This is a genomic window from Mycobacterium sp. 050272 (assembly GCF_039023525.1).
In the GTDB taxonomy this organism is placed as follows: domain Bacteria; phylum Actinomycetota; class Actinomycetes; order Mycobacteriales; family Mycobacteriaceae; genus Mycobacterium.
Genome location: NZ_JBCHKV010000012.1, coordinates 1 through 178969 on the forward strand (window position 1 = coordinate 1; position 178969 = coordinate 178969).

The following is a 178969-nucleotide window of genomic DNA, read 5'->3' on the forward strand; positions in this document are numbered from 1 at the left end:
ACGCGCCGTGGGCTTCCCCGGCAACTGTTCCTTCGGCATACCTGCATCCTCGTTTCCAAGGTCAGGAGCCTCCGGGATTTCCAGGGCGTTTCAATCTTTCTGCTGCGGGCCCGCTCGTTTGTCGATCGCACTCAATCGGTGACACTGGCCGTGGGCGCAGTCGTTGCGGTCGCGGTTGTGATCGGTCGATACGCAAGCGCACCCAACCCGGCATCGCCTGCTGTGACGCTGGTATGCGTTGCTGCAGCACTGATTTTGGGAGGACTGGGACTGTTTGGGGTGCTGGTAGTACCTAAAGCGCGCATCAGCGCACCGGTAAACCGCGCGGTCGAGGTCAGCGAGTACATTCTTCTGATTTTCGTTGCGCCATGGGCGATTTGGTTGCTGAACCTGCTGTGGGTGGTGCGAAACGCGGTGCACGGGTCATGATCAAAGCCGTGAGCACGCTGGGCGCTATCGGGCTCGCCGCTGCACTGGTGGCCGTATCTGGCGGCGTGGCTGGCGCGATTGATCCCCCGGTAGTGCCCCCTGGGCTGCCCCCGCCCGATCCTGTTCCGGGGCCGGATCAGCCGATGCGCCAGATTGCGGCGTGCACAACCACCGGCGTGCTGCCCGGCAGCGATTTGCGCGAGTTGCCGGCAGCGCTTCAGCTGATGAATATGCCAGAGGCCTGGAAAGAATCCACCGGCGTTGGCGTGGTTGTCGGGGTAATCGATACCGGTGTGGCTGCACAACCTCGGTTGCCGCACTTGGTATCTGGTGGGGACTATGTGATGGGTCCGTTCGGGGATGGTTTGGCGGATTGTGACGGGCACGGCACAGTGGTGGCCTCACTGATTGGGGCGGCGCCCTCCGGGCCCGCCCTGGTCCCCAAGCCGGCTTGGGCGGTGCCTGCGGCCCCGCCTGCCGGGGCTCCTCCGCCGCGCCCGATTCCACCGCCAGCTCCGCCTCCGACGGTCACGGTGACCCAAACGGTGGCCCCGCCACCACCGCCACCGCCTCCGCCTGACCAGCCGTCCTGGGCGGGTATGCCGCCGCCTCCGGCCACTTTCGGAGCTGGGCGCGGGCCGGTGCCGCTAGAACCCCCACCGGGCGGTGGTCCAGACAGCCTGATTGGTATCGCCCCGGATGCGGTGCTGCTGTCAATACGCCAGACCGCACAAACCTTCGGCCTGGTTGATCCCGGCGTGTCCGACAATCCTGAGGATGTTCGCCGCGCCGGTGACATCAATTCGTTGGCACGCGCGATCGTGCACGCGGCCAATCTGGGCGTTAAAGTGATCAATATCAGTGTGGTGTCGTGCATTTCGACGACCAAGCCGCAGGACCAAAGCGCTTTGGCCGACGCGGTGCGTTATGCCGCGGTCGACCGCGACGTGGTCATCGTGACCGCGGCGGGCAATGTTCATGCCCAAGGTTGCAATGGGCAAAACCCGGACGCACTGCCAAGTGATCCCACTCGAGGATGGGCGGCAGTGAAGACTATCGCCACGCCGGCATGGTTTAGCGACTATGTGTTGGCGGTGTCTGCTACCGATTCGACCGGTGTTCCCGCCAGTGGCGACGCCGCCTCGTTGCACGGCCCGTGGGTGGGACTGGCCGCACCGGGAGCCGACATCGTGGGGCTGTCGACGAGCGGGCAGGTGATCAACGGTTCGGTCGATGAGGACAAGTTGCACCCGATTGCTGGTAGCTCGTTTAGCTCGGCGTTCGTTGGGGGAGTGGCGGCTTTGGTGCGCGCCAAGTTTCCCAATCTGACCGCGCATCAAGTGATCCACCGGTTAGAGGCCACTGCGCACCCTCCGGCCGGTGGACGTGACAACGTGGTCGGTTATGGGACAGTGGATCCGGTTGCGGCGCTGACCTGGGATGTGCCGCCGGGAGACACGTTTGCCCCCGGGATTCAGCGCGGCCATTTGAAGGTGCCGGCCCCGCCCCCGCCACGCGATGCACGTCCGCGCTGGGTCGCAATGGCCATCACCGGTGTGGCCGTCGTCAGTGTAATGGGACTGGCTGTGGGCCTGACGGTCTCGCGCCGCAGGGAGCAGATATGAGGCAGCGGTTTGTTTCGGCCCGTGTCGCGTCTCGCACCGTGGTTACTGGCGAAGTGGTCGCTGGTGTGGTTGCGCTGGCGCTGAGCACCACGCTGGATTCGTGGCCGGTCGCGGTGGCCGCCGGGGCCGCACTGGCATTGCTGATCTGTGTCGTGACCTTCCGTGGGCGCACGGTGTGGCAGTGGGTGTGGCGGGTCATGTCCTGGACGCGTCGTCGGGTGCGTAAGCTGCGGCTGCTTCAACCGGTTGACGTCACCCTCGACGAATACACGGTCGGCGAGCACAAGGTGGGGGTGGTCATCGACGGGCACACCGTGTGCACGATGATCTCGGTGCTGGGCAAGGCCTACATCCCCACGCTACTGCATGCCGATCACACCAAAACGCTTAATACGGTGCCGATCAGCGTGATTGCACACGAGATGCAGCGGTGCGGATTGAGCGTTGACGTCGACATCGTCTGCGAGGGCAGCCGCACCGCCAGAGACAACTATGCCGAGCTGTATGAGGCGGCGCTGCGGGGTCTGCCGGCGGCCGGGCAGCGCAGCGTTACGTTGGTAGTCCGCTTCGATACGCACAGTGAGCGGATACTGCCTGCACTGTTGTGGCGGCGTGACACGATCGGGGCGGCGGTCGCTGCTTCCCAGCGCATCACCAGAGCGCTGTGCCAAGCGAATTGTCGTGCACGGCTTTTGACCGCAGAACAGATGAACGACGCGGTTGCGACCAGCCTGGGCGGGCCCGAGAACGCGACAGCGTCTTACCAGGACCGCTGGACAAATCTGCAGCGCGGCGGGAAAGCCTATGTCACGGCGTATTTCTTCAGCGCTGAAGATGTGCGCTCTGCCGAACTCGACGACGTGTGGGCCTACCAGAGCGACCACACAACGTTAGTGATCGCGTTGCGCAGCGACCCTACCGGTGTGCGGGCTTCGGCCCTGGTTCGGCTGACCACCGTGCAGCCGCTTGCCAGCTCGCCGCGGCTGGTGCTGAATTCGATGGCCGGCCGGCAGTGGCAAGCGTTGGCGTTGACTCTGCCTGGGCGTCGGCGACTGAGCTTGCCATCCACACCGGTAACTGCCGAACTCAACACGGCAGTCGTCGCGGGCGCATCGGGTGTGCTGCTGGGTGAATTGCGTGACGCTATGCTGCTGATGCCGATGTCAGATCCCGCGGCCCCCACCCGAATCGTTGTGCAGGCCGATGATGACCAGACGATCAAACGGCTGATTCGGCGGGCCGCCGCAGCAGGCGAACAGGTCGCCGTGTACGACCCCACGGGGCGTTGGACAATGGCGTCGGCGTCCCCGCGGATCTGGACGACGCGCGACATGGCAGCCCAGCCGCCTCGACCTCCAACGATGTTGGTACACAACGGCCGCGGGAACAACTATCCGCCGGCGCGCACATCGATCACCGTCGGCGATGTGCCCGCCAGTGCTGCCCCCGATATCCGTATCGAACAGCGTGGCGAGCGAATCACCGTGAAAACACAGCGCTTTCGTACCACGCTGAGGCCTGTGACATTCCGCAGCGAGGATGCCTATCTGCGGTAGTCGATCACCGCAATGTGGCTGGTCTTGGTAGACGGATATCGGGGCGGCGGTGCACGATTGCGGGTATGGCTTTCCAGAGCGCTGGTGACGTTATTACCGACACCGAGCTGCGAATCCATCGTCGTGCAATGCGTTTCTTTTGGGTGGTGTTGATAGGTGCAAGCGCGGCCTCGATCGCAGGCAACGCGTTGCACGCGATCATGCAGGCCGACCACATCGCGCCTGCACTGGCGGCCGCGGTAGCAACGGCCCCACCTCTGGTGTTGCTTGCTTCCACGGAGGGCCTGTCACTGCTGATCAAGGTGCACCGGCGCTCGACGCCGACCTTCTGGTTGGTGCTCATCATGACACTGCTACTGGGTGCGGGTGCATTTCGCCTGTCGTTTGATGCGTTATGCAGCTTGGCTGTTCGGTGCGGTATCCGTCCGAGCCTGGCATGGTTGTGGCCACTGATTATTGATGTCACCACCGCCCAGGCCACCGTCGCGCTGGTGGTCCTGGCCCGTCTCCTCCACAGCCGCTCGCAAGCGGCGGCCTGCGACGAGGACGAGCAGGTGGCGCTGCCACATAGTGAGGCCTCAGCGGGCGAGCGTGATAGCGCCCCGCGGCCGATCGAGGCGGCGCAATCGCTGTCATCGGTTCCCAGATCGGATTCTGCTGCGCCCACGCGCGAGCGTCATGACCGCGCCGTGCGCACGGTCATGGCGTCCAAAAGAACCAAGCAGCCCCCAGAGGTCATTGATGATGTGCTGCGCCGTTACGCTGACGGACAACGACCCGGCGAAATCTCCGAGGAACTCAAGCTGCACCACACGACGGTGAACCGGATTCTAGCGACAGGGCTGCACTCAACAGCGGTCTAATCCAGCGGGTTGCGGCTCTGGTGACGGCGAATGTTGCTGCTTTGGTAGACGTTTGATTCCGCTCACGCCGATGATGGCGTGGTGGCCAACGAACCGTATAGCCCGTACTGCGGACTCACCTACAATCGCGACAACGTTGCCGTGCGCGCGGCAACACCACCGCACATCCTGGTGAGCGCGCCGACACGTACGGGCAAGACGCGCAGGATTTTGGCCCCGGCGGCGCTCGTGCATCCGGGGCCCGAAGTCTTGGTGTCGTCGAAACCCGACCTGGCAGAGCTTGTTTTGACGCGGCGTAACCTGGGGATCACCGGCGTGATCGATCTGCGCCCTGAGCGCACCGAGGTCTGGCCCGCGGGGGTTAGGCGTATGGTCACCGACCCCACCCGCACGATCACGAGCGCCCATGAAGCATTGACGGTGGCGGAGACCATGCTGGCGACCTCGGGCGTGGGCTTTAGTGGAGCTGGTGGTAACGCCGTTGCCGCGGGCGGACTTTGGGAATCTCAGGCTGCGCCGCCGTTGGCATGTCTGCTCTACGCGGCCAGCCCGTTGGGCAACAGCTTGGGAATGCCCTGGGTACTTGATGCCGTGCAAGATTTCGGTATCGACGACGGCTCGGACGAGAGCGAGGGCGACCAACCTATCCCCGAGCTGGGTCGTCCGTCGTGGCTGACCGCCTACGGGCTTTGCGAGCAACCGAAACTTGCGGCGCCGCTGTACGCCGTGATCGCCGGAATGGACTCGCGGCTGCGTGACAGCATCAAGATCACCGTCTCCAAGGCCGTAACACCTTGGCTGCGGTTGGGTTTGAGCGCCGACGAGGGAGCACCCTACTTGAGTGCGGTCGATCGCATCAGCGTGGAGTCATTTGACGTCCGCATGCTTGATGAGCCCGACGCCACACTTTTTGTGATCGCCCCCAACACCGGCTCGGTCGCCGGCGCCGCGGTAGCTCTGATCGACTCGATCGTCCGGCATTTCCGCCGCAAAACAGCGAACCACGAGCTGACTCATCGGCTGCTGCTCGAACTCGACGAGGTATGTAACTCCTGCCCGTTGCCGGATCTGCTGACCTACGTCGGGGAGTCAGCGGGACTGGGTGTCAACATCTTGGCAACCGTGCAGGCATCGTCACACTTCGACGTCGTGTTCGGACCCAAATATGCTGACGCCCTGCGAGATATGTTCCCAGGCACGCTGATCATGTACGGAGCTCACGAGCGCCATCTACTCGAGCAGGCCTCACATTGGCTGGGAGAGACAACCCGGCGCACCGAAGCCTACGAGCCCACAGGTGGGAGCCGTGGCCAATCCTCGCAATTTGGCCAGGCGATCGGTTGGCAGGAACTGCTTCCCCAAAACCGCGAAGAAGCACAGCTTTTGCAACGCGGTACTGCCGGCGAGCGAGTCCATATCCCGGACTGGACAGAATTCGTGGCCCTATTCGACGAAGCGGTACAGCGCCGAATCAAGAAGGCACAGTCGCCGTTTTCGGGGCGCTGAAGGGGCCGGCACTGGTTCAACGGTTCGGTGTGGGCCGGACGGGTGCCCTATGTGGCGTTGATTGACGAGATTGCAGGTGCCGCAGTATTATTCGCCGCCACTGAAGGTAAATCCCAGTTGTCCCCGTCCGGTTTCGTCGTGGTCGGTGTTGGTGCGCGGATCGCCGCTTCAGGGTTCACCCGGGCCGGCGAGCTTCTTCTTGCAGATCGCCCAGAGAGGCTGTCGCGTCAATAAGCCATTGCCCAGGCATTCGTTCCTCGCATCTGCTCGTGCCGCGCCGGGGTGGCGTTCCCCGGATTACCGCTATCCAACACCGCTCGGGGTGGTTGAGCGGGGATTTCGTGGCGGAGAGCCGTGGCGCGGTGGGCTGGCGTCGTAGCGAGACGGACTGCTGTTAGTTGTCGGGCGGCGCTGCGCGTTTTCCTGGCTCGGTCACGTCGATAGTAGCTACGGCAGCAGCCGTCGTTCCGTCATCGAAAGTGTTTGTGCGCTGGCCGGGTCGAGTTGTTGGTTGGTGGGGCCAAGCAGTGCGGTGATCGCGCTGATGAGACACCAGATGGCGATTGCCGTGGCGATCGCGGCCCCGCCAAGGATGGGCGCCCAGTGGATGGGTGGTGGGGTTCTGCGACGCGCGTGGAGGGATGGTGGGATGCGCCGGACGGGGCCGGGTTCAGGTGGCGGGTCTAAGACGGTGGTCATGGGCAGTATCGGCCCGAGAATGAGGTTGTCGTCGACTTCGACGGCTTCGGGTGTCAGTGGCCACCAGTCGCTGGATCCTTCCACGGCTAGCCAGCCTTCGAGGACTCCGTAGACAGCTGCGGTGAGCAGGGTTGCAGGTAGTTGTGCAAGCAGCCACGGGATGATCAGCTCGCCCCAGAGCCCTGGGGATTGGTCATAGAAGGGCAGTGGCAGTTCTGCTAGCGCGCCGCCCCACAGCAGTGCTGGTATTGGGTAGGCGCGAAGCCGTTCGGGGATGAGTGTGATGATGAGTTGGTAGGCGATTTTGCCTGCGGGCCAGCCGATTGGTGCGATGGCCGCACCAGTTAGTACGAGTGCGGCTTCAATTGATCCGCTGGCCGAGGTGGCGGAGCGCATCGGCAGCGGCAGGGCGACGACGTCGTCGTGTGGGTCGGGTCGGGCGCCGACGTGACTTCGTGCGCGGGCGCGAATCTTTTTGGCGAGCAGTTCGGCGCGGCGCTTTTGGAAAACGAATATGCCCGCGTGTGCAGCGATCCAGGCCCGGCGTTGGTCGTCGAAGATGTCAGCGGGCATGCTCGGCTGGTTCTCGGCTTGCCAGGAGCTCGGTGAGCAGCTGGCGGGCGTCGGCCAAGATCGAGTGGCATTGCTCGACAAGGCTTTCGACGGCGTGCAAGACGGTGCGTACGTGGGTGTCTTGGGGTGGTGGTGTGGCTGGGACCCCGCCGTCAAGGATCGCCTTTGATGAGCCGGGCGCCCACCCTAGGGCTTCGTCGAGACGCATCAGCGTGGCCAGCGACATGGTGCGCGAGCCGTTACTGGATTTGTGCAGTGTCGAGCGGTTGGGTCCGCCGCGGCGGGCCAGTTCGACACGGGACATGTGCAGGACCGCCAGCCGTTCGGAGACGAAGTGGTCGAGCCGCGCTGGGCCATCATTGGGTGCGTTCACGCCTATAAAGCTACCTAAAAACGACCATTACCGTCTAACAATGTGGACAAAATCGCCTATTGCCGCTTACGGTTGCGTGCATAGGCGCTCATCCGATCCAGCGGCGCCGAGAAGACGAAAGGACACCGCGATGAAGGGGCTTGTGGCGACGGTCGCAGTGCTGATGACCGTCATCGCTGCGATCATGTTGGCGATCGTCGAACTGCTCATCAAACTCGCGCCACTGCTGGTAGAGGTGGGATGCGTATGGGTCGCGGTCAAGCTGATCCGCGCACACCGCGCTCGCCGGGCCGCCGACGAGCAGCGTCTCATCCAGGCGTGGAGCAGGCCCGCTCTGCAAGCCGCACCACAGGTGGCGCCATCGCCCGTGCTGCCGCCGGTGATTGCTCATCGCGAACGCATGTATGTGGTGCGCGGTGAGGACACCGGCTTGGTCTCTAACCGTGATGACGGCTATGTCAATGTGTCGGCGACGGCGCTGCCGCGCGTGCACCGCTTGCCGGCCACCTATCATCACCGGCGCAAATTCACCCCGCGCCGGGCTACAGGGCACCGTTCGGGCCGGCGGCGGCCGTGAGCTCGGTTTCTGATCAGCAATGGCTGCGTCGGATCGGGGTGGATCTGGACGCCGATGCAGAACACGACCACGACGCCCTCGAGGACCGCGACAGCGCCTCGGCCGACGAGTCAGCCGATGAAGATCCCGATGACGAGGGCCCGGTCAACGATAACGCCGCCGCGCCCGCCAGCGACGATCACAGTGTCGACCATTCTGCTGTGGCCTTCGTCGACGGTGACAACCACACCGAATCGGCGGAGAACGAAAGCCTCTGTGCGCGAGCTGATTTAGAGCACAAGATGCAACAGCGGACACGTAGATACACACCGTGGGTGCTGGGCGCGTTCGCTGCCGTCGTGGTGTTGGCAACGGTGATCACCACGGTAGGCGTCACACTCTCGGGTCCAGACACGCCGTCGCCGAGTCCGCGCCAGCACGCCGTCAAATCGAGCGTCGCACCGCCGATGGCACCCGCACCAACGCCGCCGGCTGCTGATAGCGGTGATCACCCGCTGCCGTTTACCGCCTCAGCCGACTGCCCGGCGGGCGCCTCAACATCGGCGAAATCCATCGCCGATCCCGACAAGCCAACGCCGTGGATCTGTGTGCGTCACACCGATGGACAACCGCTCTATATCACGCTCGGGCCTGCTGGAATCGAACGCGCGTACGTGATCACGGCGGTCAGTATCGTGCCTGGGGATACCGCTGCGGCCCAAGGGGCCGGCGGTGATCCGTGGCTACAGCATCGCGTCGTCACGTTGCTGCAATGGCAGTTCAATGACACTGCACATACGGTCGTCGACCAGGACACGGGCAACGTTCACGGCGAAGCAGTCAAACCGATTCCGGGGATCAGCGCGTCGAAAATCACTGTGATTATTCGTCAAACGAGCCGCCCGATGGCCGCCCCACCGCCCAGCGCATCGGCTCCAGATGGCGGACCGTTTAGCGGGATCCTGGGCGGGCCCTCCCCGGCCACCGACCCGCAACCGACCAACGGCCCTGACCCGAGCGGCTTTGGGTCAGGACACGACACCGATCCCAGCGACGGAACGTTCGCGGTGTCGAGCATCAAAGTCATTGGGCACAAAGCGACATAAGGGACGACGTGGTGCGAATCAGCAACGTATGGAAGAAGCGCCTCACGGTGCTAGGTCACGGCGCCGGCCGGGTGGCTCTGGTGATTCTTGTGGCCAGCTCCTCCATCAACGGTATCGCCTTGCTGTGGCGGTTCATCTTTCCCCCCGAACCGCCGCCGGTGGCGGCGCTAGCCCGCGATGTGATCAACGAGACCGATCCCGTGAAGGCTTTCGCCGTGAACTGCGTGAAAGGCTTACTCACCGGAACTGCTTCGGGCGCTGCGAATTTGACGCGCTGCTTTCCCGGTGGACAAAAGTACGAATTGCCCACAACGTCGTCGATGACGGTGTCGAACCCAGTGGCGTGGGCCTCTAAGCGCAAGACCTTTTCGACCGACATCGTGCTCTACAGCGTGAAAGTGCAAATCGACGAGCAGCCCTACCCGTCAGCGCCGCCGACGACGGCCTTCTACCAGCTACCGGTGGCGGTATACAAGGACAAAGGCATTCAGGCTCTCGACCGGATCAGCAGGGTTGATACGCCCCCTCCGGGCGCCTATGTGCCCCTGGGGTACTCAGCGCCCATCGCGACGAACAGCCCACTGTTTACGATGCTGTCTGGATTCGCGACATCGTTTTTAACCGCCTCGGGTGGCCTGGAGCGGTTTATCACCACGGACTCGGGCATCACGCCCGTCGGATCCTACTCGTCGGCCACGGTAACCGCTGCGCAGGCCGACAACAATCCGCCAGACGCGCCCACCGATGACAGCGAAATAGCCACGCATATCGATGTTTCGGCCCGCAGGACCGATTACACCCTGGTATCGCTGTCGTATTCCCTGACGCTGCGTTCAGTGGGGGGCACCTGGTTCGTCGCCCAGATCGACGCAATCCCAGCGTTGGCCGACGCGACACCGACACCGGTTCCCACGATGGCGTTAGCACCGCACTAACCATCACTTCCGTTGAGAGAAAGAGGGATTAACCATGATTGGTCAGTCATCGTTACAGGCATTGGCTACCCACAGCACGAATGTGGCTGCCGGAGCCGGCGTGATCAACATGAGTCACGAAGTGCTCTACATCATCGTCGCAGTCGGCGGCACATACTTCCTGGGCAGCGGCATCGTGCGCGGCATGAGAGACCATTGGAAACGCGGCACAGGCGCGGGATTGTCGGCGATCGCTGGCGGCGTGGCTCTTGCGGTTGTCGTAGCCCACATCGTGGGTCTCTATCAGCGCGGCAATCAGGAATTTGAGCACCTACCCGGCAGCGTCGGGCACTCCAATACCCGCGGATGGTGACCACAGCCCCGGTTGCCCCACCACGGCCCGTCGAAAAGGCCGAAACGTGGTCGGGCATCCGTGACATCGACATCCAGATGGGGGAGGCCGCTCCCGGCCAGGAATGGCCCGGAGGCCCCTACCGGGGGATCGAATGGGTGGCCATCGCCGCAATAGCAGGACCCACCCTGTGGTGGGTAGACAGCCAGCCCTCCGGAACCACTCTTCCTGTCCTCGCCGCCGGACTGGTGCTGTGTGTGGTGACCGTTGGGCTGATGCGATCACTCTTGCCCAAAGGTCGGCCGTCGCTATCGGCACGGGCCGTGTTTTTCCGCAACACTATTCGCCCGCCTCACCTGATCACGTCGCAGCCTCGGCGCTCGTACAAGCAGCTCCGCGTCGATTCCAGTTTTGACCCGCCCGAACGTGTTGAGGGAAATCTGGTCTTCACCGCTGGCGGCGTCCATGCCGAGTTCTTGATCGATGGCTTGTCGGTCAATATGCGCTCTCTGGACGTCCACCGGCGAGCCGCCAGACTGACCCGCAACTTGGGGCGCTACTTTCCCTCAGGCTCGCAAGTGCGCGGGCTGCTGGTCGCTGAGGACCAAAACGCCATTATGCGGGCCATGGTGGGTGCGCACACTACAAACTCGGCCTGGATTGGCCAGTGCAAGCATTGGGTGCCGATTATCGCCAAAGCCAACAAATGGGTCCCCACGGGATACCGCGGGCCCGTGCGCCCACGGTTTTGGCTCACCGTGCCTGTTGATGCCGGCACCGCGGGACGCACACCGCTCGGACAGGGCAGACGCGCATGGGATTGGGCCAGCGGACGCGACAAAGACTCGAGCGCATCGATCCATCACTACGCCGGTGTCGCCCGCGCGATCTGCGCCGCCTTACCTGATGAATTCCACGTTCGCGCGGCCAGCCCCGCGCAAATCCATTGGTACCGACGCCATCGCGCCATGCTCGGTGTCATCCACGAGCCGATGCCACCCAGCAACACCGGACCGTCCTCACTCAGTGGCGGCGATTTCCCGAGCACCGCTTTCGACGAGGGTAACAATGCCCGGCGGCCATGGTGGCGGCCCAGTTTCAAGGCTTTGGTTCGTGTCTATGATCCCGACGACCCCGCCTGCACATCGAGCTATCAGACGTTTTTGACCGTCGAGCACTTCCCCGAGACCGGGTTGGCATTTCCGCGGGCGTCGTATTTGAATGCGCTGCTCAATGTGAACACCCAGGCCAGTATCGAGTGGACCCAGCACATCTACATTCGGACGCCTGAAGATGCGCAAGCCCGCAATTTCCGCTACACCAAAAACATTAAGGACCAGATGCGTCAGCGCGGACATCGCGGCGCTGAAAATGACGAACTGCCAAGGAAACTGGCACGGACGCGGGCCTACACATCTCATCTGAACGGCAATCCCGCCGAGCGCGAGCTCGACCACACGGTGGTGATTGCGGTCGGGGCTGACTCACCGCAGGTCCTCGACGATGCTGTCAAACAGGTCCGTCAGGAGCTCGACACAGTCGGTATCGCTGTCAAACGCCACCGCGGCGCCCAGGCGTTGCTGTGGAAGGCATTCAATACCGGAAGTGAAAATGCGTGCCCGCTCGATGAATTTCGCAATCCCACCAGCGCACATAAGTGGTCGTTGTTTTTGCCGCTGGTTTCTGGGCGGGTGGGCAATGTCAGGGGCAGTGCGTTGGCCATCGACCAAACCACGATGCGACCGGCGGTCATTCTGCACGACCCTGAGGGAACTGCGCGCCGAAACAAGAACACCGGGCTGGCCGTCATCGGGGATCCCGGCGGCGGAAAGTCCAACCGCACCAAACTCTCTGCGTATGAACTGATCCTGCGCGGCGGCCGGGCTGTCATATTCGAACCCGACACGATCGCTGAATGGAAACGGGCCCTCACACCAATCGAGGGTGTGCGATTTATCGACCCGACCACGCCGCAGTACCTGTATGACCCGCTGGTGATCTTCCCGGCTCACCTGGCAGGGCGTATCGCGGCCGCCCATATCCTTCCCTGGATTGGGCTGTCCTACGACAGCATCCTCGCCAAGCGCTACCGACGCTTGCTGCGGCCGGAAAACAGGGCCAGCAAGGGGATTACGAGCCACCGCGCGCTGCTGGACTATCTGCGCTCACAGCCAGGCGCCGACAACGACGAGCTGCTGTTACGCCTCGAAACCGCCCAAGAGGATTTCCCCGGGCTTTTCGACGACCACTTGCCACCGTACCGGCCCGAAGACTCCCCGGCGACGGTCTACCTCACAGGCAATCTGGGCTTGCCCGGCACCGAGGATCTCACCAAAGCCGATCTCTACGCACAGCTCTCGGGAACCCAGCGCGCCGGCATGGCAATCTATGGCCTGCTCATTGAACTCGAGCAGCGATACATGTTCGATCGCCTGGACGTATTCGACGTCATGATCTTCGAGGAGTGCGCCGAACTTCTAGCGTTCCCCACCACGGCGCGCATTGCGCACAAGTTCACTCGCCGTGGCCGCAAGCACGCAAGTGGGATCTGGCTCATCACACAGGATTTCAGGGATCTTGCCCGTATGGGGGACGAATTTATTACGCAAAAATGGATCTTTCGCGTCCAAGACCCTGAACTCGCCTACGCAACGCTCAAGTGGGCCCGCATCGATCCAGAAATGTATCCCGAGCTTGTCAGCGCGTTAAGCGAGGACACCAGTCCTGGCTCCACCGCCGATGAGGACGTGTTCTCTGATCGCGGGGAGTGGGCCGGCTCGGTCACCGAGGCCGGGGCGGTCGATCGGGCCCGACTCGGGGAAGGCTTTTTGGTCGACGAGCTAGGACGTCCGGCGCGCGTTCAATTCTTCGGCGCACCGACCGAAGAACAGGCACATGCATTCGACAGCACCGCGGCGGGCATCGCATGACCGCCAGCGATTCCCTCGCAGTCTGGCTGCTTGAGCACCCGCGGTTGCGCCGGGTGATCGGCGCGATGACAGGTGTCTATGTGCTGTGTCTGTGGGCGGTAGTGGCAGCACCCAAAGCCTCGGCGGCCGTGGGTGCTGCCGCGCTAGGCTGGACGGGCCTACATGACATGGATAACGTGCCGATCGCTGACTACTTCCTCTCGATGGTCGACACCACTGAAGCCACGTTGAACAACGGCCAGCATGTCAGCGCGATCGACCCCGGATCGTGGGGAGCCTGGATCGCCAACGCCACCCAAACCGCGATCTCACATAGCACCGCAGCCTGGTGGTTGACCAACGAAGCCGCCCTTGTGGTGTTCGCTATCGGGATGGCCTTGTGGCTGTTGCGATTTGCAATGTCAAGCTCGTGGCTGCTTGCTCTTGTCCAAATCGGACGTCCCGTTTTCGCTGCAGTCAACACGCTCATCAACGAGATGTGGCTAGGGCCGTTGGCCATCGCGCTATGTGTCGTGTTAGCGGGGTATCACCACCAGCAAGGTCGGCCGGCCCAGGCCCGCAACCTGCTGGGCACCGCAGCGGTGCTATCCGCCTTGGTGTGGACCGTCTTTCGTGACCCCATCGACGACCTCGTCAGCGACCACGGCCTTTTGGGGATGGGTCGAGCCACCGGCTTTCAGATAGCCCAGGACGCCCGACAGAGTTCGTATGCTCCTGGCCAGTCGCTGGATACCCAGCTCGACGCCCTGCTGGCACAGCTGGTGTCATCGACGGCGCGCCCCGCTCTACAACTACAAAACTTCGGCATGGTCGTCGACGACGTGGGCACCTGCCGCCAAGCCTGGACGCAGGCCATGCTGGCCGCACACAGCCAAGGACCTGGACCGGCGCACGCGATGGCCGGGTGCGGCGCACCCCAAGCTTTGGCCCACGCCCAACAATTGGGCGCCAACGACTTCGTGCTAGGGCTGGCGTTCTTATTCGCGGCGTTCTGGATCGGCCTTTTCATCTGGTACGTCGGCGTGAGTACATTGCTGGTCGGCACCAAAGCCACCTACTACTGCATCGTTGTGGTGCCCGCGGCGATGGTCGGCATGACCGGTTGGACGCGCGGCAAGAAATATGCGATGCGCTGCGTCTCGCAGGTGTTGTTGCATGGCGTTGAGATGATGATCTTCACCGTATTTTTGGCGCTCAGCGCGGTCGGAATGGGGTGGGTGCTCACCACTCCAGAACTGGGGCATGGCGGCGCCACCGTGCTACCGCGACTGTTTCTCGTGAGCTTGGGTTCGGTCGTCGGCATCTTCTTGTTCCATTACATCGACAAGCATTTCTACACAGACAGTTTGGGCACGATCGCCCACCACATCAGTGGGGCGTCGCGCTCCACAAACGGTGCGGTGCGCGATGAGTACAACGATTACGCCGAGACCGGACGCAAAGCGCGCGGCCTGTTTCGCCGGGCAATGCGTCGCGGCGGCGATGACGGGGAAACCGGCGACGACGATGGTTCCGATGACAACGCCAACACGTCGACTCCGGGTTTTGATGCGCTCAAGCCTCGGCCCAGCCGGGTGCGCGGCGACGAGGAGACCACGACGACCCGCGCGGGGGCCACGACGCGGGTGGCAGCAGCAAAGGCAGGGGCCGGTGAGGCGGCGGCGACCGTGGGTGAACATGCCGCGGCCGCGGCAGCAGAGGGAGCTGGCGCCACGGCGGCAGAAGGCGCTGCCGCAGCTGCCGCGCCAGAGTTGGTGATTCCCGCCGTCGTCGCGGAAAAGACCGTCCAGCACCTCCGCCGCCGCCACCAGCGCAACGGCTCAGACCCCACGTCCCAGCAAGGCGGGCCGAGCACCAACAACAGCCAACACCCTGCGTCCAATGCCGCCAGCAACGGCCAGTCAGGGGGAGAGGGTCAAGGCGACTCGTCGCCGATGGCACCCTCAGATGGGTTGCCGGCGCTACCGAGCCATCCGCGCCGCCCCACCCAGGGCCGAGGGCGACACCAAGCGCCCCCGCCAGCAACCCCTGATGACGACCACGACCTGCGGGTAGATACATCATCTGAGCAGCAGCGACCGATCGAGCCGTCAGATGCGGCCGTAGAATTTCGGTCACCACCTCGACCACGAGCAAGGGATGATCGCCAGTGAGTGCCCGTGACTACTTCGACATGGGAATTAACCGCTTGGGCTCCGGTGGGGCCGCGGCCGATCACGCGGCAGCGCGAGAGGCGTTCACCCAGGCCACCGACATGGATCCCGGCATGTGTGATGCATGGATGGGGCTGGCCGTCGCCGGCGATGCCGGCCTTAACACCTTGCGCGGCGCATATGAGGCGCTCGCGACGTTGCACCGCGAAACCCGTCGGATTGGCCTGGCAGATTCAGCGTTAGCGCCAACGGTGTCTACACCATTCCTCATTGATCTCTATCCACACACTCCGACCGGGATCACCATCGCCTACGCGGCGACACTCATTGGCCAAGGCGACTACGACGCGGCGGAGAAAATTCTCGACGAAGTTGACCTTACGGTTGAGCCCGGCCAAGCACCGATACACCGATTCGTCAGGGCCACAATGTTTTTCCTGACTCGCCGCTGGCCCGACTTATTGACCTGGACGTCGCAGGCCTCATCGAGTAGCGGTGGAATCGTGGAGTCCGCCACACGGCTACTCAAAGGTATCGCCCAAGCAGGGCTGGGACAGTTCGATGCCGCGCTGGCCACCTTGACTTCCGTCGCAACACAAGTCGAACAAGCCAAGCTCGACCAGAGCGGCATCGATACCTCGCACCTCCTAGCCGAGGCGGCCCTCTATCGCGGTTTGTGCCACCGCGCCTTGGGGGACGAAGCCGCCGCCCGCAAAGAATTCAGCGCCGCCAGCGTAGACGGTCAACTGCGCCCAGACGCCGCTGCCGCGCTCGATGACCCGGGCTACGGCCTCACCGTCACCACCGCGGACGTGATCGCAGCCCGGTCCAACCGGTGGGACCCGGACTCTGGACCCAGCGTGGCCGACCTGCGCAAGGCCCAACAACGCAAAGAAGCTGTACGTGTGCTCGAGCGCGCCGAACGCGAACTCGACGAATTCATCGGCCTTCGCCGCGTCAAAGAGCACGTCAAGGAACTCAAGTTCGTCAAGGTGTACGACCAGAAGATGGCCGAGCGCGGCGTCCAGATCGGTGAACGCGACACCCTCCACATGACACTGGTCGGCCCACCGGGAACCGCGAAAACCTCTATCGCACGGCTCATTTGCGAAATGTATTTCGGACTGGGCATCCTCGAATCACCAGAATTCATCGAAGCCTCCCGCAAGGATCTTGTCCACGAGCACATTGGTGGCACCGAAATGAAGACATCGGCTGTCCTGGAATCTGCAAGAGGCTGTGCACTGTTCATCGACGAAGCCCCCGAACTCTACGTAGCCGACAACGAGCGTGATTTCGGCCGCATCGCTCTCGACGTCATCATGAAGTTCGCCGAGGACCATCGCCACGACACCATGATCGCCATGGCCGGCTACGCCCGGCCAATGAATCAGCTTAAGAGCGCTAACCCGGGTATGCGGTCACGATTCCCGTTCCAGCTCGAATTCACCTCCTGCGATGCAGAGGACCTCGTGAAGATTGCTGAGCTATTCGCAGCGCGATTCCACGTCGCCATCGAGCCTGCCGCTCTTTCCCGGTTCAGCAGCAACGCTGAATGGCTATGCAAGACGCCAAGTACACGCCCCGGCGATCCCCACATGCTCATCGATATCGCCGCCAATGGCCGGTTCGCCCGAACCGTCATTGAACAAGCCCTGCGTAAAGCCAAAGCCCGCATCGCAGCAGATCCGACGGTGGACTTGCTCCAGGCAGACCTGAGCAGCATCAGCACGATTATGCTGGCAGACATGGACGCTGCCCTCACCGACGTCTTGACCGCCCTTGAACTCGTCACGCCTTGAATCTGCTGGCCGTCGCTATCATGCCCGAACCGGATTAAGGAGTCGGCGGGGTGAGTAGGCGCCGGCGCTGAGTAACGTTGTAGCTGTGTCGAATCGTGCTGAGCGCCGCAGACAACTACGGGCCCAAGGCAACGCCTATAGAGCGCCACGGGGCACCGTCTACGATGAATTTGTTGGGGAGTTGCGTCCACCAAATGGTCGGGCCTTCACCGAACTTCACGTTCGCTACGGCGTAGCGAACGGTCAGTATGTGGATTGGACGCTGACGCTGTGGGCGCGCCTGGGCGGACTCGAGGAGTTCCGAGATTCTCCATCTGGCCCTCTTGAGCGTCGACGAGTCGAGGTTGTCGAGGTCAGCGCGTCGGGGATCCTCCGCCATGTCCACAACCCCGACGAGCCGCACGCGCCGCCGCAATCTTCCGTCGTTGTTCCGTTGCAGGCCGGTGACCACGCACGGGTGGATCACGAGTACATGGTCCAGATCAATGCACTTACGCGGGCGTGGTCACGAAAACACGGCGCAGCGGCGCAGGCTCGACACAATGCCGCGTTGTGGGGTTTCGCTGAGGAGAATCGGCGACCCGCCATCCGCACCGGAAACCTGTCGTGGGTGCGAAACACGTTGGTCTGCCTCGAAGATGATCGAGCCGATGCCGTTCTGTCCGAGCGCGCAGGTTACTACTTTCCGAACGTGAAGACGGCGCAGGCAGTGCTACGCTCGACCGGGCGCATGCAGTTCATCACCGCGAACCCGGGCGGGCGCGTGACTCCAAAGCAAGCAGATGCAGCGCGCAGTGATGCGTCGGGCGACGGTGTGACCGCAGCGTCGGGCGACGTCACGATGGGAATGCTGGTCGACTCGATCTACGCCGGCGACTGGACAGGTGGAATCGACGAATTTGTCGGCGAATGAAGGATTGCCGCGAGTCAGGGTTCGGGCTGAGACGGCAAGTCCCACCCAAGCTTTCTCAATAGGTGATCGAGATTCACCTGGTGGAACGCGAATTGCTCGTGATCTAGGCACTTTTCACGCAGTAGCTGCGCGTCGACGCCGACATGGAGCAGCAGAAGCGCCCGAATAAGCCAGCTGGTGATCCGGGAAAGCGCTATCCAACCGAGAACGCGCTTGTCGAACGGATCCTTCGTGTCGTTCATCTTCGGCTGTGGCAGCTGATGTGCGAACTCGATCCGTGAGTCTCTCAAACGAGCGGGAAGCTTCGCGACTGATTCGCCGATCTCAGGAACAGCGGCGAGGACCTCCTCGACGATGTCGCTCGCACGTTCGCGGTAGCTCCTCTCGCCGAGATGCCCAAGCGCATCATTTACGCGCCGGCGAACCAACTCGTGATCGAGTTGTCCATCGGCCTTTGCTTGGACCACGGCAGCTTCAACGGCGACGTCGCGGATGCGTTGCAGCGCGTCTTGTTGCTCCTGATTTTTCTGCTCGTCCGTCTCGTTGGAGAGCCACAGCTGCTTAAAGGGCAGCCGACGGTGAAATCCCTCGATCAGTGACGTCAGCAACTGCACCTGCAGCTGAATGGGGGTGTCCATTTTTCGTGCGATCGCCCACGCCAGGCCGTCGAACCGGTCGTTTACCTCTATCCATGTGGCGAAACGCTCGAGGGTGAGCTCGGCGGGAGGCAGCAGCGTCCGCAGGCGCCCGTGGTGGTGTTCCGCGCAGAACGCCGGCCCGTGCACCGTCAGCCAGGCGTCGTCGGGACCAATACGTACCTGGGTCTGGCGAGTGACAAGATTCTCATCCGGGAAAAGCGCCAATTGTGCAAGTGCGAGACATCCCGACACAACGCGATTTTCCAGCTGCCGCAGGGTAACTGGCGACGATGACTGATACACCAGCCAGTTGCCTTCGCGGGAGGCTTCGACGCTGAGGATGGATTGATCATCTTCAACGACAGCTGAATCTCCGTCCGTGAGATGACCTATCCACAAGGGGTTGTCGAGCAGGAATCGAACAGTGGTGTACCCCTGATCGGATGCCACGAGTGCCGTTCCGATGATGGTCGCCGCGGCGACGTAGCGCGGGGCGAGGCCCGGACCGCCGAAATTGGGCGCCTCGAGCAAGCTGACGAGCTCGCCGGTAGCAAGCCGACCGGCGACCGTGACTGCCCGAAATCTCGCTGCCGAACCCGCAGCGTGGGCCTTCATTACGCTGGCCATATTGCCCGGCGTTGGAGCAGGCGCTGGCGGTTGGCCCCCAGAAATTAAACCCACGGGCAGGCCACGATCGAGGGTCACCTCGGCGCGTTCACCGACAGTTGCGGTGAAATCACCGCGGACTGAAACGTCGGGATACTCCGGCAACCAGAACTGGCCCGCACCCGTGAAGGTCGTCATGCAGGTAAAGCCTTCCATCCGACAACCTGTCGGGATCGCCCGACGACATCGAGCAAGAGCGTATTGAGTAGCGCCGGCCCGAACACCATTTTGCACCAGGCAGCAGCCGCCGTGCGGTTCGCGACGAGCCGATGATGGCCGTCGCGGCGAATGTCGGTGATTTGCCGCTAGAAACGCTTAGTCGTCGGTGAGGCTGATTTCTGGGGTTTGTTCGGTTCGGCGGCCGCGTTCGCGGAGCCAGGTGGCCTCGAGGTGGCGTTGGTATGCGGCGTGGATGGTGGCGTGGAGTTGGTCGGCGCGGGCGAGGCTGTCACGTAGTTGGTCATCGAGGACGGCTGGGTGCAGGCGCCGTATTTGCGTGAGCGCGGGGTCGAGGTCGGGCGTTGAGGAGTGCTTGATTGCTGCGTCATCTTGGATGCGTGGTGTGAGGGTGGTGGTCCAGGGCAGTTCGGTGCCCAGCAGCCGTAGGAGTCGCTGGGAAGGTTGTGGGGGCCATGTGTCGCCGGTGGTGTCGAGCAGAATTAGCCCAGATTTGTTGGCGGCGGCCAGTTCTGCGAAGTCGGCGATGATTGCAGGGTCAGCGTTGGCGGCCTCGTCGATGATGATGAGACTTCCAGGGACCAGTTGCGACTGGTTGCTTGTGAGGGTGGCGTGAGCTTCGGCGACGGTGGCAGCGGTGTCGGCGAGCTCGTCGGCGACGGCGCTCTCGGCTTGTGCGCGGGTTGGGCTGCACCACAGGATGTTTCGGTCGGAAGCTGCCGCCGCGCTGTGCAGTGTATGCAAGGCGGCGCGGCGCTCGGGGGAGGGTTGTGCATCCACGACGGTGACGGCGAAGGGCAGCCTGGCGGTGCTGGTGATGGCTGTGGCTGTCGAGGGGGAGAGGCCGGCGACTGCAGTGTTGGGAAGGCTGAGGGGGCGGGGGGATTGGAAGCGGCTGGCGGCTTCGAGTACGCGCAGCTCGGTGGCCAAGTGGTCGAGTTGGGCAGTGATGTGTTCGGCTGAACGGGTTTCGGCGGCCGCGAACGCGGCGGCGGCGGCCAGCTCTGCGCGGTCGAGGTCGCGGCGTAGCTGGCTGCAATGCCGGCGGGCGGCGAGGACTGCCTGATCGTCTTCGGCGCTGGTGGCGGCGCTGACGTTGTCGACATCTGCGCCGCTGATGATGTTTTCTGCGCCGCCTGCGGCCTGGGCTCGGGCGGCGAGTACTTGTGTCAGAGCGTCTTGGTAGCGCTCTGCTGGTGAGGTGTCGGGTACTGCAAGTTGGCGCATTTGGACATCGTGCTTGGCCCAGGAGATGTCGAGTGGGTCGGCGCTGGGCTGAGCTTGAATTTCGCGCAGTCGGTCGCGCGCCCACTCGACATGGCTGAGTGCGGTCTCGTATTCGGCTTCGGCGTCGGCCCATTCAGCGGTGACGTCGTGGACGGCGATCAGGTAGGGGCGGTCGGCGTCGGCGCGTTCGCGTAGTTCGCGGATGTGCGGGATAGCTTGGCGCATTGCGGGTCCGTCGCCGATCAGTACTTGCTTGCGCAGGGTGTTGTACTCGGTGAGCGCCTGCTGGTATTGGGTGCGCAAGGTAGTTAGGTCGAGGAGAGCGGCGGGCAGTGGTGGGGGTGCCACGCGGTGGCGGGGGAGGTCCTCGAAGTCCAGGCCGGCAAGTTCGACCGAGGTGTCGATGGCCTCCTCGTGGGGGTCGGGTTCGACCAGTTCGGGATGCCAGGAGTCGGTGGAGAATTCGGTGGCGGGCATGTCGATCCTGGGTGCGTCGGGGTCTGGGGGAAGTTGTTCTTCTTCCTCGGGATGCAGCGGGGGTTGTTCGGGGAGCGGGTGATCGCCGTGATCGTGATGGCCGCCGATCAGGTCGACGGTGTATGCGATGGCGCGGGCGTATTGGTAGGCGGGGATGGTGTGGTCGGGGTCGACGTCGGCGAGGTGTTCGGCGGCGACGTGCAGCAGGTCGGCGGGGGTCCAGCGGGTGGGGTCGGCGGCATTGACGGCCGAGACCAGGCCGGGCCAGCCTGGATCGGCGACGATCGATTCAGCGGCTGCTGATCCAAAGACTTTGTGTAAGTCAGTGATCCAGGCTGGGCACAGGCCGGTATGAGGGGTATCCAGGGTGGCCGCGGGGGTGAGTTCGGCGGCAAGACGCCACCACAGCGCGGCGGCGGGCAGTTCGTCGGGTAGCGGACGTGCGGTGGCGGCGGTGCGAACGAGGGTGGGTAGGTCGGGTCGGCTGGCGGCGGCTTGGGCGAGGTGCGCGGCCAGTTGGGGCCAGTACCCGTCGGCGCGAATGCGGGGATCGATGGAGTCGATCAGCTGCTCAAAGCGGCGGGTGTGCGGGCTTTGGGTACGCACCACCGCTTGGGCACGGTTTTCGAGCAGTTTTTGGATGGTGCGGGCGCGCACGGCGCATTGGGGTGGGCCCAGCAGGCTGGTGTCTTCGGGGGCAACGTTGTGGGCGGCGCGAAAGACCGCGATTTCGGCGGCGAGTTGGGGATTGGCGGCCAGGACGGGTTTAGCCCAGGCCGGTGCGGTGGCTGGTGTCCAGTGGTGGGTGACGGTGTCGCGGATCTGGTCTGCCAGCTCGGCGACCAGTTCAGTGCGGCGGCCCAGGCAGTTCTGAAATTGCGGATCGTTGGCCAGCAATGCGGGGGTGGCGGGCAGCCAGCGCAACGGCCCGATACCTGTGGAGTGTCCGCCGGTGGGGTCGATGCGCCAGTCGAGCACCGCGGCGGGATCGTGGGCGCTGAACAGCTCGCCTACCTCGGCGGCTTCGGTCAGTGTGGTGATCGGGTCGCGCCCGTCGGCCGCAATAAGTGCCAAGTGGTTGCATAGCACTGGCCACGCTTCGGCGCGGGTCAACCCTGGGTAGAGCTGATCGGCGGTGATGTGCAGGTGGGCCAGCAGTGCCGGGGAAGCCAGATGTTGGGCGGCTTCGCTCAAGGCGTCGTAGTACATCGCCGCGGCGGGGCCCACCCCCACGAAGGGGTCGCGGGCTTGGCGTGCAGCGCTGGTGGCCGAGACTTGTGCACCGTCGCGTGCCAGTGTCTTGGTGAGGACATCGACGGCGGTTTCGGGGTGAGTTGCTTTGGGGGACAGCACCCGGTGTGGGTCGGATTCTGCGGTGGACAGATAGATGTGGTTTTCGATGCGGCCGCGCGTTAACGCCACATAGAGCAGTTGGCGGGTGAGGTGGCCGGCGCCGACGATGTGGCAGGCGTGTCCGGCGGTGAGTCCTTGTGCGGAGTCAATGGTGGCCGCATAGCCGAGGGTGACGTGTTTTTTGACGTAGTGGGCGGGTAGGCGCACCGTTTTTCCGCTACCGAGGTGACGCGCTTTAATGCTGCCGTCGCGGCGGGTTTCCAGGATTTGGAAGCGGTAGCCGTTGCGCACGTAGTCGGTGGGACTCAAGCGCAGCCAGCGTGCATTGCGGCGGGTGCGGATGAGGTCGCCGGGGGAGGCGGCGAGCCGATCAGAAAGGACGATTTCGTGGCCGCGCAGGGTTTCCGGGTCGGCCGCGGCGAGGCGATCCAGGCGGGCCCGGGCGTTGAGGGTATCGACGATGTCGTTGGTGGGGGCTAACAGGATGGCATCACGGCCGGCGTCGAGGTCGGCGACCCAGGCGGTGTAGGCCATGTCGGCTGCGGTCTGATCAGCACCGACGTGCACACGGTGGTGGTCGATGTAAAACCCGAGTCCCGAGGGGTCTCCTGCGCGGATCGCGAGGGTGGCTGCGCTTTCAGCGGTGGAGCCAAACCGAACCAGCTGCGATAGCGTCAGGGCGTCGGTTTCGTGGGCAATGTCGCGCAGCACGCCACCAGCTGAGATCGATGCGAGTTGGCAGTCATCGCCCGCGAGGCGGATGCTGGCACCGCGCGCTAAGGCGTGGGTGATTACTGCATCGAGTTCGAGCGTTCCGGCTTTGCCGGCCTCGTCGACGATGATCAGCGTGTCGGGACCGACCTTGGTGAACCACTGCGGCGGAGCGGCCCCGGTGGGGGGACGGTCCGGGGTTGCCGACCAGACGTATTTGGCGATGGTGTCGGTAGGGGCCGACAGGTCCTCGCCGAGTTCGATGGCTGCCGCGGCGGTGGGAGCTAATCCGATGATGGTCCCTCCCGAGGAGCGCCAGGCACGCGAGAGCGCGGCCATCGCGGTGGTCTTGCCGGTGCCGGCAGGGGCCAGCGCTAACGCGACTCGGCGCCCACTGCTGGCCATTTCGCGGACCAGGGCGACCTGGCCCTCATTGAGTTCTTTCCCGCGTGCGGCCGAGTCAGCCAGCGCGAGCTCGACATCGACATCCTCTACAGTGCGCCCGCCACGCTGCAGGGCAGCAGCAACAACGCGCCGTTCAGCGGCCAGCAGCTCGTGAGAGGTGTAAGTGGCGCTGCCGTGGCGCGTGTAGACGCTGGTTCCGTCTCGACGGCGCAATTGCGCGGGTTCTCCTATTTCGCCGTCGTCGAGGTCGATGTGGGCAACCGACAGCGGTTCGGCCAAGGCAGTGTGGGTGATCTTGTCGGCCAATTTGGCGTTGGTGGCATGCCCGCTGCTGCGAACGAGCCGCTGAGCCTCGGCTAACACGTGGTGGCGTTGCCAGGTCGCCCGCGACTGGGCCACCGTCGCGATGACGTTCGCCGCCCGCGCCTCGATCCAGTCGTCATCAACGGCATCGAGTTGTTGGGCTGGCGTGGACAAGACCGCGCCCAGCATCGCGGTCAGTTCCCGCGCACCGCCGAGGACCTGAATTGCTTGGCCGCGCCACGTCTGACGCTGCTCGGCTAATGATCGGGGTTCGTGTTTGGCTTCGCGGGTTTCCAAGGTCGCTTGTTGGGCCAACGCAATGGTTTCCACGTGCGTCGGTTCCCGACCGTGGGTGGCTTGGAACTGCTTGGCCAGATCGGCGGTGCGGGCTTCGATCGCCAGCCGCCGCGACGACCACGCTGCCATCAATTCGACTGACATTCCGACGATTTCACGCACCGGCCGCTTGCCGCGGCCCTCGCCAACAACATCGGCGAATCGCAGCGTCAGCCGCTGCCCAAGATGGGCCTCCAGGCGCGTGTTGTACAGCTCGGAGGCGGCCACGGTGAACCGGTGCACGGGTTGGCCGTCCAGCGCCAGCCAGCGCAGCACACCGTCTGCACCAACGGTGGCGACCTTGTTGGAGATTGCGACATGGGTGTGCAGATCGGGGTCACCGGCGCGTGAATCACGGTGGGTGAACGCGGCCCCGATCAGTCCGGTGGTGTCGACCTGGGCGACGCCATCAGTACCTGAACGGGTGAACGCGGCGTGCGTTTCTAGCCACGCCAGCGCGTCGGCCACCGCCGCGTCGTGGCATTCCTCCACGACTTTCGCGACGTCGAGCGGGGCGATCGCCCACAGCGCCGACACGGACTTCACCGGTGAAAACGTCAGGTCGTAGCCGGCGACCGCGGTGGTGCGGGCGCGGGTTTCCCGCGCGATAAAACCACTGAGTTCACGATCGTCGGCGGGCGCGCGGCCGTACTGCTCGGCGAACATTCTGCGCGCGACGACGGTGCGGATCGCGGCGCGTGTGGGCGCGTCGATGGGCGCGTTCCAGTGCATTCCGGCTTCTTCGTTGTGGTCGCGGTAGGCCACTGCCAGGGCGCGCGTAAAGGTGGTTTCGCCGTCGCGGATATAGAACTTGCGGCCGAGTTTGGAGGCGTTGATCGCCGCGACACCGCGCACTCCACGTGCGGTCGCATGGGCTGTGATCGCATCTGCGTTGGGGTGCAATCCTTCGCCGAACAACGCTTTCATTTGGGCTTCGGTGACCTGGGAACCCTCGGGGACCGCCCACACCTGGGCGACATCGTTAGCCGGTACTCCCCGGGGCACGGACGATTTCAGCGAAGCCAGCCCTGATCCCACCCAGCGGCCCGGGGATTCACCTTTCGACGAGTAGTAATCGATCAGTGGTGCGCGCCCGCGAGCAGTGGAATCGACAGCAGCGACTTGCCGGATCAGGTACTGATACCCGTCGCCGGCAGTGAGCTTGTGTGTCGTCATGGTCACTGCAGTGCTGTCCCTTTCGAGGCGCACGTTAGAGACCTGCTCGGCGATCTGTCCTACACAGATAGGGCGGTTCTTAGGAAACCCTTACCCTGTATGCAAGAGGTGTGTGGTGCGTGGGGTGGTTGAGAAGTGCTGGTGCTGGTGGGCAGTGGTGAGCGGTGGGCACAGCGCGCGCTGGGTTGTGTTGGCGGGCGAGGGAACTGGGCACAGGCGGTGGCGACAGATGGGGACGCGGTGATGCTGCGGATTGTGGTAGAGGAAGGCGTCGGACGCGTCGTATGGTTCGGCGATGGTGAACGTCAACTCGAAAGCTGAGTCGCTCAAGCGTGTTCGCGAGGCGCAGAACAAAGCCAATGAGGCGCGTCTTGAGTGTGAACGCCAAAATGTCGATGATGCGGCGTCGTTTCTGGTCGAGCTCGGGCGCCTGGCGGCGGTCGATGAGTGGGAGCACAACCGGATCCTTGAGGTTCGCGCCGAGGGGGAGCGTCGCCGTCATGAACATCGCCTGGCCGGCGCCGCTGCGTTGGCGTGTATGCAGGGCCGCGGTGTGACGCTTGCGGCGATCGCTGAACTGGCGGGGTGGCGGCCCTCTACGGTGCGCGCCGGCGTTGAAGTGGGCGCGCCGCCGGATGCGGGACTCTCGCTGCGTTCCAGTCGCCACCGGCGCTTGTGCCGCTCACCACTGTGCACTAGCCTGGTTTTGACAGATATGTCGATAATCTCCGGAGATGCGAACGGGAATTGGCGCCGCAACGGTGCGACGATCCAACGGGGATTCGCAGCGCGTCTTCCTGACCACTGCCAGAACAAAGGATTGCCGATCATCCATGACGGCTGAGGACGTCGGCGCCGGCTCGACGGGGCTTCGCAAGTCGGACCGGACCAGAGAGCGGATCGTCGATGCGGCTCGCTATGCCTTTTCCAGCAAGGGTTTTTCGGGCGTAACGATCCGGGACATCACCGAGCGGGCCGAGGTGACGCGCGCCAACTTTTATTACTACTTCCGCGACAAGTCCGAGCTGTTCTACGAGCTCGGTAACACGACATACCTTGAAGTGCTGGCGGTTGTTGAGGCCTTCAGCGACCTCGGCAGCCCTCCAACGATGCCCGAGATCAGGCAGTGGGTGTCGCGGTACTTCGACTACCTCGACCGCAACGGCGCGTTCGTTCTGCGCAGCACGGAGGATGCACCCCTAGATCGGCGGTTCCGCGCGGCAACCACACGGTCGTATCGCAGAACGACCGAAGTGCTGGGGCAGCGAATCATCAAACTCACACCGACGCCGCTGCGGTCAGACCCGCACTCGCTGGGACTGGTGGTGATGGCGATGATCGAGCGGTCCTGGCTGCTGGCGCAACACGAGGAGATGGCCTCGACGTCGCGTGTGGAGATCATCGCCGCACTCTGCGAAGTCCTCCACCAGTTGCTCGCGGTCGGGTGAGCTCCTTATCGAGCGAATCACCCTGTGGCGCGTCGCGCCTATTCGTCGTCAGTCACTTCGACAGCATCGGACGTGGGCAGGGCCTGGCAGGCCGGGATCCGTCCGCCCGGCCAGGCCGTCAGGCGCGAGAACATCGTTGTATATTTCGATCTCGCCACTGTGCTTGAGCACCCCACAGGCGCCGCAGTGACCACGGTGACAGCAGAACAGAGCGTCGATGCCCTCGTTGAGCAGGATGTCGAGCAGCATGGTGGTGTGCGGCCGGGAGGCGGTACAGGTCTGCCCGTCGAGGCGCACGCGGGCCCGGTCGGCGGTACGTCCTTCTCCAGGGCCCCTCGCGCGGTCAGGGTGGGATCGGTGAGCCTTACCCGCTGCTATCCGGAGACCGCCACCGGTTCCGCCGGATAAAAGCCGCGAGCCCAGCTCCGCAACTTATAGAAGCCGTCGGCCTCTGATGTCGTGAGCGCCGGTTTTTCCATGTACTTCTGATACTCCCAGATGTTGATATCGTCGGGCAAAGCGGCTTTCGCCTGTATGAGCCGCTCGGCGTAGTTGTCCGACCCCGAGATCCAGTAACTGGCGAAGATGTCACAGGTGCCATCGCCAACCGGCGTCGCATTGATGGCGATCACGCGGACGCCGTCGGCGGTGCATTCGCCATTGATGGCGTATCCGATTCCGGACCAATAGATTTCGATGGTGTTGCGGTTATCGCCCACGCGGTCCACCCCGTCTGCCCAGCGCCGCCCGAAACCCACCTTCGCGTGCCAGACGTGCTCATCGATCGTCTCGCTGAGCACCACTGGACTGATCGGCGTGCCGTGGACGAAGCGGAAGTGGTGCGGATCAACAGCGTTCTCGGCGATGATCTGAGGGTGCACCTTCACCCGTGAGAACAATTCCCGCTCGTCATCCCCGAGTGGGCGATAGTCGTGCATGACGATATCTGCGTTGAGCAGGTGTTTCCAGTCTGGTAGCTGCCACAGCGGTTCGCGTCCCCGGACGTCGTGCCAGATGAAGATGCAGTCGTTGAGCTCGGTGACCCGCCACGGGCGAACCCTGCGTGCCCGGTTGGGGCGAGGCTCGTACGGAATCCGTACATTCCGTCCTTCACCGTTCCACACCCAGCCATGGAAGGGGCACTGGATGCCGTCCTCGACAACGCATCCGCCTCGGGCCAGATTGGCGCCGAGATGCTGACAGTGGGCGTCGAGCACGCTGAGCTGACCGTCCACGCCGCGGAAGATCACCATGTCGTTGCCGAAGTATCGCAGCGGCTTGACCGCGCCTGCCGGCACATCGGCGCTCCAGGCGACTTGAAACCAACCAGTGGGCTGCATGCTGGGCGCCTGGCTCATGTCGTGATCGTGCCATTTCTTTGACAGATATGTCAAAAAATTTCACTTATCCAGTCGTGCTCGCGCCGCGCCGTCCAAGCTTTGCGCAGCCGTCACCGCGTGAACCTTCACAGGACCCCGGCGGTCCTAGGGCGCCTGGATCGAAGCCATGAGCCCGCACAACAACACGTATCCGCGGATCACGATCGGCCTTGGCGGACCGGGTTGATTGGGAGGCGTGCCCCACGGCAGATCGGATCCATCCGGCTGGCCACCGTTGTCGCAATTGAGGTGGATCGAGCGCACCTGTGGCCCGGCGATGAGCCGCTCCCGTGCCGCCGTTGATGCCGCTAAACCGTGGTTGCGGCAACGGCGGGACTTGGCGTCACATATTCACCGGCGCCCGCCGGATCATCGGATGGCCTTGCCACCGTTGCAGTTCGGCGTCCGCCGCTAGCCAGTGGCACGAAACCGCGCATCCTTGGTGATTTCCTCCGGCGCGCGGGCGAACGCCATCGCATAGCAGGGGCACGTCGGGTCGACGTGAACCCGTCGCCGCGCGACCGGCGTTGTCAATTCATGATGTCGCGAACTTTGGTTTTCTCGTAGCCCTTGAGCAGCGCTCCGGCCGCGTTCTGCATATGCCTGCGCCAATGAGCTTCCGCTCGGTCGCCGTTGCGTGTCTCGACGAGCTCGGCGAGGCGGTGATAGGACCGGAGCAGTTTGTCGTACTGGTCTTGGGGCACCGCGTTCTCGGCGGCGAGGACTGCCGCGGTGGTGTGCCGCTCAGAGATCTCGTGCAGCATCCCCGCGATCATCGCCAGGGTCGCGTTGCCCGACAGCTCGACAATCCTGCGGTGGAAGTTCGCCGATGCACTGGCCAGTTCTCCGGAGTCCCAAGCATCCGGAATCGCATCGACTAGACGCTTCACTTCCTTGTGCGCCTTGACGGTGCCAACCTCGGCGAGCAGTTTGGCGGCGGCCGGCTCGATCGCGATGCGAGCGGTCATCACGTCGGCAAGCGTCGCCCCGGAAAGTTCCAGTATCAATCCGGCCGGACGGGCGACGATCTCGGGACCCGGGACACACACCCGCGCCCCGGTGCGTGAGCCGCGTCGAACCTCAACCAGCCGTTCGGATTCCAGCACCCGCACCGCTTCGCGCAGGGTCGGTCGACTCACCTGGAATTGCGCCGTTAGCTCGGACTCGTGCGGGAGGAAGTCTCCGTCCTTGAGTCGTCCGTCTACGATCATCTTGCGCAGGGTGCCCGCTACGAGCTCGAAAGTCTTCGGCGACCGAGCCGCACCCGGCTCCGGCGCGAGTGACTGCCGTTGAGTCACCGGGACCTCCTCTGGGACAACCTATACTACTCAGTAAACCATGTGGCACCGTGTCGGCGCGGTGAACCGGCCCCATGGACGTGGTTCTGCAGTGCGATGCGACAACCGGGTCCGTGGCAGAGCACGCCGTGCGGACGGCAAGAACCATCGCGGCGGTATCGCATCCATCACAGCGCCCCGATTCTGCCCTTCGTGCAGCCGCACAAGAACCGAATCGCAGGTGCGCAACCGGGTGTGGAGACGGATCGCTGCCCGCCTTTCGGCCCGCAGGACTGCCCTGATGACTTTGATGAGATCCGTCCATCCGCGGCGCGGGCGGGTCGCGTCCACATCGAGCCGGTCGCCATTCCTGCCTGCGGTGCTGACCTCAGACCCCAAGCTACCGGTGCAGTATCGACACATGACATATCGCCTGACACCGTCTCGTCGGGTTCGTCGAGGACCAAATCATCGGTGCTGACGACATAGGAGCGGACGGTGGCGGTTCGATTAGGGCGCCCACACTTGTCAACGTGCCCAGGGCCAGCCAGCTGGCCCCCTAGGGGCTCAACGTGGAAGCCTGACGATGACCGGAATTTCGGCCTCCATCGAGGCCCGCCCCTGGGTGTCGGGGCTCAGCTCGAAGGCACGTTCGCTGGACGCTGTCCAATGATCACTGTCGCGGCGAAAGCGGTTGACCAGCCCGCCGACCGCATCGACGAGGATGGCAAGTCCTCGCTGCAGACATCTGTCATTCGAGAAGGTCGACCACCGTCGACAATTCGGCACCGGTCAACACGAATTCCTCGGCCTTGCGCAAATGTCGACTCCACAGCTCGCCGGCCTTCTCGGCCTCACCTGCTTTGATCAGTTCGACAATCATCCGGTGGGTCTTTGCCGATCGCCGTACCGCTTGCTCGGCCCGCGGGCCGGCCGTGGGCTGCAGTGACCGGTTGGCCTTTTCGATGATGTGATGCAGCATGGCGCTGACGATCTGCAGCGTCTTGTTGCCGGAGAGCCGTGCGATCACGGCATGAAAGTCAGTCAGCTGATCGGCGGCATGGGGCCCTTTGATGAGTTGAGCGTCCCGTTCGACCATTTCCTCCAGTTCGGCGATGACCGCTGGGTCGCGGTCTTTCGCCAGCTGGACGACCATCGGGGTTTCCAGGGCGACGCGGGCGTCGAAGACGTCTTTGACTGTGACGCCCTCGTACTCCAGGATCAGTCCGGCGTATCGGGCCAATGTCTCGCGACGTGGACGCGTCACGCGGGCCCCGCCGCGCACCCCGCGCTGCACCTCGATCAGCGACTCGGACTCCAGCACACGAAAGGCCTCGCGCAGGGTGGGGCGCGACACCCCGAACCGCTCCATCAGCTCCGATTCCGGGGGCAGCATCGTCCCCTCGGCGATCTCACCGCGGATGAACATCTTGCGCAGCACGGTGGCTACCCGATCGGCCATCTTCGGCTCGCGAAGGCTGGTGACCTCCATCATGTCCTTCCGTCGGGCTGCGCCATCAATCCACAAACTGATTTACAGGTTAGCCGACTGGCAGCCGAAGTCGCCGATCATAAGCGGATTCAGTGAGCAACGTTTTCGCTGATCGCCGCCGCCCCCAGTGGGATCCGCCGTGAGCTCACGCGCTCGTCAGACAAGCCGCCGACTGATGCCCCGTCCCTCCGACTAACCCCCATCAAGTAGCTAACTATATATCTGATTCGCTAAGGTGTGTGTCCAGGATCCCCGCAGGCTATGTGCCGCGCAAGCGGGCGCACGACAAGGGACGAAAGTTGTGAGTATTTCGCTGCTGCTGGAGATGGCGTCGGAGGCCCACCCTGAGCGCGCCGCGCTGGTGTCAGGCGAGCGGCGCTGGACCACCCGGGAACTCAGTAATCTCGCCGACGGCGGGTCCGGCGTCATCGCCACTTCGGGCGCCGAGCATGTCGTCTACATCGGCGTCGGCGGGGCATTGCTGCCAGCGTTGATCTTCGCATCGGCGCGGGCGGAGCGCGGATTCAGTCCGGTCAACTACCGGCTGTCGGCCGAGGCGATCCGGGAACTGATCGCACGTTTGCCCGACCCCTTGGTCGTCGTGGACACCGGCTACCGCGACATGATCGGCACCGCAGCCGAGCGGGTGATCACGTCCGAGGAGTTTCTTGCCTCTGCCGCTACGGCGGCGCCAGCTAACGGCTTCGCCGATCCCGACGCGATCGCGATCGTGCTCTTCACATCAGGCACCACGTCGAAGCCGAAAGCGGTCGAGCTGTCGCATGCAAATCTGACGAGCTACATCACCGGCACGGTCGAGTTCGACTCGGCAAGCCCCGACGACGCGGCCCTGATCTGCGTGCCCCCGTATCACATCGCAGGGGTCAACGCGGCGATCTCGAACCTGTACGCCGGTCGGCGGATGGTGTACCTGCCCAGCTTCGACCCTCGGCAATGGGTCCAGCTGGTCGCCGACGAGCAGGTAACTACCGCCATGGTGGTCCCGACCATGCTCGAGGGCATCGTGACAGTGCTCGAGCAGGAGCCGACCGATCTGCCGAGTCTGCGCAACCTTGCCTATGGTGGGTCGAAAGTAGGCCTGCCGCTGGTGCGCAGGGCCCTGGACTTGCTGCCCGGAGTCGGGTTCGTCAACGCCTACGGTTTGACCGAAACTAGCTCGACCATCGCTATGCTGACGCCCGATGATCACCGCACGGCTCACAACAACCCCGACGCGGCCATCGCCAAACGACTGGCGTCGGTAGGCCGACCCGTACCGGGCATCGAGGTGCAGGTCCGTGCCGCCGACGGCACCGTCGTCGGCCCGGGAGAGACTGGCGAGCTCTACGTGCGGGGCGACCAAGTGTCGGGTAAGTACACCGGAATCGGCTCGGTGCTCGACGACCAGGGCTGGTTTCCTACCAGGGATGTGGCGACCCTCGACGAGGAGGGCTACTTATTCATCAGCGGGCGCTCCGATGACACCATCATCCGCGGCGGCGAGAACATCGCACCCGCCGAACTCGAAGACGTGCTCATCGAACATCCCGATGTGCGCGAAGTCGCCGTCGTCGGTGTGGAGGATCCCCGGTGGGGCCAGGCGATCGTGGCCGTGGTGGTGCCCGTCGCCGACATTGACCCAGACCCCGAAGAACTGCGCACGCACGTTCGCAAGCACTTGCGGGGTTCGCGAACGCCGGACCACGTGGTTTTCCGCGAGGAGCTGCCGACCAATCCGACCGGCAAGATCCTGCGCCGCGAAATCGTGGAAAGCCTGCGAAATGTCAATGCTCAGAAGTGAGGACGCGCCATGATGAAGAACGGCACCCGCCTGCAAAGCCAGGTCTGCGACACCCAGGTCATCGTCATCAAGTCCGCCGACAGTCTCGACGATCTGCGCTGCGGGGGCGCGCCGATGGTGGCGCTGGGCGCCGACCGCGCCGGTGAACTCAACCCGGCGTTCGCCGATGGCAACCTGATGGGCAAGCGCTACGTCGATGACCACGCCGCCGAAGTCTTGGTCACCAAAGCCGGCGCCGGCACACTGAGCATCGGCGATACCCCGCTGAGCCTCAAAGAAGCCAAGCCGCTGCCGGCTAGCGACTGAACGCTTCCCGCACAACCGTATTCGGCGACCGCCTACCACTCGCCACCCTCAATGCCGGTGTAGACCCGGGGCCGCCATCGCCGCGCCGGTGAGGACCCGCCGACCCCGCGCCTCCTATAGCGTTATATAAATAGCGATATCGAGCCCAGTGCGAGGAGCGGACCATGAAAGTGATCACGTCGGTCGAAGACGCTGTCGACGCCATTGGCCAGGAGCTCGGCGTGGGCAACTGGAAAGAGATCGATCAGCAGCGCATCGACGCCTTCGCCGACGTCACCGAGGATCACCAATGGATCCACGTCGACACCGACCGCGCCAAGGCTGAAAGTCCTTACGGCGCCACGATCGCCCATGGCTTCTTGACGCTGTCGCTCATTCCGAAACTGAGCAAGGACACCTACCGGGTTGACAACGCCAAGATGGGGGTCAACTACGGACTCAACAAGGTGCGCTTCCTTGCCCCGGTGACTGCGGGCAGCCGGATCCGCGTGCGTTCCGAGCTTGCCGCTGCCGACATGGTCAACGACAACACCGTCAACCTCACCGTTTGTCACACCCTCGAGATCGAGGGGTCCGACCGACCCGCCGCCGTGGTCGAGCTGATCGCTCGGTACATCTTCTGAATCCGGTTGCGAATCGCGGCGCTCCGGTGGATTACCCCCGCGCGGCCAGCCGGACCGGAACGTGCTCCTTTAGCATAATCCGCTATACAGTTGACGATATCGATTTGCCGGGGTGCAGCGCGCGGTGTCGTGGGATGTGCCGGAGAGGACCTATGAGCCAGGAGACGGCCGACGGCGTCGGCGACCGTATCGTCCGTCGGGTGCCGGCCAACAACCAGTCGGGGCCACCCGGCCCGGTGGCGGCATGAATGACGGACCCTTCGACGGCAAAGCCGTCATCACCGGGGCAGGCAAGTCTCAAGTGGGGCGGCGGCTGGGACGCACTGGCCTGGAGCTCACGCTGGAAGCGGTGCTGAGGGCGATCGCTGACGCGGGCCTGGAGCCCGACGACATTGACGGCATCGCCAGCTATCCCGGCCCGGGGGTGCCTGATCCCGGGTTCTCCGGCGCCACCATCACCGAGGTCCGCAATGCGCTGGGGCTCAGCTGCCGCTGGTACATCTCGGCGATGGAGACCGCCGGCCAGATCGGCCCGGCGATCGAGGCGTGCATGGCGGTCACGCTGGGTCTGGCCAATCACGTGGTGGTGTACCGGTCGGTATGGGAATCCACCGCCGCCCACCAGGCCGGGGGCGGCCGCGCCTCGGTCCTCTTCAGCGGCGGCAAGCTGCCGCCGCACCTGGAGTGGGTCGCCCCCTTCGGCGCGCTCTCGGCGGCCAATTGGCTGGCGATGCCCGCCCAGCGGTACATGCATGACTTCGGGTTGACCCGTGAGCAACTGGGCTGGATTGCGATCAACGCGCGCCGCAACGCCGCACGCAATCCCGATGCGGTCTACCGGGACCCGATGACGATGGAGGACTACCTGGGCGCCCGGATGATCTCCGAACCGCTGTGCCTGTACGACTGCGATGTTCCCTGCGATGGGGCGACTGCGGTCATCGTCTCGCGCCGCGACGCCGCCCGCGGTCTTCCGCGCCATCCCCTGACAGTGGAATCCGTGGGACCGGGCATGTTCGAGCGCGCCACGTGGGATCAACGCCGTGATGTGACCACGATGGCCGCCCACGATTCAGCCGCGACACTGTGGAAAAACACCTCGATGACCCCCGGCGACGTCGACATGGCGCAGCTCTACGACGGATTTAGCTTCTTGACGGTGATGTGGCTGGAGGCCATGGGATTCTGCGAGCACGGCCGCGTCGGCGAATTCGTGGACGGCGGTGAACGGATCGCCCTGGACGGCGATCTGCCGCTCAACACCAGTGGCGGCCAGCTCTCGGGTGGACGTCTGCATGGTATGGGCTTTCTGCATGAGGCCTGCGTCCAGTTGTGGGGTGAGGGAGGGCGGCGCCGGGCGTCTAAAACCCCAGAGGTGGTGGCCGTTGGGGTCGGCGGCGGACCGGTGGCCGGGTCAATGTTGTTGAGCAGCCGCTGATCTCACGATCGCGGGCCGTTCTACGAAAGGAACCGCCAATGCCGACCATCGGATTCATCGGTGCCGGACAACTGGGCGAACCAATGGTCAAACGCCTGCTCGCCGCCGGGCACCCGGTGAACGTCTACGCCCGTCGCTCTGACGTGCGTTCGCGGTTGGCCGACCGGGGCGCGGTAGTAGCCGAGTCGGTGGCCGGCCTAGCCGCCGACAGCGACATTCTGATCTCCTGCCTGTTCTCCGACGCCCAGCTGCGCGAGACCGGCTTGGGCCCAGAGGGGTTCATCGCCAACGCCAAACCCGGCGCGGTGTTCGTATCGCACACCACCGGAAGCGCCGCCACCCTGACCGAGCTGGCGAATAGCGCCGCGAGCGCACAAGCGATCCTCGATGCGCCGGTCAGCGGAACCGCCGACCACATCGCCGCGGGCACACTGACCGTGCTCGTCGGCGGGTGCGGCGACGACGTCGAGCGGGTGCGACCGATCCTGGCCGCCTACGCCAACCCGATTATCGCCACCGGCGAACTGGGGAGCGCGCTTCGAATCAAGCTGATCAACAACATGTTGTTCGCGGCCAACGCGCAGCTGCTGGCCGCGGCCGCACAGATCGGTGAACAACTCGGTATCGCGCCGTACGCATTCCTCGACGCGCTGCTGGCGTGCAGCGGATCCAGCAGCGCGGCAACCTACGCAAAAGGCATCGGCGGACTGGGCAGCTTCGCAGAGGCGGCCGCACCGTTCCTGGCCAAAGACGTGGCCGTCGCCGTCACCGCCGCCGAACAGGCCGGAGCGGATCTCGGACTCCTGCAGGCAGTGGTCACCGAGGGGCCACTGGACCTGACAACCAACCGCTAGGGCGAGCGGGCCGCCCGCGACCGGTAACTCGCGCCGATCCTCCGGGGACGATCGCCGCTTCTTGCCAAAAAGACCCATTATGATGACACTGCTAGTAGATAACACACCAAGTTAACTATGTAAGGTCTCTCCGTGAACCAGTCCACCGAGTGGCGACCCCGGCTCCAGGTGTTGCTTGCCGACTACGTCCGCCGGCAGGCCGAGCTCAGGTCCGAGGCCAAGGCCGGCGGGGTCAAGATCGACCGGGTCGAAGCCGCGCGAGCCTGGCATGCTGAGCTCGTGGACCATGGGCTGGCCGCACCGGGATGGCCCAAATCGGCTGGCGGGCTTGAGCTTTCCGTCGAAGAACAGCTCGACTACTACCGGATGACCACGGCGGCCGGCGCGCCGCCACACCCGTGTCAGCTGTCGTTCATCCTCGCGCCGACACTGATCTCCCACGGCTCGCAGGAGCAGAAGGAGCGGTTCCTGCGGCCGTTGCTGCGGGCCGACGAATTCTGGTGTCAGGGATTCTCCGAACCGGGCGCCGGCAGCGATTTGGCTTCACTGTCCACCCGTGCGGTCCGCGACGGCGCCATCTATCGGGTTACCGGCCAGAAGGTGTGGACGTCGATGGCCGACCGCGCCGACTGGATGTTCGCGCTGGTGCGCACCGGGCCGGCCGGCCGCAGCACCGACGGCATCACTTACCTGCTGATCGCAATGGACAGCCCGGGAATTACCGTGCGCCCGCTGCGCGACATCAGCGGCGGTGCGCACTTCGCCGAGGTGTTCTTCGACGACGTGGAGGTTCCCGTCAACAATCGTGTCGGCGTCGAAGGACAGGGCTGGTCGATCATGCGGACCTCGCTGGGCCATGAACGTGCCACGGCATTCCTCGCCGATGAGTTCAGGTACCGCCGCACGGTCGACCAGGTGGTCGGACTGCTGGTGACCCGCGGGCTCGACTCCGATCCGCTGGTGCGCCAGCACATCGCCCGACTGGAGACCGACGTGCGCGCCATCGCGGCCAACAGCGCCCGGGCGCTGTCGGCCGTCCTGCGCGGTGAGGATCCCGGTGGGGTCGCTTCGGTCAACCGGCTGGTCAAGTCGGAGTTCGAGCAACGCATGCATGCCCTGGCCCTGCGCGCCGGCGGTCCGCACGCCGCGCTGGGCAGCCGTGCCGCCGACGCCGTAGACGGCGGCCGCTGGACCTACGGTTACCTGATGAGCCGCGCCACCACCATCGGGGCGGGCACCGCCGAGATCCAGCGCAACACCATCGCCGAGGCGGTGCTGGGCCTGCCGTCCCACCGTGGCGAGGGCACCCGGGCCCCAGCCGTCATTCCGGGCGCCCCGCTGGCCGTGGCCGATCCCAGCGAAGTCGAGTTACGCGCTGTGCTGGCCAAGGCCCTGCGCGCGCGTGTCGACGTGACCGCGCTGCTGGACTCCGGGCGCCGCTTCGACATCGCTGACCCCGCGGTGTGGTCGGCGCTGGTCGACTTCGGGCTGCCCGGGTTGGCGGTCGAGGAATCGGCGGGCGGCGCCGGCGCCGCGCCCCGGCTGCTGTACGCGGCCATCGAGGAGGCCGCCGCGGCGCTGGTGCCCGCACCGCTCGTTCCCACCGTCATCGCCCTCGACGTCGCCGTGCAGACTGGCGCCACTGCGATAGCCCGGCGGATCACTGCCGGGGCTCCGGCCGCGTTCGCGGTGCCCCTCCACGATGACGGCTGGGTCACCAGCGGTATCGAACTGCCGGTGTGGGACGGCTCGCGGCTCACCGGGGTCGTGCCCGTCGTGGCCGGAGCCCCGGTGGCGAAGATTCTGCTGGTGGTGGCCCGATCGGAGGGCGGCGAGGGTGAACTGCTCGTCGCCGTGGATCCCGGCATCGCGGGCGTGCACGTCGCAGCGCAGCAGCCGCTGGACCTGACCGCAACCATCGGTTCGGTGACCCTCACTGGCGCGACCGGACAGCCGCTGTGTACCGGCGGCACTCTTCGGCACGGTCTGCGTGCCGCCCGGCGGCGGGCTCTGCTGGCCGTGGCCGCCGACTCGGTCGGCGTCGCGGCCCGCGCACTGAGCATGGCGGTTGCCTGGGCCGGTGAACGTCAGCAATTCGGCCGGTCGATCGGCAGCTTCCAGGCGATCTCGCACCGCTGCGCCGACATGCTCGTCGTCCTGGAAGGTGCGCGAAGCCAGGTGCAGGCCGCCGCCGACGCCGATCTGGACGGCGACGAGTCGGACTGCCTGGTCGACCTGGCCGCCGCAGCAGCCCTGGACGGCGCGGTAAGTGCCGCCGAAGCGACCATTCAGATCCACGGCGGGATCGGCTTCACCTGGGAGCACCCCGCCCATCTGCTGCTGCGCCGCGCCCAGGCCAACGCCGTGGCGGTAGGCCGGGCCGACGCGCTGCGCGACCGTGCCGCACGCGAGTTGCTGGCCCCATTGCAGGAACGCCGCCTCGAACGGGCATTGGCACGATGACGATTCGCTGACGGAGGGCAGTAGATCGATGGAATATGGGACGGGTCCGGAACTGGAGGCCTTCCGCGCGGAGGTACGGCAGTTCATCGCCACGCATGCACCGGCGATCCCGCCGCGCGCTGGCGTCCGCAGTGCCGAGGACGCCCACGAGAATGAACTCCTCAATCAGTGGGCGGCCCGGCTCTATCAGGCCGGCTACGCCGGCGCGGACTGGCCGGCCGAATACGGTGGCCGCGACGGCTGGACGACTGAACACGGGGTGGTGGTCGGCGAGGAGCTGGCGCGGGCGCAGGCGCCCGGCCTACCCAGCGGTAACGTGCTGGCCGCCCAGGCGCTGATCGCCTACGGCACAGAAGAGCAGCGCAGCCGGCACCTGCCGGCGATCCGCGCGGGCCAGCAGAAGTGGTGCCAGCTGTTCTCCGAGCCCGGCGCCGGCAGCGACCTGGCCGCGCTGCGCACCAAGGCGGTGCTCGACGGGGACATCTACCGCGTCAACGGCCAGAAGGTGTGGACGACCGACGGGCACTGGGCGCAGTTCGGTTACCTGCTGGCCCGCACCGACGCCGACGCCCCCAAGCACAAAGGCATCAGCGCATTCATCTGCGACATGTCCACACCCGGTCTCATAGTGCGTCCGCTACGCGAGATCACCGGGACTTCGGACTTCAACGAAGTGTTCTTCGACGACGTGGAGATCCCCGTGGCGAACATGATCGGCAAGCCCGGCCAGGGATGGGCGATCGCCAATTCCACACTGGCCCATGAACGCAGCAACGTCGGCGCCATCGTGGTCAAGTTGCGACTGGCGGTGGAAGCGCTGACCGATCTGGCCCGCCGGGTCACCATCGACGGCCGCCGCGCCCTCGACAGCGACCGGGTCCGTGACCAGATCGGGATGTTCACCGCTGAGGTGGACGCCCTTTCGGCGCTGACCTACGCCAACATCACCCGATGGACCCGCGGCACCGAGCGCATGCACGACGCCGCGATGGCCAAGCTGATGTTCAGTGAACTGAACCTGGCCATCGCAACCTTCGCCGTCGACCTGGCGGGGGAGGACGGTGTCCTGGTGGGCGGTGACCCCGACGTGCTCGACAGCGGGCGCTGGCAAGACGAGTGGCTTTATGCCCGTGCCTTCACCATCGCCGGTGGCAGCAGTGAGATCATGCGCAATCTCATCGCCGAGCGCGGGCTCGGCCTGCCACGGTAACCAGTTGCTCGCCGGGCGAGGGCCCCTCCGCCACGGGGCCTAGACGGCGACCAGCGCAGCGCGATGCTCGGCCACGGTGCCGTCCATCGCCTCGTCGACCTTGATCCGCCGCAGCAACAGGTGCAGATCGTGCTCCCAGGTGAAGCCGATACCGCCGTGCACCTGCAGCGCGGTCCCGGCAACCTCGGCCGCCGCGGCTTTGGCGTAGGCCGCGGCCGAGGACGCGGCGCGCGATCGCTGCGCCGCGGGTGCGGTGGTGTCGAGCGCCAGCGCGCCCGCCCACAGCGTCGACCGGCCAGCCTCCACAGCGAGCGCCATATTCGCGCAATGGTGTTTGACCGCCTGGAATGAACCGATCGGCACGCCGAACTGCTGGCGCTGACCGGCGTAGACAACGGTCATCTCCAACAGTCGTGAGGCCGCCCCGAGCGCATCCATACCGCGGTGAACCGCCAGTGCGTCCCGGACGAATCCGGCCGTGCCAGACGGTAGCGCTAGCCGCCCGGTTTCGCCCGGGTCGAAGGCCACACGCGCCCACGACCGGCTCAGATCCAGCGTCGACATCGGATCCAGCCGCGGGTTGGTCATGACGGACAGGTAGTCACCCTCGTCCGCCTCGCCGACGACCACGACTCCCGTCAGATCGGCCGCCATGGGGACCGGACTGCTCGGGCCGGTCACTGTCGCCGGCGCGCGGGTTAGGCCGAACAGCGCCTCGCCCTCGGCTGCCGCCTGCGCCTGCGGAGCACCGGACACCCCGAGTAGCCAGGCCGCGATCGCCAGATCGGCGATCGGCAGCGAGCTCGCCGCGTAGCCGTGGGCCTCGGCCAGGACCGCCACATCCACGTGACAGCCGTTCACCTCGGGCGTCAACAGCGCCAACAACCCGGCCCCGGCGGCGTGGGATATCGCTTTCGGGTCGATGGTGACCGGGGAGCTATCGAGCAGCGCGCGCGCCCGTGGGATCGGATCATTGCGTGTGAGCCAAGACCGTTCGGCTTCGGCGAGCTGCTGTTGCTCACTGGAGAGCCCAAAGTCCATGTCGGTCCTTCCCAGTAGGTTGACCTAGTAAACCATGTCGTTTATCTTCGGGGAACCGGACGTCGCACCGAACCGAGCAAGGACACAGACGATGACGAGCCTCCCCGAAGCGCTGGCACGGCTGTGGACTGCCGACGATGCCGCCGCGATGGTGCAGTGCGACGGGCGCTGGGCGTCCTGGGGACACGTCAGGTCACTGACCGAACGCATCGACCGCGAGCTCTCCGCGGCCGGCTGCGGTCCCGGCGGCCGGGTCGCGGTCGTGTTCGGCAACCGCGTCGAGTCGGTCGCGGCGCTGCTGGCGATACTGCGCGCCTCCCGCACACTGGTCACCCTCAGCCCGCTGCAGCCCCCCGGACGGCTCAGCGCCGATTTGGCCGCGACCGGCGCCGGTTATGTTCTGGCCCCCGAAAACCTCTGGTCCAACACTGAATTCAGCAAAGTGGTCACCGATCTGGGTGTGGCAGGGTGGTCTGTGGAGGGCGACGCGGTAACACCGCGCGCGCAGGCCAGCCGCCAGCCGGTGCCCGGCGATCCCGACGTCGCGATCGAGATGCTGACCAGCGGCACCACCGGGCCACCCAAGCGCGTCCCGCTCACTCGCTCCCAACTCGAGGCGTCCCTGGCTGCGGCGCTACAGCACAACGAGCGTCCCGAAGTCCGCGCCAAGGCACCACTGACGGGCGCTGTCGCCCTGGTGACCCTGCCCATCGTCCACATCGGCGGCCTGTGGGGGCTGCTGCAATCGCTGGTCTCGGCGCGCCGATTCGCGTTGCTGGAACGCTTCACCGTCGCGGGCTGGCACGCCGCGGTCAAAGAACACCGGCCCGCGCTGGTCGGATTGCCGCCACCGGCGATCCGAGCGGTCCTGGACGCGGACATACCCCGCGAGGATCTGGCCAGCGTCCGCGCGATCAATGCCGGCACCAGCCCCGTCGATCCGGCGCTGGTGGACGCTTTCTGGCAGCGATACGGCATCCCGATCCTGATCGTATACGGCGCCACCGAGTTCTCCGGCGCCGTCGCGGGATGGACGCTGAAGGATTTCCACGCCCGCTGGACCGACAAGAAGGGCAGTGTCGGGCGGGCGTTCCCCGGGGTACGTCTGCAGGTGATCGACGACGACGGCGCGGTGCTGGCGTCCGGGCGAACCGGCCGATTGCAGGTCGCCTCGCCACAGGTCAGCGGATCCGGTGATGGCTGGGTCACCACCAGCGATCTGGCGCACCTCGATGACGAAGGGTTCTTGTACATCGACGGCCGTGCCGACGACGTGGTCTTGCGGGGCGGGTTCAAGATCGCGCCGGCGACGGTGGTGCAGGCGCTGCGACGTCACGAGGCTGTGCACGACGCCGCGGTGGCCGGGCTGCCCGACCCTCGGCTGGGTCAAATCCCGCTCGCCGCCGTGGAACTGCGCGCCGGCGCCTCGGTGACCCCCGAGGAGTTGCGGGCGCACTGCCGGTCGATCCTGACGCCGTATGAAGTGCCTGCCCAGATCTTCGTCGTCGGCGAGTTGCCGCGCGGCGCCGCATTGAAGGTCGATCGGCGCAGGCTCACCGAGATGCTCGACGACCTGCGATCGTCGAGGCCGACCGCGGCCACCTGAACCCGGTCGTTAACGGTCCTGTTGAATCCAGCCCTACGGAGAAAACCTATGCCACACACAGTCATCATCCGGCGCGACAACGGTATTCGCGGCTCGGTCGGCTATGGGTGCCCACGACCGAGTCGGTGCGACGATCATGGAGATGTCGTGACGAGCACCGCAAGGGACGGGCTGACGGTGTTCGCCGAGAAGCGGCAATCGATCTGGAAGGCACCCTGACAAATGGGAAGAGTACGCGACAAAGTCGTTCTGATCACCGGCGCCGCGCGCGGCCAGGGACGCAGCCACGCAGTCAAACTCGCCGAAGAGGGTGCCGACATCATTCTTTTCGACATCTGCCACGACATCGACACCAACAAATATCCGTTGGCCACACCACACGACCTCACCGAGGCGGGCCTGGAAGTCGAGAAGACCGGCCGGCGGGCCGTCACCGCCGAGGTCGACGTCCGCGACCGCTCGGCACTGACCCGGGAACTGGCCAACGCCGTCGCCGAACTCGGCGGCACCCTCGACGTCGTCGTGGCCAACGCCGGAATCTGCCCGCTCGGCGCCGATGTTCCCATCAGTGGCTTCGCCGACGCGTTCGACGTCGACTTCGTCGGTGTGGTCAACACAATGCACGTGGCGCTGCCCTACCTGAAGTCCGGTGCGTCGATCATCACCACCGGCTCGATCGCCGGCCTCGTCGCCGCCAGCCAGCCCGCCGGCGGTGGCCCGCTCGGACCGGGCGGGGCCGGTTACAGCTTCGCCAAACAGCTCGTGGATTCCTACACGCGGCAGCTCGCCGCCCAGCTGGCGCCAATGTCGATTCGGGCCAACGTCATTCACCCGACCAACTGCAACACCGGAATGCTCAACAGCGACCCGATGTACAAGCAGTTCCGGCCCGATCTCGAGAACCCCACCCGCGACGACGCACTGCTGGCATTTCCGGCCATGCAAGCCATGCCCGTGCCCTACGTCGAGCCCGAGGACATCTCCCAGGTCGTGTGCTTCCTGGCCTCCGATGAATCGCGCTACATCACCGGCAGCCAGTTCAAGGTCGACGCCGGAGCAATGCTGAAGTTCTGAAAAGGAGAAACGATGACAACCGCAGAAGCAGCCGCCGTCGAGGGCCGCATCACCGACGAAGACATTGCACGGGCCAAGGCCCAGATCGGCATCCCGGTCAACCAGCGCGACGAAGCCTGGAACCGGCTGCCCAGTGCCGATGCCATCAGCCATTTCGCGTTCGGCTGCGGCGATGACAACCCACTGTTCACCGACCCCGGCTACGGGGCCACCACACGCTGGCACGCACAGATAGCCCCGCCGACGTTCCCGATCAGCACGGGCCTAGACCAGACACCCAGGTTCACCGATCCCGAACGCAAGAAACTGTTCCGCGGCCTGTTCCGCGGCACCGGCAAGTACTACGCCGGCGTGAAATGGACTTGGTATCAGCCGATTTACGCCGGCAGGCCGGTGCTGGCGGAGAATTACACACTCGATGTGCAGGTCAAGGAGAGCGAGTTCTCGGGTGGGCGTTCGGTCAAAGAGACCTTTCGGTACCTCTATGTCGATATCGACGGCAACCCGCTGGCCACCCGCGACGAGTCCTACATCAACGCCGAACGCCAGGGCTCGAAGAAGTCCGGCAAGTACTCGCACATCACCCGGCAGCACTGGACTGAGGAGGAATTCACCAAGGTTGAACAAGCCTATGATACCGAGGTGCGCCGCGGGGCCGAGCCGCAATGGTGGGAGGACGTGGCCGTCGGTGACGAGCTGCCGTCGGTGATGAAGGGACCGCTCACGGTGGTGGACATCATCAGCATGCACATGGGTTGGGGCTGGGGAGGTTACGGCGTCGGCCCCCTCAAGTACGCCCACCAGCTGCGCCAGCGGATGCCGGCGTTCTATCAGCCCGACGAGTACGGTGTGCCCGACGTCGTGCAGCGGCTGCACTGGGATGCCGCCCGAGCAGAGGCCCTCGGACTGCCCGCACCCTACGACTACGGGCAGATGCGGGCAGCCTGGGTGAGCCACTTGCTGACCAACTGGATCGGTGATGACGGCTGGCTGGCCGAAATGGACCTGCAGCTGCGCGGCTTCAACTACATGGGTGACACCCACCGGATGACGGGCACGGTCACCGCCAAGGGCGACGAGCCGGGTACCGCGGTGTCACTGGAGGTGAAGGGAATCAGTCAGCGCGACGAAGCCACCACCAAAGGGACGGCGAAGGTTCTGTTGCCGTCCAAACAGACCGGTGCGGTGGTATTGCCGGTGCCCGACGAGGATCTGCGTCGCCGCGGCGCGCAGGTGGTGTCGCGGATGGCGGGCAAGGTCGGTGAGGAGATGCGCCGACTGCACGGGGAGTGACGGCCGCGATGAGACCACCTTCGGCCGAACAGCAGCGATGAACGGCGTTACTACGCACACCGACGCCTCGGTCCTGCACATCGTGCTTGACCGGCCGGACAAGCGCAACGCGGTGAACACGTCGATGCTGCGGGAGCTGACCGGGGCGATCGCGACGGCGAGCACTGATGCGGTGCGCGTCGTCGCGCTCACCGGTGCCGGCCAGGCGTTCTGCGCCGGCGGCGACCTGAGCGGGGTCGACACCGAGGGCGCGGCGATCGCGGCCAACGAGTTGGTCCAGGCAATCACCCAGCTACCGAAACCGGTGGTGGCCGGGGTGCGCGGCGCCGCAGCAGGTTTCGGATGTTCTCTGGCACTGTCCTGCGACTTGGTGATAGCGGCGCGCTCGGCCTTCTTCCAACTCGCCTTCACCAAGGTCGGGCTGATGCCCGACGGCGGGGCGTCCGCGTTACTGCCCGCCGCGATCGGGCGGGCGCGCGCCGCCCGGATGGCCCTGCTGGCCGAAAAGATCCCGGCCACCGACGCGTTCGACTGGGGCATGATCAGTCACGTTGTCGACGACGAGGCATTCGACGACGAAGTGGAGTCGGTGCTGCAGGCCCTGGCGGCCGGACCGACAACGTCATACGGATGGACCAAACGTGCACTGACGAGCGCGACACTGCCCGACCTGACAGGCGCCCAGGTACTGGAAGCCCAAGGGCAGCAGGCATTGACGCAGACCGATGATTTTCAACGCGCCGTGCGGGCGTTTCGTCGCGGCCCGAGAGACCGGGCAAAGTAAACCTGATACGCCGGCGTAGCTGCCGTCAGGCGGCGTCGGCCCGACCAAGGACTACCGATGACAGATCTGGGCGCGCTGGACACCATCGAGTTCGACGTGGCCGACCACGTCGCCACCGTCACCCTCAACCGACCCGGTCAACTCAACAGCTTCAACGAACAGATGGCCACCGAGATGGCGGCGGTGTGGGCCACCGTGCGCGATGACGACGACATCCGCGTTGCCGTGCTGCGCGCCAACGGCGATCGCGCGTTCTGCACCGGCATCGACGTGTCCAAGGGCCCGTGGTGGTATCACAAGCCGATCTTCAACCAAGAGGACCCGGGCACGCTGCTCGGGCCCAAGGCATACAAGGTGTGGAAGCCGGTAATCGGCGCCCTGCACGGTATGGTTGCCGGCGGCGCAATGTATTTCGTCAACGAATGTGACTTCGCCATCTGCGCGCAGTCGACCGAGTTCTTCGATCCGCACGCCAACGCCGGTGTCGTCTCCGCGCTGGAACCCATGGGCATGCTCGCGCTCGGCCTACCCTACGGCGACGTGATGCGGTGGGCGCTGCTCGGCAGTGAGGAGCGGATCACCGCCCAGACCGCGCTGCGGATCGGTCTGGTGACCGAGATCGTTCCCGACGACCAACTGCTAAGCCGCGCTGCCGAATTGGCCGCCGAGATCGCCACGCGGCGACCCCAGACCATCCAGGGCACAGTACGGGCCATGTGGGAGGCACGGGACCTGCCGCCCAGCCTCGCGCAGCGCCACGGTCTGTACTACACCCACATCGGCAACGCCGGCGAGGGCCAGACCGACTCCCGGGCCAACAAGAAAACGTCGCGACGGCGATGAGGGAGGGTGCTCGGATCGGCGTGAGCCGGGCCCGGCTGACCGCGACGGTGATCGCATCATCGGACCGCGTCGGCGAAGGAGAAGGTGCGAACTCGATTGAGCCGCAGCCAGACCAGCGTGTCGGCGTGCACGCCGGCTGTCGCGCTCGACACAGCACCCTGCGCGATGACACCCCGGATCGCGGCGTAGCTCGTAAAACTGTCTGCGACCAGGCAAGCGGGGAAATCCCTGCCGATGCAAACGGTCCCGGCCACGTACGCGTGCAGTTCGCCCTCTCGCGCGGACCCATCGACCACCGCGGCCGGCAGCGCCACCAACGCCCCACTGTCGTCGTCGAAGCAGATCGCCCCGGTCGGCCGGCCCTCGAGGAACGCGTCGAGCTCGCGGGGCGACATAGGCGTCGGTCCGCGTCGAATCTCACGGCGTTGCACCGTCGCCGCCGAATTCGCGCGCCGCCGCAAGGTTACTGGCAACAACCTTTTCGACGGCGACTCGAATGATGCAGCGCTTCCCGCTGATCAGCCGGTCCCGGACCGTCGCCACGACCGCGTCGGGAACTCGCGCATCAGAAGACGCCGAGGTCATCAGGGCGTCGACTTCGTCGCGCGCCGGTAGATAGATCGCGGCACGCCCACGAACGGATACCCACGAGGCGGTGTGCTCCGGCCCCGACTGCACGAGGCAGGCGACTTCGGGCCGGGCGCGCATGTTCCTCACTTTGGCGCTTTTCGTATACGTGGCAAAAAGCAGCTCACCGCCCCGATACGCGACCGTGCGCATCGCATACCCGGTGGGTTCACCGGCGGCGTCTCGGCAAAACAGAAACGCGCGATGGTGGCTGCACAGGAAGTCGGTGACATCCGGTGATGCAGCCATGGGCGACAAGTCGGTCCCGGGGTTGGGCTGGGCGGTGTTGTCCGCGATCACGGGAACTCCCAATCCGATGTTGTCCAAAATAGCTATATGGTTGACTATATCCAACGCGTCCCGGTCGCGGCCGGGAACGTCGGGGCGCCGGCCGATGTAGATACCCAACCCCGGCGCGGCCATGGCGGCGGTGAGGAAACGATGACGTTGAAGTTCAACCTGCTGTTCCCCATGCGGGCGGTCAAGCGCTGGGACCGCTGGTCGGAAGGCGCAAGTATCGGTGAGATCGCCAAACTGGTCGAAGACGCGGGATTCCACGGGTTTTCCATGAGCGAGCATCCATACCCGGACAACGACTGGCTCGCCCACGGGGGCCACCACGCCTTCGACCCGTTCGTCTCCCTGAGCTTCGCCGCGGCGGCCACCCGAACACTGCGCGTCATCACCTTTGTGATGGTCGCTGGCTACCGCAATCCGTATCTGGCCGCCAAGGCCGCGGCCAGCCTGGACGTGCTCTCCGGCGGTCGATTCACCCTCGGCACGGCTGCGGGATACCTCAAGAGCGAATTCGACGCGCTCGGAGCGGAATTCCCCCGTCGTGGCCAGCTGATGGACGAGGCGATCGAGGCCTGGAAACGCACCTGGGCCGGCCAAGAGCACCTGGGAGGGGAGTTCGGCGTGGCCAATCATGTCGCTCTCCCGTTACCCCGCACACCGGGCGGACCCCCGGTCTGGATCGGAGGTAACGGCGGGGCTGCGCGCCGGCGTGTGGTCGAGGTCGCCGACGGCTGGATTCCGATGGCTGCCTCAGGGGAGTTCGCTGAGATCACCCGCGCCCGCGCGCTCGAACAGATCGATGTGCTGGCCGACTGGATCGCCGAGGTGAACGCACGGCGCGCCGAACGCGGCCGCGGGGCCGCCGATGTGGCGTTCATGCCGTTTGAGGCCGCTCTGCTCGCGCAGGGATGCGACGCGTTCTGCTCGGCAGTGCAGCCCAAACTGTCGGCCTACGCCGCCGCCGGGGTCACATGGATCACCCTCGAGCCGGCCAGCAGGACCCTGACCGACTTCCGCGCCGACATCCAGACACTGTCCTGCCTCCTCGGCGACTGACTCCGCCTACCACGAGGCCATGGCCGGCGGCCCCGAGGGTATGGACGAGATCTGGTCGCCAGTTCCCGCAGCCGCGGCCGACCGATCGGATGAACCCCACTGGGGCGGTTGACGACTGGTGCTCGCAGGCCATCCGGGTATCGGTGGGTCGTTGTGGGCACGGTGGCGGTGTCGGGGTCGCCACAGCCTAGGGGTCGATGTGATCTGGATCTCGACACCAGCGCACCATTGCTGATACTGTAACGGCTCATAGTCGCATCAATGCGACTAATATCAATGACTATCGCAGAGAGGGGATTGTCGTGACAACGGTCCAGCGACACGCCGAGCAATGTCCGACGCTGAACTTCGATTACACCGAGACCAAGCCGGCCGGGACATGGCTGGACACCTATGACGAGTTGCGGTCACGATTTCCGTGGTTCCGCAACGAGTTCGGGCCCGGATTCTGGACCATGGTCAACTACCAGGGAATCCTGCAGGTCATGCAGGACCCGGAGACCTTCTCCAACAGCGTCGTCGTTGCCTACGAACCGAATCCGCCGTACAAGTGGATCCCGGAAATGCTCGACGGCGATGAACACAAGCAATGGCGCCACCAACTCGCGCCGTTGTTCGCGCCGGGAGCAGTCGAACGCCTCGACGGCAAGATCCGCCAGCGCGCCGTCGAATTGATCGACGGGATCGCCGAGCGCGGCAGCTGCGACTTCATGGCCGAATTCGCCCAACGGTTCCCGACCACGATCTTCCTGGAAATGATGGGGTTGCCCGTCGACGAGCTCGACCAGTTCATGGCGTGGGAACACGACATCCTGCACGCCGGTGGCAGCGACGAAGAACGTCAGCAGAAGCAACTCGAAGCGATGATGGCGGTGATGGGTCGATTTTTTACTCTCATCGCCGAGCGCCGCGAGCAGCCGCGCGACGACATCGTCAGCAAGGCCCTGGACTACCAGATCGACGGCCAGCCGGTCACCGACGCCGACCTGCTGTCGTTCTGCCTGCTGATGTTCATGGCCGGGCTCGACACCGTATCGGTGACGCTAGGCTGGACGTTCTGGCACCTGGCCGGCCACGACAACGACCGCGCCAGGATCGTCGCGGATCCCGCCATGATCCCGACTGCGGTCGAAGAGTTCCTGCGTGCCTACGCCATCGTGATCCCGGCCCGCAAGGTCATGAAAGACGTTGAGATACAGGGATGTCCGATGAAAGCCGGTGACATGGTGTGCATCCCGCTGAATGCCGCCACCCGCGACGACGCTGCGTTCCCGAACGCCTCGATCGTCGACATCACCCGAAAGCCGAACAACCACATCGGATTCGGCGCCGGACCGCACCGCTGCCTGGGCTCGCATCTGGCCCGCCGCGAACTCAAGATCGCCCTGGAGGAGTGGCACAAACGGATCCCCGACTACCGGCTCGCCGCCGGGGCCGACCTGACCGAAACGGGCGGCCAGTTAGGGATCGAAACGCTGCCGCTGGTCTGGGGGCGCTGATGCAGCGCCCGCTCGACGGCGTCCGCGTCCTGGAAGTCGCTCAGTTCACTTTCGTCCCCTCCGCGGGTGCCGTCCTGGCCGACTGGGGTGCTGACGTCATCAAAGTCGAAAACCCCGTCACCGGCGACGCTCAGCGCGGACTGGTCAAGGTCCTCGGTCGCGCGGTGACCGCTCCCGGATCGTCGTTCGCACCCATCATGGAGGCGCCCAACCGCGGTAAGCGCAGCGTCGGCCTGGGACTGACCACCGCCGAGGCGCGGCCCATCCTCGAGGAGCTGATCCGCCGAAGCGATGTGTTCCTGACCAACTATCTGCCCGATGTCCGGGCCAAGCTGCGCATCGACGTCGAGGACGTCCGCAAGATCAATCCCGACATCATCTATGTCGTGGGCAGCGGATACGGCATGGATGGGCCCGATCGCAACACCGGTGCCTACGACGCCACGGCGTACTGGGCCCGCGGCGGCAGTGCCAACGGCGTGACACCCGCCGATGCTGACAGGGTCGCCTTCATGCCGTCGGGCGCCTACGGCGACAACATCGGCGGACTGTCCATTGCCGGCGGGGTTGCTGCCGCGCTGTACGGAAGGCGGGTCACCGGACAGCCATCGGTGCTCGATGTGTCGCTGCTGGCCGTCGGTGCCTGGGCGACTCAGTTCAGCGTGAACCTGGCCTTGCTCAGCGGTGGGCATCTGCCCAAGCTCGACACCAGAACCCAGGCCCCCGGAAACCCGTTGACGGGCAACTACCGCACCGGTGACGGGCGGTTCATTCAGCTGTCGATGCTGCAGCCGACGCGATACTGGCCCGAATTCTGCGACCTGATGGGCTGCGGCGAATACGCTACCGACCCGCGGTTCAGCTCGCTGGAATCACTGGCCGAAAACGCAGAGGCGGCCTGCGATATCGTCGCCCACGCGATCGGGTCGCGAACCTTCGACGAGTGTGTGCGGCGGCTCAAGCAGGGGACCGGTGCCTGGGCCGCCGTGCAGGATGGCTGGGATGTCGGCAACGACGAGGCGCTGATCGCCAATGGGCGCATCGTCGACATCGTCGACTCCGACGGGCAGCCGCAGAAACTGGTGGCCAATCCGGTCAAGTTCGACGGCGCGGCGCTGTCGTTGACCCGCGCACCGCAGTTCGCGGAGCACACTGATGACGTGCTCCGCGAACTCGGATTCGACGATGACGCGCTCATCGAGTTGAAGGTCGCCGGCGCGATCACATGACGGCTGTTGCCCAGGCCGATCGCAGTGACGACGGTTCCGTTCGGGCGCGGCTCACCCGCGCCGGCGACGTCGAAGTCGATGAGCACGGCGTCGACGGGCTGCGCATGGAAGCCGTCGCACAGCGGGCCGGGGTGTCCAGGGCCACCGCCTTTCGGCAGCTGGGCAGCGTCTCCGAGCTGCTGATCCAAGTGGCAATGCTGCGCGCCGAGCGTCACATCCAGGCCGTGGATCACCTGGTGCGCACCAAGAACGGAGCGTTCGCCAAGATCGAGGCGGCGTTGATCTACACCGCCCGCGAGCTGCCCACCGATCCGGCCATCGTCGCCCTGATCGCCCGCCACTCGGCATCGGTGCACCACCCACGCGTGCACGAGTCGGCAGTGCGGGTGATGGGCCCCGTGCTCGAGGCGGGCCAGCGGCGCGGCGAGATCCGCACCGATGTCGGGCTCGACGACCTGGTCGATTTCCTCGTCGAGCAGACTTACCTGGCCGCCGAGGAGGTCGACCGCTCCGAAGCCTCGGTGCGTAAACGCTTCCGGCAGTTCATCATTCCAGCGCTGGAGGCCAGGGGCGGGGTAGGCGGTGAATTCCTGTCCCATGCCCGCGAGGTCGAACAAACGGTATCAGCGGCAACCGAGGCGCTGGAGAATCTCAGTGAATGGCTACGCCGGCGTGGGCTCGGGTGAGCGGTGCCGGCCCCGGGGTTCCAGATCACCCAAAAGCGCGCGCTGTAGCACCAACAGCATCAGGTTCGCGGTGTCGTAGTCGCTGACGTTGCGCCGTCGCGTCATCGACAGCTCCGTCATCCGCCCCAGCACCGACAAGAACACGGCGGCAGCCACCGAACGGTCAATGCCGGGCGGCAGCTGCAGGCCCTCTAGCAGCGCGGTGACCGCAAGATGGAACCCGCCCATGCCGCGGACCACCGCGTCACCGGCGAGCTGCTGGGCCAAGGTCCCGTCGTACCAGGCGCGGATGACGCCGCTGTAGCTGCGGTGGAAATGGACGTAGCGGCCCAGCCAGGAATGCAGCGCGTCGACGTCGATGCCGGTGCGGGCCAGCTCGTAGAGCTCCGCCGACAGGTGCCCGCCTTGCAGAACCGCCCAGCCGGTGAGCTCCTCGAGGATCTTGACCTTGGTGCTGAAATGCCGATACAACGTCGCGCGGCTGATCGAGGCCGCCGCGGCGATATCCTCCATCGACACCGAGTAGTACCCGCGCTCGTTGAACAGCACCGAACTCGCCGAGAGCACGTCCTGACGGATCGGCGACACGTTGAACGGATCAGGTTCGTCGGGCGTCGTGGGCGCCGGTGCCGCAGGCTCATCGCGGACGGCAGCGGGGCCTGTCGGCGCAGCGCTTACTTCGGCAATGGCATTGGCGGGTGTCTCGGGGAAGAGCAGCAGCTGCATCGCGACGGTCAGCGAGTCCGTGGTGCGGGCGGCCGAGGACAGGCCGAACATCCCGCGAAACCTGTACAGGTTGACCATGTGCGCGATGCGCAGCAGAGCGGCGGCGGCATCGGCAGGCTCGATGCCGCCGATACCCGCGTCGCGCAGCTTGCCGGTGATCAGGTCGGCATATTGGCCCGACACCGCGGTCGCCTCGGTCTGGGGCAGGCCTTCGATCGCGCCGATGCCCGGAAACTCCAAGAACACCATCGCGTACTTGTCGTACAGCTGTGCCCACTCGGTCAGCCACTGGTGCAGGCTGCGCATACCGGCGGCATCGGGGCTCAGCCGGCCAAGGCAGGCGGCGTGCTCGAGCACCGCGGGTTCGCACTGGCGGGCCAGTTCCCGGAAGATGTCGTCCTTGCTTTCGAAGTACTGATAGATCGTGGCGCGCGACCCGCCGACGGCTTTGGCAATCGCATCGATCGAGGTGCCGTGATAGCCGTGTTCGACGAACAGCTGTCCCGCGCGGGCCACGATCTGTTCGCGGGTGTGGATGCCCCGGCGGCCGACCGCGGGGTTGGTCGGCGCGTATCCCGGGCGGCGCACCCTCTGCGGACTTTCCATCGCAGCCCCATCATCGCCGAAAGGAGGCGACGATGGGCCATTCAGCCACTGGCCGGCGGCGGCGCGGTGCGCTTGGCTTTGCCGGGGTAACCGAAAAACGACTCGAAGTTGGCATCGTTGATCGGGTCGGCCGCATTGCGCTTGGCCGCCACGCGCAAAGCAGCCAGCCGCGCCGTCGCCGTGGCCAACTCATCGCGGTCACCGAGGTGCTGCAGTTCAGCGACCCGGGCGGCGGTCGCGGAGATCTCTACCCGCAGCCGTTCGCCGGCCTCCCCGAACGTGAGCAGGTCGTGGTCGTCTTCGTCGATCTTTTCGCGGGCGCCACCGTCGGGCGACGACCTCTCCTGCATCCCGGACATGTTCTGCCTCTCAGCTCTTTGCGGGTGTGGTCTGCATCATATACGGTGTGAGATGAAACGTCAGAAAATAAGACGATGCGTCAGAACTCGGAGGCACCGATGCCGCTACAGGACAGTCACCAGATCGTGTCGGTCGACGACCACCTCGTCGAACATCCCCGTGTGTGGCAGGACCGGCTGCCGCGGAAATACCGCGAGGCTGGCCCGCGGATCATCGAGCAAAACGGCCAGCACCTGTGGTCCTACGACGGTCAGGTCTTCCCGACCATCGGGCTCAATGCCGTGGCCGGCAAGCCGCGGGAGGAGTGGGGCATCGATCCGGTTCGCTACGAGGACATGATCCCGGGCTGTTACGACCCCGTCGCGCGGATCGCCGACATGGATCTTGACGGCGTGCAGGCCGCGCTGTGCTTCCCGTCGTTCCCCGGCTTCGGCGGGGGCACATTCATCCGCGCCGAGGACAAGGAGTTGGCGTTGCTCTGCGTTCAGGCCTGGAACGACTTCTATATCGACGAATGGTGTGCGACGGCGCCCGAGCGCTACATCCCGCTGGCGATCCTGCCTGTATGGGATGCCGCTGCCTCGGTCGCCGAGGCGCAGCGGGTGGCCGCGAAGGGCGCACGCACGGTGTCCTTCCCCGACAGTCCGGTGCCGCTGGGCCTGCCGTCGTTTCACTCCGACCACTGGGACGACCTGTGGCGTGTGTGCTCCGATGCCAAGATGCCGGTCTCGCTGCACTTCGGTTCCGGCGCGTATGTGCCCGGCTTCTCGTTCTCCGCGATGAAGCCCGAACCGGGTCTAGCGGCGGCACTGCCCGACGCGCCGTTCGCGGTGGCGATCACCCTGTTCGCCACCAACCTGATGTGGACGACCGTCGACCTGCTGTTCTCCGGCAAGCTGCAGCAGTTCCCGGACTTGCAGTTCTCGCTGGCCGAAGGCGGCATCGGCTGGGTGCCCTACATCCTGGAGCGCACGGACTACGTGTGGGAGCGCCATCGCTACTACCAGCCGATCGACTTCGACGCCCGCCCATCGGACCTGTTCCGCAAGCACTTCTGGGGTTGTTTCATCGACGACGAGCACGGGTTGAAGAACCGGCACGCGATCGGCGTGGACCGCATCACCCTGGAGATCGACTTCCCGCATTCGGACTCCACCTGGCCGAACTCGCGCAAGCGGGCCGCCGAGGTGCTCGCCGAGGTTCCCGACGACGAATGTGCACTGATCGTCGAGGAGAATGCCCGCCGGATGCTCAACTTCCCCCGGGTGCCGGTCCGGGAGGCGGTCCTGTCGGCCTAGCCGGTGCTCGGCCGATGTCGGGCCGGCAGTGGCCGGGAACGTCGATGCACGCCGCGGCGCTTCCCCACCGGCGATGCTGCTGATAACGTCAACTAAGTTATCTATCTCGACCGTGATGGACCGAAGGCGGGAGGTCGTGTGGCCTTAGCCGAAACTCCAACGCCGCCAGCGCTCGTCGCCCCGGCGGGCACGTGGTTCTTCAACTGGGTGATGCCCATCGTCGGCGGTCTGATCATTGTCCTGGCAGTGGTTGACTCCGTCCGCCGGCGCCGGCTCACCTGGGGATTTCTGTTCCTGATCAACAGCATGCTGGTGTACTGGATGGAGACGATCGGCGACTGGGGTCAGGAACTGGTGTACAGCCCCACGTTCCGAACGCACCACCTGCTGGACTGGCTTCCGCTGAAAACCCCCCACGATCCGCTGTTCATGCCGTTCGCCTACGCGGTGTATTGGACCGTGCACGCGTTGGTGGTGCTGTGGCTGGGCCAGTTGCTGGCCAAAACGTTCGGCTGGAGCATGCTCAAAGCGATTCTCGTGCTTGCGATCCCGGTCAACTACGCGTGGGACTTCTTCGTGGAAGGCATCGCCGCGAAGATGGGATGGTGGACTTACGACCCCGGGATGGGGCCGGTGCTCCGATTCGCCAACGGAGGGCAGATCACGCTGCTGTGGACCATCGGCCTGATGTGCTTCTGGCCCAATCTGATCGCCTACTGGGCCGGCAAGCCACCAGTGCGCGGGCTCAATCACTTCGAGCGCTTCCTTCGCCTCGAGCGATTCACCCGGCTCCAACCCACACCGGCGCAGACCGGCACGTGCCCCGCGGCGCTGAGCTCCGCCCACGCCGCTACGGCGACGTTGGCGCCGGCTGCTCAGCGCCGCAGTAAGCAGCAGGAATACGACGACCTACTGGACTACGAGGTCACCATCCCGCGCTGGAAGTTCGAACTTGCCCGTTTCGCGTCCTGGTTCGTCGTGTTCCAGGTCAGCTTCTTCGTCATGCTCGTCGCACCGCTGGTGCTGATGCGGATCATCACCGGCAACGACAGCATCTATGTTCCCTGACCACCGTCCGATGCTGCGAAACGAGGAACCATGACCTTCCTGCCCCCGTCGTCGCGACGTGAATTGCGCACGGAGACGATCTGTCTCGTCGGCGGCTGCCTGCTCGGCATCGTCCTGCTGGGAATCGTCGTCTACTTCACCACGGTGTGACACCGCACCTTCACCACCCCGATCAACCGGAGGGCCACAGATCATGTCCGACCACAGAATCACCACGCGGAGTCACCGTGACTGACCCCGCGACCGTCGGCTCGCCGTATCGGCGGCCCCAATTGCGTTTGGCCCCAACTCCGACGGCCGAATCAACCCCGTTTTGGACCGGCGGGCGCGACGGCGAGTTGCGGATCTTCCGCTGCCACGGCTGCGGACACTTCTACCACCCGCCCGGACCGGTCTGTTGGCGCTGCCGAAGCTTCGACGTCGCCCCGGAGAAGGTCTCCGGCCGCGCCACGGTGGCCGCCTACACCATCAACCGTCAGCCCTGGATTCCCGGCTTCGAACCGCCCTACGTCGTCGCGATAGTCGAGCTGGCCGACGAGCCCGATGTCCGCTTGATCACTAACGTCGTGGACATCGCGGTCGAGGACGTCCACGTCGGCCTTGAGGTCGGGGTGTTCTTCGAAGACTGGCCGACGGGAACCGGCGATGACGAGAGCCGGGTGTGGATTCCGTTGTTCCGACCGGTGCGTCCAGCCGAGGTCGGTCACCGCGGCAACGACCACTGAGTTGAGCGCATGCAGATTCGTGACTGGATCGAATCGAACAAGACGGCATTAGTTCTGCACCCGTCCGGTATCCGGCTCAGCTTCGCGGAACTCGAGGCGCGAGCCAACCGGCTGGCTCATTACTTCCGCCAGGCGGGCCTGCGCGAGGGCGACACCATTGCGGTGCTCATGGAGAACAACGAGCACGTGCACGCGGTGATGTGGGCGGCGCGGCGCGCCGGTCTGTACTACGCACTGATCAACACCCATCTGACCGCGGCCGAAGCCGCCTACATCGTCACCGACAGCGGCGCAACCGCGGTCATCGGCTCGCGAGCGCTCCGGCAGGTGTGTGGCGAACTGGCCCAACACCTCCGCAACGGTCTGCCGGAGCTGAGGATCCTGGCCGACGACCAACTCGAGGGCTGGCTGCGCTATCCCGACTGTGTCGCCGACCAGCCCGACACTCCGATCGCCGATGAGCGGGAAGGCGACCTGCTGCAGTACTCCTCGGGAACCACCGGACGCCCCAAAGGAATCCGGCGCGAGCTGCCGCACCTGCCTCCGGTCGAGGCCCCCAACATCTTGACCCCATTGCTGAACGCGGTCGGCATCGATGACCAGTCGGTGTATTTGAGCCCGGCACCGCTGTATCACACCGCCCCGTCATTCTGGTCTATGTCGGTGCAGGCGCTGGGCGGCACCACTGTGGTGATGGAGAAATTCGACGCCGAACAGGCGTTGGACGCCATCCAGCGTCATCAGATCACGCACGGCCAGTTCGTTCCCACGATGTTCGTCCGGATGCTCAGACTCCCTGATTCCGTGCGCAATTCGTATGACGTCTCGAGCCTGCAGCGCGTGGTCCACGCCGCTGCGCCGTGCCCGGTCGCTATCAAGCATCAGATGATTCAATGGTGGGGGCCCATCGTCGATGAGTACTACGCCTCCTCGGAGGCTGTCGGCGCCTCGTTCATCCGGGCGCAAGACTGGTTGGCCCACCCCGGGGCGGTGGGCAAACCGCTGGTCGGCGCCCCCCACATCCTCGACGAGAACGGCAATGAACTTCCGCCCGGCCATACCGGTGAGATCTACTACGAGGGCGGGCATCCGTTCACCTATCTCAATGACGAGGCGAAGACCGTCGCAGCGCGCGACGCCCACGGATGGGTGACCGTCGGTGATGTCGGCTACGTCGATGATGACGGCTACCTCTACCTGACCGACCGGCGCCACCACATGATCATCTCGGGCGGTGTGAACATCTATCCGCAGGAAGCCGAGGACATGCTGATCACCCACCCGCGGGTGCTCGACGCCGCGGTGTTCGGCATCCCCGATGAGTCGATGGGTCAGTCGGTGAAAGCCGCCGTGCAAACCGTCGATGCCACCGACGCCACCGACGAGTTCGCACAAGAACTCCTGGCATGGCTTCGAGAACGCCTGGCGCACTTCAAGTGTCCGCGGTCGATCTCGTTTGAGGCGCAGTTGCCTCGTTCGGATACCGGAAAGCTTTACAAGCACGAGCTGGTCAAGAAGTACTCCTAATGGTCACCGACGCCACGCCGTCGACTGGGTTCGACTACGCACCGTTACGGGACAAGTGGTACCGCCAGGGCTGGTACTCGACGCGCACCTGCATCGACGCCTTGCGCGATGGCGCAGCCCGGCATGGCGAGAGCCCGGTGGTTTTTGTCACCGGGCAAACCGAGACCAGGTCCAGTGTCGCCGATATCCACGGCCAGGCACTGGCTGTGGCGGCGGGGCTGCAGCGGCTGGGCGTAGCGTGCGGCGACGCGGTGGCGGTCCAGCTGACCAATCGCCTGGAGTGCGCAATCGCCTACGAGGCGGTATTGCTCTGCGGGGCCGTGCTGGTCCCGATCATCCACATCTACGGTCCACACGAAGTCGGCTTCATCCTGGACGAAAGCGCCGCCAAGGTCCTGATCATGGCGGCGACGCTCCGGTCGACGTCGAATCTGGACCGACTCGAGGACTACGCACGCATCGCCACCCTGCAGCACACCGTGCTCGTCGGCGCCGAATCCGGCCAGGGCTATCTGGGCTGGTCGACACTGCCTGCGCGGTCGGCCGACTATGCCGAGCCGTCACCGTCGGCCGACGACGTCTGTCTGCTCCTCTACACCTCGGGAACAACGTCAGCACCCAAAGGGGTTCGGCACACCCATAACTCGCTGCTGGCCGAGCAGGCCACCGTGGCCGACCTCATCGCCGGCAAGCCCGGCGATGTTCAGTTGGTGTCATTCCCGCCGGGCCACATCGCCGGTGTCGGCTCACTGCTACGGCCGCTGATGTCGGGCTCCCACGTGGTCTTCGTCGACAGCTGGGAGCCGGCTCGGGCCGCCGACATCGTGGCCCGCTACCGGGTGACCTCGACCGCGGGAACGCCCTTTCACCTGGAGGGCCTACTGGATCTCGGCGACACCGCGGAGAAATTGGCCAGCCTGCGCGAGTTCCTGGTCGGCGCCGCGACGGTCACCGACGAGCAGGGACGACGCGCCGCCGCCGCCGGCATCACCACCTACCGCTGTTATGGGCTCACAGAGCATCCCACGGTCACCGGTGGGCATCCCGAGGATCCCGACACGGCACGGCTGGGCACCGACGGCACACCGATGCGCGGCTCCTCGGTGCGGATCCTGGGTCCCGACGGAACACTGGTGCCGTGTGGCCAGGACGGCGAAGTCGTGGTGCAGGGCCCCGACCAATTCATCGGCTACCACGATCCGGTGCTCAACGCGGCTGCATTCACCCCCGACGGCTGGTTTCGGACCGGCGATCTCGGTCACCTCGACGCCGAAGGTCGCCTGACAATCACCGATCGGATCAAGGACGTGATCATCCGGGCGGGGGAGACGATTTCGTCCGGCCAGGTCGAGGACGTCCTCAACGCCCACCCGTCAGTGCGGGAAGGCGCGGTGGTGGCGGCCCCCGACCCTCGTTACGGCGACGTGGTCGCTGCCGTCGTGGTGCTCGAACCCGGAGCACGCCTGGATCTCGACGAAGTGCGGCGCCACTTCGCCGCCTCGGGTCTGGCCAAGCAGAAGAGCCCCGAACGACTCGTGATCGTGGAATCACTGCCCTGCACCTCACTGGGCAAGGTCCGCAAGGCTGACCTGCGTGCGATTCACTTCGGCCGATGAGTCGCCGGGTGGCCTAGCCCTCGGGCAGCTGCTGTTCGATCGGAATGAATTCGGGCATGGTCAGGCTGCGCCGCAACCAGTTCGCGCCATCCAAGACCAGCGTGTGCCCTGTGAGGTATGCGGCGTATGGCGAGCACAAATACGTTGCCGCCCAACCGAGTTCATGCGGTTGGCCGACGCGCCCGCCGGGGATCCGGGCCGCATCCTGCTCAGGGGTCGAGCGCGCCCGCAGCACCTTCGGCAGGTCATCGTGGGGGAATTTGCCCGGCGCCAGGCAGTTCACCCGGATACCGTGTGGCGCCCATTCGACGGCCAGCGACTGGGTCAGGTTGGTGACTCCGGCCTTGGCCGCAGCCGAATGGGCGGTACCCGGCCCGCCGGTCCACGCGTAGGTGGCACCGATGTTGAGCACCGCGCCCGCAGCACCCCGAGCGATCGCCCGAGTGGCGAATTCCCTGCTGCACAAGAAACTTCCGGTCAACACGATATCGACGACGCTGCGCCATGCGCCCGGACTCATCCTGGCCGCGGGCACGGGAAAGTTGCCCGCGGCGTTGTTGATCACCACATCGACGGGTGCCAGATCGCGCTCGACCGTGTCGAACATCGCCGCGACCGCGTCGGCGTCGCGCACGTCCAGCGCAACACCGAGCGCTGTGCCGCCGACCTGCTCGACGGCCCGGCACCCCACCTGACGATGGTCCGGTTTGCGGCTGGCCACCACGACAGCCGCACCCAGGCGGGCGAATTCGACGGCCATCGCACGGCCCAGTCCGGTGCCGCCGCCGGTGACGACAACGACCTGACCGGCGTAGGTGTTCGGCGGCAGCATCGCGGTGCCCAGCGGGGGAGGAGCCGGCAGTGCCATGTCAGTGGCCCTCCTGTCGCGCACCCGTCGCGCGTTGCTTGATCCGTCGATAGTCCGACGAGCCGAACAGCGCCGTCTGCGCCAGCAACTCCTGGCCGATGCCGGTGCGGATGGCACCTGCCGTGGACTGATTCACCAACATCTTGCCCATCGACATCGCCAACGCCGGTCGGGTGGCCAGCAGCCGGCACAACTGCATGGCGCGGGCCCTCAGCACGTCGACGGGCACCAGTTCCTCGGCCAGGCCCCAGGCATAGGCGGTGGCTGCGTCGATCCGTGCACCGCTGAGGACGAGGTACTTGGCGCGGGCGGGACCGACCAGCGCCGGCAGAATCTGGGTGCCGCCGGTATCGGGTACCAGTCCGAGCTCCACTTCGGGCAACCCGAAGACCGCGTTGTCGGCGATGATGCGGATGTCGGCGGCCAGCGCCATTTCGAAACCGCCGCCAAGCGCAGCGCCTTGGACCGCGGCCACAATAGGTTTGGTGGCGTCGAGCATGTCCAGGCGCAGCCGTTGATGAGCCCGCACGAAGGTGAAATCGTCCTCGCCGCCCGCGCGGTGGCCCAGTTCGGCGGTGTCACGGCCCGAGCAGAACGACGGGCCCTCGCCGCGCAGCAGCAGGCAGCCCACCGCGGGGTCGTCGAGATAGCGGCGCACGGTGGTACTCAGCGCGTCGAACAGCGCGTCGGTGACGGCATTGTGGCGGTGCGGACGGTTCAGCGACACCACGCCGACACCGTCGACGATCTCGGCTGCCAGTTCGGTGCTGCTCATAAGCCCTCGGTAGATGTCTTCTGCACCTCGGTGCCCCGAGCGATCAATGTCGGTCCGCCGTGGCTGATGCCTACGAATCGGCAGCCGATGTCGGGCCCACCCGCGCGGGCATACTCCTCGTACCAGATCAGTTGGCGCACCAATGGTTGAACCCGCCCGCCATACTCGCACGGCCAGGCGATACCGCCGAAGCCGTCGCCGAACTGCGTGCGCTGCCACGCCATATCCCACGCTCGCGCGTCCCGGAAGTCCTGGGGGCGTTTGGTGTTGAGGACATCGCCATGCAGCCACTGACGCACCTCGCGCCGAAACGGCCGGTCGTCATCGGTGAATGACACATCCATCGCTTCTCCTTGGCTCCGGCGCAGCATGAGTTTATATAGATAAACTCGCTCAATTATAGATTGCGCACCGGCTCGGGGCTGGCCAGTCCAAGGCCCACGATCAGCACCGACGCGGTGCGACGGCCGGCAGGTTTGCGTAAAAATATCTAACTATCTACCGTATTTGTGTCCGCGACCCCACGGGCTCTACGCGAAGCGAGGCTTTATGACCGACATCGTCTCGATAAGCCGCTATGCGCTGCCCGGGGCAGCGGGCAGTCGCCAGGTGAACGGGCCCGATGAGGATGCGCTGACCATGGCCGTCGCAGCTGGGCGCGCGGCCGATCCGGTCGACGTTTGATCAGGTGAGTGACGAGTTGCGGCCCCGCGGGCCGGTACGGCAGATCTCCTCGCCCTGCTTCACGTTGACCGGGATGACTTTCACCGACGCCCCCAAGCGTGGTGCCTGCGCGCGAGCGGCCCTGGCACCGGCGTGGATCACCGACGGCCACGTCCACCCTGCGCTGTTGCAGGTGGTCCTGGACTCCGGCCTGGGGATGCTGGCCATGACTGCCTTGGCTCCGCAGGAGGTGAGCATCAGCGGCGCCTTGCAGACCTGGTTCGCCGCCGGGGTCCTCAGCAGGGGGACCGAGCTGCTCTCCTACGGCCACGTATTGAGCCACCAAGGGGAGGTGCTGGTGGCCTACGGCGACGTTGTCGACGACCGGGGCACGGTGCTGGCCCACGGGATCGCGCGGTATCACACGCTGGTCCGTGAGCCTTCGGATTTCGCCGCGCTAGTCGACGGCAGTGTCTACGGCACTGCGATCGAAGAGGTCCTGTCGCTGGTCGTCGAGGAAGAGTCTGCGGATCGGGTCGTCACCAGCTGGGCTGCGGACCCGCGCGTGGCCAACCGCCACGGCCATGTCCACGGCGGCTTCGTCTCGGCGCTGTCGGAGCTCACCTCACGCCAGGCCGCTTCCCGGGGCCGCACCGTGGCAGCCCTGGAGCACGCACACTGCTACCTCCGGCCGGTGCCGGCACGTGCCGGATGCGTGGTGCGTTGCGAAGCGTCGATCGACCGTGTCGGACGCCGGATCGTCTCCACGACGTGCCGCCTGCTCGATGAGACCGGTGCGCGGTTGGGGTCCTCGACCTCCTCCTACGCGGTCATCACCCGAAGGGAGCCACGCAGTGGTGGAAACCCTGCTCACCCTGCTTCGAGCGAGGTCCCAGACGTCTCTGGCGGTGGTCACCCCCCACGTGCGCTGGAGTACAGGCGAACTACTCGAGCGCGCCGCGGGAGCCGCGGACTGGCTTGCCGCACAGCGCACCGAAGGCGCGCTCCACATCCCGCTGCTCGTCCCCTCGGGCCCCGACGTCCTCGCCCTCACCGTGGCGGGCGCCGCACTGGGACTGCCCGTGGCGCCGTTGAACCCTCGCTCCGGGCCCGCCGACCTGCTACCCCTGCTGGATCCGGGGCTGACACCGCTGGTCGTGGTTGGCGAGGGACCGTTGGCCGACCTGGTGCGCAGTGCTGGGTGCCAGCCGGTGCTACTTCCGTCGTTTCCGCGGTTAACCACGCCGTTGCCCGTGCCGGCAGACACCGACGTCGTCCTCGTGTTGCACACGTCTGGGACAACCGGTGTCCCCAAGCGGGTGCCCGGACGTCACCGCGAGCTCGTCGCTCGCATCAGACTGCTCGCGGGGATCTTGGGCCTGACCCCGGCCTCGATCGTCACAGCGGGATCACCCCTGCACCACATTGCCGGCCTGGGCCAGCTCCTGGTGGGGCTCGGCGCCGGTTCCGCGGTCGCCCCGCTACCCGGCGGGGCAGCCGTGCACTGGGCTGAGCTGGCCGCATTGGGCGCGACGCACACCATCCTCGTGCCCACGATGCTTCACGACCTGCTGGAACGGGGTGCGCTCGCAGATGCACCGCTGGAGGTCATCCAGTACGGCGCCGCCCCAATGGCTCCCGCGCTCGTACGGCGCGTCATCGATACGCTGCCCGAGGTTCGGCTGATCCAGCTCTACGGCCAGACCGAGGGCAGTCCGCTGACCTGGCTCGACGATGGGGCACACCGGGCGGGTACTGGCTTGGACACGGTCGGCGTTGCGCTTCCGGGGGTCGAGCTGCGGCTGGACGGTGAAGAGGTGGTCGCCCGCGCCGCCCACCTCTTCGGAGCGGTGGACGGTGCATGGTTGCACACAGGAGACCTTGGCACCTTCGACGAAGAGGGGCGGCTGCGCCTGATCGGACGCGCTGGAGACCGCATCGTCCGCGGCGGGGAGAACGTCGACCCCACCGAGGTCGAGGCCCTCATCTCCGGTCACCCGAGCATCCACGAGGTCGCCATCGTCGGCATTCCTGACGAGCGGCTCGGTCAACGGGTCAGGGCCTACATCGTCGGCGACGAGGTTGACTTCGAGGAGGTTCGGGTCTGGACCCGGGCGAGAACCATGGGCTTCAAAGTCCCTGACGAGTGGGTGCGAATCCCCGAGCTCCCTCGATCATCGGCGGGCAAGGTGCTGCGACGCGCCCTGCCGATGTGAGGTCGTCGTGTGATCCCTTGTTGTGCAACGACATGCGTGCGTGGCGCCAACCTACCCTTAGCTATGAGGATGGGATCATTGCTGTAGATGAACTAGCGCCACTTCCTTGGGTGACTATCATTGACCCGCACGACCGGGCGAGGAGGAGTGCGTGACGGAGGGCAACCCGTTTGCACGTGCCGGCGCCGAGCAGCGGGTTCGTCCGCTCAAGATGTCGGATCAGGTTGCGGCTCAGGTCCGGCGGATGATTGTCAGCGGGGAACTCGTCGACGGTGACTGGCTGCCGCCCGAAGCCGAACTGATACGACGATTCGGGGTATCGCGACCGACACTGCGGGAAGCGCTGCGGTTGTTGGAAGGCGACGCGTTGGTCACCATCCGCCGCGGCCCACCCGGCGGTGCGCGCGTGACGGTGCCTGGTCCCGACGCCGCCGCCAGATTGTTCGCCATGGTGCTGATGCTGTCCGGCACGACCATCGGTGACGTCTGGGACGCCCGACTGGTCATCGAGCCGCCCGCGGTGCGCCGACTGGCGCAAACTGCCTCGCGGGCCCAACTGACCGCGCTCGACGACGAACTCGGCCGGGTTTGCGCCGCCGCCGAAGACCCCCGCGGATTCCACAGTGCCGGGGTGAGTTTCCACCTCAAACTCGTTGAGCTGTCCGGCAACCACACCCTGGCCGCGGTTATCGGCATGCTCTCGGAGATCATCGAGCGCGAACTGGCCACGACTGTCGCTGAAATCGGGTCTGACAGCCCAGAACTCGCGCGGGCGAACCGGCGCGCGCTGCGCAGCTACGAAAAGATCGCGGCCCTCATCCACGCCGGAGACGGCGAAGCCGCCGAACAAGCCTGGCGGGACCACATGACCAGCGCCCGTCGCTATCTCACGAAGGTTCAGCACCGGGACCGCGTCATCGACCTGCTCTCCTAGCGTACCGGCGAAAAACAATCACATTGGCGCTCAATGCAACTCGCTGGCTCGGCATCACGACCAACATAACGCCAACGGCTGCTCGGCCAGTTTCCAAGTGCTTGCTCAGCGACCGATAACGAGTCCAGCCGGTTCCCTCGGTCGCACCGGGTTTGACGATCCGGCACCCCAGCGAGTCCCCACACCGGATGTACCCTACGATAATCAGATAACCATATATCGGATTATAGGTGATCGACAGGGCGTTGCCGAGCCGGCCCGTCGCGGCTGCGGACCGGCGAGAAAGTGGGTGTGAGGATGAGGCGTTTGGTGTTCGAGGCCGAGCACGAACAGCTGCGGGAGACCGCGCGACAGTTCATCGAGCGTGAGGTTGCACCGCATGCCGAGAAGTGGGAACGCGAGCGCATCGTCGACCGTTCGGCCTACCTCGCGGCGGCTAAGTACGGCCTGATCGGATTCAATATGCCCGAGGAGTATGGGGGTGGTGGTTCGGATGACTTCCGGTTCAACGCCGTCATCAATGAGGAGTTCGCGAAGTGGGGCAACGTTGTTCCCGCGCTGAGCCTGCAGAACGATGTCGTGGGCCCCTACTTCAGCACATTGGCTAACGACGAGCAGAAGAAGCGGTGGCTGCCGGGGATCATCAGTGGGGAGACCATCGTGGCGATCGCGATGACCGAGCCCGGCGCGGGTAGCGACTTGGCCGGCATCCGCACCTCCGCGGTCCGCGACGGCGACGACTGCATCCTCAACGGCTCCAAGACCTTCATCTCCTCCGGCATCAACTGCGATCTCGTCGTGGTCGTCACGCGCACCGATCCCGCGGCGGGACACAAGGGATTCACACTGCTCGTGGTGGAGCGCGACATGGCGGGCTTCACTCGAGGGCGCAAGCTGGACAAGATGGGATTGCCCTCACAAGACACAGCCGAATTGCACTTCGAGAACGTCCGGGTCCCGTCGACCAATGTGCTCGGCGCCGAAGGTCGAGGGTTCTACCACCTGATGCACAACCTGCCCTCCGAGCGACTGTCGATCGCGATCTCCGCGGTTGCGGGTGCGCGCGAGACCTGGCGGCAGACCCTTCAGTACGCCAAGGACCGCAGGGCATTTGGACAGCCGATCGGCAGCTTCCAACACAACCGCTTCGTGATGGCCGAGCTCGACACCGAGCTGGAGATCGCCGAGCAGTACATCGACCGGTGTCTGCTGGCGGTGCGGGACAAGGAGTTGACGGCGGTGGAAGCCGCCAAGGCCAAGTGGTGGTGCACCGAGCTCGCCAAGAAAGTCGTCGACGCCTGCGTGCAGCTGCACGGCGGCTACGGCTACATGAACGAGTACCGGGTGGCGCGCGACTACGTGGACACCCGCATCATGACCATCTTCGGCGGCACCACCGAGATCATGAAAGACCTGATCGGCCGCGACCTCGGCCTGTGAACTCGATCGGCAGCTAGCGCCCCACGACAAGGAGGTCAGGTGGGTAACGATTCTTACGGCGACATCAGGACCGTGACGCCCGAAGAGCACTGGAAGCACTTCGAGAAGTCCTGGCGAGCCCTGAAAAGCTATACCTACCTTGGCAAAACGACACCGCACCTGGATGCCGGCGTGGAGAAGGAAGCGATGCCGCTGCGCCACGATATGCGCAACTCATCGGGCGGCATCACGGCGAGCCCGTTGACGATCCTGGCGCCCGAACCCTGGTGGCGCGACGACGAATGCGTGCCCGCGCCGGTGACGATGACCTACGACATCCTCGATCCCGCCTACGACGTCACGCGCCTAGAGGTGATTCGCGACGTGATCAGCGTGGGTCGCACCATGGGCTTCAGCCGTGCCCGGGTCGTCGACGCCGCCGACCACAGCCGGGTCATCGCGATCTCGACGGGCAGTGGGGTGAGCCTGGGTGATGTCCCGCCCGGCTTCTACCCGGTGGAAAACCCAATCGATGACCTGGCCGACACCCCGGATCTGCCGCCGCTGCGCGAGGTGTTCGGCATCAGGAAGCGCACGGACGGCACGCTGGAAATCCCGAAGGTGACGCCTGAGATCGCCTCGCCGCACTCGGCGCTGCACCAGGGACCCATCAACATCGCCTTGGAAGCGGCGATGACCGACCAACTCCAACGGATCCTGGGCGCTACGGACCTGCAGGTAGAGCACTACACGGTGATGTTTGTCCGGGCCGGTTACACCGGCCCGTTTGTGGCCAGTGCCGTCGTAGTCAACCCGCACGGGCCGCGGTTCGGTGTCGAGGCCACCATGATTGACGAAGCTGCCGACGGCCGCATCATCGCCACCGCGTCAGCGGCGTTCCGCCGGGTCACGTTGACATGAGCCTCCCTGCGGGACAACCTGCGTGCCTTGTCATTGGGTTAGCGTCGGTGGGTCTGTGCGCACATGCGGGCGTGTGCGATCCGGTGGCGTGGCCATGTTTGCCAGATTCAACACAGACGAAGTGCGAGAGGGACTTCAGACCGATCACCAACGCTGAACGTGCCGTCACCGCACGAGCTGCGCCGATGGCCCGCCGCTGTTAGGGCCTGCGTCGCCGAGGTGCTATATAGGAATATATTTAGCTACTGGTTGACCCCCGCACCGCCGGGTCACTTGGGGAGATGGTCATGGAACACACGATCGGGATCGGCCAGCTGCGCGGTGCTACGTGCGCCTACTTTCGGCAGGTGGCAGCCGGCGACAGCTTGCATGTGAAGCGCCGCGGTCGGATCGTGGCCAGAATCGACGCGATGCCAAAAAGAGCGCCGGCCAGGGGCGCCGGACAGCCGGTCGTATCGCCACCGCATCCGGTCGTAGTGGATCTCAGTCACTTTCGATCCCATGCAGGACGGTACTTTGATCGCGTTGCCGCGGGCGAGTCCATCGTGATCGCCCATCAAGGCTGCCAACTGGCCCACATTTCGGGATGATCGGCGGCCCCCTCTCGGCGAGTACGCTGTCGCACGCCGGGCTGTGCACGGGCATCTCTCACGCGTCCTGAGCCAGGATGGGCGGGCGCCGATGAGGAACGGTGCCGGCTTAAGACTTGTCGGGGATGGCATGTGCGGCAGGCGCAATGACTTGGGTCCGGCCCGTTCTCCCGGCGTCCCGCCCTTGACCATTAGGCATGTATGAACACATAATATGATTAGTGTTCAATAGAGTATATTGATACGATAACTGCGGCGGTTGTGTTGTGGTCGTTAGGTGGATTTTTGCGGCGAACGCTCGCCGAGCATCCCTGTAGGTCAACGTAAATCAACATCTGTGAGGTTGTGACATGGAAACATCTGCCGCGACAGCGGAACGAGTGCACCAGGCGCTTGTCGAGTGGGAGCTCGTGAAGCTCAACACCGCATTCGCCTACTTCATGGACCACGGTGACTTCGAATCGATGATCCAGTTGTTCACCACTGATGCGCATTTCGACAGGGCAGGCAACATCCATCGCGGCCGTGATGAAATCCGGGAGGCTATGCGTCAGCGCCCCAAGGTGACCGCGCGACATCAGCTGACGAATTTTCACTTCCTCAACGTTTCCGACGAATACGCAGAGGGCGTCATCTGCGCGATGGTGTACCACGGGCCGCCTCAGGAGGACGGCAAGCCGGCGGATTACGCCGTCGATGAGTGTCGACTCATGGAGTTTCAGGACAAATACACACGCACACCAGAGGGATGGCGTATCGCATCGCGGATCGGAAGGGCAATACTGGTTCCGCGCAAGATCAGGCCGTGACGCGCTTAGCTGCCGAACTGCACGCGGCATGAAGCCTCTTTGCCGAGGAGCATCTGCAGCACCTCGCTGAGGTGCCGTGTCACGGCATCGGGCAGGTGATCCATGATGGTCCGGTTCTCGAAACCTATCATCCGAATTCCCTTGAGCAGAATAAGGTTCAGCGGTATACACGGGATCTCGACCGCGGCGAAGCCGCACACGACGTCGCGCCCGTCCCAGCCGCATCGCATGCAGGCCGGGTTCGGGATACCGGCCGCCGACCGGGGTCGACGACAACGCCGAGGCGCCTCCGGTGAGTGCGTTGAGCCGGCCCTTGAGGTCGTCTCCTCCATAGTCGGACACTATGACGGCCCCATAATCGGCTGCCACCCGGCACTTCTCGGCATGCCTGCGCGAATGTACAGAAAATAGTAATTATGTATAATCAGTTCGATCCGTACCACCCAGCGGCCCGGATGGCGCGGCCCGAAGCGAAAGGAGGCGGTCCGTCCTGAGACATCGACTCCTGATCGTCGGGTTGGCCGAGCGCACCGACATCGCCTTGTCGCGTTGTGGCTCTCAGCTGCGACGTTGGATCCAGATCTGAAATCTTCCCGAATACCGGCATTGCCAAAGCGGCAGAGAGGCGAACAAGTGCAGCGCACCCTGTTCAACGATGACCATGAGGCGTTTCGAGCGACCGTCCGCGCGTTCTACGCCGAGCAGGTGGTTCCGGAGTACACCGAGTGGGAGCAGGCCGGGGCGCCGCCGCGACATTTCTGGACCGCTGCAGGCAAGCTCGGCCTCCTAGGTATCCAGGTTCCCGAAGAATTCGGTGGGGGCGGTCAGGACAGCTATCTGTTCAATGTCATCCTGACCGAGGAATCCCAGCACGCCGGCGTCGCGCTCGGCGGGCTGCGAATGCATACCGACATTGCGATGCCGTACTTCCTCAACGTCGCCAATGCCGAGCAGCAAAGCCGGTGGCTGCCGCGGCTGGTATCCGGCGACGCGGTCAGCGCGCTGGCGATGTCGGAGCCGGGCGCAGGTTCCGACATGAAGGCGATCACCACCCGCGCGGTGCGTAACGGCAATCATTACATCGTCTACGGCTCAAAGACGTTCATCTCCAACGGCGCCAACGCTGACCTCATCGTCACCGCCGTCAAGACCGATCCCGAAGCCGGCCGGGAAGGCCTGAGCCTGCTGGTGATCGAAGGCGACAGCCCTCGGCTCATCCGCGGCCGCAAGCTCGAGAAGCTGGGCTTGAAGTCACAGGACCTGGCGGAGCTGATCTTCGACGATGTAGTGGTGCCCGCCGAGAACCTTTTAGGGGAGGAGGGCAAAGGGTTCGCCTACCTGACGGAAAACCTTGCCCAGGAGCGCCTCTCGATTGCGGTGAACAGTCAGGCCGCCGCGGCCAAGGCGTTACGAGACACTATCGAATACACCAAGGGGCGCAAGGCGTTTGGTACGACAGTATCGTCATTCCAGAACACCAAATTCGAACTCGCAGCCTGCGCCACCGAAATCGAGGCCGGTCAGTCACTGCTCGACCGGGCCCTGCTGGCTCATGAGGACGGAAAGCTGTCAGCGGCAGATGCGGCCATGGTCAAGCTGTACTGCACCGAACTACAAGGCCGAGTGATCGACCGCTGTCTGCAGTTGCACGGTGGCTACGGCTACATGATGGAATACCCGATCGCGCGAGCTTATGCCGATGCCCGCGTGTCGCGAATCTACGCCGGCTCCAGCGAGGTCATGAAGGTGATCATCGCCCGGTCGCTTGGGCTCTGACCCGTGGGATGCAGGTATGCCGGGCCGAGATGGGCAGCACCTCGCATTTCCGTTGCCCGTATCATGGCTGCTCCTACCGCAACGACGCCAAAATCGCCGGATTGCGGGGATGCCATGCCGAAATTGACGCCGAATGCCCGGATCGGCAGGGGATACCTGTTGCAGGAGAGTGTCTCGGAAGGGTCGTGCTGATGGCCGGCGGGACTGTCGTCATTGTCGGAAGCTCGGTTGCCGGGGTGCGTACTGCCCGGGCATTGAGAACACAACAATTCGACGGTCGCATCGTGTTGATCGGCAAGGAGACCGAACTCCCATACGATAAGCCGCCGCTCTCCAAGCAGTTCCTCGCCGGCGCATGGGATGAGGACAGGGTGCGACTGTTGACAGCGGACGACGCCGAGGCCGCCGGCATCGAGCTACGCCTCGGCAGTGCCGCGGAACGCCTCGATGTCGCTGATCGGAAAGTCGTCCTTGCCAACGGCACACGAATGCCCTACGACATTCTTGTCGTGGCCACCGGCGCTGACGCGAGGCCGTCCCCGTGGCCGGTCGAATCCGGCGTGCACGTTGTCCGCACACTCGACGACAGCCGGGGACTGGCCCGCGACCTCACCTCGTCATCGGGTCCCGTGGTGGTGGTCGGCGGCGGATTCGTCGGCGCAGAAGTGGCGGCAACCGCCCACGCGGCGGGCCGAGACGTCACGATCATCGACCCTCTGCACGCGCCGATCGGCCGGGTTCTGGGCGAGGAACTTGGAGCCATGTTCACCGATCTGCACCATCGCCACGGCGTACGGACCCGGTTCGGCGAAGGTGTCGAGGCGGTCGAGGGCACGGCCGGGAAGCTGCGCGTGACATTGACCAACGGCGAGGTGCTACCGGCAAGCACCGTCGTCGTGGGTATCGGCGCCCGCCCCAACGACACCTGGCTGTCATCGTCGGGACTGCTCATCGACGATGGGATCGTGTGCGACGAGTATTGCCGTGCAGTCGATCACAGCGATATCTTCGCGGTGGGTGATGTCGCCCGTTGGCATCATCCGCGGCATCGTGAAGATGTCCGGGTTGAGCACTGGACCAACGCCTCCGAGCAGGCGGTTTGTGTAGCCCACAACATCCTGCACCCCGATGAGCTGCATCCTTATGCACCGACGGAGTACGTCTGGAGCGACCAGTACGACTGGAAGATCCAGATCGCCGGCCGACCGGGCCGAGCCGAACTCCTACAGCTCATCGGCAACTTGCGCGGTGAAAAACCGCGTGCTGCAGCAATTTACAGCGACGAGAGCGGGCTGCTCCGAGGCGCCGTGACCGTCAACTGGCCGAAAGCCATCTTGATATGCCGCAAACTGATCGGTGCTGAGACCAGCGCCGCGTCGGCTCTGCACGAGCTCGAACAGTTGCCGCGGGCCGCTGCCACGGCCACCGCCCCGTGAGCATCCAGGGCCGCATGAATCGCTGTTAGGAGGCCGAAGGGGTCGACCCGTGACGGGGCATCTGAGGTAACGACCACCTTCAGGGCGAGCCAGCCGGCAAGCCCGCCGCGTCGCAGCGTTGGGTCACGTTGAAGGTTCTGCGCGGGCGCCGCTCTATGCGCCGTCCGTACCCTCGCCGGTGGCGTTCTTGCGCCTGAGAATGATTGCGCTGTCAGGGCATGCGGCCGCGCCACGGCGGGCTTGATCCTCGAGTTCGGCCGGCACGCTCGCGGGTGCGACGGCGAAGCCCTCGTCGTCGATCGAGTACACGTCAGCCGCCTCAGCGGCGCAAAGCGTATAGCCGCAGCACTTGGACCGGTCGACGGTGATCATCAAGGTTTGCTCGTTTTCTGCCATGGTTACGGCCCCTCCACGATGGGCTCCGACCGCTGAGGCCGAGAGCATTGGTTAAGACAAAATGTGAAGATTATGTCTTCTATGACCAACTTGTTCCAAGTATGCCACGTGCTGCGGGATACTGGCACTACAGTCATCGGTCCGTAGCACTTGCTACTTGACTCCGCGGTGATTCGGGACACATAATACGGTTAGTGTTCAACCCAACATATCTATTCAACAATGTCCGCGGCTGCGTTGGTGGTCGCCGGGGTGGACCTTGTCAACCTGGAGGTACTGCATGACAACCGTTGCGGCGGATACGACCACCGTGCTCGAAGCCGTCCGGGCGCTTACCCCGGAAATCGCCGAGCGGGCCGACGAGATCGAGAAGGCCAAGGTGGTGCCCGCCGACCTGCTCAAGCGGCTCGCCGATGCCGGTGCCTTCCGCATGTTCGTCCCGCGTCAATACGGCGGGGAGGAGATGAGCCTGCCCGAGGCCATGGCCGTGATCGAGGAGGTGTCGCGGGCGGACGCCTCCACGGGATGGACCGCGATGATCGGCGCCGACTTCGCACCGGTATTCGCCCGCCTCTCCAAAGAGGTGCTCGACAACGAGATCTATCCCGACGGGCCAAACACTATGGCACGCGGGGCTTTTGCCCCGAAGGGCGTCGCCGTCGCGACCGAGGGCGGTTATATCGTCAACGGCCAATGGCCACTGGCCAGCGGCAGCTACGAGCACCAGTGGGTGATGGGAAACTGCATCGTCCTGGACAACGGCCAGCCTCGGATGACCGACATGGGCGTCCCCGAGATGAAACTCGCCATGGTGCCGACCGCGCAGGCCCAGTTCCTGGATACCTGGGACTCGGTGGGGCTACGGGCGACCAACAGCAACGACTTCGTTCTCAAGGACGTGTTCGTGCCCGAGCACCACACCGGTGAGTTCTTCGGCGCTTCCGGTGTGGACACGCCGATGTTCCGGCTACCGACCCGCTTGGCGCTCGGGCCGACCCACGTCGCGGTGGTGCTCGGCATCGCCCAGGGTGCGCTGGATGACGTGCGCAAGCTCGCCAAGACCAAACGGCCGGCATTCAACCCCGGCATGCGACTGGCCGAGGACACCGTCTTCCAGTTCCGACTGGGTCTGCTCGACGTCCGTCTGGCGGCCGTGCGTGCGCTCGCCGAGAAGGAAACCCAGTTGATGTGGGACGCCGCGGTCGCGGGTGAACCGATCACGACGATGGCCGCGGTGCGCCAGCGCGCGATGGTTGCGCGGGCCCACACCGAGTGCGTGGAAATCGTCAACGAGGCCTTCGGCCTGGCCGGCAGCAATGCCATGTACAGCAGCTCCTCACTGCAGCGACGCTTCCGCGATATCCGCACCGCGGCACAGCACGTCGCGGCGAGCCCGGAGATCTACCAGATCGTCGGCGCTCTGCTCGTCGAGGAACCCGTCCCTCCGTCGGCCCTGATCTGAGTCAGGCTTTCAAGAGCACATGACTTCTACCGAGACGATGACGACCGAGTGGGAGCTGGTTCGCCTCAACAACGATTTCGCCTACTACATGGACAACGGTGATTTCGAATCGATGATCGGGTTGTTCACCCCCGACGCAGTCTTCGACCGCGCCGGCAACGTCCACCACGGCCACGACGAGCTACGCCAGGGAATGCGAGAACGGCCAAAGGCGACCACGCGGCACCTACTCACCAATTTCCACTTCACGAACGTACGTCCGGACTCGGCCCAGGCCGTCGTCTGCTCGATGGTCTACCACGGACCGCCGTCGGAACATGGTGAGCCGGTCGTCTACGCCACCGACAACGGGCGCGTCATAGAGTTCCACGACAAGTACACCAAAACGCCCGAGGGCTGGCGAATTTCGGAACGAATCGCACGGGCGATCTTCACCCCGAAGGTGTGGCCGTAACAGCCCTGATCACAGAAAGCGAGAATCATGGCCGACAAACACAACGGCGTGCAGGCCACGGTGGACAAGTTCTTCACCGCGCTGGCAACCGGGGACCATACGACCTGCGAAGCACTGTTCACCGACGACGCGGTGGTCTGGCACAACTACACCCAGCAGGAACAACCGAAAAGCGAAGCCCTTGCTGCACTTGCGGGGCTGGCGGCCATGCGGGCCGAATTCCACATCGTCGGGCGAGACTTCACGGATGACACCTGCGTTCAGCGACACGTCGTGCGGGTGACGCTACCGAACGGCGAAGTGGCGGCCATTCCGGCGATTCAGCGCATTTCCCTGTCGGGCGGTCGGATCCGGCGAATCGACGAATACATGGATTCGGCCCAGATGGCCGCGGCGATGCAGGCACTGCAAGCCGGCGTGTGACCGGCCCGAACAACTCGGCCAGGAATAGGAAGGAACCTGTAATGCCCGGAATCACAGACAAGTTCACCGGCGAACCTGTGCTGAAGGTCCAACGGCTCGGTCACGGCACCTTAGAGGTAGTCGACATCGCCAGGTCACGCCGCTTCTACGAAGAGGTCCTCGGGCTCGAGGTGATCCAACCGAGCGCCCGCTCGATGATGATCCGGCTCAACACCAACCACGCCTATGCGGTGGTGGAGACCGGCAAGGAGAGCTCCATGACGATGCTGGCCCACAATGGCCTCGACGTGGGCAGCGAGGAAGAGGTGTACGCGGCCCACAAGAGGCTGCTCGAGCTCAAGGACGAGTGGGGCCTCAAGACCATCACCGAGCCACGACACATGCACGGGGACACGTCGTTCTACTTCACCGACCCCGACGGCAACTGGTGGGAGATCGTGGCGGTCCGCGAAGGCGGTTATGCAGTGGACTTCTCCGACCCGGAGCGGGATCTCACCGGCCTGCACGAGTTCGACGGTGAGAGCGGCAATGTGAACTTCAGCCACACCCACGACCCCAACTTCCGGGCGCGCGTCCGTGAGGTTATCGACGCCAAGAGCAAGGCCTAACCGGTGAGCCGTCTGCAGGGAAAGGTTGCCGTCGTTACGGGCGCCGGTAAGGGCATCGGGCGGGGAATCGCCCGCAGGTTCGCCCGCGAGGGCGCCAAGGTGGTCATCGCCGAGTTCGATGCCGACGCGGGTAAGCGGGTCGCCGAGGACCTAGGCGCGCTCGGTGGCGAGGGCTTGTTCGTGCAGACCGATGTGTCCCGTAAGGGAGACATCGAAGATGCTGTCGCGGCCGCCCAAGACTCCTTCGGCGGTTTGGACATCCTTGTCAACAACGCGATTTCGCTGACCCCGGACGTTCCGCTGGAGCACAAGACCGACGAGATGTTCGAGCAGATGCTCGGAGTCGCCCTGTGGAGCGTGTGGTGGGGGATGCAGACAGCGTTCCCCGTCATGAAAGCTCACGGTGGTGGACGCATCATCAACTTCTATTCGATCGATGCCGATAACGGAAACTGGGTCCATGGCGACTACAACACCGCCAAGGGCGGTGTGCAGGCTCTGACCCGGACCGCCGGTTTCCAGTGGGCCAGGCACAACATCCTGGTCAACGCGATCGCACCGATCGCCGCATCGGCTGCCTTCGAAGAGATGGTGTCAGCCAATCCTGCACTGCTCGAGGCGGTTCCGCTGATGATCCCCTGCGGACGGATGGGTGATCCGGAGGAGGACATCGCCCCGGTGGCGGCGTTCCTGGCTAGCGACGAGGCGCGCTTCATCACCGGCGCGACCATCCCGGTCGACGGGGGCCTCCACGTACCCCGGCTGAACACCCGGCCGCCAGACCCCTCGGTCTTCGACTCACTGCCCGGCAGCCCCGGGTCCGAAAACAAGTAAGGAGAGCGTCGTGACTGTCGACGAGGTGAAACACGCTCGAACCGGACTGGTCCTCGCGGACGGGACCCCGCTGTCAGAGCTGATCGACCAGGACTATCGCGAGGTGTCGCTGCGCGTGCTCAACGATCCCGAGCTCTACCAGCTCGAGTTGAAACACGTGTTCGCCAGGGCCTGGACGGTCGTAGCCCACGAGGATGAAATCCCCAACGCCGACGACTACGTGGTGCGTTACGTCGGGGAGGACCAGGTCATCGTCAGCCGGGCGGCCGACGGGAGCATCACGGCGGTGCTCAATGTCTGCAGCCATCGTGCCGCACGCGTGTGCCGGTTCGAAGCCGGCAATGCCAAGCAGTTTCAGTGCCCTTACCACGGCTGGGTATTCAAATCGGACGGCGCCTTCCTGGCGTCTCCCATCGCTCGGGAGACCATGCACGGCGAATTGCGCAGCAAAGGCGAGTTGGGCTTGCGCCGCGGGCGGGTGGACACCTACACGGGCATGATCTTCGTGACGTTCGACGACAGCGCGCCGTCGCTGCGCGAATACCTCGGCCCGATGACTTGGTACTGGGATCTCATGTTCGACCGAACCCGGCGCGGCATGACAGTATTGGGTCATCCGCAGCGCTTCATCATCCCCGCCAACTGGAAGTGCGCTGCCGAGCAGTTTGCCGGAGACATTTTCCACACCCTGTCGCTGCACCGTTCGATGCAGGAATTGGCGCTGCTGGGAGCGGCGGCGGAAGAGCCGGCGATGGCCGGTGTGAGCGCCGGCTTCAACGGCCACTTCGTACGATGCTTCGACCTGACCGAAGAGCACTACCTCACCGCAATGAAGGGCAAGAATCTCGCCGCGATGTCACCGATGGAGCGGCTACGGCTGGCGCCACCGCCGGGAATGTCGCCCGACATGGTCGAGGACTTGCCCCAGCGCTTTGACGAGGGGCAACTCCAAGTGCTTACGCAGTTCACCCCGCAGGTGGGTCAGCTGTTTCCCAACGTCGCAGTTTTCGCGATGCCGTTCCAGTTCCCGGACGGAACCGTTTCGGCGTTCTTCAGTTGGCGGGTGTGGGTTCCCAAGGGACCGGACCACTTCGAGTTGTTCCATTGGACTCTGGTCGAACGTGACGCACCAAAAGAGCTCGCCGAATCCATGAATCTGATGACCGCTGCGACGTTCGGGATAAGCGGCTTCGTCGAGGCCGACGACACCGACACCTGGCCGATGCAGAGCCATGCCGCACGCGGTGCTCTGGGCCGCCAGTCGAAACTTCGCTATCAGGCGATCACCGGTGAGAACAAGCCCGGCGATTGGCCGGGGCCCGGGCAAGTCTACGCCGGATTCCCGAAGGACGACACGCAGTGGAACTTCTGGCTGCGCTACAGCGAGTTCATGGAAGGGAGACCGTGGTGACTGCAGAGGCCGCACCGGACATCGACACCCAGTCCCAATCTGGTGTCAGCTACCCGACACCGCGCGGGGCACGAATCCCGATGACCGATCCGCTCCATTTCGAGATCGTAGCGTTTCTCGAAGACGAGTCCGCACTGCTGGACTCCGATGACCTGACCGGTTGGGCCGGTCTGCTCGCGCCCGACATCGTCTATCGGGCGCCGGTGCGCACCACACGTGATCACCGGAACATGGGCGTCTTCGAATCAGACATGTATCTGTTCAACGAGAACATCATGACGCTGATGCTCAAGATAATGCGGATGACGCAGACCGACAGCGCCTGGGCTGAGAATCCGCTGTCACGCACCCAACGGATCGTGCACAAGGTGCGGGCCTACCAGACGGGCTTGGCAGGCGAGTACGAAGTGCACAGCTCCATCGTCTTGCTGCGATCTCGCTACGACGACCCGAAGCTCGAGATACTTCCGGCCAGGCGGGTCGACATCCTGCGCGGAGGTGATGAATGGAAAATCGCTTCGCGCACCATCTATTTCGAGCAGGCCACGCTCGGCGTGCAAAACCTCGCCATCTATCTGTGAGGCAGGGTTACGAATTGCCTTCTGCGACGGAGATTCCGGGTTATGTGGCAGGTACATGGGCGATCGATCCGGTCCGGTCGACGCTGAGGTTCACGGTCAAGCACCTGGGCGTGCAGACAGTGCGCGGCACCCTGCGGGTCGAGGGACAGATCGTTGTCGCCGATGACCCGACGGCTTCGGCCGTGATCGCAACGATCGACCTTGGCTCGGTCAATACGAAGAGCAAGGGCCGTGACAAGGCGATTCGCGCAGCTTCGCTGCTAAACATAGCGAACCATCCGACCGCGGAATACCATTCGACGGGAGTCACCCCTGATACCGGCGGCAATCCACAAGGCTTCCTGCTGGACGGAGAACTGACCTTCATGGGCATTACCCGCCGCGTACCACTGCGGATTCAGGCCGAGCGGTTCATCCACGACGGGGGCGCTGCGAGGCCGATCTTCATCGGACGAGGGCAGTTCACCCGCAGCGACTTTGGGTTGGTCTACCGCGCCCGCCCGCGGTTCCTCGATCGCGGGATCGGGCAGACAGTGCACGCGGACATACGGCTGGAGGGGTCACCCTGAAAATCGCGAGAATCCGCTTCCAGGACAATGATTCGTGGGCGCTGGTCGATATCGGGGCCGGCACGGTACAGCCGGTCCGCGGTGAGATAGCTGATTGGGGCCCCGCCGCATCCGAGGGCCAAGCGGCCTTCGAGTTCGCGGGTCCACCGGTGGCGCTTGAGGACGTGCGCCTCTTGCCGCCCATCACCCCAACGTCCACGATCGTCGGGGTCGGAATGAACTACTGGACTCACCTGGAGAAGCTCGGTGTCACCGAGCGCCCACCCAGCACCGTGGGTTTCCTCAAACCGCAAGCGGCCATCATCGGGCACGACGACGAATTGGCAAATCCCGCGATCACCAACCAGCTGGACTTCGAGGTCGAGCTGGTCGCTGTGATGGCCAGGCCGGCGAGCAAGGCCGACGGGCACCTCACCGACGCCGTGCTGGGCTACACCGTCGGCAACGACGTCAGTGCCAGGGACGCCGCGTCGCCTATGGGCGGACTGGACCTGTTCACGATGAAGGCGCTCACCGGAGCGACCCCAGTGGGGCCGTGGATCACCACCAAGGATGAGTTCGGCGGACCGGGCCAGATCGATGTGGGCATCTCTTTACGCGTCAACGGTGAAGAGCGCCAACATGATCGCACCGCGAAGATGATCTGGAACCTCGATGAGTGTCTCGACTACGTCGTCGCGAGGGTCGCCCTCAACGCGGGTGACATTGTGTTCACGGGCACCACGGACGGTGTCGGGATGGAGGACGGCCGATTCCTCCGAGAAGGCGATGTCGTCGAGGCGGAAATTGAAGGCATCGGTGTGCTGCGCAATGTCGTCGGCGCCAAGCAGTCGTAACCGTCAGCTGGCGGCCTTGCGACCCGCCCTGGTCCGGGCCTTCTTCGGTTCCAGCCCGGCCGAACTCCCGAGCGCGACCAGCAGGTCGCGCAGCTCACGATAGTCCTTGGCAGGCATGAAGTAATGCGAAAAAGCCATTCGCACAATGAGGTCCACGATTTCGTCCGGTGTCGCCAAGCCGAGCCGGACTGCCGGGCTTTCGGCGAGAGCGGGCTCCAAAGCGTCATGGAGGACGGCGGACAGCTGCGGTGAAACTTGCTTGATATATGCGATCACGAAACCGGGCTCGAGCTGGCCGAGTTGAACCGTCGCCGGATTGTCCTGCCAATAACGCAACATGATGTCCACGACCAAGCGCAGACGATCGGCGGGATCGGGCTGTTCGGCAATCGCCCCCTGCAAGATCCCGCGCAACCTCATGACGAAGTGATCCCCGAGCGCCTCGAGGAGGTCTTCCTTGTTCTTGAAGTACCGGTAGAGCGTGCCACCCGATACCCCCGCCTCGGCCGCGATGTCGCTCATTGCCAGCTTCTTCGGTCCCTGACGCGCAAGCGCGCGCAAAGCTCCATTGAAGATCTTCGCCTCGGTCGTCGCCCTGGTAGCCAAGGTATCGCCTCCCTTTCTGGCACTCAGTCGCCCTGCTGGACAGGCGTGCTCGGTAACAACGATGGTAATACAACTCAGCATTATGAAACATATTGTAGGATATGTGTATTATCGATACTATTCGTTCATCAGATTCAGCGCTCCCCACACCGCCACAAGTTTGGTGAGGAGCTGGATCTGTTCGGCGCTGCGGCGCAGGGGCTTGAACAGCGATCAAGGAGGATCACCGAATCATGGGTGCTGTACTGGCTGTAGGTGCCACACATTTCCCGCCGCTCGCGCTGCCCGACGAGCGGATGGCCGATGTATTTCGGTGGGCGTTGCGGGATCCTGAGCTGCCGGACGAGAAGCGCGACCCGGCCGCGCTCTCGAGTCTGCTTGTGCGCGAACTGGGCGACGACAACGGCCTGGCCGCGGCGGCAGCCCACCGCGAGGAGCTGCGTCAGAACTTTCAACGCGTGCGTGACGCTCTCGACGACTTCGCGCCCGACGTCGTGCTGATCTGGGGTGACGATCAGTATGAGTTGTTCCATGAGGACTGCGTGCCGCCGTTCGCGGTATGTGCTTTCGACGACCTGGAAACGCGGTTATGGCAACGGCCGTTCTACAAGGGCCGGCCGAATGCGTGGGGCGAGCCAGAAGACACGCCGTATCCGATCAAGGGCGCGCCTCGGGCCGGCAAGAAACTCACCACCGAACTGCTAAGCCGCGGCTTCGATATCGCCTACAGCTACCAGCCCCTGCCCGACCGTCCGATGCCGGCCGCGTTCGCAAACACGTTGCGCTACCTCGACTGGGCCGGTGACGGCTTCCCCTATGCGTCGTTGTTCTTCTCCATCAACTGCTACGGCCGTCGATTGGTCAAACACAAGGGCGGTTTGGCCTATCTGAGCAGCATGCCCAAGGACATCTCCGAACTGGATCCACCGGCACCTGCGCCGGCTCGCTGCTTCGACCTCGGCGCCGCGGTGGCCGAGATCTGTCTGCAAAGCAAGTCACGGGTGGCCCTGGTCGCCTCGTCGAGCTGGTCGCACGCGTTCCTCAACGAGGCGAGCCGTTTCCTGCTTCCGGACACGGCCCGGGACCGGGAGTTGTTCGCGCAACTTAACGGTGACAAACCGGCCGCCTGGCGCGATGTAACCCTTCAGGAGGTCGAGCGGGCCGGGCAACACGAGATGCTGAACTGGTTCTGCCTTGCCGGTGCCGTCGACCGCCTCGGCGTTCGTCCCGAGTGGATGGAGATGATCGAAACCGACCTGTTCACCTCGAACAAGGTCTTCGGCGTCTACCAGGTGGCAGGGGACAGCTGAGATGGGCGCATTCACCGGCAAGTGTGTCATCGTCACCGGCGCCGCGGGCGGTATCGGGACGGCGTTGAGTGAGCGATTCGCCACGGCGGGCGCATCGCTGGTGCTGGCCGACACCAACGACGAGGGCCTGGCCAAATTGGCCGCCAAGCTCGAAGGCGATCACGCCGCGCCGGTGATCACCAGCGTCGGTGACCTGAGCACCCGGGAAGCGGCCGAACAGATGGTACGGCAAGCGGTCTCGGTCTTCGGTGGCCTCGACGTGTTGGTCAACAACGCCGGCGGCGGCGTCATCCGCCCGACGCTCAGCCACACCGAGGAAACCCTGCAAGCCACCATCAATCGCAACTTGTGGACGGCGCTGCGATCGACGCTGGCCGCGCTGCCGGTGATGCTCGAGACCGGCAAGGGCCGGGTGATCTTCATCGGCGCCGATTCGGTGCGCAACGGCCTCGAGGACCATGCGATGTACAACGCGGCCAAGGGTGGCGTGCATGCGGTGGCCGGCAGCCTTTCCCGTGAATTCGGTAAGCAGGGTGTCACTTTCAACGTGGTGGCGCCTCCGGCTGTCCGCTCGCCCGAATTCGAGCGGTTCCTGCGGGAGCAGCCCGAACTGACCCAGCGCTTCGTTTCCCAGATCCCGATGGGCCGGCCTGCGGAGCTCAGTGAGGTTGCCGCTCTCGTCGAGTTTCTCGCCGGCGATGAGGCGGGATTCATCAACGGCCAGGTGGTCGGTGTGAATGGGGGGTCGACGCTCGCATGACTGGCAACGGATACAAGGATCTGGTCGTCGAAACCCCGGGTGTGGATTTCCGGGTACATCGGTCGGTCTTCACCGACGAGGAACATCTGAAACGCGAACAGAAGACCATCTTCGCCAATAAGTGGCTGTACGTGGGTCACGCCACCGAGGTGGCTCGCCCGGGTGACTTCGTCGCGCGGACGGTGGTCGGAGAACGGCTGATCATGTGCCGGGACAACAGCGGTGAGCTTCGGGTCTTCTTCAACACCTGCCGTCACCGTGGTGCGCTGGTCTGTCGCGAGCCCAAGGGAAATGCCGAAAGATTCCGCTGCTTGTATCACGCATGGACGTATAAGAACTCGGGAGAGTTGATCGGTGTCGCCGAGCGCGCATCGTTCCCACCCAGTTTCGATCCCGCGAACTTCAGCCTGGATTCGCCCAGGTTCGAGGTGTACCGGGACTTCGTCTTTGCCACGTTCAACCGTGACGCCCAGCCGCTGCGCGACTACCTCGCTCCGGTGCTGCCATACCTGGATGCCGTCATCGACCAATCACTGACCGGACAGATGGAAGTGGTTGAGGGAACACATATCTACCGGATGGGCGGCAACTGGAAGCTCATCGTCGAAAACAGTCTCGACGGCTACCACGGCATGGCCGTGCACAAGACGTATTTCGCCTACCTCAACAGCCGGGGTTACGATCTCGGCGGAGGCTTGGACGGAGTGGGTCTGAGCCTTGGCAACGGACACGTAATGATGCGCTACAAGGCGCCTTTCGGCCGGTCGGTCGCCAAACCTGTTGCGGTGATGAGCGAAGAGGCCAAGCAGCGGGTCCGCACCATCGCCGCGGAGCTGGTGGACAAGTTCGGCGACGAGACCGCCGAACTCGTGGGGCAGACCTCCAAGAACATTCTGATCTATCCCAACCTTTTGATCATCGACGCCGCATCGCTGCAGTTGCGGGTGCTCGATCCGGTCGCCGTCGACCACACCGATGTCACGGCGTGGTGCTTGGCCCCCGTCGGCGAGGACCCAGAACTGCGCAAACACCGCATCCAAGGGTATCTCGAATTCCTGGGGCCAGGCGGTTTCGCGACTCCGGACGACAACGAAGTCATCGAAGCCTGCCAGGAAGCCTACGGACGCGTGCGCGGCACGGAGTGGAACATCGTCTCCAAAGGAATGGGGAAGGACGTTCCGAGTCTGACCGACGAGGAGCAGATGCGCGGATTCTGGCGCCAGTGGCAGACGGACGTTGCGGCGACGGACGAGGTCGCCATGGCCGGAGCCGAGCAGTCATGACCAAGATGCTGTCTTCCCATCCGGCGACCGTTGACCGCGACACCGCATACGAAGTCGAATCGTTTCTCTATCACGAGGCCGAGTTACTGGATACATGGAAGCTACCGGAATGGTTGCAGCTGCTGACCGAGGACTGCACGTACCTTGTTCCGTCCACGGACGCAATCGATTCCACCACTCCCGACAAGACCGTCTTCATCATCGCCGACTCCTACCCACAGATCGTGGGAAGGGTGGAGCGCCTGGAAAGTGAGATGGCGTTCGTCGAGCGACCACGCTCACGGACCCGCCGGTTGATTACCAACGTGCGCGTCCACGATAACGGCGCGAACGGTTTCGAGGTGTTGTCCAACTTCGCCGTCTACCGGTACCGGCGCAGCGCGTCACACCTGTTCACCGGTGAGTACCGCCACGTGCTGGTACGCGGCGCAGACGGCGGCTTCCGCATCCGGGAGCGTCGGGCCACGCTGGACTGCGAGGAACTCCGGCCGCAGGGAAAGGTCAGTTTCATTCTGTGAACACCGAAATCGATCGGCCAATCGGCCGCGGAGGTGAATCCTGGTGCGTGTAGCCAATGTTGGTGGCAGATTAACGTTGGTGGTCGAGGGCGGTGGCATCGATGTCGAGAAGGCCAGCAACGGTCTGTTTTCGGCCGATCCGGCGGCCGTCTACGACCGGTGGCCGGAATTCCGGCGCTGGGCGGCGTCGGGGGTTGACTTTCCCGCCGACCCGATCGACGAGCAGAGCCTGGGAGCGCCGTCACCAAGGCCGCGCCAGGTGTTCTCGATCGGCGCGAACTATCCCGACCACGCAGAGGAAGCCGACTTCACCCTGCCCGAGGTGATGGAGGTGTTCTCGAAGTTCCCCTCCTCGATCGCCGGGCCGAACACCGACGTCCCGCTGCCCAAGAACACGGTGGACTGGGAAGCCGAACTGGTGGTTGTCATGGGTACGCTGGCACACCGCGTGGCCAAACGCGAGGTGTGGGATCACGTCGCCGGAGTGATGGGCGGCCAAGACTATTCCGAGCGAGAGCGGCAGATGGCCGCCAGCCAATGGGGTTTGGCCAAGTCCTACCCCGCCTTCGGCCCGACCGGGCCGTGGTTAGTGACGCCGGATGAATTTCCCAACCCCGACGACATCGGCATCACCTGTTGGGTCAATGGTGAGCAAGTGCAGCACGCCCGCACGTCACGGATGATCTATTCGGTGCCTGACATCGTGGCCGAATTATCCACGTATTGCACGCTTTATCCCGGCGACCTGATCTTCACCGGGACCATGTCCGGCGTCGGCTTCATCCGCAAGCCGCCTCGCTATGTCGCGGTCGGAGACATTGTTGAGACCGAAGTCGAGGGTGTAGGACGACTGCGAAACACGATGGTCGTACCGGGATTTACCCGATGAAGAACAAGGTCATCCACCGCTGGCACGACGAGGAGCAGGCGCGCAGGTACCGCCAAGCCGGCATCTGGGGCGACCAAACACTGCCTGAGATGTTCGACGAGCATGTGGCCCGCGACCCGGATCGACTAGCGCTGATCGACGACCATGTGCGCTGGACCTACGGAGAGCTCGCGGATCTGACCCGGCGGGCGGCCAATCTGCTGCTGCACCTCGGCGTCAAACCGGGTGACCGGGTTGCTGTGCAGCTGCCGACCTGCGGCCTAATACCGCTGGTCCACCTGGCGGCCAACCGCATCGGCGCTTACATCGTTGCCATGCCCATCCGATGGCGCCGCGCGGAGGTCGGCGCACTGCTCGACACGATCGGTGCGCAGGTGCTGATCGGCGTGGAATCCGATGGTGATATCGACGTCCGGGCGCTGCACGACGACTTGCGGTCGACGCTGCCGGATCTACGCGAGGTGCTCTACGCCCGGACGGGAGCCGCCGACGGGTTCGAAGCGCTGATCCGTGCCACCGAACCGCTGGACGCGGCCACCGCGCACCGACTGCGTGCCGATCCGGATGAGCCGGCGCACGTGATGTGCTCGTCGGGTACCACCGGTGTGCCGAAGGCGTCGCTGTGGAGCGGCAACGACATGATCACGCTGCTGGTGCACCAGACCGCCCCGGCGTTGAGCCTTACCCGCGAGGACGTGGCGGCCGCGATCGCACCGGCCGGGCAGGGATCCACCGGTTACATCTTCGCGATCCTGATGCCGCTGCTGATCGGTGCGACGAGCGCGATGCTCGAGCACTGGCGCCCGCAGCCGGCGCTGGAACTGATCGCACGCGAGCGGTGCACCTTCGCAACCGCGATACCGACCCAGATGGTGATGATGCTCGACCTCGATCTGGAGTCGGCCGACCTCTCGGCATTCACGCGGTTCAACAATGCCGGTGCACCCTTGCCGCCCCGCGTCGCCGAGGAGGTCGAACGGCGGATGGGCTGCAAAGTCCAGAACGTCTACGGAACCACCGATGGCGGTGTGCCGACCATGACAACCCTCGACGATCCCGAGTGGGCGCGATGGACCACCGTCGGCCGAGTCTGCGAGGGCGAGGAAGTCCAGTTGCGGCGACCCGACGGCTCCGTAGTGCCTCGGGGCCAGACCGGTGAGGTGTTCTGGCGCGGCGCCAACAACACGTATGGATATTTGAACCAGCCGGATTACGACTTGGCCAACTGGGATCCCGAGGGCTGGTACCGCTCCGGAGATCTCGGCGAGTTCGACGATGCCGGATACCTCAGAATCGTCGGACGAGCCAAGGACATGATCCTGCGCGGGGGAATGAACATCTTTCCGCTTGAGGTGGAAACGGTTCTGATCAAGCACCATGCCGTGGCGGCGGTAGCGATTGTCCCCGTGCCCGACGCGCGACTGGGCGAACGCGCCTGCGCTGTCGTGGTCGCCAGCGGCCAACCGCCCACGCTGTCGGATCTCATTGAGTTTCTCGACCACCACGGTCTTGCGAAATTCAAGTTCCCCGAACGCCTGCTGATCGTCGACGAACTTCCCATCAATCCCGGCGGGAAGGTCGACAAGATCCGCCTGCAGGCGCTGGCCGCCGACCTTGTACTGCCCTCCCACTGATACACGACCGAAAGCGAATGCCAATGGCCGACTACGACGACATCACCTACTCGGTGGAAAACGCCACCGCCGTCATCACCATCAATCGACCCGAGCGTTACAACGCCTTTCGTGGTCAGACGGTCGAGGAACTGATCAAAGCCTTTCGTTCGGCCTGGGCCGATAACTCCGTGCGCGCAGTCATCCTGACCGGCGCCGGTGATAAGGCATTCTGCGCGGGTGGTGACGTCAAACAGCGCGCGGAGACCGGTGATTACGGCCCTACCGAGAGCGGGCTGTTCGAAATCGGCTATCTGCACAAGCTGATTCGCGACATCCCGAAACCGGTGATCGCCGCCGTGAACGGGGCCGCAATCGGAGGCGGTCATGTGCTGCATGTCTTGTGTGATCTCAGCATCGCCTCCGGCAACGCCACGTTCGGTCAAGCGGGGCCACGGGTCGGGTCTTTCGACGCGGGTTTCGGCTCAGCCTTCCTGGCACGCGTGGTCGGCGAGAAGCGGGCTCGCGAGATCTGGTTCTTGTGCCGGCAGTACGACGCCGAAACGGCCGAGCGTTGGGGTCTGGTCAACGCGGTGGTCCCAGCCGATCGGCTACTCGAGGAAGCCAAGTCCTGGGCGGCCGAGATCGCCGCGCTGAGCCCCACGGCCATCCGCTTCCTTAAGCAGTCGTTCAACGCCGACACCGATCATCAGGCGGGGCTGAGCAACCTCGGGTTGTCCGCGGTCGACCTCTTCTACGAGTCGCCCGAAGGGCAGGAAGGTGCCCGGGCGTTCGCCGAGAAACGCAAGCCGGACTTCGCGGCGTACGCCACGAATGCGCCGGTCGGCGTCGAGGCATGAGGTTGAAGTGGGCGACGCGGTGGCAGGTGTGGCAGCAGAGACCGCGCTGCGCGCGGAGTGCTCGGTGTCCCGTTTCACCGCCGCACAGTCCGCGGGAATACGGGAGGAGTTGACATAAGCGTCGGTTCTTGTCCATTGCCATCTTGAACTGGATAAATACGGGTCATCACGATCTATCTAGGGGCTAGCAACATCCTTACTTGACAAGGGCGTCAAGTTAGGGGTTAGGATTCCCAACGACCGTTCCGGCGGGCGCTCATGCCGATTGCCGATGGCGCCATAAGTGGGGAGCACATGCACAATCCATTCGAGCCTGAGTTGCTGATCGAGGAGCGCGACGCCATTCGCGTGGTCACTCTCAACCGCCCGGAAGCGTTGAACGCGACCAACGAACCCCTGCACATCGCGCTGCAGTCCGTGTGGCGCCACCTCGCCGCCGACGCGGACGCGCGCGCGGTGGTGTTGACCGGCGCGGGTCGGGCGTTCAGCGCCGGCGGCGACTTCCAGCACTTCGTCGAACTCTGGGACGACCGGCCCCGGCGCCGTCGTGAGATCGAGGGCGCCAAGCGGCTGTTGACCGAAATGGTCGACTTCCCGCTGCCCGTCGTGGCCGCGGTCAACGGTCCCGCCGTGGGCCTGGGCTGCAACCTGGCCGTGCTCAGCGATGTGGTGCTGATCGCCGAGAGCGCCTACATGGCCGACCCGCACGTGAGCGTCGGTCTGACCGCCGCCGACGGCGGCGCACCGACCTGGCCGCTGCTGATGAGCATGTTACGGGCCAAGGAGTACCTGCTCACCAGTGAGTCCATCCCGGCCGAACAGGCCGTGGCGCTGGGGCTGGCCAACCGGGTGGTGCCCGACGCGGACCTGCTCGATCAGGCGCTGGCCGTGGCGCAACGCATCGCCAAACTGCCTCCGCAAGCGGTGCAAAGCACCAAGCGGGCGCTGAACATGCACATCAAGCGCGCGGTTGCCGGGGTGCTGGAGTACGCGCTGTCTGAGGAGTACGACTCGTTCGAGACCCCCGAGCACCAGGCGTTGGTCAACCGCTTCCTGGAACGGTCCGCGGCCAGGGCGGCGGAAGCGAAGTCGTCATAGTGACCTCGAGCAGCGTTGCAATGCGGACGGAGCTGACCACCGACGTCTCCGCCTATCGGCGCGCCGTACGTGAGTACGTCGGGCAGGACCCGAGTCTGCAGCGGTGGCGCAATTCCTGCTACCCCTCGACCGAGACGCACATGGCCGAGCATGCGGCGCTGATGGCGCGGCTGTTCGAGGGTGGATGGAATCGGTACGGCTGGCCCGTCGATGCGGGCGGCTGCGGCGGCGACGAGCGGCATCGCGCCGTGCTGTATGACGAACTGAGCGCGGCGGGTGTGGATGTACCCGAGCAGCAGATGCTGCTGGAGACCCTGGGGCCGGCGGTACTCCGGTTCGCGCCGGCGCTGGGCGCGCAGTTCCTGCCCGCCTATCTCGCCGGTGAGGAATGGTGGGCCCAGTCGTTCTCTGAGCCCGACGCCGGTAGCGATCTGGCCGGGCTGCGGTGCCGGGCCCGCCGGCAGGGTGATCATTATGTGCTGTCCGGCCAGAAGATCTGGACCAGCCATGGGGCTACCGCCCGGCGTCTGATCTGCCTGGTGCGTACCGGGTCGTTGGAGAGCCGGCACCGCGGGCTGACGATGGTGATGGTCGATACCGACACTCCCGGCGTCGAAATCCGTCCGATCGCGATGGCCAGTGGACAGAACGAACTGTCCGAGGTGTTCTTCGATGACGCCGAGGTGCCCGCATCTCGCCTGCTGGGCGATGAGGGACAAGGCTGGCAGGTCGCGATGTTTCTGCTGCAGTTCGAACGGGCGATGTATGCCTGGTTGAGTGCCACTGTCGCTGGTCGCAAGCTGCGAGAGTTGCGTGACGCTGTCGACGGACTGCCCGATGGCGGCGTGCGCCGGCTCGGTGAGTGCTACACCGACATCGCCACGCTCAAAGCGCGCAGCGCCAACACGGTGCGCCGGCTCGCCGCCGGGGAGAGTGTCGGTCCGGAGGCCAGCGTGGACAAGATTCTGCTGGCGACGGTTGAGACCGGCCTGCACGACGCCGCCCGCGACCTTTTGCCCGGCGAATTCCTCTTCGGCGAGGGTCCTCTGGCGGCGCGATGGCGGGACGACTGGTGGTATAGCCGGGCCTCGACGATCATGGGCGGGTCCGCCGAAGTGCAACGCGGCATCATCGCCGACCGAGTGTTGAACCTGCCCAAGGAACGAACCACGTGAGCGCCGTACAGACATCGGGATTCGACGCCGCGATCCGCGAGGAGATTGCCGCGTCGCTGCGTGAGCTCTTCGAAAAGCGGACCGGGGCCCAGGACATCGCGCCGCTGCTCGCCGAGCTGGGCTGGGCCGAGGTTCTGGCCGAGGATCCCGCCACCGCCGTCACGCTGCTTTTCACCGAACACGGTCGGGCACTGGCATCCTCGCGCGCGTTGGACGACGTCATGCTGGCAGAGCTGTCCGAGGTATTGCCGACCGGCCGGCGTCGGGCGGTCATTTATCCGCATCCACCGGAGGGATCGGTGGCGCTGCGCTGCGACGAGCCGATCGTCGGGCTGATCCTCGGGTCGCTCACCGACATCGACGAGGCCGTGATCGCTGCGACGCTGCCCGGTGGAGCAGTGGGACTCATTGCGCTGACGGCCGCCGACTTGTGCGTGTCGGCCGAGTCCCTGGGGGGCTTCGACTTCGACAGCGGCTGGCGTATCGTGACCGCCGTCGTGCCGAAGGACGTTGAGGCCATCTGCGCGGCAGCGCAGTGGGATCGCGCCGTGGCGGCAGGACGGCGCGCCTTGGCGGCTGAGATCCTCGGGGTTTGTGACACCGCACTTAACCTGGTGACCTCGCACGCCGCGGCCCGGGTCCAGTTCGGACGTCCGATCGGCTCCTTTCAGGCTGTCCGCCACCGGCTTTCGGAGGCCTACGTAGCCATCGCCGGTGCCCGAGCGGTGCTCGACAACGCCTACGCGGTCGCGCGAAGCGACGCAGAGGTGTGGGCGGCGCTGATCGCCAAGATCCGCGCCGGGCACGCGCAAGCGGTGCTGATGCGCCACGCGGTGCAGGTGTTCGGTGCGATCGGCCTGACCAGGGAAAGCGACATTCACCGATACGTCGAGCGCGCCGCCGCGTTGGACGCACTTCTCGGTGGTCACCAAGCGCTCACCGAAGTCGTCGGTAGCGCATTTTTGGATGGCGATGAGGTGGACGCCGCATTTGAGATGCTGTGACCGGCGCCGGTACGCGCCGCCGCTACTGACCGGTGAATACCGCCTTTTCGCGGGCCAGGTTGGCGGCGATGCCGATCTTGCTGTCGTTGGTGGCCCACAGCTTCTGCTGTTGATCGAGCTCACGCTCCAGCACCACGCGAACACGGTTCGCTAGTGGGGCCCGCAGCGTTTCCCGGATCGACTGCACGGCAAGGGGAGCGGCCGCCGCGATCTCGGCTGCCCAGTTCAGCGCTTCGGTCCGCAGTTGCGCGTCTGGCACCAGCCGGTCGACCAGTCCGATCTCAAAGGCATGCTGACCATCGATGCGTCGACTGGTGTAGAGCAGGTCCATCGCATGTTGGGTGCCTACGATGGCGGGCAACGTCTCGGAGAGCCCGAAACCCTGGTGGAAGCCCAACATCGAGAAGTTGGCGTGGAACCGGCTCGATGGGGTGGCCACCCTGAAGTCGGCTGCGCAGGCTAACCCCAAGCCTCCGCCGACGGCGGAGCCCTGCACCGCCGCGATGATTGGCACCTTCGCGTCGAACAACCGAATCGCCTCGCGGTAGAGCAGCCCCGAAGAACGGGACCGATCGTCCTCCATCTCGCCGTCGGCGAAGTTCGCCCCGGCGCAGAAATGCTTGCCTTCTGAGCACAGGACGATCGCCCGTGTGCCATGGGCGTGCAGTTCGCCTGTCGCATCTACGATCTCGCAGATGAGCTGACGGTCGAAATAGTTGGCCGGAGGCCGGTTGATCTCGATCACCGCGACATGGTCGTCGGAACTCACAGTGATGTTGCGGGTCATGTCAAACTCCGATCGTGGAACCGGCGGATGTCACGGCAGAGGTCAATCCGCCCCTTTGGGTTATGGCCGCGCCAAGGCGCAGGTTCAGCGTCGTCTCGTCGCCGAAGTCGCCACGCCAGGTGTGCAGACGCCGTGAAAACAGTTGTAGGGAGTACTCCTGCGTCATCCCGATCGCGCCGTGCGCCTGGTGGGCGGCCCTTGTCACCAGGCCGGCATGGCGGTTGGCCAGCGACTTCGTCGCGACGATCTCAAACGACCCCGGCCCCCGAAGGGCGGCGGCCCCGGCCCGGTCGACAGACAGTGCTGTCAGCGCCGACGCCTGGGCAAGTTCCACGACGTGCGCCTGGACGGCTTGGAAGATACCGATCGGTTTGCCGAACTGGACCCGCTGTCCGACGTAGGTTTTGGTCAGTTCGAACACCGCAGTGATCGCACCGGCCATCTGTGCTGCGCGCAGCAGTGCTCCGCGCAGCAGGACATCGTCGACACCCGTCTCGGCGGGGTAGCAGTTGACCGCGACGTCGAGGGCCCGGATCGTGTCGCGCGGCATGCCGGCCAGGTCGGCTCCCGCGGTGACATCGAGGTGCTCGGGGTTGATCGAGACCACCTGTACCCGGGCCGATTCATCGGGCACCACCGCCACGATGCGGGTGGCGCCACGCACCCAGGGAACATGGGCTGCTGTTCCGGTCAGTCGCCCGCCGGCAAGGGCGAGTTCACCCGGATCGGGTACGACGGCAAGCGGTCCGGCAGGTAACTCGGCCCCCGCCCGCGCCAACAGGTAGGCAGCGAGGCTGGTTTCGGCCAGCGGCAGGGGCACCGCATAGCGACCGGCGCCCTCCATCACCGCGAGCAGGTCTAGCAGTGATCCACCAGAGCCGCCGCTGTCCTCGTCGATGCCGACGAGGGGCAAACCGAGTTCGTCGACGGAGCGCCAAAGCTGTGGTGAGGGACCGTCACGTTCGACGCCGGCGATGACCTCGGGGGTGAAGGTCTTGGAGAAATAATCCCGGACCAGCCCAACGAGGTCGGAATCGCGATGGACGGTTTGGCTCATGGTTTGACCAACGCTTTCGCAATAATGTTGCGCAGGATCTCGGTGGTGCCGCCTCGGATGGTGAACGCCGGCCCGGTGAGGACAGCCCTGGCGAGCAGCGACTCATACGGGTCGGAGGACGTCAGTTCGGGTGTGCGCCCGAAATGCCGCAGCACGATCTCGATGCATTCCTGCTCGAATCGGGTGGCCATCTCCTTGGCCAGGGCAGCCTCCACGGTGGGGGACTCGCCTCGGTCAACCGCCCGGGCGATCGACAGCGACAATCCGTGAAATCCCCAGCAGCGTGCGGTAACCGAACCCAATTCGGCCTGTGCCCACCCGGGCACCGCGCCGGACAGGTTTTCTGCCCAGTGCTGCAGCACCGGCATCACCGACATCCACCGGTCGACGCCGCCGCGTTCCAGCACGAGCTCGGCGGTGTTCTGGCCCCAGCCGGCGCCCACCTCGCCCAGTCGCATTGAATCGGGGACGAACACGTCCTCGAAGGACACCTCACAGAAGTGGCGGGTGCCATCGATGAACGGGATCGGCGAGGCGGTCAGGCCCTTGGCGTTGCGATCGACGATGAGCTGCGTCAGGCCGCGGTAGCGGTCCTCGGATGTGCGGAACAACCCCAATAGATGGGTGGCCTCGGCGGCGCCCGAGGTCCAGATCTTCGTCCCGTTGAGCATCCACCCACCGCCGACCTGGACGGCCTTGGTGCGCACCGAAGCGAGATCCGATCCCGCGTCGGGTTCGCTCATCCCGATCGCGAAGGAGAATTCACCACTGGCGATGCGCGGCAGGAAATAGCGCTTCTGCTCCTCTGTGCCGTTGGCGGCGATGTTGGGTCCCGATTGGCGGTCGGCGACCCAGTGCCAGCCGACGGGTGCTCCCACAGCGAGTAACTCCTCGACCACGATGAGCCGTTCGACGGCGGTGCGCCCACCGCCGCCGTACTCGCGGGGCAGCGCCATGCCCAGCCATCCCCGCGAACCCAGGTCAGCCGAGAATGCCGGGTCGCTGGCGGCGGCGAAGCCGAGGCCGATGTCGTAGCTGCCGGCGGGAAGTCGCTGCGCCAGAAAGGCGCGGACTTCGTCGCGAAGCCGTAGTTCGTCGACGCTGAGGTCGGTTGCTTCCAGCCTCATTGCCCGCTCACCGGACCATCACCAGGCCGCCATCGATGGCGAGCACCTGACCGGTCATGTAATCGGTCTCGTCGGAGGCGAGGAATACGTAGGTGCCGGCGATCTCTTCGGGATCGGCCCACCGCTTCAACGGAATCCGTTGCAGGTAATTGTCATTGAGTTTCTCGTTGCTCCGCAGATTCTCGGTCATCGGAGTCGCCGCCGCGGGAGCCACCGCGTTGACGACGATGTTGTAGGCGGCGAGCTCGCGGGCGGCTGACCGCGTCATGCCCAGGAGTGCGGCTTTGGCCGAGGCGTAGTTGATCTGCCCGATTGTCCCGTTGATGCCCGCCGAGGAGGTCGTGAAGATGATGTGGCCCTTCTTGGCTTCCTGCATGCCCGGGACGACGGCCTGCAGCCAGTAGAACGACCCGTTGAGGTGGATGTCGAGCACCGTGGACCACTGCTCGTCGGTCATTTTCCACAACATCGCCGGGCGCGTCAGCCCTGCGTTGCTGACCAGCACTGTGATCGTTCCCAGCTCGGCGGCGATGCGCGCCGCGGCGTCGTTGACGGCGCGGCGCTGCGACACATCACAGGGTACGGCGATCGCCGTACCGCCGCTGGCGGTGATCTCGTCGGCTACACCCTGCGCCGTCGACTCGTTGATGTCAACGACGGCCACCCGGGCGCCCTCGGCGGCGTAACGGATCGCGATCGCGCGGCCCAACCCTTGACCCGCACCGGTTACCACGGCGACTCGGTCAGCGAGCCGCACCGGGTTTGACATGTATTCCTCCTTGATGGCTTCGGTGTCGGTGGTGCAGGAGCACTCAGAAGTACAGGCGGGTGATCGACTCTGCGACGCAGACCGGTTTGTCACCACCCTGACGTTCCACGGTGGCCTGCCACACGACCTGAACACCGTCGGGCACGTTCTCGACAGCGGCGATGCCGAGCCGAACCCGGACCAGGGAATCAACGGGCAGCGGGGCCGGGAATCGGACTTTATTGAGTCCGTAGTTCACGCCCATCCGTTTGTTGGTCACCTCGAAGATGTTGTTCATCAACGGGGGAAGCAATGCCAAAGTCAGGTAACCGTGGGCGATCGTTGTGCCGAACGGCCCTTCGGCGGCCTTCGCCGGATCGACGTGGATCCACTGGTGGTCGTCGGTGGCGTCGGCGAACAGGTTGATCCGGTCTTGATCGACGGCCAACCAGTCACTGACGCCGAGCTCTTGGCCCACCAGGGACCGCAGTTCGTCGGGGCCTTCTATTGTGCGCACGGCACACCTTTCGTCGAATTGCGTTGATCGGTCATAGCTGTCGCCCTTGCAGGTCGGTCCAGCGCCCGCGGGCACTCATCCGATGAGTCCTTGCACCACGTCGTAGTCTGCGGCGAGCACCAGGTCGGTCAGGCGCGCGAGTTCCTGGTCGGGGTTGCCCAACAGGTGTTGCGACGCGGTGGCCCGCTTCACGTAGAGCCCTATCTCATGTTCCCAGGTCAGGGCGAGGCCGCCGTGTATCTGCATGGCGGTACGCACCGCCTGCCAGTACGCCTCGAGCGCGGTGATCTCGGCAACGGCTGCCGGCACCGACGACCGCGGCTGGTCGAGCCCCTCGAAGGCCGCTTCCACGGCCGCGGTGGCGGCCTGCACCGCCACGTATAGATCGGCGCACCGGTGCTTGATGGCCTGGAACGCGCCGATCGGACGGCCGAACTGGATCCGAGTCTTGGCGTAGTCGACCGATATGTCGAGCAGGTGATGGGCGCCGCCGACGGCGTCGGCCGCCACGGCCAAGCGTGTGAGGTCCTGCAGCCGGGTCAGCAGTGTCCCCGCCGGCGCGCTATTGCCCATCGGCCCCAGCGGAACGGCGAGCGCCTGTCGCCAGCTCACGGCCGCCACCGGCCGGGTCACATCGAGGGAGCCGAGATTGGTGACCTCAACCCCGGAGTCGGCGCGGTCGACGACGAAGATCCCGACACCGGTGTCGGTGTGGGCGGCAACGATGAACCAGTCGGCCACGTCGGCCTCGAGCACTGTCGGCTCGTCCCCGGTCAGCCGCCACACATCGCCCTCCCGGGTGACCCGCGGCGATGCGTCATCAAGCGGCCCTACCCTGAGTGCCACCCGCACCGCACCCTCGGCGATGCCGGCCAGCAACTCGGCGAACTGTGTCTCGGCCTGGGCCCATCGGATCGCAGCGGGCGCGAGCACGGCACTGCTTAGATACGGCACCGGCAACAGGCAGCGCCCCGCCTCGATCAGAAACGCGGCCAACCCCGACGCCCCGGCATCGGCGCCGCCGTACTGTTCGGGAACTGCGAATCCGAAGATGCCCAGCTCCGCGAGGCTCTTGACCAGGTCAGGGTCGGCACGTCGCCCGCACTCGGCAAGACTGCGGGTCTGCGGCAGCGGAGCCAGTCGCTGCAGGCCATCGCGAACCCAGAGCCGGAACTCGATCCGGTCGTCGTCGGTAAGCACGGCCACCGGTTCCTCCTCGTGCGACGTCGGCCCGCGATAGGGCGAATATAGTCTAATGTATAGATGATTATTGGACGGGATGCTTTGGGGTATCGATGACTCAGGAACGGCCGGGCGAAACCGCTGGCTTCCGTAATGAGGTCCGCGCCTTTCTCCACGACAACCTGCCAGCGGATTGGGCCGGGGTCGGCGCCCTCCCGGCACCGCAGCGGCGCGAGTTCGTCAGCCGCTGGCGGCGGCTCATCGGGCAAGCCAGACTGATCGGCGTCACCTGGCCGGTCGAATACGGCGGGCGCGGCCTGACCAAAATCGACCACCTCGTGGTTGTCGAGGAGTTCTCCCGGGCAGGGGTCCCTGTCGGGACGCCGGGGGATACCGTGTCGGTCAAGCTCATCGGAAACACGCTGGCCGCGTGGGGAACTCACGATCAGAAGTCCCGCTTCCTGCCACGAATCATCAGCGGCGAGGATGTGTGGTGCCAAGGGTACTCCGAGCCCGAGGCGGGTTCGGATCTCGCCAGCCTGCGCACCCGCGCCACGCTGGACGGGGACGAATGGCACATCGATGGCCAGAAGATCTGGACGTCAAACGCGAGCAATGCAAACTGGATGTTCCTGCTGGCGCGCACCCAGCCGGATGCGCCGAAGACCAAAGGCATCTCCATGTTGCTCATGCCGATGGAGCAGCCGGGTGTCGATGTTCGACCGATCACCATGCTCAACGGCGCCAAGGAGTTCTGCGAGGTCTTCTTCAACGACGCGCGCACCGCGGCGGATCTGGTTGTGGGCGAAGTCAACGACGGTTGGCGGGTGGCCAATTCCCTCCTGAGCCACGAGCGGGGCGAGGAAGCGGCGGTCAACCCGATCCTGTTCGCCCACGAGCTGGGGCGGGTATTTGAGATGGCCAAGCAGCGCGGCGCCGACCAACAGCCCGGTACCCGGGAGCGCCTCGGGCGCGCCTATCTCGGGGTTGCGGTGATGAAGGCGATGGGGGACAAGATCCTTGCCTCCTACATGCGCGACGGAACCCTGGGCCCTGAGGCGTCGGTGTCGAAACTGTATTGGAGCGAATACCACCAGGGCACGACGCGGTTGGCGGTCGACATACTCGGCCGTGATGCGCTGTATTGGGAGGGCGACATTCCTATGCGCTTTTACCGAGCCGACGACGCCGGTGCGCCTAACGATTCCAGCTCGTGGCTATCTGTTCACCTGTGCAATGCGATGGCGGGCACCATCTATGCCGGTACTTCAGAGATCCAGCGCAACATCATCGCGGAGCGGATTCTCGGGCTGCCACGTGAGACACGTGCGACGTAGCACCACCCCCCTAGGGGCGCAACGCCTCGGCCAACACGATGGGGTTGTGGAATTCGGTCCACGACCGGATCATGCCGTCATTGAATTCGAACACGGCGATGTAGGAGTTCCGGTACGGCTTCCCGGTTTTCCGGGCAGCGAAATCGCCGTGATATTTGGCGATCACGGTCTTGCCGTCTGTTGCCGAAAGGAGTTCGTCGATGTACAGCGGATGGGGGTCGAACAGACTAGCCACCCCGGCGAAAAGCTGCCGAACCTTGTCTTTACCACCGGCATGTGACCAAAACCCGGTGCGTTCATCCTGGAATGGCAGCCGTACTTCGATGTCGTCGGAGAATAAGGCGATGGCTTGGTCGAAGTCACCCGCCGAGAAGTGGCTCAACAGCCGCGTCACCGTGTCGGTGTGCTGCGAATCGCCTGTGACGTCAACCATTTCGAGCTCCCTCCAGAGCCCCCGGATCCGTACCGCGGCTCATACGACGCGCGGGTCGGGGACTGTCGCGAGGAAGCCCAGCGACCCGTCGAGCAGCCAGCACGCTACTAGCAACTCGACGAAAATGCCAGGTACATCGGGTCGGATGTGCCGAACTCCACCCGATGTGCTCGCACGCGATATCTCACGACAGTAGGAACTGTGGACCAACAATACGGCGGTAGCGCACTGAGCGGGCGTGATCACCACACAGCTCAGAAGATTCCCGCGGGCACCAGTCCCGCCCGGCCTGCAACCCCACGGGTGAGACCGCGTCGTCTCGTAGCTGAGGCGGGGATGACGATGGGCGACATCGTCGCCGACAACGCCGAGCGGTTCCCCGATGTTGCCGCCTACCGGCTCGGCTCGCGTGCGGTCACCCACCGCGAGTTACGCCAACGAAGTCTTCAACTGATATCGGCGATGGTGGACCTCGGTGTTCGACGCCAGGACCGGATTGCCGTGCTTGGACGCAACAGTATTGAATTCGGCGAGTTGCTGGCCGCGACTCAGCTCAGCGGTATCACGCTGGCAACGGTCAGCTTTCGGTTTTCCAAGTCAGAAGTACTCGATGCCCTGCGCCGGGTGACGCCGTCGATCGTGTTCTGCGATGAGGAATTCGCCCCGCTCGTCAACGACTGCGCTGCCCAATTGAGCGGACTTCGCCAGGTCGTTTCCATCGGTGGGCAGCCCGCGTCGGGAATGGTGGGGTACGAGGATTTCATCGCCCAAGGTGTCGCATCGGATCCGCCGTTGGTGGCGCGGCCCGATGACATCGCGTGCCTGCTTTTCACCAGTGGGACCACCGGACCGTCGAAGTGTTGCATGCTCGGGCAGAAGGAGCTGTGCCGAATCGCCTTCGCGGCCAACGCTGAGATGCGCACCGGCTGCGACGACCGCGCGCTCATCAACATGCCGATGTTTCACTTCGGCGCGATCGCGATCATCGGTGCGCTGCACGCCCGCGGGGGATCGGTGGTGCTGCAACGGCAGTTCGATCCGCGTGAAGCGATCGGGTTGGCCAAGACCGAACGCATCACCCTGCTGCACCTGGCCCCGGTCATGTTGCAGACGTTGTTGGACGAACGTGGCGCCCAGGCCGGACTCGAAAACGTGCGCACGGTGCTCTATTCGGCCGCGCCGATGCCTGCGCCAACGCTGCGTCAAGCGATGCAGAGCATGCCAGACGCCGGATTTCTCAACCTCTACGGCCAAACCGAATGCATCGTGTCGAGTCTGCCGCGTGAATTACATTCGCCGGACACGCCGGCAGGCGTACGCCGGTTGGGATCGGTCGGGTTTCCGTTTCCGGGTATCTCGGTGCGCATCCTCGGTGAGGACGGATCCGACGTGACGCAGGGTGAGCCCGGGGAAATCGTCGTGCGGGCCGATACGGTGTTTCGTGGTTACTGGAATGATCAACCGGCCACCCTCGCGACGCTGCGGGACGGGTGGTGCCACACCGGTGATATCGGACGGTTCGACGAGCACGGACTGCTGTACTTGGTTGACCGGAAAAAGGATGTCATCATCACCGGCGGTGAGAATGTCTACTCGCCCGAGGTCGAGGACGTATTGTCTGGCCTCGACGAGGTGGTGAGCTGCGCGGTGGTCGGAACGCCGGATCCGCGCTGGGGAGAAGCGGTCACCGCTGTCGTCGTGCTCCGGCCTGGTGCTGGGCTCAGCCTCGTCCGGGCCCAGGAATTCGTCCGCGAGAACCTGGCGTCCTACAAGGTGCCGCGCCGGCTCGTCATCGTCGACGAACTGCCCGTGCTACCTAGCGGCAAGATTGACAAGAAGCGCATCCGCACCGAGGTCAGCAACGGTTAGCCGATCGGCGGGCGCGGTCAGGCCGAGCGGGCCGGACCGCGTGTCGGCCTCAGCGCACGGCGAAACCGGCATCGAGTGGCCAGGCTGTACCCGTAATGAACTTGGCCTCATCGGAGACCAGGAATGCCACCGCATTTGCGATGTCCTCGGGCGCAAGCACCGGAATGGGCAGCACGTTCTGCATGGCGGCCAGACCGGGATCGCCAGACTCGAACATCTTCTGCATCGTTTCGTTCATCACCATCCCGGTGGCCACGCCCGTGGGGTGAATGGTGTTGACGCGGATGGAATGCTTGCCCAGGTCGTTTGCCCACACCTGCATCATGCCGACAAGGCCACGTTTTGCGGCGGTATAGGCAAGCGCGCCGGTCACGTCCGTTCCGGTGCCCTTCAGGCCGGCACTGGAACTGGTGATGACGATGGAACCCCCACGGCCACCGTCGATTAGCGCCGGAATCGCGGCGTGCACCGTGTTCCACGCGCCGATCAGGTCGACATCGATGACGTCCCGGAACACCTGGCGGTCGTCTCCCCCCGACGTGAGGCGGATGATGCCGGCATTGGCGATCACGATGTCAAGGCGACCGAATTCCGCGAGTCCGGCGGCGACAACGGCATTGACGGCATCATGATCGCGCACGTCGCCCTGATGAGCGACGATCCTGCGGCCGGTGTTCTCGACGAGTTTGACTGTCTCCTGCAGATCCGACGGCCGAGCGTTCGGGTAGTCGATCGTGTCGATGTCGGCACAGATGTCCAGCGCGATGATGTCGCAACCGTCGCCGGCCAGCCGTACGGCATGTGCGCGACCCTGACCCCGCGCGGCTCCGGTGATGAACGCGACCCGATCGTCCAGTCGACCCATATTTCTGCTCTCACTTTCTCCGCACCCAACACTGGATTCACCCGGCACCGCTGGGTGAACCAGCACACCGGCTGCGGTGTTACCGCAGCACTGCGAAATGTCGGTCCGGATCCCATCAGGACTGTCGCGCTCAAAGTATGACAGTCGCATGTCATACGTCAATAGAACAGCAGCGGCCTAACCCACTATAGAAGATCATGTGTCACATGCAATGGCAGTTAACTGCCAGAAAAATGGGCAATGACGGACGAGGTACACGTCGAGGCCGAGGGATTTGTTCGTCGTGCTGCACCGCTCGGCATCGGTTACCGGTCCTGGCGACCGTAGCTACCCGACGTTCGCGGCGGCGAAGCGAACCGCGGCAGCGTCGTAGTCAGATCGCCGCCGGCGGCCGACCAGAAAACTCGGTGGCGACAGGAAGGCGTTGTCGGGCAACGCGGTGCGGGACTTCAGCATCTCGCGGGCCTGGGCGGTGTCGCCGCAGACCGCGATCGCCCAGAGCATGTCGTCGGTGACGTGGTCGGCGATCGTGTCCGGACGGCCGCTGCGGAACGCCGCGCGGATCGCGGCGACCTGGTCGTGCCATCCGTGCAATTCGACCAGCGAGTCGTAGGTGCGGACGGTGAGATAAAACGCGATCTGCAGCCGGGCTTCGCGGGTGGCCCGCTGCGGGTCGGTGTCGTCGATCGCGGTTATCAGCCAGCCCCATCGCTGCAGGGCGGCGGCGTCCCGCCCCGACGACGCCGCACCGCGGGCAAGCTCAGGGTCGACGACTTCGTCCCACCAGCGGTCGGTGAAGATGCCGTGACCGAGCACGCCGTCGGCGGTGCGGCCCGCGGTGCGCAGCATGATCTTGTTGAAAGCCCCGATCAGGATTGGCACGTCGAGCCGGCCGAGGACCGGCGCGCGGATGTCGGCCTCGATGTTGTAGTACTGGCCGCAGTAGTGGATCGTTTCGCCGTTCTCGGCCTCCAGGAATGCCCGGATCGCCTCGACGAGTTCGGCCATCCGAGGTGCTGGGTGGTCGGCCTGTACACCGAACCAATCCCGGTTCATCCGCGATGTTCCCGAGCCGAGGCCCAAGAACACCCTTCCGGGGGCGATTTTGGACAGGTGGCGGATGGCTGAGGCGTGCACGAACGGTGAGCGGGCGAACGCGTAGGCGATACCGGGACCGACCACCGCCTCAGTTGTCGCCAGGGCCATTTCGGCCGAAGTGACGTAGGCGTTGAGGTCGCTGAATTCGCCCGCGCAGAATGCGCCGGCTCCGGCGGTCTCCGCCTCAGCGGCACGCTGCGGGCCCGGCCACGGCAATCCCCACTTCATCTTCTCGGTTCTCAATCCATCGGTGCTGACTAACCTAGTAAGCTACGTAAGCATAGTACCGGTGATCGCCAGGACCACAACGGGCGTCCATCGCCCCCATCCCGCGGCGACGGCTGCGGACCGACCCGCTGCGCACCGGCTTCTTGAGTCTCACAACCGGGTAGCCGCTTACTCGCAGTGTCGTCAACTTCCCGTCGCGCCCGACGTCTCGACCGATACCCGAGTCTCGGGCCACTCGAAATCAGCACTGGCGCAGGGGCACAATTCCGTATGATGCAGTGATCGCGCGTACATCACCAGACGAGGTGCGCCAAGGCCAAACGTCGTGAGGTGGCCGGGATTTGATCATCAAGGGCAAGGTATTTGTCGTGACCGGGGCCGGGAGCGGCATTGGTCGCGATGTGGTCTTCGCGTTGGCAGACAAGGGCGCACGAGTCGCCGCCGTCGACAACAACGCAACTGCGCTGCAGGAGACGGCCGCGCTGGGCCGCAACCACTCTGACCGGATCTCCACCCACATCCTAGATGTCACCGATCGGATGGCGGTGTCGTCGCTGCCCGATTCCGTGGCCCAGGAGCACGGCGTCGTCGATGGTCTCGTCAACGTCGCCGGCGTCATCCATCGCTTTGCGCGCGTCAACGACCTGGAGTTCACCGAGATCGAACGGATCATGGACATCAACTTCTACGGCATTCTGAACATAACGAAGGCATTCTTGCCTGTGTTGTTAAAGCGTCCCGAGGCTCACATCACGGCGGTGTCGAGCATGGGTTCATTCGTGCCGGTACCGGGGCAAACGATCTACGGCGCCTCGAAGGCCGCAGTGAAGCTACTGATGGAAGGACTCAACTCCGAACTGCGCGACACCAACGTTGGCGTCAGCGTGGTCTTCCCGGGAGCCATCGCCACCAGCATCGCGGTCAACTCGGGTGCGATGACGGCGGCGGAGAACGCGGCGACGGCGGCAACGATGAGGATGACCCCATCGCCGGTCGCGGCGGCCAAGATCGTCCGCGGCATCGAAAAGTGTTCCTACCACGTATTCATCGGTGCCGATTCGGTCCTACTGGACAAACTCTCCCGGCTCATGCCCGCCCGATCAGCGAAGGTCGTCTACTCGCAGATGCGCGATCTGCTCGCGGGCCAGCCTGACCACGACTGAAAAGCCTGAAGCGTCACAGCGACACCGCGCGGCCGCCGAGGGATGTCGCGGGCCGGCTAGTGGCGGGCCCACTCCGCGACGAGGTCGTTGACCGTCGTAAGCCGTGCCAGCAGGCCGATAGTGTTCTCCAGTACCTGTTCAGCGTAGCCGGTCGGGGTTCCGCCGACAGCATCACGCGGGACGACGAGGTTGAATCCGGCCTGGCTGGCATGCGCCGCGGTGATGGGTAACGCCAAATTGAGCGATACACCGGTCAGGACGATCGTACCGACACCGAGATCCCGCAGCAGGGGTAGCAGTTCGGTGCCCAGGGTGGGAAACAGACCGTGGTGGCGGGGCAGCACGAAATCGCTTGCTGCCAGCAATTCGGGAATGACGTGTGACTCTGGGCTATCGGGCGTCCACCCAGAGGTGGCCGGTCCCAACGCCCGCCATATCCGCGCGGTCCCGGTGGGGGAGCTTCCCGGCAACGGGCCTACGTAGGTGGCGTGAACGACGTGCACGCCTGCGCCGCGGGCGGCGTCGAGCAGTCGGCCCAGAGCCTGAACGAGTCCGCCGATGTCGGCCGCCAAAGCCGGCAAGACCGACTGTGGTCCGAGAACGCCTTGCTGGCATTCGATGCACACTACTGCGACAGTCGCGGGATCGTCAGGCGTGAGCGGCGATGGTGACATTGAGATCCTCAGGTGTATTTGGAGTTGCTAGGGCTGGGGTCGAAGTTAGTCGACTGCGCCGCAATCGAGTACGCGCTCTCTAACCATGGGAGTTCGGCATCAGATACGGGGGCTGCGCTAGCGGCGGACGTCCATGCCGGCGTGGACCTTCAGCACGCTGCCAGTGAACCAGCGCCCCGCGTCCGAGATCAAGGACAGGATCGCGTTGCTGACGTCGCGCGGTTCGATCATCGGCAGGTCTGGTAGGGCTGTCTGCACCTCATTGGCAAGGTAAGGGTTGTCTTCGATCATCTTGAACAGTGCGGGGTTTTCGGTGATCATCGGTGTTGCGCAGTCGGTTGGTGCCACCGCGTTGACGCGGATGCCTTCGGGTGCAAGGAGTTTGGCGTACGCGTGCACCAGTCCTGTGATCGCCAGCTTGGACATCAGGTAGGCGTCTGAGCCGCCACTGCCGTCCGTGGACTCTAGCAGAGCCGCTGTCGAGCTGGTTGCCACGAGATTGCCGCCAAGGCCGCGTGCCCGGAGATGGGGGATCGCCACCTGGAAGGTGTTCCAGACACCGATCAGCATGATGTCGATTCCGAGCCGCAGCGATTCGGCAGCGTCACGCTCGTCTGGGTTGGTCAGGATCACACCGGCGTTGGCGATCACGGTGTCGATGTGGCCGAAACGGGCCACCCCGGCGTCGAAGGCATGCTGTAGCGCGTCCTTATCGCGCACGTCCGCTGTCCCGACTAGCATAGTCTGGCCGGTCTTTTCGACCAGGTGTGCTGTCTCGTCGAGCTCGTCGGCAGTTCCCAGCTTGTAGGGCACCGTGTCGAGGTCATGGCAGATGTCCACCCCGACGATGTTCGCGCCTTGTTCGGCGCACATGACCGCGTGCGAGCGGCCCTGGCCCCGTGCGGCACCCGTGATGAAAACGACCCGGCCATCGAGTAGGGCCATGACCTGCTCCTCTTGTCGCCTGCTGGTGATCGAGGTACGCGGCTTGAGGGTGCGGTTCCGTGATCAGCCGGCTCAGATCTACCTGGGGGATGTTACCCCCGGCGGGTTGAATCATACAACTATTTTGTTATTTCCTTGGGGGTGACCTTGCCACTGCAGTGAAAGGAGATCGACATGCCGGACAACAGTGATACCGCTACTCCGCGTCCGCCGCACGGGGATTGGCTCGGGACTCCGTATCTCTCGTTCAAACGGGATGGGCCCTTTGCTGTATGCACCCTGGACCGGCCGCAAGCCCGCAACGCCATGACTCCGGCGATGTACTTCGGGATCCGGTATGCCGTCAGCAGAGTCAACGCTGATCCCGGGCTGGCTGGTCTGATCATCACCGGGACCGGTGATGTGTTCGCGCCTGGGGGTGACTTGGGTCAGGGGGGCGTGGATGATTGGATGGACTTCGCGGCGAACCTGGGCATGGATGTGACGCCGTTTGACAGTCTTCGCACGTCGTCGAAACCGGTTGTGGCAGCGGTCAACGGCCTGTGTCAGGGGGGCGGTCTGCAGATCGCGATGTGCAGCGACGTGGCCGTGGTCAGCGAGCGCGCGACGTTCCGGGTACCCGAGCTGTTCCGCGGTATCGCCGACACTTACTACAGCCAGATGTTGGCGCGCATCATCGGGCCCGTCCGGACTCGGGACCTGATGTTGACTGGGCGGACACTGACCGCCCAGGAGGCGCTTGACTGGGGAATCGTCAGTCGTGTGGTTGCCCACGACGACGTGCTGCACGTCGCACATGACCTACTGGCCCAGTGCTGTCGGACTGCACCGGGCGCGCGCAGCGTGATCAAGGCGAGCTTGGACGACTACCTGGGACTATTCGACCGCATCGGAATGCAGACCAGCCTGGCGGGTGAGGAAGCGCGGGAAGGGTTCCGTGCGTTCAAGGAGAAGCGGTCACCCAGTTGGGTGCATCCCGGCCTGCGCGTCGCCGGCCGTCTGTAGGCCGACATCGGGCCGGCGCATCTGGCTGCGTGTGCCGCTGGTCTACTTCGGTGTGAAACGCTGAGCGCCGTCGAGGCGCAGCACCTCGCCGTTGACGTAGCCGTTGGTGAGCAGGAACACCGCCGCGTCGGCATATTCGCTGGGAGCGCCGAGTCGCCTGGGGAAGGGCACATTGGAAGCGAACTTGGCGATCGCCTCCTCGCCGACCGACTCCATGATCGGCGTCTTCATCGTTCCCGGGGCGATGGTGTTGACCCGGATGCCCACCGATCCCAGGTCACGGGCCGCGGCCAGTGTTAGCCCGATGACACCGGCCTTGGCCGCGGCGTAGGCGGTTTGCCCGATCTGGCCTTCGTAGCCGGCGATCGACGCCGTCAGCACCAGCGCGCCGCGCTCTGAATCCTCGCGCGGTGCGGCCGTCGCGACCGAGGCGGCGACCAGTCGAGCGACGTTGTAGGTGCCGTTGAGGTATAGGTCGATCGTCTTGGTGAAGCCGCCGAAATCCGCTGGGCTGCCATCCCTTTGGACGATTCGTTGCGCGACTCCAAAACCACCGTGTGCCACGACCCCGTAACGCAGCTGACCGAGTTGATTGGCCTGCTCGATAGCGGCCAGGATGCTGTCCTCGCTGGTGACGTCGGTGCGGACGAAAACGGCGCGGTCGCCCAGCTCATCAGCCAGCGCCTTACCCTTGTCGTCGGCGAGATCGGCGATCACCACGCCCAGGCCGTCGTTGTGTAGACGCCGCACGGTCGCCTCGCCCAAACCTCCCGCGCCGCCACTGACTATGGCCGACGCGCCGTCGAATTGCTGTAGGTTCAACAGTCCTCCTTGATAACAGAACTTTTCATTGGGTTAGGTTGCCGTGCCGGCAGCTCCGCGTGGAGGCCACAGTCGCACAAGGCCTTTAGAGAGCCGGTCGCGGTGTGGACGGCAGGTAGAAGTTGGGGGTCAGGTCTTCCTCGCGTGCGGCGAGACGGTACTGGGCCAGATCCTCGATACCCTCCTCGCGCAACACCTCTTCGTCGGTGTAGAAGTGACCGCTGCAGTTCGCGGCGGGGCGGGTTACCAGTGCGTGCATCGCGTCGGCCATGATGCGTGGACTGCGCGCCTGCGCCCGCACGACGTCCTCGCCCATCGCCGCCATCATCCCGGTGCTGGCGACGGTGGTGGCTGGCCACAACGAATTGACGGCAATGGGAATCGACGCGAATTCCGCGGCCCAGCCCAGGGTCAGCAGGCTCTCGGCGTACTTGGCGACGGTGTGGCCGAGATGCGCGCCGACCCATGCTGGCGCCAGGTCCAGCGGCGGGGACACGTTGACGATGTGCGCGTTGTCCGAGGCTCGTAGATGCGGAAAAGCCGCCTGCACCACCGCGAACGGACCCTCAACGTTTACCGCGAGCAGCCGCTCGAACATCTTTAGCGGTAGCGCGGGGGTGCGACGCAGATCGAGCGCACCCGCATTGTTCACCACGATGTCGATGGCGCCGAAGGTCTCGGCGGCCTGTGCGACAACACCGGCGACGGCCTCGGTGTCGCGCACGTCGCACATCAGGGGCAGCGCCTTACCGCCCGCCTCCTGCACCGCCTCGGCGGTTTCGGCGAGGGTACCCGCGATCTTGGGATTCGGGGTGTCCGTCTTGGCCAGCAAGACCACACTGGCCCCATCGGCAGCCGCGCGGACTGCGATGTCGCGGCCGATACCCCGGCTCGCCCCGGTGATGACGACAACACGATCCTTCAAGGTGCGCAAGCCGCCGTCGGCCACGATGCGTCTCCTTCTAGCCCCGGTTGAACCTCGTCCCGAAATGCTATAACTATATAGCGTATTAATGGGCGCCAGATGCGGCCGCCCCGCCGGATTGAAGCGAGGCACTATGACCCATGTCGTCTCGATCGGCACCTATCTGCCGCCATGGCAGGTCGGTGACCGCCGCGTCAAAGGGCCCGACGAGGATGCGCTGACCATGGCGGTGGCGGCCGGCCGGGCCGCCGATCCCGACGCATCGGCGCACCGGGTGATCATGGTGTCGCGCAACTTCCCGCTGCTGGAGGGCGGCAACGGTGCGGTGCTGCTGGCCGGCCTCTCGTTGCCGGCCGACACCCCGGTGGCTGAGGTCCTCGGCGGGGCGCCGGCGCTGCTGGACCAACTCGTCAGCGCCCCGGACGACACACTGGTGATCGCCGCCGACGACAACGAGGCCGCGGCGGGGGCGTCGGCGGTGCTGACCGGCCCGGCCGGCACCACGCTGGCCGCCGCGGCGCGTCAGGCCCGCAGCCTGCCCATGCTGGTGCGCGCCGATGACGGTTCCCGCCACGCATATCTTGATCCCCGGCTGCAGCGCGAGGTCGGGGTGCGGGCCACGGTCGCACGCCTGGGTCTGACCGGGTCCCCCCTCGTGGCCGCGGTCGCCGGGGCAAAGGCCGGACAGCTCGGCGGAGGCTTCGACACGTCCGCCGTACTCGACGATGCAACGGTGTCGGCCGCCGCGGTCATCCGGTTGTTGGCCGACGCGATCGACAACCGCACCGCCGGCCTGGTGTTCGCCGTCGAGCAATCCACGGTCAGCGTCGGCGAGCTGACGCTCGCCGACACCCCACCGCGGATCGTTCGCGACGAGGTGCCCGCCCGTGACCTGCCCAAGACGCGGGTCGCCGAGGGTGTGGGCATCCCGATCTCGCTACCGGCCTATGCGCGTGCGTTCGAGCCGAAAATTCGTTGGGAAGCAGCGGTTTTCGAGGAGCGTCCGGGCATCGACGCGGCCCCTCAGTTCCCGCCAAGGGTCCGGGTCGACGATTCCGGCGTACTGTCTGACCACTACCGGCTCGAGCCGCTGCCGCGTACCGGCACCGTCTACACTCACACCACGATCCGGATTCCGGTCCCCGACCTGCCCAGCCCGTACTCGCTGGCGGTGGTCCAGCTGGACGAAACCCCGGTGCGCGTCCTGCTCAAGGTCACCGGCGTGCCGGCGGGGGAGGCCACCATCGGGCAAGCGGGCGCGGTGGTATTGCGCAGGATCGCGACCCGTGCAGGCATCCCCGACTACGGGTACGCCTTCTGGCCGGGGCGCACCGAACGGCATACGGCACAAGGAGCCCGGGCATGAGGAACGTCGCAATTGTCGGTGCCGGGATGACCCCGTTCGCCGAACATTTCGGCCTGGGGATCAAAGACCTCGTGCCGATGGCCTATGCCGAAGCGGTGGCCCACGTCGACAAGGGCATCACAAAGTCCGAGATCGAGGCCGCCTGGTTCGGGGAGCTGTCCACCACCGATGGATTCCCGTCCGGAATCCTCGCCGACACCCTCGACCTCACCGACATCCCCGTCACGCGTGTCGAAAATGCGTGTGCGACAGGTAATGACGCGATCCGAAACGGGACCCTGGCCATCGCCTCCGGCCTCTACGACGTCGTGCTGGTGCTTGGCGCTGACAAGGTGCGCGAGACGGCGACGAACGCGACGTTCTGGGAGTGGGCGGCGATGACCCGCGACAACGCGTGGGACTATCCACTGGGCCTTGTCGCACCGGCCAACTTCGCCTTGCACGTCACCCGTTATCTGCATGAGTCACCGGCGACCCGGGAACACATGGCCATGGTGGCGGTCAAGAACCACTTCCACGCGCTGAACAACCCCAAAGCCCAGCTGCGCTACGAAATCACCGTCGAGCAGGCACTGGCCGCGCCCATCGTGGCCGAGCCGTTCGGACTTTATGACTGCACCCCCCAGTCCGACGGCGCCGCCGCGGTGATCCTGGCCGCCGAGGATGTCGTCGACCGCTATACCGACAGGCCGGTGTGGGTGCGTGGTGTCGGCCTCGGTATGGACCGGGTCATGCACCAGCACAAAAACGACATGACCACCTTTCCCCCGACGGTGCGGGCCGCGAAGGCGGCACTCAAGATGGCCGGTCTCACGCCCCGCGACATCGATGTCGCCGAGGTGCACGACTGCTTCACCGGTGTCGAACTGATCAGCTACGAAGATCTCGGCTTCGCCGAGCGCTTCGAGGCGTACAAGATCGTCGAAGGACGTGAGAACTACGTTGGCGGCGCGATCCCGATCAACCCCAGCGGGGGACTGAAGGCCAAGGGCCACCCGCCGGGCGCTACCGGGGTCGCCCAGTGCTACGAGCTGTTCAACCAGTTGCGTGGGGAGGCCGAGAATCAGGTCGATGGCGCGCGAATCGGGTTGGCGCACAACATCGGCGGTCCGACAGCCGTCTCCGCGGTGACGATCCTTTCCCGCGACCGGGCCTGAGCCGCCAGAGGCGATACCTGCCTGGCCGCTCAGCGGTAGGCGGTCAGGCGCGCGGTGATCGCCACCTTGTCATCGTCGCCGATCGCCCGGGCATCGCTGACCGCGGAGGTGCGGCCGATGCGCAGTGGCGTTCCGACGTACCGAGAATTGTGGCCGGCGATGAACGGGCGCAAGAAGTTCACCCGTAACGACGCGGTTCGCAGCGGATCACCCGGTTGGTCGGCGTTGATTGCCGCCGATGCGGTCAGCTCCAGCCCGGCCGCGGCGACACCACCGTGCATGATGCCGATCTCGTTGTTCAGATCCGGGTCGACACGCTGCCGCAGTACCGAGGTGCCGTCGCCGCAGCTGTCAACATCGACCCCCATCAGATCCGACAACTGTCGCGTCGACCCCCGGTATGAGTCCGCGGGACGTTGGACCCGCCGACCTTCTGCCGGGATGAAGTACGAACGAACCGCGCCGGCGCCGATGACGGTTCCGCCTAAGCTCAGCGTGCACAGTGAAAGGGTCGTGCCGCCGACGGGGCCCAGCGGGCGTGCACGGGCGAGCACCGGTTTCTCGACGTCGGCCCACTCGGCTGGGCTGAGCTCCAGTGTCAGTTCCGTTGTCACCGTCCACTGATCGCTACGACGACGGTAATGGTTGGACATGCCGCCGGCGGCGTCGACGAGAATGGCCAGCAGACCCACCGCCGGCGCGCCGGTAAAGGGGTTGCGCAGGCCCGCTATCGGCATCGACATCGCGATAGCCGCATCGGCGAGATTGGCCTCGAGGAATTCGACTCCAAACCGCACCCGGATGCTGTCCGGTGTCTCGATGTCGCGCTGAACCTCCTCCTCGGTTATGCGGTTCATTCGAGAAGGTCGACGACGGTTGACAACTTGGATCCGGCGAACAGAAACTCCTCTGCCTTCATCAGATGGCGTTGCCAGAGCTCACCCGCCTTGTCCGCGTCGCCGGATTTGATCAGTTCCAGGACCATGCGATGCGTCGTGGCCGAACGGCGCAGCGCCTGCTCAGCGGCTGCGCCCTCGGTCGGCTGCAACGAGCGGTTGGCCTTTTCGATGATGTGATGCAGCATGGCGCTGACGATCTGCTGCGTCTTGTTACCCGACAAGCGCGCGATAGCGGCGTGGAAGTCGGTCATCTTGTCGATCGACTCGATACCGGGCTGCAGTCGGGATTCGTGTTCGACGATCCGCTCGAGCTCGGCGATGGCGTCGGGGTCGGCCCCATTGGCCAACGCCACCACCATGGGTGTTTCCAGGTTGGCCCGGGCATCGTAGACGTCTTTCAACGTCACGCCCTCGTACTCCAAGATCAGCCCGGCGTAACGGGCCAGCGTCTCGCGCCGTGGACGCATCACCCGTGCGCCGCCACGCACGCCACGCTGCACCTCGATCAAGGACTCGGACTCCAGCACCCGAAACGCCTCGCGCAGCGTCGGGCGCGACACCCCGAACCGCTCCATCAGCTCCGATTCCGGGGGCAACATCGAGCCCTCGCTGATCTCACCGCGGATGAACATTCTGCGCAGCACGGTGGCCACGCGATCGGCCATCTTCGGTTCCCGAAGATTGGTGACCTCCATAATCGCCTCCGCCTCGCTGAATCAACTAACTGTCAGTGCAGATCAACCGACTCGCCGCAGCCCGAGCGGGTGTCGGCTAGTGCGGAACCTGACCAGCGTCAGTAGCCCATCGACCGGCCCATCAGATCCTTCATGATCTCGGTGGTTCCGCCGTAGAGGCGCTGCACCCGGGAATCGCGCCACAGCCGGGCCACCTCGTATTCGTTGATGTAGCCGTAGCCCCCGTGCAATTGCAGGCAACGGTCGATGATCTCCCACTGCACCTCGGTGGTCCACCACTTCAGGCCTGCGGCGTCCTCGGCCGTCAGTTGGCCCTCGTTCAGCGCCAGGACACACTGGTCGAGGTAGGTTTGCGCGGCGTCCAGCTTGGTCTGCATCTCGGCCAAAAAGTGGCGGTTCACCTGGAACTTGCCGACGGGCTGACCGAACGCGGTGCGCTCGAGTGCGTAGTTCTTCGTCAGCTCCAACGCGCGCCGGGCCATCGGCAGGCCGTAGCAGGCGATGCCCAGCCGCTCGCTCGGGAGGTGCGAAAGGAGGTGGTAGAAGCCGCGGTTGAGCTCGCCGACGAGGTTCTCCTTGGGGACCCGGACGTTGTCGAAGAACAGCTCGGCGGTGTCGGCGGACCATTGGCCGATCTTGTCGAGCTTGCGACCGCGGGTGAAGCCCTCCATGCCGTCCTCGATCATCAGCAGACTGATGCCTTTGCGGCCCGCCGACGGCTCGGTCTTGACGGCGGTCAGCACGAGCTTGGACAGCAGCCCGTTGCTGATGAACGTCTTCTGGCCGTTGACCACCCAGTGGTCACCGGCATCTGTTGCGGTGGTCTTGATGCCCGCCAGGTCGGAACCGGCGGCCGGCTCCGACATTGCGATCGAGCCGATGTACTCACCGGAGATGAACTTGGGCAGCCAGCGCTCTTTCTGCTCCTCGGTCGTGAGGTCGTCGAGATATGGCACCAAGATGTCGTTTTGCACGCCCAGACCGATGCCCACCGAACCGGTGGCCATCATCTCCTCGGAGAGAATCTGGTTGAAACGGTAATCGGTGAGTCCCATGCCGCCGAAGCGCTCCGGCAGCGCCCAGCCGATCAAGCCATGCTCACCGGCGGCGCGCCATGCCTCGCGGCTGACCTTGCCTTCGCGTTCCCACTTCTCGCTGTAGGGGGCGCATTCACGTTCGAAGAACGCGCGTGCGGTGGCGCGAAATTCGTTGTGGACGTCGTCGAAAATATTGCGGCGCATGTGGTTTTCCTTCCTCAGCTGCAGGCGACGAGCGCAGGCAAGGGGCGGGTCGGGGGATGCATCGCGAACAGTCGCTCGTCGAGCAGGGCTTCCAGCTGAAGCTGGGATTCGCACAGCGCGTCAACCTGGAACCCTCGCGCGGTATAACGGGTCGGATCGTGCTCGGCGGTCAGGGCGATCGCGCCGCACACCTGCAGCGCCGCCTCGCTGACCACGCGGTGCGCCCGCCCGGCCGCAGCCTTGGCGGCCTGCGCTGACAACCGCGCACCGAAGCGCCACCAGGTGCTCAGCGGGACGTCCGACCTGTAGTCACAGTGACGGCTGGCGGCATCGGCAGGGGTGGTCAACCGGGACCCCCTTCGTGACGTCGCGGACAACCCGTCGGCTAATCCGCTAAACAATTATCTATAAATGAGTACAATAAACCACGCCAACAGTCCAGCGAGAGGAAGCTCTGATGACGGCTTCGCCGGTCGCCGCAACCACCGTCCAGTTCAACCCCGAATCGCGCCTGTACATCGATGGTCATCTGCGCGAATCCTCGACGGGTAAGACCGTCGACAACCTCAATCCCGCGACCGAAGAGCTGCTCGGCGTGGCAACCGACGCCAGCGCCCAGGACATGGACGAGGCGATCGCAGCGGCCCGTCGGGCCTTCGACACCACGACCTGGTCCACCGACCGCGCGTTCCGACAGCACTGCCTGCTGCAGCTGCACGAGGCGCTGCAGCAGGAGAAGGAGGAGATGCGCGCCGAGCTGGTGGCCGAGGCCGGCGCTCCGCTGGGCATGACCTATATCGCGCAGTTGGACTGGCCGTTGGCCGAGGCGATCCGCTGGCCCGCGCAGTACATCTCCGACTTCCCCTGGGAGCGCCAGCTCGAGGAGGCCGCCCTGATGGGCGTGCCCTACAACCGCGTCGTGGTCAAGGAGCCGATGGGTGTGGTCGGCGCCATCACGCCGTGGAACTTCCCCGTCGAGATCATCAGCAACAAGGTCGGCCAGATCCTGGCCACCGGCAACACGATGGTGCTCAAACCGGCGATGGAAACACCCTGGAGCGCGCTGCGCTGGGGCCGCATCATCGCCGAAAAGACCGACATCCCGGCCGGTGTGGTGAACATCGTGCCCGCGTCGGACAACGACATCGCCCAGCGCCTGCTGACCGATCCACGGGTCGACATGATCTCCTTCACCGGCTCGACCGCGGTCGGTGAGCTGATCGGTCGGCTGACCGCGGCGACCATGAAGCGCAACCTGATGGAACTCGGTGGCAAGTCGGCCTACCTGCTGCTCGACGACGCCAATCTGGCCGAGACCGTCCCAGGGTGTGTCGGCGCGCTGATGCACTCGGGCCAGGGCTGCGCGCTGACCACCCGGATGTTGGTGCCCAGAGCGCACTACGACCAGGCCGTCGAACTGGCCACCGCCGCCTTTGCCGGGGTCACCGTCGGCGACCCCAGTGACCCAGCCAACTTCGCCGGCCCGCTGGTGTCGGCCAAACAACGCGAGCGGGTGATGGAGTACATCCGGGTCGCCAAGGAACAGGGCGCCCGGGTGACCGTGGGCGGCGGCAAGCCCGAGGGGCTGGACCGCGGCTACTTCGTGGCGCCGACAGTTCTCGCCGACGTCGCACCCGAGCACCGGGTCTTTCAGGAGGAGATCTTCGGTCCCGTCATCACGATCACCCCGTACGACGGGGGTGACGACGGCGCCGTGGAGATGGCGAACAACTCCATGTACGGGTTGGCGGGCACCGTGCTCGGTTCCGCCGAGCGGGCGATGGCCGTCGCGCGGCGCATCCGCACCGGATCGGTGAACGTCAACGGCGCCATCTTCTACGGCCCCGACGCACCGTTCGGCGGCTACAAGATGAGCGGCATCGGCCGGCAGAACGGTTTCGAGGGCTTCGAGCAGCACCTGCAGACCAAAGTCATCGCCTACTGATCCCGTCACTAAACAAAGGAACACATGACCGACATCCTCAACGGAATCCGTGTCGTCGAGTTGGCCGCGTGGACATTCGTGCCCGCGGCCGGTGCCGTGCTCGCCGACTGGGGCGCCGACGTCATCAAGGTCGAGCACCCCGAGACCGGCGATCCGCAGCGCGGCCTGGTCAGTTCCGGCATCGTCACCGGCGCCGGGGGAGTGAACCACTTCGTCGAGCAGCCCAACCGGGGCAAACGCAGCATCGGGCTGGACACCTCCACTCCCGAGGGGCTGGAGCTGTTGATGAAGCTGCTCGAGACCGCCGACGTCTTCGTCACCAACCTGCTGCCGGATTCGCGGCAGCGGATGGGCATCGACGTCGCGCAGGTCCGGGCCCGCAACCCCAGGATCATCTATGCCCGCGGCCACGGCTACGGCACGAAGGGAGACCTGGCCTCCCAGGGCGGTTTTGATCTGGCCGCCTACTGGGCACGAGGCGGGATCGGCGAGGCGTACGCCGCCGGCGACGGCTCCTACCCACCGATTCAGCGGCCGGCGTTCGGCGACTCCTACGGAGGTCTGGCCATCGCCGGTGGTATCGCGGCGGCCCTGGTCAAACGTGAGCGCACCGGCGAACCCTCGGTGGTGGACGTCTCCTTGCTCAATGCGGCGATCTGGCAACTGGGGCCCGACATCGTCGGCGCCGGGGTGACCGGGCAGGACATCCCGAAGTTCAATCTCGACGAAATGCCCAACCCGGTGGCCAGCATCTACAAGACCCGCGACGCCCGGTTCATCGCCTTCGTGCTGCTGCAGGCGGATCGGTTCTGGGCTGATTTCTGCACCCGCCTGGGCCGGTCGGACCTGATCGACGATGAGCGCTTCGCCAACGCGATGGTGCGCTTCGGCAACCGCACCGAATGCATCGCCGAACTTCGTGCGACGTTCGAGTCCCAGGACCTCGCCCACTGGGAGAAGGCGTTCGCCGGGTTCGACGGGGTGTGGGACATCATGCGCACCGCCCACGAGGTGCACAGTGATCCACAGGCGATCGTCAACGGGTATCTACCGCGGGTCACCGACGCCAACGACAACGAATTCGCCTTGGCGGCCAGCCCGGTTCAGTTCGACGGCGCGCCGCTGGACCTGACCTGCGCGCCGGGGCACGGTGAACACACCGACGCGTTGTTGGCCGAACTGGGGTTCAGTGAGGACGAGATCATCGATTTGAAGATCAACTCGGTGGTGCTGTAGGCATGCCGGTATCTGACGACCTGGCGCGGCGGTTCCTGCACGTCAACCTCAACAGCGCGTCGCTAGACGCCACCGAGGCGCTCTACGCCCAACAGCTGGGCTTGTCCGCGCGGATGCGGACCGACCCCGAAGCGCCCACCGACGGCAGAATCCTCGGACTCGACGGCGAAAGTTACTGCGCCACTTCGTTTCTGTATGACGCCCGCGGCGGCCGCCGCGGCTGCGCCCTGGAGGTCATCGAGTGGCACTCGCCGGCCCTGAAACGCGACCTGAGCACCGACCCGCTCCGCCCGGGCATCCGGTCGGCGCTGATGACGGTCAGCGACCTGGCCGGCACGGTGAGGATGCTGCGTGAGCACAGTGTCGTGGTCAGCGACCCGCTCGACGGCCTGATCTCCGGTAGCAAGTCGGTGCTGGTGCTCGACCCCGACGGTGTGGTGATCGAGCTGGCCGAGGCTCCCGGTGACGCCCCCGCGTCGGCGGGGGCGCTGTTAGGTGGGGTACGCATCGCGGCCATCGACGCGAGCAAGACCGCGGAGTTCTTGACCTCCCTCGGCTTCGCCGTGGTGCAGGCGCCGACGGGCACGACCATCACCGGCGACCAGCTTTCACCCGGCGGGTCATCGCAACCCGTCGAGTGCGTCGTCGCCCAGCTCGCCCTGCCCGAGGACGGCCACCAATTCAGCCTCACGGTGGTCGAGCACCCCGGCAGCGCCGATCTGCCTCCGGTGCCCTGGGGCGGCAACCACCAAGGCCTCTACCGGTGCGCGCTGCGGGTGGAGAACGTCGAAAAAGCACTGGCAGCGCTGCCTGATTCCATCGAGCCGCAAGGTAACCCGGTGTGGTGTCCGCTGCCGGGCACCAAGATCGAGGGCCTCTACATTGCGTTTCTGCGCTCACCCGACGGGGTGGTCTTCGAGTTCGTCGAGCGCCCGCTGAAGTACTTCCAGCGCTAATTCGCCGGTTCAGGCTCCCAACAGCTCGCCGATGAGCTTGCGCCGCCGCGCCCAATTGGTGCCGCGCAGATCGGCGTGGCCCGACTCGGTGACGATCACGTCGACATCGTAGGCCGGTGTCGATACCGGGCGGCTGAGCCGCTCCACAAGCGGCGAGCGGCCGCCGAAGGCCGACGGCACCGCGATGATCGACAATCCATGACGACTCATCGCGGCTGCGGCACAGTAGTCCGGATGCCCACCGATGCCGCCCACCACGTTGTCGCCGATGCCTTCGACATTCACCTGACCGACCGGATCGATTTCGATGGCCGTGTTGACCGCGATCAGCGGTGCGCCGTCGCGCAGCCGGGTGAAGTCGTGCGTATAGGAGATGCCATGCAGGATCGGTCGACCATCAGCCCAGTCGAACAGCCGGTCACCGCCGAGCAAGTAGGTGGCCGACGGCGTCCCGGCCAGCAGACCACGGTCGTCGAGGTCGACCACGGCGTCGGTGAGCAGGCCGGTATCGATCCGCAACGGCGACGACGCCCGCCGAAGCAGGGCGGTGCCCAGCTGGCCCGGACCGTACTGCAGCCGGGCGCCCTCGGGGACGAAGCGCAGCACGGCGTCGGCAAGCTGGTCGTGCACCGGGTCGGGCTCCTTGTGCGGGAACCGGATTGGGCCGTCGTCGCTGCGGGCGACGACCGTCACCGCCGCCCGGCTCAGCGGCGGACCGGCGTCGGCCTTCGGCGCGTTGCTGTCGAGGATCGCCAGTACCGGAACCCCCGAATCCACCAGTTCGCGCTGCCAGCACACCTCGGTGCCGAAGTGCAGCGCACCGCCGCGCTCGACGAGCCTGGTGACGAGCACATCGGGTCGCAACGCAGCGGCCAGCAGCGCGGGAACAGCCGCCAGCCGGGTTGGCACGAACCGCGCGTTGGGGGCGTTCAGCACCCGGCGCATGCCCCAGCCCGGCATCAGTGCAACGATCTCACCGAACGCCTCGGGCTCTAGACCCTCGAGCGGTGTCGGCAGCCACGCCAGCACCAGCCCAAGATCGCCGACGTCGCGGGCCACCTTTGACAGCACGGTGCCGATCGCGTCACCGGACTCCAGCGTGCGAACCTGGCCGACGCCGTCCCCGAGCACCACCCGGCTTCCGGCCCGCAGTACCGACCGCAGCGCCGATTCGAGACCTTTCGGGCCGACTGTGCTCAGCACCGGGCTTTCGGGAGGAGGTGGGGTCATTTCCCGTCCAGATAGGCGTCGTACTCACCACAGACGGATTCCATGGCGTTGAGACGCCGGGCCACCAACATGATCTCGGCGTCGTTGGCGGGATCGTCGGACTGCAGCTGATCCAGCCGGCGCCGGGTGCGCTCGATCTCGGCAACCAATCGCCCTCTGGCCTCATCCTTGGTGAGCAGGTCCTGGTCGGCCCAGTCGTCGACGGGCAGCTGCTTGATGCGCTCGAAATCTGCCACGCTGATCACCCTTTCGGGGCTACCCAGTGGTCGGCACGCGGGCCCACCCGGCGGCCGGTCCCCGTTGTGCTGGTGCCGTCGACGGTCAGGCCGCCTTGGGGAAGTTGTAGAAGCCCCGGGCGTTGAGTTCTACGATCTTGTGGGCTTCATCGTCGGGCACGTTCTCCAATGCCTGGGCGGCGCGTTCGCGGCTCTGCGGCCAGAACGAGTCCGAGTGCGGGTAGTCACACTCCCAGGTGATCTGTTCGATGCCGATCTTGTCGCGGACCTCCATACCGAAGTCATCCTCGATGAAGCAGCCATGGAAGTGCTTCTTCCACAAGTAGCTTGGCGGATGGTCTTGATTGACGTTGTTGTAGAAGCGATGCTTGCGCCATACGCTGTCGGCGCGCTCCAAGATGTAGGGAATCCAGCCGACGCCGCCCTCGCTCAAGCCGATCTTCAGCTTGGGGTGCCGGTAGAGGGTGTGGCTGAACAACCAGTCGGTCAGCGCGGTCATCGACATGGTGCCCATCAAGGTGACGAACACCGCGAACGGGGCGTCCGGCGCGATCGGCGGCGGGAAGCCGCCGGAACCGAAGTGCTGGGCCAGCACCATGCCGGTCTCCTCCATCGCCGACAGCAGCGGATCCCAGTGATCGGAATGCACCGAGGGCAGACCCAGCTTGTCCGGCAGGTCGGGGAACGTCACGCACTTGGCGCCCTTGCCGGCGACGCGGTGGACCTCCTTCACGCTCGCCTCGATGTCCCAGAACGGCAGCATCGCGACGGGGACGAATCGGTCGGGCGCAGTGGCGGCCCACTCATCGAGGTGGAAGTCGTTCCACGCCTTGGAGCACAACACCGCCAGTTCTTTGTCGTCGCCCTCGGCGAAGACCGCGCCGGCGAACCGGGGGAACGACGGGAAACACGTCATCGCCTGTACGCCATCGATGTCCATGTCGGCCACGCGGGCCTTGGGGTCGTAGCAGCCGGGGATCATGTCGTCGTAGCGGACCGGCTCGATGCCGTATTCCTCGGGCTTCTTGCCCGCGACCGCGTTGAGCCCGATGTAGGGGTAGATACGCCCCTCGTACTCCCAGACCTGACACATCTGTCCGTTGTCGGGGCGTTCCCACTCGATGATCTTCGGTCCGGCCTCCAGGTACTTGGTGGGGAGTCGGTCGCTCCAGACCTTCGGGTGTTCGATCAGGTGATCGTCGACGGAGATCAACTCCATCCAGGGCTGCAACGGCATCAATGTCTCCTTGTGCGGGTGAACGTCACACGGCCGTGAAACGTCAAAACATTTAGTTATTTAGTTGTGATGGTAGTCACCACCCCGCCTGCCAGCAAGCAACCGGGCCACCGCGGCGAGCAGCCGGTTCGGTCATGGGCCGTGGTGCGCAATTTGTCGTGCCAGTTCGGCTTTGGCCACCTTGCCCAGGCCGGTCAGCGGGAAATCGTCGACGATGGCCAGTCGCTCGGGCCATTTCTGTTTCATCAGGCCGCGCTCGTCGAGGAAGGCGCACAATTCGTCGAGCGTTGGATCCCGGTGCCGCGGTGATCGGCGCACCACGGCGCAGACCAGCTCGCCGCGTAGCTCGTCGGGCACCCCGACCACGGCGACCTCGTCGACCATGGGGTGGTGCAGCAGTTCGCTCTCGATCTCGGCGGGCGCGATGTTCTCGCCTTTGCGAATGATGAGTTCTTTGGTGCGGCCGGTAACGACGATGTGGTCATCGGGCCGCAGCAGCCCGCGGTCACCGGAGCGGAACCACCCGTCGTCGGTGAGCGCCTCGGCCCATTGCTGCTCGTCGCGGTAGCCCAGGGTCATATTGGCCCCGCGCAGTTCGATCTCACCCTCGGTGTTCGGCGGTAGCACGGTCCGGGTGCCGTCGGGTTCATAGCGCACGATGCGGATCTGGGAGCCGGGGATCGCGGAGCCGCTGGTCTGGATCTGCTGCTCGGTGGTGTCGTCGGCGCGGCTGACGCAGATCATCGCCGCCTCGGTCATGCCGTAGGCATGGACGACGGGAATACCGAGGTGTTCGCGGACCCGCCGGTGCAACTCGGGTGGGCACGGGGCGCCGCCGCCGATCAGCATGCGCAGGCTGGGCATGAGGGGTTCCGTGGCGCCGCTGCCGATCTGCGCCGATACCAGCATCTGATAGACGACACTGCCCCCGCCGGCCACGGTGATGTTGTGCTCGGCGAGCAGCCCGGGCAGCTGCTCTGGTGTGAATTTGGGGACCATCAGCAACGGGTATCCCGCCAGCAGGGCACACGACAGGTACACCATCCCGCCGATGTGGGCGATCGGAAAGCAGATGGTGCCGGTCTCCGCCGGGTGGCTGCCTAGGCCGAGGTACTCGGTGAAACCCTTTGCGGCCGAAAGCAATGTCGCGTCGCTGTGCACCACACCCTTGGGGCTGCCGGTGGTGCCGGAGGTGAAGTAGATCCACTGCGGCTCGGCCGCGTCGCGGTCGGCTGGGGCAAGCTCTGGGTGCGCGGTATGTGGCAGACCGGCCAGCACGGCGACGAACTCGTCGGGGACGGTGATGACGTGCACGCCGGCTGGGGCGTTGGCGGCGGTGGAGGCGTCGACGATGAGGACGTCGGCATCGCCGACCTCGACCGCCTGTGCTACCTCGCGCCCGCGGTAGATGTGAATGATGGGCGCCTGGGTGGCCGCGGAGCGAGCCAGCGCCAGCATCAGCAGCGCGGCCGGGACGGTCGAGGGCAGCTGCCAGGCCACCGTCATACGCGGCCGCACGCCCTGATCGTGCAGCCACCTGGTCGCGGCCAGCGACAGCAGTGCGACCTCGCCGGCGGTGAGCACGTCGCCGTCGACATCGCGCAGCAGGGGCTGGCCGGGTCGGGCCGCCGCCATCTCATCGAGCAGGCCGGCGATCGTGCGGGCGCTCACCCACACCTCATGGGTTCACCGGCTGCACTGGGACTTCCTGACGAAATCGGTTACTGCGCTGGCCAATTCGTCGGGTTGGTCCAGCATGACATAGGTCGAGCTGTCGTCGATGGTGCGCAGTTCGCCCTTCGGGAAGGCCTCGGCCAGCCGCTGTGCATGTGTCACCGGGAACATCTTGTCCTCGGTGCCCCACGCGATCAGCGCCGGCTTGTTCCACTCGGTGATGGCGCTGGCCGTGGCGAGTGTGTAGCGCGGATTGAGGTCGGCGCTGAACCGGACCGCTTCTCGGCGGACCGCCGATGAGGTCATGAAGCCGCCGAAGATGGCGGGCTGGCGGTCGGTGGGGATGCCGTGCCGAGTGACCGCCGAGGCGAAAAACGATCGGCCCGGGCCGGTGGCCAGCGCCCGCATCACCACCGCGCCGGCGCGGGCACTCGACCCGCATAACTTCACGATCGGCGCGAAGGACTTCGGCGGAAAGTGTTCATAGCTGTCGCAATTGGTGAACACCAGTCGAGACACCCGGCCGAAGTCCAGTGCCGGGTTGCCCAGCGCTGCCAGCACGATGCCCCCGCCGGTGTCATTGGTGATCAATGTGACGTCGCGCAAGTCGAGCATCTCTAGCAGGCCGACGATCCGTCGTCCCGCGGCCGCCACGCCTAGGTCCGCGGCGCCGGCGGGCGTCGACTGCGCGCCGAACGGCCAGGTCGGCGCGATGCACCGGAAGTCAGCGGACAGCCGACCGATGACGTCGTCCCACAACGAGCCGGTCACGTAGGCGCCGTGGACGAAGACCAGCGTCGGACCGGAGCCGCTTTCGGTGTAGTGGATCTTGACGTCGCCGACGGTGACCGAACGATCTTTCGGCATCCGGGCCCGCGCCTATTTGCTCAGGATGGCGACTGCGGCGGTGCCGGGTGCCCCGTACAGCTGGGCCAGGGCCACCTGCGGGTCATTGGGCACCTGGCGTTCGCCGGCGGTCCCGCGTAATTGGTGCACGAGCTCGTACACCTGCCGCAGGCCCGACGCGCCGACCGGCTCACCGTTGGCGATCAGCCCGCCATCAGTGTTGATCGGGATGCGGCCGCCGATCTCGGTGGCGCCGTCGGCCAGCAGCGCCTCTTGTTCGCCGTCCTTGCAGAGCATGGTCTCGGCCATGTGGATGATCTCCGAGCCGGAATCGGTGTCCTGCAGTTGCGCGACGTCGATGTCCTCAGGACCGATGCCGGCCTGCTCGTAGGCGGCCTTGGCCGCCTCGGCGGTGGTTCCGGGCACTATCGGCAGTTCGATCGAGGTGCGTAGCAGCTCGTAGGCGCCCTCTCGGCGACTGCGCAGCGCTGAAGCTCGGAGATAGATCGGGGTGTCGGTGTGCTGCTTGGCCTTGTCGGCGCGGCAGACCACCACGGCAGCCGCGCCCTCATTCGGGTTGCAGTACATGTACTGGCGCAGCGGGGCGTTCACGACCGGCGAGCCCAGGATGGCATCGACGCTCATCGCCTTGCGGCGCCACGCGTGCGGCGCGAGTGCACCGTTGGCGAAGTTCTTGGCCGCAACGCGGGCCAGCGTCTGCTCGCTGATCTCGTGGTCGTGCATGTAGCGCATGATCTTCGTGCCGAAGTAATGCGTCGTCAAGAACATGCCTTGGTCGCCGTACCACTGCGGCAGGCCGGACACTGAGGGGTCGGCACCGAACGCGCCGCGAGGGTGTTTGTCCAGCCCCACACCGACGGCTATCTCGGCCTCACCGGTTAACACATCGCGCGCGGCTAGCGTCAGCAACGAGTTGCCCGTGGCGCATCCGCTCAGGGTGGCGCGCGCGGGCAACCCGGTCATGCCGACGATTCCGGTGACAGCCTCGGGGTTGGCCACCTCCAGGCTGCCGGCGTAGAGGCTGTCGACGTCGGTCCAGTTGATCCCCGCGTCCTTGACCGCTCGGTTGATCGCGACCGCACCCAGCTCTAACGCGGACCGGTCTGCGTACCGACCGAAGGGGTGGATTCCGACGCCGATGATGGCGATGTCAGGCCTGCTCATAAGGCTCCTTCGGGGCGTGGCGGAACGAACTCGGCACTTCGACAGGCGGCCGCCGTCTCTTATTATGTCGCTAACTCGATAACTATATATCGGATTAGAGACCATAGCTGCGGTCCGTGGCGACCAACGATCAGCAGCGGAATGGCCCGAGCCGCTGCTCGGGCCATTCTCCGCTCGCCTGTTATGCGCCGGCGGTTTCCAGTACCGGCGGGTTCACGGCGTCGGGGTCGGGGTTGCGGATGGGCAAGCCCATGAATCGACGGGCGTTATCACCCATGAAGTCGTAGGTGCGTCGCTTGTCCATGCCCTCGGCGTACTTCCAATAGCCCTTCGGGGTCGCGAGGCCCTCGGGATGCGGCCAGTCCGAACCGAACAGCACCCTGTCCCAACCGACGGTTTCGACCACATCGGATACCCGGCCCTCCCAGAACGGGCTGACCCAGATGTTCCGGCGAAAGACGTCGTGCGGATGCTCGGGGAAGTTCTGCGGCATCTTGCTGTATGTCGACTGCAGATCGTCGAACAGCGGGTGGATCCAGGCGCTGCCGTTCTCCACGCTGGCGATGCGTAGCTTGGGGAACCGGGTCAGGGTGCCGTGACAGATCAGGCTGGTCAGCATGTCGGCGATCTCCCGGTGGCCGAGAGCCGTCCACTTGAACGCCGACATTTCGAACGCACTGCTGGTCTGCGGCGGCTCCCACTTGTCGATGTACTCCTGCAGCGGAGGTTGGCTGGCATGCAGCACGATGGGCAGTCCGGCTGCCTGGACGTCGCTCCAGAATGGGTCGAACTCGGGCAGCGCCGGCGATCGCCAGCCCTTGTAACCGTTGACCGGTGCCGGCTTGATCAGCGCGACCTTGGCGCCGTTTTCCAGGATGTACTCGAGTTCGCGGCGCGCTTTGTCGACAATGCCCAAGGTGAGCACCGGCGTCGAGTAGATCCGGTCGGCGTAGTCATAGCTCCAGTGCTCCAGCATCCACTGGTTGAGCGCGTGGATGATCGCTGCGGTCAGATCGGGATCCTCGGCGGCCGAATGCTCGACCAGGTTGGCCAGGGTGGGGTAGTTCAGACATGCCTCCACTCCCTGACGGTCCATCTCGGCGATGCGGTCCTGGGGGTTGCGCGAACCGGCCGGCGCCTCGATACCGCGGCCAGACATCTCGCGCATCGAAAGTCCCTCGGGATTTTGTCCGGAGTAGAACTTCTCGTGCGCCCCGGGGGCGGCGACCCGCTCGAACGTCGGATTCGGCATGTAGTCGGTGATCTTGTTCATGATCGCGATGCGGGTGTGCCTGCCGATCTGGACGAACTGCACCTTCGACCGGTACTGCTCAGGCAGGTATTTGGTCAGTGCGTCGGGGGTTTCGTACATGTGTTGGTCGGCATCGAAGATCGGTGCCTCGGTGAACTGCGTCATCGCTTGCTTCTTCCTCCTCCTCGGCGTGCTGTCGAGCTTGACCTAACTTGACAATAGTGTCAAGTAGCGACGCTGTAAATACCGCAGCAGGCACTTTGCAGTGCAGCGATTGCCAGTTGACATTCCTGTCGTATACGGTCTTGGCCATGACAGTGACTTCGGGTTCCCGGCCCGCCGAGGAGTTGGACGCCACCCGCGGCGTGCGCACGAGGACCGCGATACTCAACGCCAGCCGCCAACTCTTCCTCGAGCGCGGCTATGCCGGCACACCAATCAACGCAATCACCGAATCTTGCGGCATCTCGCGTGCCGGGTTCTACACCTACTTCAAGGACAAGCGTGAGGTTTTCAACGTTCTCGGTGAGACCGCGTATCACGATGTGCTCGCGGTACTTTCCGTTCTGGAGGATTTCGGTGGAACCTTGGCGCGCGACGATCTTCGCAACTGGGTCGGCGACTACTTCGCCTACCTCGATCGCCACGGCGCGTTCGTGCTGGCCTCGGCCCACTCCGCCCCGGATGATGAGGCGTTTCGCCGTTCCCGCAACCGCATGCTGACGCGTGCCGCATGGAAGCTGGGACAAGCCATCGGCGGCGCCGGAGCACACTCGCCAGAGGTGATCGGTGTGGCCGTGATGGGTCTGCTCGACCGTTCGTGGTATGCGGTACAGACCCAGTCCGTCCCCGTGGACCGCGACGAGATGGTCGCCGTGGTCGCCGAAATGATCCATGCCATGGCCCGCCCCTGACTGCAGGCCCGCTTTGATCGGGTCGCGCCGGGTCCAACGATGTCAGGCCGGGCGGAACGCATAGGTCAGAAACGATTGCCCGTCAGCGGTTTCCAGGGTCGTCGTGGTCGACACCATCGGCTGGCCGATGCGTAGAATATCGGAGGATGCACCCACGATCAGGGCCTCTACCAAAAGACCCTCCGGCAGTTCGACGAAGCCCACCACATATGGCCGGAACTTCTCGGGGCTGCGATGGCCTTTGTAGGGCAGCGGCGGTGCGAACTCCTGAGTGGTGTAGGTGTACAGGGTTCCCTCGGTGGACAGTTCGATCGGCTCGATATCGTCTGTGCCATCGAATAATTCCGGACGCTCGGCGGGGAACTTCACCACATCCGTAGAGCGCCGGCGCGAACCGAACAGCACCGAACGGTCGCCGTCGACCCGGAACAGTCCCTCGGTGATCAACGCGCTCATCTCAAACCACCTCGATAACCATTGCAGCACCCATCCCGCCGCCGGCACACATCGACAGCACGCCGATGCCGCCGCCGCGGCGGCGAAGTTCATAGATCGCCGAGGTCACCATCCGCGCACCGGTGGCCGCGATCGGGTGGCCGAGGCTGATGCCCGAGCCGTAGACGTTGACGATCTCCTCGTCGAGTTTCAGTTCCCGCGCGCAGGCGACCGCCTGCGCGGCGAAGGCCTCGTTGATCTCGAAGAGTGCGACGTCATCGATCGTGCGGCCGGCCAGCTCAAGTGCCTTGGGAATCGCGGTGATCGGCCCACTGCCCGTGCGGTTGGGTGCCACACCGACCGCGGCCCACGAGAGCACATTGGCCAGCGGAGCGACCTGCGAGCCGGGGGCTGCCAGAGCGACCACCGCGGCCGCGTCGTTGATGCCCGAGGAATTTCCCGCGGTGACGGTGAAACCGTCGATCTCCGGGTGCAGTACCTTCAGGCCCGCCAGCACCTCGAGCGTGGTGCCCCGCCGGGGATGCTCGTCCTCGGCGAACGCGACCGTCGAGCCGTCGGCTTGGGGCACTTCGATGGGCACGATCTCGTCGAGGAACGAACCTGCGTCGATGGCTTTGATCGCGCGCTGGTGTGAGCGCAGCGCCCACTCGTCCTGGTCTTGCCGGGTGATGCCGTACTGCACCGCACAGTTGTGCGCCACGGTGATCGACATGTCGATTGCGGGCGCATCGTCGGCGGGCGGGTGCGAGAGCGGCATCCACGGATCCTGGTAGTCCTCGGCGGACTTGCCGGTGGTGAAGGGCTTGCGCTTACGCAGAAGCGGCGTGGTGGAGCAGGATTCCATCCCGCCAGCCAACACCGCACGGCTCATCCCCGAGGCGATCTGACCCGCGCCCACGGCGATGGCAGTCAGGCTGGACGCGCACTGCCGATTGACGGCCATACCGGGAATCTCTGTGAGCCCCAGGTCGACGGCGATATACCGGGCGCTGTCCCCGCCGCCCTGCATGCTCTCGGCGATCACCAGGTCCTCGAAGTCCGAGGCGGCCAGCCCGGATCGGTCGATGGCCGCAGCGACAATCGGCTTCGCAAGATCTTTGGCGTCCACATTGACCAATGTGCCCTTGCGCGCAGTGCCGATCGCCGTGCGGGCGGCGGCGACGATCACTGCGCGGGACGGTGCTGTTCCCATGTCTCTCCCTTGGTCGTCGGACGGCGAACGCCGACGGTGACCCGGCCGGCCGAGCCAGTCTATACCGTTAAATAGATATCGGTATAACGGGTCAGTCGGGAGCCCGACCGCGGTACGTGTCGGTCTAGTCGCGTTGCCAGGAGCGGCATCGTTCGATGAGGATCCGCGCCAATACTTCTGGATGGCTGATCATCAGTTCGTGGCACGCCGCGACGGGGATCTCTTGGTGCACGCCACCGAGTGCGTTGATGCTGTCGCGCTGTGATTGCACCGACAGGGCCCGGTCGCGCGTTGTCAGGATCCACGTCCGCCTCACGTCCCCGGGCAGGCTGCTACGGTCGACCGGCTCGGCCGGAATTCGGGCTGATTCCGGGTAGAGCCGCGAAAGAGTGAACGTCCGCTGCTCGCGGGTCATGCCGTTGCAGAACGCATATCTGGCAGCGACCTTCGGAACCTTGGTCGGCTTGCCGGTGCTGGCGGCCCGACGCGCGAAGAAGGCCAGCGGACCGCCGAGGGTGTCCACGATCGCTCTCCCCTGTGGTGGTACGAACGCGGTCGCCAGGATCATCTCCCGAACCCGCGTCGAACCCAGCTTGGTGACGACGGCGGGCACCGTCACGCCGGCCATCGAGTGGCCGACGATGACGATGTCGCCCAGGCCCGCGTCCTCGATGTCGGCGACGACCGAGTCCGCCCACTCGCCGACGGTGGCCGTCACCAGATCACCCGGCTTCGTCCCGTGGCCGGGAAGGTCCACCGCGAGGATTCGCAGCCGCGGTTCGAGCCGGTACAGCTGCGCGACCGTCAGCTCCCAACAGTCTCCGGCGTGTTCGCCGCCGTGGACGAGGACGAGATCAGGCAGTGTCATGCGTGCGGTCCTTGGTTGATCGCGGCCATCGGCCCGTTATTCTGGCATTGGTGTCACTTCGGCGGCAATATCACCGGCGGCTGAGCGGCTGTGATGGCGAGGTGTCCGGTCGGCCCCGGACGGGCAGCCGCACTGTGGTTCAAGGGTTCTGACGGTCACGTCTACTGCAGGAGGTCGCGTTGGATCTGCGGGTGGGTGGTAAAGGCTTCGTCGTCGTCGGCGGCACCGCCGGCATGGGCCTTGCGGGAGCGCGCGCGCTGGCGGCCGAGGGTGCCGCGGTCGTCGTAGTGGGACGCGACGAGGACAAGGCCAACAGCGCGGCCGCAACGTTGGCCGGCGATGGCGCCGCCGCGGCGTATGGGTTGGCCGGTGATGTGAGCCGGCCCGGTGCGGCGGTGTCGATGGTCGAGCAGGCGGTGGGGCTGATGGGCCGCCTGGACGGTATTGCTGTCACGATGGGCACCGCGGGGATGATGCCGATCGACTCCGACGACGACGCCTGGGAGAACGCGTTTCGTGACGTTTTATTGGCGACCACCCGGTGTGTCCAGGCGGCGCTGCCTCACCTGATGGCCAGCAGGGGAGCGATCGTGACCACCGCCGCCTATTCGGCGCGGGCTCCGCATGAGCCGCGGCTGCCCTACGCCAGCCTCAAAGCCGCGGTCGCGGCCTTCACCCGTGGCATCGCCCGCACCCATGGAAAGTCCGGCGTGCGCGCCAACTGCGTCGCCCCCGGTGCGGTGGAAACCGACGCGTTGCACGCTCTGCGCGGAGTGATCGCCGAGAGCAAGGGCTATCCCTACGAAGAGGCACTGGAGCGGGCGCTCGTCGAGGACTTCGGTTTTGACGCCGCGCTGCAGCGCCCGGGACAGCCCGAGGAGATCGGCGCGCTGATCGCATTCCTGCTTTCCGATGCGTGTGGGTTCGTGACCGGCCAGACCATCTACGCCGACGGCGGTGCCCCATGAGGCGGACGATCCCAGCACCCGCACCTTATCTCAGGAGCGCGCGAGCCACGACCTCACGCTGAACCTCGGTCGCGCCTTCACCGAGCCTTTTCACCCGCAGATCGCGAAACCAGCGCTCCAGCGGCAGTTCGTCGGAAAGGCCCAGAGCGCCGTGAATCTGCATGCAGCGGTCCAGCACCTGGTAGGCCGCTTCGGTGGCGCACAACTTTGCCACCGACGCGTCCACCGCGACGTTTCGGCCCAGGTCGGCGTTCCACGCCGCCTGGTAGGCCAGCAGCCGGGCGGCGCGCAGTTGCATCTCGCTGTCGGCCAGCATCCACCGAATGCCCTGCTGATCGGCGAGCTTGCCGCCGAAAACCTCGCGGTCTTTGGCCCACCGGCACGCCATGTCCAGCGCGGTCTGGGCGATACCGATCGGACCGGCGGCATAGATGACGCGGCCGTGCACCAGGAAATCGGTGGCCAGTGAAAGCCCTTGTCCCTCTTTGCCGATCATCTGGTCGGCTGGGAGCCGGACGTCGTCGAAACGCAGTTCGTAGGGAGCGAAGGAGGCCATCACCGCAATGCGGCTGAAGGTGACACCGGGGGTGTCCCTCTCGACGATGAACGCCGAGATGCCGTTACGACCCGTCCCGGTTCGGGCGTAGACCACGCCCCAGTCGGCACCGGGCGCGTGCGATATCCACATCTTCGACCCGTTGAGCACGTAATCCGATCCGGCGCGAACGGCTTTGAGCCGAATGGCCCGTGCGGGGTCCGATCCCCCCGACGCTTCGGTGATCGCGGTGTAGGCCTTGCTCATCTTGCCCTCGACGATCGGACGCGCATACTTCTCGAACTGCTCGGGCGACGCCCTGAACATGACCTTCGGTGGGTTGCCGCCGAACGCACCGAGCGCCGGAAAGAATGCTCCCATCCTGCATTTCGCCGCTTCCTCTCCCACCACTACTTGGCCCAGCACGCTGAGACCGGCGCCGCCGAATTCCTCAGGTGTCTGCAGCGCCCACAGCCCCATCTGACGCGCCTTGGCCTGCAGTTCAACGAGCTGTTCGCGCGGCAGGCCGTTGGCGTCGTGTCCGAGGGTGTCCTCGAGTGGAGTTACGTGGGTGCGCATGAACCGCCGGACCGTGTCACGCAGCATGACCAGTTCGTGGGGCAACTCCCAAGCCCCGCTCACGCCGGCCGGCACCGTGGGCACGTCAGATCCGCCTGGCGACGGGGGCAAATCCGGGCGTCATGCATATGCCTCCTTGCTGGAAAGCCCGGTGTCGGATATCAGCCGAGCGTGAATGGGTCACGGGTAGCGCCGGACAACTCCACCCACACCGCCTTGGTCTCAGTGAAGTCCTTCACTGCGTCGATGCCGTTCTCCCGGCCGATGCCGCTGTGGCCCACACCGCCGAACGGAACATGCGGGCTTACAACGCGATACGCGTTGACCCATACAGTCCCCGCCCGCAGTTTGGCCGCTACCCGGTGTGCCCGGTGGATGTCTTTGGTCCACACCGAGCCGGCCAGGCCGAACTCGGTGGCGTTCGCGGCGGCGACAGCCTCATCCTCGTCGCGGAAGGTCATCACCGTCAGCACGGGCCCGAAGATCTCCTCGGTTACCGCCCGCATCGACGGGTTGACGCCGGTGAGCACGGTCGGCTTGACGAACAATCCGCCGAGGTCGTCTGCCGGTTCACCGCCGTACCTGATCGTCGCGCCCTCCTCCCGGGCGTCGGCAAAGTGCGACAACACCTTTCGGTATTGCGGTTCATTGGACACGGGCCCCATTTCGGTCGCCGGATCCTTCGGGTCACCAAGCTTGATGGTGGCCGCACGGGCGACGATCTTGTCCACCAACGCATCGGCGACGTCGTTGTGTACCAACAGCCGTGATCCGGCCAGACACGTCTGGCCGGTGGCCGCGAAGATGCCGGCGATCACACCGTTGGCCGCCGCGTCGAGGTCGGCGTCGGGAAACACCACCTGAGCTGACTTCCCGCCGAGTTCCAGGCTGAACCGGGTCATGTTCGCGATCGCGGCCTTGCCCACCTGGATTCCGGTGGAAGTCGAGCCGGTGAAAGCGATCTTGTCGACCCCCGGATGCGATGCCAGCGCGACGCCGGTCCGCGGCCCCCAGCCGGTGACGACGTTGATCACGCCGGGCGGGAAACCCGTCTCGGCGAACAGCTTCGCGAACGCCAGCGTCGACGTCGGGGTGTGGTCGCTGGGTTTGACCACGAACGTGCAGCCCGCGGCGAGTCCGGCGGCCAGCTTCCAGGTCAAGAGCAGCAGCGGCGAATTCCAGGGCGTGATCGCCCCGACCACCCCGACCGGCTCGTGGCGGGTGTAGACGAAGTAGTTCGGCTTGTCGGTGGGCACCACCTCACCCTGCAGCTTGTCAGCCATCCCGGCGTAGTAGAAGTAATAGTCGGGCAGCGAGCGCATCTGACCGACCATCTCTCGCAGCAGCTTTCCGCCGTCGCGCACTTCCAGCTCCGCCAGGGTCTCGGCTTCGCGTGCGATGACCTCGCCGAGCCGGTAGATGAGTCTGCCGCGAGCAGTGGGGGTCAGCTGCCCCCACGTCCCCTCCAGAGCGGCCCGCGCCGCTGCCACCGCGAGGTCGACGTCGACGGCCGCACCGTCGGGCACCCGGGCCCAGGGCTTGCCGGTGAACGGATCCACACTGTCATAGGTCGCACCCGAGGCGGCCGCCACCTGCTCACCACCGATGAGCAGCTCGAATACGGTCAACCGATCGATCGCCGCGTTAGTCATGGTTCCTCCAGGTCAGCGAGATCACGTCACCGGAAGCGTGGCGTGCGCTTGTTGGTCCGTGAGTCGGTCCGCTCGTCGCCCCTGGGGTTGCCAATCTGGGTGTAGGACAGGCCGTGCCGCTGGCGCAGGCTCGGCGACAGGTCCCGCGCCTCCCACATGGCGCGCACGGTGCCCTGGATGGCCAGGGGTCGCCGGGCCGCGATCTCGCGGGCCAATTCGGCGGCGCGAGCACGCAATTGGTCGTCGGGCACGATTTCGGTGACCAAACCGATGCGCTGCGCGGTCTGCGCGGTCAGCCGTTCCTCGCTGCCCAGCAGCGCCCAGCGCATCACCTCGCCGTAGGGCACGCCGAGGGAAAGCATTCCCATCGGCTCCAGCGCCGACACCGCACCCGAGTTGACATGCGGATCAAAGAACGTCGCGCTCTCGGAGCAGATCGCGAAGTCGCATTCATTGACGAAGTACATTGCGCCCCCGGCCACCATGCCGTGCAGCGCCGCGATTACCGGCTTCCACACCAGGTTTGCCTTGGGCCCCAGGTGGGCGCCGGGATCTTCCTGATTGAAGATCGGCAGGTGATACCACCACGCGCCCTTGGACACGTCGATACCGGTACAGAACGCCCGCTCGCCATTTGCGCGCACCACCGCGACAAAGATGTCATCGTCTTGGCGGACCCGCCGCCAGGCCGCGGTGAGCTCGATGGCCATCTGCTCGTTGAAGCTGTTCAACTGGTCGGGACGGTTCAGCGTCACCGTCGCCACGTGATCGGTGACCTCGAACTCGATGGTGGACGGGTCCTCCAGATCGGTCACGGCCGCTCCTTACTCGGTCCCGATGTCATGGACGTTTTCCCATCCCCACCGCTGGCTTCGATAACCTGGTTAGCTATCTCTCGCTTCAGGATCTTGCCCGCCGGTCCGAGCGGAAATTCGTCGCGAAATTCGAAGCGGCGCGGTTGCTTGTAGCCGGCCAGTTCGGCCCGGCACAGCACCGTCAGTTCCGCGGTCAGGCCTTCCTGGTCGACGGCGGTGCCCTTCCTTTTTCTGGGGATCACCACTGCAACGGGTGACTCACCCCACTCGGGATCGGGCACACCGACCACCGCGACCAGTTCAACGCCGTCGTGGCGGGCGATCACCCGCTCGATCTCGGCAGGGTAGACGTTGAATCCCCCGGAGATGATCATGTCCGTTTTCCGGCCGGTGATGTGCAGGTAGTTCTCGGTGTCGAGGTAACCGAGGTCCCCGGTCCGCAAGCCGTCGGGCCGGAATGCCTCGGCGGTCTGTTCGGGGCGGTTCCAGTACCCGATTGCATTCGCCGGACTCTCGATCACGATCTCGCCGATCTCCCCGGCCGGCAGGGCGACGCCATCGCCGTCGACGATCCGAATCGAGCACATCGGGGTTTCCTGCCCGCAGGAGGTGGCTGTCGATGTCTTGCCGGCGACGATGTCGCGGTGGTCTTGCGGGGTCAGGATGGTGGCCTGGCCTCCGCACTCGGTCAGTCCGTAGCGTTGCTGCAGGTCACAGCCCAGCAGATCCATCGCCTTTTGTGCGAGTCCGGGCGGTACCGGGGCCGAGCCATAGGAGATCCGGCGCAGGCTCGACATGTCACGGGACGGACCGTTCTCGAGGATTGCCAACGTCCGTTGCAGCATGGTCGGGATGAACGTCGTGAACGTGATTGCGCTGCCTTCGATCTCGTCGATCACGGCCTGCGGATCGAACCGCTGGTGAATCACCATCGTCTGGCCGAGATAAAGCCACGACACGGTGCGCACCATGCCGCCGGCGGTGAAGAACGGTGTGGTCGCCAGCATTACGTCGGATCGGTTCGCCTCCGTCACCAGATTCGTGTCGGCGGCCTGATAGAGCAATCCCCGGTGGGTGTTCATCACGCCCTTGGCGCGGCCGGTGGTGCCGCTGGTGTACAGGATGACCGCGACATCATCGGGGGAGAAATCCGGCCGCGGCGGGTTTGGATCGGCTGCCGCCAGGGCGGTCTCGTAATCCGGCCCGATGGTCAGGACGATCAGGTCGTTGAGCTCGAGAGCGAACTTGTCATGCTGGTCGGCGTGCACGATCGCGGCCCGCGCACCCGAATCGTCCAGAATGTGGGCCACTTCGTCGGCTGCCAACCGGATGTTCACCGGCACCGCGATCAGTCCGGCCTTGGCCAGCCCGAACGAAATCTCGGGCCACTCGATGCAGTTGCGCGCAATCACCGGCACCCGGTCGCCCGGCGACAGGCCGCGGTGCAGGAGCGCGCTGGCCAACCGCCGCGCCCGGTCGTCGACCTGGGACCAGGTGTGCACCCGCTCGCCGTCCACCAGCGCCCGTTTCTCCGGGTAGCGGCGGGCATTGTTGGTCGAGATATCCCCTACCAGCACGTGGCTCTCATATCAGGAATGCCAATGTGTCGATCGGGCCTCCGGCATCGATCAGATTGACGATCTTGCGCAGCAGCCACAGCTCGCCCGGTTTGCCGGTGCGACGGACAGTGTGGCTGACCCGGCCGGCCCAGAAACGTTGCCGGTAACGGTATTCGAACAACGCGAAATTGGACTCGACGGTCACGGTAGCCGAGGTGGTGTCGGTTACCTCGCTGTTGGAAAGTACCCGGCGCATCACCGAGGGCGGGATCTGCGAATGGCGGTTGCCGGTATTAAGCTGGGCGACACGGCTTGTGATGCGCCTGCGGTTGTCGTTAATGTAGGCCAGTGTGGTGCGGGGGTCGTCAGCGGGGTGCATCGGCACCCGGTAGAGGACATCCTCGTCATCGGCCCACAAGGCCTCCCACTCCGAGTAGCGGCCCTCGTCGGCCAGCCGCGCCTCCAGGTGCAGGAAGGACAGGATCTCGGGGTCCGGCAGCGGGCGCATCGCCGCCGAGATGATTGCAGACCGCTCAGCAATGTCTGTCTCGATAGTCATGGTGGTCAGGCCTTTCCACCGACGACAGCCGCCCACTGGGCATAGAAACCACGCTGGGGTGTCTCGGCGCTCTTGTCGGTGTTTACGATGCCGGTGTCATCGGTGACGTCGCTGTCGGCACCGCGGGACAGAACCAGCCACTCGGGCTCTTCGGCGGCCAGGCCGGCCTGGTTGCGCATGCCGATCTCACCGTCGTCGGCGATCAGGAAGCCCGCAGGCCCCATCGCCCCCTCGGCACGACGCAGCGTGCGCTCGTTGAGCTTGTCCTGGCCCGGGATGAGGACCGCAGTGGTGTAGGCCACCGTGCGGTCGGTGGCCTGCGGTTCGACGAACATCACGTTCATCTCGGCGAGAAACAGGTTGGGCCAGATCAGCGTATGCGGCGGCCCGACCACCAATGCGTCGTGCGCCTGCTCGGGACCATAGGCGCCCTCGAGCGCGCCGACATACTCGGCGAGCTTGGCTCGCGGAATACGGCCGTACCAGACGAATTCCTCATCGAGCTTGCGGTATTCGTCGCTGTAATCGATCTCGGAGTGCCCCTCGCCGATATCGCGGACCAGCACATCGACCTTGGTAGGCACGTGCGAAACCTTGGCGGGGCGAATCGCGTCGTACACCGAGGCGTGGGTGAACAGCGCGTGATAGCCGTCGACATTGTTTTCCACCACCATCTTCCAATTGGCGTGATGCAGATGCTTCATCCAGTTGGCGCGCAGGTCGATAGCGCGGGTGGGCGACAGGTTGAGCAGTCGGTCAATCGCGTGGGTCGCCTTGCCCAGATGTTCGCCCAGCGTGACACCCTCGGGCGACAGCGATGCGAAGATGAACCCGCCGTAGCTGTCGACCCGCGGCGCTTCGGCCAGGCCCAATTCGGAGCGCACCTGGTTGAACGCTTCACCGTAAGCCTCGCGCATCGGAACACCGGACAGCGCACCGGTATTGGCGAAGGTCCAGCCGTGATACGGGCAGCGGAACGAGGTGGCGTTGCCCTTCTCGGCATTGCACAACTTGTTGGCGCGATGCGTGCAGCGGTTCAGCAGCACCCGCACCACATCGTCCTTCCCGCGTGCCACCACGACTGGCTCCCGGCCGATCATCCTGGTCAGGTAGTCGCCGAGTTCGCTGACTTCGCTCTCGTGGGCGACGTACACCCAGCCCCTCTTGAAGATGGTGTCCATCTCGCGGGCGAAGATCTGCGGCGACGTGTAGACCGAGCCGTGCACACGGTCACGCCGCACGACCGTCGAGACGTCGAAATCATCTGCGGTGGTGCGTGGTTCGAGGGTGGTCATGCAAGTTCCCCCAGTTCGGTGGTGTCTGCGGAGTTTGTCACGGCGGGTATATGGACCATGCCGAGCCGCCGGAAGGCCACCCGTACCGCGGAACCGATCGCGGGGGCATCCGGTTCCGGGTGCAGCGTGGTCATGATCAGCCGGTGGCCGCTGGCGAGTTCGACGTCGACTACCGGGTAAGGAGCGTCGGCCAGGACCAGGCCCGGCTCGCGTCGGTGCATGACGGTCGAGGAGTGCACGACGCCCTCGGGCGCCACCACCCGCCAGTCTGGCTGCTGGCCGCCGCACCCGTCGCATACGAACTGTTCGAGCTCGAGCGTCAGCTCGCACGACGCGCAGAACGGCAGCGCCAATTCGCCGCGGGCCGCCGCGTCGTAGAGCGGACGCAGCGGATCGTGCTCGACCTCGGACGCCAGCTCGGCGCTCAGCAGCCAGTCGGACACAACGTTCATGGTGCTCACGCCGCCCGCTCCAGTACCAATGCGGCATGGTGGTCCATCCGGCCGCCGATCCCACCGACCAGGGCGGTGGTGGCGCCGGGGACCTGGCGGGCTCCGCCGTCCCCTCGCAGCTGAATCACGGCCTCGGCCAGCGGCGTCATGCCCTGCAGGTAAAAGCCGGACAGCTGACCGCCGCCGGTGTTGGTCGGCAGCACACCGTCGGGGCCGAGCTGGCCGGCCCGGACGAACTCCCCCGCGGGGGCGTTGCCGGTCAACCTGTACTCGTCGAGCAGGATCAGCGTCACGATGGTGAACGGGTCGTACAGCTGCGCGACGTCGAGGTCACCGCGGCGCATTCCGGCTTGGCCCAGCGCGTCGTCGACGGCGCGGCGGCCGCCCCCGAACCACGACTCCGCGCCGGCGCGGCGACGCCGCACCGGATGCTCGCGTCCGGTGCCGCGCACCCGCACCCGCGACGTGCCGATCGCGGGTTCGCCGGTCAGCACGATCGCCACCGCCCCGTTCACCGGGCGTGCACAGTCCAGCCGTCGGAGCGGCTCGGAAATCATTGGGCTGCTGCGATATCCGTCTTCGTCCAGTGGTTCGCGGTTCACCGCGTCAGGGTTGCCTTCAGCCCACCGCCGCGCCGTTGTCGCAACGGCGCACAGGTCCTCGGCACCGTTGCCGGTGACGTGCAGCCAGCGCTGGGCCAGCAAGGCATAGGTCGGGACCGAGCCGAGCAGGCCCGACGCCCGCTCCAGGCCGCGAGCGCCGGCGTTGCCGCCGCTGTGCGCGTACGCGGACCCTGACCCCTTGCCGGCCACCAGCGGTGCGTCGGCGAACACGCACATCACTGTCGACGCTTCGCCGGCGGTGATGGCATGCCGCGCCCGCTGGATCATCGCGACGGTCGTCGCGCCCTTGATCTCGACGTGCTCGAGGAGCCGCAGGTCGCCGAATCCGCCCTGTGCGGCGAACCCGACACCGAGCCGATCCGGGCGCACCCCCTGCGACGAGCCGACCAACAGACCGTCGACGTCACGGTGCCCGATGCCAGCGTCGGCGAGGGCGGCCCGGGCGGCTCGGGCGGCGAGTTGCACCGGGGTGGCGTCCCCGGACGGGCTGGGCCGCAGCGACATCCGGGTCTTTCCCAACCCGACGATGTCCACGTTGGTCATGGTGTCCGGTGCTTTCGTTCGCCCCGGTAGTTTCCGACGCGCAGCCAATCCTCGCGATCCTCGGGCGTGGCAAGGGTGAAGCTGGACAGTTCCAGCGGGTCCAAGAACACCTCGTCACCGCTTTCCAGATCCTCGACCAGCAGGCGGCGGCCGTTGCCTGACCTGTCCAGCCACAGCCGGACCGCGGCGAACTCATTGATCAGGATCGCCAACTCGCGACGCTTCGGTGTGTGATTGTCGGGTTCCATCGGCGCTCGGGACTCTTCTCTGGTGCTCAAGTTCAGGCGGAGAGACTCACCAAGTATTACCGCATACTACTGTCAGAATCAATCGACTTTGTGTCGGGAGGCATTGCGTCAACCGCGCCTGAACATGCACACTGGCTGCGTAAAGGCATAACCGACAATTAGCGACATCAATGTCAGAAACGCTGCGAAGGGGCCGTATGACCGAGACCGTCACCTCCGGTGCCGTGATCGATACCGAGGACTACCGGAGCATCTGGATGTACCTCAAGGAGCTGGACTTCCGGCAGGGGTTCATCGACGTTGCCGTGTACGGGTCGCCGGTGCGGACCCGCTACGCCGAGGCAGGCAGGCCGGACAAGCCGCACGCGATCCTGCTGCACGGCACTGGCGGGCACTGGGAGACCTTCGCGCCGAATCTGGCCGCGCTGAGCGAGTTTTTCCACTGTGTGGCGATCGATATGGTCGGCAACGGTTTTTCCGACAAACCTGATTACGACTACGAAATCGCGGTCTACGTCGAGCATGTGCTCGGCGTGATGGACCACTTCGGGATGGAGCGGGCGAACTTCGTCGCGATGTCGTTGGGAGCCTGGGTGGCCTCGACGATCGCGGTGCACCATCCCGACCGGGTGTCGAAGGTGATCCTGATGTCGCCGGCGGGCAAGGAGGCGGCCGCATCGAACATGGCGCGTATCCGCGCCGAACGAACCAAAGCCGTCAACGAACCCACTTGGGATTCGCTGCACGCGGTGTTCGCCCACCTCATCGCCGACGAGGCCAACCGTCTGCCGGACCTGATCGGGCTGCGCCGAGCGATCTACCAGCGGGACGACACTCGAGAGAGCATCGACCACCTGCTGATCCTGCAGGACGCCGCGGTTCGCGATCGCAACCTGATACCCGAGGACGAGTGGAAGTCGATCACCGCACCGGTCATGGTGGTCGCCTCGGGTCGCGACCACGGGGTGTACCAGGAGACGGCCACCTCGATTGCCCGCTTGATCCCGCATGCCGAGGTCTTTGAGATGCCTGATGTCCGGCACTGGCCGCATTTCGAAGACCCGAAAGAGTTCAATTCGGCGGCCGTTTCGTTCCTCACCAGGTGAGACCGTGCCGATGAGACGGCCGGAACCCGGCGAGATCGACGACATCGCGCGACGGCTGTATGCGGCCGAGCATGACCGCACGCCGATCCGGCAGTTGTCGCTGGACTATCCGCAGATGACCGTCGAGGATGCCTATGCGGTACAACGCGCACTGGTCGGACTCAAGGTCGCCGATGGTCGCGTGATCAAGGGCCGCAAGATCGGCCTGACCTCCAAGGTGATGCAGCGGGCCGCCTCGATCGACGAGCCGGACTACGGCGCGATATTCGATGACATGTTCATCGAGGACGGTGGGCATGTGCCGCCCGGCCGTTTCATTCGTCCCCGGATCGAGGTGGAGCTGGCCTTCATACTCGGCGAAACACTGCGCGGACCCGGCGTCACACTGTTCGACGTGCTGCGCGCCACCGAATTCGCGACCCCCGCTTTGGAGATTCTCGACGCCCGCGTCCAGATGTCCGACCCCGAGACCGGCCACCTGCGTACGATCGTGGACACGATCGCCGACAACGCGGCGAACGCCGGGCTGGTGCTCGGTGGCCGGGTGTTCCGCCCACTGGACGTCGACCTGCGCTGGGTGGCAGCGCTGCTGCTGCGCAACGGCACCATCGAGGAGTCCGGCGTCGCGGCAGCCGTTCTCAACCATCCGGGCAACGGCGTCGCGTGGCTTGCCAATCGGCTTGCTCCGCACGGTGTTTCGTTGCAGCGCGGTGAGGTGATTCTGTCCGGTTCGTTCACCAAACCGGTGTTCGCCGAGCCGGGGGACAGTTTCGTCGCCGACTATGGCCCCCTCGGCACCGTCTCGGTGCTGTTCGACCCCCGGAGCCGCCCGGCCGGCGGCATCGAGCAGAGTGACCCGACGTCATGACCACACGCTGGGTGCAACGGATCGCCGGTGCGGGTCCACGGTTCGGCATGTGGCTGGCCTCGGGCAGCGGGTACATCGCCGAGATCTGCGCCGGATCCGGTATCGACTGGGTGCTGGTCGACCAGGAGCACGCACCCAACGACATCCATAGCACGTTGGCACAGCTGCAGGTACTGGCCGGCTATCCCGACGTCGACGTGGTGGTGCGCCCGCCGGTGGCCGACCCGGTCCTCATCAAGCAACTCCTCGACATCGGCGCGCACAATCTCATCGTCCCGATGATCGGCAGCCCCGCGGAAGCGTCCGCCGTCGTCGCCGCAACCCGCTACCCGCCCGCCGGTATCCGCGGGGTCGGCAGCGCGTTGGCAAGAGCTTCCCGCTGGAACCACATTTCTGACTATCTTGTCACCGCAGATCACCGTGTGTCGGTGACGGTGCAGGTGGAGTCGACGGCGGCGCTGGCAGTGGTGGGCGACATCGCGGACGTCGACGGAATCGATGCGGTCTTCATCGGGCCTGCCGATCTGGCCGCCTCCATGGGCAAACTCGGCCAGCCCGAGCATCCAGAGGTAGTGTGCGCCATTGAGAATGCGTTGGCGACGATCGTCGAGCGCGGCAAGAGCGCGGGCGTGAACGCGTTCAACGAGACCCTCGCCCGGCGCTATCTGGCCGCCGGAGCGAGCTTCGTTCTGGTCGGCGCGGATGTGACCCTGCTGGCCCGCGGCGCCGAACAATTGGTCGCCAGGTACCGCCAGCCGCCGCCATGAGCTTTAGTTCTGACTATAGTGTCACCTATACTCGGCAGCTATGGACCTGAATTTCACGGCCGATCAACTGGAGTTCCGTGACCATGTCCGCACGTGGCTCGACGAGAACAAGCCGACCGAACCCAGGCCGCGCGACCACACCGGCATCCGCCAATACGACCTGGCCTGGCAGCGCACCCAGTGGGAGGGCGGCTGGGCCGGGATCGCGTGGCCAGAAGGATACGGCGGTAAGGGACTGACCCTGCTGCAACAGCTGATCTGGTACGAGGAGTACGCCGCGCGCGGCTTCCCGGGCATCGACGCGTGTTTCGTCGGCCTGTCCCATGCCGGACCAACATTGATCACGCGTGCCACCGACGAGCAGAAGTTCTTCCACCTCCCGAAAATTCTCAAAGGAGAAGTGATTTGGTGCCAGGGCTTCTCCGAACCCGACGCCGGTTCTGATCTCGCCGCCTTGCGTACCAAGGCCGTGATCGACGGCGACGATCTCGTTGTCACCGGCCAGAAAGTGTGGACCAGCTTCGCCACCGTCGCCGATTACCAGGAACTGCTGGTGCGCACCGACAACACCGGCGGTAAGCATCACGGAATCACCTGGGTCATCTGCGACATGTCGGCACCGGGAATCGACGTCAGGCCGATCGAGACCATCGAAGGCGGCGCGGAATTCTGTGAAGTCTTCTACGACAACGTGCGAATTCCGCTGTCCAACGTCGTCGGCGAGATCGACAACGGCTGGTCTGTCGCGATGTCGACGTTGTCCTTCGAGCGCGGCACCGCATTCACCGCGAACCAGGTGCGGCTAGCCAAGATCATCGAAGACCTCATCGACTACGCCCGCGACCATGTCGGCCCGGACGGCCGACGGCCGGCCATCGCCGACGACGAGATCGCGCGGCGACTGGCCCGCGCCCGGGCAGCGGTGGCGTCATTGCGGGCGCTGACCTATCAGAACATCTGCCTGGCCATGCAGTCGGAGACACCGGGCCCGAAAGGTTCGATGGTCAAGCTGCTCTATGCCGAGCTCGCCAAACAGATCGGCAAGCTGGCCATGGACATCCTCGGTCCGGGCGCTATTCGGCATTCGTCACGATGGGACGCCGACGGCTGGGTGGGCTATTACTACTACTCGTTCTCGCAGGCGATCGGCGGTGGCACCTCGGAGATCCAGCGCAACATCCTGGGTGAGCGTGTGCTCGGTCTGCCGAGGTAGGGGAGGCAATCATGGATCTGCTGCCCAGTGCCGCACAGCTCGAAATCGTCTCGACTGCAGCGGAATTCATCGCCGAACGGATGTCGGTCGAGCAGCTGCGCGCCGACCGCGCCAAGCCCGTCGCGGTGCGGCCCGAGGTATGGCGCGAGGGCGCCGAGATGGGACTGCTCACGCTCGGGTTGCCGGAGCAATTCGGCGGGTCCGGTCAGCCGTTCGACGACGAGGTGCTGCTGCACATTGAACTGGGCAGGCGGCTGGCACCCGGCCCGTTCCTGGCCGGGACGTTGGCCGCGCGGGTCGGTGCCGCCTGCGGTGACGCGGAGCTGGCCGGTCAGATCGGCTCGGGCGCAGCGACCGTCGCGCTTGCGGTATTACGAGGTGACGGCGAGGCGCGCAGCGTCAAGGGCACCTTCGACCTGCTCGACTGGTTCGGGGCACGTTATGCACTGGTGCTCTCGCGGCAGGGCGCCGCAGTCGTCGACATCGCGGTTTTCGGCGAGCCGACCATCATCGAGTCCGCCGACCCCGGTGTCCGGTTGGCGTCAGCGTCGGTGACCGGGGCGGGGCCGCTGCATTGGCTGCCCGCCGAGAAGGAGTGGATCTGGGGACGCGCGGTTGTGCTCACGTCGGCTTTCCTGACCGGACTGGCGCTGGCCGCCGCCGCCGACTCAACCCAACACGCCAAGACCCGCGAGCAGTTTGGCAAGCCGATCGGCGCCAACCAGGCGATCAAGCACAGTTGCGTCGACATGGTGGTCGCTGCCGAGGCCGCACAGGCCCAAACCTTCTTCGCTGCAATCGCTTTGGATAGCGCGCGCGACGACGCGCTGTGGCAGGTTCTGTCCGGATTCACAGTGGCCGGCACGGCGGCCGTCGACAACGCCGCGGCGGGCATCCAGGTCTTCGGCGGTATGGGCTACACCTTCGAAAGCAACATGCACCTCTACCTCAAACGTTCCCACCTACTCCGGCACCTGTTCGCCGAGCCCAACGACGTTCTCGCGGAGCTGATCACACAGGACAGGCTGCAGTGACGGTTGCCATCGCCGGCGTGGCGCTGTCCGACGTGGGCCGCGTCGACGACAAGGGGCCCTACGAGCTGATCGCACAGGCGAGCCGTCGAGCTCTGGCCGACGCCGGCCTTTCGCCCGGCGATGTCGACGGCCTTGCGTCTACCGGCCAGGGCACGCTGCCCCCAGTCGACGTCGGTGAATACCTGGGGCTGCGTCCGCGGTGGGTGGACTCGACGGCGGTCGGCGGCGCGGCGTGGGAGGTGATGGCCTCGCACGCCGCCGACGCCATCACCGCGGGCCACGCAGACGTCGTGCTGTTGACGTATGGATCCACCGCTCGTGCCGACCTCAGGAAGGGATTGCGCGGCGCGAGCATCAACTGGGGTGCGCGCGGACCGCTGCAGTGGGAAGCGCCGTACGGACATACGTTGATCTCCAAGTACGCCATGGCGGCCCGCCGCCACATGTCTCAGTACGGCACCACGATCGAGCAGCTCGCCGAGGTGGCGGTGTCGGCGAGGTGCAACGCCGCGGACAACCCCGAGGCGTATTACCGCGACCCGATAACGATCGACGAGGTGCTGTCGGGGCCGATGATCGCCGACCCGTTCACCAAGCTGCACTGCTGCATCCGCAGCGATGGCGGCGCCGCGGTGGTGATGGTCAACGCCGACCGGGTCAAGGATCTGCGGTCGCAGCCGGTGTGGGTGCTCGGCGCTGCCGAGACGACCTCGCATATGTTGACCTCGCAGTGGGACGACATGACCGTCGGACCCGCGGCGGTCAGTGGCCCGCTCGCATTCGCCCGGGCCGGAGTGTCGCCGGCCGAGGTCGACGTGGCAGAACTCTACGACGCGTTCACCTACATGCTGCTGCTCACCCTCGAAGACCTCGGCTTCTGCCCGAAGGGGCAGGGCGGCGCGTTTGTGGAGACCGGAGCGCTGCGCATCGGTGGGCAACTGCCCACCAACACCGACGGTGGCGGCCTGTCGGCATGTCATCCTGGCCAGCGCGGCCTGTTCCTGCTTGTCGAGGCGGTTCGCCAGTTGCGCGGTGAATGCGGACCGCGCCAGGTGGCGGACGCGAAAATTGCCTGTGTCAGCGGCACCGGAGGCTGGTTCTGCTCCAGCGGCACAATGATTCTCGGTAACGAGAAGCCATGACGGTGCTGGCCGGTGACTTCGCGAGCACCCGCGAGTTGTTGGAGGCCGCAGCCGTCACGTACGGCGACCGTGAGGCGTATGTGGAACCCGGCTCACGAATCTCGTTCGCGGAATGGGCGTCGCGCTCCCGCCGGGTCGCGGCCGGGTTGGTCGCCCGTGGGGTCGGCAAGGGCGATGTGGTGGCGCTGCGATTGCCGTCGGGGATCGACTACGCGACGTGCTATGTGGCCGCGGCCATCATCGGCGCCATCACCACCGGGATCAACCCCCGGCTGGGCCCCAGGGAGGTCGGGGCGATCCTCGAGCTGGCCGACCCGGCGCTGGTGATTTCCGAACCCGCCGAGCTGCGCCGCATTTCAGGCGAGAGCGGCGACCGATTTCCGGCTGTCCCCGATGTTGAGATCAACCGTCACGACCCCGTCGCGTTGATCTTCTCCAGCGGAACCACCGGTTTGCCCAAGGGAGCGGTGTTCGATGGAAACAATCTGCTGGCCGGTGCGGCCTCGGCGGGGGTGATGAGCGCACCTTATGACCGCCGCCTGACCTCTACGCCGTTCGCCCACGCCGGTTACATGTTCAAGCTCTGGGATCAACTGCTCTGGGGTACAACGCTTGTGATTCCGCCGACGCCATGGTCCGCCGCCGGGATGGCCACCGCGCTGCGCGAGGAGCGGATCACCGTCGCGGGTGCGGTGCCCACCCAGTGGGCCAAGCTGCTGGAGGTGTCCCCGGCCGTATTCCCACATCTGCGGGTGGGCGTGGCCGCGACCGCACCCGCGTCGCCGGAGCTGGTACGCGCGGTGGCCGACCGCATCGGGGTGCCACTGGTGGTCCGTTACGCCATGACCGAATGCCCGACGATCTGCGGCACCGAGCCCGAAGATCCGCCCGAGATCCAGTTCCGCACCGTGGGCAGGCCGGCGCCGGGCATGGCGGTGCGCATCGTCGACGACGGCGTCGTCGAGGTCCGGGGACCGTGCGTGATGCGCGGCTATTGGCGCGACCCTGAGCTGACCGCGTCGGTGCTACGCGACGGCTGGCTGCGCACCGGCGACATGGGGGTGCTGAACGACGATGGCACGCTGTCGATCGTCGGACGCTCCGGCGACATGTACATCCGCGGCGGGTTCAACGTGCATCCCGTCGAAGTCGAGCAGGTGATCGCGACCCACCCGGGGGTCGCCCGCACCGCCGTCGTCGGCCGGCCGGCACCGGTCATCGGCGAGATCGGCGTCGCGTTCGTCGTGCCTGAAAACCCCGCCGCCGCACCGTCACTGGCGGAGCTGCGCGCCCACGTGCGCACCCAGCTGGCCGACTACAAGGCGCCCGACCACCTGGTCCTGGTCGACGACATCCCGCTGACCCCGATGCTCAAACCGGACCGGGTTGCGTTGCGCAGGTTGGCTGCCGCTGCCTCACTGTAGCTACTCCGCAACGAGATATCGTGATACGGCTCAGGCTCTTTCGGCCGGCGCGAGGGACGCGATGAGGAAGGTCCGTAAGATGCCCTCGTCGCCGCCGTCTTCGGGCCGGGCCGGTTCGGCGACCAGGCTGAATGCAATGCGGGTGACCCAGTGGGCCATTGTTTCCGGGGACACGTCGTCGCGGACCTGACCGGTGGCGGCTGCGGCCGCAATGCGTTGACCGAGGTTTTCGGCGAGGTCCCGGCGCCACAGCTCGGAGGCTTCGGCGGCCCGGAACGTGCGTCCGGCTTCCTGCTCACCGATCAGCAGCCGCATGGTCGGTGATCGGCGCCCGGCCTCCATACCGATAAGCATCGCCTGCACCAGCTGCTCGAGGAACGGCTCGTCGGTGTGCCAGCATGGCTCGCCGGCGTCGAGGACCTCGGTCACCGCACGCACGAAACATGCTGCCAGCACCGCGTCTTTGTTGGGGAAATACGAGTACACCGTGGTGCGGTGCACGCCGGCGCGGTGCGCGATGTCGCTCATCCGCGTGCGGCTGGGCCCGCGGTCGGCGTAGCAGGCCTCGGCGGCGTCGAGCAGCCGATCCCGGGCCTGCTGCTCATCGATAGGTGTATCGGCGCCCCAGGCCGTGGCGCGGCCCGGAGTTGCCTGCCCGGTGACCGTCATGATCGGCACCTTACCTGTGATACTTGACCGAGACTACACAATTGCTTAGCGTGTAGCGCACACTACAAAGTGACGGAAATTGTAGTTTTTGACACGTTCTTGCAGTCCACGAAGGGACCACGGCCATGACAGTCGAGCAGGAGGTCTGCCCCCTCCACGCGAACTTCGATCACCATTCGCCGGAGTTCCGGGAGGCGCCTCCCCACGCGGCGCTCGCGCAGATGCGCGCCCAGTGCCCGGTCACCCATTCCGGGCAGCATGGCGGTTTCTGGTCGCTGCTGGACTACGCGTCGGTATTCGACGCCGCGCGCGACGACGATCTGTTCAATTCGTATCCCTCCGTGGGCGTGCCGGCCAGCACGGCTCCCTTCCCGATCATTCCGATCGAGTCCGACCCACCGCTGACGAAGAAGCTGCGCCAGGTGACGGTGAAGACGTTCTCGCCCGGTGCGGCCGAACGGTTGCGACCGGCGGCGCGGCGGATGGCCACCGAGATGGTCAACGAGTTCATCGAGCGAGGTGAGTGCGACATCGTTGGCGAGCTGACCACCCCACTGCCGGCCAAACTGGTGCTGCACATGCTGGGGTTCGACGAATCGAAGTATCGGCAGTGGGTGGGCTGGGTGCACACCTTTGTCCACGACCGCACCCACGACGAGGAGAAGGCCGCCACCGCGGCCATGGAGCTGTTCGGCGAAATCCACAAGCACATGGCCGAGCGCCGCGAGGCCGGTGAGAACGGCGACGACCTGTTCGGCGAGATCCTCGACGGCCAGATCGACGGCGTCCCTCTCGACGACAGCCAGATCCTGATGTACACGGTGATGATGATGCTGGGCGGCATGGACACCACCAGTGGGTTGACCGGAAACGTGCTGCTGCGCTTGATCAATCAGCCTGAGCTGCGTCAGGTCCTTATCGATCAGCCCGAATTGCTTAAACCCGCCACCGACGAGTTCCTCCGGCACGCCACGCCGACGTTGGGGCTGGCCCGCACGGTGTCGCGCGACGCGGAATTCCACGGCCAGCAACTCAAAGCCGGTGACCGCGCCATCCTCATGTGGGCGGCCGCCAACCGCGACCCGGCGGTGTTCGACGAGCCGGACAAGATCGACCTCTGGCGCAAGAACAGCCAGAAACACATGGCATTCGGGGTCGGACAACATCGCTGCCTGGGCTCACATTTGGCACGGATGATGTTTCAGGAGATGATCGCCGAAATCCTCGAACGCCTGCCCGATTTCGAAGCAAACGGACCTGCGGTGATGTTCGAGGATGCCGGTGAGGTATACGCCCCGCGCAGCCTGCCGATCAAGTTCACCCCGGGCAACCTTACGGGAGTGAAATCCTGATGCCCAGAATCGAATTCGACCAATCACGCTGCGTCGGGCATGCACAGTGCAACGCCGCGGCGCCCGACGTCTATGAGCTCGACGACAACGGATATCTCCTGCCACCGCCCAGCGTGATCGACGAATCGCTGCGCGACAGCGCGATCGCAGGTGCAAGCGCCTGCCCAGAAGGGGTACTGAAAGTTTTCGACGACGAATAACGGTCGGCTACACCTCTGCGGGCAGCTAAGCGCCCCAGAGCACGCCTGAAATCCCTAGGCCGGAGCCGACGGTCCCTATCTTCCCCGGAGTTCGGCACCGATCGGCAGCCCACCGCAATCATTGAACACTGTTTAAGTAAGCTCGCTAGCTGTGGATTTGGACCCGCTGAACTGGATGGACCTGCGTGCCGAGGAGCGCGTGCGGGCTGGCCTGCGTCGGGAGCTGCGGGCGCGACCGCCGCAGAGCGGGCTGATCGATCTGGCATCCAACGACTACCTGGGACTGTCGCGGCATCCCGCAGTGATCCAGGGTGCGATCGAGGCCGTCCGCACCTGGGGCACGGGAGCAACCGGGTCCCGGCTGGTGACCGGCACGACCCTTGACCACGAGCAGCTGGAGACAGAGCTTGCCGACTTCGTCGGAGCAGAGGCAGGCCTGGTGTTTGCCTCCGGGTACGCCGCCAATCTGGGCGTGGTGACGGCCCTGGCCGCGCGCGGAACGCTGGTGATCTCCGATGCCAGCAGCCACGCGTCGCTGGTGGATGCCTGCCGGCTGTCGAGAGCCAGGGTGGAGGTCACCCCGCACGGCGACGTTGCGTCGATCGAGCGGCTGCTGGCCGAACGCGCCGAGGAGCGCGCCCTGGTGATCACCGAATCGGTGTTCAGCGCTGATGGCGACCTGGCGCCATTGGCGGAGCTGCACCGCGTGGTGCGCGCCCACCAGGCGGTGCTGATCGTCGACGAGGCGCACGGCATCGGCGTACGCGGCGAGGGCGGTCGCGGTCTCGTGCATGAACTCGGTCTGGCCGGCCAGCCCGATCTGGTGATCACCGCGACGCTGTCGAAGGCGCTGGCAGCCCAGGGCGGTGTGGTGCTGGGGACCGAGCGACTGCGCAGCCACCTGATCGATACCGCACGGACGTTCATCTTCGACACCGGACTGGCCCCAGCCGCCGTGGGGGCCGCGCTGGCCTCGTTACGGCTATTGCGCCGGGACCCGACGATGGCGGGTCGGGCACTGGCCCGCGCCGCCGAGATCTCGCGCATCGTGTCGGTGGCCCAACCGGATTCGGCGGTTGTCTCCGTCGTGCTGGGGGAGCCGCAGCGCGCCTATGCGGCCGCTCAGGCCTGCCGAGCCGGCGGACTGAGCGTTGGCTGCTTTCGGCCGCCGACCGTGCCAGCCGGCACGTCCAGGCTGCGTTTGACGGCGCGCGCCAATTTAACCGACACCGAGATGGACACCATCGCAACGGTTCTCGGTAAAATTCGTCCGGCGGTGGCACAAACCGAATGGAGCAACGCCCAACTTACCGGCTAGTCCGGACCGGATAACCCCATCGGTGTCGCCATTGCCGGTTCGAAACGCCCGACGACACCAGAAGATGCGCAGAAGGTGCGCGTCGCCAGGGGCAACCCGGCGTTGGCTTGCAGCACATCCGATCAGCTGGCCGCGCTGCTGGGTGAGGCGGGCAGTCAGCCGCCGAGCCGCAGTCCCGGATTGCGGGTGCCGAATACGTCAGTCGCCATGATCACACCGAGCGTGTTTGCGTCCCAGCGCTTCTGGTCGCTGGAGACCGTCGTGACCGGATGCCAGCCCTTGAGCAACTGGATGTTCTCCCCGAGCGCGCGGATGACCTGTCCGCTTATGTGGCCGGCTTCTGGACTTGCCAGCCACGCCACCACCGGTGAGCTCAGCGACGGGTCCTTGGGGTCGAATTCGTCCTCGGCGCGTTCGTCGGGTTCGATCGCCGCCGCAGCTCCGGGCATCGACGCTGACATCCGCGTGCGGCCACCGGGGCTGATGATGTTGGCGGTGGCGCCGATCGACGCCAGTTCCAGACTCAGGGTCTGGGTCAGGCCGACGATCGCGGCCTTGGCCGCACTGTAGTTGGTTTGCCCGAAGTGTCCGTGCAGGCCGGCTCCTGAGGTGGTGTTGATGATCCGGCCATACACCTTGGTGCCACCGTTGGCCTTCGACTCCGCACGCCATTGTCGGGTGACCGCGCGACTGGTCAGCCAGCTGCCCCGAACATGCACCCGCATCACGAGGTCGAAGTCCTCGGCGGTCATGTTCCAGATCGCCTTGTCGCGGACGATGCCCGCATTGTTCACGACGATGTCGAGCCGACCCAGCTGGGAGTAGGCGCGTTCGACCACGAGCTCGACTTGCTCTTCGTCGCCGACGTCGCTGAAGTCCGAAACCGCTTTGCCGCCTCGGTTTTCGATGATCTGTACCACCTCATCGGCGACTTTTCCGCTGCCCTCGCCGGCCAACGAGGTGCCCAGGTCGTTGACGATCACCGTCGCGCCGTGTTTGGCCAGCTCCAGCGCATGCCCGCGACCGATGCCGTGTCCGGCACCGGTGATCAAGGCAACCTTGCCGTCGAGTAGTCCTTTCACTCGTCCTCCTTGCTTGCGGTGAAGACCGTCAGATAGGGGCTGTCCGGATCCTGGTCGTCGACGGGCCGGAATTCAGCGGTGACCGCCATTCCGATGCGTAGCTGTTCGTGGGGAACACCCTCGATCGTCGTCATCACCCGCGGCCCCTCAGCCAGTTCGACAATGGCCGCGATATAGGGCACCCGGTCGCGGAACGGTGGGAGATCGTTGACGTACACCGTCGAATACGTGTACAGGATGCCGCTACCGCTGGCCTGGACCGGAACGACGTCGTCGCTCCAGCAGTACGGGCAGAACGGGCGCGGGTAGTGGTGCACCGTCGCGCAGGCGCGGCAGTGCGCGATCAGCAGCCGGCCCTGCCGCGCCGCCTGCCAATACGGTGCGCTGGCCGGGTCGATGACCGGGATGTCGGCGCGGGCCATGGTCACCACCCGGTGTAGCGGGTCGGGCGCTTCTCGACGAATGCCTGCACCCCCTCTTGGGAGTCATGCGAATAGGACTGGATCTCCTGGGCCATCGCTTCGGCGGTGAAAGCGGCGCGGCGGTCGCAGTCGGGGGAGTCGTTGAGGAGGCGCTTGGTGAGCGCGATCGCGCTGGTGGGCGCCGTGGCCAGTCGGTCGGCGAAGTCGGCTACCGCGGCGTCGAGTTCCTCGGCCGGCACCACCCGGTTCACCAGGCCCAATGCCAACGCTTCGGCAGCACCCAGCTTTTCCCCGAAGAACGCCATCTCCTTGGCTTTCTGCATGCCGATGCGCCGGGGCAGCAGGTAACAGCCACCGCCGTCGACGGTAAGGCCCCGCTTGACGAAAGATTCTGTGAAGTAGGCGTTCTCGGCCGCGATGACCAGGTCGCTGGCGTAGGCGATGTGGGCGCCGAGTCCCGCGGCAGCGCCCTGTACCACGGCAATGACCGGTTTGTTGCAGTCCAAGATGCTGGCTATCAGCTTCTGCGCGCCGCTCATGATGCGCCGCATCGGGTCCAGTACCCGTTTCTGGACCGTCTGACGGCGATCCTGCAGCGCGTTCACATCGGCGCCGGAGCAGAAGTGTTTCCCGTTGGCGCGCAACACCACAACGCGTGCCCGCTCGTCGGTGTCGGCGGTCGACAACAGCGCGATGAGCGCGTCGCGGTCGGCGGGTCGCAACGCGTTGGCCGCATCCGGCCGGTTGAGCGTGATGGTCATGACGCCGTCGGCGACGTCGGACAGGATGGTGGTGGTCATGGCGTGTAAATCGCATTCAGGTGCTTGATGCCGTTGACGAAATTGGAGCGCAGCATCACGGGTTCGCCGACTGTCCTGATGTCGGGGTAGCGATCGTAGATCATCTTCAAGGCCACGTTGAGCTCCAGCCGGGCCAGGTGTGCGCCCAGGCAGAAATGCGGTCCGGGACCACCGAAGGCCAGGTGATTGTTCGGGTTGCGGGTGATGTCGAAGAGCTCCGGATCGTCGAAGGCCGCCGGATCGCGGTTGGCCGCCGGATACCACATCACCACCCGGTCGCCCTTGGCGAAGGTGTGGGAACCGGATGCGAGCGTCACCCCGTCGGCGGTCACGGTTCGGCGCATGTGGATCACCGGGCTGGCGTACCGCAGGATCTCCTCGACCGCCCTGGGGGCGAGCGTGTCGTAGTCGCTGAGTAGCTTGTCGCGCTGATCGGGGTGGTGGGTCAGGATGTGCAGACCGTGGGTCAACGCATTGCGGGTGGTCTCGTTACCCGCCCCCACCAGCAGGATGAAGAACTTCGCCAGCTCCTGTGGGGTGAGGTTTTCCTCCTCCGAGGTGACCAACTTGCTGATCACATCGTTGGTGGGGTTGGCGATGCGGTCCTCGGCGATCCCCTTGAGCAGCTCGATCATCTTGACACTGGTCTCGGTGACGGCGGCCTCGATACCGGCGACGCTCTGCTCGGGCACGTATTCCGGGTCCGAGGCCCCCAGGATCACGTTGGTGGACTGCAGAATGAACTGCTCGTGTTCGCGCGGCACACCGAGCATGGTGTCGATGATTCGCAACGGCAGCAGGATCGCGAAGTCGCTGACGAAATCGCACTCGCCTGACGCGGGCATCGCGTCGAGAATCTCGGCGGTGGTGGATTCGACCAGGCCGCGCAGTTCCGCGAGCATGCGCGGGGTGAAGCCGCGGGACACGATCTTGCGGATCCGCATGTGTTCGGGGTCATCCATGTCGATGATCGATCCGCGGTACTCCCGCATCTCCGGTGTCTGGTCGAAGATCTGAGTGCCCTGACCCGAACAGAACTCCGCGGGGCGACGGCTGATGTCAACGATGTCGGCGTGGGTACCGACCGCCCAGAATCCCTTGCCTTTCCGCCCGATCGGCACGAACACCGGTCGGCCGGCGTCCCGAAGTCGGCGATACAGCGCGGTGCGCTGGTCGGGGTGGTCTTGCCACCACCCCAGGTCGATGAGTGAGGTGAATTCCAGTTCGTCGGTGTCGAGCGCGTTCACACCCCGATTCTGGCACTCGTGTCACCCTGAGGCAACGAATAGGTACCGGGAAACAATTGGGAGAACGCCATCCAGTATCTGCCAGCCCCTTGGACGGATGCAGAATCTAACATTAGTGTCACTGTAAGTCGGGGGCGGATCGGTTCGGCGCCGAGGAGGGCAGATGACGCTGCGGGTCGGTGTGGTGGGAGTGGGCTGGGGCGCGCACGTGCAGGTTCCGGGTTTCCGGGCGGCCGACGGCTTCGAGCCAGTCGCGTTGTGCGCGCGCACGCCCGAGCGGTTGAGCCGCGTCGCGGCCAAGCTCGCCATCGAGGACACGTCCACCGACTGGCAGTCGTTCGTCGCCCGCGACGATCTCGATGTCATTTCCGTCGCCACACCGACCGTGTTGCACCACGACATGGCGCTGGCCGCTCTGGCCGCCGGAAAGGCTGTGCTGTGCGAGAAGCCGTTGGCGGGAGATCTCGAGGCAGCCCGTGACATGGTGTGCGCCGCCGCGCAGTCGGGTCGGCCCACTGCCTGCTGCTTCGAGAACCGATGGAACCCCGACTGGCTGGCCGTGGCCCACCTGGTCCGCTCGGGTTTCCTCGGCAAGCAGTACCTCGCCAGGGTCAGCCGTAGCGCGTCGTACTGGCACCCGAGTCATCAGCCACAGGCGCGCTGGATGTACGACCGCGCCCAGGGCGGGGGATACCTCGCCGGGATGCTGGTCCATGACCTCGACTTCTTGTGCAGCTTGTTCGGCCGCCCGGAGTCGGTGTGCGCGGAAGTCCGCAACAGTGACCCGTTCCGCGAACTTCCCGACGGCGAGACGTTGCACATCACTGCCGATGACACCGCCGCTCTGTTGCTGCGCATGGAGTCCGGGCTGACCGCCATCCTCAGTGTGTCGGTGATCGGCGCGCACGCCGACCATTTCCGCCTGGAGTTGTTCGGCGCCGACGGCACCATCATCGGCGACGGCGATCTGCGATCGACCGCATATGTGGCAGGGGCGGCCGCTGACGACGGATTGACCCCGCTGGCGGTCAACGACCGCGAGCCGGCCCACCCGGAGCGCCTGCCCAAGGGACTGGCCGGACACGCCAGTCGGGCGATGGCCCTCATGCTCGAGGACTGGCGCCCGGCCTTCGACGGGGAACCGGTCACCGTGGCCACCTTCGAGGACGGACTGCTCAGCCTCGCCGTGATCGATGCCGCGCACCGATCCGCCGAGGGAGGCGGATGGGAGACCGTTCATGCGACCGCGTGAGCGTGCCATTGGGGTTCATGGCACGCCAAGGCTCTTACGTGTTGGACCCCTCGGCCGCCGGATAGATCAGCACTCCGCGAATGTTGGCGCCGGCGTGCATGTCGGCGTAGCCGTCGTTGACCTTCTCTAGCGGGTACGTCCGAGTGACCATCGACTCCAGATCCACCTGTCCGGCGCTGTACAGTTCCAGGATTTTCGGGATGTCGGCCCGCGGGTTGCCAGAGCCGTACAGCGTGCCGATGATCTGCTTCTCCGTCAGGGTGAGGTCCATCAGGTTGGCCCGGATTTCGCGTTCCAGCATCGGGTGGATATTGGTGACGACCAGCTTGCCGCGTTTGGCCGTCATGGCCAGCGCCTGGCCGACCAGCTGCCCGTCGCCGACACCCATAGCGCAGATGAACTTGTCCGCGCCGCGGTCCCACGTCGCTTCGGCGACAACGCCTTTTGCTTCTTTCCAGTTCGCCGCGGTGTGCGTGGCGCCCATCTTCCTGGCTTCTTCACGCTTGTACTCCGATGGGTCGATCACCGTGATCGTGCGCGCCCCGGCCAGCCGCGCGCCCTGTACGGCCGCCGCACCGATACCGCCGACACCGGCCACCACGACGGTGTCCCCGGGCCGCACATCGGCGGCGTAGACCGACGAACCCCATCCGGTGATGAACCCGCAGCCAAGCAGGCAGGCGAGGTCGAGTCGGTAGTGCTCGGGAATCTTGACGCAGCTCGCCTCGTGCACGACGGTGTGGTGCGAAAACGAACCGACACCGCAGGCAAGCGCCAGATCCTTCCCGCCCGCGTGGTGACGAGCGGTTCCGTCGTGAATCTGCATCCCGGAGTAGATCTTTGCGCCCAGGTCGCACAGGCTCTGATGGCCGGTCGAACATGACGGGCAGCGCCCACAGGACGGGATAAAGCTGAACACCACGTGGTCACCGGGCTGTAGCCACGACACATGGTCGCCGACGGCCTTCACCACACCCGCGCCTTCGTGGCCGCCGATGCACGGCAGCCGGATCGGCATGTCGCCGGTCACCAGATGATCGTCGGAGTGACACATCCCCGACGCGTGCAGTTCGACGAGTACTTCGGGTGCCTTCGGCGGATCGAGCTCGATCGTTTCGATCGACCACGGCGTGTTTCGTTCCCACAGCACCGCCGCCTGCGTCTGCATTGATGTGCCCTTCCGGTCTAGCGAATGACGGCTTGATACTCGACGAAACCGGCGATGCCCTCCGGGCCTCCCTCGCGGCCGATGCCGGACTGTTTGAAGCCGCCGAACGGACTGCCGAAATCCAGGACCGCAGTCGAGTTGACCGCCACCGATCCCACCCGCAACCGCGACGCCACCGCCGCCGCCCGGTCACCGTCGGCCGACCAGACCGCACCCACCAGGCCGTATTTCGAGTCGTTGGCGATGCTCACCGCGGCACTGTCTCCTTGGGCGTCGTCGTAGGTGATCACCACCGCGACGGGTCCGAAGACTTCTTCGCGGGCGATCTCCATGTCGTTGGTTGCAGCCACCACCGCGGGGGTGACGAACCACCCTGGCCCCGTAAGACACTCGCCGCCGGTCAGGATGGTGGCGCCCTCTCCCCGGGCCCGCTGCAGGAAGCCCTCCACCCGGTCGCGGGCGGACTCGTTGATCAGCGGACCGATGTCGGTGGATCGGTCGGCCGGGTCCCCGACGCTGAGCCCCGCCACCGCGGTGGTCAGCGCGGTGGTGAATTCGTCATAGCGGCTGTGCGGCAATATGATTCGGGTTAGTGCGGCGCACAGCTGACCGTTGTTGCCCATCACCCCACCGACCAGCCCGCTGACCGTCGATTCCAGGGGCGCGTCGGGGAGGACGATGGCAGCTGATTTGCCGCCCAATTCCGTGCTGCAGCGGCGGATCTGTGATCCGCAGGCCGCCGCGATCTGCGCACCCACCGTGGTGGACCCGGTGAAGCTGATCTTGTCCACCGCGGGATGCGACATCAGTGCCGCACCGGTGGTCGTACCGCCGTTGACGACGTTGACCACACCGTCGGGCAGACCGGCCTCTTCGATGGCCTTGGTGAGCACACCGATGCTCAACGGCGCGTCCGGCGACGGCTTCAGCACAACGGTGCAGCCCGCGGACAGCGCCGGGCCGAGCTTCAGTGCGGCGATGAATAACGGCGTGTTCCACGGGATGATCGCCCCCACCACACCGACGGGGAGCTGGCTGACCGTGACGGTGCCACCGGTTGCTGACGGGCGGGTGGATTCGAACGGGTAGTCCGGGGTGATCGCAGCATAGGCGCGCAGCGCACCGACGGCGGTGAGCACCTGGCCGAAAGTGCTCCACTTCCGGGGGGAGCCGATCTCGGCTGTCATGAGATCGGCGAGTTCGCCCTTGCGGGCGGTCAGCGCATCGGCAAGCCGGCTCAGCGCCGCGGCCCGCTCGGCAGGGGAGAAGTCGCGCCAGGGCGAGGACACCAGGGCGGTGCCGGCCGCAGCGACCGCGGCGTCGACGTCACCGGCGCCGGCAGCACCCACGGCGCCGATCCGCTCACCCGTCGCCGGCGATGTCACCGCAAACTGCTCGCCGGTGCCGCCGCCCCACTTGCCCGCGACATAACTCGCCGCCAACGTGATCATATCGGCCGATTCTGGCAGTAATGTCATCTTTGTACAAGCGGGTTATAGCCGCTTCATGTCAGGTGCCAGGTTTCGCTCCGGTGAATTTTCTGACACTATTGATCACATGAGTCCATCGCCCGAACCCGCGGCCGCCCCGATTGTCGGGCAGCCATGGGAGGTGATTGTCGAACGCGGGAAAATCGCCGAGTTCGCCGACGCCATGGCGTCGAGCAATCCCGCGTACCGCGGCGCCGATGCGATCATTCCGCCGACGTTCTTGACCACCGCCGGCCGGTGGGCGCCGCCCGGCGCGCGGGTCGATGTCGGTTTCGACCGGAAGCGGTTGTTACACGGGGAACAGGAGTACACCTTCCACGGTCCGCTGCCGAGGGCCGGGGACACCCTGACCGCACACGAGCGAATCGTCGACCGGTTCGAGAAGCCCGGCAAGCGCGGCGGGACAATGCGGTTTGCGACCGTGGTGACCGAATTCCGCGCGCCCGATGGCGCGTTGGTCGCCGAGGCGAAGGCCACGTTTATTGAAACGGCTGGCGGATGACCGCAGGTGTCGCGGCGCTGAACGTCGGCCTCGAGGCCCAACCGCGTGAGTTCGGGCCGATGACCCGGCAGATGTTCGTCCGATACGCCGGCGCGTCCGGCGACTTCAATCCCATGCATTACGACGACGAGTATGCGCGTTCGGCCGGTTACCCGTCCGCCTTCGCCCAGGGCATGCTGACCGCGGCGCTGCTGGCCACTTTCGCCACGGATTGGCTGGGCGCCGAGACCCTCCGGCGCTTCGGCGTGCGCTTCCGTGAGCAGGTCTGGCCCGACGATGTGCTGATGTGTTCCGGACGAATCATTGACATCGCCGCCGAGGAGAGCGGCGACCAGGTGACGGTGGAGCTGACGGGCACCCGGCAGGGCGGCGGGGTGGCCGTCACCGGGACCGCCGACTTCTTCATCGCGCGAAACGCTTCGGCGGGTGGCGCCGGCGATGCGAATCGGCCATAAGCTGGACAGACCATGTCCGATGCGTCGATCGTGCGCCGAGCCAGCTACGGCCCGTCCAGCCCGGAGATCGGCATCCGGGGCGCCACCACACGCAACCGAATCGCCGAGGTGTCACTCGAGCTGTTCGGCCGCCTCGGATTCTTCGACACCTCCGTCGATGCGATCGCCAAGGCCGCGGGCGTCTCCCGTGCCACGCTCTACCAGTACTTTCATGGCAAAGACGAGATATTCCTGGAACTGCTCGACGAGTGCGGCAGTGCGCTGTTCCGGGTCGCCCGCCGAATCGGCCCACTAGGGCCCGATGAGGTGGGCTTCGACAACCTGAACTGGTGGTTGGGCGAGTGGAGCTGGGTTTTCGAGAAGTACTCCACGATGTTCATCCAGTGGACCGCGATCGCATCGTCGGACACCAAGGTGGGCCCGACGATCTCGGGGTTCGTGCGCAGCTACAACCGCCGCATCGCGGAGCGGCTGGCCGCCTCCGGTGTGCGCGGCATCGATCCAGAAGTTGCGGCGATGACGATGACCGCGCTGGTGCACCGGATCAACCTCTACGTCCACACCGGGCGCGCTTACGGTTACAACGCCAAGCAAGTGATGGACACCTTGTCGGTGTTCCTGCAGCTGATGCTGTTCCCCGAGACGCCACCCGCGGTCCTGACGAGCCTGCGGTTGCACACTGTCAGCGACCCGGCTCGTGCCGTGGCCGCCGTTGCGGTGCCGCCGGCGCCGGACACCACCGGCTTGTCGATCACCGAGCGCAGCGCGGCGCTGAGCCAGCGCGCGGTCGCCACCGTTGTCGCGCTGGCCGACGCGGGCGCGGCGCAATTCCGCGAACGGGGGTACCGGCGCACCAGCGTGGACGACATCGTCGAGGCGGCGGCTGTCGCGCGGGGCACCTTTTACAAGTACTTCCGAGACAAGCAGGATCTGCTGGTGGCCACCGCCGCCGAAATCTATGACGCCGCTAAGGCGTTCGCCGACCAGATCGCCCGCATCGACCCGCTGGCGGATCCGCCGACGCTGCGACAGTGGCTGAGCGCCTATATCGATTTCTACGATCGCTACTCGGGTTGCATCGAGGTGTGGGTGGAGAACACCGCCGATGACCCGACGGTGATCGCCCTCGGTGAAAACGGCCAGGTGCTGATGGATATCGGCGTGGCGACGATGCTGATCCAGCACCCGGGCCCCTACCCGTTCGATCCGATCGTCTCGGCGGTCATCGTTCGCGCCCTGCTGACCAGGGTCCCGCAGGCCGCGCTGGATCTGCCCGAGCCGATCAGCAGCGACAAGGTCGTCGACTTGCTGCTGAGTTGTCTGCGGCGGGGATTCTTTGAGGTGGCCGACTAAATTCCGCGATCCCCCGATCAGGCCAACGTGGTGACACGCGTTCGCGCCAGCTCAGCGATATCCTCATGCGAAAAGCCCAACCCCTCCAAGATCATTCGGCTGTGCGCACCGAGCGCGGGCACGTCGCCGATTCGTGCCTGCACGCCGGCCAATGTGGCCGGGGGGATGAGCGCCTCCGCAGGGCCGCCCGGTGTGTTGAATTGCCGCCAGCGGTCCCGCCCAGCCAGCGCCGGATGGTTCCACACCTGCTCGACGTCATTGATCCGCGCCGTGGCCACACCGGCCGCGTCGAGCCGACGCTGAAGTTCGTCAGCGGTCAGCGAAGCGATCGCGGCGGTAATAATCGCCTCCAGCTCCTCGCGGTGCGCCACCCGGTCGGGGTTGGCCGCAAAGCGGGCATCATGCACCAGATCAGGTCTGTCCAATACGAACTCACACAGCCGCTGCCACTCCGGCTGGTTCTGGACCGCCAGCAGCACCGTACCGCCGTCGCCGGCGGTGAAAGGGCCGTACGGGGCGATGGTCGCATGGCGGGCACCCGTGCGCGGGGACCGGCGAGCGCCGTAGTGACCGTAGTACAGCGGTTGTCCCATCCATTCGGCCAGCGCGTCGAGCAACGACACCGACACCGGTCGGACCTCACCGGTGGTGGCACGCACATACAGCGCGCTGAGAAGCCCGGAAAACGCGAACATGCCGGCGGCGATGTCAGCGACCGAGATACCGGTCCGCGCCGCCTCCGCCGCCGAGCCGGTGACCGACAACAGGCCGGCCTCGGCCTGCACCAGCAGGTCGTAGGCTTTGCGGTCGCGCCACGGGCCGCTCTCGCCGTAACCGGTTATCGTGCAGGCGATCACGCCCGGATGACGCTTCCCGACGGAAGCGGCGTCCAGACCCAGCCGAGTCGAGGCGCCCGGCGCCAGATTCTGCACGAGGACGTCCGCGCTGTCCAGGAGGCGATGCACGACCTGCCTGCCCGCGGGTTGTTTGAGGTCCAGCGTCAGCGACTGCTTGCCGCGGTTGAGCCACACGAAGTAGCTCGACTGGCCGTGCACCGTGCGGTCGTAGCCGCGGGCGAAATCTCCACCATCAGGGCGTTCGACCTTGATCACCCGAGCGCCAAGGTCCGCGAGTTGGCGCGTGGCATACGGAGCCGCCACCGCCTGCTCCAGACTCACCACTGTGATGCCCGCCAACGGCGCCCCGACCGGATCGTCAGCGTGTCGCGCCATGTGTACATACTGTCAGATTTGATTTCCGGCGGTGCTGCTTGGTGCCCCGCCCGTCGGGGCACCTCAACTCCGGGAGGTGGCGACGGCCATGCCGGTGATCCACTCGGGAACCGGCTCGTAGACCAGCGGTGAAACCGGCCGCCCCCCGCCCGCCGCGCCGGCGGCAACCCACGTCCGGACCTCGTTGGCACCGGCACCGGCCCGCGCGTGGGCGGTGTCCACCAGCCGCACCAGCGCCGAGACGTCCCACGTCGACATCGCTTGCAGCACTTCGGCATCCCAGTCCGGGCGGATCCTGGTGCGCGCTTCGGCCATCCCGTCGGCGATCAACCGTGCCCGTTCCTCGTCGCTGAGGTCATAGGTGTCGACCTCTAGGCTCGGCGGTGAATGTGAGAGCCCGCCGGTCCCGATCACAAGCACTCGTTGGTCAACACCGTCGAGGAATCGCCCGACCGCCGTCCCAAAGTCAGCCACCCGGCGCCCCGTCGGCAGCGGGGCGGTCGCGCAGTTCACCGGCACGGGGATGACCGGCTTGGCATCCAATGCACCAACCAGGTCTCGAATCGGTTGGGCAAATGCATGATCCAGTCCGATGTCACGGCACACCGCGATGTCGAAGCCCACGGTGAGCAGGTATTCGCAGAGCTCGCGAGCCAGTCCGGACGCAACCTGCAGATCACCGGCGCCATGACGCCCTTCGGCGATGATCGACGCGGACAGCGCCACGCCGAAGGTCGGCACCACCTGCCGGAACGCTCGGCGGTGATCACCGCCGAACACGATCACCACGTCGGGATCGAAACGGCGGACGTCATCGGCGGCCGATGCCAGCGCGGATCGGAATTTGTGCCCGAACGCCTGCTCGACGTCGCGCTCTTTGCCCGGACTGTGGCTGGCGCAGACCACCAGCCGCCGATCGGAATTCACAGGCGCCACCTCATCACATAAGTGACACACATGTTAGAACGGCTTCTGCCGCCGGTCCAGCCGCGGGGTTGAGAGCGGCTATGCGGCGAGGCGGCGAAGGGGGCCGCGCAACGTCGGGGCGCCGCGATCGGTGCCGATCAAACCCCTTCGGCCGGTGCGCTTCTGGTCGTTCCTCGGGACGATAAGGTGAGCTGTTCGCCGGCTCCGTCGACGTCGCGTGGACTGTGTCGGGCAACGCGAGGTCGGTTGATCCCGGTTGCCCGTCTCACTTCACCAGCGCGGGCAGCGCGGCGAACTCCTGCCGGATGAGATCGTCGAGCCCGGTATTTGGGGCCGACAGCCATTGCTTGATGGCGCGGTCTACGAGCACCATGCCGATCGCTGCGAGCAATCGGCACTCGCCATCGGGGGACGGCAGCCCGCGCCGCTCGGCGATCACCCTCGCCACGATGTGGGCATTGGCGTCGTGGTTCCTGCGCTCGCGCCCGAGTAGCACCAGCGATGACGCGATCGCCTCGTGATACTGACCGATCCGCTTTCGGATGCGCTTGAGTCCCGGTGCCAGCAGGGCGAACGACTCCGCGATCGCCTCGTAGTCCGACAAGGACTCATCCCGGCCCAGATAGACCGCACTGAAGGCGTGGATGAAATCGTATTCCCCGGAGAACAGCACCGACTCCTTCGTGGGGAAGTAGCGGAAGAACGTCCGCGGCGACACTCCCGCAGCCTCGGCGATTTCCTCGGTGGTGGTCTCGTCGTAGCCATGTGCACTGAAGAGGTCCAGGGCGGCATCGAGCAGCGCCGACCTGGTGCGGTCCGCATGTTCGTTTCGCGGCGAACGATCGCCCCGCGCCATCGGTCATTCCTTCCGCGTGATCGGTTACTCATGACATTACCGCGGTGGCAGGTCTATCGAGGGTCGTTGACAGCGTTCGGTGCCCCAACGATACTTGCCAAGATTGACAGTCTACTGTCACGTTCGTCTTTCGGCAGGTTGGGGCCGCCGGTTAACGAGAGGAGGTAACGTCCATGGCCGACGTCACCAGGGAAGCGGAGTTCAGCGTCGACGACCTTCCCTTCAGCGAGGATCGCGCCCGCGCCTGGCGAGAGCTGCATGAACGTGGCGAGGTGGTTCGAAGCGGGGAACAGGCCGTCATGGCCAGTGCAGCGGCCGCCGATTTCGCGGCCAAGCATCCCGAGATCTTCTCGTCAGCACGGGCTTTCGACCGTATTGGCAGTCCGGTGCCGATGGTTCCGATCGCGATCGACCCACCCGACCACACCCGCTTCCGCCGACTGCTGGATCCGTTCTTCAGTCCGCGCAAGATGGCCGAGCGCGAGCCCGAGTTGCGTAAACAGGCCGGCGAGCTGATCGATGCGATCAAGATGAAGGGGGAGTGCGAATTCGTCGCGGATCTGGCTGTTCCGTTCCCCTCCCAGGTCTTCCTGACGTTGTTCGGACTGCCGTTGGAGGATCGCGACCGCCTGGTGCAGTGGAAGGATTCCATCCTGGAATTCACCGATCCGGCCAGCGCCGAGCCGACGTCGGAGGCGCTTCAGCATGCCCTGGAGCTCTACACCTACCTCAGCGAGCACATCGCCGAGCGACGTTCCAACACCGAGGGCGACGATCTGCTATCCCAGTTGATCCACCTGCACGACGAAGGCGGCATGACCGACGCCGAAATACTCGGTCTGTGCTTTCTGTTCGTGCTGGCGGGGTTGGACACCGTCACCGCCGCACTCGGCTTTTCGTTTGCCCGCCTCGGGGTCGACACCGAGATGCGGGCCAAGATCGCAGGCGATTACTCACTGATCCCGTACTTCATCGAAGAGCAGTTGCGTGTCGATCCGCCGGTGCCGTTCGCCCCCCGTGTTGCTACCCAAGATGTCGAGGTCGCCGGCAGTTTCGTGGCCAAGGATACCAATGTGTTGATCAGCTACGGCTGCGCCAACCATGATCCCCAGCAGTACGCGGAGGTGGACAAGGTCCACCTGGAAAAGCGCCCACCGCATTTCGCGTTCGGTCGTGGTCCGCACCGGTGCCTTGGCTCCCACTTGGCGCGGCTGGAGTTGCGACTGATCCTTGAGGAGTGGCACAACCGGATTCCCGACTACCGGCTCGCCGAGGGCGCCCAACCACAGGTTCCATGGCCCAACGGCACGCTCAGCCTCGACGCGGTCCCGCTGGTCATCAGCTGATCAAGGAAATTGGGGCAGCGGTTTTATTGGCGGGGCCGCTGGTCTGGTTAGGTGGTTTCGTCGGATGCTGCGCTCGACGTGTCCGTGGCCGGTGGTTCCGTCCCGGGCAATGATGCGGGCTGCACATTCGGTGAGGACGAGAGAGGATCGTCGCGCCGTCAGTCGATTCCGTTGAGGTTTCCATTGTTGTCGGTCCGCGTCACAGGCGGGGTGAGGATGATCTCGACGTCGAACGTGGTGGTCTGACCATCGTCACGAGCGATCTTCAGTAGGAACTGCGGGAGCTAACGGCGGGCTGTTGATCATGTGTCACCGTGGTCACCTGTTCCCCTGGCGGCGCTAAGGTGTCGGCTCTGACTGACTGCTGAAATCGGCGCAGTCAGTCATGCACCGTCCGTGGCTCGAGACGCTACGGCCGCGAACGGGTCAATCGACTTTGGGGATCACTTCTTCGGCGACCCACTGCATGTGGTCGAGGTAGGCGTTGAAGTCGTTGAGCGGTGGCGGATTGACCCAGGTGTCGGTGACGCCGAATTCGGCGAGCTTGCAGCAGTTGTCGATCACCTGCTGCGCGCTCTGGCCGAACTGCGCGTTCGGATCGTCGACGACGGCGTGCTCCTGGCCGATGGACAGCACCGCGAGACTGTAGAACAGCGAGAACGGCCGCCCGTCGAAGCCGGGCTGAGTGCGCAGGTAGTCCATCTTGGCGGGCAGTTCCTCGGGCTTGGTCAGCCACGGTGCCCAGCCGTCCCCGTACCGTGCGGCGCGGCGCAGCACCGCGTCGGCGTCGCCGCCCATCCACACGACAGGGTGGGGGCGGCTGACCGGCTTGGGTCCGAAGGCCACTTCATCGAAGCTGACGAATTCGCCCTCGAAGCTGGGGGTGTCGCTGTGCCAGAGCTCGAACATCGCCGCCAGGGTCTCATCGGCGATGCGGCCTCGCTTAGTGAACGGGACGCCGACCGCGTCGTATTCCTCCTTGAGCCACCCCACGCCCACCGTGACCTGTGCCCGGCCGCCGCTGAACCAGTCCAGCGTCGCGATGGATTTGGCCGCGATGACGGGATTGTGCAGGGGAAGGATGGTCACCATCGAACCTATGGTGATCGTCGACGTGGCGCCGGCGATGAACGCCTGGGCGGTTGTGGCGTCGAAGTAGTGGTTGCCGGACAGTTCGACGTGCCCGGTGGGCGTCAGGTAGTGCTCGGGCAGAAACACCATCGAATAGCCCAAGCGCTCGGCCGTCTGCGCAACCCGGGCGATGTCCTGCCCCGTGAGATGCTGCTCCCACGGCTGCGTGATCGCCGCGACATTCATGCAGTTTGGGAGATAGACCGCGAATCTCATGACGCGCCTTCCTGGATCGCTGGCCCCAGGTCCGCATGGTGAGTCCGGGCCCTCCGCACGCCGAGGCTATGATCGCAACATTATGGCAGTTCACTGCCAACCGTCAACGAGTCATCCGATGCACGAAATTCGGGATTCACCGTCATGACGGCGTTATACCGTGGAAATCGCTGACAAGTGACAGTTCGCCGTCAAAAACTCGTTTCACAAGGCGCATCACCGACACCACCGTCCGTTGACCGATCCCCTGCGGGGCGGCAGCGATCCCGGTCGGCTGTCGACATTGACCAGCTTCGGCGAGGCGAGGCCGGATATCCTTTCGCCCCTGTGCTGTCGCTGTGGTGTGCGGGCGGTCGCGGCACCTCTAGCCCTTGGATCGCATCGTGTTTCTTCGGCGGGCAGGCAACGAACGTCGACCGTGTTCGTGAGCTCGCCAGCGTGCTTGCGGGAATGACCGCCGACCACTTCGAGCGCGACTTGCTGGGCTCGGTCCGGCCCGACGCCACCGACTCTGTCACCGGCTGGCGCGTCACGTCATCTGCGGAGCGCAGTTCTACGGGCAGAGCCTGCCTGGTCATACGCTCCTTCTGACCACCGCAATAAAATGTGATAGTTGGCTGCCAAACCCACAGCGGGAACGGCTCGTGGTGTCCGATTGCGCGAAAGCGTGTGACACCAGGTGCGCTACCGCTTGCAGGCCCGCCGGGCGCGTCGAGAAGCTCGGACACCATCTGGGCCGGCGGCTTGGATCCGAAACGCGACGACGCCGGCATCGAGGATTTGCCCAGTCAGACTGTGGGCCAGTCACAACCGGTCAGCTCGGCGGAGATCTCCCACAGCCGTCGAGCGCATTCTGGATCGCGAGCCTTGGCGAGCAGCTTGGTCGGCTTGGGCTTGCCCCACTGGTGGGCAAGCCCGCGAGGTGCAATGTAGGTCCCGTTGGGCAGATCGGTGTGGATGGCCTGGATGGTCGAACGCGCTCCGTCGCTGGGGCGTTGAGCGATGTGCGGCGACAATACCCTGCCTGCCCACTGCAGCGGGCCCGAGCCGTTCCGGGTGATACCGGAGTCAACCATGCCTGGGTCGGCCGCATAAGCGGTGCGGCCCCGTCGAACCAATTCGCAAACGAACAGCAGGTCGGCCAGTTTCGATTCGCCATAGGCCGCCCACGTGTTGTATCGCCGGCGGTGCCAATTCAGGTCGTCGAGATGCAGCGTCGCCATCGCGTAGTTGCTACTGGCCACCACGACGACACGGTCACGGATGCGCTCACCGAGCAGACACGTCAGGGCGAAGTGGCCGAGGTAGTTGGTGCCCATGTGCGCCTCGAACCCGTCAACGGTCCGTGTGAGCGGCAGGCCCAAAACACCGGCGTTGTTGACCAAAACATCAGCGACGTCAATGGACTCGGCGAACCGTCGCACACTGGCGAGATCAGCGAGATCGAGCTGGTGGACTTCGACGTGGCCGCTCATCGCGGCGGCGGCCTCCTCGCCCTTGCTCACGGTGCGGCACGCGATGAGCACCTCGTGGCCCTCGGCCGCCAACGCGGTCGCCGCCGCCCGGCCCACACCGCTGTTTCCGCCGGTGATAATGATGCGCACCCGCGTCCTCCGTCCGCCCGCAGGCGTTAATCAGTAGCGCTTCGCTGACACTGATACACAATCACGAATTACGATGGCTGCGCCGAGCTTTGGGGGGAGATGTTTCTTACCGCGCACGCAGGTCTTGCTGATCAGCAGTGGTGTGTGCTCGGTGGCTGGCCCACGGCTCTGGCCAGGTGTTCGCCGAAGCTGTAACCGGGATGCCCGTCGATCTCGAGGTGCCAGTAGCGCTTGTCGTAGGTGCCGCCGGGCAGGCACACCAGCGCGGCGAGGGACTCGGCAGGTTCATCGGGCAGGAATACCCACACGACCTGGGTCAGTTGCTCGCCCGAGTCGATCGCCCCAGTCACATCGAGGCTGAGCGTTATCGGCATAGTCTGCTCCTCGCTGCTCAGACAAAACTGATCATCGATCGGGCGGTACTGACGGCCTACAGGTACTCGATCAGGGCCCGCGCGTCGGCGACGAAGCGCAACAGGTCGTTGAGGTGTGTGCAGGTGCTGGTGCCCGTGAGCTCCTGGCGTACCCGAAAATGCAGATCGCTTAACGTCATCCCGGTGATCCGGCCCGCGCTGGCGACAGCGCCGGGACATTCCTGCCAGGGCAGAACGCGCGGAATCGCTTCGGATCGCAGGATCAGCCCGCTGTCCGGATCGACGGCCGCGGTGAGGGTGTATTCGTGGATGATCGTTTCCTGGCCGTCGCCCCGCACGTAGGTGTCACGGAACATGGCGTCGATGCTGACCACGGCGACATCGTCGGTCTCGCCGACGTCGAGGCGCCGGCGTCGGCGCATACCGTGAAGCGGTAACGGCGCCATGTCGTGCCAGCCCACCGGATCGGCGGAATCATCGAGATCGGGGGCAACAGGACCGGTCACGATCGCGGGGTCTCCGGCTTCGAACGACGACATCAGCAGTCCGCCGGTGACGAAACCTGCGCACTGGTCGGCCACCGGCAGATACCCGGACTTGACCATCTCGCCCAACACTCCGGATGCCGACAACGCGTGGCCGGAGATCAAGGTGGCCACCGGAACATCGTCGAGCAGCGTGTAGAGCAGCTCACGGCGCTGCCGCAACTGCGGCGAGATCTTGTCGACGGCGGCGCGGAAACCGCTCATCGCCGGCGCTCCCGCCAACCGTGACAGGCCATCGATGACGGGCTCGGTCTCGATGTGCTGAACAACGCGGGGCACCATGTCGATCGTCGCAGTCAGTCCGGCCCGCCCGAGTTCACGCACCGACCGATCGCGAGCCGTGAACAAATCTCGGCCATTGCCCACCAAATACACCGGATCCAGCGAATTGCCCTCCCGCGTCATGTCCATCGACGTCGTGCGACGAAGCGAATTCGGCTGCCGTGGTGGTGTGCCGGTGGTGGGTTGGTGAGGGCCGTGCAGTGGATGCAGTGGGAAAGCGGGTGATCCCAGATCGGTCAGTGCCATGTCGGATCCCATCTGAACTCGTTCATCACCTCACACGCCGTCACGCGATGCTGACGCCCTTGATCCGCAGGAATTGTCGAGACCTTGCCGGCCGCCCTCTTATGTCTAGTCCGCTGATCCCGATCCCTCCGAACGGCCATGTCGGATTAAGCTTCGCCGCGCCGTTGACGGATCCCTTGGTCCGCCGCCACTTTAGGCATGCCTCGTGGGGCGATGTGCACCGCCCGGTCCGCCTCGGCCGCACCGGCCAGCAGGACCATCGCATCTGGTTGTCCGGTGCAGGGATTGACGTGTTGCGTTGCGCGCCGATGCGCAACTCGACCGCAGACCGTTCGACGTCAAGTGTCGAGTCGGTCATTGAGACTCCCATCTGTGGACCCCCAAGCCGCGCCGCGATATCTTGCCGAACCCGACCGGCAGCACCTGCCCGCGTCACCGCGACGTCTACTTACTGATGCTGCCGGTGTGGATGCGGGCCTGGCGCAACCCTTCCTGCGGGTCGTCGACCTCAACCGTCCACGTGCCGCAGGAGCAAGAGGCGCGGTAATGCCCGTTCTCTGGCAGGATGGCTTGCCCATCGCAGGAGCCCCCGGTGTTGGTGATGCTGGTGAGGAACTCCAGAGGTTTTTCGTGCAGGGCGCTGTCGTCGGACATGGTCGTTTACTGCCCGTCCCGATATGCAGAAATGGCGCGGAATACGGGCAGCATCCACCCATCGGCGATCGGTGTGAAGTCCACATGCACCCGCATCCCGATGGTCACATCGGCGGGGGAGACATCGACGATATTGGATACCAGCCGGGCGCCCGGCGCGTCAGGCAGGTCGAGCACGGCGGGCACCAACAACAGATCAGGCATACCCGGGAAGCCGTGGACCACGGCGAAGCTGTAAACCGTTGCATCCCCGCTCAATTCGGGCCAGATGATGTTGTTGGACTGGCATTTCGGGCAAAACGGGGTCGGCGGCAACCGGAACGCGCCGCAATCGGCACATTGCGGTGCCACGAGGCGGCGTGTTTTGGCGGCCTCCCAGAACGGCTCGGTCGTCTCGTTGACCGCGATGCGGATGTGTTCGCCGGGGATCGTCGTTGCCAGTGTCGTCGTCGGCGCGTTCATGCCGCACGCCCCAGGATCAGTCCGCTGACCGGCAGGCTGGCCGGCCCGCCGGTTACCAACGCCAGGTCGGCGTCTTCGACCTGGTTGATGGCGGTGCCGCGCATCTGCTCGACTCCTTCCATGATGTGGGTCATCCCGATGATGTAGGCCTCGGACAGCTGACCGCCGTGGGTGTTCACCGGGATGGAACCGCCGTGATAGCGGATCGCACCGCTTTCGACGAACGGTCCACCCTCACCTTTCTCACAGAAGCCGTAATCCTCGAGCTGCATCAGCACCATCGGAGTGAAGTGGTCGTAGAGCAGTGCAACATCGATGTCGGCGGCGGTGATGCCGGCCTGCTGATACAGCCTCTCGGCGATCGGCTTGTTGCCCGACGAGGCGAAGTAGTCGTCCGGCATTCCCATCCACGCGAATGCTCGACCCCACTCTCGTACACCACCGTGCGCGGCGGCGACCACCGGTACCGGAGGCTGCTTTAGGTCACGCGCCCGGTCCATGCGCGTGGTGATCACCGCTACCGCGCCGTCGGTCTCCTGACAAAAGTCGTACAGGCACAAAGGTTCTGCAATCATGCGCGCGTTAAAGTAGTCCTCCACCGTCAGCGGCGCCCGGTGTATCGCCTTGGGCCGGTTGGCCGCGTTGGCCCTTGTCGAGATGGCGATTTCGGCGAACGCCTCCCGACGGGTGCCGTACAGATACATGTGCCGACGGGCCAGCACCGACATCAGCTGCCCGGGACCGAACAGCCCCGACGGCTGCAGGAACGAGTTGATCGGGTCGGGCTCCATCGCCGAAAACACCGATCCCAGACGCTGTTTGGACTGCTGCAGGGCCATCAAGGTCACCACGACGGAGGCGTCGCCGGAAACGATCGCCGCTCTCGCCAGACCAATCGCGCCGGCCGAGCCGCCGCCGCCCGACGTCAGCGCCGCGGTGAACCGGACTTCCGGAATCCCGAGGGTCTCCATGAAGTCGGCGGTGTCCATCTTCTCGGTGTAGCCGGCGCTTGCGCCCGAGTAGTAGGCGAAGCCATCGATATCCGCGACGGTCAGACCGGCGTCCTCGCAGGCGGCCAGGATGGCCTCACAGGCAAGCTCGGTCGTCGTTTTCGGTAGGGACTGACCGCGCTTGTAATAGGGCGTCGCGCCGATTCCGACGATCGCGACGTCGCGCAAACCGGAGAAGTTCGGCACGGGCTCAGACGGTTTCGTCGCTTGGGACCGGAGGGACATCCGGGAACAGTTCGTAGAACGTGCCCTGGGTGATCCGCAGCCGGGTCTGGTCGCTGACGCCGTCGAAGAGCTGTTTCAGGGTGTCCTGGGTATGCCCGAAAGTGCCCTCCATGTGTGGGTAATCGCTGCCGAACATCACATTCTTGTAGCCCATGTGTTCGTAGGCCGCGACCGCGGTCTCGTCGTGCTGGAAGGACGCATAGACCTGGCTGTACAGGATTTCCTTGGGCGATCGATCCAGCTTGGGGCGCACCGCCATGTGATGCTGGCGATAACCCTCGATCATTCGGTCGCCAAGGAACGGAACCCACGTGGCGCCACCCTCGGAGATCAGCATTTTCAGACTCGGGTGGCGGTCCAGCGCCCCGCAGGCCACCATCTTCATCGCCGCCCGCTGACCCGAGAACGTGGTTTCGGTGTAGTTCATCACCGCACCCCCCGGACCGCGATAGACCATGCCGGCCCCGCCGGTGGCACCGCCGATCGTCATGTCCACCGGATCGGTGCCGATGTGGAAGGCCAGCACCATCCCGGATTCCTCGGCCGCCGCCCACAACGGTTCCCAGTCGTTGCGGTGCCAGTCCGGCGCACTCGGATGCGGCGTGGTCGGCAAGAAGACGGCCTTGAAACCCTTGTCGGCGGCCCACTGCAGCTCCTCGACCGCGTCGTTGACATCGAGGATGGACACCTGGGCGGTCACCACATAGCGCGGCGACACCGCGGCGATCTCCTCGAGCGCGTACTCGTTGCTCACGCGCATGCAGGCCTTGAGAAGTTCGGGGGTGCGGAAGCTCGATGCCCACATGCCCAGGGACGGAAAGATCACCTCGCCCCAGACTCCTTCCTTATCCAGGTCATCGAGCCGCACTTTTGCGTCACGGACGCCCTGGGGCTTGGAGCTCTCCTCGACGAACTTCACCATTGCCGAGGAGGGCAGCTTGCGCCGGAAGATCTGACCGTCGACGTGCACCGTCTCCCACTCCCCGTCGTCGTCCTTCTCGGCGCGTGGCGTCAGATCCGCGAGCTTCTTGGGAAGTCGGGATTGCCACAGGTCATCGGGTTCCATGAAGTGGGAATCGCCGGAGTTGGTCCAGATAAAGCTCATTTGATCCTCCAGGGCTGCGGGGCTGCCTGCATCGATGGTGGCAGCTTCGCGCGAGGAAGTCCAGAATTGTTAATGAACTAGCATTATTATATGGCCGAGGCGCCAGGTGCGATAAGACTGTCGTGACGCCAAAGGAGGCCTGATGGCGGGACCGGGAACCGAGATGTCGGCGACCGCGCGCCGTCGTAATGCCTCGGGGGAGTCGACCCGCGTCATGCTGATGGAGGTAGCAGAGCGGCTGTTCGCCACGCGGGGCATCGAAGCGGTCACCCTGCGCGAGATTCAGGAGGCCGCCGGCCAGTCGAACACCTCGGTGATCCGCTATCACTTCGGCTCGCGAGATGGCCTCATCCGGGCGCTCATCGCATTCCGCCTGAGCACACTCGGCACCGAGCGGCAAGAAATGCTGGCGCGGATGCGCGACGAGGGTAGGGAGGCCGATCCCCGCGCCGTGGTGTGGCTGCTGGTGCGTCCGCTGGCCAATAGCATCAAGGCGGGCGAGATGTTCGTGCCGTTCTTGGCGCGGCTCAGCGAGGAGCCGCGGGCCCGCACGGACTACTGGCCCGACCACCTCGACGACGACTGGACCCAGGAGCGACTCGAAGAGCTCGTCGAAGCCGCGCTGCAGGACCTGCCGGAGCGAGTTCGGCGCGGCCGCACGTTCCAGCTCTACACCAGCCTGCTCAACGTGCTGGCCGAGTCGGCGCGGTCGGGCCACGGGATCGGCGAGGCTCAGCTGCATAACTACGTCGACGGCTGGGTTGGCATGCTGACCGCGCCTGTGTCGTATGAAACGCGCGGCCTGTTCGCCGAGTCCGAGCAGCGCTAGTCACCGCCGCCGACGATCTTGCGTGCATGCAGGTCGGCGATCCGTGCGTCATCGAGTCCGATTTCGCGCAGCAATGCGTCGGTGTGCTGGCCGATCGTGCAGCCGGCATCGGCCTTGGTGCGCGATCGTGAGAACCGGTACAACGGCGCCAGACGCCGGTGCTCCTCGAAGATCGGGCTGTGGGCCGTTACCGAATAGCCGGCCTCGAAGTACGGGTCGGTCTGCAGCACCAGTTCTGAATTGCGTTCCACCACTTCCACGCAGCCGACGTCCTGGGACGATAATTCGTGTTCCCACTCCAGTTTGGTCTTGGTGGCGAATACGGGGCCGAGGACATCTGTCAGGGCTTCGTCGTTATCCGCCCGCGACGTCGCCGTGGCGAACCGCTTGTCGGCGTACAGGTCGACGTAGGGAGCCATCGCCTTCGCGAGTGCTGGCCACTCGTGGGCGAGCGGCGCCGCCAGGAAAACCCAACCGTCGGCGGCGCGGTACATGCGGTACAGCGCATTGAGCCCGTAGAAGTTCTCGTCGGCCACCTCGGGTTCGGGTCGGCCGGCGTAACCGGTGTTGTTGGTGCCGGTGTGGCGCTGCCGGCGTGCAGTGTCACCGCCTTGCGATGGATGTCGTCGAGGTCATCCGGGCGTTGGGCAGCATTGCGGCTGTCGATCAACGACAGGCCCGATGCCGCTCCGATGGACGGGGCGTAGGCGGCCCGATGCGCGTACGGCCCGTCGATGCCGTACCCGGAGGTGCTCAGAAACACCAGGGTGGGGTTGATCGCTTTGAGCGTCGCCTCGTCCACCTTGGCGCGCTTGGCGGCCTCGCCGCGGAAGCACTGCAGCACCATGTCGGATCGTTTGGCGAGCTCGTAGACCAATTCCAGGCCCTCGGGTTGGGTGAAGTCGACGGCGAAGCTCTCCTTGCCCTGCAGCACTTTCGCGCCACCTGCTTCCGGGAAGGCCACGAGATTGCGGATGTTGTCGCCCTCCAGCGGCTCGACCTTGATCACGCGCGCACCGAGGTCGGTCAGCAGCGTCGCGCCGTAGGGACCGGCGAACATACTGCCGAACTCCAGGATCGTCACACCCGCCAACGGCAAGGTCTCCACGTCCCCATCCAGTCCGGCCGCATCCGTGGTGGGCGCCGGGAGGCCGGACACCAGCAGGTCGTTGTGTTCGCCCAGGCGCGGCGCTGGCCGCAGGGTGGTCAGCGGCTTGCCGGCGGAATGGATCAGCGTGGAGGGTTGACGCACCGGCCCCAGATTGGGATCGGTCACCGTTACGCTGCGGCCCTCGTGGACGATCTGCGGGTGATCCAACGCCTCGTCTGGCGTCCGGAACAGCTCGCCGCTGAGGTCGTGGTTGGCGCTCATGGCCGATTCCCACTCGGCAAGAGACCGCGCCCGGACCCGTTCGATCATCAGGTCCCACCACTGTGTGCGCAGCTCGGCGGTGGGCAGCATCGGAAAGCCCTGCCATTTCGGGTTGGCCAGCTCGGACAACAGATCGAGTTCGGTGAGCCAGGCCGCCATGAGCGTCGGCGATACCTGGGCGAACTGCAGCCAGCGGCCGTCCTCGGTGGGCGCCACCAGCAGCGCGTAGATCAGGTACGCCTGCGGGCGTCCCTGTTCGTCGTAGGCGGCGTCCATTGGCTCGAAGGCGCCCGGGTAGCGCTTCAGCACCATCTCGTAGAACCAGTTGTACGGGTCCATCGAGGCCACCCCGGTGACGAGATTAGATTCCACCACCTGACCCCGGCCACTGGCGTCGCGCTCGATGAGTGCGGCCAAGATCGCCTGGACGGCGGCCTGCGCGGCGCCCCACGACGCGTAGGGAAACGAGATGTAGGCCAGTCCGGGCCTGCGAGTGAGGTCCCTTTTCTCGTGCATGACACCGGCCTTGGCCATGATCAGCGCTTCCCAGCCTTTGTAGTCGCGCCACGGGCCGGTTGAACCCCACCCGGTGATGGTGGCGACCACCAGCCGCGGATAGCCTTCGGCCAGCGCGGCGGGGGTCACGCCGAGGCGCTCGGCGGCGGCTGGACGCAGGGTGCTCACCAACACGTCCGCACATTTCAACAGCTCCCGCAACCGATCCAGTTCGGCGTCGTCGTGCAGATCCAGCGTGACGCTGCGCTTGCCGCGCAGGAGCGCCGGCCATCCCGGCAACCGCCGCAGGGGGCTGCCGTCGGGCGGCTCGACCATGATCACGTCGGCTCCGCAGTCGGCCAACAACTGGGTGGCCTGCGCACCAGGGAGCGTCGTCGACATATCGACAACGACCACGCCTGCGAGTGGGCCTATGGACTGCGCTTCTGCTGCCGCCATGATCGCTCCCATTGTGACGGCCGGGTGTGTGACGCACGGATGTGACCGATGCCACGCCAGCTTGGCAGCGCCAGAGATTAATGTCAATCCATTACTTCGGTGTGTTCGCCGCAGCCAGCGGACGGTGCGACCCGCTCGTGACGGACGAGCGAAGCGTCGAGATGCTGCGCAGCGTCCCCCGGCGGCGGCTCGATCCCGAGGGCCTTGACGCTGCACGAAGGTTGATGAGAGCGGGATGTAGTCGATGAGAAAGGGGATGTAACAGAAATCGAATTCGGGTGTTGCGACGTGGAGCCATCCGCAGCTGATACCCGACCAGAAGTCGACGTCAGCGGCGGGTGATACCTGGGATATCACCAGCAGCTCGGGGCGACCGTGCCGGGCGTTGCCGCGTGCCGGGCGGCTAAAGCTGTCCAGGAGAGCTCGCTGATCCGCGGCGACTTCGCGACCATCCTGGTCGACGCCGTCGGTGTGGGGTGGCAGCGACTGGCGCGGGCCGACACTTCCTGGCTTGATGCCGACGATGACCGCGGTTGACGCGTCTTGGCGTCGTCGCGCGAGTTCGTGGCGGCCCGCACCCTGTTTTTCGACTGATACTTCGCCGGCGCCGCGGCCACTTGCGTCATGCTCGACGACTCGGTCTGGACGGAAACCCGCGAATAGTTATATATTCAGCTATTAAGCTGCGGAGCCTAGTACCAGCAACCTAACTACAGGCGATGCGTCGTTGGCTCATCCGACGCCACGCGTGGATGGGGGTCAGTCATTGAAACGCCGTAGCTTGTCGGTCGCCTTACTCGTCGCGGCGGCTGCCGTTGGCGCAGTCGCGGAGACGGTAGCACCGCGGGCACGTGCCGCTCCGGCACCTGAGGTGGAGTACGTATATGACGTTATGGTGCGGCGGCATTACAACTTCCCGAACAATGACGCGCTCAGCTACGGCCACGGAATCTGCGACAAGGTCACCCGAGGCGATCCCTACGCTCAAGTAATGGGTGACGTGAAGAGTGACGTGACTCCTAACGATGAGTTCGCGGCCAACTACCTGGTCTCGTACGCGGTTAATTTATTGTGTCCTGCCGAAATTTGGCAGCTGCGGAACTCCGCTGCAGGTTACCAACCACCTTCGGGGTAGGCGTGGCTGATCTTGCGACTACCAGAGCAAGGGGTTGACCCCCGATGGTGCACACCTGACTGACGGGACTGCTGGTCCCGCGGGAAGGATGTCCGTATGTCGGGCAAGCGTCGCAAGTACACCCCCGAGTTTCGGGAGCAGGCTGCCCGCCTGGTGATCGAGACCGGTCGACCGGTGGCTCAAGTGGCTGCCGAGATCGGTGTGGGGGAACACGTGCTGGGGCGTTGGTGCGCCTCCAACGGCAAGCCGCCGCGCCTGGTGATACTGGCCGCATGCTGGACGCCGATGAACGCGCAGAGTTAAAGCGTCTGCGCCGTGAAAACGCCGAATTGCGCTTGAACCGTGGGTTTTTGAAAAAACCCGCAGCCTTCTTCGTCATCGAACACAACCGGTAGAGGCCTAGCAGGTGATCGAGGCGGAGAAGGCCAGCTACCCGATCAAGCGGATGTGTGAGCTGCTGGAACTGTCACGCATGGGCTACTACAAGTGGCGCACATCCCGAGACCGCGGGCCGGCCCCGGCCCGGCGGCGCCGCGCTGAGCTGGACGCCAAGGTCGCTGAATTTCATGCGGCGTCCGACGGCGTCTACGGTGCCCCGCGCATCCTGGCCGATCTGCACGCCGACGGTGAGCGGGTGTCGCGAAAGGCGGTGGCGGCCTCGCTGCGCCGCCAAGGACTTGCCGGGATCAGTCCGCGCCGCTTCATCCCGGTGACTACGGTCGTCGATCTGGCCAGCCCCGGTACGCAAAGACCAGGCCGCCATTTAGTTGGCGGCGCAGGATCGCTGAAAACGATTGCGTCGAAGCCAGATGCCTCGGCCCACACCGTGCGGCGTGCGATTACATCGGGCGCAAGGAAACCGGGTGCGGCGTCTGGAATTTCGTTGGGCGACCAGCGATTGGCTAGGCACCCATTCTCAGGTTACTCACGCGTCTACCAACTCGCGAACCTTCTAAGCTGCGCCCGTCACGGTCGGGTTGTTGCCGACGACGAGAGCGGCCGGTTCAAATAGCCGGCCTTGGCGACCTGGATGGTGTCGCACTCGTCGCGGCACCATCGCGACGGTTGGATCGACGATGGCGGGCAATCTGGATCTCGGACCGGCGGATGCCCAGCGCCCTATAACATATATATATTTTAATCAATCGAAGCTCTGGACGCCGCCGCGGCGCCGTGGGTAGCCTACATCCATGCCAGGCTCAGTTTGGTCGCACATTGACTAGATGCCAGTGGATCCAATACCCCCTTGCAGCGACGGCCAGCAAGTTCAAACAATCTTGCGCCGCAATTACATCGGCTGTAGCTATAGCGCCCGAGCACCGTATCGACGCTTCCAAATCCGAGTATGCGATCGCGGCCAAGGCATTACATAGTCGGACGAAGTTCGCCGCCGCCCAGTACCGCCCACCGCCGCCTCGTGGCTGACAAGAGGAGTTGGACATGCAGTATCGGCCGCTGTCTCTGCCTGCCTTGGCGGTTGCCGCCGGCGCCCTCCTGGGAATTCCCGTCGCACATGCGGATGGCGACAACAACACGCTCATACCGAACAATAAGCGACTCAACGACGGTGTCGTCGCCAACGTCTACACCATGCAGCATCAAGCAGGCTGCACCAACGACGTGAGGATCAACCCACAACTGCAACTCGCTGCGCAGCGGCACACCGAGGATGTGCTGAACAACCGCGCGCTCGACGGTGATATCGGCTCAGACGGGTCCACACCACAAGACCGCGCCAATGCGGCCGGCTTCCATGGTCCGGTGGCAGAAACGGTGGCGATCAATCAGTCAATCGCAATCAGCGGCAACGATTTGCTCAACCGGTGGTACCACAACTCCGACTATTACGCCATCATGTCCAACTGCGCCAACAGCCAGATGGGGGTGTGGTCGGAAAACAGTCCGGATCGCACCGTTTTAGTGGCGGTTTACGGTCAACCACAAGGGGTCGGGGGAACAACGCCGGCCAGCACCCAAGGGCAGAATATTCCGCTGGATCCCAGCCCCGACTATGACGCTAGCGACGAACTCGAGTTCGGCATCAACTGGCTGCCCTGGATCCTGAGGGGCGTGTACCCGCCGCCGGGCAATCCGCCGGAGTAGAGCAGGAGTCGACCGTCGTCCCGCATCTGAGCGTAAAACCCCTTGCTAGAAGGATGAACCCCAGCGGCGGCGGCGCTGCGGTGAGCTTGCCTCACGGAACGCTCGGCGTGAGAGCACGTAAGCCGTTTGCCGCAACACTATTTCGCTGGCTGGAGCCAGCGCGGTCAGGCGCTGCGCTGAAGTGATCGGCGAGACGAGTCGCAAGACCTGACATGGTGGAGAGACGGGACTGCTGCTGGCAAGCGGCCTCCGGCGGGGCTGGTGTCTACTTCGACGTCTTCACCATCGAGAAGACCACTTTGGCGCGGAGGACCTCATAATCAACGTAGTTCCGGCCGGAAGATAGCTGGGCAGCGCTAACACGCGACCTTGATCGTGAACGTGCCGGCTGCCCTCAGGCTGGGGTTGTTCGTGTCGAAGCCCTCGGCACTCCCACGGATCGTGTACGTGTAACCATTCATGGTTACGTCGGCTTTGCCTTCGAGGCCTTGCGTGTAACTGCCGGTGAAGCCGCCCAGATTATTGATAATGACGGCCTTGGCAGTGAGCGCCTTCTCGTTGGATACGAACGCCCTAGTGCCTGCCGCGGTGTCACCGGTAGTAACCGTAGTTAACGATCCCGCCGGTATGCATTTCACCGCATGGGTCTCCGGGAGAACCTGATCGTTGATCGTCACCTGCGCGGTTCCGGTGCGTAACGTTCCCGGCTGCGGTGCTGTTGCGCCTGGCGACGACGAGCATGCGCCGATACTTGCCGCTATCAAAACGGCTGCGGACGCGTTGCTGAACCGCTTCTGCACGAGCGCACCTCGCTTCATTTCGCCAACCGATGCCGCACCCGCGGCTGAGAGCAATGTAGCCACCGCACAGACCTGTCGGGGGCAGATCGCTCAGCGAGGCGGGCTGTTGGCCGGGTCGAAGCAACGTTATCCAACTTTGGTGTCGTGGTCGCCGGATATTGCGATGCCATGGGTTGGAAGAACACTTTCACCGCTGAGTCGATGCGGATGTGCTCGATTAAGATGTCGGCGATCCGGGTTGACCGCGCTCACTGAAATTCCCCACTGACGCTCATCGAAATTCCCCACCCGTGTGGCTCCGCCGAGAAGGGCGGGCCTCCTTCGATGCTGCTGG

At 65.3% G+C, this 178969-nt stretch carries 168 protein-coding genes and 4 pseudogenes; 95 read left to right on the plus strand and 77 right to left on the minus strand.

Features of this window, described 5'->3' with window-relative positions; genetic code table 11:
* From AAHS21_RS21070 to AAHS21_RS21090, 5 genes and pseudogenes are all read left to right on the plus strand, one after another.
* A pseudogene (locus AAHS21_RS21070) lies at positions 1-429 on the plus strand (hypothetical protein); the annotation flags it as partial.
* Positions 426-2054, plus strand: coding sequence for a S8 family serine peptidase (locus tag AAHS21_RS21075; RefSeq protein ID WP_342929516.1), 1629 nt, complete (start codon positions 426-428; stop codon positions 2052-2054). The pseudogene AAHS21_RS21070 and the gene AAHS21_RS21075, both read left to right, overlap by 4 nt.
* Positions 2051-3610, plus strand: coding sequence for a type VII secretion protein EccE (gene eccE, locus AAHS21_RS21080; protein ID WP_342929517.1), 1560 nt, complete (start codon positions 2051-2053; stop codon positions 3608-3610). Before AAHS21_RS21075 ends, eccE begins: the two co-directional genes overlap by 4 nt.
* Positions 3611-3675: 65 nt before the next feature.
* Complete coding sequence (locus tag AAHS21_RS21085; protein WP_342929518.1) at positions 3676-4473, plus strand: DUF2637 domain-containing protein; 798 nt, start codon at positions 3676-3678, stop codon at positions 4471-4473.
* An 81-nt stretch (positions 4474-4554) separates the two neighbouring features.
* Positions 4555-5979: a TraM recognition domain-containing protein gene (locus AAHS21_RS21090; RefSeq protein WP_342929519.1), complete on the plus strand. Its 1425-nt coding sequence runs from the start codon at positions 4555-4557 to the stop codon at positions 5977-5979.
* A gap of 447 nt (positions 5980-6426) precedes the next feature.
* Here the strand turns inward: AAHS21_RS21090 and AAHS21_RS21095 are convergent, their stop codons facing one another.
* Together AAHS21_RS21095 and AAHS21_RS21100 are read right to left on the minus strand one after the other, a co-directional pair.
* Positions 6427-7251, minus strand: a complete 825-nt coding sequence (locus AAHS21_RS21095) for a hypothetical protein (protein ID WP_342929520.1) — start codon at positions 7249-7251, stop codon at positions 6427-6429.
* Positions 7241-7624 (minus strand): helix-turn-helix transcriptional regulator, encoded by a 384-nt coding sequence (locus AAHS21_RS21100; RefSeq protein ID WP_342929521.1) that lies wholly within the window; start codon positions 7622-7624, stop codon positions 7241-7243. Before AAHS21_RS21100 ends, AAHS21_RS21095 begins: the two co-directional genes overlap by 11 nt.
* A 130-nt stretch (positions 7625-7754) precedes the next feature.
* On the opposite strand from AAHS21_RS21100, the gene AAHS21_RS21105 reads away from it, so the two are divergent.
* From AAHS21_RS21105 to AAHS21_RS21140, 8 genes are all read left to right on the plus strand, one after another.
* Positions 7755-8201, plus strand: coding sequence for a hypothetical protein (locus AAHS21_RS21105; RefSeq protein WP_342929522.1), 447 nt, complete (start codon positions 7755-7757; stop codon positions 8199-8201).
* Positions 8198-9286 (plus strand): hypothetical protein, encoded by a 1089-nt coding sequence (locus AAHS21_RS21110; protein WP_342929523.1) that lies wholly within the window; start codon positions 8198-8200, stop codon positions 9284-9286. The genes AAHS21_RS21105 and AAHS21_RS21110 overlap by 4 nt, the downstream gene beginning before the upstream one ends.
* A gap of 11 nt (positions 9287-9297) precedes the next feature.
* On the plus strand, positions 9298-10221 hold the full coding sequence (locus tag AAHS21_RS21115) for a conjugal transfer protein (RefSeq protein WP_342929524.1): 924 nt from the start codon (positions 9298-9300) through the stop codon (positions 10219-10221).
* Between the two features lie 34 nt (positions 10222-10255).
* Entirely contained in the window at positions 10256-10573 is a 318-nt protein-coding gene (locus AAHS21_RS21120) for a hypothetical protein (protein WP_342929525.1), read from the plus strand.
* Between the two features lie 137 nt (positions 10574-10710).
* Positions 10711-13482, plus strand: a complete 2772-nt coding sequence (locus tag AAHS21_RS21125; RefSeq protein ID WP_342929526.1) for an ATP-binding protein — start codon at positions 10711-10713, stop codon at positions 13480-13482.
* Positions 13479-15635 (plus strand): hypothetical protein, encoded by a 2157-nt coding sequence (locus AAHS21_RS21130; protein WP_342929527.1) that lies wholly within the window; start codon positions 13479-13481, stop codon positions 15633-15635. Before AAHS21_RS21125 ends, AAHS21_RS21130 begins: the two co-directional genes overlap by 4 nt.
* Complete coding sequence (locus AAHS21_RS21135; protein ID WP_342929528.1) at positions 15632-17437, plus strand: AAA family ATPase; 1806 nt, start codon at positions 15632-15634, stop codon at positions 17435-17437. The genes AAHS21_RS21130 and AAHS21_RS21135 overlap by 4 nt, the downstream gene beginning before the upstream one ends.
* 250 nt (positions 17438-17687) lie before the next feature.
* Entirely contained in the window at positions 17688-18350 is a 663-nt protein-coding gene (locus AAHS21_RS21140; protein WP_342929529.1) for a hypothetical protein, read from the plus strand.
* Between the two features lie 14 nt (positions 18351-18364).
* Here the strand turns inward: AAHS21_RS21140 and AAHS21_RS21145 are convergent, their stop codons facing one another.
* Together AAHS21_RS21145 and mobF are read right to left on the minus strand one after the other, a co-directional pair.
* Positions 18365-19792: a HEPN domain-containing protein gene (locus tag AAHS21_RS21145; protein ID WP_342929530.1), complete on the minus strand. Its 1428-nt coding sequence runs from the start codon at positions 19790-19792 to the stop codon at positions 18365-18367.
* A 177-nt stretch (positions 19793-19969) separates the two neighbouring features.
* Entirely contained in the window at positions 19970-25819 is a 5850-nt protein-coding gene (gene mobF / locus AAHS21_RS21150) for a MobF family relaxase (protein WP_342929531.1), read from the minus strand.
* Positions 25820-26114: 295 nt separating this feature from the next.
* Between mobF and AAHS21_RS21155 the strand changes: the two genes are divergently transcribed.
* Positions 26115-26663: a hypothetical protein gene (locus tag AAHS21_RS21155; RefSeq protein WP_342929532.1), complete on the plus strand. Its 549-nt coding sequence runs from the start codon at positions 26115-26117 to the stop codon at positions 26661-26663.
* Entirely contained in the window at positions 26653-27267 is a 615-nt protein-coding gene (locus AAHS21_RS21160) for a TetR/AcrR family transcriptional regulator (RefSeq protein ID WP_342929533.1), read from the plus strand. The genes AAHS21_RS21155 and AAHS21_RS21160 overlap by 11 nt, the downstream gene beginning before the upstream one ends.
* Positions 27268-27305: 38 nt before the next feature.
* Here the strand turns inward: AAHS21_RS21160 and AAHS21_RS21165 are convergent.
* The 4 genes and pseudogenes from AAHS21_RS21165 to AAHS21_RS21180 all read right to left on the minus strand — a co-directional run.
* A pseudogene (locus tag AAHS21_RS21165) lies at positions 27306-27513 on the minus strand (2Fe-2S iron-sulfur cluster-binding protein); the annotation flags it as partial.
* Between the two features lie 128 nt (positions 27514-27641).
* Positions 27642-28625: a Rieske 2Fe-2S domain-containing protein gene (locus tag AAHS21_RS21170; RefSeq protein ID WP_342929534.1), complete on the minus strand. Its 984-nt coding sequence runs from the start codon at positions 28623-28625 to the stop codon at positions 27642-27644.
* Between the two features lie 551 nt (positions 28626-29176).
* Positions 29177-29944, minus strand: a complete 768-nt coding sequence (locus AAHS21_RS21175) for an FCD domain-containing protein (RefSeq protein WP_342929535.1) — start codon at positions 29942-29944, stop codon at positions 29177-29179.
* A gap of 730 nt (positions 29945-30674) precedes the next feature.
* Positions 30675-31415 (minus strand): FCD domain-containing protein, encoded by a 741-nt coding sequence (locus AAHS21_RS21180; RefSeq protein WP_342929655.1) that lies wholly within the window; start codon positions 31413-31415, stop codon positions 30675-30677.
* A gap of 301 nt (positions 31416-31716) precedes the next feature.
* Between AAHS21_RS21180 and AAHS21_RS21185 the strand changes: the two genes are divergently transcribed.
* The 7 genes from AAHS21_RS21185 to AAHS21_RS21215 all read left to right on the plus strand — a co-directional run bounded on the left by AAHS21_RS21185 (position 31717) and on the right by AAHS21_RS21215 (position 40110).
* Positions 31717-33216 (plus strand): long-chain fatty acid--CoA ligase, encoded by a 1500-nt coding sequence (locus AAHS21_RS21185; RefSeq protein ID WP_342929536.1) that lies wholly within the window; start codon positions 31717-31719, stop codon positions 33214-33216.
* 9 nt (positions 33217-33225) lie between these two features.
* Entirely contained in the window at positions 33226-33522 is a 297-nt protein-coding gene (locus AAHS21_RS21190; RefSeq protein WP_342929537.1) for a hypothetical protein, read from the plus strand.
* Between the two features lie 164 nt (positions 33523-33686).
* Positions 33687-34145 (plus strand): MaoC family dehydratase, encoded by a 459-nt coding sequence (locus AAHS21_RS21195; protein WP_342929538.1) that lies wholly within the window; start codon positions 33687-33689, stop codon positions 34143-34145.
* 244 nt (positions 34146-34389) lie between these two features.
* Positions 34390-35583, plus strand: a complete 1194-nt coding sequence (locus AAHS21_RS21200) for a thiolase family protein (protein WP_342929539.1) — start codon at positions 34390-34392, stop codon at positions 35581-35583.
* Positions 35583-36437, plus strand: coding sequence for an NAD(P)-dependent oxidoreductase (locus AAHS21_RS21205; protein WP_342929656.1), 855 nt, complete (start codon positions 35583-35585; stop codon positions 36435-36437). The genes AAHS21_RS21200 and AAHS21_RS21205 overlap by 1 nt, the downstream gene beginning before the upstream one ends.
* A gap of 132 nt (positions 36438-36569) precedes the next feature.
* Positions 36570-38900 (plus strand): acyl-CoA dehydrogenase family protein, encoded by a 2331-nt coding sequence (locus AAHS21_RS21210; RefSeq protein ID WP_342929540.1) that lies wholly within the window; start codon positions 36570-36572, stop codon positions 38898-38900.
* A 28-nt stretch (positions 38901-38928) separates the two neighbouring features.
* Positions 38929-40110, plus strand: a complete 1182-nt coding sequence (locus tag AAHS21_RS21215) for an acyl-CoA dehydrogenase family protein (RefSeq protein WP_342929541.1) — start codon at positions 38929-38931, stop codon at positions 40108-40110.
* Positions 40111-40149: 39 nt separating this feature from the next.
* Here the strand turns inward: AAHS21_RS21215 and AAHS21_RS21220 are convergent, their stop codons facing one another.
* Positions 40150-41151, minus strand: a complete 1002-nt coding sequence (locus AAHS21_RS21220; protein WP_342929542.1) for an acyl-CoA dehydrogenase family protein — start codon at positions 41149-41151, stop codon at positions 40150-40152.
* A 91-nt stretch (positions 41152-41242) separates the two neighbouring features.
* On the opposite strand from AAHS21_RS21220, the gene AAHS21_RS21225 reads away from it, so the two are divergent.
* The 5 genes from AAHS21_RS21225 to AAHS21_RS21245 all read left to right on the plus strand — a co-directional run bounded on the left by AAHS21_RS21225 (position 41243) and on the right by AAHS21_RS21245 (position 46751).
* On the plus strand, positions 41243-42757 hold the full coding sequence (locus AAHS21_RS21225; RefSeq protein ID WP_342929543.1) for a long-chain fatty acid--CoA ligase: 1515 nt from the start codon (positions 41243-41245) through the stop codon (positions 42755-42757).
* Positions 42758-42979: 222 nt separating this feature from the next.
* Positions 42980-43831 carry a mycofactocin-coupled SDR family oxidoreductase gene (locus AAHS21_RS21230; RefSeq protein WP_342929544.1) on the plus strand — a complete coding sequence of 284 codons (852 nt, stop codon included), beginning with the start codon at positions 42980-42982 and terminating at the stop codon, positions 43829-43831.
* 12 nt (positions 43832-43843) lie between these two features.
* Complete coding sequence (locus AAHS21_RS21235) at positions 43844-45124, plus strand: MaoC family dehydratase N-terminal domain-containing protein (RefSeq protein WP_342929545.1); 1281 nt, start codon at positions 43844-43846, stop codon at positions 45122-45124.
* Positions 45125-45161: 37 nt separating this feature from the next.
* Positions 45162-45908: an enoyl-CoA hydratase-related protein gene (locus tag AAHS21_RS21240; RefSeq protein WP_342929546.1), complete on the plus strand. Its 747-nt coding sequence runs from the start codon at positions 45162-45164 to the stop codon at positions 45906-45908.
* Between the two features lie 57 nt (positions 45909-45965).
* Entirely contained in the window at positions 45966-46751 is a 786-nt protein-coding gene (locus AAHS21_RS21245) for an enoyl-CoA hydratase/isomerase family protein (protein ID WP_342929547.1), read from the plus strand.
* A gap of 56 nt (positions 46752-46807) precedes the next feature.
* Here the strand turns inward: AAHS21_RS21245 and AAHS21_RS21250 are convergent, their stop codons facing one another.
* Complete coding sequence (locus tag AAHS21_RS21250) at positions 46808-47146, minus strand: hypothetical protein (RefSeq protein ID WP_342929548.1); 339 nt, start codon at positions 47144-47146, stop codon at positions 46808-46810.
* 22 nt (positions 47147-47168) lie between these two features.
* Entirely contained in the window at positions 47169-47936 is a 768-nt protein-coding gene (locus tag AAHS21_RS21255) for a pyridoxamine 5'-phosphate oxidase family protein (protein ID WP_342929549.1), read from the minus strand.
* Between AAHS21_RS21255 and AAHS21_RS21260 the strand changes: the two genes are divergently transcribed.
* The 4 genes from AAHS21_RS21260 (at position 47820) to AAHS21_RS21275 (ending at position 52145) form a co-directional block, all read left to right on the plus strand.
* Positions 47820-48731 carry a TIGR03619 family F420-dependent LLM class oxidoreductase gene (locus AAHS21_RS21260; RefSeq protein WP_342929550.1) on the plus strand — a complete coding sequence of 304 codons (912 nt, stop codon included), beginning with the start codon at positions 47820-47822 and terminating at the stop codon, positions 48729-48731. The two genes, AAHS21_RS21255 and AAHS21_RS21260, sit on opposite strands and share 117 nt — an antisense overlap.
* A 302-nt stretch (positions 48732-49033) precedes the next feature.
* Entirely contained in the window at positions 49034-50230 is a 1197-nt protein-coding gene (locus AAHS21_RS21265) for a cytochrome P450 (RefSeq protein ID WP_342929551.1), read from the plus strand.
* Entirely contained in the window at positions 50230-51459 is a 1230-nt protein-coding gene (locus AAHS21_RS21270; protein ID WP_342929552.1) for a CoA transferase, read from the plus strand. Before AAHS21_RS21265 ends, AAHS21_RS21270 begins: the two co-directional genes overlap by 1 nt.
* Positions 51456-52145, plus strand: a complete 690-nt coding sequence (locus AAHS21_RS21275; protein WP_342929553.1) for a TetR/AcrR family transcriptional regulator — start codon at positions 51456-51458, stop codon at positions 52143-52145. The genes AAHS21_RS21270 and AAHS21_RS21275 overlap by 4 nt, the downstream gene beginning before the upstream one ends.
* On the opposite strand, the gene AAHS21_RS21280 is transcribed toward AAHS21_RS21275, so the two are convergent.
* Together AAHS21_RS21280 and AAHS21_RS21285 are read right to left on the minus strand one after the other, a co-directional pair.
* Positions 52122-53477 carry a TetR/AcrR family transcriptional regulator gene (locus AAHS21_RS21280; protein ID WP_342929554.1) on the minus strand — a complete coding sequence of 452 codons (1356 nt, stop codon included), beginning with the start codon at positions 53475-53477 and terminating at the stop codon, positions 52122-52124. The genes AAHS21_RS21275 and AAHS21_RS21280 overlap by 24 nt on opposite strands.
* A 41-nt stretch (positions 53478-53518) precedes the next feature.
* Positions 53519-53827 (minus strand): acyl-CoA synthetase, encoded by a 309-nt coding sequence (locus AAHS21_RS21285; protein ID WP_342929555.1) that lies wholly within the window; start codon positions 53825-53827, stop codon positions 53519-53521.
* Positions 53828-53935: 108 nt separating this feature from the next.
* Between AAHS21_RS21285 and AAHS21_RS21290 the strand changes: the two genes are divergently transcribed.
* The 5 genes from AAHS21_RS21290 (at position 53936) to AAHS21_RS21310 (ending at position 60071) form a co-directional block, all read left to right on the plus strand.
* Positions 53936-55135, plus strand: a complete 1200-nt coding sequence (locus AAHS21_RS21290; protein ID WP_342929657.1) for an amidohydrolase family protein — start codon at positions 53936-53938, stop codon at positions 55133-55135.
* Positions 55136-55273: 138 nt separating this feature from the next.
* The gene (locus AAHS21_RS21295; protein ID WP_342929556.1) at positions 55274-56203 is read left to right on the plus strand and encodes a hypothetical protein; all 930 of its coding nucleotides are present in this window, start codon (positions 55274-55276) and stop codon (positions 56201-56203) included.
* 227 nt (positions 56204-56430) lie between these two features.
* Positions 56431-56928 (plus strand): OB-fold domain-containing protein, encoded by a 498-nt coding sequence (locus tag AAHS21_RS21300; RefSeq protein ID WP_342929557.1) that lies wholly within the window; start codon positions 56431-56433, stop codon positions 56926-56928.
* A 9-nt stretch (positions 56929-56937) separates the two neighbouring features.
* Complete coding sequence (fadD4, locus tag AAHS21_RS21305) at positions 56938-58455, plus strand: fatty-acid--CoA ligase FadD4 (RefSeq protein ID WP_342929558.1); 1518 nt, start codon at positions 56938-56940, stop codon at positions 58453-58455.
* Positions 58455-60071 carry an AMP-binding protein gene (locus AAHS21_RS21310; RefSeq protein ID WP_342929559.1) on the plus strand — a complete coding sequence of 539 codons (1617 nt, stop codon included), beginning with the start codon at positions 58455-58457 and terminating at the stop codon, positions 60069-60071. Before fadD4 ends, AAHS21_RS21310 begins: the two co-directional genes overlap by 1 nt.
* A gap of 13 nt (positions 60072-60084) precedes the next feature.
* Here the strand turns inward: AAHS21_RS21310 and AAHS21_RS21315 are convergent, their stop codons facing one another.
* The 3 genes from AAHS21_RS21315 to AAHS21_RS21325 are packed head-to-tail and all read right to left on the minus strand — an operon-like array spanning position 60085 to position 62058.
* Positions 60085-60939, minus strand: coding sequence for an SDR family oxidoreductase (locus AAHS21_RS21315; protein ID WP_342929560.1), 855 nt, complete (start codon positions 60937-60939; stop codon positions 60085-60087).
* Between the two features lies 1 nt (position 60940).
* Positions 60941-61714 carry an enoyl-CoA hydratase/isomerase family protein gene (locus AAHS21_RS21320; RefSeq protein ID WP_342929561.1) on the minus strand — a complete coding sequence of 258 codons (774 nt, stop codon included), beginning with the start codon at positions 61712-61714 and terminating at the stop codon, positions 60941-60943.
* Positions 61711-62058, minus strand: a complete 348-nt coding sequence (locus tag AAHS21_RS21325) for an acyl-CoA dehydrogenase family protein (protein WP_342929562.1) — start codon at positions 62056-62058, stop codon at positions 61711-61713. The genes AAHS21_RS21320 and AAHS21_RS21325 overlap by 4 nt, the downstream gene beginning before the upstream one ends.
* A 205-nt stretch (positions 62059-62263) precedes the next feature.
* Between AAHS21_RS21325 and AAHS21_RS21330 the strand changes: the two genes are divergently transcribed.
* Positions 62264-62398: a hypothetical protein gene (locus AAHS21_RS21330; protein ID WP_342929662.1), complete on the plus strand. Its 135-nt coding sequence runs from the start codon at positions 62264-62266 to the stop codon at positions 62396-62398.
* Here the strand turns inward: AAHS21_RS21330 and AAHS21_RS21335 are convergent, their stop codons facing one another.
* Positions 62399-62635, minus strand: coding sequence for a hypothetical protein (locus AAHS21_RS21335; RefSeq protein WP_342929563.1), 237 nt, complete (start codon positions 62633-62635; stop codon positions 62399-62401).
* A 596-nt stretch (positions 62636-63231) separates the two neighbouring features.
* Between AAHS21_RS21335 and AAHS21_RS21340 the strand changes: the two genes are divergently transcribed.
* From AAHS21_RS21340 to AAHS21_RS21355, 4 genes are all read left to right on the plus strand, one after another.
* Entirely contained in the window at positions 63232-64593 is a 1362-nt protein-coding gene (locus tag AAHS21_RS21340) for a fatty acid--CoA ligase family protein (protein ID WP_342929564.1), read from the plus strand.
* A gap of 151 nt (positions 64594-64744) precedes the next feature.
* Positions 64745-65527 carry a FadR/GntR family transcriptional regulator gene (locus AAHS21_RS21345; protein ID WP_342929565.1) on the plus strand — a complete coding sequence of 261 codons (783 nt, stop codon included), beginning with the start codon at positions 64745-64747 and terminating at the stop codon, positions 65525-65527.
* Positions 65528-65824: 297 nt separating this feature from the next.
* The gene (locus tag AAHS21_RS21350; protein WP_342929566.1) at positions 65825-66967 is read left to right on the plus strand and encodes an acyl-CoA dehydrogenase family protein; all 1143 of its coding nucleotides are present in this window, start codon (positions 65825-65827) and stop codon (positions 66965-66967) included.
* A 39-nt stretch (positions 66968-67006) separates the two neighbouring features.
* Positions 67007-67867, plus strand: coding sequence for a hypothetical protein (locus AAHS21_RS21355; RefSeq protein WP_342929567.1), 861 nt, complete (start codon positions 67007-67009; stop codon positions 67865-67867).
* Between the two features lie 269 nt (positions 67868-68136).
* Here AAHS21_RS21355 and AAHS21_RS21360 read toward each other — a convergent pair whose 3' ends face one another.
* Positions 68137-68445 carry a hypothetical protein gene (locus AAHS21_RS21360; protein ID WP_342929568.1) on the minus strand — a complete coding sequence of 103 codons (309 nt, stop codon included), beginning with the start codon at positions 68443-68445 and terminating at the stop codon, positions 68137-68139.
* Between the two features lie 422 nt (positions 68446-68867).
* Between AAHS21_RS21360 and AAHS21_RS21365 the strand changes: the two genes are divergently transcribed.
* A complete protein-coding gene (locus AAHS21_RS21365) occupies positions 68868-69266 on the plus strand; it encodes a nuclear transport factor 2 family protein (protein WP_260741995.1) in 399 nt (132 codons plus the stop codon).
* Between the two features lie 5 nt (positions 69267-69271).
* Here the strand turns inward: AAHS21_RS21365 and AAHS21_RS21370 are convergent, their stop codons facing one another.
* Entirely contained in the window at positions 69272-69397 is a 126-nt protein-coding gene (locus AAHS21_RS21370) for a hypothetical protein (RefSeq protein WP_342929569.1), read from the minus strand.
* A 502-nt stretch (positions 69398-69899) separates the two neighbouring features.
* Between AAHS21_RS21370 and AAHS21_RS21375 the strand changes: the two genes are divergently transcribed.
* Together AAHS21_RS21375 and AAHS21_RS21380 are read left to right on the plus strand one after the other, a co-directional pair.
* Positions 69900-71042: an acyl-CoA dehydrogenase family protein gene (locus AAHS21_RS21375; RefSeq protein ID WP_085242932.1), complete on the plus strand. Its 1143-nt coding sequence runs from the start codon at positions 69900-69902 to the stop codon at positions 71040-71042.
* A 191-nt stretch (positions 71043-71233) separates the two neighbouring features.
* Positions 71234-72478: an FAD-dependent oxidoreductase gene (locus tag AAHS21_RS21380; RefSeq protein WP_342929570.1), complete on the plus strand. Its 1245-nt coding sequence runs from the start codon at positions 71234-71236 to the stop codon at positions 72476-72478.
* A 153-nt stretch (positions 72479-72631) separates the two neighbouring features.
* On the opposite strand, the gene AAHS21_RS21385 is transcribed toward AAHS21_RS21380, so the two are convergent.
* Entirely contained in the window at positions 72632-72874 is a 243-nt protein-coding gene (locus AAHS21_RS21385) for a ferredoxin (RefSeq protein ID WP_342929571.1), read from the minus strand.
* Positions 72875-73154: 280 nt separating this feature from the next.
* Between AAHS21_RS21385 and AAHS21_RS21390 the strand changes: the two genes are divergently transcribed.
* From AAHS21_RS21390 to AAHS21_RS21430, 9 genes are read left to right on the plus strand one after another with little or no spacing between them, the layout of a single operon-like run.
* Positions 73155-74336 carry an acyl-CoA dehydrogenase family protein gene (locus AAHS21_RS21390; RefSeq protein ID WP_342929572.1) on the plus strand — a complete coding sequence of 394 codons (1182 nt, stop codon included), beginning with the start codon at positions 73155-73157 and terminating at the stop codon, positions 74334-74336.
* Positions 74337-74355: 19 nt separating this feature from the next.
* Entirely contained in the window at positions 74356-74790 is a 435-nt protein-coding gene (locus AAHS21_RS21395; protein ID WP_085242929.1) for a nuclear transport factor 2 family protein, read from the plus strand.
* 27 nt (positions 74791-74817) lie between these two features.
* On the plus strand, positions 74818-75213 hold the full coding sequence (locus AAHS21_RS21400; RefSeq protein ID WP_085242928.1) for a nuclear transport factor 2 family protein: 396 nt from the start codon (positions 74818-74820) through the stop codon (positions 75211-75213).
* Positions 75214-75254: 41 nt separating this feature from the next.
* Entirely contained in the window at positions 75255-75821 is a 567-nt protein-coding gene (locus AAHS21_RS21405; RefSeq protein ID WP_085242927.1) for a VOC family protein, read from the plus strand.
* Positions 75822-75824: 3 nt separating this feature from the next.
* Positions 75825-76655 carry an SDR family NAD(P)-dependent oxidoreductase gene (locus tag AAHS21_RS21410; protein ID WP_342929573.1) on the plus strand — a complete coding sequence of 277 codons (831 nt, stop codon included), beginning with the start codon at positions 75825-75827 and terminating at the stop codon, positions 76653-76655.
* Between the two features lie 10 nt (positions 76656-76665).
* Positions 76666-78066 (plus strand): Rieske 2Fe-2S domain-containing protein, encoded by a 1401-nt coding sequence (locus AAHS21_RS21415; RefSeq protein WP_342929574.1) that lies wholly within the window; start codon positions 76666-76668, stop codon positions 78064-78066.
* Complete coding sequence (locus tag AAHS21_RS21420; RefSeq protein WP_342929575.1) at positions 78063-78647, plus strand: aromatic-ring-hydroxylating dioxygenase subunit beta; 585 nt, start codon at positions 78063-78065, stop codon at positions 78645-78647. Before AAHS21_RS21415 ends, AAHS21_RS21420 begins: the two co-directional genes overlap by 4 nt.
* Before the next feature lie 14 nt (positions 78648-78661).
* Entirely contained in the window at positions 78662-79216 is a 555-nt protein-coding gene (locus tag AAHS21_RS21425) for a YceI family protein (protein WP_342929576.1), read from the plus strand.
* Between the two features lie 11 nt (positions 79217-79227).
* Positions 79228-80052, plus strand: coding sequence for a fumarylacetoacetate hydrolase family protein (locus AAHS21_RS21430; protein WP_211279278.1), 825 nt, complete (start codon positions 79228-79230; stop codon positions 80050-80052).
* 3 nt (positions 80053-80055) lie between these two features.
* Here the strand turns inward: AAHS21_RS21430 and AAHS21_RS21435 are convergent, their stop codons facing one another.
* Positions 80056-80739: a TetR/AcrR family transcriptional regulator gene (locus AAHS21_RS21435; RefSeq protein WP_085242922.1), complete on the minus strand. Its 684-nt coding sequence runs from the start codon at positions 80737-80739 to the stop codon at positions 80056-80058.
* A 152-nt stretch (positions 80740-80891) separates the two neighbouring features.
* Here AAHS21_RS21435 and AAHS21_RS21440 point away from each other — a divergent pair, with 152 nt between their 5' ends.
* From AAHS21_RS21440 to AAHS21_RS21485, 10 genes are all read left to right on the plus strand, one after another.
* Positions 80892-81968, plus strand: a complete 1077-nt coding sequence (locus AAHS21_RS21440; RefSeq protein WP_342929577.1) for an extradiol ring-cleavage dioxygenase — start codon at positions 80892-80894, stop codon at positions 81966-81968.
* A gap of 1 nt (position 81969) precedes the next feature.
* Positions 81970-82728 carry an SDR family oxidoreductase gene (locus AAHS21_RS21445; RefSeq protein WP_342929578.1) on the plus strand — a complete coding sequence of 253 codons (759 nt, stop codon included), beginning with the start codon at positions 81970-81972 and terminating at the stop codon, positions 82726-82728.
* Positions 82725-84011, plus strand: coding sequence for an aromatic ring-hydroxylating dioxygenase subunit alpha (locus AAHS21_RS21450; protein WP_342929579.1), 1287 nt, complete (start codon positions 82725-82727; stop codon positions 84009-84011). The genes AAHS21_RS21445 and AAHS21_RS21450 overlap by 4 nt, the downstream gene beginning before the upstream one ends.
* On the plus strand, positions 84008-84529 hold the full coding sequence (locus AAHS21_RS21455) for an aromatic-ring-hydroxylating dioxygenase subunit beta (protein WP_342929580.1): 522 nt from the start codon (positions 84008-84010) through the stop codon (positions 84527-84529). The genes AAHS21_RS21450 and AAHS21_RS21455 overlap by 4 nt, the downstream gene beginning before the upstream one ends.
* A gap of 43 nt (positions 84530-84572) precedes the next feature.
* Positions 84573-85418 carry a fumarylacetoacetate hydrolase family protein gene (locus tag AAHS21_RS21460; protein WP_342929581.1) on the plus strand — a complete coding sequence of 282 codons (846 nt, stop codon included), beginning with the start codon at positions 84573-84575 and terminating at the stop codon, positions 85416-85418.
* The gene (locus AAHS21_RS21465) at positions 85415-87052 is read left to right on the plus strand and encodes an AMP-binding protein (protein WP_342929582.1); all 1638 of its coding nucleotides are present in this window, start codon (positions 85415-85417) and stop codon (positions 87050-87052) included. Before AAHS21_RS21460 ends, AAHS21_RS21465 begins: the two co-directional genes overlap by 4 nt.
* Before the next feature lie 23 nt (positions 87053-87075).
* Complete coding sequence (locus AAHS21_RS21470) at positions 87076-87891, plus strand: enoyl-CoA hydratase-related protein (protein ID WP_342929583.1); 816 nt, start codon at positions 87076-87078, stop codon at positions 87889-87891.
* A 294-nt stretch (positions 87892-88185) separates the two neighbouring features.
* The gene (locus AAHS21_RS21475) at positions 88186-88989 is read left to right on the plus strand and encodes an enoyl-CoA hydratase/isomerase family protein (protein WP_342929584.1); all 804 of its coding nucleotides are present in this window, start codon (positions 88186-88188) and stop codon (positions 88987-88989) included.
* Between the two features lie 20 nt (positions 88990-89009).
* Positions 89010-90164 carry an acyl-CoA dehydrogenase family protein gene (locus AAHS21_RS21480; RefSeq protein ID WP_342929585.1) on the plus strand — a complete coding sequence of 385 codons (1155 nt, stop codon included), beginning with the start codon at positions 89010-89012 and terminating at the stop codon, positions 90162-90164.
* Positions 90161-91168, plus strand: a complete 1008-nt coding sequence (locus AAHS21_RS21485) for an acyl-CoA dehydrogenase family protein (protein WP_342929586.1) — start codon at positions 90161-90163, stop codon at positions 91166-91168. Before AAHS21_RS21480 ends, AAHS21_RS21485 begins: the two co-directional genes overlap by 4 nt.
* Positions 91169-91190: 22 nt before the next feature.
* Here the strand turns inward: AAHS21_RS21485 and AAHS21_RS21490 are convergent, their stop codons facing one another.
* The 6 genes from AAHS21_RS21490 to AAHS21_RS21515 all read right to left on the minus strand — a co-directional run bounded on the left by AAHS21_RS21490 (position 91191) and on the right by AAHS21_RS21515 (position 96610).
* Entirely contained in the window at positions 91191-91955 is a 765-nt protein-coding gene (locus tag AAHS21_RS21490; RefSeq protein ID WP_342929587.1) for an enoyl-CoA hydratase/isomerase family protein, read from the minus strand.
* Between the two features lies 1 nt (position 91956).
* A complete protein-coding gene (locus AAHS21_RS21495) occupies positions 91957-93012 on the minus strand; it encodes an acyl-CoA dehydrogenase (RefSeq protein WP_342929588.1) in 1056 nt (351 codons plus the stop codon).
* Positions 93009-94139, minus strand: coding sequence for an acyl-CoA dehydrogenase family protein (locus tag AAHS21_RS21500; protein WP_342929589.1), 1131 nt, complete (start codon positions 94137-94139; stop codon positions 93009-93011). The genes AAHS21_RS21495 and AAHS21_RS21500 overlap by 4 nt, the downstream gene beginning before the upstream one ends.
* A 7-nt stretch (positions 94140-94146) precedes the next feature.
* Positions 94147-94908, minus strand: coding sequence for a 3-oxoacyl-ACP reductase FabG (gene fabG / locus AAHS21_RS21505; RefSeq protein WP_090422624.1), 762 nt, complete (start codon positions 94906-94908; stop codon positions 94147-94149).
* A 43-nt stretch (positions 94909-94951) separates the two neighbouring features.
* Positions 94952-95404 (minus strand): MaoC family dehydratase, encoded by a 453-nt coding sequence (locus AAHS21_RS21510; RefSeq protein ID WP_342929590.1) that lies wholly within the window; start codon positions 95402-95404, stop codon positions 94952-94954.
* Between the two features lie 75 nt (positions 95405-95479).
* The gene (locus AAHS21_RS21515; protein WP_342929591.1) at positions 95480-96610 is read right to left on the minus strand and encodes an acyl-CoA dehydrogenase family protein; all 1131 of its coding nucleotides are present in this window, start codon (positions 96608-96610) and stop codon (positions 95480-95482) included.
* A gap of 89 nt (positions 96611-96699) precedes the next feature.
* Here AAHS21_RS21515 and AAHS21_RS21520 point away from each other — a divergent pair, with 89 nt between their 5' ends.
* Positions 96700-97923: an acyl-CoA dehydrogenase family protein gene (locus AAHS21_RS21520; protein ID WP_342929592.1), complete on the plus strand. Its 1224-nt coding sequence runs from the start codon at positions 96700-96702 to the stop codon at positions 97921-97923.
* Positions 97924-97933: 10 nt separating this feature from the next.
* On the opposite strand, the gene AAHS21_RS21525 is transcribed toward AAHS21_RS21520, so the two are convergent.
* Positions 97934-98356 carry a nuclear transport factor 2 family protein gene (locus AAHS21_RS21525; protein WP_085242906.1) on the minus strand — a complete coding sequence of 141 codons (423 nt, stop codon included), beginning with the start codon at positions 98354-98356 and terminating at the stop codon, positions 97934-97936.
* Between the two features lie 336 nt (positions 98357-98692).
* Between AAHS21_RS21525 and AAHS21_RS21530 the strand changes: the two genes are divergently transcribed.
* Positions 98693-100225 (plus strand): AMP-binding protein, encoded by a 1533-nt coding sequence (locus AAHS21_RS21530; RefSeq protein WP_342929593.1) that lies wholly within the window; start codon positions 98693-98695, stop codon positions 100223-100225.
* Between the two features lie 49 nt (positions 100226-100274).
* On the opposite strand, the gene AAHS21_RS21535 is transcribed toward AAHS21_RS21530, so the two are convergent.
* Both AAHS21_RS21535 and AAHS21_RS21540 read right to left on the minus strand, forming a co-directional pair.
* Positions 100275-101090: a mycofactocin-coupled SDR family oxidoreductase gene (locus tag AAHS21_RS21535; protein ID WP_342929594.1), complete on the minus strand. Its 816-nt coding sequence runs from the start codon at positions 101088-101090 to the stop codon at positions 100275-100277.
* 327 nt (positions 101091-101417) lie between these two features.
* Positions 101418-102416 (minus strand): LLM class flavin-dependent oxidoreductase, encoded by a 999-nt coding sequence (locus AAHS21_RS21540; RefSeq protein WP_342929658.1) that lies wholly within the window; start codon positions 102414-102416, stop codon positions 101418-101420.
* Between the two features lie 368 nt (positions 102417-102784).
* Between AAHS21_RS21540 and AAHS21_RS21545 the strand changes: the two genes are divergently transcribed.
* Entirely contained in the window at positions 102785-103579 is a 795-nt protein-coding gene (locus AAHS21_RS21545; protein WP_342929595.1) for an SDR family NAD(P)-dependent oxidoreductase, read from the plus strand.
* A 56-nt stretch (positions 103580-103635) separates the two neighbouring features.
* Here the strand turns inward: AAHS21_RS21545 and AAHS21_RS21550 are convergent, their stop codons facing one another.
* Both AAHS21_RS21550 and AAHS21_RS21555 read right to left on the minus strand, forming a co-directional pair.
* Positions 103636-104253 (minus strand): cysteine hydrolase family protein, encoded by a 618-nt coding sequence (locus tag AAHS21_RS21550; RefSeq protein WP_342929596.1) that lies wholly within the window; start codon positions 104251-104253, stop codon positions 103636-103638.
* Positions 104254-104370: 117 nt separating this feature from the next.
* A complete protein-coding gene (locus AAHS21_RS21555; protein WP_342929597.1) occupies positions 104371-105198 on the minus strand; it encodes a mycofactocin-coupled SDR family oxidoreductase in 828 nt (275 codons plus the stop codon).
* A gap of 174 nt (positions 105199-105372) precedes the next feature.
* Between AAHS21_RS21555 and AAHS21_RS21560 the strand changes: the two genes are divergently transcribed.
* On the plus strand, positions 105373-106203 hold the full coding sequence (locus AAHS21_RS21560) for an enoyl-CoA hydratase/isomerase family protein (protein ID WP_342929598.1): 831 nt from the start codon (positions 105373-105375) through the stop codon (positions 106201-106203).
* Between the two features lie 42 nt (positions 106204-106245).
* Here AAHS21_RS21560 and AAHS21_RS21565 read toward each other — a convergent pair whose 3' ends face one another.
* Positions 106246-107025: an SDR family oxidoreductase gene (locus tag AAHS21_RS21565; RefSeq protein WP_085242898.1), complete on the minus strand. Its 780-nt coding sequence runs from the start codon at positions 107023-107025 to the stop codon at positions 106246-106248.
* A gap of 85 nt (positions 107026-107110) precedes the next feature.
* The gene (locus AAHS21_RS21570; protein WP_244275327.1) at positions 107111-107974 is read right to left on the minus strand and encodes an SDR family oxidoreductase; all 864 of its coding nucleotides are present in this window, start codon (positions 107972-107974) and stop codon (positions 107111-107113) included.
* A 109-nt stretch (positions 107975-108083) separates the two neighbouring features.
* On the opposite strand from AAHS21_RS21570, the gene AAHS21_RS21575 reads away from it, so the two are divergent.
* Both AAHS21_RS21575 and AAHS21_RS21580 read left to right on the plus strand, forming a co-directional pair.
* Positions 108084-109316, plus strand: coding sequence for an OB-fold domain-containing protein (locus tag AAHS21_RS21575; protein ID WP_342929599.1), 1233 nt, complete (start codon positions 108084-108086; stop codon positions 109314-109316).
* The gene (locus AAHS21_RS21580; RefSeq protein WP_342929600.1) at positions 109313-110473 is read left to right on the plus strand and encodes a thiolase family protein; all 1161 of its coding nucleotides are present in this window, start codon (positions 109313-109315) and stop codon (positions 110471-110473) included. Before AAHS21_RS21575 ends, AAHS21_RS21580 begins: the two co-directional genes overlap by 4 nt.
* Before the next feature lie 29 nt (positions 110474-110502).
* Here the strand turns inward: AAHS21_RS21580 and AAHS21_RS21585 are convergent, their stop codons facing one another.
* The 4 genes from AAHS21_RS21585 to AAHS21_RS21600 all read right to left on the minus strand — a co-directional run bounded on the left by AAHS21_RS21585 (position 110503) and on the right by AAHS21_RS21600 (position 113655).
* Positions 110503-111330: a PaaI family thioesterase gene (locus tag AAHS21_RS21585; RefSeq protein ID WP_342929601.1), complete on the minus strand. Its 828-nt coding sequence runs from the start codon at positions 111328-111330 to the stop codon at positions 110503-110505.
* A complete protein-coding gene (locus AAHS21_RS21590) occupies positions 111327-112067 on the minus strand; it encodes a GntR family transcriptional regulator (protein WP_342929602.1) in 741 nt (246 codons plus the stop codon). Before AAHS21_RS21590 ends, AAHS21_RS21585 begins: the two co-directional genes overlap by 4 nt.
* A 98-nt stretch (positions 112068-112165) precedes the next feature.
* On the minus strand, positions 112166-113308 hold the full coding sequence (locus tag AAHS21_RS21595) for an acyl-CoA dehydrogenase family protein (protein WP_071700476.1): 1143 nt from the start codon (positions 113306-113308) through the stop codon (positions 112166-112168).
* A gap of 14 nt (positions 113309-113322) precedes the next feature.
* Entirely contained in the window at positions 113323-113655 is a 333-nt protein-coding gene (locus AAHS21_RS21600; protein WP_071700475.1) for a hypothetical protein, read from the minus strand.
* Positions 113656-113765: 110 nt separating this feature from the next.
* Here AAHS21_RS21600 and AAHS21_RS21605 point away from each other — a divergent pair, with 110 nt between their 5' ends.
* The 3 genes from AAHS21_RS21605 to AAHS21_RS21615 are packed head-to-tail and all read left to right on the plus strand — an operon-like array spanning position 113766 to position 117445.
* Complete coding sequence (locus tag AAHS21_RS21605) at positions 113766-115253, plus strand: aldehyde dehydrogenase family protein (RefSeq protein WP_342929603.1); 1488 nt, start codon at positions 113766-113768, stop codon at positions 115251-115253.
* Positions 115254-115277: 24 nt separating this feature from the next.
* Positions 115278-116489 (plus strand): CaiB/BaiF CoA-transferase family protein, encoded by a 1212-nt coding sequence (locus tag AAHS21_RS21610; RefSeq protein ID WP_342929604.1) that lies wholly within the window; start codon positions 115278-115280, stop codon positions 116487-116489.
* A 2-nt stretch (positions 116490-116491) separates the two neighbouring features.
* On the plus strand, positions 116492-117445 hold the full coding sequence (locus AAHS21_RS21615; protein WP_342929605.1) for a VOC family protein: 954 nt from the start codon (positions 116492-116494) through the stop codon (positions 117443-117445).
* Between the two features lie 9 nt (positions 117446-117454).
* Here AAHS21_RS21615 and AAHS21_RS21620 read toward each other — a convergent pair whose 3' ends face one another.
* The 7 genes from AAHS21_RS21620 to AAHS21_RS21650 form a co-directional block, all read right to left on the minus strand.
* Entirely contained in the window at positions 117455-118675 is a 1221-nt protein-coding gene (locus AAHS21_RS21620) for an acetyl-CoA hydrolase/transferase C-terminal domain-containing protein (protein WP_342929606.1), read from the minus strand.
* The gene (locus AAHS21_RS21625) at positions 118672-118911 is read right to left on the minus strand and encodes a hypothetical protein (RefSeq protein WP_342929607.1); all 240 of its coding nucleotides are present in this window, start codon (positions 118909-118911) and stop codon (positions 118672-118674) included. The genes AAHS21_RS21620 and AAHS21_RS21625 overlap by 4 nt, the downstream gene beginning before the upstream one ends.
* An 85-nt stretch (positions 118912-118996) precedes the next feature.
* Positions 118997-120148 carry an amidohydrolase family protein gene (locus AAHS21_RS21630; protein ID WP_342929608.1) on the minus strand — a complete coding sequence of 384 codons (1152 nt, stop codon included), beginning with the start codon at positions 120146-120148 and terminating at the stop codon, positions 118997-118999.
* Between the two features lie 132 nt (positions 120149-120280).
* Positions 120281-121819, minus strand: coding sequence for a class I adenylate-forming enzyme family protein (locus AAHS21_RS21635; protein ID WP_342929609.1), 1539 nt, complete (start codon positions 121817-121819; stop codon positions 120281-120283).
* 15 nt (positions 121820-121834) lie between these two features.
* Positions 121835-122689, minus strand: a complete 855-nt coding sequence (locus AAHS21_RS21640) for an alpha/beta hydrolase (protein WP_342929610.1) — start codon at positions 122687-122689, stop codon at positions 121835-121837.
* A 12-nt stretch (positions 122690-122701) separates the two neighbouring features.
* Positions 122702-123853, minus strand: a complete 1152-nt coding sequence (locus tag AAHS21_RS21645; protein WP_342929611.1) for a thiolase family protein — start codon at positions 123851-123853, stop codon at positions 122702-122704.
* 181 nt (positions 123854-124034) lie between these two features.
* On the minus strand, positions 124035-125270 hold the full coding sequence (locus tag AAHS21_RS21650; RefSeq protein ID WP_342929612.1) for an amidohydrolase family protein: 1236 nt from the start codon (positions 125268-125270) through the stop codon (positions 124035-124037).
* 146 nt (positions 125271-125416) lie between these two features.
* On the opposite strand from AAHS21_RS21650, the gene AAHS21_RS21655 reads away from it, so the two are divergent.
* Entirely contained in the window at positions 125417-126019 is a 603-nt protein-coding gene (locus tag AAHS21_RS21655) for a TetR/AcrR family transcriptional regulator (RefSeq protein ID WP_342929613.1), read from the plus strand.
* 42 nt (positions 126020-126061) lie between these two features.
* Here the strand turns inward: AAHS21_RS21655 and AAHS21_RS21660 are convergent, their stop codons facing one another.
* From AAHS21_RS21660 to AAHS21_RS21670, 3 genes are all read right to left on the minus strand, one after another.
* On the minus strand, positions 126062-126475 hold the full coding sequence (locus tag AAHS21_RS21660; RefSeq protein WP_342929614.1) for an OB-fold domain-containing protein: 414 nt from the start codon (positions 126473-126475) through the stop codon (positions 126062-126064).
* A 1-nt stretch (position 126476) separates the two neighbouring features.
* Positions 126477-127667, minus strand: a complete 1191-nt coding sequence (locus AAHS21_RS21665; protein ID WP_342929615.1) for a thiolase family protein — start codon at positions 127665-127667, stop codon at positions 126477-126479.
* Between the two features lie 124 nt (positions 127668-127791).
* Positions 127792-128535, minus strand: a complete 744-nt coding sequence (locus AAHS21_RS21670; RefSeq protein WP_342929616.1) for an alpha/beta fold hydrolase — start codon at positions 128533-128535, stop codon at positions 127792-127794.
* A 191-nt stretch (positions 128536-128726) separates the two neighbouring features.
* On the opposite strand from AAHS21_RS21670, the gene AAHS21_RS21675 reads away from it, so the two are divergent.
* Positions 128727-129503 carry an SDR family oxidoreductase gene (locus AAHS21_RS21675; RefSeq protein WP_342929659.1) on the plus strand — a complete coding sequence of 259 codons (777 nt, stop codon included), beginning with the start codon at positions 128727-128729 and terminating at the stop codon, positions 129501-129503.
* A 25-nt stretch (positions 129504-129528) separates the two neighbouring features.
* Here the strand turns inward: AAHS21_RS21675 and AAHS21_RS21680 are convergent, their stop codons facing one another.
* From AAHS21_RS21680 to AAHS21_RS21720, 9 genes are all read right to left on the minus strand, one after another.
* Complete coding sequence (locus AAHS21_RS21680; RefSeq protein WP_342929617.1) at positions 129529-130701, minus strand: acyl-CoA dehydrogenase family protein; 1173 nt, start codon at positions 130699-130701, stop codon at positions 129529-129531.
* 77 nt (positions 130702-130778) lie between these two features.
* Complete coding sequence (locus AAHS21_RS21685; RefSeq protein ID WP_342929618.1) at positions 130779-132269, minus strand: aldehyde dehydrogenase; 1491 nt, start codon at positions 132267-132269, stop codon at positions 130779-130781.
* 26 nt (positions 132270-132295) lie between these two features.
* Positions 132296-133084 (minus strand): enoyl-CoA hydratase/isomerase family protein, encoded by a 789-nt coding sequence (locus AAHS21_RS21690; protein WP_342929619.1) that lies wholly within the window; start codon positions 133082-133084, stop codon positions 132296-132298.
* Positions 133081-134661, minus strand: a complete 1581-nt coding sequence (locus AAHS21_RS21695; RefSeq protein ID WP_342929620.1) for an AMP-binding protein — start codon at positions 134659-134661, stop codon at positions 133081-133083. Before AAHS21_RS21695 ends, AAHS21_RS21690 begins: the two co-directional genes overlap by 4 nt.
* A gap of 7 nt (positions 134662-134668) precedes the next feature.
* Entirely contained in the window at positions 134669-135202 is a 534-nt protein-coding gene (locus AAHS21_RS21700) for an aromatic-ring-hydroxylating dioxygenase subunit beta (RefSeq protein ID WP_342929621.1), read from the minus strand.
* Between the two features lie 5 nt (positions 135203-135207).
* On the minus strand, positions 135208-136497 hold the full coding sequence (locus AAHS21_RS21705; RefSeq protein WP_342929622.1) for a Rieske 2Fe-2S domain-containing protein: 1290 nt from the start codon (positions 136495-136497) through the stop codon (positions 135208-135210).
* Positions 136494-136949, minus strand: coding sequence for an OB-fold domain-containing protein (locus AAHS21_RS21710; protein WP_342929660.1), 456 nt, complete (start codon positions 136947-136949; stop codon positions 136494-136496). The genes AAHS21_RS21705 and AAHS21_RS21710 overlap by 4 nt, the downstream gene beginning before the upstream one ends.
* Before the next feature lie 5 nt (positions 136950-136954).
* A complete protein-coding gene (locus AAHS21_RS21715) occupies positions 136955-138115 on the minus strand; it encodes a thiolase family protein (protein ID WP_342929623.1) in 1161 nt (386 codons plus the stop codon).
* Complete coding sequence (locus tag AAHS21_RS21720) at positions 138112-138363, minus strand: hypothetical protein (RefSeq protein ID WP_085242870.1); 252 nt, start codon at positions 138361-138363, stop codon at positions 138112-138114. Before AAHS21_RS21720 ends, AAHS21_RS21715 begins: the two co-directional genes overlap by 4 nt.
* Before the next feature lie 197 nt (positions 138364-138560).
* On the opposite strand from AAHS21_RS21720, the gene AAHS21_RS21725 reads away from it, so the two are divergent.
* The 7 genes from AAHS21_RS21725 to AAHS21_RS21755 are packed head-to-tail and all read left to right on the plus strand — an operon-like array spanning position 138561 to position 145917.
* The gene (locus tag AAHS21_RS21725; RefSeq protein WP_090422587.1) at positions 138561-139469 is read left to right on the plus strand and encodes an alpha/beta hydrolase; all 909 of its coding nucleotides are present in this window, start codon (positions 138561-138563) and stop codon (positions 139467-139469) included.
* A gap of 10 nt (positions 139470-139479) precedes the next feature.
* Complete coding sequence (gene hpaH / locus AAHS21_RS21730; RefSeq protein WP_342929624.1) at positions 139480-140337, plus strand: 2-oxo-hept-4-ene-1,7-dioate hydratase; 858 nt, start codon at positions 139480-139482, stop codon at positions 140335-140337.
* Positions 140334-141104, plus strand: a complete 771-nt coding sequence (locus tag AAHS21_RS21735) for an aldolase/citrate lyase family protein (protein WP_342929625.1) — start codon at positions 140334-140336, stop codon at positions 141102-141104. The genes hpaH and AAHS21_RS21735 overlap by 4 nt, the downstream gene beginning before the upstream one ends.
* A 40-nt stretch (positions 141105-141144) precedes the next feature.
* Positions 141145-142317, plus strand: a complete 1173-nt coding sequence (locus AAHS21_RS21740) for an acyl-CoA dehydrogenase family protein (protein ID WP_342929626.1) — start codon at positions 141145-141147, stop codon at positions 142315-142317.
* 11 nt (positions 142318-142328) lie between these two features.
* A complete protein-coding gene (locus AAHS21_RS21745) occupies positions 142329-143351 on the plus strand; it encodes an acyl-CoA dehydrogenase family protein (RefSeq protein WP_342929627.1) in 1023 nt (340 codons plus the stop codon).
* The gene (locus AAHS21_RS21750) at positions 143348-144493 is read left to right on the plus strand and encodes an acetyl-CoA acetyltransferase (protein WP_090422582.1); all 1146 of its coding nucleotides are present in this window, start codon (positions 143348-143350) and stop codon (positions 144491-144493) included. Before AAHS21_RS21745 ends, AAHS21_RS21750 begins: the two co-directional genes overlap by 4 nt.
* Positions 144490-145917 (plus strand): class I adenylate-forming enzyme family protein, encoded by a 1428-nt coding sequence (locus AAHS21_RS21755; protein WP_342929628.1) that lies wholly within the window; start codon positions 144490-144492, stop codon positions 145915-145917. The genes AAHS21_RS21750 and AAHS21_RS21755 overlap by 4 nt, the downstream gene beginning before the upstream one ends.
* A gap of 30 nt (positions 145918-145947) precedes the next feature.
* Here the strand turns inward: AAHS21_RS21755 and AAHS21_RS21760 are convergent, their stop codons facing one another.
* Positions 145948-146586, minus strand: coding sequence for a TetR/AcrR family transcriptional regulator (locus AAHS21_RS21760; protein ID WP_342929629.1), 639 nt, complete (start codon positions 146584-146586; stop codon positions 145948-145950).
* A 125-nt stretch (positions 146587-146711) separates the two neighbouring features.
* On the opposite strand from AAHS21_RS21760, the gene AAHS21_RS21765 reads away from it, so the two are divergent.
* The 3 genes from AAHS21_RS21765 (at position 146712) to AAHS21_RS21775 (ending at position 149456) form a co-directional block, all read left to right on the plus strand.
* Positions 146712-147938: a cytochrome P450 gene (locus tag AAHS21_RS21765; protein ID WP_342929630.1), complete on the plus strand. Its 1227-nt coding sequence runs from the start codon at positions 146712-146714 to the stop codon at positions 147936-147938.
* Entirely contained in the window at positions 147938-148138 is a 201-nt protein-coding gene (locus tag AAHS21_RS21770; RefSeq protein ID WP_085242862.1) for a ferredoxin, read from the plus strand. The genes AAHS21_RS21765 and AAHS21_RS21770 overlap by 1 nt, the downstream gene beginning before the upstream one ends.
* A 175-nt stretch (positions 148139-148313) precedes the next feature.
* Positions 148314-149456, plus strand: coding sequence for an 8-amino-7-oxononanoate synthase (locus AAHS21_RS21775; protein ID WP_090423359.1), 1143 nt, complete (start codon positions 148314-148316; stop codon positions 149454-149456).
* Positions 149457-149611: 155 nt separating this feature from the next.
* On the opposite strand, the gene AAHS21_RS21780 is transcribed toward AAHS21_RS21775, so the two are convergent.
* Genes AAHS21_RS21780 through AAHS21_RS21795 form a run of 4 tightly spaced genes read right to left on the minus strand, consistent with a single transcriptional unit; the run spans position 149612 to position 153007 of the window.
* The gene (locus AAHS21_RS21780; RefSeq protein WP_342929631.1) at positions 149612-150538 is read right to left on the minus strand and encodes an SDR family NAD(P)-dependent oxidoreductase; all 927 of its coding nucleotides are present in this window, start codon (positions 150536-150538) and stop codon (positions 149612-149614) included.
* Positions 150535-150960: a Zn-ribbon domain-containing OB-fold protein gene (locus AAHS21_RS21785; RefSeq protein WP_342929632.1), complete on the minus strand. Its 426-nt coding sequence runs from the start codon at positions 150958-150960 to the stop codon at positions 150535-150537. The genes AAHS21_RS21780 and AAHS21_RS21785 overlap by 4 nt, the downstream gene beginning before the upstream one ends.
* A gap of 2 nt (positions 150961-150962) precedes the next feature.
* Positions 150963-151760 (minus strand): enoyl-CoA hydratase-related protein, encoded by a 798-nt coding sequence (locus AAHS21_RS21790; RefSeq protein ID WP_342929633.1) that lies wholly within the window; start codon positions 151758-151760, stop codon positions 150963-150965.
* Positions 151757-153007, minus strand: coding sequence for a cytochrome P450 (locus tag AAHS21_RS21795; protein ID WP_342929634.1), 1251 nt, complete (start codon positions 153005-153007; stop codon positions 151757-151759). Before AAHS21_RS21795 ends, AAHS21_RS21790 begins: the two co-directional genes overlap by 4 nt.
* A 163-nt stretch (positions 153008-153170) precedes the next feature.
* On the opposite strand from AAHS21_RS21795, the gene AAHS21_RS21800 reads away from it, so the two are divergent.
* Entirely contained in the window at positions 153171-154259 is a 1089-nt protein-coding gene (locus AAHS21_RS21800) for a Gfo/Idh/MocA family oxidoreductase (protein ID WP_090422577.1), read from the plus strand.
* Positions 154260-154293: 34 nt separating this feature from the next.
* Here the strand turns inward: AAHS21_RS21800 and AAHS21_RS21805 are convergent, their stop codons facing one another.
* Positions 154294-155427 (minus strand): Zn-dependent alcohol dehydrogenase, encoded by a 1134-nt coding sequence (locus tag AAHS21_RS21805; protein ID WP_342929635.1) that lies wholly within the window; start codon positions 155425-155427, stop codon positions 154294-154296.
* Between the two features lie 17 nt (positions 155428-155444).
* A complete protein-coding gene (locus AAHS21_RS21810) occupies positions 155445-156905 on the minus strand; it encodes an aldehyde dehydrogenase (protein ID WP_342929636.1) in 1461 nt (486 codons plus the stop codon).
* Positions 156906-156984: 79 nt separating this feature from the next.
* Between AAHS21_RS21810 and AAHS21_RS21815 the strand changes: the two genes are divergently transcribed.
* Genes AAHS21_RS21815 through AAHS21_RS21825 form a run of 3 tightly spaced genes read left to right on the plus strand, consistent with a single transcriptional unit; the run spans position 156985 to position 159227 of the window.
* Positions 156985-157419, plus strand: a complete 435-nt coding sequence (locus tag AAHS21_RS21815) for a MaoC family dehydratase N-terminal domain-containing protein (protein WP_342929637.1) — start codon at positions 156985-156987, stop codon at positions 157417-157419.
* Positions 157416-157874 carry a MaoC/PaaZ C-terminal domain-containing protein gene (locus AAHS21_RS21820; protein ID WP_342929638.1) on the plus strand — a complete coding sequence of 153 codons (459 nt, stop codon included), beginning with the start codon at positions 157416-157418 and terminating at the stop codon, positions 157872-157874. Before AAHS21_RS21815 ends, AAHS21_RS21820 begins: the two co-directional genes overlap by 4 nt.
* Before the next feature lie 12 nt (positions 157875-157886).
* Entirely contained in the window at positions 157887-159227 is a 1341-nt protein-coding gene (locus AAHS21_RS21825; protein ID WP_342929639.1) for a TetR/AcrR family transcriptional regulator, read from the plus strand.
* Between the two features lie 17 nt (positions 159228-159244).
* On the opposite strand, the gene AAHS21_RS21830 is transcribed toward AAHS21_RS21825, so the two are convergent.
* From AAHS21_RS21830 to AAHS21_RS21840, 3 genes are all read right to left on the minus strand, one after another.
* Positions 159245-160459: a CaiB/BaiF CoA-transferase family protein gene (locus AAHS21_RS21830; RefSeq protein WP_342929640.1), complete on the minus strand. Its 1215-nt coding sequence runs from the start codon at positions 160457-160459 to the stop codon at positions 159245-159247.
* A 63-nt stretch (positions 160460-160522) separates the two neighbouring features.
* A complete protein-coding gene (locus AAHS21_RS21835; RefSeq protein ID WP_342929641.1) occupies positions 160523-161386 on the minus strand; it encodes a 3-carboxyethylcatechol 2,3-dioxygenase in 864 nt (287 codons plus the stop codon).
* 265 nt (positions 161387-161651) lie between these two features.
* Positions 161652-162242, minus strand: a complete 591-nt coding sequence (locus AAHS21_RS21840; RefSeq protein ID WP_090422571.1) for a TetR family transcriptional regulator — start codon at positions 162240-162242, stop codon at positions 161652-161654.
* 173 nt (positions 162243-162415) lie between these two features.
* Here AAHS21_RS21840 and AAHS21_RS21845 point away from each other — a divergent pair, with 173 nt between their 5' ends.
* Positions 162416-163588: a cytochrome P450 gene (locus AAHS21_RS21845; protein ID WP_342929642.1), complete on the plus strand. Its 1173-nt coding sequence runs from the start codon at positions 162416-162418 to the stop codon at positions 163586-163588.
* Positions 163589-164014: 426 nt separating this feature from the next.
* Here the strand turns inward: AAHS21_RS21845 and AAHS21_RS21850 are convergent, their stop codons facing one another.
* From AAHS21_RS21850 to AAHS21_RS21885, 8 genes and pseudogenes are all read right to left on the minus strand, one after another.
* Positions 164015-164935 (minus strand): TIGR03619 family F420-dependent LLM class oxidoreductase, encoded by a 921-nt coding sequence (locus AAHS21_RS21850; protein WP_342929643.1) that lies wholly within the window; start codon positions 164933-164935, stop codon positions 164015-164017.
* 788 nt (positions 164936-165723) lie between these two features.
* Complete coding sequence (locus AAHS21_RS21855) at positions 165724-166539, minus strand: SDR family NAD(P)-dependent oxidoreductase (RefSeq protein WP_342929644.1); 816 nt, start codon at positions 166537-166539, stop codon at positions 165724-165726.
* 185 nt (positions 166540-166724) lie between these two features.
* Positions 166725-166913 (minus strand): annotated as a pseudogene (locus AAHS21_RS21860) (alpha/beta hydrolase); the annotation flags it as partial.
* A 56-nt stretch (positions 166914-166969) separates the two neighbouring features.
* Positions 166970-167980 carry a DUF2889 domain-containing protein gene (locus AAHS21_RS21865; protein WP_342929661.1) on the minus strand — a complete coding sequence of 337 codons (1011 nt, stop codon included), beginning with the start codon at positions 167978-167980 and terminating at the stop codon, positions 166970-166972.
* 450 nt (positions 167981-168430) lie between these two features.
* Positions 168431-168640, minus strand: coding sequence for a hypothetical protein (locus AAHS21_RS21870; RefSeq protein ID WP_342929645.1), 210 nt, complete (start codon positions 168638-168640; stop codon positions 168431-168433).
* Positions 168641-168646: 6 nt separating this feature from the next.
* Positions 168647-169102: a zinc ribbon domain-containing protein gene (locus tag AAHS21_RS21875; protein ID WP_342929646.1), complete on the minus strand. Its 456-nt coding sequence runs from the start codon at positions 169100-169102 to the stop codon at positions 168647-168649.
* Positions 169099-170298: a thiolase gene (locus AAHS21_RS21880; RefSeq protein ID WP_342929647.1), complete on the minus strand. Its 1200-nt coding sequence runs from the start codon at positions 170296-170298 to the stop codon at positions 169099-169101. Before AAHS21_RS21880 ends, AAHS21_RS21875 begins: the two co-directional genes overlap by 4 nt.
* 4 nt (positions 170299-170302) lie before the next feature.
* Positions 170303-171442, minus strand: coding sequence for an amidohydrolase family protein (locus AAHS21_RS21885; RefSeq protein WP_342929648.1), 1140 nt, complete (start codon positions 171440-171442; stop codon positions 170303-170305).
* Between the two features lie 142 nt (positions 171443-171584).
* Here AAHS21_RS21885 and AAHS21_RS21890 point away from each other — a divergent pair, with 142 nt between their 5' ends.
* Positions 171585-172271, plus strand: a complete 687-nt coding sequence (locus AAHS21_RS21890; protein ID WP_090422560.1) for a TetR/AcrR family transcriptional regulator — start codon at positions 171585-171587, stop codon at positions 172269-172271.
* On the opposite strand, the pseudogene AAHS21_RS21895 reads toward AAHS21_RS21890, so the two are convergent.
* A pseudogene (locus AAHS21_RS21895) lies at positions 172268-174597 on the minus strand (CoA transferase). The gene AAHS21_RS21890 and the pseudogene AAHS21_RS21895 sit on opposite strands and share 4 nt — an antisense overlap.
* A gap of 375 nt (positions 174598-174972) precedes the next feature.
* On the opposite strand from AAHS21_RS21895, the gene AAHS21_RS21900 reads away from it, so the two are divergent.
* From AAHS21_RS21900 to AAHS21_RS21920, 5 genes are all read left to right on the plus strand, one after another.
* Positions 174973-175134 (plus strand): hypothetical protein, encoded by a 162-nt coding sequence (locus AAHS21_RS21900; protein ID WP_342929649.1) that lies wholly within the window; start codon positions 174973-174975, stop codon positions 175132-175134.
* Between the two features lie 334 nt (positions 175135-175468).
* Positions 175469-175732, plus strand: coding sequence for a DUF732 domain-containing protein (locus AAHS21_RS21905; protein WP_342929650.1), 264 nt, complete (start codon positions 175469-175471; stop codon positions 175730-175732).
* 96 nt (positions 175733-175828) lie between these two features.
* On the plus strand, positions 175829-176035 hold the full coding sequence (locus tag AAHS21_RS21910) for a transposase (RefSeq protein ID WP_342929651.1): 207 nt from the start codon (positions 175829-175831) through the stop codon (positions 176033-176035).
* A 103-nt stretch (positions 176036-176138) separates the two neighbouring features.
* Positions 176139-176744 carry an IS3 family transposase gene (locus tag AAHS21_RS21915; RefSeq protein ID WP_342929652.1) on the plus strand — a complete coding sequence of 202 codons (606 nt, stop codon included), beginning with the start codon at positions 176139-176141 and terminating at the stop codon, positions 176742-176744.
* 428 nt (positions 176745-177172) lie between these two features.
* Entirely contained in the window at positions 177173-177835 is a 663-nt protein-coding gene (locus tag AAHS21_RS21920) for a CAP domain-containing protein (protein WP_342929653.1), read from the plus strand.
* A 356-nt stretch (positions 177836-178191) separates the two neighbouring features.
* Here AAHS21_RS21920 and AAHS21_RS21925 read toward each other — a convergent pair whose 3' ends face one another.
* The gene (locus AAHS21_RS21925) at positions 178192-178635 is read right to left on the minus strand and encodes a lipoprotein LpqH (protein WP_342929654.1); all 444 of its coding nucleotides are present in this window, start codon (positions 178633-178635) and stop codon (positions 178192-178194) included.
* Positions 178636-178969: the final 334 nt, after the last annotated feature.

What these genes read in the sequence shown, in the direction of transcription:
- AAHS21_RS21180 (WP_342929655.1), bottom strand. Translation starts at nt 31,415, where the DNA reads ATGGAGGTCACCAGCCTTCGCGAGCCGAAGATGGCCGATCGGGTAGCC.
- AAHS21_RS21830 (WP_342929640.1), bottom strand. Translation starts at nt 160,459, where the DNA reads ATGGCGCGACACGCTGACGATCCGGTCGGGGCGCCGTTGGCGGGCATC.
- AAHS21_RS21825 (WP_342929639.1), top strand. Translation starts at nt 157,887, where the DNA reads ATGTCCGATGCGTCGATCGTGCGCCGAGCCAGCTACGGCCCGTCCAGC.
- AAHS21_RS21200 (WP_342929539.1), top strand. Translation starts at nt 34,390, where the DNA reads ATGAATGACGGACCCTTCGACGGCAAAGCCGTCATCACCGGGGCAGGC.
- AAHS21_RS21440 (WP_342929577.1), top strand. Translation starts at nt 80,892, where the DNA reads ATGGGTGCTGTACTGGCTGTAGGTGCCACACATTTCCCGCCGCTCGCG.
- AAHS21_RS21595 (WP_071700476.1), bottom strand. Translation starts at nt 113,308, where the DNA reads ATGCGCCGCAATATTTTCGACGACGTCCACAACGAATTTCGCGCCACC.
- AAHS21_RS21155 (WP_342929532.1), top strand. Translation starts at nt 26,115, where the DNA reads ATGGTGAACGTCAACTCGAAAGCTGAGTCGCTCAAGCGTGTTCGCGAG.
- AAHS21_RS21720 (WP_085242870.1), bottom strand. Translation starts at nt 138,363, where the DNA reads ATGGAACCCGACAATCACACACCGAAGCGTCGCGAGTTGGCGATCCTG.
- AAHS21_RS21310 (WP_342929559.1), top strand. Translation starts at nt 58,455, where the DNA reads ATGGTCACCGACGCCACGCCGTCGACTGGGTTCGACTACGCACCGTTA.
- fadD4 (WP_342929558.1), top strand. Translation starts at nt 56,938, where the DNA reads ATGCAGATTCGTGACTGGATCGAATCGAACAAGACGGCATTAGTTCTG.
- AAHS21_RS21785 (WP_342929632.1), bottom strand. Translation starts at nt 150,960, where the DNA reads ATGGCCCGCGCCGACATCCCGGTCATCGACCCGGCCAGCGCACCGTAT.
- AAHS21_RS21735 (WP_342929625.1), top strand. Translation starts at nt 140,334, where the DNA reads ATGACCACACGCTGGGTGCAACGGATCGCCGGTGCGGGTCCACGGTTC.
- AAHS21_RS21555 (WP_342929597.1), bottom strand. Translation starts at nt 105,198, where the DNA reads ATGGCCCTACTCGATGGCCGGGTCGTTTTCATCACGGGTGCCGCACGG.
- AAHS21_RS21195 (WP_342929538.1), top strand. Translation starts at nt 33,687, where the DNA reads ATGAAAGTGATCACGTCGGTCGAAGACGCTGTCGACGCCATTGGCCAG.
- AAHS21_RS21655 (WP_342929613.1), top strand. Translation starts at nt 125,417, where the DNA reads ATGACAGTGACTTCGGGTTCCCGGCCCGCCGAGGAGTTGGACGCCACC.
- AAHS21_RS21445 (WP_342929578.1), top strand. Translation starts at nt 81,970, where the DNA reads ATGGGCGCATTCACCGGCAAGTGTGTCATCGTCACCGGCGCCGCGGGC.
- AAHS21_RS21095 (WP_342929520.1), bottom strand. Translation starts at nt 7,251, where the DNA reads ATGCCCGCTGACATCTTCGACGACCAACGCCGGGCCTGGATCGCTGCA.
- AAHS21_RS21740 (WP_342929626.1), top strand. Translation starts at nt 141,145, where the DNA reads ATGGACCTGAATTTCACGGCCGATCAACTGGAGTTCCGTGACCATGTC.
- AAHS21_RS21215 (WP_342929541.1), top strand. Translation starts at nt 38,929, where the DNA reads ATGGAATATGGGACGGGTCCGGAACTGGAGGCCTTCCGCGCGGAGGTA.
- AAHS21_RS21145 (WP_342929530.1), bottom strand. Translation starts at nt 19,792, where the DNA reads ATGACGACCTTCACGGGTGCGGGCCAGTTCTGGTTGCCGGAGTATCCC.
- AAHS21_RS21250 (WP_342929548.1), bottom strand. Translation starts at nt 47,146, where the DNA reads ATGTCGCCCCGCGAGCTCGACGCGTTCCTCGAGGGCCGGCCGACCGGG.
- AAHS21_RS21615 (WP_342929605.1), top strand. Translation starts at nt 116,492, where the DNA reads ATGCCGGTATCTGACGACCTGGCGCGGCGGTTCCTGCACGTCAACCTC.
- AAHS21_RS21845 (WP_342929642.1), top strand. Translation starts at nt 162,416, where the DNA reads ATGGCCGACGTCACCAGGGAAGCGGAGTTCAGCGTCGACGACCTTCCC.
- AAHS21_RS21550 (WP_342929596.1), bottom strand. Translation starts at nt 104,253, where the DNA reads ATGTCACCATCGCCGCTCACGCCTGACGATCCCGCGACTGTCGCAGTA.
- AAHS21_RS21450 (WP_342929579.1), top strand. Translation starts at nt 82,725, where the DNA reads ATGACTGGCAACGGATACAAGGATCTGGTCGTCGAAACCCCGGGTGTG.
- AAHS21_RS21390 (WP_342929572.1), top strand. Translation starts at nt 73,155, where the DNA reads ATGACAACCGTTGCGGCGGATACGACCACCGTGCTCGAAGCCGTCCGG.
- AAHS21_RS21270 (WP_342929552.1), top strand. Translation starts at nt 50,230, where the DNA reads ATGCAGCGCCCGCTCGACGGCGTCCGCGTCCTGGAAGTCGCTCAGTTC.
- AAHS21_RS21610 (WP_342929604.1), top strand. Translation starts at nt 115,278, where the DNA reads ATGACCGACATCCTCAACGGAATCCGTGTCGTCGAGTTGGCCGCGTGG.
- AAHS21_RS21325 (WP_342929562.1), bottom strand. Translation starts at nt 62,058, where the DNA reads ATGGATGTGTCATTCACCGATGACGACCGGCCGTTTCGGCGCGAGGTG.
- AAHS21_RS21495 (WP_342929588.1), bottom strand. Translation starts at nt 93,012, where the DNA reads ATGAGCCAAACCGTCCATCGCGATTCCGACCTCGTTGGGCTGGTCCGG.
- AAHS21_RS21370 (WP_342929569.1), bottom strand. Translation starts at nt 69,397, where the DNA reads ATGATAGGTTTCGAGAACCGGACCATCATGGATCACCTGCCCGATGCC.
- AAHS21_RS21220 (WP_342929542.1), bottom strand. Translation starts at nt 41,151, where the DNA reads ATGGACTTTGGGCTCTCCAGTGAGCAACAGCAGCTCGCCGAAGCCGAA.
- AAHS21_RS21660 (WP_342929614.1), bottom strand. Translation starts at nt 126,475, where the DNA reads ATGAGCGCGTTGATCACCGAGGGACTGTTCCGGGTCGACGGCGACCGT.
- AAHS21_RS21245 (WP_342929547.1), top strand. Translation starts at nt 45,966, where the DNA reads ATGACAGATCTGGGCGCGCTGGACACCATCGAGTTCGACGTGGCCGAC.
- AAHS21_RS21605 (WP_342929603.1), top strand. Translation starts at nt 113,766, where the DNA reads ATGACGGCTTCGCCGGTCGCCGCAACCACCGTCCAGTTCAACCCCGAA.
- AAHS21_RS21580 (WP_342929600.1), top strand. Translation starts at nt 109,313, where the DNA reads ATGAGGAACGTCGCAATTGTCGGTGCCGGGATGACCCCGTTCGCCGAA.
- AAHS21_RS21815 (WP_342929637.1), top strand. Translation starts at nt 156,985, where the DNA reads ATGAGTCCATCGCCCGAACCCGCGGCCGCCCCGATTGTCGGGCAGCCA.
- AAHS21_RS21225 (WP_342929543.1), top strand. Translation starts at nt 41,243, where the DNA reads ATGACGAGCCTCCCCGAAGCGCTGGCACGGCTGTGGACTGCCGACGAT.
- AAHS21_RS21075 (WP_342929516.1), top strand. Translation starts at nt 426, where the DNA reads ATGATCAAAGCCGTGAGCACGCTGGGCGCTATCGGGCTCGCCGCTGCA.
- AAHS21_RS21380 (WP_342929570.1), top strand. Translation starts at nt 71,234, where the DNA reads ATGGCCGGCGGGACTGTCGTCATTGTCGGAAGCTCGGTTGCCGGGGTG.
- AAHS21_RS21385 (WP_342929571.1), bottom strand. Translation starts at nt 72,874, where the DNA reads ATGGCAGAAAACGAGCAAACCTTGATGATCACCGTCGACCGGTCCAAG.
- AAHS21_RS21130 (WP_342929527.1), top strand. Translation starts at nt 13,479, where the DNA reads ATGACCGCCAGCGATTCCCTCGCAGTCTGGCTGCTTGAGCACCCGCGG.
- AAHS21_RS21480 (WP_342929585.1), top strand. Translation starts at nt 89,010, where the DNA reads ATGCGGACGGAGCTGACCACCGACGTCTCCGCCTATCGGCGCGCCGTA.
- AAHS21_RS21160 (WP_342929533.1), top strand. Translation starts at nt 26,653, where the DNA reads ATGACGGCTGAGGACGTCGGCGCCGGCTCGACGGGGCTTCGCAAGTCG.
- AAHS21_RS21770 (WP_085242862.1), top strand. Translation starts at nt 147,938, where the DNA reads ATGCCCAGAATCGAATTCGACCAATCACGCTGCGTCGGGCATGCACAG.
- AAHS21_RS21745 (WP_342929627.1), top strand. Translation starts at nt 142,329, where the DNA reads ATGGATCTGCTGCCCAGTGCCGCACAGCTCGAAATCGTCTCGACTGCA.
- AAHS21_RS21765 (WP_342929630.1), top strand. Translation starts at nt 146,712, where the DNA reads ATGACAGTCGAGCAGGAGGTCTGCCCCCTCCACGCGAACTTCGATCAC.
- AAHS21_RS21240 (WP_342929546.1), top strand. Translation starts at nt 45,162, where the DNA reads ATGAACGGCGTTACTACGCACACCGACGCCTCGGTCCTGCACATCGTG.
- AAHS21_RS21335 (WP_342929563.1), bottom strand. Translation starts at nt 62,635, where the DNA reads ATGCTCACCTCCTGCGGAGCCAAGGCAGTCATGGCCAGCATCCCCAGG.
- AAHS21_RS21230 (WP_342929544.1), top strand. Translation starts at nt 42,980, where the DNA reads ATGGGAAGAGTACGCGACAAAGTCGTTCTGATCACCGGCGCCGCGCGC.
- AAHS21_RS21910 (WP_342929651.1), top strand. Translation starts at nt 175,829, where the DNA reads ATGTCGGGCAAGCGTCGCAAGTACACCCCCGAGTTTCGGGAGCAGGCT.
- eccE (WP_342929517.1), top strand. Translation starts at nt 2,051, where the DNA reads ATGAGGCAGCGGTTTGTTTCGGCCCGTGTCGCGTCTCGCACCGTGGTT.
- AAHS21_RS21710 (WP_342929660.1), bottom strand. Translation starts at nt 136,949, where the DNA reads ATGAACGTTGTGTCCGACTGGCTGCTGAGCGCCGAGCTGGCGTCCGAG.
- AAHS21_RS21575 (WP_342929599.1), top strand. Translation starts at nt 108,084, where the DNA reads ATGACCCATGTCGTCTCGATCGGCACCTATCTGCCGCCATGGCAGGTC.
- AAHS21_RS21190 (WP_342929537.1), top strand. Translation starts at nt 33,226, where the DNA reads ATGATGAAGAACGGCACCCGCCTGCAAAGCCAGGTCTGCGACACCCAG.
- AAHS21_RS21685 (WP_342929618.1), bottom strand. Translation starts at nt 132,269, where the DNA reads ATGACTAACGCGGCGATCGATCGGTTGACCGTATTCGAGCTGCTCATC.
- AAHS21_RS21400 (WP_085242928.1), top strand. Translation starts at nt 74,818, where the DNA reads ATGGCCGACAAACACAACGGCGTGCAGGCCACGGTGGACAAGTTCTTC.
- AAHS21_RS21665 (WP_342929615.1), bottom strand. Translation starts at nt 127,667, where the DNA reads ATGGGAACAGCACCGTCCCGCGCAGTGATCGTCGCCGCCGCCCGCACG.
- AAHS21_RS21755 (WP_342929628.1), top strand. Translation starts at nt 144,490, where the DNA reads ATGACGGTGCTGGCCGGTGACTTCGCGAGCACCCGCGAGTTGTTGGAG.
- AAHS21_RS21470 (WP_342929583.1), top strand. Translation starts at nt 87,076, where the DNA reads ATGGCCGACTACGACGACATCACCTACTCGGTGGAAAACGCCACCGCC.
- AAHS21_RS21435 (WP_085242922.1), bottom strand. Translation starts at nt 80,739, where the DNA reads ATGCTGAGTTGTATTACCATCGTTGTTACCGAGCACGCCTGTCCAGCA.
- AAHS21_RS21850 (WP_342929643.1), bottom strand. Translation starts at nt 164,935, where the DNA reads ATGAGATTCGCGGTCTATCTCCCAAACTGCATGAATGTCGCGGCGATC.
- AAHS21_RS21805 (WP_342929635.1), bottom strand. Translation starts at nt 155,427, where the DNA reads ATGCAGACGCAGGCGGCGGTGCTGTGGGAACGAAACACGCCGTGGTCG.
- AAHS21_RS21315 (WP_342929560.1), bottom strand. Translation starts at nt 60,939, where the DNA reads ATGGCACTGCCGGCTCCTCCCCCGCTGGGCACCGCGATGCTGCCGCCG.
- AAHS21_RS21725 (WP_090422587.1), top strand. Translation starts at nt 138,561, where the DNA reads ATGACCGAGACCGTCACCTCCGGTGCCGTGATCGATACCGAGGACTAC.
- AAHS21_RS21260 (WP_342929550.1), top strand. Translation starts at nt 47,820, where the DNA reads ATGACGTTGAAGTTCAACCTGCTGTTCCCCATGCGGGCGGTCAAGCGC.
- AAHS21_RS21920 (WP_342929653.1), top strand. Translation starts at nt 177,173, where the DNA reads ATGCAGTATCGGCCGCTGTCTCTGCCTGCCTTGGCGGTTGCCGCCGGC.
- AAHS21_RS21525 (WP_085242906.1), bottom strand. Translation starts at nt 98,356, where the DNA reads ATGGTTGACGTCACAGGCGATTCGCAGCACACCGACACGGTGACGCGG.
- AAHS21_RS21760 (WP_342929629.1), bottom strand. Translation starts at nt 146,586, where the DNA reads ATGACGGTCACCGGGCAGGCAACTCCGGGCCGCGCCACGGCCTGGGGC.
- AAHS21_RS21120 (WP_342929525.1), top strand. Translation starts at nt 10,256, where the DNA reads ATGATTGGTCAGTCATCGTTACAGGCATTGGCTACCCACAGCACGAAT.
- AAHS21_RS21775 (WP_090423359.1), top strand. Translation starts at nt 148,314, where the DNA reads ATGGACCTGCGTGCCGAGGAGCGCGTGCGGGCTGGCCTGCGTCGGGAG.
- AAHS21_RS21840 (WP_090422571.1), bottom strand. Translation starts at nt 162,242, where the DNA reads ATGGCGCGGGGCGATCGTTCGCCGCGAAACGAACATGCGGACCGCACC.
- AAHS21_RS21540 (WP_342929658.1), bottom strand. Translation starts at nt 102,416, where the DNA reads ATGAAGTGGGGATTGCCGTGGCCGGGCCCGCAGCGTGCCGCTGAGGCG.
- AAHS21_RS21585 (WP_342929601.1), bottom strand. Translation starts at nt 111,330, where the DNA reads ATGAACCGCATAACCGAGGAGGAGGTTCAGCGCGACATCGAGACACCG.
- AAHS21_RS21630 (WP_342929608.1), bottom strand. Translation starts at nt 120,148, where the DNA reads ATGCCGTTGCAGCCCTGGATGGAGTTGATCTCCGTCGACGATCACCTG.
- AAHS21_RS21320 (WP_342929561.1), bottom strand. Translation starts at nt 61,714, where the DNA reads ATGAGCAGCACCGAACTGGCAGCCGAGATCGTCGACGGTGTCGGCGTG.
- AAHS21_RS21490 (WP_342929587.1), bottom strand. Translation starts at nt 91,955, where the DNA reads ATGACCCGCAACATCACTGTGAGTTCCGACGACCATGTCGCGGTGATC.
- AAHS21_RS21820 (WP_342929638.1), top strand. Translation starts at nt 157,416, where the DNA reads ATGACCGCAGGTGTCGCGGCGCTGAACGTCGGCCTCGAGGCCCAACCG.
- AAHS21_RS21870 (WP_342929645.1), bottom strand. Translation starts at nt 168,640, where the DNA reads ATGTCCGACGACAGCGCCCTGCACGAAAAACCTCTGGAGTTCCTCACC.
- AAHS21_RS21885 (WP_342929648.1), bottom strand. Translation starts at nt 171,442, where the DNA reads ATGAGCTTTATCTGGACCAACTCCGGCGATTCCCACTTCATGGAACCC.
- AAHS21_RS21560 (WP_342929598.1), top strand. Translation starts at nt 105,373, where the DNA reads ATGCCGGACAACAGTGATACCGCTACTCCGCGTCCGCCGCACGGGGAT.
- AAHS21_RS21530 (WP_342929593.1), top strand. Translation starts at nt 98,693, where the DNA reads ATGACGATGGGCGACATCGTCGCCGACAACGCCGAGCGGTTCCCCGAT.
- AAHS21_RS21235 (WP_342929545.1), top strand. Translation starts at nt 43,844, where the DNA reads ATGACAACCGCAGAAGCAGCCGCCGTCGAGGGCCGCATCACCGACGAA.
- AAHS21_RS21330 (WP_342929662.1), top strand. Translation starts at nt 62,264, where the DNA reads ATGACCGACATCGTCTCGATAAGCCGCTATGCGCTGCCCGGGGCAGCG.
- AAHS21_RS21700 (WP_342929621.1), bottom strand. Translation starts at nt 135,202, where the DNA reads ATGACTATCGAGACAGACATTGCTGAGCGGTCTGCAATCATCTCGGCG.
- AAHS21_RS21285 (WP_342929555.1), bottom strand. Translation starts at nt 53,827, where the DNA reads ATGCAGGAGAGGTCGTCGCCCGACGGTGGCGCCCGCGAAAAGATCGAC.
- AAHS21_RS21290 (WP_342929657.1), top strand. Translation starts at nt 53,936, where the DNA reads ATGCCGCTACAGGACAGTCACCAGATCGTGTCGGTCGACGACCACCTC.
- AAHS21_RS21670 (WP_342929616.1), bottom strand. Translation starts at nt 128,535, where the DNA reads ATGACACTGCCTGATCTCGTCCTCGTCCACGGCGGCGAACACGCCGGA.
- hpaH (WP_342929624.1), top strand. Translation starts at nt 139,480, where the DNA reads ATGAGACGGCCGGAACCCGGCGAGATCGACGACATCGCGCGACGGCTG.
- AAHS21_RS21645 (WP_342929611.1), bottom strand. Translation starts at nt 123,853, where the DNA reads ATGAGCAGGCCTGACATCGCCATCATCGGCGTCGGAATCCACCCCTTC.
- AAHS21_RS21590 (WP_342929602.1), bottom strand. Translation starts at nt 112,067, where the DNA reads ATGGAGGTCACCAATCTTCGGGAACCGAAGATGGCCGATCGCGTGGCC.
- AAHS21_RS21395 (WP_085242929.1), top strand. Translation starts at nt 74,356, where the DNA reads ATGACTTCTACCGAGACGATGACGACCGAGTGGGAGCTGGTTCGCCTC.
- AAHS21_RS21640 (WP_342929610.1), bottom strand. Translation starts at nt 122,689, where the DNA reads ATGCCGAAAGATCGTTCGGTCACCGTCGGCGACGTCAAGATCCACTAC.
- AAHS21_RS21350 (WP_342929566.1), top strand. Translation starts at nt 65,825, where the DNA reads ATGAGGCGTTTGGTGTTCGAGGCCGAGCACGAACAGCTGCGGGAGACC.
- fabG (WP_090422624.1), bottom strand. Translation starts at nt 94,908, where the DNA reads ATGTCAAACCCGGTGCGGCTCGCTGACCGAGTCGCCGTGGTAACCGGT.
- AAHS21_RS21465 (WP_342929582.1), top strand. Translation starts at nt 85,415, where the DNA reads ATGAAGAACAAGGTCATCCACCGCTGGCACGACGAGGAGCAGGCGCGC.
- AAHS21_RS21650 (WP_342929612.1), bottom strand. Translation starts at nt 125,270, where the DNA reads ATGACGCAGTTCACCGAGGCACCGATCTTCGATGCCGACCAACACATG.
- AAHS21_RS21105 (WP_342929522.1), top strand. Translation starts at nt 7,755, where the DNA reads ATGAAGGGGCTTGTGGCGACGGTCGCAGTGCTGATGACCGTCATCGCT.
- AAHS21_RS21715 (WP_342929623.1), bottom strand. Translation starts at nt 138,115, where the DNA reads ATGACCAACGTGGACATCGTCGGGTTGGGAAAGACCCGGATGTCGCTG.
- AAHS21_RS21620 (WP_342929606.1), bottom strand. Translation starts at nt 118,675, where the DNA reads ATGACCCCACCTCCTCCCGAAAGCCCGGTGCTGAGCACAGTCGGCCCG.
- AAHS21_RS21810 (WP_342929636.1), bottom strand. Translation starts at nt 156,905, where the DNA reads ATGACATTACTGCCAGAATCGGCCGATATGATCACGTTGGCGGCGAGT.
- AAHS21_RS21890 (WP_090422560.1), top strand. Translation starts at nt 171,585, where the DNA reads ATGGCGGGACCGGGAACCGAGATGTCGGCGACCGCGCGCCGTCGTAAT.
- AAHS21_RS21275 (WP_342929553.1), top strand. Translation starts at nt 51,456, where the DNA reads ATGACGGCTGTTGCCCAGGCCGATCGCAGTGACGACGGTTCCGTTCGG.
- AAHS21_RS21500 (WP_342929589.1), bottom strand. Translation starts at nt 94,139, where the DNA reads ATGAGGCTGGAAGCAACCGACCTCAGCGTCGACGAACTACGGCTTCGC.
- AAHS21_RS21705 (WP_342929622.1), bottom strand. Translation starts at nt 136,497, where the DNA reads ATGACCACCCTCGAACCACGCACCACCGCAGATGATTTCGACGTCTCG.
- AAHS21_RS21790 (WP_342929633.1), bottom strand. Translation starts at nt 151,760, where the DNA reads ATGACCACCACCATCCTGTCCGACGTCGCCGACGGCGTCATGACCATC.
- AAHS21_RS21520 (WP_342929592.1), top strand. Translation starts at nt 96,700, where the DNA reads ATGACTCAGGAACGGCCGGGCGAAACCGCTGGCTTCCGTAATGAGGTC.
- AAHS21_RS21455 (WP_342929580.1), top strand. Translation starts at nt 84,008, where the DNA reads ATGACCAAGATGCTGTCTTCCCATCCGGCGACCGTTGACCGCGACACC.
- AAHS21_RS21800 (WP_090422577.1), top strand. Translation starts at nt 153,171, where the DNA reads ATGACGCTGCGGGTCGGTGTGGTGGGAGTGGGCTGGGGCGCGCACGTG.
- AAHS21_RS21475 (WP_342929584.1), top strand. Translation starts at nt 88,186, where the DNA reads ATGCACAATCCATTCGAGCCTGAGTTGCTGATCGAGGAGCGCGACGCC.
- AAHS21_RS21535 (WP_342929594.1), bottom strand. Translation starts at nt 101,090, where the DNA reads ATGGGTCGACTGGACGATCGGGTCGCGTTCATCACCGGAGCCGCGCGG.
- AAHS21_RS21875 (WP_342929646.1), bottom strand. Translation starts at nt 169,102, where the DNA reads ATGAACGCGCCGACGACGACACTGGCAACGACGATCCCCGGCGAACAC.
- AAHS21_RS21085 (WP_342929518.1), top strand. Translation starts at nt 3,676, where the DNA reads ATGGCTTTCCAGAGCGCTGGTGACGTTATTACCGACACCGAGCTGCGA.
- AAHS21_RS21170 (WP_342929534.1), bottom strand. Translation starts at nt 28,625, where the DNA reads ATGAGCCAGGCGCCCAGCATGCAGCCCACTGGTTGGTTTCAAGTCGCC.
- AAHS21_RS21280 (WP_342929554.1), bottom strand. Translation starts at nt 53,477, where the DNA reads ATGGAAAGTCCGCAGAGGGTGCGCCGCCCGGGATACGCGCCGACCAAC.
- AAHS21_RS21405 (WP_085242927.1), top strand. Translation starts at nt 75,255, where the DNA reads ATGCCCGGAATCACAGACAAGTTCACCGGCGAACCTGTGCTGAAGGTC.
- mobF (WP_342929531.1), bottom strand. Translation starts at nt 25,819, where the DNA reads ATGACGACACACAAGCTCACTGCCGGCGACGGGTATCAGTACCTGATC.